Genomic DNA, 230,686 nt, shown 5'->3' with positions numbered 1-230,686 from the left:
AGTCTAGAGAGCGATTCCTGACCCTGCAAGGGCAATATCAAAAAGTTTTGATATTGCCCGGCGGATGGCGCTGGTCAGCCTTCATGAACTTGTCATGCGCACAGGTGATCCAGTCTTTACCGGCTAAATAATGTCCGTTATTCAGGAAAAAAGCCTATGGTCGTCTATCTGTGATTGCCCCCGGCCTGTCCGTGAGGGAAAATGACCCCCTTTTTTCCAGTCCTATTTCTCAATTCCCAGGAGATCAGCGATGCCAAGCCGTCGTGAGCGTGCAAATGCTATTCGTGCCTTAAGCATGGATGCCGTGCAAAAAGCCAACAGCGGCCATCCGGGTGCCCCGATGGGCATGGCGGATATCGCCGAGGTACTGTGGCGTGACTACCTGAAGCACAGCCCGAAAAACCCGTCGTTCGCCGACCGTGACCGCTTCATCATGTCCAACGGTCATGGTTCGATGCTGGTCTATTCGTTACTGCACCTGACCGGCTATGACCTGTCCATCGACGACATCAAGAACTTCCGCCAGCTGCACAGCCGCACCCCGGGCCACCCGGAATTCGGCTACACCCCGGGCGTTGAGACCACCACCGGTCCGCTGGGCCAGGGCTTCGCCAACGCAGTCGGCTTTGCTGCTGCCGAGAAAACCCTCGCTGCGCAGTTCAACCGCCCAGGTCATACCATCGTTGATCACAATACCTACGTGTTCATGGGCGATGGCTGCATGATGGAGGGTATATCGCACGAGGTCGCTTCGCTGGCCGGCACGCTGCAACTGAGCAAGCTGATCGCGTTCTACGACGACAACGGTATTTCCATCGACGGTGAAGTCGAAGGCTGGTTCACCGACGACACGCCGAAGCGCTTCGAGGCGTACGGCTGGCTGGTCATTCGCAACGTCGATGGTCATGACCCTGAAGAAATCAAGACGGCCATCGACACAGCTCGCAAGAGCGATCAACCTACCTTGATCTGCTGCAAGACCACCATCGGTTTCGGTTCGCCGAACAAGCAGGGCAAGGAAGAGTCCCACGGTGCGCCGCTGGGTGCCGACGAAATCGCCCTGACCCGTGCCGCGCTGAAATGGACCCACGGTCCTTTCGAAATCCCGGCTGATATTTACGCCGAATGGGACGCCAAGGAAAAAGGCCTGGCAGTCGAAGCCGAGTGGGACCAGCGTTTTGCTGCGTACTCCGCCGAGTTTCCAGAGCTGGCCAATGATTTTATCCGCCGCATGAGTGGCGAACTGCCTGCTGACTTCGCGGAAAAATCGGCTGCCTATGTTGCCGAAGTCAACGCCAAGGGCGAAACCATCGCCAGCCGCAAGGCCAGCCAGAACGCCCTGAGCGCTCTCGGCCCGTTGCTGCCTGAGATTCTCGGCGGTTCGGCCGACCTGGCTGGCTCCAACCTGACCATCTGGAAGGGCTGCAAGAGCATCACCGGCGAAGACCCTAACGGCAACTACTTGCATTACGGCGTTCGCGAGTTCGGCATGGCCGCGATGATGAACGGTATAGCTTTGCACGGTGGCTTCGTGCCTTACGGCGCAACCTTCCTGATCTTCATGGAATACGCTCGCAATGCCGTGCGTATGGCCTCGTTGATGAAGAAGCGTGTTATCTACGTATTTACCCACGACTCCATCGGTCTTGGTGAAGACGGTCCGACTCACCAGCCGATCGAGCAATTGACCAGCCTGCGCACCACGCCGAACCTCGACACCTGGCGCCCGGCGGATGCCGTTGAGTCGGCAGTGGCCTGGAAATATGCGCTGGAGCGTAATGACGGTCCTTCGGCACTTATCTTCTCTCGCCAGAACCTGACTCATCAGGCGCGTGACGACAAGCAGCTGGATGCCATCACCCGTGGCGGCTACGTGCTGCGCGACTGTGCTGCGGAACCTGAACTGATCCTGATCGCTACCGGTTCGGAAGTCGGTCTGGCTGTAGAGGCATACGACAAGCTGACCGCTCAGGGCCGCAACGTGCGTGTGGTCTCCATGCCGTGCACCAGCGTCTTCGAAGCTCAGGACGCAGGCTACAAGCAAGCCGTTCTGCCGCTTCAGGTCAGCGCGCGTATCGCCATCGAGGCTGCTCATGCAGATTACTGGTACAAGTACGTCGGCCTGGAAGGTCGCGTGATCGGCATGACCACCTTCGGCGAGTCGGCCCCGGCGCCGTTGCTGTTCGAAGAGTTCGGTTTCACGCTGGAAAACGTCCTGAGCATTGCTGACGAGCTGCTGGAAGACTGATCACCTGCTTGATGGTTTGTGTTTGATTTTGTGGGAGCGGACCGGGCGACGGTCCGCTCCCACATCGTTATCTTCCTCTGGCGAAAATTTCATGCCCCAGCCCCGCCCTTACAAAGTTGCTCTGAACGGTTACGGCCGTATTGGCCGTTGTGTTGTACGCGCGTTGTGCGAGCGAGGGGCCAAGGCCGGGTTTGAAGTGGTCGCCATCAACGATCTGGCCGATATGGCCAGTCTCGAATACCTCACGCGCTTTGACTCGACTCATGGCCGGTTCCCCGGCGAAGTGCGGGTCGAAGGGCAATATCTGCACATCAATGATCACCGCATCAAGGTCTCGCGCAGCCCTACGCCGGAAGGTGTCGACTGGGCCGGTCTCGAGGTCGATCTGGTGCTCGAATGTTCCGGTGTCTACAACACTCGTGAAGACGGCCAGCGTTTTCTGGACGCCGGTGCTCCGCGCGTGCTGTTTTCCCAGCCGATGGCCAGCGAGCGGGATGTCGATGCCACCGTGGTGTTCGGCATCAACCAGCACCGGCTAACCGGCCGCGAGCTGCTGGTTTCTGCGGCGTCGTGTACCACCAACTGCAGTGTGCCTCTGCTGCGTTTGCTGGATCAGGCGATTGGCCTCGAGTACATCACCATCACCACGATTCATTCGGCGATGAATGATCAGCCGGTGATCGATGCTTATCACCACGAGGATCTGCGCCGCACACGCTCGGCGTTCCAGTCGATCATTCCGGTGTCCACCGGTCTGGCGCGAGGAATCGAGCGGCTGCTTCCGGAACTTGCCGGCCGAATTCAGGCCAAAGCTGTTCGTGTGCCGACCGTCAATGTGTCGTGTCTGGACATTACGCTGCAGATGTCGCGCGACACCGATGCCGTGGAGATCAACCGCCTTCTGCGTGAGGCCGCCACTAGCGGCCCGCTCAAGGGATTGCTGGCCTACACTGAGCTGCCGCACGCCAGCTGCGATTTCAATCATGACCCGCATTCGGCCATCGTCGATGCGAGTCAGACCCGCGTTTCCGGTCCCCGGCTGGTCAATGTGCTGGCCTGGTTCGATAACGAATGGGGTTTTGCAAACCGAATGCTCGACGTCGCCGATCACTTTCTGCGCGTCGCTGACCAATAACAGTAAAAAACAGGAATGCTCATGACCGTGTTGAAGATGACCGACCTCGATCTGCAGGGTAAACGTGTACTGATCCGCGAAGACCTCAACGTCCCGGTCAAAGACGGCGTTGTCAGCAGTGACGCACGCATCCTCGCATCGCTGCCGACCATCAAGCTGGCGCTGGAGAAAGGTGCCGCGGTCATGATCTGCTCGCACCTGGGTCGTCCGACCGAGGGTGAGTTTTCTGCCGAAAACAGCCTCAAGCCGGTTGCCGATTACCTGAGCAAGGCGTTGGGTCTTGATGTTCCGCTGATCGCTGATTACCTGGACGGCGTTGACGTCAAGCCCGGCAACGTCGTGCTGTTCGAAAACGTTCGCTTCAACAAGGGCGAGAAAAAGAACGCCGATGAGCTGGCGCAGAAATACGCAGCGCTCTGCGACGTGTTCGTGATGGACGCCTTTGGCACCGCTCACCGCGCAGAGGGGTCGACCCACGGTGTGGCCAAATTTGCCAAGGTTGCAGCTGCAGGCCCGTTGCTGGCGGCAGAGCTCGAAGCGCTGGGCAAGGCGCTGGGCGCTCCGGCACAGCCAATGGCTGCCATCGTGGCTGGCTCAAAGGTTTCCACCAAGCTGGACGTGCTCAATAGCCTGAGCGCGATCTGCGATCAGCTTATTGTCGGCGGTGGCATCGCCAATACCTTTCTGGCCGCAGCCGGTCACAAGGTTGGCAAATCGCTGTACGAACCTGATCTGCTCGACACTGCTCGCGCCATCGCTGCCAAGGTCAGCGTGCCTTTGCCGACTGACGTGGTGGTTGCCAAGGAGTTCGCCGAAAGCGCGACTGCAACCGTCAAGCTGATTGCCGACGTCGCCGATGACGACATGATTCTCGACATCGGCCCACAAACTGCAGCGCACTTCGCCGAACTGTTGAAATCTTCCGGGACTATCCTGTGGAACGGCCCTGTCGGCGTGTTTGAATTCGACCAGTTTGGCGAAGGCACCAAGACGCTCGCCAAGGCCATTGCCGAAAGCAAGGCGTTCTCCATCGCAGGCGGTGGTGACACACTGGCGGCCATCGACAAGTATGGTGTGGCAGAACAGATTTCCTATATCTCGACAGGCGGCGGTGCGTTCCTCGAATTCGTGGAAGGCAAGGTTCTGCCAGCGGTCGAAATGCTCGAACAACGTGCCAAGGCCTGAATGATGCCCTTGGACAAGGAGTGGTCAATGGTCAGGGCGTTACCGTGGTTTCTTGTCGCGGGTTTGCTGGCCGGTTGTGCCGGCAAACCTGTGGCTGAGGAAGTGGAGGGTGACTCCCCGACTCAACCGCTCCAGTTGAGCTGCTATCAGGCAGGTTGGCAGGCCGAGACAGTGCCGGTGATTTACAAACGTGGCGGTCAGGAGGTCTGGGATCGGTACGAGTTCATGCCCAAGGCGACAGGCGGCATTGGTTGCCTGTAGTCCGGGCCTGAAAAACACTCGGCACCATTGAGGGGGCTCGGCGGTCTTTATTGAGTGGATGTCTTTTCCGAGGAAGGAGTTTCGCCATGAAGATCGCTGCCCTGGCTCTGATGAGTGTTGTTGCACTGGCTGGCTGTACCGGTTCTGGTTCGCATGCCAAGACGTGTCAAGTATTGAGCCCGGCCTCTGTGAATGTGCCTACGACCGAAAACGCTCAGCGGGTCGAAGCACACGTCACGGGTGAACCGGCCGACGATAGTAAACAGGAACAGAACTGCCCTTGATATTGCGGTTTGACGGGGGCAGGCAGGAGACGTGATGAAAGGCTTGTTTGCCCTCGTGGCTTTGGCAGTGCTCGGCGGTTGTTCGAGCATGGGCACTCCGCAGCAGAATGACCCGTGGAATCGCTGGGTCTGCGACAGTAACGCTGAGGTTCACTGGCGTTACATCGACTCGTCCCAGAAGGAGGTCGATGTGCGCCTGAACCAGAGCGAGCAGGTGTTCAGGCTCAAGGCCGAACCCGGTGCCGCCAGCGGCACCCTTTATAGCAACAACGTGTTGGCATTCGTCAACAAGGGTAGCGAAGGCCTGGTTTACTGGGACGCTACCAACGATCTGATCGGTCGCGGCTGCAAGGCCCGATAAGTCGGATCACGCACACACGCATGGCTTTCGTGGCCGATGCTTATAACTTGAATAGCAGCCGCCACTACGGCAGGCTTGCACGATAACGACCCTACCGGGAGAGAGACAGACAATGGCACTTATCAGCATGCGCCAGATGTTGGACCACGCAGCCGAGTTCGGCTACGGCGTTCCAGCTTTCAACGTAAACAACCTGGAACAGATGCGCGCCATTATGGAAGCGGCCGACAAGACCGACTCCCCGGTGATCGTTCAGGCCTCGGCTGGTGCCCGCAAATACGCAGGTGCGCCGTTTCTGCGTCACTTGATTCTCGCGGCAATCGAAGAGTTTCCGCACATCCCGGTGGTCATGCACCAGGATCACGGCACCAGCCCTGACATCTGCCAGCGTTCGATCCAGCTGGGCTTCAGCTCGGTGATGATGGACGGTTCGCTGCGCGAAGACGGCAAGTCCCCGGCTGACTACGACTACAACGTCGACGTCACTCGTCGCGTGGTGTCCTTTGCTCATGCCTGCGGTGTTTCCGTGGAAGGTGAGCTAGGCGTGCTGGGTTCGCTTGAAACCGGCATGGCCGGTGAAGAAGATGGCGTCGGCGCGGAAGGCGTTCTGGATCACAGCCAGATGCTGACTGACCCGGAAGAAGCGGCTGACTTCGTCAAGCGCACTCAGGTCGATGCCCTGGCCATTGCCATCGGCACCAGCCACGGCGCTTACAAGTTCACCAAGCCGCCTACCGGTGACATTCTGGCGATCGAGCGCATCAAAGAGATCCACAAGCGCATCCCGAACACTCACTTGGTCATGCACGGTTCTTCGTCGGTTCCTCAGGAATGGCTGAAGATCATCAACGAGTTCGGCGGCGACATCAAAGAAACCTACGGCGTGCCGGTCGAAGAAATCGTTGAAGGCATCAAGCACGGCGTGCGCAAGGTCAACATCGATACCGACCTGCGTCTGGCCTCTACTGGTGCCATCCGCGAATTCATGGCTAAAAACCCGAGCGAGTTCGACCCGCGCAAGTACTTGGCCAAAACCGTAGTCGCCATGCGCGACGTATGTATCGCGCGTTACGAAGCTTTCGGTACCGCTGGCAACGCCTCGAAGATCAAACCGATCTCCCTGGACGCCATGTTCGAACGCTACGCCCGTGGCGAGCTGGATGCCAAGGTCAACTAAGTTGATCAAGCATTGAAGAAACCCGCAGAAATGCGGGTTTTTTTATGTCTGGCCAAAACTGGCTGCGTCAGCGCGAATGTGACGCAGAGCGTCACGCAAGGTATTCCCACGCTGGGCGTGAGGAACGATGAGCGCCCGGAAAGCAGCTATCGTCCCCGTGGAAGACACCTATCGTGCCCATGCTCCGCGTGGGCATGCAGTTCAAGACGCTCTGCGTCCGCTCTTGATGTTGGGCTTAAACGCTTTTCATCAGTCCTGCACACGCCGTCTTGTAAGCCTCGTGCTGGTATTTGTTCAGCGTGTCGGGCAGGGCGAAGGTGTGTTTCTTGTTCTGCGCGTTGATGGTTTGCGGTGAGATCAGGGCTACGTTGCAATCGGCCATCAATTGAAAGATGGTTTCAATCTTGAACGTGGTCGGCCCGCCGGCGAATTCGCCTTTCTTGCTGCGCTTTTTGATGGCGATGTGGCTGACGCCGTTCTCGCGCACGAAGCTGGCCAGATGCGCAGCGAAAGCCTTGACGTTGGCGGGCTCCTCATCGTCCTCCAGCGCAATTTTTTTCGTGGCTAACGGCAAATGGGCGAGGCCGTTGTTCTGCCGTGTGGCAAGCGCGAAAATGGCTTCGCTGCCTTTGATTTCTACACCGCAAATAATCATGAGAAAACCTGATGAGCTCGTTCATATAAAAGACGCAGGTTATCTCATCGTAGACGTTATTCCTGAGCTATCGACTCCAGATATTCCGAGCGTTCGTCGCTCATGCGCGCGATGCAGTCGTTCTCACTAATACTGAAGGCTTTGCTGCCTGCTGCAGAAGGGAAGACTTCAACGGCACAGTCGGCGTCGCGCAGCTTCTCCCAGGCTTGCTGGGCGGTCTTGAGTTTGCTCGTAAAATCGTTGAACTGCGTCTTGTTGGCGACGAACTGCGATTGAACGCGTTTGAGCAGGTTGTCGAAGTTTTCCTTGAGCAACTGTTCGGCGGTCGTGCGGCTGTAGGCCGAACATTCCAGTGTCTGCTTGTCATCGTCGACACCGTCGCAAGGCGTGGCGTCAGGGTTCTGAGCAGCCTGTACGCCTGTCACAGCCGTTGCCATAAGGGCCAGGGTCAGCAAAAACGTTTTCATCGAGTCGCTCCGATCCATTGATACGCTGAATTCTGTCTCAAGCGCGAGACAATGAACAGGTTTGCAACACCGACAGGCGACACGCTGTCACCCTTTGTCGCATCTTGACGCTTTCGGCAAACCCCCTGTCGTTTTTGCACCCGGCTCTCAGGACCCTCCGGCATATGCTGACCCCATTAGCGCCGACAGCCGATTCGGTGCGCCGGAACCAAAAAAGGGGACAGCCTGATGAGCCCAGCCGAACTGCACGCCGACAGCATCGTCATTGACGGGCTGATCATCGCCAAGTGGAATCGCGAGCTGTTTGAAGACATGCGCAAGGGCGGCCTGACCATGGCCAATTGCACGGTGTCGGTATGGGAAGGCTTTCAGGCCACCATCAACAGTATCTGCACCAGCCAGAAGCTGATGCGCGAGAACAGCGACCTGGTGATGCCCGTGCACACCACCGCCGACATTCGCAAGGCCAAGGAACTGGGCAAGACCGGCATCCTTTTCGGTTTCCAGAACGCGCATGCCTACGAGGACCAGATCGGTTACGTCGAGATCTTCAAGCAGCTCGGCGTCGGTATCGTACAGATGTGCTACAACACGCAGAACCTGGTCGGCACCGGTTGCTACGAGCGTGACGGCGGGCTGTCGGGTTTCGGGCGTGAAATCGTCACCGAAATGAACCGCGTCGGGGTGATGTGCGACCTGTCTCACGTCGGCTCGAAAACCTCGGAAGAGGTCATTCTCGAATCCAAAAAACCGGTGTGCTACTCCCATTGCCTGCCTTCCGGCCTCAAGGAACACCCGCGCAACAAATCCGATGCCGAGCTGAAGTTCATCGCCGACCACGGCGGCTTTGTCGGCGTGACCATGTTCGCGCCGTTTCTGGCCAAGGGCATCGAGTCGACCATCGACGATTATGCCGAAGCCATCGAATACGTGATGAACATCGTGGGCGAAGACGCCATCGGTATCGGCACCGACTTCACCCAGGGGCACGGTCAGGACTTTTTTGAGTACCTGACCCACGACAAGGGCTATGCCCGCCGCCTGACCAGCTTCGGCAAGATCATCAACCCGCTGGGCATTCGTACCGTGGGCGAGTTTCCCAACCTGACCGAGACCTTGCTCAAGCGCGGCCATTCCGAGCGCGTGGTGCGCAAGATCATGGGTGAGAACTGGGTCAACGTTCTGGCCGATGTCTGGGGCGAGTAACCCGCCAGCCATACCTTATTGAATTGAACGCCCGCGGCCCTGACGGCGGTGGGTGTAACCCGAATCATCTGGAGTTTGTCCCCCATGGCTAAAATCGCCCCGCAACTGCCCATCGAAGTCGACAGCGAAACAGGCGTCTGGACCTCCGATGCGTTGCCGATGCTCTACGTGCCCCGGCACTTTTTCGTCAACAACCACATGGGGATCGAGGAAGTACTGGGCGCTGATGCCTACGCCGATATTCTCTACAAGGCCGGTTACAAATCCGCTTGGCACTGGTGTGAGAAAGAGGCTGAATGCCACGGTCTGCAAGGCGTTGCGGTGTTCGAACACTACATGAAGCGCCTGTCACAGCGTGGCTGGGGCCTGTTCAGTATTGAAGACATCGATATCGAGAAAGGCACAGCCAGCGTCAAGCTTGAGCACTCCTGCTTCGTTTACGTCTATGGCAAGGTCGGGCGCAAGGTCGATTACATGTTCACCGGCTGGTTCGCCGGTGCGATGGACCAGATTCTCGCCGCCAGTGGCAGTTCGATCCGTACCGTTGCCGAGCAGGTGTACGGCGGCTCCGAAGATGGTCACGACGACGGGCTGTTTGTCGTCAAGCCGCTGTAAATCGAGGATCGGGTTATGGCTTTCGAAGCGATGTTCCAGCCGATCCAGATCGGCAAACTGACGATCCGCAACCGTGTGCTCAGCACCGCGCACGCCGAGGTCTATGCCACTGATGGCGGGATGACCACAGACCGCTACGTGAAGTACTACGAAGAAAAGGCCAAGGGCGGCATTGGTCTGGCGATTTGCGGCGGCTCGTCCAGCGTAGCCATCGACAGCCCGCAGGGCTGGTGGAAGTCGGTCAATCTGGCGACCGACAGGATCATCCCGCACTTCCAGAACCTCGCCGACGCCATGCACAAGCACGGCGCCAAGATCATGATCCAGATTACCCACATGGGCCGACGCTCGCGCTGGGACGGTGATCACTGGCCGACCCTGCTGTCGCCCTCGGGCATCCGTGAGCCTGTACACCGGGCGACCTGCAAGACCATCGAGCCAGAAGAAATCTGGCGGGTGATCGGCAACTACGCCAGCGCTGCGGCCCGCGCCAAGGCCGGCGGGCTCGACGGTGTCGAGCTGTCAGCCGTACACCAGCACATGATCGATCAGTTCTGGAGCCCGCGCGTCAACAAGCGTACCGATGAATGGGGCGGCAGTTTCGAGAACCGCATGCGCTTCGGCCTGGAGGTCATCAAGGCAGTGCGCAAGGAAGTCGGCCCCGACTTTTGCGTCGGGCTGCGCCTCTGCGGCGACGAGTTTCACCCCGATGGCCTGAGCCATGAAGACATGAAACAGATCGCCAAATATTACGACGACACCGGCATGATCGATTTCATAGGTGTAGTGGGCTCGGGGTGCGACACCCACAACACACTGGCCAACGTCATTCCGAACATGAGTTACCCGCCTGAGCCATTCCTGCATCTGGCGGCCGGGATCAAGGAAGTGGTCAAGGCCCCTGTCCTGCACGCGCAAAACATCAAGGACCCGAATCAGGCGACGAGGATTCTGGAAGGTGGCTATGTCGACATGGTCGGCATGACCCGCGCGCACATCGCCGACCCGCACCTGATCGCCAAGATCAAGATGGGGCAGATCGACCAGATCAAACAGTGCGTGGGCGCCAACTATTGCATCGACCGCCAGTATCAGGGCCTCGATGTGCTCTGTATCCAGAACGCCGCCACGTCCCGCGAATACATGGGCGTGCCGCACATTATCGAAAAATCCACCGGGCCGAAGCGCAAGGTCGTGGTAGTCGGTGCCGGTCCGGCCGGGATGGAAGCGGCGCGGGTATCCGCCGAGCGCGGCCATGACGTGACGCTGTTCGAGAAGAAGGACTTCATCGGCGGGCAGATCACCACTGCATCCAAGGCACCGCAACGTGATCAGATCGCCGGTATCACGCGCTGGTTTCAGCTGGAGCTGGCGCGCCTGAAAGTGGACCTGCGTCTTGGTACTGCGGCCGATGCGGCAACCATCCTCGACCTGCGCCCGGACATCGTGGTGCTGGCGGTGGGCGGTCACCCTTTTGTGGAGCAGAACGAACACTGGGGCGCTGCCGAGGGCCTGATAGTCAGCAGCTGGGACGTGCTGGACGGCAAGGTCGCGCCAGGCAAGAACGTACTGGTCTACGACACCATCTGCGAGTTCACCGGCATGTCGGTGGCTGACTTCCTGGCCGACAAGGGCTGCCAGGTCGAGATCGTTACCGATGACATCAAGCCAGGTGTGGCGATCGGTGGTACGTCGTTCCCGACCTACTACCGCAGCATGTACCCCAAGGAAGTGATCATGACCGGCGACATGATGCTGGAAAAGGTCTACCGCGAGGGCGACAAGCTGGTTGCCGTGCTGGAAAACGAATACACCGGCGCCAAGGAAGAGCGAGTTGTCGATCAGGTGGTTGTGGAGAACGGCGTGCGTCCGGACGAAGCGATCTATTACGCGCTCAAGGAAGGCTCGCGCAACAAGGGCCAGATTGATATCGACGCGCTGTTCGCCATTCAGCCACAACCTTCGTTGAGCGAGCCGGGTGATGGTTACCTGCTGTTCCGTATCGGCGACTGTGTAGCGCAGCGCAACACACATGCGGCGATCTATGACGGCCTGCGGCTGTGCAAGGATTTCTGAAGCCGTCTGTCTTTGGTTCTGGCCGCAGACCTGCAAGATCGCCTGGTCCTTGGAGCTTTAGATGCTAGACATTCTTCTTCCCATCCTGCTGTTCAGCGCTCTGGCCCTCGCGGTACTGGGCGCCTTGCGCAGGGCCGGCATGTGGCGCAATGGACGATCTTCGAAAGTCGACGTGCTTGGCGGGTTACTGGCCATGCCCAAGCGCTACATGGTGGACTTGCACCACGTAGTCGCGCGCGACAAGTACATCGCCAATACCCACGTGGCCACGGCGGGCGGGGCGGTCGCATCCATTGTGCTGGCTATTTTGGTGCATGGTTTCGGCCTGCATAACCGTGTGCTCGGTTACGCGCTGTTGTTGATGACGGCGGTGATGTTTGTCGGCGCAGTGTTTGTCTATCGCCGTCGCCTCAACCCGCCTGCGCGCCTGTCGAAAGGGCCGTGGATGCGACTGCCGAAAAGCTTGATGGCGTTCTCTGCAAGCTTCTTTCTGGTCACTCTGCCAGTGGCAGGCATTCTTCCCGAGCATTTCGGCGGCTGGGTGCTGGTCGTGATTCTCGGACTGGGCGTGTTGTGGGGCGTGAGCGAACTTTTTTTCGGCATGACCTGGGGCGGGCCGATGAAGCACGCCTTCGCCGGAGCCCTGCACTTGGCCTGGCATCGCCGCCCTGAGCGTTTCGGCGGCGGACGCTCCACCGGTCTGAAACCGCTCGACCTGAACGATCGTACTGCGCCGCTGGGCGTCGAGAAGCCCGAAGACTTCACCTGGAATCAGCTGTTGGGCTTTGACGCCTGTGTGCAGTGCGGCAAATGTGAAGCAGCGTGCCCGGCGTTTGCTGCAGGCCAGCCGCTGAACCCCAAGAAACTGATTCAAGACATGGTCGTCGGCCTTGCCGGCGGCACCGACGCAAAATTCGCCGGTAGCCCGTACCCATCGCTGGATGGCCATGGCAAGCCGCTCGGTAAACATGGTGGCAACCCGCATCAGCCTATCGTCAACGGGCTGGTGGATGCCGAGACGCTGTGGTCCTGCACGACCTGCCGCGCATGTGTCGAAGAGTGCCCGATGATGATCGAGCATGTTGATGCCATCGTCGACATGCGCCGTTACCTGACCCTCGAAAAAGGCGCAACCCCGAACAAGGGCGCCGAAGTACTGGATAACCTGATCGCCACCGATAACCCCGGCGGTTTCGCACCGGGCGGGCGTATGAACTGGGCGGCGGATCTGAACCTGAACCTGCTCAGCGACAGAAAGACCGTGGACGTGTTGTTCTGGGTTGGCGATGGCGCGTTCGACATGCGCAATCAACGCACGCTGCGTGCTTTTGTCAAAGTTCTCAAAGCTGCCAAGGTGGATTTCGCCGTGCTGGGCCTTGAAGAGCGCGATAGCGGGGACGTGGCACGGCGTCTGGGCGATGAGGCGACTTTTCAGATGCTTGCCCGCCGCAACATTCAGACCCTGGCCAGCTACAGCTTCAAACGCATCGTCACCTGCGACCCGCACAGTTTTCATGTACTGAAAAACGAATACGGCGCGTTTGGCGGCGACTACCAGGTGCAGCACCACAGCACGTTCATGGCCGAACTGGTACAGAGCGGCGCACTGAATCTGAATCAGCACAAAGGCGCCAGCGTCACGTATCACGACCCGTGTTATCTGGGCCGCTATAACGGCGAATACGAGGCGCCGCGTGAAGTGCTGCGTGCGCTGGGTATCGAGGTCAGAGAGATGCAGCGTTCCGGCTTTCGTTCTCGCTGCTGCGGTGGCGGTGGCGGCGCGCCTATTACCGACATCCCAGGCAAACAGCGGATTCCCGACATGCGCATGGACGACATCCGCGAAACTGCGGCTGAAGTCGTCGCAGTAGGTTGTCCACAATGCACGGCCATGCTCGAAGGCGTTGTCGAACCTCGACCGTTGATCAAGGACATCGCCGAGCTGGTGGCTGATGCGCTGATCGAAGAAGTTATCCCCAGCCCGGCTGTTCCCGCGAAACGTGAACCTGCGGAGGTGCATTGATGAGCGACATTATCCGCCGCGATCCTCGTGCCGAATGGATCGCCCGCAACCGCCTGCACCCGCTGCATGCGGCCATGCAGCCTGCACAAAGCAGCTGGATGGGACCCAACGGTCTGATGCGCAAGAACGTGCATGGTTTGGGTTTTATCGGCCCCAATGGCATCAAGCGTATCGATCGTAGTGGCGCGCAGCAGGGCGGCACGAGCAAGCGCTCGATGGCGTCCGACGTCCAGCTGCCGCTGCATGTGGTCGCTGCGCCAGCGTTCTATATCAACGTTGTTCCTGACATGGTGGGCGGTCGCTTGAGCAGCCATGATCGAGACCTGCTAGGGCTTGCGCGTCAGCTGGCAGGTGCCGAAGGCGCGGTACTGGCGGTGGTGTTTGGTGAGCATAAAGAGACTGCGTTTCATACCGCGGGCGTGGACCGTGTCTTGATGCTTGAGGGTAATAAGTTCAGCGGTTATTCCCCTGAGCAGCGCTTGCACGGACTGCGTGCTGTGGATAACCAGTTGAGCCCCCATCATTGGTTATTCCCTGACAGCCGTACGGGTGGAGGCGAACTCGGACGGCGCTTCGCAGCCAGCCTCGGCGAGCGCCCTGCGACGCGGGTGTGGCAGGTCAAGGATGGCCAGTGCATAAGTCGCGCAGGGGCAGGGCGTGAAGATCTGGTTCGCGCTGTGCCGCGCTTGATTCTGGCCACGGCCGAATGCGCCGAGCCTGTCAGCGAAACTCGACACGAAGCATCGCCTGTCGAATTATCCACAGGTGTGGCGCGCAGTCTTTCGCGCATAGAGGACCTGGGGGCCGTTGCCGTCGATCCTGCAGTTATCCCCATGGCTGAAGCCGAATTCATTTTGTCTGGCGGCAATGGCGTCCAGGATTGGGATCTTTTCCATCGTGCCGCTGCGGCTCTGGGCGCAACTGAAGGTGCTTCACGGGTGGCGGTGGACGATGGCTTCATGGGGCGCGAGCGTCAGGTGGGTGCCAGTGGAACCTGGGTCACGGCGCGGGTTTATATGGCTGTGGGTATCTCTGGCGCAATTCAGCACCTGCAAGGTATCGGCGCCTGCGACAAGGTGATTGCGATCAACCTGGATGCGGGCTGCGACATGATCAAGCGCGCTGATCTTTCGATAATCGGTGAGAGCGCAGAGATCCTTACGGCGTTGATCGCAGCGGTCGACGCCTGGCGCAACGGGGAGAAGCGTGATGCGGCTTGATAAACAAAAAGCATCTGTGGATAAGCCTGCCCTGCACATTATCAGCCTTGTTTCCGTAGGTGCTCACCCGACCTCAGGCCGTGCACGCCGTGCCGATCAGGACGCGCGAGCAGTGGAGCTTGGTTTGCAACTGGCTGGGGATAACTTGCAGGTGTTGCATGCCGGCGATCCCCAGGAGCCTGTCTTGCGAGCCTATCTGGGGATGGGCTTGAATGAGCTGCACGTTCTGGAGCAGCCGCAAGGTGCGGATGCGATGCCAGCGTTGGCCGCTCATATTAGTGACTCTGCTGCACAGATCGTGTTGACCGGCAGTCAGGCTGAAACAGGCGAGGGTTCGGGCATGTTGCCGTTTCTGCTGGCTGAGCATCTTGGATGGCCACTGGTAACAGGGTTGGTGGACATTGAGTCGCTGCAGGGCGGCACCGCATTTGTCCTTCAGGCTTTGCCTCGCGGCCAGCGCCGTCGCCTGAAACTACGCCTGCCATTCGTCGCCACTGTGGATAACTCAGCCCCCAGCCCCCGGCAGAGCGCCTATGGGCCTGCACAACGCGGTGTGTTTGATATCGACGAAGTTGCAGCAGTCGCCGATGAGTTATTCACAGCCCAATCCTTGCAATCTGCCAAACCGCGACCCAAACGTCTGAAAGTGATCAAGGCCAAGAGCGGCGCAGAGCGCATGAAGGCTGCCACCGCCAAGGCCAGTGGCGGCGGCGGGCAAGTGTTGAAAGGCGTGACCCCTGAGGAGGGAGCCGCCGCAATCCTGAAGCTGTTGGTGGACGAGGGGGTTGTGAGATAAAACTGGCCACCTCTGGTGGTTGAGATCAGTACAGAACTTGATACGACGCAAAGTCCTGAAAGAAATTCTGGGCGGGTAGCTGTCGTCCAGATACTGGCAAAACTGCCAAGTTTGCCCTGCAGCATCCTCGTGCACGTACTTACACACAATCCCTGTGTGTGCGCCTGTGGGTAAAGTGTTTGCAGATTGCTGAAGCACTTGTAACGCGGGGCTTGCAGGTAAGTGTTTGAAAAATGATCAATTAAAGCTTTGGTTTCACTGACGCTGCCTGTGTACAACATCATGAAGCTGCTAGCCGAACCTGCCTGTTGTGCACAATCTCTGTTGGCGTCTCTGTGGATAAGTTGTTCGTGAATGTCTGCTAGCCTCTGAATTCGGGCTCTCCAGAGCTTTGTATAAAAAATAATCAATCACGCTCGGATTAATACACGAGATGTGAATGCCGTATCTGATTCAACGGTAGCGAAGTTTTCCACAAGGTCGGTGCTATTTAATCAAGGTTATGCCCAGAGTCTGTTGGCGCTTCTGTGGATAAGTTGTTGGCGCTTGGCTGCAGCCCTTCAGGTACGCGGGTATCGGTCCTCTGATCAAAAAACACACAGCGGTGTTGGGCTATTCTTGATTAGTGCAGAATTTTACAAGTTCGTTGTCGACTGAGTGTTTGTTACCTGACGACCGCGCCATCTGTGGATAAACGGCTTGCTCATTCGGGCGGGCTTTTGGTCACCGCGGAGCGGAGCCCGCTCCGCGGTGATGGCGCGTGCAGGCGCCGAGTAAGCTATCGTTCTATAGACCTGCTGGCCCCAGCAGCAGCCACAAAGATTCCGAGCCAGGAATATCGGGTGCCCACTGTGGGATTGAGGTATGGGGCTGACGGCACTTATACGTAAAACTGTGATGGTTCACTTCTTGATTCAGCGCGTAGGCGACACCTGCTTTCCAGTCTTCAATACCGTTGCCGTCCTCAGGTGTGGTACTGACGTGCAGAGGTTCGCTTTCTCTGGATAAACCGCCCTCTACATCCCGGGCTCCGATGCTGTAACTAATGGCTGTATTGGGCGTCAGTCCGGTGTCGGTATAATGGGTATCTGGCGGGTAAACCCTGAATTCCTGATTGCGATTTCGGAAAACCCGATAATAGGCGATGAGATGAGGTCCGGTAGAGGCTTTCCAGGCGAGCGTGACACTGCTTGAGGTAACTTCGACCTCTCTAAAATTGCCAGGTGTTGATGGCGGTTGTTCGTGAAACATGTATACCTTCAGCACTTGGGACAAGTCCGACGTGTTCCCTTCAATGTCAGTTGCGCTGATCCGATAGTCGTATATAGCGCCAGGCGAAACAGCTGTATCGATAAAAGGCGGCGCCGTTGTAGTACCTACAGGTCTGCCGTCCCGGAACAAATTATAGATGCGCACCGGGTGTGCACCTTCAGAGAGCCGCCATATCAGTGTTACCGAGTTCTCTGTCTGCCCCGACAATGTAAGGTCAGCAGGTATTGACGGTTTCCCTGGCACAGGCGTCTCACCACTGGTGAGATAACCATAGCGTTTCACGAACTCCCAATCGTATTCCTTGCCGTGCTTGTCCTTACCGGCATCCCAGTTGACCGACCATGTCATCAGGCCGCGAATCGGGCTGCCAGCGTCTGCCAGTTCCTGCAGTGCGCCTTTGACGTCCTGTGGGTCAACCGCATAACCAGTAGCGGCACCATCATTATTGCTGGGCAGCCCGATCACCAGCCTGTCTGCCGGAATTGATGCGTAACCTCGTGTGCCGTGGATCAGGCTATCGGTCAGGTAATAAAGAAATGCTTTCTTTTGAGTGTCGTTGTTTTGAGTAACCCATAGGTTCAACTCATCGACCCATATGCCATCGCCGCCCTGGTTGTAGTACTGAGGCGCGATAAAGTCGTACAGGTCTTCCAGGGCGTTGATGTAGGCGAGGTAGGAACCCGCTGCTCTCAGGTATGGAAACTCCGGCGCCATACTAATAATGAAGTGCTTTCCTTCTGCCTCGTAATGTTTACGCACCAGCCGCAGCGCCGCCGGTAATACGGTACGGTTATCTGCGAATGTAATGGCGGCCTGCTCAAGATCAATATCCAGCCCGTCAAAACCATAGATTTCAACCAGCCGAATGATTTCATAGACCAGCGCCTGCTCCTGGCCTGCATGCAGCTCGATATGAGCATCCGCTCCACCCAGTGAAATCAGTACCGCACGGCCTTGCGCATTCAGTGTTGCCACTTGGGCGCGAAACTCGTCATCACTGAGGTTATAAGGCTTGAAGGTAGGAATGCCGGCACCCTTCATGAAGGCCACTGCCACGACGTTATAAGCCTCGGGGATATCTGTCAGTTGCATCTCTTTGAAAAGGCCCTGCTTGTACCCCTGACCGGGTTCGGAAGGCCAGTTATGCCAGAAACCCATGAGGATATTTTTTCCTCGTATATCCGTCATGGCCGAGGCTGCGTCGGTTTTTGTATTTTTATATTGATTGACGATTTTCGGGTTGAGCATGGTCCGTGTCTCCGTCCGTTGGATTGACTTCAACTGGAGTGGACCACGAAGGGGTTTTTCACGTAACTGTCAGAAATGACGGTATCGACGCAAGGGCAGTTGTGCCGAGGATTGCCGACTTGAGAGGGGGGCCTGAGGGGTTGGCAAACCCACTTCAGGAGTGAAGTGAGTTTGCACTGGCATCGATGAATTAAAGCGCCGCGTCAGCGGGGTTAACGCCCTATTCGTGATTTACCGCCACACCTTTCAAATACGCTGCTGGCTCGGCCCCGAGGTTTTCCAGCATGCGCGAGCTGTACCAGTCTACGAAATTGACCACGCCGAACTCGTAGGTTTTCGAGTAAGGGCCTGGCTGGTAGGCGGAGGAATTGATGCCACGCTGGTTCTCTTCGGCCAGGCGACGGTCCTGATCATTGGTGGCGTCCCAGACCTGGCGCATGCGCTCCACGTCGTAATCCACACCCTCGACCGCATCCTTGTGGACAATCCACTTGGTGCTGACCATGGTTTCCTGTGCGCTGATGGGCCACACGGTGAACACGATGATGTGATCGCCCATGCAGTGATTCCAGGAGTGCGGCAGGTGCAGGATGCGCATCGAGCCCAGTTCCGGGTTCTGGATGCGGCCCATCAGTTTCTTGCAGCCGACCTTGCCGTCCAGAGTCATCGAGACAGTGCCCTTGAGCAACGGCATGCGCACTATGCGGTTGCGCAGCCCGAAGCTGGCGTGAGCGTAGGGGATCTTCTCTGCATCCCAGGCAGCGGCGGATGCGGCGACATGGTCCTTGAACGCCTGATCTGCACGCGGGTCTGTGACGTCGTCCCATTCCAGCAGGGTTTTCAGCAGCTCGGGATGAGAGCCGCTGCAGTGATAGCACTCGCGGTTGTTCTCCAGAACCAGCTTCCAGTTGGCTTTTTCCATCAAGGTGGTCTGCACCGCCACCTTGGTGTTTTCCATGTCGTAGGGTTCCATGTAGTGGCGCAGGGTCGACAGGAACTCGTCAATGGCCGGCGGATTCTCCGCCAGACTGATGAAAATGTAACCGCCTGCGGTCTTCACATGGACGGGCTTGAGGCCGAACTGCTTCATGTCGAAGTCGTCGCCCATTTCGGTGCCAGCATAAAGCAGGCGTCCGTCCAGCTCGTAGGTCCATTGATGGTAGTGGCAAACCAGCTTGGCGACCTTGCCTTTTTCGGCGGTACACAGGCGCGAGCCGCGATGGCGACACACGTTATGAAACGCGTTGACCGCGCCGTCCGGGCCGCGCACCACGAGGATCGGGTTCTTGCCGATCTGCAATGTCAGGTAGTTGCCCTTGGTCGGGATTTCGCAGGTCATCCCTGCGATCAGCCACTCTTTATGAAAGATTTCCTGCATATCGATTTCAAACAGCCTTTCATCACTGTAGAAAGGCTGCGGCAGCGAGTAAGTGCGCTCGCGATTCTGCAGCATCTCGGCAGTGGCCTTGCGTGCAGGTTCCAGCGGATCGCCCAGGCTCAAGGTTGCGGTGACGTCCATCGTTAAATCCCTCATGACCGCGTCATGGGCGGCCTGCGAATGTGGCTGATACGGTTGTGGGCGCGTTGCACGCAAGACAATAAATCAGTCGTTCATGCCGATAATCCCTGTTGGCGAGTGTGGAGCGGGGCGCTTGGCGAACCATATCCATGGGCGACATGGCCGCATCCGTTCCCGACGCGACAGCCCTTGTACACCGGGGCTGGTCGCGGTAAGTACGTGAATGTCGTTGATAGGTAAATGGTCGTCTCGCGCGTTACGCAGAATCCGCACTATGAGAGGCCGACAGTCGGCCGTGGAGATCACGTATGTCCCAAAGTTTCCTGAGCCCGGTTACCACCCAGACATGGGCCAACGGGCGCCACCTGGTACGAGTCGTCAAAGTCATCCAGGAAACCTGGGACGTTCGCACTTTCTGCTTCATGGCCGATCAGCCGATCATGTTCTTTTTCAAGCCTGGGCAATTCGTGACCCTGGAGCTGGAGATCGACGGTCTGCCGATCATGCGCTCGTACACCATCTCAAGTTCTCCCTCGGTGCCCTACAGCTTTTCGATTACCGTCAAGCGCGTGCCTGGTGGCAGGGTTTCCAATTACCTGCACGACACGTTGAGCGAAGGGCAGGAGCTGGCAGTGCATGGCCCGGTCGGGTTGTTCAATGCCATCGATTTCCCGAACCCGAAAATCCTCTACCTCAGTGGCGGTGTGGGCATTACGCCGGTCATGTCGATGGCACGCTGGTTCTATGACACCAACGCCAACGTCGACATGGTGTTCGTGCACAGCGCCCGCTCGCCCAAGGACATCATCTACCATCGCGAGCTGGAGCACATGGCGTCGCGGATCGACAACTTCAGCCTGCATCTGGTCTGCGAAAAGCACGGGCTGGGCGATCCGTGGGCGGGCTATCGCGGTTACCTGAATCAGAAAATGCTTGAACTGATGGCGCCGGACTTCATGGAGCGCGAAGTGTTCTGCTGCGGGCCGACGCCCTACATGACAGCGGTCAAGCGCCTGTTGCTGGAAAATGGCTTCAACATGGCGCAATACCATGAAGAATCCTTCGGCGCGACACCCGCCGAAGCCCGTGCCGATGCCGTCGAACAGGCAGAAATCGCCGCCGACGCGCCCGATATCGACGCGGCTGACCTGCACCAGGTCGAGTTCACCGAGACCGGTAAAAGCATCCGCGTTGGACCGGGAGAAACCGTACACGCAGCCGCAGCCAAACTCGGCCTGATGATCCCCAAGGCCTGCGGCATGGGCATCTGCGGAACGTGCAAGGTCATGAAAACAAGTGGCGAAGTGGAGATGGAACACAACGGCGGCATTACCGATGAAGATGTTGCAGAGGGCTACATCCTGTCCTGCTGCAGCGTGCCGAAGGGTGATGTGCGGATTGAGTATTGAGCACGCCTGAAACTATGTGACGCAAAGCGTCACAAGTTTTCGCCGCGACGCTAACAGGGGCAATGGCTTTTTATCTCAGCCGTTGACACGAATCATCGGTAATCAGACTGAAACGCTCGAGTGCCTTCTCAACAAGCCCCGACTCATGCTGAATCAAGATCACGATCTTATTGATCAGCTCGTAATCAACGAGCTCATGATCCACTGTGGCTCTGCTTATAAGCCGCCAGCGCAGGCAGCAACTGCTGGTCGATGGCCTGGCGGACGGCGGGGAGGAGGGTTGCGCTGCCGGTCAGGAGTTGCTCTATCAGACGTCGAAGGGCCTTCGCGCGTTCTGCGTTGAGGCCGCATACGGCGTGTGCGCAGGCTTGTTCGGCCGTGGCGCCGCTGGGCGTTTCGAATCCTAATGCTCTCAGCTGGCCGAGCAGGTCTTCCTGGTCTATCAAGTCCGCGTGCATCATGGCGTCTGTTCCTTTGATCGGGCTGTTTCCGATTCTGGTAGGACAGCTGGCTGCGAGCAACCCTTGCAGGGTGCGGATGGCAGGATTGACTACAGGTGCGTCGTTTTCAGTTCAGATTGTGGTCATTCGGTTTGCAGGTTTTCTATCGTGTTGTCGACCATGACCTTTGCCATGTCCACCAGGTGCATGATCGTGAGCGTCATGTCTCGCTGTGCGCCGCTCATGCTGTCGCTGAATTCGTAGGCGCTGGTTGCGGCGCAGCGCAGCAGGTCACTGGCATATAGAAGGGCATCTTCGTGGCTGACCTTTGGGCGGGCGCTGAAGAAGGGCGGGTCGGGGACGATTTTTAGCATGTGAGACTCCTAATCAATAATCAGTAGGTCGTCACTTCGGCTACTAATCGAAGGTGGCGGCCGCACGCAGGTAGTAGCCCGGTGATTAGGAACCGGTGCATCCGGAGACGCCCCACGCACGGCCACCATAAAGATGCAGCCCGTAAACAAGCGCCTTGCACAAGGTGGCGCATTGCGCCTAATCACACCGAGGGCTACTAATCCTCATCGCTGATATGCAGCGACGGGCGCAGAGTAGTGATCGAAATGGGCAGGCACAAGGGGCTGGGAGTTTCTCGGAAATTTCCTTCAAGTGATACAGACGAGTCCCGCAAATTCGTTACAAATTCTTGTTCGCGGCTCAGGTTTGCTAAACTGCGCGGCCTGCCAGGAGCTGCCATGAATTACCGTCACGCCTACCACGCCGGCAACCACGCCGACGTGTTCAAACACCTTACTCTGACTCGCCTGATCGCCCTCATGGCGCGCAAGGAGCAGCCGTTCGCCTATCTCGACACCCATGCCGGGCTCGGGCTGTACGACCTAAAAGGTGATCAGGCCTCTCGCACCGGCGAGTGGCTCGAAGGCATTGGTCGTCTGTGGGATACCCCGGACTTGCCAGCGCTGACGGCTGATTACCTGCAAGTGCTGCATGACATGAACCCTGATGGCGAGTTGCGATACTACCCCGGCTCGCCGGAGCTGGCCCGCCGCCTGACTCGCGAGCGCGAGCGGGTGTTGCTCAATGAAAAACACCCTGAAGACGGGCGCCTGCTCAAGGAAAACATGAAGGGCGACCGCCGCGTCGCGGTGCATCTGGGAGAGGGCTGGCACGTGCCACGCGCACTGCTGCCCGTCGCTGAAAAGCGTGCCGTGATGCTGATCGACCCGCCGTTCGAGCAACTGGATGAAATGAAACGTTGCGCAGTGGCGCTCAAGGAAACCATCGGGCGCATGCGCCAGACGGTCGCCGCCATCTGGTACCCGATCAAAGACCCGCGCCTGCTGCGACGTTTCTATCAGGACCTGGCAGAAACCGGCGCGCCCAAGTTGCTGCGCGTCGAGCTGTATGTCCATCCGCTGGACACCCCGGCGAGTCTCAACGGTTCAGGTCTGGCTATCGCCAACCCGCCGTGGGGCCTTGAAGAAGAGCTGCGCGAACTGATGCCTTACCTGGCCGACAAACTGGGCCAGACTCAGGGCGGCTGGAAGATGGACTGGTTGATCGCCGAGTAAGCGAGCGTAAGTTCGCGCAGGGTTGCGCGGTCAAGGGCGGACGCAAAGCTTCCAGGCCTGCATACCCACGCGGAGCATGGGCACGATAGAGGTCGGTTTGGAAGCTCATCGTGTAGGGATAGCCTCAGAAGTAGCCCGGGGCCTATCGTTCCTCACGCTCCAGCGCGGGGATGCCTTTCGTGACGCTTTGCGTAACAAGCCCCACTGCAGGCGTCAGGCAGGACGCAGGATGACGGAGGTTTGAGCCCCCGTCGGTCCCTCAGGCAGGCAGACAAACCCCTGTGCCGCCCAGGCCGCAATAGCCTTGCGTGTTCTTGGCCAGGTACTGCTGGTGATACGCCTCGGCGAAGTACACTGTCGGCGCTTCTTCGATTTCAGTGGTGATCCCGCCCAGACCTGCCTTGCTCAGTTCCGCCTGAAACGCTTCGGCGCTGGCTTTGGCTGCGGCGAGCTGTTCAGGCCGCGTGCAATAGATGACCGAACGGTACTGCGTGCCGATGTCATTGCCCTGACGCATGCCCTGAGTCGGGTTATGGGCTTCCCAGAACACCTTGAGCAACGATTCGTAGCTGATCTTCTCAGGCTCGTAAACGACTAGTACCACTTCGGTGTGCCCGGTCAGGCCTGAGCAGACTTCTTCGTAGGTCGGGTTAGGCGTGAACCCACCCGCGTAACCGACAACGGTGCTGACAACACCTTCCTGTTGCCACAGGCGACGTTCTGCACCCCAGAAGCAGCCCATGCCGAAAATAGCGAATTCTACGTTGCTCGAGAATGGCCCCAGCAGCGGGTTACCGTTGACGAAGTGATCTTCCGGAAGCGCCATCGGTGTTTCACGACCTGGGAGAGCTTGTTCGGCGGTAGGCAATACGTTTTTGTTCACAAGAATTTCCGAGCGCAGAGTCATGAACCATATCCTCTCGTTGTGAGACGGCAGCAGGTAACAGGACGGGTTAATACAATGACATAGGTCCCGTTACACGCAGAAACAAGGGCTGCCGTGTAATAACAGAGCAACAGTGTGCCCGAGAGAGCAGGGTGCAGGGAAGGTGCTCAGGCCGATGGGCGACGGGTGTAGCGCTTCAGCTTCTCGACCAGCTCTTCGCCGGGAATGGGCCTGTCGAACAGATAACCCTGACCGACATCACAGCGATGGCGACGCAAAAACGCCAGCTGGGCAGCGGTTTCGATGCCTTCGGCAACCACTTTGAGCTTGAGGTTGTGCGCCATGGCGATGACCGCCGAGGTGATCTCCATGTCGTCTTCATCATCCGGAATATCACGGATGAAACTGCGATCAATCTTGATCACGTCGATGGGGAATTTTTTCAGATAGCTGAAAGAGGAATAGCCTGTTCCGAAGTCATCCATCGCCAGTGACAGGCCAAGCTTCTTCAGCGAGTCGAGTTGCTGACGTGTGTCTTCTGTGGCTTCCAGCAGCAGGCCTTCGGTCAGTTCCAGTTCCAGCAACGACGGGTCAAGCTCTTCCTCTTTGAGGATCGAGGCAATCGATGACACCAGCTCGGGATCGGAAAACTGTTTCGGCGATACGTTGATCGCCACCTGAAGGTGCCCGAAACCCGCTGCGGTAAGGTCTTTGCTCATGCGGCACGACTGGCGCGCGACCCATTTGCCAATGGGGATAATCAAACCGGTCTCTTCGGCAACGCTGATGAACTGGTCCGGTCGGATCATGCCTTTTTCGGGATGGTTCCAGCGCAGCAGCGCTTCCATGCCCAGCAGGCGGCCGGTCAGGAGGCAGAGTTTGGGTTGATAGAACACTTCCAGTTCGTTCTGGGTCAACGCGCGGCGCAGGTTGTTCTCGACGAAAAGCTTGTAGCTGGCCTCGGCATTCAGCGCTTCTGTAAACACCTGAACCTGATGCTTGCCATTGGCTTTGGCCTTGTGCAGGGCCAGACCGGCATTTTTCATCAGGGTCTGCGGATCACGACCGTGAATCGGCGCGCAGGCCAGGCCTACCGAGCCGGTGACGCTGATCAACTGGTTGTCGACAAACATCGGTTTGTCCAGAGTGGCCAGGACCTGGCTGGCGATGGCCTGCCCGGCCTCTTGATCGGTGTCGTCCAGCAACACGGCAAATTCGTTGCTGGCGAAGCGTGCCAGCACATCCGAAGGGCTCAACGTGTTGCGCAGGCGGCGTGCCAGGCTGATCAGCAGTTTGTCGCCGGTCTGGTGACCCAGGCTGTCGTTGATGCGCTTGAAGTTGTCGATGTCGACCAGCAACAGGCTCATGGGCGTGTCGGTGTCGCGGGCAAAGCGCTCATCCAGATTGCGAATGAACGCCGGACGGTTGCCCAGGTTGGTCAGGTTGTCGGTGTAGGCCAGGCGCTCGATGCGCTGCTGGGCCAACTTGCTCTGGGTGATGTCCTCGTAGATACCGATGTAGTGCGTCAGCTCACGATTGTCGCCATACACCTTGGAAATCGACAACTGCCCCCAGTAGGGTTCGAGGTTCTTGCGTCGGCTTTTGAATTCGCCCTGCCAGCTATTGCTGTTGGTCAGGCTGGAGTTGGCTTCCAGCAGCAGCTGGTTGAGATTTTCCAGCGCCGGCAGTTCCGAGAGCTTGCGCCCGGAGACCTCGTCGGAACTGTACTGGGTGATCGCCGTGAAGCTCGGGTTGACGTACTCGACCACCCCATTGCAGTTGACCAGCAGAAACGCGTTGGCGCTTTGTTCGACCGCGCGCTGGAACAGGTGCAATGCAATGGTCGCGGCGCGCCGATTGTGATTGTTGATGACCTGGGCAAACTGGTCGGCCAGTTCGCCGGCGAAGGCAATCTCGTCGGACTGCCAGTCGCGCGTCGCGCCGGTCTGTTCAAGACACAGCACACCCACGACCTGCCCGTCGATACGAATACTGGCATCCAGGACCGCCCGGGTTTCACCTGGCCTGAGGCTTTCTGCCATCTCGCGGGTGCGCGGGTCTTTCTGGATGTCGCTGGCGTCGATTGCGCGGCTGGTGTTCAGCGCCTGCAAGTAAGTGGGGTAAGGGCTGATGTCGATCGGTGAGAGGGTTTGATAGTTGCCGCTTTCCCGGTGGTAGTCGGTGATCGGCTCCAGGCGCTTTTCGTTGAGGTTCCAGATACTGGCATGGTCCAGATCATAGATATCGCAGGCACTTCTGGTGATCAGCTCTGCCGCTTCCAGCATCGTGTTGGCGGTTGTGTAGCGGTGGCGCGTGAGGCGCAGGATCAGGTCCTGCTGAGCACGTACGCGTTCCAGGTGGGCAAACTGGTCACGCTGGGCACGCTGGTTGAGTTCCAGCGCAATCTGCAGCCTGAGGTTGCGGGTTTCGAGATCGGAGTCTGTGGCTTGCTCGTTGTCTACGACAAGCCCCTCGACGATCAGAAAGTAGCCCCGCAGAAGATGCCGGTTGTGCTGCCTGTAGCCTTCGCCGATTTCCAGCAGGCCAAGCGGCCCCTTAGGGCTGTGCAGGGTGTAGCGGATCAGGTAATTCGGAGAAGAGGCCAGTTGCAGCTGTATGTCATCGTGAAGTTGATAACGTGCTTCCGGCTCCATGAGACTGGCATAAGGGGATCCAATCAGAGCGCAAAGGTCAACCGCGGGCAGCCCTAACTGCTTTTCACAGTTTGGATCGAGAAACAGCAGCGCCCAATTGGCTTCATTAAGCCTCTCGAAACGCAGCATGCCCAGGCGAGAAGGCACTGGCAATTGCGTCACTACCTCGGCTGCGGATCTACCGGCAGCATCGGTTTGGCTTTTCATGAACAAACTCGCTTCCAGAATACTAGTCGCGACGGGCGTAAACCCGCTTTTCGCGTACGGCAAGGTTGCATCATGCGGCCCATGCTTACAAGAGACCACGGTGGCTTAGTGCTATAAATGTGTCGGCCGATTGTCCCGGTTCTGCAATGTATCTGGTCAGTTACTTAAAATACCCTGTTTTTTCAGGTTAAAGCCCCTGTTTTCAGCTATATGGGTCAGTTTTCTTTCACCTCATCGTTGAGCATTGTGGCCTTGCCGGAGCGTATTTCTGCGGCCTTGACGGGCAGCTGAAGGAAAATCCCGGCCGCGAACATCGCGAGCACTCCGACGCTCAGAAACGTCATTTGAAAGGCTCCCAGCATACTGCTGACTTCGCCGGTGGCTACTTCTTCACTGAAACCGCCCAGCAATGCTGCAGCGCTGGCAACTCCAAGGCTCAGCGACAGCTGCGCGACCACTGAAAGCAGGCTGTTGCCGCTCGCGGCGCTGGCGTCGTCGAGGTCGATCAGCGTCACAGTATTCATCGCCGTGAACTGCAACGAATTCACCGCGCCGAGCAGCGCCAGTTGTATCAGCAGCACCCAATAAGGGGTCTCCATGTCCACCAGCGCAAGGCTGGCCAGCAGGATCCCCAGCAGCAGCGTATTGCCGGTAAGAATGTGTCGATAACCCAGGTGTTCGATCAGCCAGCGCGCCACCGTCTTGGCGAACATGCCTGCGGCGGCCAGCGGCAGCATGCTCATGCCCGCCTGAGAAGGTGAATAGCCAAGCGCCACTTGCAGCAACAACGGCACCAGGAACGGCAGGGCGCCGCTGCCGAGGCGAGCAAACAGGTTGCCCATGATGCCTACTGCGAAGGTCCGGGTGCGGAACAACGAAGGCGCGAACAGCGGCGACTCGATATGCCCAGCGCGCAGCCAATATGCTGCCAGGCAACCCATCCCGGCAAACAGCAGCAGCACCACACGCATGTGCGGCAGGTGCAATTCGCCCAGGCCTTCCAAAGCGATGGTGATCAGCACCATCGCTGCGCCGAAGAGGATGAACCCGATGCCGTCAAAGTGCGTGCGGCCACCTCCCGCAAGGTCAGGAATGAAGTGCTTGACCGCGTAGCAACCTAAAAGCCCGACCGGAATATTGATCAGGAAGATCCAGTGCCAGCTCAGGTACTCGACCATCCAGCCGCCCAGTGTCGGGCCCAGTAATGGCCCGAGCAAGCCGGGCACGGTGATGAAGCCCATGATCCGCACCAGTTCCGAGCGGGGGTAGGCGCGCAGTACGATCAGCCGACCGATGGGCACCATCAGTGCGCCCCCCAACCCCTGAATCACGCGTGCTGCCACCAGTACGTCGAGCGACCAGGACAGCGCGCACAGCAGTGAGCCGAAGCTGAACAGCAGAATGGCGCTGAAAAAAATGCGTTTGATTCCGAACCGGTCAGCGATCCAGCCTGACGCCGGAATCAACAGCGCAATGGTCAGCATGTAGGCAATCACCACCGACTGCATGCGCAGCGGGTCTTCTGCCAACGAGCGGGCCATGGACGGCAGCGCAGTATTGAGGATCGTGCCGTCCAGGCTTTGCATGAAGAACGCGATGGCAATGACCCACGGCATCCAGCGCAGGGTCTTTTCGTCCATGATCGGCGCTGAGTTCTGCATAGGCTCCTTTTACAGCGTAAGAGTAAGTTGGCTGATCAGCGCGCCCGGCAAGTGGGTGGAACCGGTCTGGCGCTGACTGTAGGTGCTCGATTGCAGGATCAGCTCCCGCTCTCGAGTCAGGTCCTCCAGCGCACTGCCCAGCAGGCTGTAGGCGCTGTCATCGAAGCGCATGGTGCTGACCGGCGCAACGATCCTTCCGTCTTCGACCCAGAACGTTGCAAAACGTGTCATGCCAGTCAGGCGTGCCGCCGCGCGGTCCGAGAAGTTCAAGTACCACAGGTTGCTGATGTAAAGACCTGTCCCGAGCTTTTCAAGCACCTGGTCCATCTCCAGCGAACCGCCCGCCATCTCCAGCGCGCTCGGCCCTTCACCGTAATCGGCGCCATTGGCCGGCAGGTCATATTCGGCAGCGCTGCTTGAGTCCACCAATCGCTCACGGGCCTGCCCGTCGACGATCAGGGCGAGGTCCTTGCGCGGATAACCTTCTCTCGAAAAGGCTGGCGAGAATGAGCCGCTGACGTGCTCGTCGATGCTCACCAGCGGGCTGAACCGGGTATCCCCGTCATACAGACGCTGCAGCGGGCTGCGTTTACTGGCCAGCGCCTGGGCGGAAAACCCGCCCCAAGTGAGCATGCTGATCACTTCATCGACCGCCGCAGGGGCCAGATAGGCTCGGTATTGGCCAGGTGCAAGGGTGTGCAGCGGGCGCCCGAGAAACTCCAGTTGCTCACGTGCCTGCTCGAAACGCCGGGCAAAGGCCTCGCTGTTCCAGTCGTGACCGGCATAGTTTGCCTTTACCGCCTGGCCGTTCTCGTGAAACAGGCTCCAGTCGAAATTGAAGCTGTTGGCCTGATGCCAGCCCAGCGCTCCCCAGGAACTTGCAAAACCGCGGTACAGCGGCCCCGCAGCGTAGAAACCCACCAGGTCCAGACCACTCGACAACGCGCAGATCTGTGCAACGACCTGGGCGCTGTCCGGCAGCGGCGCGTCTTGTACATTACCGGTTCGCCAAGCCTCGGTATTGGGCAGCAGATACGGGTCCTCTGACAACGATGGCAGCGTTTCGCGCAGTTGCTGCAAAGCGTCGGTCAGGCGTTGGGTGTCTGTCTCGGCGTCGCCGGAAAGCGTCAGCTCCAGATTGGCGTGGCGGCCGCTGTCGATCAGTTTGAAGACGGCGACCGCCTGCTGAACCTGCCCGGCCTGACGTACCTGGCCGTGATTGAAGCGAATGAAATCCGACACCTCGGCGTCGTACGCCAGGGTGAACTGTTCGGTGGGGTTGATGGCCGATTTGAGCGCGGCGACCAGTGTTTCGAATTGCTGTTGGTGCGTCATTAGGCAGCCCCTCCAAATACATCGACATCGGCAAACACACAGGCCGGAGACGCATGGCCGACACAGATCGCCTGATTGGGTTCGCCCTTGCCGCAGTTGGGCGTGCCCAGAACCTTGAAGGTGCTGGCGTCGCCCACGGCGCTGAGGCTTTTCCAGAACTGCGCGGATATCGCCCGGTAGTTAGGGTTCTTCACCACGCCTTTCAATTCACCATTTTCAATCAACTGGCCCCATTCGCAGCCGAACTGGAATTTATTGCGTGCATCGTCGATGGACCAGGAACGGTTACTCGACATCAGGATGCCGTGTTCGATGTTGCCGATGAGGTCGTTCATGGACCGGTCGCCCGGTTCGATGTTCAGGTTGGCCATGCGATCGATCGGTGCGCGATTCCAGTTGCAGGCGCGGCTGTTGGCGACACCTTGCATGGCGCTGCGGTGTTGCGACAGCGCGCCGCCGAGCGGGCGTTGCAGCACGCCTTCGCGAATCAGAAACTGCTTGCTCGCTGGCGTGCCGTCATCATCGTGCGCGTAACTTGCCAACTGCTCGGGAATGTCCGGGTCGAACGTGACGTTCAACAGACTGGAGCCATACTGCAGCGTGCCGAAATCCGACATTTTCACGAAGCTGGTGCCTGCGTAGTTACGTTCGTCGCCGAGAATCCGGTCCAGCTCCAGCGGGTGACCGATTGCCTCGTGAATCTGCAGCACCATCTGGTCCGGCATCAACAGCAGGTCGCGCGGGCCGGATGGCGTGTTGGGCGCAAGAATCAGTTGCAAGGCCTGATCGGCGACGCTGGCAGCGGAGCCGATCAGCCCGCAACTGCTCAACACTTCAAGACCGCCCTGTTGACCAAAATTATGGCCGCCCAGCGTACGGGTCTGGCTGTCATGTCCGTTGTACGCCGTCACGCTCATGCCGGGGAAAACAAAGCGTTGCGCCTGACGAAGCTCGGCGCCCGCAGTGTTCAAATAGAACTGCTCGACAGTTTCCAGCCCCAGAATGGCCTGCCAGTTGACCAGCCGCTCGTCCTTCGGAACTGCGCTGGATTCGGCCATCAGCAGGCCGATACAGTCGCTCAGCGGCGGGAAGGCCTGATCCATGTTCGGTGACAGATAGTCAGCCCTGGCGGTTGAAACGGCCTGCTCGCTCAGGTCTAGCAGCGTATGTGGTGCCAGACGGCGCGCCAGTGCCTCGGCCTGTTGCAGGGCGGCCTGCAAACCCGCCCGTGACGTATCGTTGGTAGCAGCGTAGGCCTCGACGCCGTTCAGGCGCACGGTCAGCATGGCGCCTTCGTCGCTGGTCAGTGACGGTGGTTCGGCCACGTTTTTACGCACGCACAAATGCTGGCCTGTGCGCCTTACATAACGTAACGAAAAGAATTGCGCTTCACTCTGCAGAGCAGCGAAGTGCTGCTTGAGCCGGGCGGAGAAATCGAACATGCAGACAAGCTCCTTCTTGAGGGCGGTCGGTGAAGTCCGTACGGCGTCTTGAGCCGATTGCCTTTCAGAAGGAGATTACCCCGTAGATCGTCAAGCTGCACCTGCAAGCTTGAGATAGACGCTTCAGCCCTGCATCACCAGCCTGATATCGGCAGCCAGTTCACGCACGCGCTCTTCTTCGGTATCCCATGAACACATGAAGCGAGCGCCACCATTACCGATGAAGGTATAGAAACGCCAGCCCCTTGCTGTCAGGGCTGCAATCGCCGGCTCCGACAGTTGCAGAAACACGCCATTGGCCTGCACCGGAAACATCAGTTCCACACCCTGGATGTCCTCGACCAGTTCAGCCAGCAACTGTGCGCAACTGTTGGCGTGGCGCGCATGCTTGAGCCAAGCGTCGTTTTCCAGCAAGCCGACCCACGGCGCTGACAGGAAACGCATTTTCGACGCCAGTTGCCCGGCCTGCTTGCAGCGGTAATCAAAGTCTTCGGCCAGATCATGGTTGAAGAACAGGATGGCTTCGCCTACCGCCATGCCGTTTTTGGTGCCGCCAAAGCACAGCACATCGACGCCGGATTTCCAGGTCAGCTCGGCCGGCGATGCGTTCAGAAAGGCACAGGCATTGGAGAACCGTGCGCCGTCCATGTGCAGATGCAGGCCCAGCTCCTTGCAGGTCGCGCTGATCGCTTTGAGTTCTTCAATCTGATAGACACCACCCACTTCAGTGGCTTGGGTCAAGGTCACGACCCGTGGCTTGGGGTAATGAATGTCCTGACGTTTGAGTGCCACTTCACGAATCGATTCGGGCGTCAGCTTGCCGCCAGCGCTACGAGCCGTCAGCAGTTTCGAGCCATTGGAGAAGAACTCCGGTGCGCCGCATTCATCGGTTTCGACGTGAGCCGTTTCCGAACAGATGACACTGTGGTAACTCTGGCACAACGAGGACAGCGCCAGAGAGTTGGCGGCCGTGCCGTTGAACGCAAAGAACACTTCGCAGTCGGTTTCGAACAAACGACGGAAATCATCCGACGCGCGCGCAGTCCATTGATCGTCCCCATAGGCGCGTTGGTGCCCTTTGTTCGCCTGTTCCATTGCCGCCCAGGCTTCGGGGCAGATACCGGAATAATTGTCGCTGGCGAACTGTTGGCTTTGGTCTGTCATGGCCGATTCCTTATGGGCGATTATGGTGCGCACTGTAGCGACAATAGTGAGTGCGGTCATGTGTTGACTGCTGGACCGACTTACCCGATCTGGAGTGATATGGATCTATCCAACCCGCCTTTTCTGCCAGGACGCAACAAGGCGCTGGACCTGCTCAAGTGGCTGGCGATGTTGAGCATGGTGCTCGATCATCTGCGCTATGTGGGTTGGTCAGTCGATTTTCTTTACGTGCCGGGGCGTTTCGCCTTTCCTTGGTTCTGTCTGGCAATCGCCGTGAATCTCTCAAGACGCAGCGCAGCCATTGTGGCGCCGCGTGTGCAATGGCGCTACCTGGGTTGGTTGCTGGCATTTGCGGCGTTATCCGAGATTCCGTATCGGCTGTTCATGGAGGATGCCACTGTATTGAACGTCATGCCGACGCTGCTACTGGGCTTGCTGATTGCTCAGGGTTGGCAGCATCGCAACCCGGCAACCCGAGTGATGGCCGTTGTCGCGCTGCTGCTCACAGCGATCTTTCAGAAATACCTGATGTTTGGCTTTGCCGGAGTGTTGCTGCCGCTGGTCTTCGTACTGGTGCTGGAAAGGCGCCTTTGGTACGCAGTGTTTCCGGCTGTTTTCTGCCTGGCAGGCAACGCCTGGCCACAGATGTTCGCGGGCGCGGGTTGGGGTGATCCGATTTCCGTAGGGTCTATCGTCGCGTGCGTGTTGGCACCTGTGCTGGGCATGGCATTGCTGCGGACAAAGCCTGAGTTCGCAGTGATCCCGATGCGGCGCTGGGCCTATGCGATTTACCCGCTGCATTTCCTGGTGTTGCTGGGGTTGCGGGGGGCGTTGGAGCGGGTTTGAGAATCGCAGCTATCGTGCGACGCAAAGCTGCCCTTCAGGCATCAGATACAACTATCGTGCGGCGCTCTGCGTCGCATGCCGTTCTGGAGGCTCTGCGTCCTTGCGATGCAGAGCCTCCATTCGGGCGTTAGCTGTTCGGCAGTAGTCGGCAGGTGATGCTCTTGATGTAGCGCGTTTCGGCGATGGCGGGGTGGACCGGGTGGTCGGGGCCCTGGCCGCCGCGCTCGAGCAGCTGGATGTTGCGGTCCAGATGGCGAGCGCTGGTCAGAAGAATGTTCTGCAGGTCGTCTTCCGGCAGGTGCATCGAGCACGAGGCGCTGACCAGGATGCCGTCCTTGCTGAGCAGGCGCATGGCCTGTTCGTTCAGGCGACGGTAGGCGCCCTCGCCATTCTTCATGTCTTTCTTGCGTTTGATGAACGCAGGCGGGTCGGCAACGATGACGTCGAAACGCTCTTCACCGGCTTTCAGCTCTTTCAGAGCTTCGAACACATCGCCTTCGATGCAGGTCATTTTTTCTGCAAAACCGTTCAGGGCTGCGTTGCGCTCCACGCCGTCAAGGGCGAAGGACGATGCGTCGACACAGGTCACGTCGCTGGCGCCGAAGGCCGCGGCCTGAATACCCCAGCCGCCGATGTAGCTGTACAGGTCCAGCACACGCTTGCCTTTGACGTAAGGGGCGATGCGCGCACGGTTCATGCGATGGTCATAGAACCAGCCGGTCTTTTGCCCGGCCATGACCGGAGCTTCGAACTTCACGCCGTTCTCTTCCAGGGCAACCCATTCAGGGACCAGGCCGAACACAGTCTCGACATAGCGATTCAGGCCTTCCGCGTCGCGCGCTGCCGAATCGTTCTTGAACAGGATGCCGCTTGGTTTGATGACCTGTACCAGCGCCGCGACGATGTCTTCCTTGTGGTTTTCCATCGTTGCCGAGGCCAACTGAACCACCAGAACGTCACCGAAGCGATCAACCACCAGGCCCGGCAGCAGGTCGGAATCGCCGTAGACCAGACGATAAAAAGGCTTGTCGAACAGGCGTTCACGCAACGACAGCGCTACATTGATGCGATGCACGAGCAGCGACTTGTCGAGTGGCAGCTTGATGTCGCGCGATACCAGACGTGCGCAAATCAGGTTGTTGGGGCTCATGGCGACGATGCCCAGCGGCTTGCCGCCCGCTGCTTCGAGGATGGCCTGGTCACCGGCTGCAAAGCCATGCAGCGGCGTGACGGCTACATCGATCTCGTTGCTGTAGACCCACAGGTGACCGGCGCGCAGTCGGCGGTCGGCGTTGGCTTTGAGGCGCAAGCTAGGCAGGGACATGACGTCGCTCCTGAAAAAAGAGCGGGATTATAGCGCGTCATCCCGGTCATGCGCCGGGATGACGGCAATTAACTGACCCAGCTGGTCAGTTGATCAGCTTGAGTGATCAGGCAGACAGCGCTTCAATCAGTTTGCTGTTGAAGGCCGGGATGTCGTCTGGCTGGCGGCTGCTGATCAACGTGCCGTCGACGACCACTTCCTGATCAACCCATTTTGCACCGGCATTGACCAGGTCATCTTTCAGCGTCTCGAAGCTGGTCAGGGTTTTACCTTTGACCAGGCCTGCCGATATCAATAACCAGCCGCCGTGGCAAATGACTGCAACAGGCTTGCCTGCGGCCTCGATGCCCTTGACGATCTTCTGTGCGTCGGTGTCTATGCGGATGGTGTCGGAGTTCTGGACTCCGCCCGGTAACACAACGCCATGATAATCGCTGGCGTTGGCTGCCTTGAACGTACGGTCGATCTTGAAATCATCGGCAGGTTTGTCGTGATTCCAGCCTTTGACCTGGCCTTCTTCAGCAGAAAGGATTTCAACGGTAGCGCCTGCTTGCTCCAGCGCTTCCTTTGGACCGGTCAGTTCGACCTGCTCGAAACCGTCGGTTACAAGAATTGCGATGCGTTTGCCAGTCAGTGCTTTAGACATGGGATCCTCCAGTGTCAGGCTTTTGGAATAGCGGCTGGCGGGCCGTTTTGGGGCCGTCATGCACGCCGTCAACACAAGGTCCGAAGCCTCGCGTTCGGCAAAGTTCCAAGAATATCTTCGATCTGGACGATGGACCGTTGCCTTGCAAGGGGGCAGAATCCAGTCATTACCGTGAGTAAATTGCTATGTCCGAAGAGCTGAGCCAAGAGCAGATCCAGCAAGCGTTGCAGGGCATCAGTGTGCCTCCGCAGCCGCAGATCATGGTGGATCTGCAGATGGAACAATACATGCCCGACCCGGACCTTGGAGCCATTGCGCGACTGATTGCGCAGGACCCTGGCTTGTCGGGTGCGTTGCTGAAGATCGTCAACTCGCCGCACTATGGCCTGTCCAACAAGATTGCCTCGATTGACAAGGCTGTGGTGCTGTTGGGCAGTCGTACGGTCATCAATCTGATCAATGCACAGTCGATCAGGGGCGAGATGACCGATGAAACCATCGTTGCGCTCAACCGCTTCTGGGACACAGCACAGGATGTCGCGATGACCAGCATGACGCTGGCCAAGCGCATAGGCTCGCAAACTGTGGATGAATCCTACGCGCTGGGTCTGTTTCACGATTGCGGGATTCCATTGATGCTCAAGCGGTTCCCCAACTACATGCCCGTGCTTGAAGACGCCTATGCCAGTGCAGGACCCGATTGCCGTATCGTCGACACAGAAAACAGCGTCTTCCATACCAATCATTCGGTCGTCGGTTACTACACGGCCAAATCATGGCGTTTGCCTGCGCACGTTACAGACGCGATCGCCAATCATCACAACGCATCAGCGATTTTTCAGGACGATACCAGTCGTAATGCCACGCTCAAGAACCTTCTGGCGCCACTGAAAATGGCTGAGCATATCTGCCAGTCCTATCAGGTATTGGGCAATCAGAACGAAGACCACGAATGGGAATGCGTTGGTCCTCTGGTGCTCGATTACGTGGGTCTGTCCGGATATGACTTTGAATACCTGAGGGAAAGCATCCGCGAGCTGGGCGCGCGCTGATCCTGCGCAGCGCCAGCTTGTCCTTTCTGCACGACCGAGTTATCCATGCCTGAATTACCCGAAGTCGAAACCACCCGCCGCGGCATTGCGCCGCATCTTGAAGGGCAGCGCGTCAGCCGTGTGATCGTACGCGACAGCCGTTTGCGCTGGCCCATCCCCGAAGATCTGGACGTCCGCCTGTCCGGGCAGCGCATCGTGCAGGTGGATCGGCGCGCCAAGTACCTGCTGATCCAGGCCGAAGTGGGTACGTTGATAAGTCACCTGGGCATGTCAGGCAACCTGCGTCTGGTCGAAGCCGGCCTTCCTGCGCTCAAGCACGAGCATGTCGATATCGAGCTGGAGTCCGGGCTGGCATTGCGCTACACAGACCCGCGTCGGTTCGGCGCCATGCTCTGGAGCCTTGATCCACATAACCACGAATTGCTGATTCGCCTCGGACCGGAGCCACTGACGGATCTGTTCGACGGCGAGCGCCTTTACGAGCGCTCGCGTGGCAAGTCGATCGCGGTCAAACCGTTTGTCATGGACAACGCGGTTGTGGTTGGGGTGGGGAATATCTATGCGACCGAAGCACTGTTCGCGGCGGGCATCGATCCGCGCCGCGAAGCCGGGGGTATCTCCCGGGCGCGTTATCTGAAGCTGGCGATAGAGATCAAGCGCATTCTGGCCTACGCCATCGAGCGTGGCGGCACGACTTTGCGCGACTTCATCGGCGGCGATGGCAAGCCAGGGTATTTTCAGCAGGAACTGTTTGTCTACGGGCGTGGCGGTCTGCCGTGCAAGGTCTGCGGCACATTGTTGCGCGAGATCAAGCTGGGTCAGCGTGCCAGCGTCTACTGCCCGAAGTGTCAACGCTGAACTAACCGTTGAGTGCCTGCGTGGCGCACTTGCTTAACACCCATCCGCGTTTATAGTGATGGCATCTTAATTTGCTACGCCTGAAGGACCACGCCATGAACCCGTTTCGCATTCTCGCTGCCACGCTGGCGTTGTTCCTCGGCCTGCAGGTAACGCCTGCAATTGCTGCCGATGTCACCGAAGGCAGTGGCGATCCGGTCTACACCATTCAGAACCCGCCAGCCTTTGCGATGATCGGCGACCTGCTCATCGCACGACCGCTGCTGATCGCGGCCACTATCATCGGCGCCGGTCTTTTCGTGATTGCCTCGCCTTTCGCTGCGGCAGGCGGCAATCTCGGCGCTACCGGCAAGGCGTTAGTAGTAGACCCGGGCAAGGCTGCGTTTGTACGTTGCCTGGGTTGCACTGGCGACGGGTATGGCAAGCAGCAGTAAAGCCGGGGTCAGACTTTACTGGTGATGATCCGGTACTTGTCCATCAATTGCTCTTTGCTCTCGACATGATTTTCGTCGAGCGGGATGCAGTCTACCGGGCAGACCTGCTGGCATTGTGGCTCGTCGTAATGGCCCACGCATTCGGTACACAGGTTCGGATTGATCACGTAGATCTCTTCACCTTGTGAAATCGCCTCGTTCGGGCACTCAGGTTCGCAGACGTCGCAGTTAATGCAATCGTCAGTGATGATAAGGGACATGAATTGCTCCTGCCGCGGCCGACGCCGGGGCACATGAAAACCAATGCGGCGAATTGTGCCGCATTAGGCTCCGGGATGCACCTTCACATGCAGCGCAGTCAACGCTTGAAGCGTTCTGTCAGCGCTTCGGCGACAGCCGGGTGGACGAATTTGGTGATATCACCGCCCAACGCCGCGATTTCTCGCACTAACGTCGAGGAAATGAACGAGTAACGCTCTGAAGGCGTGAGGAACAGACTTTCGACGTCCGGCGCCAACTGGCGGTTCATGTTGGCCAGTTGAAACTCGTACTCGAAGTCCGATACGGCACGAAGGCCGCGCAGAAAGACGTTGGTGTTCTGTTCCTTGGCGAAATGCGCGAGCAGCGTGGAAAAACCGACGACCTCCACGTTGGGCAAGTGCTTGGTGACCTCTCGGGCCAGCTCGACGCGTTGCTCCAGCGGGAACAGCGGGTTTTTCTTCGGGCTGGCGGCAACCGCAATGACCACTTGGTCGAACAGGCGCGAGGCGCGCTCGACCAGATCTCCATGGCCCTTGGTAATCGGGTCGAAGGTGCCTGGGTACAACACTCGGTTCATCGCGTCGTCCTGGTCGGAGTCCGTTGTGGGACTCGGATGGTATCGCAGCCTTCCCGATGGGCCAAGCCGCTCGACAGGTCGCAAAGACTGTATTGCGCCGATTATCGGTCATCTTTTGCGCGAAATGCCCTGAATAGGGGGCTATTTTCGCCACGAGATTGATGCGGTCATCGTTCGAAAAGTTTGCCTGTCATGCGCAAAACCGTGCAGCTGACCTTACCGTTCTTCAGGCATCAACCGCGTTTCGATCGCAGGCCAGGTGTATCCCGCTGCGCAAACGCTTGCGTTAATATCGCCATTACCTCATCAGCAACCGAGAGGCCTGATCCAGCATGGCGGCCCGTACCAAAACCCGTGAGCGGATTGTGCAAACCAGCCTGGAGCTGTTCAACCAGCAAGGCGAACGCAGCGTTACCACCAACCATATCGCTGCGCACATGGGCATATCGCCCGGCAACCTCTATTACCACTTCGCCAACAAGCAGGTCATCATCGCTGAACTGTTCAGTGCTTATGAGCTGCTGATAGGCAGTTTCCTGACGCTGCCGGCCACCCGATCGCCGACGATCGAGGACAAGCGCGATTACTTCCTGGCGATCATCGACGCCATGTGGCGCTACCGTTTTCTGCACCGCGATCTAGAGCACCTGCTGACGTCGGATGCAGAACTGGCCCGACGCTATCGGCGTTTCTCTTACCGCTGCCTGATGCAGGCAATGGACATCTATCGAGGGTTCATCAAGGCTGACATTCTGAAAATGGATGAATCGCAGATCGAATTTACCAGCCTCAATACCTGGATCGTTCTGACCTCATGGGTGCGTTTTCTGTGCACAAACCGCGAGAACTCCACGCAGGTGAGCGAATCAGCCATTCGACGTGGGGTCTATCAAGTGCTTATGCTTGAGTCAGGCTTTGTCGCCCCGCAGGCCCGTGAAGCATTTGACGCGTTGTGTGGGACGTTTCATTCGTCGCTGCCCGACGTTCTGGCATGAATGCCAGGCGCGGTGAGCGGCCCGGTCATCCGGTTTTTTGCCACAGGAGAGTGTCATGTCCATCGCGCAACTGATCAGTCCCGAACAACTGGCTGCACGCCAGGAAAAACCTGGTCTGGTGATTCTCGATTGTCGTTTTTCACTGGAAGATCCTGATTATGGTCAGCGCAGTTACGCTCAGGGTCATATTGAAGGCGCGTCCTTCGCCGATCTGAAGCGTGACCTCAGCGGACCGGCGATCAAGGGCAAGACAGGGCGTCATCCGTTACCGGAGCCAGCCGCCTTGTTGCACTGCATTCAAGCCTGGGGCATCCACCCGCACAGCGAGATCGTGCTGTATGACGATGGCCCCGGCATGTATGCCGCGCGAGCGTGGTGGCTGTTGGCCTGGATGGGTAAGCGCGAGGGCGTTTATCTGCTGGATGGCGGCTTGAAAGCCTGGCATTTAGCAGGCCTGCCGCTGAGTCTGGATGAACCGAATCATGAGCCGGGCAGTTTTCAGGGCGAGCCGGACATGTCGATGCTACTGAGCGGCAGTCGATTGCAAGGCCGTCTCGGGCGTCCGGAAATGACCCTGATCGATGCTCGTGCCGAAGCCCGTTTCCGCGGTGACATAGAGCCGCTCGACCCTGTCGCCGGCCATATTCCCGGCGCGCAGTGTTTGCCTTGCAGTGTCAATCTCGGCTCCGATGGACGTTTTCTGCCGCCTGAGCAGCTCAGGCAGAGGTTTGCTGAAACGCTGCAAGGCCGCCCTCCGGAAAACCTCGTGTCGTACTGCGGTTCAGGCGTGACGGCCTGCCTCAATCTGTTCGCATTGTGCCTGGCGGGGTATCCCCTCGGCACTCTGTATGCGGGCTCCTGGAGCGAATGGATCAACGATCCGACCCGAGAAGTCGCCACCGGCGCCGTTTGATCCGCACTCATTCGCTGCTGGCGTGGTGCTCATGGCCGCCGTTGCGCTCGTGAGCGGCGCACAGCCACAGCGGAATGCGGCGCTCGAGGTAATACTCTGGGTTGCGCAGCGAGCCTTCGACAAATCCGACATGCCCGCCTTTGGCGTGCAGTTCAAATTCAGTGCATGACGACAGTTCGCCTGGCTCGGGCAGGCTGTGCGGAAAGACAAACGGGTCATCGCTGGCCTGGATAATCAGCGTCGGGGTTTGAATCCGGCCCAAGTAATAGCGGCTGGAGGCGCTGCGGTAGTAGTCCGTGGCGTCGGCATAGCCGTGCAGCGGCGCGGTTACCCGGCCATCGAAATCCCAGAATGTGCGCATGTTCTCCAGCGAGCCCAAGGCTGCCAGCTCAGCAAGCCCCTCGGTCAGCCCTTCATGCTGAAAGCGCTGCTGCTTGTCGCGCACATAGGCAAGCATCGCGCGCATGAAGTGCCGTTGATAAACCCTGGAAAACCCTTGGCCGATGCGGTCAGCGCATTCATCCAGCCGAAAGGGCACAGACACGGCAACGGCGCCCAGCAACTTGCTTTCAGTGCCGGACTCGCCCAGGTATTTGAGCAATACATTACCGCCGAGCGAATACCCTGCGGCATAGAGCGGAGCCTGTGGACGCTTCACCTTCAAGTGCGCGATGACCTCGGCCAGATCCTCGCTGGCCCCCGAGTGATAACTGCGCGACAGCAGATTCGGCTCGCCCGAACAGCCACGCCAGTTCAGTGCCACGCTGGCCCAGCCGCGTGCGGCCATTGCCTTCTGCAGCCCTGCGACGTAAGGCGAATTGGACGAGCCGGTCAGACCGTGCAGAACCAGCACCAGCGGTGCATCGACTTCGTCCGGCCCATGCCAGTCCATGTCCAGAAAATCCCCGTCCTTCAGCCACAGCCGCTCACGCGTTCGCGCCAACAGCGTCGGCTTGCGCAACAGTGGTCCCCACAACGTCTGCAGGTGCGGATTGCCCATGCCAATGGCGGGCACGAAAGGGTTTTCATGGGGCAGAAAGGTGAGGCGTGTAGGCACGGTCTTGCTCGACGATCATTTCAAGGGCTGGTGCTGTACGGTGCCACTAAGTGGGCAAGGATGTAAGTGGCCTGACAGTGATCGGGGCATAAACTTCACGACGTTCCGCGTTGCAAAGAGGACGCGGAACGTCGAGAGCTGCATGCCAACGCCGAGCGATTGGCACGATGGATGTCAGCCCTGCCCGCGCTGCCACAGCGCGTAGTAGACCTGTCCGGCCTTCTTCTCGCGATGCAAGCGCCAGCTACCGGGCAATCCGGTGGTCGACGGTGGTGTTTCGCTTTCGGTGTAGATCAACGCGGTGTCGGCCAGCCAGCCTCGGGTTTCCAGCAGGTTGCAGGCCGAGGCGAGCAGGCCCTGGTGGAAAGGCGGGTCGAGGAAGATCACGTCGAACGGCGATGCCACTGAGGTTTCCAGATGACGCAGGGCGTCAGTCTGGGAAACCTGGCCGCTGGTGCAGTTCAAGGCATTCAGGTTCTGGCGCAGGCTGGCTATGGCGGCTGCGTTGCTGTCTAGCGCCAGGCCCATGCTAGCGCCACGGGACAGGGCCTCGAAGAATAGCGCGCCACTGCCAGTGAAGACGTCCAGCACCCTGGCGCCTGCGATGTACGGCGCGAGCCAGTTGAACAGGGTTTCGCGTACGCGATCCGGTGTCGGACGCAGGCCGGGCGCGTCGGGAAAGGTCAGGCGACGGCTGCCCCATTCGCCCCCGATGATACGAAGCTGACCCAGGCCGTTATGGCCCTTCGGACGTGGATTGGCCATCAGTGTTCCGGTACCCCTACAGGTTGGCGGGCGGGTTTGTCGGTCGGTGCAGGCAACGGCTTCTGCTCTACTGTCGGGCCCACCGAGACGATGACCATCTTGTCGGCGCTCAAATGCTTGCTCATGGCAGCCTTGACCTGCTCGACCGTCACGCTCTGGGCTGCGGCCATGTAGTCTTCCAGATAGGTCAGCGGCAGATCATAGAAGCCGATGGCGCCTAATTGGCCGACGATTGCCGAATTGCTGGCGGCGGACAGCGGGAAGCTGCCGGTCAGTTCGCGCTTCACGTCGTCGAGTTCTTTCTGGGTCGGACCATTTGCAAGGAAATCACGGACGATGTCCTGGACCAGCTTGAGCGTGTTCTCGCTCATTTCTGCGCGGGTCTGCAGGCTGATCATGAACGGCCCGGCAACCTGCATGGCGGTGAAGCCGGAAGTAACACCGTAGGTGAGGCCACGTTTCTCACGCACCTCGGTCATCAGCCGGCTGCCGAAACCGCCGCCCCCGAGTACCGAATTACCGACCGTCAGAGCCGCGTAGTCCGGGTCATTACGGTCGATGCCCAGTTGCGCGAGCATCAGATGGGTCTGGTTGGAGGCAAACTCGATGTGTGTCGGGCCAGCCTTGGGCTCTACCGGGGCCGCGACTTTGGCCAGCGCCGGGCCTTTTGGCAGTGAGGCGGAAACCTGCGCAGCGATGGCTTGCGCCTCGTCCCGTGACAGGTCGCCGACCAGTGCAATTACCGCGTTGCCAGCAGCATAGCCCTTGGCATGAAAAGCCTTGAGCTGGGCCAGCGTAATGGCGTTGATGCTTTTGACATCGCCTTCGCTCGGATGAGCGTAGGGATGATCGCCGTACAGGCGCTTGAATAGTTCATTGTTGCCAAGAGCTGCCGGGCTCTGTTTCTGGCTTTCGAGGCTGTCGATCAACTGGTTCTTTATGCGCGCTAGCGAGTCGGCCGGGAAGGTCGGTTTGCCGACGACTTCACCGAACAGCTTCAAGGCCTTATCACGCTTGTCGACCGCGCTCAGGCTGCGCAGCGATGCTACGGCCATGTCGCGGTAAGAACCGTTGCCGAAATCAGCACCCAACCCTTCGAAGCCTTGGGCGATGGCGCTGACGTCCTTGCCCTTGACGCCCTCATTGAGCATGGCGTTGGTGAGCAGAGCGATACCAGGGGATTTCTGGTCCTGGCTACTGCCAGCAGCAAAGATCAGGCGCATGTCGAACATTGGCAATTCGCGGGACTCGACGAACAGCACCTTGGCGCCCTCTGCCGTGTTCCAGGTCTGGATGTTCAGCGCGCGGCGGGCGGGTGCCTTGCCGTCCAGTTCTTTCAGGGTTTGCAGATTGCTGCCCAAGGCGGGCGTGGCCTGAGTTGTCGGGTTTGACTCGGCAGCTGCGGCGTTGTCGGCCAGCGCCGGCAGGGCTGCAAAAGCACCCAGCGAAGCGGCCAGGATCAGGCCGAGCAGCGCATGACGTGGAGCATGGCGCTTGATCATTTGGCTTTCTCCTCAGGCAGAACGTGCGCAACGCTGAGGCGCTCACGGGTGAAATAGGTGTTGGCGGCTTTCTGAATGTCCTGTGGCGTTATGCTCTGCAGGGCTTCCAGCTCGTTGTCCATCAGCTTCCAGGACAGACCGACGGTTTCCAGCTCGCCGATCATGGTCGCCTGGCTGGTGATCGAGTCGCGCTCATAAACCACGCCGGCAATGACCTGAGCCCTCACGCGCTCCAGCTCTTCAGCCGACGGCGCCTTGGTTTTCAGGTCATCGAGCAAACGCCAGATACCAGCTTCTACATCGGCCAGCGTCTTCTTCTTTTGCGTGTTCGGTGTGGCACTGATCATGAACAGGCTGTCACCACGAGCAAAGGCGTCGTAACGCGAGGACGCGCCAGACACCAGTTCTTCGCCGCGCTCCAGGCGTGCCGGAATGCGGGCACTGTAGCCACCGTCCAGAAGGGCGGCGATAAGACGCAGCGCGTTGGCCGAACGTGGGTCTTCAACGGTTGCCACGCTGGGTACGTTGAAACCGTAGATCAGGCTCGGCAATTGGGTTTTGACGTAAAGGGTGATCTTGCGCTCACCGGGTTCGGCGAGTTCAAGCGGCTTTTTCGAGGGCGGAACGTCGCGGCGCGGGATCGGGCCGAAGAAACGCTCAGCCAGCGCCTTGACCTCATCTGGCTGCACGTCACCGACCACCACCAGGGTGGCATTGTTCGGTGTGTACCAGGACTCGTACCAGTGACGCAGTTCCTCGACCTTCATGCGCTCCAGGTCAGCCATCCAGCCGATGGTCGGCGTGTGGTAGCCACTGGCAGGGTAGGCCATTGCCTTGAAGCGCTCGAAGGCCTTGCCCATTGGTTTGTCATCGGTGCGCAGACGGCGCTCTTCCTTGATGACTTCGATCTCGCGGCTGAATTCGTCAGGCGGCAGCTTGAGCGTCGCCATGCGATCGGCTTCCAGCTCCAGCGCGACACTCAGGCGATCACGCGCCATCACCTGATAGTAAGCGGTGTAATCATCGCTGGTGAACGCGTTCTCTTCAGCCCCCAGATCGCGCAGGATCAGTGAGGATTCTCCCGGCCCGGTCTTGCTGCTGCCCTTGAACATCATGTGTTCCAGCGCATGGGACAGACCCGTCTGGCCCGGCGTCTCGTAGCTGGAGCCGACCTTGTACCAGATCTGGGAAACCACCACCGGGGCGCGGTGGTCTTCGCGCACAACAACTTTCAGGCCGTTGTCGAGGGTGAATTCGTGGGTCGGTTGCGGATCGGCAGCCAATGCTGTCAGAGGCAGACAAATTGTGCTGAGCAGCAGGCCTGCGGCGCGGCGGGCTAAAGCATTCATTCGTTGTTTGAACCTGTAGGACGGGCCGCGTGAACTTAGCGTCAGCGGGCACGGGGGTGTTAGGATACTGATCCGTTTGCTTCAGAGACAGCCTTCACTGGCCGATTGCGAGTGAAACCTGTTTGAAACGCAGGTAAAGGTAGCTGTTCAAGCGGGCGATGAGTGAACAAGAAGTCCTAAACGCAGTCTGTTTTGCATGTCAGAATTTTTCCGGGCCGCCCTCTGGCGTCCCGCAACCTTGAGATAGCCGTCCTCCATGTTTGGTTCCAACGACGACAAGAAGACCCCAGCTGCGGCTGGCGAGAAGAAAGGCCTGTTCGGATGGCTGCGCAAGAAGCCGCAGCAAGTCGAGCCAACGCCACCAGAATCAACCCCGACCCAACCCGATCCGATACCCGATCAGGCTGTCGTGACGCCGCCCCAGGTTCAGCCTCTTGCTGCCCCGCAAGCCGCGCCCGAAACAGCCACGCCCGAGCTTCAGCCTGAAGCCGCCGTGCCTGTGTCGCCACAAGTTCCCGTCCAGCCTGGCGCGCCGTCGCCGCAGCCCTGGCTGACGTTGCCGGTGACCGAAGAGCCGGTAGCCTTGAGCGACGAGCTTGAGCCGCACATTACGCCGCTGATTCCCGAGCATAGCCACGCGCATGCAGAACCAGAGCCTGTGGTGCCCAAGCCCTCGCTGCCTGAGCCGTCTGCAGAGCCGGTTACCGACCTTATGCCGCGCAGTGCTCCCGAGCCACTTTTTAATGCCCCCGCGCATGAGCCCGCGCCACAATCGGTGGTAGTGCTGACTCCGCCGCCTGCTCAGCCTCCTGTGTCTGTTCAGAACGCAGCGCCTGTTCCCGCACCCGCGCAAGAATCTGAAGCCGGCAAGGTCGGTTTCTTTGCTCGTCTCAAGCAAGGCCTGTCGAAAACCAGCGCCAGCATTGGCGAGGGCATGGCCAGCCTGTTCCTGGGCAAGAAGGCGATTGACGATGATCTGCTTGAAGAGATCGAGACCCGGTTGTTGACGGCCGATGTCGGTGTCGAGGCCACTTCGGTCATCATCAAGAGCCTGACCCAGAAAGTCGCTCGCAAGCAGTTGACCGACGCGCAGGCGTTGTACACCTCGTTACAGGGTGAGCTAGCTGCGATGCTCAAGCCGGTCGAGCAACCGCTGGTGATCAAGTCGGAGCACAAGCCGTTCGTGATCCTGGTTGTAGGCGTCAATGGCGCCGGCAAGACCACGACCATCGGCAAGCTGGCCAAGAAGCTGCAGCTGGAAGGCAAGAAGGTCATGCTGGCAGCGGGTGATACGTTCCGCGCCGCCGCCGTCGAGCAATTGCAGGTCTGGGGCGAGCGCAATCACATACCGGTCATTGCCCAGCACACGGGTGCAGACTCTGCCTCGGTCATCTTCGATGCCGTGCAGGCTGCCAAGGCACGCGGTATCGATGTGCTGATCGCCGATACGGCGGGCCGGCTGCATACCAAGGACAACCTGATGGAGGAGTTGAAGAAGGTGCGCCGGGTAATCGGCAAACTGGATGCCGACGCTCCGCACGAAGTCCTTCTGGTCCTCGATGCGGGTACCGGGCAGAACGCCATCAATCAGGCCAAGCAATTCAACCAGACCGTCACGCTGACCGGGCTGGCACTCACTAAACTGGATGGTACCGCCAAGGGCGGCGTCATTTTTGCGTTGGCCAAGCAGTTCGGGCTGCCTATCCGGTATATCGGCGTAGGTGAGGGCATCGATGATTTGCGTACCTTCGAAGCCGAACCCTTTGTTCAGGCTCTGTTTGCGGAGCGGGAGCGTTCATGATTCGATTCGAGCAGGTCGGTAAGCGCTACCCGAATGGACACGTCGGGTTGCATGAGCTGAGCTTTCGAGTACGTCGCGGCGAGTTTCTGTTTGTCACCGGTCATTCCGGTGCCGGCAAAAGCACGTTGCTGCGCCTGTTGCTGGCCATGGAGCGTCCTACAACCGGCAAACTGATGCTGGCTGGTCAGGACCTTGGGCAAATCAGCAACGCGCAGATTCCTTTTTTGCGTCGGCAGATCGGCGTAGTGTTTCAGAATCACCAGTTGCTGTTTGATCGCACGGTGTTCAACAACATTGCGTTGCCCCTGCAGATCCTCGGTCTTTCCAAGCCGGAGATTGCCAAGCGGGTCGATTCGGCGCTTGATCGCGTGGCGCTTTCCGACAAGGCCGAGCTGTATCCGGGGGATCTTTCCACCGGTCAGCAGCAGCGCGTCGGTATTGCCCGTGCCATCGTCCATCGTCCGGCCCTGTTGCTGGCGGATGAGCCGACCGGCAACCTCGATCCACGCCTGGCTGCGGAAATCATGGGTGTATTCGAAGATATCAACCGATTGGGGACCAGCGTGCTGATCGCCAGTCACGATCTGGCGTTGATCGCTCGCATGCGTCATCGCATGCTGACGCTGCAGCGCGGTCGTCTTATCGGTGACGGGGAGGCTGGAGTATGAGTGCCACACGTAGCCCCAAGGTCTCGGAACGCGTTGCGCCCAAAGCCGCTGATCCGTTACCGCCGAAACAAAAAAAGCAACGCCACGATCACGATGACGACGGCCCGGATTTCAGCGCATTGCTGTCTGCCTGGCTGGAAAGCCATCGGTCTAGCCTGGTCGACAGCCTGCGTCGTCTGGCCAAGCAACCGATCGGCAGCTTCTTTACCTGCCTGGTCATGGCCATTGCCCTGAGCCTGCCGATGGGCTTGTCGTTGCTGCTGAGCAATGTCGAGCGCCTGGGAGGTTCGTGGCAGCGAGCGGCGCAGATTTCCATCTACCTGAAGCTGGACGCCAGCACTGATGATGGCACGCGCATGCGCGACGAGATCAAGGCCATGCCTGGCGTGGCTGATGCCGAGTACATCAGCAGCGAGCAGGCGCTGGGCGAGTTCAAGCAACAGTCCGGTCTGGGCGAGGCGCTGAAGGAATTGCCGGATAACCCGCTGCCGGGCGTGGTGCTGGTCACTCCGGATGAAGTGGACAAGCCTGCGCTGGAAGCCTTGCGCACCCGGCTTGCCGAACTGCCGAAGGTAGAGCAGGCCCAGCTGGACCTGGTCTGGGTCGAGAGGCTGGCAGCGATCCTCAAATTGGGTGATCGGTTTGTTTTTGGCTTGACGGTTCTGCTGGTCTCGGCTTTGCTGTTGGTTATCGGCAACACAATACGTTTACACATCGAAAATCGTCGCACCGAAATCGAAGTGATCAAGCTGGTGGGCGGCACCGACAGTTATGTGCGCAGACCCTTCCTTTATATGGGCGCGCTGTACGGTTTCGGGGCGGGTATCCTGTCCTGGGGCGTTCTGGCCTACGGCTTGAACTGGCTGAACGGTGCGGTTGTAGGGCTTGCCGGGCTGTACGGAAGCGACTTTGCTTTGGCTGGCGTGCCGATGGGTGATGGTCTTTCGCTCTTGCTTGGAGCGATTCTGTTAGGGTATATCGGTGCCTGGATTGCGGTCGCTCGTCACTTGCGTGAGTTGGCGCCCCGGTAGAGGCAAATTTTCGTTCACCCGATTGGCTTCTGAAAATCAAGGAACTTGGTTAGCGGTTCCGGGTCAATCTGGCTAGTGCTTGAACTGCACATCATATGTGCGCTGGAGGTTTTTTCGTATGACCACTTCTTTGCAACCTGCTTATGCTTTAGTCCCGGGTGCGAACCTTGAGGCCTATGTGCAGACGGTCAACAGCATCCCCTTGCTGACGCCCGAGCGGGAGCGTGAACTGGCTGAGAGTCTCTACTATGAGCAGGATCTGGACGCGGCCCGACAGATGGTCCTCGCCCACCTGCGCTTTGTCGTGCACATCGCTCGCAGTTATTCGGGTTACGGTCTGGCACAAGCTGACCTGATCCAGGAAGGCAATGTCGGCCTGATGAAGGCCGTGAAGCGTTTCAACCCTGAAATGGGCGTACGTCTGGTGTCCTTTGCCGTTCACTGGATCAAGGCCGAAATTCACGAGTTCATCCTGCGCAACTGGCGCATCGTCAAGGTCGCCACGACCAAGGCGCAACGCAAGCTGTTCTTCAATCTGCGCAGCCAGAAGAAGCGTCTGGCGTGGCTGAATAACGACGAAGTGCATCGCGTCGCGGAAAGCCTGGGTGTCGAACCGCGTGAAGTTCGCGAAATGGAAAGCCGCCTGACGGGTCACGATATGGCCTTTGACCCTGCCGCCGAAGCCGACGACGACAGCGCTTTTCAGTCGCCAGCCAACTATCTGGAAGACCACCGGTATGATCCGGCGCGTCAGCTGGAAGACTCTGACTGGACCGACAATTCCACCGCTAACCTGCATCAGGCGCTGGACGTGCTCGACGAGCGCAGCCGCGACATCCTCTACCAGCGTTGGCTGGCAGAAGAAAAAGCCACGCTGCACGACCTGGCGCAGAAGTACAACGTCTCTGCCGAGCGTATTCGTCAGCTGGAAAAAAGCGCGATGAACAAGCTGAAGACGTCGATAGCTGCCTAAGGCCATCTTGCAACGAAAAACGCCCCGATCTGATCGGGGCGTTTTTGTTTTTGGGGTGTCAGCGACAACTATCGTGCTGATGCTCCAGCGTGGAGCGCGCGTTCAGCCATCACCACCGACGGCTGCTGTTCAAGCCCTGCAAGTACTCATCCCCACCCAGCTGACGCATTTGCTGACGAATCCAGCCGGCGCGGCGTGAAACGTAGCCGCTCGGGTGGCTCGCGCTCCACTGACGCGGGTTAGGCAGAACGGCGGCGAGGTAGCTGGCCTGCTGGATGGAGAGGGCGCTGGCATTGGTGTGGAAATGGTGCTGTGCGGCAGCCTGCGCGCCAAATACCCCTTCGTCCCATTCGGCACTGTTCAGGTACACCTCAAGGATGCGCTCCTTGGGCCACATCAGTTCGATCAGCATGGTGAACCAGGCTTCAAGACCTTTGCGCAGGTAACTGCGGCCAGACCACAAGAACAGATTCTTCGACACCTGCTGGCTGAGCGTACTTGCGCCCCGGATCGAGCCGCCCAGCTCGTTGTGCTGGATCGCGGCCTGAATGGCATCGACGTCAAACCCCCAGTGCTCGGCGAACTTCTGGTCTTCGCCGGCAATGACGGCGATTTTAAGGTTGTCGGAGATTTTGTCCCACGGTTCCCAGTCACGTTGCAGGTCGATGGGCTCGCCATCAAACCACGACTCGACCTTGCGCTCGACCATCAGCGCGGTGCCTGGCGGGGGTATCCAGCGCAGGACCAGAACCACAAGAAAGCTGCCCGCAGCGAAACACAGCAGGGCTTTGACGACGCGACGAAGGATAATTTGCAGCATAGAGATGGCTTGGCCGAACCCGTTGAGCGGGCCATTATACAGACCGTGCGCCTTTCGACGATTTTTCACTGGAGTTCCTGATGCTTCGTAGCTTTTTAATGTTGGCCGCATTCTTCGGTTTTACCGGCGTGGCGCTGGGCGCGTTTGCGGCTCATGGCCTGAAAGAGCGCCTGAGTGCCGAATACCTGGCGGTGTTTCACACCGGTGTGCTGTATCAACTGGTCCACGCGCTGGCCTTGCTCGGCGTAGCGGTATTGGCGACGCAGGTCCCCGGTCGCCTTGTCACCTGGGCCGGGGTTTCGTTCGCAGTGGGTATTCTGCTGTTCTCCGGCAGCTTGTATGCACTGACCCTGACCGGCATCGGCAAGCTCGGCATCATCACGCCGTTCGGCGGCCTGGCGTTTCTGTTTGGCTGGTCGATGCTCGGGCTGGCGGCCTGGCGCCTCGGGTCCCCACCATGATCGGCAGGCTGCGCTTGAGACGAATGGCGTGGCTTTGCCTTGGTCATACCGGTTGATCGGGCTAGAATGCTCGCCCCCTAAAATGATGGCTGCTGTCGCATGCACATTCAGTTGAACGGTGAACCCTTTGAATTGCCCGATGGCGAGACCGTCGCGGCGCTATTGACCCGCCTGGATCTGGCCGGACGCCGGGTTGCGGTGGAACTGAACCTCGACATCGTGCCGCGTAGCCAGCATGACGCCACGGTCTTGCGCGAAGGCGATCAGGTCGAAGTGGTTCATGCCATCGGCGGTGGCTAGTTCGCACTCGCACTGCACCGACCCCAATCTGCACTTCATAGAGGATTCCCGATGAGCAATGTTCGCAGCGACAAGCCTTTCGTCCTGGCCGGTCGGACTTTCGAGTCGCGCCTGCTGGTGGGCACCGGCAAATACATCGATATGGAGCAGACCCGGCTGGCCATCGAAGCCTCGGGTGCCGAGATCGTCACCGTTGCAGTGCGCCGCACCAACCTGGGCCAGAACCCGGGCGAGCCGAATCTGCTCGATGTTCTGCCGCCTGATCGCTATACCATTCTGCCGAACACCGCTGGCTGCTTCGATGCTGTCGAGGCCGTGCGCACCTGTCGCCTGTCTCGCGAGCTGCTCGACGGTCGTAATCTGGTCAAGCTGGAAGTGCTGGCAGACCAGAAAACCCTGTTCCCGAACGTGATCGAAACGCTCAAGGCCGCTGAAATACTGGTCAAGGACGGTTTCGACGTCATGGTTTACACCAGTGACGACCCGATCATCGCTCGCCAGCTGGCTGAAATCGGCTGTATCGCAATTATGCCGCTGGCGGGTCTGATCGGCAGTGGTCTGGGGATCTGTAACCCGTACAACCTGCAGATCATCCTTGAAGAAACCAAAGTGCCGGTGCTGGTCGATGCCGGTGTCGGAACTGCGTCCGACGCCACCATCGCGATGGAGCTGGGTTGCGAGGCGGTACTGATGAATTCGGCCATCGCCCACGCTCAGCAGCCGGTCATGATGGCCGAAGCCATGAAGCACGCTGTAATTGCCGGTCGTCTGGCCTACCTCGCCGGGCGCATGCCACGAAAACTCTATGCCAGCGCGTCTTCGCCGCTGGATGGCCTGATCAAGTAAGAGCCCGTTGATGACTGATACACACGTTCCGCACCCCGAGTCGCCTGTTACCGAAGAAGGCGAAGAGCGCCCGCACCGCCGCATCAAGAGTTTCGTGATGCGTGCCGGACGCATGACCGAAGGCCAGCAGCGCGGTCTGGATCAGGGGCGCCCGCTGTTCGGCCTGTCGTTGACTGACACGCCGGTGGATTTCGATCAGGTGTTTGGTCGTTCGGCGCCGCGCACCCTGGAAATCGGCTTCGGCATGGGGCAATCGTTGCTGGAAATGGCCGCGGCGGCGCCCGAGCAGGACTTCATCGGTGTCGAAGTGCATTCGCCGGGTGTGGGCTCGCTGCTCAATGGGGTGCTGACCCAAGGGCTGACCAATGTGCGCGTCTACGATTGCGACGCCATCGAAGTGCTGAACCGTTGCATTGCGGACAACAGCCTTGATCGCCTGATGCTGTTTTTCCCGGACCCGTGGCACAAGAGTCGCCACCACAAGCGTCGCATCGTGCAGCCCGAGTTCGCCGCACTGGTGCGCAGCAAGCTGAAAGTGGGTGGGGTCTTCCATATGGCCACTGACTGGGGGCCCTATGCGGAATACATGCTCGAAGTCATGAGCGTGGCGCCCGGCTATCGCAATCAGGCCGAAGACGACCAGTACGTGCCGCGCCCTGCCGAACGTCCAGTCACCAAGTTCGAACGCCGCGGCGAGAAACTCGGGCACGGTGTCTGGGATCTGAAGTTCGAGAAAATCGACTGAATGCGCTGACCGTGCCCGTCACCCGGGCACGATCCAGGCGCATGCAGCCTGTCCCGCCGCTTACTGAATCTCGTCCGGCTTGACGATCACCCAGTTCTTATCCGCCGTGACCGGCAGCTTTTCCTTGGCCTGAGCCTCGGCATTGTCCTTGATCATGCCGTTGAGCTGGGTCATGTACTTGTCCTTGCGGTTGATCCACAGGTGGACGCCGCCCTTGCTGACATCGACGCTGTGAAACAGCATGTAGCCGTCGCTGGTCGGAGTGTCGCCGCCGACCAGCACCGGTTTTTTCCACTGATCGATGTAGGTCAGAATCGCAGCCTGCTTGCCAGCCATCCAGGTTGCCGGGGTCCACAGGTAAGGCGTCAGCTCAAGGCCCATATTGCTTTTCGGATCGTATTTGCCAGCAGTGATCTGCTTGCGTGCGGTGGTCAGCTCGCCTGTCTTGCGGTCCTTCAGCAGCGTGCTGACGCCGATCACGTTCTGCGGTTTGACGTTGTAACCGTACTTGGGATCTGCGGCGACCATGCGCACCAGCTCTTCCGAGGCTGCGGTCATTACGTAGACCTCGATGCCGTTTTCCATCAGCTTGTTGTACAGCTCGGTCTGCCCGGTAAACACGCGTGGCGGTTCGACATCAAGCTGCTTGACTGTGTCGCCGTCGTAGTAGGTCGCAGGGATCGGCTTTTTCAGGGCCATCAACTCATCGACATAGCCTTTTAGCTCCTGAAGCGTGAAACCGGAAAACACCTGCGCGACCCACGGGTAGCAGACCATGTCGTCTATTTCGCAAAGGCGATAGTAGTAGCTGAACAAGCTTTCCTTATGGCCGGCGGTGTCTTTGAAAGGGATCAGTTTCAAGGAGGGGTCAAGCGTGTCGCGGGTGATCAGGCCCTTGTTTTCCATGTACGGCAGCAGCGCTTCTTCGAGGTCGAAGCGGTAGCTGGTGTTGTCCATGTCGAAGACCGCGTAATTACCCTTGTTGGCATTCGCGGCAATCATCGCGTCGAGCGCTTTGGCGGCAGGCTCGGGCCAATGCTTCAATTCGGTGGCTGCGATGGCCTGGCTGGCCAGCCCGAGGCAGACGGCGGCAGCCAGCAGTTTTGGCACGAGTTTCATAGGTGATTACCCCTTGTCGAAAAAGCGAAGGGGCAGACCGTAACAAAATATTATGAAAGCTAAAGTACGTCAGCGACCCGAGAAACGCTAAAAAACGCCGTTTGCCCCTTTATTTGCGACGCCGAAACTGAAAGCGACACTTTTGTTACGTTTTTTTGATCGAGCCCGAAATGAGTTCAAAAACAACGTTCAGACGCGCTCCCACACCTCAAAGCTGTAAGCAGGCTTGTCATCGGCGGCAGCGTTTTCAGTGTTGGACACCAGCGCCCATTGCGTCGTATCGAACTCCGGAAACCACGCATCGCCCTCAGGGCTTAAAGCCACGCGAGTCAGATACAGACGATCTGCCTGTGCGAGGCCTTGCGCATAAAGCTGCGCGCCGCCTATCAGCATCACCTCATCGACGCCCTGTTCCTGCGCCCATTGCTCGGCGCGCACCACTGCGGCGTCCAGCGAAGGGAAGACTTCCGCGCCTTCCAGTTGCAGGTCGGTCTGGCGGCTGACCACCAGATTGAGGCGGCCGGGGAGGGGCCGGCCCAGCGAATCCCAGGTCTTGCGACCCATGATGATCGGCTTGCCGAGGGTCGTGGCCTTGAAGTATTTGAAATCCCCCGGCAAATGCCAGGGCATGGAGTTGTCGACGCCGATCACTCGGTTTTCACCAAGGGCGGCAATCAGGCTGAGCGGGAGATGAGTTTTCATGGGCGCGAGGATATCAGAGGTCGCAGGGCGGGCGAATGAACTGATACGTGCCGTGCTCAGTCCGATGACAGCGGTTATGCTCACCGCAGAATTCAATCCCGCAGTATCCATTCAAGAGACGCCGTGTGACTGCACTCACTCCCCTCGATACCCTGTGGCTGACCGAAGCCGTGCGCCTGCGTGAGCAACAGGCTGGCGCACTGGATGATCAGGAAGCCAACCGCCTTGCCCGCGCAGCCAGCGGTGACCTGACTGCACGCATTACACACCGCGCCCTCGGGCTGGCGGAACGCGACGGCATGCTGGCGGCACTGCAGCGCTGGAAGCAGGGCGCCCGGCTGGCGCTGATGGCAATGGCGCTCCTTTGCATCATCAGTGGCGCGGGGCTGGCCTTCGCGGCGATGGGTGACGGGCAGACCCCGGTCAACGTGTTTTGGGCGCTGGGCAGTCTGCTTGGGCTGAACCTGGTGATGTTGGTCAGTTGGGCCTTGGGTTTGGCCTTCGCCGGGCGCAGCAACACCGGGCTGGGTCGTTTGTGGCTGTGGTTGAGTGAAAAGCTGGCGCGCGACGCTCAGGCTATGCAACTCGCGCCTGCGCTGGTTCTGCTGTTGCAGCGTAAACGGCTCAATCGCTGGGTGCTGGGGCTGGTGGTTCACAGCCTGTGGCTGCTGGCCTTGCTCAGCGCAATGTTCGTGCTGTTGATGCTGATGGCGACCCGACGCTACGGTTTTGTCTGGGAAACCACCATTCTGAGCAGCGACACGTTTGTCAGCCTCACCCAGTCCCTGAGCACCATTCCGGCCTGGCTGGGTTTCAGCGTGCCGGACGAAACCATGATTCGCGCCAGTGGTAACGGCGCGTCTAGCATCGAAAGTGCGCGTCAGGCCTGGGCAGCGTGGCTGGTAGGCGTTTTGCTGGTGTTCGGCATTCTGCCGCGCCTGCTGCTGGCTGCGTTCTGTCTGTGGCGCTGGAAGCGCGGGCGGGCGGCGCTGCGGCTTGATCTCGAGCTGCCTGAATACCTTGAGCTGCGCGAGCAACTGATGCCAAGCAGCGAGCGATTGGGCGTCAACGATGCCGAGCCTGCTGCGCTGCATCAGGTGCAATCCGGTCTTGGCGCCGTTAAAAGCGCAGGTGCTTTGCTGGTGGCAATCGAGCTGGATGATCAACAGCTCTGGCCGCCGGCATTGCCTGTTGGCGTGGCCGATGCGGGTATTCTTGACAGCCGCGAATCACGGCAGAAGCTGCTAGAACAACTCACTCAGTACCCGCCTGCGCGCCTGTTGGTCGCCTGCGACCCGCGCCGCTCGCCGGATCGCGGCAGTCTGGCGCTGATTGCCGAACTGTCGCGCTGTGCCGGGGCGACACGTATCTGGCTGTTGTCTGCGCCTGCCGGGCAGACGCTGGACCCCGAGCGTCTGGACGACTGGCATGTGGCGCTGGATCAACTGCAGTTGCCATACACCGACAACGCGCCGTTGAACTGGCTGGAGACAGGCCATGAGTGAAGCAGACAACCCCCGCGCCATCAGGCTCGCGGTGGTCGGCCATACCAACGTCGGCAAGACCTCGCTGCTGCGCACGCTGACCGGCGATGTAAGCTTTGGCGAAGTCTCCCATCGGCCCAGCACCACTCGCCATGTGGAGGGTGCGCGTCTTTCTGTGGACGGTCAGGCAATGGTCGAGTTGTACGACACGCCCGGCCTGGAAGACGCCATTGCGCTGCTCGATTATCTGGAGCGACTGGACCGTCCCGGTGAACGGCTGGACGGTCCGGCGCGTTTGGGGCGTTTTCTGGAAGGCAGCGAGGCGCGACAACGTTTCGAGCAGGAAGCCAAGGTCTTGCGCCAGTTGCTCGACTCGGACGCAGGGCTGTACGTGATCGATGCGCGTGAGCCGGTGCTGGCCAAGTATCGCGACGAACTGGCGGTGCTGGCCAGTTGCGGCAAGCCGTTGCTGCCGGTGCTGAACTTCGTCAATGCAGCACAGCACCGCGAGCCGGAATGGCGTGAGGCTCTTTCGCGTTTGGGCCTGCATGCGCTGGTGCGCTTTGACAGTGTGGCACCCCCGGAAGACGGTGGGCGCCGCCTGTATGAAAGTCTTGCGCTGCTGCTGGAAAGCGCCCGGCCTCGACTGGAGCGTCTGATTGATGATCAGGAAAAACAGCGCGTAGCCAGGCGCCACAGTGCCGCACGTCTGATTGCGGAAATGTTGATCGATTGTGCCGCGTGTCGGCGCAGCGTCGAGACGACCCCCGATCAGGAACAGCAAGCCGTGGAAGCATTGCGCAAGGCTGTTCGCCTGCGCGAGCAAAACTGCGTCGAAGCGCTGCTCAAACTGCACGCGTTTCGCAAGGACGACGTGTCCGCCAGTGATTTGCCGTTGATGGACGGGCGCTGGGGTGATGACCTGTTCAATCCGGAAACGCTCAAGTTGATGGGCGTACGGGTTGGCGGCGGCGTGGCAGCAGGCGCTGCAGCCGGTGCAGGAGTGGATTTGATGGTCGGCGGCGTGACCCTTGGCGCAGCGGCCCTGGTCGGTGCGATTGCGGGTGGGGCGTTATTGACAGCGCGCAGCTATGGCGGGCGGTTGTTGGGCAAGTTCAAGGGGCGCAGAGAGCTGACCGTGGACGATGCAGTGCTGCGCCTGCTGGCACTGCGACAGCGCCACTTGTTGCTGGCGCTGGGCGTGAGAGGGCATGCGGCCATGCACAGCATTGAGTTGACCACACCGCAGGACAAGACCTGGCGCAAAGGCAAAATCCCCGAACCGCTTTCCCGCGCCCGCGCCCATCCGCAGTGGTCCACGCTCAACCTGCATCCCAAACCGAATCAGGGCGAGAGGCAGGAAGCGATCGATGAACTGGCGAGTGTGGTATTGCAGGATTGAGCTGTTCCGGCGCTGAAGCCTGGACGCAGAGCGTCCAGAACTGCATGCGACGCGGAGCGTCGCACGATAGTTGAGGTCATCGTTCCTCACGCTCCAGCGTGGAAATGCCTTTCGTGACGCTCCGTTTCACAAATCTGCGCCTTGACGCATCCCCCAGCACGCCCGCATTCAGGCACTTTTAAGCTCACCGCTTGCTGCCAAAAACTCACCTCCGATTTTTTATTGATTGATCGTTCAATAAAAAATCTTTAGACTGGCCCTGTCATTTCGATACAACGATCACTGCAGACAACCGGGAGATTCGCGCCAATGCCCAAGGTCGGTATGCAACCCATACGCCGCCAACAGCTGATCCAGGCCACACTGACTGCGGTCGATCAAGTTGGTATGGGCGATGCCAGCATTGCCTTGATAGCCCGATTGGCAGGCGTTTCCAACGGCATCATCAGTCACTATTTTCAGGACAAGAACGGCCTGATCGCCGCCACGATGCGGCATCTGATGAACGCCTTGATCCATAACGTCCGCGAACGCCGACAGGCGCTGAGCGACGACAGCCCCAGAGCACACCTGCAAGTGATCATCGAGGGTAACTTCGACGCCAGTCAGGTCAACGGCCCGGCCATGAAAACCTGGCTGGCCTTCTGGGCGACCAGCATGCACCACCCGTCGCTGCACCGATTGCAGCGCATCAACGACCATCGTCTGTATTCGAACCTGTGCTGCCAGTTCCGTCGCACGTTGCCACTGGAACAGGCACGCAACGCCGCCCGCGGTCTGGCTGCCCTGATTGACGGGTTGTGGCTGCGAGGCGCGCTTTCAGGTGATGCATTCGACACCGAGCAAGCGCAACGGATTGCTTACGAGTACATGGATTTCCAATTGGCGAAATCGGCGAGCTGAGGCTTTCGAAGCCCCTCACCACACGACTGCACAGCCCTGTTGCCGAGCAAACCCGGCGCACTGAAATCAGTCATCGCCTGCCCCCACTGAATTTGCGAGGACTTTATGGCCCGTTTTGAACTGCAGAAACTCTACATTGACGGCGGTTATGTCGACGCCACCAACCCCGATACTTTCGACTCCATCAACCCGGCGAACGGCGAAGTACTGGCGCACATTCAGCGTGCCGGTAAAGACGATGTCGAGCGTGCAGTCGTAGCTGCTGAAAAAGGCCAGAAGATCTGGGCCGCCATGACCGCAGTCGAGCGTTCGCGCATCCTGCGTCGTGCCGTCGACATCCTGCGTGAGCGCAACGATGAGCTGGCGGCACTTGAAACCCTGGACACCGGCAAGGCCATTTCCGAAACCCGCTACGTGGACATCGTGACCGGTGCCGATGTACTGGAATACTACGCAGGCCTGGTGCCCGCCATCGAAGGCGAGCAGATCCCGCTGCGTGATTCGTCGTTCGTCTACACCCGCCGCGAACCGCTGGGCGTGGTCGCTGGTATCGGCGCGTGGAACTACCCGATCCAGATCGCTCTGTGGAAATCCGCCCCGGCCTTGGCTGCGGGCAACGCGATGATCTTCAAGCCAAGCGAGGTCACGTCGCTGACTACGCTGAAACTGGCAGAAATCTACACCGAAGCAGGCGTGCCGAACGGCGTGTTCAACGTGTTGACCGGCAGCGGCCGTGAAGTCGGCACCTGGATCACCGAGCATCCGCGCATCGAAAAAGTCTCGTTCACCGGTGGCACCGATACCGGCAAGAAAGTCATGGCCAGTGCTTCGAGCTCGTCGCTCAAGGAAGTGACCATGGAACTGGGCGGCAAGTCGCCACTGATCGTGTTCGACGATGCTGACCTGGATCGTGCCGCTGATATCGCGATGATGGCCAACTTCTACAGTTCCGGTCAGGTCTGCACCAACGGTACGCGTGTGTTTGTACCCAATGCGCTGAAAGCCGAATTCGAAGCAAAAATCCTCGAGCGCGTTAAGCGTATTCGTGCCGGTAACCCGGAAGACGAGAACATCAACTTCGGCCCGCTGGTCAGCTTTGAACACATGGAAAGCGTGCTGGGCTACATCGCCAAAGGCAAAGAACAGGGCGCTCGCCTGCTGTGCGGCGGCGACCGCCTGACTGGTGGCGTGTTCGACAAGGGCGCCTTCGTTGCGCCAACCGTGTTCACCGACTGCACCGACGAAATGACCATCGTGCGTGAAGAAATCTTCGGCCCGGTGATGAGCATTCTCGGTTACGACACCGAAGACGAAGTGGTCCGCCGTGCCAACGACACCGACTTCGGTCTGGCTGCCGGCATCGTGACCCGCGACCTGAACCGCGCGCACCGCGTGATTCATTTGCTGGAAGCCGGTATCTGCTGGATCAACGCCTGGGGCGAGTCGGCGGCACAGATGCCGGTCGGCGGTTACAAGCAGTCGGGCGTCGGTCGTGAAAACGGCATCAGCTCGCTGGCCCAGTACACGCGCATCAAGTCAGTCCAGATCGAACTGGGCGACTACGCCTCGGTTTTCTAAACATCGTTTCAAGTGGCACACGGCAGGCCTCAAGCAGACGCAATCAAAAGCTGCTTGCCGCACCCCATTCTCACAAGTATCGCCTCGCTGCTTCTGCTTGCAGCCGAGGCTTGAGACTTGCAGCTCTATGAGGGAGCCTCTATGACGACTCAATCCGAATACGACTACATCATTATTGGTGCTGGCTCGGCCGGTAATACCCTGGCAGCCCGTCTTACCGAAGACGCTGGCGTCACTGTTCTGCTGCTGGAAGCCGGTGGCCCTGATTACCGTCTGGACTTCCGTACCCAGATGCCTGCCGCCCTGGCGTTCCCGTTGCAGGGCCGTCGTTACAACTGGGCGTACGAGACCGAGCCAGAGCCGCACATGGACAACCGCCGTATGGAATGCGGTCGCGGCAAGGGCCTTGGCGGCTCGTCGCTGATCAACGGCATGTGCTACATCCGCGGCAACGCAATGGACTACGACGGCTGGGCCAAAGAGCCAGGCCTCGAAGACTGGAGCTACCTCGATTGCCTGCCGTACTTCCGCAAGGCCGAAACCCGTGACATCGGCCCGAACGATTACCACGGCGGCGAAGGCCCGGTCAGCGTGACCACCCCTAAAGCGGGCAATAACCCACTGTTCCATGCGATGGTCGAGGCGGGCGTGCAGGCCGGTTTCCCGCGTACTGACGACCTCAACGGTTATCAGCAGGAAGGTTTTGGTCCGATGGACCGCACCGTGACCCCTAATGGTCGTCGCGCCAGTACCGCTCGTGGTTATCTGGACGAAGCGAAAAAGCGTGACACGCTGAGCATCGTCACCCACGCGCTGACCGACCGTATCCTGTTCGAAGGCAAGCGCGCTGTGGGTGTGGCTTATCTGGTCGGCGACAGCGACACACGCATCGAAGCCCGCGCCCGCAAGGAAGTGCTGTTGTGCGGTGGCGCGATTGCTTCGCCTCAGATCCTGCAACGTTCCGGTGTCGGCCCTGCGCAACTGCTGAACTCGCTGGATATCCCGGTGGTTCACGATCTGCCGGGCGTTGGCCAGAACCTGCAGGATCACCTGGAGATGTACCTGCAATACGCCTGCACCCAACCCGTATCGCTCTACCCTTCGCTGAAGTGGTGGAACCAGCCTGCGATCGGTGCGGAATGGATGTTCCTCGGCACTGGTATCGGCGCAAGCAATCAATTCGAAGCGGGCGGTTTCATTCGCTCCAGCGAAGCGTTCGAATGGCCGAACATTCAGTATCACTTCCTGCCGGTCGCGATTAACTACAACGGCACCAAGGGCGTTCAGGAGCATGGTTTTCAAGCGCACGTCGGCTCGATGCGTTCGCCAAGCCGTGGTCGCGTACACGTCAAGTCCAAGGACCCGCGCGAGTACCCGAGCATCCTGTTCAATTACATGGCATCGGATCAGGACTGGCAGGAATTTCGTGACGGCATCCGTCTGACACGCGAAATCATGCAGCAGCCAGCGCTCGACCCGTACCGTGGTCGTGAAATCAGCCCGGGTATCGACGTGCAGTCCGATGAGGCGCTGGACCAGTTTGTGCGGGAACATGCCGAAACGGCGTATCACCCGTCCTGTTCCTGCAAGATGGGCACCGACGAGATGGCAGTGGTCGATGGTCAAGGCCGTGTGCACGGCATGCAAAGCCTGCGCGTGGTCGACGCCTCGATCATGCCGATCATCACCACTGGCAACCTGAACGCACCGACCATCATGATCGCCGAGAAAATCGCCGACAAGATTCGTGGTCGTCAGCCTCTGCCTCGCAGCACCGCCGACTACTTCGTCGCAGGCGACAAGCCTGCTCGTGGTAAGCCACTGCGCGAGATCAGCCACCAGGGTTGATCCGCAAGCCTGTCGCTCCCGACCACCGGGAGCGACAGGCGCAGGCCGCTCGCTGTTCACGCTTGTGTGTGGGGCGATAAGCCTGAAGCTGCTCCCGTTACATCGCCCCGCCCCGCCAATTGGCGCAACCCCCACGCTTCTGTCACAATCGCGAACGATTCTCTTTAGTCAGATAGTTTCTATCGCGTTCCCTCTAGTCGCCAGCTCCAGACGCTCATTACAAGAGCGTTGCTATAGCGTGCGCAAGACCTGAGTCAGGACATATTCGTACGCCAGCCAGGTCGTTTTTCGCCTGTGGATCAATCATGAAAAGTCAAACCGTGCGTCGCTGGTCGGTCGTCCATACCTGGAGCAGCCTGATCTGCACCGTGTTCCTGCTGATGCTTGCCGTCACAGGCCTGCCGCTGATCTTTCATCATGAAATCGATCACCTGCTCGGTGATGCGCCGCAGTACAGGGAAATGCCGCCCGACACGCCGCATCTGGATCTGGAGCAACTGGCACGTGCGGCCGAAGCGCATCGGCCCGGTGAGGTGATGCAGTATTTTGGCTGGGATGACGAGGACCCCAATGGCGTGATGGCAATCACCGCTGCAACGGCGGGCACCGAACCCAATTCGTCCCACACCTTTGCGCTGGATGCGCGCACGGGCGAGGCACTGGAAATGCCGTCGGCCAATGGCGGCTTCATGATGGTCATGCTGCGTCTGCATGTGGACATGTATGCCGAACTGCCGGGCAAGCTGTTGCTGGCCTTCATGGGGCTGATGTTCGTGGTGGCGATTATTTCCGGGACGGTGCTGTACTCGCCGTTCATGCGCAAACTGGAGTTCGGCCAGGTGCGTGTCAACAAGTCCACCCGTACTCGCTGGCTGGATTTGCATAACCTGATCGGTGTCGTGACCCTGACGTGGGCGCTGGTGGTGGGGGTGACGGGGGTGATCAGCGCCTGCGCCGATCTGCTGATCGCCTCATGGCGCAACGATGCGCTGGCGACGATGATTGCCCCTTACAAGAATGCGCCGCCGCTGCCCTGGCGCGGTCCAGCGACGCGGTTGCTGGAGATCGCCGAATCTGCTGCGCCCGGCATGCAGGCCGACTTCATCGCGTTCCCCGGTACGCGGTTTTCCAGTGAGCATCATTACGCCGTATTTCTCAAAGGTAACACCCAACTGACTGCGCATCTTGCCACGCCGGTCCTGATAGACGCGCAGACCTTGCAGGTCACCGCAGTGGTCGAGCGCCCTTGGTACATGGACGCGCTGGGCATGTCGCAACCCCTGCATTTTGGCGACTACGGCGGCATGCCGATGAAGATTCTCTGGGCAGCGCTGGATGTGCTGACCATCATCGTACTGGGCAGCGGGGTTTACCTGTGGTGGGTCAGACGTCGTGCAGCCCGCTCGGCGAGCGCTGCCAGTGCGCAGGTGGCGCAATGAGCGCTCGACCCTCTCGCTTCTGGAAAACGTTCGCCATGCCGAGTGTGGTCGCACTGTTGACCGCAGCAGGGCTTTTCTCCGCGCTGCTGGGCGATGGCTGGTGGGACACACTGGCCTGGCTGGGGATGGGCAGCGCTGCGGCCTTCAGTGTTCGGGGTCTGTTGAGGCGGCGAAGTTAGGCGGCATTGCATGTCGATTGCGAACCTCCTGTACGCTGGCTAGTCTGGAAGCCTGTCTCATTCGAGGAACACCTATGTCAGCCCCCACGATGACGTTGTACTTCAACGCAGCTTCGCCCTTTGCTCGTAAAGTGATGGTGATGCTCCACGAAACCGGACAACTCGACCGTGTGCAGCTGCAGCCCACTGTGCTGACGCCAGTGAGCCCGTCGGCGGAACTCAATGATGACAACCCCGCAGGCAAGCTTCCGGCCTTGCGTCTGGCCGATGGCAATGTCATTCATGACAGCCGGGTCATTCTCGATTATCTGGACCATCAGCATGTCGGCATTGCGCTTATCCCTCGCGAAGGTTCGTCACGCTGGAGGCGCCTGACCCTCGCGTCGCTGGCCGATGCGGTGCTCGATGCTGCCGTATTGATTCGCTATGAAAGGGCTTTGCGCCCACAAGAAAAGCATTGGGACCAGTGGCTGGATAATCAGCAGCAGAAGATCGAGCGCTCGCTGAATTATTTCGAAGGGGATGCAATGACCGAACTCAGCTCGTCTTTCGACGTTGCCTCGATCAGTGTGGCCGCCGCATTGGGTTATCTGGACTTTCGCCAGCCGGATTTGCTCTGGCGCAACACCTGCCCGAGGCTGGCGAGCTGGTATCTGGAGGTCAGCAAGCGTCCGTCGATGCTGGCAACCCAGCCGCCGGCGTGACTCGTACGCTGCCTTCAGAAGCGCTCGGCGTTACACGCACGGCCTGAACATCCCTCACAATGGTTCTGTGTGAGAGATCACAAGCAATGTTGTTTTTGTGGGAGCGGACTCGTCCGCGAAGGCAATCGGTCAAACGACAAATGCCCAGAGAATATACCGACCCTATCCCAGACGCGTGACAAACAAGAGGTGTTCTGGCGAACACCTCTACAGCCTGGTGCGTATCAGCAATCAGGCTCGTCGGCGGTGTAGCGGCGCGCCGGGTTGACCGCCGCATCGAACTCGCGCAACGCCTTGGCACCGATCAGTAGCGGGAAGTTGAAATGGCTGCGATCCACCAGATTGACTTCGACCGTACGTTTCTTGTTGCCCAGGCACAGCTCCATATCCACGACCGGGCGCTTGGCTGCACTTGCAACGTCGTCATCTTCGTCATCGCCTTCGGCGCGACCCTTGATCTTGCTGATCCGGGACACCTTGTGCTCATACACCTTGTCGTCGGCGCCTTTGGTCGCCAGACGGAAGCGCACCCAGTCATCGCCATCACGCTTGAACAGTTCGATGTCCTTGGCCGACAGCGAAGCGGTGAGCGCGCCGGTGTCCATCTTGGCTTTGAAGGTCTGGCCTATCTCCAGAACCTTGATGTTTTCGTAACGGCCGTACAACGTGGGTTCAGCAGCCATGACCGGCAAAGCCAGCAGGGACAACAGCGCCAGGATCGGTTTCACGTAAAAGGTTCCTCGCAATGGGCTACGCCAGAATGGCGCCCGGTTTTAGACAGCGAACAGTGGGTTGGTTCGGCAGCATAAATGTAGACCCAGCCTACAGGCCAGCACGTGAAACATTTGTAACTGCCTGCCGGATTGGCGTAAAACGCGAGGGTCTTTATTATTGCCACCCCTGAACCCTCAAGAGTCTGCTATGCGCCGTCTGCTCACCGGCTGTTTCGTTACCTTACTCCTGCTGATCAACACCCTGGTGCTGATCGGCCCGCTTCTGGTTTTTGCCCTGCTCAAACTGCTATGCAGAGGCCGGATGCGTGATCGCTGCTCGAAAGCTGTCATGTGGATCGCCGAAACGTGGGCCGAAGTCGACAAACTCATTTTCGCCGCCTTCATCCCCACACAGTGGGACATACGCGGTGACCAGGGCCTTCGCAGCGATACGTCGTATCTGGTCATCAGCAACCACCAGTCTTGGGTGGACATTCCCGCGCTGATTCAGGCGTTTAACAGGCGCACGCCGTTCTTCAAGTTCTTCCTGAAAAAAGAGCTGATCTGGATACCGCTGCTGGGCCTGGCGTGGTGGGGGCTGGATTACCCGTTCATGAAGCGCTACAGCAAGGCTTTTCTGGCAAAGCACCCGGAACTCAAAGGCAAGGACCTGGAAATCACCAAGGCCGCCTGCGAGCTGTTCAAGCGGCAACCGGTGACTATCGTCAATTACCTGGAAGGCACGCGCTTTACGCCGGCCAAGCATGCTGCGCAGGCGTCACCTTATGACTACCTGCTCAAGCCCAAGGCCGGTGGCGTCGCTTTTGTGCTGGCAGCGATGGGCGAACAGCTGGACGCCATCCTGGATGTCACCGTGGTGTACCCGGGCAAAGGCATTCCGGGTTTCTGGGACATGCTGTGCGGGCGTGTTCCCAAGGTGATCGTCGATATCAAGACCCGTGAGCTAGACCCCGCATTGTGGCAGGGAGACTATGAAAACGACCCGCTGTTTCGCGAAAAAGTGCAGGGCTGGGTCAATCAGCTCTGGGTTGAGAAAGATGCGCGTATTGCGGCGTTGCGACTGGAGTTGTCCGGGTACTGATATTTCTGACAGCTAGACGGGGCGCAGCAGGAGGATGAGAGTGGTCTTTGATTCTGTGAGAGGCCACTTTCATGTCATCGCCCGAGGTTTTACAACTTGGTTTATACCGTTACGACGCACTGGATCGGCTGGCGAGCGTTGTGCCAGCGGGTCAGGAAGTGGTCAGGCGATTCTATCTAGAAAACCGCCTGACTACAGCGATACAGGGTATTTCCCAGAATTCTATTGTTCAGGCAAAGCATCTTTTACTGGCAGTGCGCCGGGCAGAAGCAAACAAGGTTCTGTTCGATTTGCTCGCCACAGATCAAGCCAGCTCGGTGCTGCATAAGCTTGAGTCTAAACGACATCAGGCGTTTGCCTACAGTCCTTATGGCACGCGATCCTCGTCAACATCCTCAGCTGGCTTACCTGGTTTCAAGGGGAATACGATTGATCCGGTCACCGGCCATTATTTGCTGGGAAACGGAGCACGCGCATTCAGCCCCACGCTGATGCGCTTCAACAGTCCGGATACGCTGAGTCCATTTAAAGCGGGAGGGTTGAACAGCTACGCCTACTGCATTGGGGACCCTGTGAACTATAGCGATCCGACTGGGCACATCCCTGTCTCGGGGTTTTTGGTGATGGCGTTTACGCACGCCAAACGTCTTCGCGTACCTGGGGCATTGAATATCAATATAGGCGAAGTAATAGGAGCTGCTCGTCAGGCCATGACGAGGAATACAGGTTTTTCGGGGAAGATGACGGGGGGCAGGAAGTTTCTCGATGAAGGCCTTAATGGGCTTGATAAGAACCATGCCTTCGTTAATAAACTGTACTCCGTCAATAAAAACCTTGCTAGCCATGGTGATAATGGCCTTTCAATGTTGCAGGCCAGCCACTATTTGCATCTGGCACGCAGTGTAAATGCCGGAAAAATGAGCAATGCTGGAGCCCACGCAGCGGCGGCTGCGACTTGGGTACCGCAAATTCTTGATCCACGCACCCGCTCGAACGGTATCGTAGGCGCGGTTTTCAATGCTTTTGGCGCTTTTGGCGAGGGAGTGAACGATCACGGACTGTTGAAAAGAGGATTGGCATTATCCAACAGCCCGCCCCGCATGGCCCGAAATATCAGATCAGCTCCCCGCACCCCATAACCCGCTCAAGCTCTGCAACGCCGAACCGCTGGCACCTTGCTGCCCGAGGTATTGAAGAATCAGCGGGGCAAACTGGCTGACCATGCTGCTGTCCATGCCCAGTGCCTTGAAGGCAGTGTTCACGTCGCCCATGTTCTGCACATTGCCCAGCGCGCTGTTGAGCATCGAGTTGTTACCGGACTTTCCACCGAGCAGGCTGTCCAGCCCGTTTGCGCCGCTCAGACTTTCAAGCGCCGACGTTCCGGACAATTGCTCCAGTCCAGGGACCGACTTGCTCAATTGCGAGTAATCAGCGCCGGTCAGCTTGTTCTTGGCCAGCCCCAACAATGCGCCCGTCCCGCCGACAGCTTGCTCAGGTGTGACATTCAATTGGCTACCCAGCATATTGAGCAAGCCAGCCGCTTCGGGTGCCGCCGTGGCTTTCTGATTGCCATTCGTGGCATTGGCGACCGCATTCGCGGCGTCATTCAGATTGAAGGCAAACGCCGGGCTTGCCGCGATCGCCATCAACGTTACCAAAGCCATACCACGTGCAGTTTTCATCGGGTCACCCTTATCAACCTGAACCGCTCGTGAGTGAGCGGTAAAGCAGACGATTTGACTGGAGGAACCGGGGCTTGTTCCCAAGACGCCGAAGACAGCCAGTTATTTCATGCGGTCGGAACCGACTCAGGCAGGCGAGGATACGGGCCTAGCATTTCTGCCAGCTTTGCAGCTAGAGATAAGACGCCCAGAATCAGTAGTAATCATTGATCTCCGTGGGTGACTCTTATGCCTTCTGCCCGTCTTGTCGTGCTCTGCACGTACAGTTATGACGCAACTGACCGCTTGGCCAGCTGCTCGCCCGCAGTGCAGGGCGACACCCGGTTTTTCTATCAGAAGAATCGTCTGGCGGCGCAAATCCAGGGACAGATCCAGCACACGCTTCTGCGCACGGACCAGCATTTGCTGGCGCAACGGCGTACGGAAAACAACCTGAGCGATTGCGCATTGCTGGCGACTGATCAACAGCTGTCCGTGATTGCTGCTCAGGGCGTGGCGTTTGCTTACACGCCTTATGGACAACGTCACCCTTCAGCAGGGCCTATGAACCTGCCTGGCTTTACAGGCCAGCGGGTTGATCCGGTGACTGGGCACTACTTGTTGGGCAATGGCTATCGGGCGTTCAATCCGGTATTGATGAGGTTTAATAGTCCGGACAGTCTGAGCCCGTTTGGCGAGGGTGGGTTGAATGCTTATGCGTATTGTGCGGGGGATCCGGTTAACAGGGTTGATCCGAGTGGGCACTGGCCCAGGTTTTTAAGGAATATATTTAAAAAAAGACGTGGTGAGCGAAGTCCGTTACTTGCTAGATCAACTAGCCAAACGTCGTTATTTTTCTCGGGTGGTGATTCTGCCATGAGTCCCGTGCCCCTAAAAGCTACTACTTCAGGTGCCTCGGGGATGGGCATGCATGTGCCTAATTATAATACTAACTTGCCCCTTGGTGCCCCACCACCCCTTCCTCCCAAGAGAGGCCTGCCGAGCAATGTTCCACCGCCCATCCCCCCTAAAAAAAGACAACCCAGTAATGCCTCACCACCCATTCCTGCTCGAGAAAAGTACCTGAGGATAGAAGGTGAAGATGTAAATATTCACGAAGTTAATAAACGGCTTGATGAACTGTTGCTGACAAATGAATTCTATACTCGCAATGGTAATCCTGTGCCGTATGTAGTAAGTAATAATCTTGCCTATTATAGAAGGGCGGTTGAAAATCTTAGAGGTGGCAATGGCACCTTCGAGAAGCGAGTGGACGTGCCAACTTGATTTCTATGATGGCCAACTACTCAGTGGATTAAAGGGTTGCACTAAAGGAATGACACCGTGACTATTTCTGATCGATCCGTACTTTGTGCCTATCGCTACGATCCATTGGACCGCTTGGCTGCCGGCTCACGCGCAGTGCAGGGCGACACCCGGTTTTTCTATCAGAAGAATCGTCTGGCGGCGCAAATCCAGGGACAGATCCAGCACACGCTTCTGCGCACGGACGAGTATTTGCTGGCGCAGCGACGTATGGAAAACAACCTGAGCGATTGCGCATTGCTGGCGACTGATCAACAGCTGTCCGTGATTGCTGCCCAGGGCGTGGCGTTTGCTTACACGCCTTATGGACAACGTCACCCTTCAGCAGGGCCTATGAACCTGCCTGGCTTTGCAGGCCAGCGGGTTGATCCGGTGACGGGTCACTATTTGCTGGGGAATGGGTATAGGGCGTTCAATCCGGTATTGATGAGGTTTAATAGTCCGGACAGTCTGAGCCCGTTTGGCGAGGGTGGGTTGAATGCTTATGCGTATTGCGGTGGGGATCCGGTTAATCGGGTTGATTCAAGTGGGCATATGTTCAGTCGACTTAGAAGGCCTAGAAGCCAAGCATTAATTTCAGCCCCAGCCCCAGCCCCAGCCCCAGCCACTGCGCGAAGTAGGAAGGGTACTATGAAAACGAGACTTGATGAACCACCGACATATGAAGCTGCAACAACGGAAAATTGGGATGCAAATTGGCATGAATATGTAGGATTAAAGTTTGAAGTAAAGTACGTAGAGGAAAAAGTACGAACACTGAAAGCGCAGGGTATTACTCCATCTCCCGAGTACCTGCGTAGGCAAAGTCGCCTTAAGGGCCAGTTGTCTAGTGCCGAAAGCGCTTTGGAGTCGGCCGCGCCGCCTAGTTACGATTATGTTCAATCCACAGCCCCGCCCCGTGCCCGCCTCAGCCCCAGCCCCAGCCCCAGCCCTGCTTTGGTCAGAGTGAGCAAAGAAATCCGAAGACAGCGGGAACGCGGCGTGTGGGATTAATGAAGCTCAGTTATTAGTGTTAAAGGTGAGGTGTTGGACAAACCTACACCCCACCAAACAACCCATGCGGATCAATCACAAATTTCTTCGGCACGCCCGAATCGAACTCCCCATAACCACGTGGTGCGTCATCCAGGCTGATCACTTCGACACCGACGACATCGGCGATCTTGATGCGGTCCCACATGATCGCCTGCATCAATTGGCGGTTGTATTTCATGACCGGGGTCTGGCCGGTATGGAAGCTGTGGGATTTGGCCCAGCCCAGGCCTAACCGAATGCTCAGGCTGCCCATTTTTGCTGCGGCGTCCACGGCACCTGGGTCTTCGGTCACGTACAGGCCGGGAATGCCGATCTTGCCTGCGACTCTTACCACGCCCATCAACGAGTTCAGAACCGTGGCGGGTGCTTCAGCCTGTGCGCCTGCATGACCGTGACCACGCGCCTCGAAGCCTACTGCGTCGATGGCGCAATCCACTTCGGGTTCGCCCAGCAGGGCGGCGATCTGCTCGTGCAGAGGCGTGTCCTGAAACAGGTCGGCAATCTCGAAGCCCTGAGCCTTGGCGTGGATCAGACGAGTCGGGTTGACGTCGCCAACGATCACCACCGCAGCACCCAGCAGGCGCGCGGAAGCAGCAGCGGCAAGGCCGACCGGGCCAGCGCCTGCGACGTATACCGTGCTGCCAGGGCCCACACCAGCGGTCACTGCGCCATGATAGCCAGTGGGCAGGATGTCGGACAGGCAGGTCAGGTCGCGAATCTTCTCCATCGCTGCATCGCGGTCCGGGAGTTTGAGCAGGTTGAAGTCTGCATAAGGCACCAGAACGTACTCGGCCTGACCGCCGACCCAGTCGCCCATGTCGACATAACCGTAAGCGCCACCGGGGCGGGCAGGGTTGACTGTCAGGCAGACGCCGGTGTTCTGCTCCTTGCAACTGCGGCAGCGGCCGCACGCCACGTTGAACGGAACGGAAACCAGATCACCGACATTGAGGTGCTCAACGTCGCGTCCGGCTTCCAGCACTTCGCCGGTGATTTCATGGCCTAGCACCAGCCCGGTCTGCGCTGTCGTGCGACCGCGAACCATGTGCTGATCAGAGCCGCAGATATTGGTGGAGATCACACGCAGGATGACGCCGTGCTCGATGCGTTTGCCGCGTGGGTCTTCCATTTTCGGGAAGGGGATGGACTGCACCTCGACCTTGCCAGCGCCGAGATAAACTACACCGCGATTACCAGACATACATGTCGCCTCGCTTTTATTGTGGTGAAAGAGGGAAAAACAGTTGCAGCTACAAAACCACCGTCCTGTTGGCGTTGAGGAATACTCGCCGTTCGATGTGATAACCCACCGCGCGCGCCAGCGTCAGCCCTTCGATGTCTCGGCCCTTGGCGATCAGGTCTTCGGGGTAATGGCTGTGATCGACCACTTCCACCCCTTGGGCAATGATCGGGCCTTCGTCCAGATCGTTGTTGATGTAATGCGCGGTCGCACCGACCAGCTTCACGCCCTTGTTATAGGCCTGATGGTAAGGCTTGGCGCCTTTGAAACCTGGCAGCAACGAGTGATGAATATTGATCGCCTTGCCGTCCAGCTTGCGACACAGGTCAGGTGACAGCACCTGCATGTAGCGGGCGAGAATTACCAGCTCTGCGCCGGACTCCTCGATCACGCCCCAGACCTTGGCTTCCTGTGCAGGTTTGTCGTTCGGGTCCAGAGGGAAATGGTAGTACGGAATTCCGTGCCAGCCAGCCAACGGTTCAAGATCAGGGTGATTGGACACCACAGCGACCACGTCCATTGAAAGCTGATTGATACGCTGGCGGTAGAGCAGATCATTGAGACAGTGATCTGCTTTCGAGACCATGATCACCACCTTTGGCCGATAGTTGGGCGCAGTCAGCTCGAAGATCATGCCGAACGCTTCGCCCCGTTCGCTTAATCCTGCCTTGAACGCCTGTACGTCGAATGCTTCGGGCTGACGAAACTCCACGCGAATGAAGAAGCGCCCGGACAGGCGATCATCGAACGAGTGGTGCTCTGTCACGTAGCAGCCCTGCTCAAAGAGAAAGCGGGTCACCGCGTCCACCGTGCCCAGTACGCTGGGGCAATCGGCGGTCAAAATCCATGTGTCTGGGGCGCGGCTCATTCAATCAGTGCTCCTGAATATTCGTTGTCCACAAACCGACAGGCAATCGTGCAAAACCGCACGTTCAGGCCTGGACGCTTTGCGTCCCTTGATTCTCGTTCCCACGCTCCGCGTGGTAATGCATTTTGTGGCGCTGTGCGTCACGAACTGCATGCCAAGGCGGAGCATTGGCACAATAGTCATCTCAAGACTTGTGTGTAGCCATGAGCGCGAAAGCCGATGAGGTTTCAGCACGGTTTCTCGTGCTGATCATGCCTGAATGCTCAACCCATACTCGGCGCTCGCATCCTGCAGCCACAGCCACCAGTAATCCGCGAAGCTGCGGCGGATCAGCAGTTCCCAGGTTTCTTCACCGGTACGCCGGATGACCAGTTGCGATTTGGCGAACACCGTGCCGACTGCCTTGCCCACCGGGAAGTTGTCCGGGTGTACGTCGTAGCTGGTGGACTTCATCAGAACCTGTCTAACCTTCGGGCCGGTCAGTTCAAGGATCGACTGGCCACCGCTGACATTGACGATGGAAATATGCAGGCCAGCCAGCGCCTCTCGCAGCTTCTGCTCTGCTGCGAGCTCTTCGCCGCTGGGCACGATCAGCAGCCACTCGTCCGGCCCCAGCCATTGCAATGAGCTTTCACCGCTGGTTACCAGCATCAGTGCCGCTGGCAGTTCCATGCCCAGCGCCTTGTGTACGCCAGCGGCGAAGGCCGGATCATGCGCATCGCCGCGAACGGTAAGGTGGCCCAATAGCTTCTTTTCGCGCAGGAACACACCGGGGTTGGCGCGCCCTTTGCCGATCAGGCTGTCGAGGTTTGCATGAAACAGTGGCGACTCGGCCTTGACGTCGGTGGTCGGGCGCTGCTGGTAAACGTTTGCTGTGGTCATGAGTTACCTGCCTTGAATTCTGCTTGCTGCGGTTGATCGGCGCACCACGTTTCATTCGACATTCTGCTGCTCGCCCTTAGGGTCGAAGAACACCGAAGAAACGATCTCGGCTTCGATCACGCTGCCGTCTGCCAGCGGCGCGAACACTCGCTCGCCCATGCTGCTCAGGCCGCCCTTGACCACGCCCATCGCAAACGAGTAGCCCAGCGAGTTGTGCGCGTAACTGGAGGTCACGTGGCCAACCATGCTCATCGGGATTGTCTGCTTGGTGTCGAACACCAGTTGCGCGCCTTCCGGCAGCCACTTGGTCGGGTCGACGGGTTTGAGGCCAACCAGTTGCTTGCGCTGCTCACGCACGCAGTCTTCGCGATTCATGCCGCGCCAGCCGATCCAGGAAAACGGTTTGGTCCTGCCGACACACCAGCCCATGTTCAGGTCGTCCGGCGTCATCGAGCCATCGGTGTCCTGACCGACGATGATGAAACCTTTCTCGGCCCGCAATACGTGCATGGTTTCGGTGCCGTAAGGCGTCAGGTTGTACTGCTTGCCTGCTTCGGCGATCTTTTCCAGAACACCCAACGCGTAATCGGCCTGAATGTTGACTTCGTACGACAGCTCGCCTGTGAACGAGATGCGGAACACCCGCGCCGGCACACCTGCGACCAGGCCTTCCTTCCAGGTCATGAACGGGAACGCTTCACGGCCCAGATCGATATCGGTGACTTCGCTCAGCAGCTTGCGGCTATTGGGGCCGGACAGCGTCAGGGTCGCCCAGTGATCGGTCACGGAGGTGAAGTACACCTTCAGGTCCGGCCATTCGGTCTGCTGATAGATTTCCAGCCATTGCAGGACGCGCGCAGCACCGCCTGTGGTAGTGGTCATCAGGAAATGGTTGTCGGCGAGGCAGGCGGTCACGCCGTCGTCGAAGACCATGCCGTCTTCCTTGCACATCAGGCCATAACGCGCCTTGCCTACATCCAGCTTGGTCCAGGCGTTGGTGTAGATGCGGTTGAGAAACTCGCGTGCATCCGGGCCTTGAATGTCGATCTTGCCCAGGGTCGATGCGTCCAGCAGGCCGACGCTGTCACGCACAGCCTTGCATTCGCGGGCAACAGCGGCGTGCAGGTCTTCACCGTTCTTCGGGAAGTACCAAGGGCGTTTCCACTGACCCACGTCCTCGAACTCCGCACCATTTCTGACGTGCCACGCGTGCAGTGCAGTGAAACGCACCGGCTCGAAAATATGTTTGCAGTGTCGCCCCGCGATAGCGCCGAATGTTACCGGCGTGTAGTTGGGGCGAAACATGGTCGTGCCCATTTCCGGGATCGACACGCTAAGCGAGCGAGCAGCGATGGCCAGGCCGTTGACATTGCCCAGCTTGCCCTGGTCAGTGCCGAAGCCCAGCGCGGTGTAGCGTTTGACGTGCTCGACCGACTCGAAACCCTCGCGGGTTGCGAGTTCGATGGCAGCGGCGGTCACGTCGTTTTGAAAATCGACGAATTGCTTGGGTGCTCGCGCAGTGCCTTTTTCATGTGGCACCTGAAACAACGCCAGCGTCGGTTCTTCGGCACGGCTGAGGGCTTTGGGCATCACGCCCTCGACAACCTTGAAACCTGCTTCGCTGGCAGCGCGAACGCCGCCTTCAAAGCCATCTGCCAGGCTGTCAGCCAGACTGTAGACGCCATTCACTCCGCCCACGCAGATGCGTTTCTGTGGTGCTTCGCCGGGTACGAAACCGAGGATGTCCTCGCGCCAGACCGGTTTGCCACCCAAGTGCGAGGCCAGATGCACGATCGGGCTGTAGCCGCCCGAACTGGCGACCAGATCGCAATCAAGCCATTCGCCAGGGCTGGTGACGCTGTGCGCCTTGACGTCGATGGCCGCAACACGCGCAGCGGTAACATGTTTACTGCCGCGTGCTTCGATCACCGCGCTGCCGGTCAGGATGCGAACGCCTTTGGCCCGCGCTTCTTCCACCAGCGGGCCGCGGGGATTGTGCCGCGCATCGGCAATGGCGACCACCTGCAGGCTGGCGTCGAGCCAGTCCAGCGCCACGCGGTAGGCGTGATCGTTGTTGGTGGACAGCACGAGTTTTTTACCCGGCGCCACGCCGTAGCGACGAACGTATGTCGAAACCGCGCCGGCCAGCATGTTGCCCGGCACGTCGTTGTTGCCATAGACCAATGGCCGCTCATGAGTACCGGCGGCCAGTACCACGCGTTTGGCACGCACGCGGTGCATACGCTGGCGAACCATGCCGATGGGCGCGCGATCACCGAGGTGATCGGTCAGGCGCTCGTGAATGGTCAGGAAGTTGTGGTCGTGATAGCCGTTGACTGTGGCGCGGGGCAGCAGCGTCACGTTGCGCAGGCTCTTCAGCTCGGCAATCACGCCTGTCACCCATTCTGCGGCCGGTTTGCCATCCAGGCTTTCACGGCTGTCGAGCAGGCTGCCGCCAAACTCTTCCTGCTCGTCGGCAAGAATCACCCGGGCGCCGCTGCGACCTGCTGCCAGCGCAGCCGCCAGACCGGCAGGGCCTGCGCCAACGATCAGCACGTCGCAGTGCTGGTTCATCGCGTCGTAGCTGTCCGGGTCGTTCTCGGTCGGCGAGCGGCCCAGGCCTGCAGCCTTGCGGATGTACTTTTCGTACGTCATCCAGAACGACTGCGGATACATGAAGGTTTTGTAGTAGAAACCCGGCGGCATCAGCTTGCCGCCGACTTTGCCCAGAATGCCCATCAGGTCGGTGTTTACGTTCGGCCAGCCGTTGGTGCTGGTCGCTACCAGGCCGGAATAGAGCGCTTGCTGAGTGGCACGCACGTTGGGGATCTGCGTTGCTTCGGTCGCGCCGATCTGCAACACGGCGTTGGGTTCTTCCGAACCCGCCGCGAAGATCCCGCGTGGCCGGGAATACTTGAAGCTGCGACCGATGATGTCGACGCCATTGGCCAGCAGAGCAGAAGCCAGCGAGTCGCCTTCAAAGCCCTGATAGGTCTGGCCGTTGAAGGTGAAGTTGAGCACCTTACTGCGATTGATGCGACCGCCATTGGGTAAACGATGGGTCTGGCTCATGCCTTGTCTCCCTGATCCGTGAACTGCGGCTTCGTACCAATCGGATAGGTTTCGAGAATCTCGTAGGTCACCGTGTTACGCGTCATGTTGAAGTACTGGCGGCAACCGGCGGCGTGAATCCACAACTCGTGATGGAGGCCACGCGGGTTGTCGCGGAAGAACATGTAGTCGCCCCACTGCTCATCGGTGCAGGCTGCGGGGTCCAGCGGGCGCGGGATGTGCGCCTGACCGGCGGGATGGAATTCCTCTTCGGAGCGCAGTTCGCCACAGTGAGGACAGAAGATATAAAGCATGGACGGGTTCTCCTGTTAGTGGGCGACGGCTGCTGCGCCGTGCTCGTCGATGAGTGCGCCGTTGTGGAAACGGTCGATGGAGAACGGCTTGGCCAACGGGTGCATTTCGCCTTTCGCCAGGCTGGCCGCAAACACATTGCCCGAGCCGGGCGTGGCCTTGAAACCGCCGGTGCCCCAACCGCAGTTGAAGAACATGTTCGGTACGGGCGTCTTGGAAATGATCGGGCAGGCGTCTGGTGTGGTGTCGACGATGCCGCCCCATTGGCGGTTCATGCGCACGCGGGACAGGACTGGGAACATCTCGACGATCGCCTGAACCGTGTGTTCGATCACCGGGTACGAGCCGCGCTGGCCGTAACCGACCCAACTGTCGATGCCGGCGCCGATCACCAGGTCGCCCTTGTCGGACTGGCTGATGTAACCGTGTACGGCGTTGGACATGATGACGCTGTCGATAATCGGCTTGATCGGTTCGGAGACCAGTGCCTGCAACGGGTGTGATTCGATTGGCAGACGGAAGCCAGCGAGCTTTGCCATGTGCCCCGAGTTACCGGCCGTCACGACGCCGACACGTTTGGCACCAATGAAGCCCTTGTTGGTTTCGACGCCGACACACACGCCGTTTTCCTTGCGAAAGCCGATGACTTCAGTCTGCTGGATCAGGTCCACACCCAAGGCGTCGGCAGCACGCGCAAAGCCCCAAGCCACCGCGTCGTGTCGGGCCACGCCGCCACGGCGTTGAACCGTTGCGCCGATGATGGGGTAGCGGGTGTTGTTCGAGCAGTCCAGGTACGGAATTTCCTCAGCGACCTGCTTGCCGTTGAGCAACTCGCCGTCCACACCGTTGAGGCGGTTGGCGCTGACGCGGCGCTCCGAGTCGCGCATGTCCTGCAGGGTGTGACACAGGTTGTAGACACCGCGCTGAGAGAACATGACGTTGTAGTTCAGGTCTTGAGACAGTCCTTCCCACAGCTTCATTGCGTGCTCATAAAGATGAGCCGACTCGTCCCACAGGTAGTTGGAGCGCACGATGGTCGTGTTGCGAGCCGTGTTGCCGCCGCCCAGCCAGCCTTTCTCGACCACCGCTACGTTGGTGATGCCGTGCTCTTTAGCCAAGTAGTAAGCCGTCGCCAGACCATGACCGCCACCGCCGACGATGACCACGTCGTAGACCTTTTTCGGCGTCGGCGTGCGCCACATGCGCTGCCAGTTTTCGTGATGGCTGAGGGAATGCTTGAGAAGGCCGAAGCCTGAGTAATGCTGCATGTGAGGCTACTCCTGACTCAGCGATAAACCGGGAATTCGGTGCACAGGGTTGCGACCTGAATGGCGACGTTGGCCTCGACATCGGCGTCGCCGAGGTTGTCGAGGATGTCGCAGATCCAGCCTGCCAGTTCAATGCACTGGGTCACCTTGAAGCCGCGGGTGGTGACGGCCGGTGTGCCGATGCGCAGGCCCGAGGTCACGAAGGGCGACTGTGGGTCATTGGGCACCGAGTTCTTGTTGACGGTGATGTGCGCACGACCCAGCGCAGCGTCGGCGTCCTTGCCGGTCAGGCCCTGACGGATCAGGCTGACCAGAAACAGGTGGTTGTCGGTGCCACCGGAAACCACGTCGAAGCCACGTTCGATGAATACCTGTGCCATTGCTTGTGCGTTATCGATGACCTGTTGCTGATAAGCCTTGAAGCCGGGCTCCATCGCCTCCTTGAAACACACTGCCTTGGCGGCGATTACGTGCATCAGCGGGCCACCCTGACCACCGGGGAAGACGGCGGAATTGAATTTCTTCTCCAGCTCTTCGTTGGCCTTGGCCAGAATCAGGCCGCCGCGTGGGCCGCGCAGGGTCTTGTGCGTGGTGGTGGTGACCACATCGGCATAGGGCAGCGGGTTTGGATAAAGCCCTGCGGCGACCAGCCCTGCGACGTGGGCCATGTCGACGAACAGGTAAGCGCCCACCTTGTCGGCGATTGCGCGGAAACGTGGGAAATCGAGCGTTTTTGAATAGGCCGAGAAGCCGGCGATGATCATTTTCGGCTGGCTTTCGACAGCGATGCGCTCGACCTCGTCGTAATCGATCAGCCCTGTCGTGGTGTCGATGCCGTACTGCACGGCGTTATAGAGTTTGCCCGAAAAGCTGACCTTGGCGCCGTGGGTCAGGTGACCGCCGTGCGCCAGGCTCATGCCCAGTACGGTGTCGCCCGCCTGAAGCAGCGCCAGATAGACCGCAGCGTTGGCCTGGCTGCCGGAGTGCGGCTGTACGTTGGCGTAGTCGGCACCAAACAACTGCTTGGCGCGCTCGATGGCCAGTTGCTCGACCTTGTCGACATGCTCGCAACCGCCGTAGTAACGCTTGCCGGGATAACCTTCGGCGTATTTGTTGGTTAGGCCGCTGCCCTGAGCCTGCATAACGCGTTTGCTGGTGTAGTTCTCCGAGGCGATCAGCTCGATATGGTCTTCCTGACGCTGCTCTTCGGCATTCATCGCCGACAGCAGTGCATCGTCATAACCCTGAATCTGGTCTTGCTTGCTGAACATCGCGGATCTCCCAGCGGCGGCACGGCGCCTGACTTGTCGTTAGGGCCGAACAGAGCCCTCTGAGAGCGATGGTAGGGCCGGACAGATGTCGTCAAATGCCTATGGACGCCACACAAAGGTGCGTTTACGACATAGGGGAGGAGGGAGTGAAAATAGCGGGAGGGTAGGCGGGATGACGCTGTGCTGGACGAAGACAAGCCCGCTCCCGGCTGGAGTCGTTCCAGCGCAGGGGAGTGGGCCTGTCGGTTTCAGGCGTTAACCGTGGTTCTTGCCCAGCAATGCGTGATACAGCTCGGTATCACCCAGAATGCCGACCACTTTGTTGCCGTCCTGCAAGACCAGCTTATTGCCGGTCTGGTAGCGGATCTGCAAGGCTTCGCGCATGCCGATATTGGAGTGCACAAGAGTAGGGCGTCGTTCCAGGGCGCTCACGTCCTGGCCGGGCGTCCAGTTTTGCAGATCAAGCGGCGCGGCACCCTGGCGTGCGCCTTTGATCACATTGCCGTCGGCCAGGTCGAGCCATGAGTCGACGCTCGGGTCCAGGCATACCGAGCCGTTGACATGAGTGCACTCATCGACCGTGCGCATCAGGCTGCGACCGCACAGCACATTCAACGGATTGGTGTGCGCAACAAAGGTGCGCACATACTCATCGGCAGGATTGAGAACAATCTGCTCCGGCACGCTGTACTGAACGATGCGGCCGTCTTTCATGATGGCGATGCGGCTGCCGAGTTTCAGGGCCTCGTCCAGATCGTGGCTGACGAAAACGATGGTCTTGCTCAGCTTGCTTTGCAGGGTGAGCAGTTCGTCCTGCAGACCCTGACGGATCAGCGGGTCGAGTGCCGAGAACGGTTCGTCCATCAGCAGGATGTCGGCATCCATCGCCAGCGCACGCGCCAGACCGACGCGTTGCTGCATGCCACCAGAGAGTTCGTCGGGTTTTTTGTTGCGCCACTGGGTCAGGCCTACCAGCTCAAGCTTCTCGTCCACCAGCTTGCGGCGTTCCTTTTCAGGACGGCCCTGCATTTCCAGGCCGAAGCTGATGTTTTCGCGCACTGTCAGCCAAGGCATCAGGGCGAACTTCTGGAACACCATCGCAATGCGTTTGGTGCGCATCATTTTCAGTTCGGCTGCGCTGCAACTGGCGATGTTGATCTGCGAACCTTCGTGTTCAACGAACAACGAGCCACGGCTGACAGTGTTGAGGCCGTTGATGCAGCGCAACAAGCTGGATTTTCCTGAGCCGGAAAGGCCCATCAGGACACAGATTTCACCTTTTTCGATATCCAGGCTGGCGCTTTCTACGCCGACGATCTGCCCGGTTTTCTTGAGGATCTGGTCACGCGTGAGGCCTTCGTCCAGCAGCTTGAGAGCTTCACGCGGGTCCTTGGCGAAGATGACGTCTACCTTGTCGAATTTGATGGTACTCATGCGTCGGACCCTTTCTTGGCTTCGGGTTGTTTGCAGATGCGGTCGAGCATGATTGCCAGCAATACGATTGCCAGACCGGCTTCGAAACCGAGGGCGATATCGGCGGTGTTCAGTGCGTTGACCACAGGTTTGCCCAGACCGTCGGCACCGACCAGTGCGGCAATTACTACCATCGACAGTGACAGCATGATGCACTGGGTGATACCGGCGGCTATGGAAGGCATTGCGTATGGCAGCTCGATCCGGGTCAGCAACTGGCGACGCGACGAGCCGAAGGCCTTGCCGGCGTCCAGCAGTTCCTGAGGCACGTCACGGATGCCCAGGTACGTCAGGCGTATCGGCGCAGCAATCGCGAAGACCACTGTGGAGATCAGCCCGGGAACGACACCGAGGCCGAACAGCGTGAGCGTCGGGATCAGGTAAACGAAGGTGGGAACTGTCTGCATGAGGTCCAGCAGCGGCCGGATGATGGTGTAGAACAGCGGCTTGTGCGCGGCAATGATGCCCAGCGGCACACCGATGACGACACAGACCAGGGTCGCGAACAGGACCTGGGCCAGGGTTTCCATGGTTTCCTGCCAGTAGTGCAGGTTCAGGATCAACAGAAACGAAAGAATCACGAAAACCGTCAGGCCCCACTTGCGCTGGATGAAGTGCGCGAGCGCGGCGATCAGGCCGATCAATACCAGTGGGTTGAACCAGGTCAGCGCGAACGTGAACCCGTGGATCATCATTTCCAGTGTCGAGGCAATCGCGTCGAAGTAGTCGGCGCCGTTGAGCGTCAACCAGTCGACAAATGCGGCGATGTACTCGCCCAGAGGGATTTTTTGATCTATCAGCATGGTATCGGGTATCCGCTTGCGGAAGGTGAAGAGGACAGCAGGCGGGCCAGACCCGCCTGCTTTCGGCTTACTGGGTCAGCTTGGCCTTGGCTGCCTCCAGGCCAGGTTTGCCATCAACCGTGGTCACGCCGGCGAGCCAGGTATCGAGCACTTGCGGGTTTTTCTTGATCCACGCCTTGGCAGCGGCGTCAGGCTTCATCTTGTCGTCCAGAACATTGCCCATCAGGGTGCTTTCCATGTCCAGCGTGAAGGACAGGTTTTTGAGCAACTGACCTACGTTGCTGCATTCCTGACTGTAACCTTTGCGAGTGTTGGTGTAGATGGTCGCCTGGCCATAGTTGGGGCCGAAAAAGTCATCACCACCTGTAAGGTATTTCATCTTGAAGCGGGTGTTCATCGGATGTGGTTCCCAGCCCAGGAACACAACGTCGTTTTTGCGTTTAACCGCGCGGTCGACCTGCGAGAGCATTGCGGCTTCACTGGACTCGACGACCTTGAAGCCTGCGTCTTTCAGGCCGAAGGCGTTCTTGTCGATCATGCTCTGGATCAGGCGGTTACCGTCGTTGCCAGGCTCGATGCCGTAGATCTTGCCGCCCAGTTCTTTCTTGAATTTGACGATGTCGGCGAAGTCGTGCAGGCCTTTGTCGTAGAGCTCTTGCGGAACGGCCAGAGTGTATTTGGCGTTTTCGAGGTTGGCGCGTACGGTTTCGACAGTCCCGGCTTCGCGGTAAGGCTTGATGTCGTTTTCCATGGTCGGCATCCAGTTGCCGAGGAAAACGTCCATGTTCTTGCCGTCTGCCAGCGACTTGTAGGTCACGGGTACGGAAATCATGGTGGTCTTGGTCTTATAGCCCAGCGATTCGAGTACGGCGCTGGTCACCGCAGTGGTGACGGTGATGTCAGTCCAGCCTACGTCGGAGAAGTTGACCGTATGACAGGCCTCTGGCTCGGCTGCCTGAGCAAGCACCGGCATACATAGCGTTGCGGCCAAGAGCAGCGATTTGGAACCTTTCATTGGGTGGACTCCTGTGAGTTTCTTGTGGTCATCAGCAGGTGAACGCTGACGCGGCTTATGGGTCGGCAAGGCTTTTCGCGAAGCTCCATCACTGCGCCTGGCGATCGAGTCGGATCCGATCATGTAACAGGGGAAATCAAACGCCTACAGGGGGCGTCGTATCCAGTGCAGGCGGCGTCGTATCCAGTGCGCGCAAGGTCGCTTACAGATTCTTTGCATCGTACACGCGCCTGGTTGCAGTGTTGGAACTGCTGAAAAGCGGCCAGTACGTCACGCAATCGCTGCGCATATCGGCAGCGTCGGTTGGCAGGTCGGTGCCTGCGCGAACGCGGTGCTTTTGAGGGGGGTAACGCCGACAAGTTCACTATCGGGTGTACTTTTGCCTTCTGATCCAGGTGCCTGACCGACATTTTGGCGCGCTGCGCGGTTTTCGACCACGGGCCTTTTCGGCCGCCACCTTTTGGCGCGCACAGCTATCAAGTTCTCTGGTTCGTCCACATGTGCGTTGAGTAGCACTCCCTGTGTACGCGGCGCCTGGCACTTGGCTGGAGTGCTACCGAATTGCTCATCGAATGCCGCAGTCGGCGGGCTCTGGCGTCGCAAACAGACACAGGGGTCGCTGCTGATTAGACGCTTCGCGACGTCGTTTTCAAACGTTATTGAATGGCCGATCAATTTTCGGCATGGGATTTGCGATGTCCTTCTCAGGCCCTGTAATGGAAAGGGCTATAAGAAGAGCCCGTCTTGAGGCCAACCACAGCCACGTGAGAGGAGATAGTGTGATGACATCGTTCAATCCAGGGACCCAACCCCAGAACCGCGCGCCGCAATCCATCGGCTTTCTGCTGTTGGACAACTTCACTCTGATCTCTCTCGCATCGGCGGTAGAACCCCTTCGCATGGCCAATCAGTTGTCGGGTCGCGAGCTGTATCGCTGGACGACGCTGAGCCTTGACGGTGGGCAGGTCTGGGCCAGCGACGGCTTGCAGATCACCCCGGACGCCGCCATGAACAAGGCGCCAGCGCTCGATACCGTCATTGTTTGTGGTGGCGTCGGCATTCAGCGTGCCGTCACCCGCGAACACGTAAGCTGGTTGCAGAGCCAGGCGCGTCAGTCGCGTCGTCTCGGCGCTGTGTGTACGGGCAGTTGGGCGCTGGCATGCGCCGGGTTGCTGGACGGTTTTGATTGCAGCGTGCATTGGGAATGCCTGGCGGCGATGCAGGAAGCCTTTCCGCGTGTGTCCATGAGCACACGGTTGTTCACGCTCGACCGCAACCGTTTCACCAGCTCCGGTGGTACAGCGCCACTGGATATGATGCTGCACCTGATCAGTCGTGATCATGGCCGCGAATTGTCGGCCGCTATTTCCGAGATGTTCGTCTACGAACGTATCCGTAACGAACAAGACCATCAGCGCGTTCCGCTCAAGCACATGCTCGGCACCAATCAGCCCAAATTGCAGGAGATTGTGGCGCTGATGGAAGCCAACCTTGAAGAACCGATCGACCTCGACGAGCTGGCGGTGTATGTCGCCGTCTCGCGCAGGCAGCTGGAGCGACTGTTCCAGAAATACCTGCACTGCTCGCCGTCGCGTTACTACCTGAAGCTGCGCCTGATTCGCGCACGGCAACTGCTCAAGCAGACACCGATGTCGATAATCGAAGTGGCGTCTGTGTGCGGCTTCGTTTCGACACCGCACTTCTCCAAGTGCTACCGCGAATATTTCGGCATCCCGCCGCGCGACGAGCGCGTGGGCTCCAACACTGCGCAACAGGTTGCCATGATGCCAATCCCGCATGCGCTGGTACTCGCCCCCTTGTCAGGTCCGCTCTCGGCTTTGAGTCAGGCGCGCAATGAGTCGACGTTTGCGAGTGTGAGGCTGTAGTTGCGCTGATCGATGCGTGAAGCTCCGGCATGCCGACGCGGAGCATCGGCACGATCATGGCTCAACGGGCGCTCACACCTGCCGCCGGATCAAAGCGCGAAGCGCGATACCATGCTGTTGAGGTCCACGGCCAGGCGTGACAGCTCTGTGCTGGCTGCGCTGGTCTGGTTGGCGCCGGTGGTGGATTGTGCCGACAGGTCGCGGATGTTCACCAGGTTGCGGTCCACTTCGCGTGCAACCTGAGCCTGTTCTTCAGCAGCGCTGGCGATGACCATGTTGCGCTCGTTGATCTCTTCGACCGCGACATTGATGGTGTTCAGCGCCAGGCCTGCACCTTTGGCGATGCTTAATGTGGACTCAGCGCGTTCCGTACTGTTGCGCATCGAACTGACCGCCTGCTCGGTGCCGCTCTGAATACTGCCGATCATCCGTTCGATTTCGCTGGTGGATTGCTGCGTGCGGTGCGCCAGAGCACGAACTTCATCGGCCACGACTGCAAAGCCGCGGCCTGCTTCGCCCGCACGCGCTGCTTCGATAGCCGCGTTGAGGGCCAGCAGGTTGGTCTGGTCGGCCAGACTGCGAATCACGTCCAGTACTTTGCCGATATCGCGTGACTCGTTAGCCAGGTTGATGATCAGTTCGGCGGTGCCTTTGACATCGCCGCTCATGCGCTCGATGGCACTGACGGTTTCCTGCACCAAGTCACGACCATCGCCAGCCGAGGTCGCAGCATTGCGCGACGCTTGCGAAGTGCTGACGGCATTGCGGGCAACTTCTTCTACAGCGCTGGTCATTTCGTTGACTGCGGTGGCAGCCTGTTCGATTTCATTGTTCTGCTGCACCAGTCCGCGTGCGCTTTCATCGGTAACCGCATTCAGCTCTTCAGCCGCCGAAGCCAGCTGCGTGGCCGAGCCGGAGATACCCTGCAACGTGTCGCGCAACTTATCCTGCATGGTTTTCATGGCCAGCAACAAGCGACCTGCTTCGTCGGTGCCGTCGATCGCGATTGGCTGGGTCAGGTTGCCTTTGGCGATGGTTTCCGCCGCATGAAGAGCAGTGGCAATCGGCGTGGTGATGCTTTTGATCAGCATCCAGGCAAACACGATGGTCAGCAATGTGGCAGCAATCAGCAGGCCGATCACCAGTTGCAGCGCCGAATCGTACTCGCTGGAGGCATCTGTCTTGACCTTGTTCAACTGCGCGGTGTTGTTCTCTACCAGCTTGCTGAGCACTGTGTTCATCTGGTCTGAGTTGCTGACCATCTCGTTGTTGAGCAGGTTCTGCAGCTCATCGAGCCTGTTGGCGCGCGTCAGGGTCTTCAGGCGTTCTTCAAGCTGTCGATACTGTCCCAGCAGTTGCACGTACTGGCCATAGAGATCGCGCTCGCTCGGGTCGCTGATGAGCTTTTCGTAGACAGCCTGAGCGTCAGTGATCTGCTTGTTGCGCATCGCCAGCAGGTCGATGGTCTTCTGCTGGGTTTCCGGGTCGCGGTTGACCAGCAACCGGTAAGACAAAACACGCAAGCGAATGCTGACTTCAGCAAAGCGATCCAGGCTCTTGATGCTGGGCACATTGCTGTCGGCCAGCACTTCGGTAGCGCTACGGATCTTGCTCATTTGTGACAATGCAAAAACACCCAGTATCAGCATGAGTGTGCCAATGATGGCGAATCCAAGAAACGCTCGGGGCGCTATGTTCATATTTCGCAGGGACATAGAAAGTTTCCAGGGTTATGTACGCGTTCCATGCGATTCAACGGGTGCAGGGGATGAAGTGAATGGCTGCCTATCGGTCATGCGACTGAAGTCTTGAGCCCGCAGGCACTTAATGCGCGCATCCACTCAATATCCATCAGCCGGGAGTCGTCTCGACAGACGGCGCAAGCTGTTGAAAAGGCTGAGATACAGGGCTTTTCGGTGATTTCAGGCTGCCCGCAAGCTGCGCGCATTTGTCGCACCCTTATGTGGCCTGACGAACAGCGGGAACCGCAACCGGATTATGCAGTCACAAGCCCCCCATGCGTTTGCGTTATCGACGTGTCCATGCCGTGACAGGTCAGTATTCAAACCCTGAGCGCTGGCATGCGCAGTGACTTTTCTTTATCGTGTGCGCCCGTTGAAATTTGCTCGAGAAATCAAAATGTTGGAAGCCTCCCTTAGCCAATTGGAACAGCTTGTCGGTGATCTGGTGCAACAGAATCAGGCCCTTCAGGACACAAATGCACAGCTCAACGCAGAGCTGGCAAAAGCCAAGGACGAGAACGAGAACTTGCAACTGAGTCTGATGGAGCAGGAAGAAAAACAGGGCAGCACCGCGGCCCGCATCCAGGCACTGGTTGACCGCGCTACCAGCGCAAGCGCTGTCGGCGCATGAACGTCGACGGCAGCGGTGTAACCGTTCTTTCAATTCTGGGTAACGAGTATTCGGTCAAGGCTCCGGCTGGTGAAGACCTCACGCTCATGAAGGCCGCCGCGATGCTCAATGCGTCGCTGGCCGACACCAAGCGCAAGTACCCGACCCTGATCGGTGATCGCTTGCTGGTTCTGGCAGCCTTGAACCTCTGCTCGCAGCAGATCGAGCTTGAGCAACTGCACAAGGTCGAGCTGAAACGTTACCGGGAGAAGGTCGATGCGACGGTAGATGTGATCGCCAAGACCATTTCCCAGGGCTGAACTCGGGTCGCATTCAAAACGAATGCGATTGCGTGCGTCTGCGCCATTGCCCCAGTCGTTCGTCGAGCAGCAGAGGGCTGTCGATCTGCTTTCTGCGGGCATGGCTGAACAGAATCAGCGCGAGCTCCGCCGTGACCAGTGCGTCGGCGCTGGCGTGGTGTCGCTCTTCTGCTTGCAGACCAAAGAAGCGGGTCCAGTCGTCCAGCCCTGCGTGACGCAGGTTGGCTTGTTCACACAGCATCGGTGCGAGTTCAGCGATGTCGAAGAACGGATGCTGCAAGCGATAGCCAAGGCTCTCTTTCAACGCGCGCGACAACATGTGCTGATCGAACGGCGCATGGAAGCCGAGAACCGGGCTGTCGCCGATGAACGCCATCAGATCCAGTAACGCCTCGACCGGCTCGCTGCCCGCTGCAATCGCGCTGGGTGCCAACCCGTGAATCAGCACGGCGGGACTGACCTTGTGATCGACACGCAACAGCGTGCGCTCGAACTGCTGGCCCAGGTCGATGGCGCCGTCTTCAATCACCACTGCGCCGATGGACAGCACCTGATCGCGGCTCATGTTCAGGCCGCTGGTTTCAAGGTCCAGCACCACCCAGCGTTGCTGGCGCAACGGCTTGTCGCTGAGCCTGGCGCAAGCTGGCAGTTGTTTGAGCCGGTCCAGGTGGGAGGCGTCCAGATGGGTTGTCTTCGGCCGCGGTTTCAGCCATTCGAACAGGTTCATAGTTGGTAACGCAGTGTCAGGCTGGTTTGCAGTCGCTGCGCCTGACGAAACGATTCGCGCAGAATGCGTCGGTCCAGATGGTTGAGCGTGTCTGGGTCAATGCGGTTTGAATACGCCAGGTTCTGGCGACTCTGCAACTGATGCTGCTGCATGCGAGTCTGTTGAATGAAGTGATAAGCCTCCTGGTACGCGGCACCATCCAGAGGGTCGATGACTTCACGCTCCACCAGTTGCCGCAGACGCTCCTGCGTGCTGTTGACGGCAATACCGTTGGCCAGCGCCAACAGCCGGGCGCCGTCTACAAAAGGCGTCAGACCTTCGGTCTTGAGGTCCAGAGTGTCTTTTTCATTGCCCTTGCGAGCCACGACGAAATCCTTGAAGCGGCCCACCGGCGGGCGCTGGCGCAAGGCGTTATCGGCCATCATGCGCTGGAATAACTGATTATCCGCGACCTGGTCAAGAATGCCGCGCCGCAATTGCTCGCAGCCGTTTTCATCACCCCAGACCACACGCAGATCGAAGTAGATACTCGACGCCAGCAGATTATCTGGAGTGGCTTCGCGGATGAAAGCTGAAAAACGATGTGACCATTCCTGCCGTGACAGGCACAAGTCAGGGTTGCCGGCCATGATATTGCCTTTGCACAGCGCGAAGCCGCACTGCGCCAGGCTCTGATTGATGCGTTCGGCAATCGGCAGCAGCAACCTCCGGGTCTGTTCTGCCTCTGCTGCATCGCGCGCCTCGAACAAAATGCCGTTGTCCTGATCGGTATGCAGGGTCTGTTCGCGTCGGCCTTCACTGCCGAAGCACAGCCAGCTGAAGGCAACCCCGGGGTCGCCTTTCTCCGCAAGCGTCAGTTCGATCACCCGGCAGACCGTATGGTCGTTGAGCAGGGTAATGATCTGGGTAATCTGGGTCGACGAAGCGCCGTGGGCCAACATGCGGTCGACCAACTGAACGATATCGCCCCGCAACCCGGCAAGCGCTTCAATGCGCGGCGCTGTGCGAATGGTGCGCGCCAGATGCACAAGGTCTACGCGCTGCAGGGAGAAAAGATCTCGCTCCGACACAACTCCGCACAATCTTCCGTCCTTGACCAGGCACACATGCGCAATGTGGCGCTCGGTCATGGCAATGGCCGCATCGAAAGCGCTGGCGTCCGGGCTCAGGTGAAAGGGCGACGGGCTCATGCTGTGACTGACGGGAGCGCTGAAGTCCACATTCACATCGGCAACCGCCTCGCGCAGGTCGCGCAGGGTAAAGATGCCCAGCGGCGCTTGCTGTTCGTCGACGATCACGATACTGCCCACCTGCTGCTCATGCATCAGCTTCACTGCATCGCGCATCGGCGTGTCAGGGTTGCATATCACCGGATGACGCATGGCCAGGTCGCCCAGGCGGGTGTTCAGGGAATATTGTGTACCGAGTGTTTCGGCGGCGCGCTGTTGAACCTGCTGATTGACCTGATCCAACAGGCTGCTGACCCCGCGCAAGGCGAAGTCGCGAAACGTCGTGGACAGTGCAAACAGCTTGATGAACGCCTGCTTGTTCAACTGCAGGCAAAACGTATCTTCGGCGGCCAGGTGCTCGGTGCGCGTCGCGCGTTCGCCCAGCAAAGCGGCCAGCGGGAAGCATTCGCCGGTAGTGATCTCAAACGTTGTCTCTGTGCCGCCTTTTGCAGAATGCGGCCGTTCGCCGACGATTCGTCCCTGTTTGACGATGTAAAAATGCTCTACTGGCCCATCGCCAGGCTTGATGATGCTTTCGTCAGCGGCGTAGAAACGGAGCTGACACTGCTCGACAAGGTAGGCCAGATGAGCGTTTTCCATCTGGTTGAACGGCGGGAATTTTTGCAGGAACTGCATGGTGCCGTGTATGTTCTGCAGCACGGCAGTCTTGCCTGCCTGGTTGAAAGCATCTGCCTTGCTCATGGCCCGGTCCGCGTTCTTGTTATTGGTGCTCATGGTCGGCCGCTTGCCGCCAGGTGCCCATTGGACGTAAGTCTTACGCCAGAATGATTGCTCGGCCAGGGTAATTGCCGGATAACTGATAGACAAACGCAATGGATTGCGCGCTGCGCCTGGCCAGGATGCCGACGAAATACATCGCAGATTGACCTGAATCTGTTGTCGGATAAGTCCAGGGAATGATGAGACTGCAATGATTGACCACGATATTCTGAGCGACGATGAGCGCAATGCCCTCAATGAGGTCATGCTCACGCCTGAACGCGACGCCCCGCAACGGGTCCTGATCGTTGATGACGACAGTGACGCGAGAGAACTGCTGGCAGAAATTCTGAGTCTCAACGACATCAGCTGCATGACCGCGCCCGGTGGCGACATCGCGCTGCGCATGCTCGAAACCCGTCAGTCCATTGGCCTGCTGATCACTGACCTGCGAATGGCCCCATTCGACGGGCTGCAACTGATCCGCAAGATTCGCGAATCGGATCGCGCGGATTTGCCGATCATCATCGTGTCCGGGGACGCCAATGTGCGTGACGCCATTGACGCCATGCACCTCGACGTTGTGGATTTTCTGCTTAAACCGCTGAACACCAAACAGCTGGTGAAGCTCGTCAAGCGCGAGTTGGGCGTGGGTTGAGGCCTTGCCAAACCTGGCTGGCTAGCGTGCCAATGCTTGCGCTGGCACGCTGAACCCCCCTGTTCAAGGCGGTGGAAACTGCGCTGCGGTGCGCTGACCGTCGACATTGGAGAGCTTCTGCCAGCGCAGCAGGTTGCGCCAGCCGACGACGGTCGAGTCCCGCGCCCGCTCGCGGACTATCAACACCAGTGGCCGCCACGTCTCTTTGGTCAACAAAATATCGTCAATGGCCTGTCTGGCCTTTTCCGCCGCCTGCGCGTCTCCGCGCTGCAATGCCAGGGTCTGAATGCCTCGATACCCGTCTATCTCGGCCCCGGCCCGACCTTTCATCGAGTAGTTGACGTTGTATTGGCAATACTTGCTGTCCTTGCTCAGACGCTTGATCGTCGCCTCGAAAGCATCAAGATGCATGGCTGCCCGCAGACGGTTGTCCGGGGTGTTTTTATTGCCGGTCTCATCCGGCTCCAGCGTTTCGATACAGCGCAGCAACCACAGGTCGCGGTTGGCGGTGATCTCGGCCTGCATATCGCGCGGCGTGGAATAGTGTCGGTCAAGATCGGCGTCCTGTTTGTCGCCGATCAGAAAGGGCGATATTTCGTTTTTTTCCAGCGCCCAAGCCAGATCGCGTGACATTCCCAGCTGCAAACCCAGCCCCTGACCCTGAACACCATAGTCAGCGTCTTTTTTTGCTGGCGTGGCCGAGCTGGCTATCGGCGCGAAGTTCAGGTTGGCAGTGACCCCCGCACGTTGCTGGGCGGTGTCAGCCTTGGCGCCTACGACGCTGATGAATCCTCCTGTTTCGGTGCGTTGCTCTTTTATTCGATCAGCTTCGGCGTACAGCGAGGGTTCCAGCGTCAATGTCTGCGATGCACCACTGGAGCCATCCTTGAAGCGTGCAGCCGGCGCGCGTAATGCCACACGCGCTGCTACGTTGCGGGTACTGGAAGTCGCATCGATCTGGCTCACAGAGACCTCAGGGCTACGCGCCAGTATGGATTCCAGCGGCCCGGAATAACGTTGGCCCTGTGTGGGCTCGATGATGTCCCAGCGCACCATGCTGTCCAGAGCGGTAAGCATGTTGCCGCGCATTTCATCGTCTTTGTGGCGAGTGCGGAAAAAACGCATGAGGGTCGAGCTGGTCTGGGTTTGCTGGGCGCTAAAACGGCCAGTGAACGCAGCCTGTATCGCCACCCCTTCTGCAACCGCGCCGCCGACGGCCACACCGATGGTCGCCTCGGCGGCCTCGGTTCGGGCCCTGCCGAAGGACATTTCCATTCCCAGAATCGGCATGAACAACTGGGCAAACGCTTCGTCACTGCGCGACTTTTCTGCCGAGAAGATCGGCGACACTGTGGGCGATATCAAGCCATAGGGCAGAGACGGCAGGCCTAACCCAAGGGTACCGCCACCGCCCAGGCGCAGTCGGTCGCGCAGGCGGCTTTCAAGAATGAACGGTTTGAAAAACGTCACGATGTCGCTTTTCTCGCTCAGGTGCCGGGTTTTCAACAGTTTTATCGCTGCGCTCAGGTCTTGATCAAGCACCTCGTCAACAGATTGAGCGGGTTGCAGCGCTGGCGGCAAAATCTCGCGCAGGTGCTCATCGACACGATTGATTGCCTCGTAAACTGACAATTTGCTGCTCGCAAGTTCGCTGTAAAGCGGCGGAAGTTCAATGTGTTGAGCTTTTTGCAGAACGTTGGCTGCACGCTTGCCGTTCGCGTCCGGCTTATCCCAGATCTGCGACAGCCGCTGCTGGTGGACGCGAGCCTTCAGCAGGCTTTGCATCGATTTGCCATCACGCTTTTTCAGCGTCGCTTGCGACAGATGAGTGCCTTTCTTTTCCAGTGTTTTCAGGTGGTCGAGCATGGCGTGGGCTGCCGAAATCTCAAGTTGCAGTTCCGGTGCGCCGCGGCAGTTTTTCAGGGTTTCTTCCAGCTGCTTTATTCGCGCTGTAATAACCTGATCAACTTGTCTTCTGGGCGATTGCAGCCCCATGCTTTCGCCCACCGTGTAGGCGCGATCCAGCGTCGATTTGGCAAAAGGTGTCTTGTTCAGCGTTGGGGCGAGGCGGCGTGGCAACGAGCTTTTCGCTGGGGCAGTTGCCGTGGTCTGCTCTGGAGTATTGGCTGCAACGGCGCGCATGACCCATTCCATCGTGGCTTTTTTCAGGCGTTGGTCATGTTGCGCATACGGCGTGCCGGGAGCATTGCTGTAATAGCCGTTACGAACCGCATTGAAGGCGGCGTGATCGACATCGTCGAACGACTTCTCGCTGCCATCCAGCTTATGACGTGCCACCTGTTTGGCCGTTTGCAGCCATGCCTTTACCTTGCCATCGGGCTCTTTTTGCTGCGCCTCGTCGGCGTTCCAGAACACCCTCAAAGGCTTGGCCCGTTCGGCCATTATCGGTTTAGTACCTTCGCTGGAGAGCAACTGAAGCATTTCCATGCCACGCGGAACACTTGCCAGTTTTCGACAAAAGTCGAGGGTGTCCCTCTGGACACTGTTGTTGTTTGCGCTACGCGTCCTGACCGACCTGGACAACTCCTCTGCAATGCGCGGCCAATGTTCCGGGGGATGCAGGTTCAGCAGGTCGAGTACGCGGTTGGCGCGTGCAGCGTCATTGCCCGTCAGTTCTGCCAGCGCCGACGTAACGATCTCGATAACCGCAAAGGGCGGAATCGGTGTTGGCGGGGGCGTAGCTTGCAGGCGGCCGGCAATGCGTTGCAGTGACGCTTTAATCTCGTCCGCGCCTGTCGTTGCAAAAGCATGCGCTTCACTGATCTGACTGGAGAGGTACTGTTCGCGGATGTTGTTGAGGGCGGTTTTGTTGTCTCTTTCTTGCGTTTCCCCCTCTGCAGGCGCTGTTACCTGTGTTGATTCGGGCAGCTTCTGTTCAAGTGTCTTGAGTGCAGAACGTTCGTTACTGGCGACAGCCAGCCGCTGGTGAAGCTCGCCCAGTTCGGCGTTCAAACGCGCAACATCGGCATCGACGCGCACCAGTCTTTTTGCCAGTTGCTCATGCGTTTGCATGGCCTGCGAACGCGTTGTGAGCGTTTGTTCGATGACACTGTCCAGCCTTTCGGCTTCGGCTGAACCGTCTGGCGTTGCCTGTCGCTGGGTACGCAAGGCAGAGAGCTGTGCGTTGGCCTGCGCGGCCGTTTGCTCGGCGGCGGTCATGTCATGGTCGAGCGAAATCAGCTCGCGGGTTTCCGCTACCTTGAGTTTCAACTCGATTGCGATAGCGGCGTGCCGATCACCGAAACGGGCATCTACCGTCTGCATACGTGTGCGCAGTTCACTGAGCCATTTCTGAGAAAACTCGGTTTTCTGTGCAGCCTGCTCCTGCCCCTCGCTCAACGCGCCCAGTTGCAACACCTCTGTACCCTGAATCAGCTCACGAAGTTGCTGGCTGGCGAGGCGGGTGGTGGTGTCGGCTTGTTGAACACGAACCCTGGCCTGATCCAGTCGCCCGGTCGACGAGGGTAATGTGGCCTGTTCAAGTGATTCAAGATGTTCGCGTGCCGCGACCAGCGCATGGGTCGCTGTGGCGAGAACCTTACTCTGCTGATCCAGTCGAGCGCTCAGCTCTTTGACGGTCGCTGCAATGGCTGTAGCACTCTGCTGCGAGTTAGCGCCCTTGGTCCTGGCTGCGCTGTCACTGCTGACAACCTCACGCAAAGGGGCAGGTTTGAGCCACGGAATAATCCTGGTGGTGATGCGCCTGACCGTTGAAGGCGCAGGACGCTCCCAGAGAGGCGTCGGCGCTGCCTTCAGGCTGTTCAGCGCCGACTCGGTCAGGCGCTGCAGTTCATGCGCCTCTTTGAGCAACGGATCGTGATCTTCATTGCTCGACGTATGCTCACCTTCCTCTGGAATCCCGCTGCGCAGCGGCCGGTTAAGCGTGCGACCGGTGCCAGGAATACCGAGACTGAAGTTGGTCTGGCGCTCTGAAAGTTTTCCAGCCAGGCGCGTTCTCAAACCATGTGCTTGCTGAACGCCCGGCGCTGACCGTGGCGCTGCGGGGTTTGCCACGGGAGTAGGTTCATGCACGTTGACGGGGGCGGGAGGTGGTGTTGGCTGCGATGTAGATCCTGTTTCGAGAGGTACAACCGGATTGGTAGAACGAGTATCGATTCTTAAGTTCATGAGCAGCTCCATCAGCTCAGGTATCAAGTTCGACAGATCAATACAGGTGGTGGTAGTAATCGACACTGCACGTTAGGTGGTGCGTGAAAGGTGTTCGAAGGGCTATCGCCATGACGCCTGAGCGTTGCATGCGACACTTCTTCAAATTGCCAAGGCGGCACGGGGAGGCGTGTTTGCTCGAGGGTGGGGCTAAGAGCTGACTCGCGGTTTGCGTCCTTTAGTGGGTCAGCTGGGGCAGGTGCCTGAAACCGCTCCTTCCTGGGCGGGTGGTTTTCGGACCTGTCTGGATGGGTGGCCGGTATGTGGATTCGGTTCCGGGTTTTTTATTTTGATGAAAGCGGAAGGGTGATGAGCGGGGCTGAAAGTTCAAGGCATGGCCGACTGATCGCCCATACAGTCAGAGGCGTTCGGGCCGATGGGGATCATTCCTGCGTAGACGAAACCCGACTCTTCTCCCCAATCTATTCCCCATCCTGCTGTTTCAAGGTCATAAATCTTGTTTTCTGAAATCAGTTCACCGTTGCGATTGTCATACAGCCGATAGAAGCCAGGGTAGCCCCACAACGGGAACCATTTTGGCGGTACGTCTTCGTCAGGATGAGGCTTGCGATGAAACATATTCGGCAGTACCCAGAATGGTTTAAATGTTTCGAGTCTGTAGCAGCCATCAGGGCTGACGATCGGGTCACCTGACCTTTCCGCCAAGCCTTTTTCCCACCATTGCGACGCGGTCCATAGGCTGAGTGCGATGGTGATGCAGGTTGCAAGAAAGATGATGCGTGTCGATGGCGGCTTCATTCTTGAGACGCACCACGTGCGGTGGGCCGATCCCCCATACAGTCAGGGACATTCGGCCCGATGGGGATCATTCCGGCATGGACCATTCCTGACCCACCGCCCCAAGACATTGGCCCGCCTGCCGACTCCAGATCATGAATCTCGGTTTCCGAGATCAATTCGCCAGTGCGATGATCGTAGAGACGGAAAAATGCAGGGTAGCCCCACCAAGGGAGCCATTCCCGAGGTACACCTTCGTTCGGGTCGGGCATTGTGTGAAACATCATGGGCAAAACCCAAAATGGCTTGAATAGCTCTACGCGATAACAACCGCCAGGGCTGATATAGGGTTCACTCAAGCGTTCGGCCAAGCCTATTTCCCACCACTCCGACGCAGCCCACAGGCTTAGGGCGACGGCGGTGTAGGCTGTTAGAAAGGAAATGCGCCTTCGAAGGTCTTTCATTCTTCTGGTGTCAGCTGTGTGGGTAGGTCGCCGATGCAATCGGGGGCATTCGGGCCGATATAGATCATTCCTTCGTATACGCCGGGTCGCAGTCGGTCACCCCAGAAAGTACCGCCGCCGCCCGTACGTCCAAAATCATACACTTCGCTTTCCCCCAGAAAAGCGTTGGTACGGTGGTCATATAGCCGGTCAAAGCCTGGAGCTATCCATTGAACAAACCACTGAGGTTTCTCAACTTTATCGGGAGTTCCCCATGGATGTAACCATGTAGGAAGCAGCCATGCTGGCGTATAGCTTTCGATTCTGTAACATTTGTTGGGGCTAATGATGATTTGATTTTCCTTTGTGGCTAAGCCCTTTTCCCACCACTCTGAAGCGGTCCAGGCGCCTGTTGAAATTGTAATGTAGGAAAATAAAAATAATAAGCGTCGCCCCAGAATATTCATGTCCAATCGCCGAGATCAATGCATTTTTCAATTGTTTTCCATAGTACGTCTGAGTAGATAATAAAGTCGCCACCTTTATGGCGCGCAGCTCTGTAGTCGCGAAAGTTTTCGTTTGTGACCGCTGCAAAAGGACCATCTTTGAGTCTGATGATTAGATTTCCTTGCGGGGTAAGAGCGATTACTGTCTCTGTTTTTGTGAGCAGCCGATCTTCTGTCTATGTTCCAAGGTACTGAAGCCCATTGAAGTCATAATGGTCGCGGATGTAAAAACCTGCCTTATGAATGTTGAAAAAAAGCGAGGTTTCTCATCTGATCTGTTTTTTATTTCTACTGCTTCTCCAATTACGCCAACTTTCAGTGTGGCGGATCCTAGGGCGCCGTACATATCATCAGCTACGTCCCACGTACTACCGAAGTTTTTTATGTTTATTTGAGATGATTTATCTATTTGTCTTGCCCCTAGATTTTCGTGTCCCAAGCGGAATGACCCCCTTCCATCCCAGCCAGCGTGCTTTAATCTTTCTTTCAGGAGGCCTATGGCAGGGACGCTGGTTAGTCTGGACTCAGCCGAGGCGACGGCCTCTCGGCATCGCTCAAATGTCATTGCCCATTCCATCTTTACTATGTCTTCGTCGCATTGCTCTGGCATTAATGCGGCAGGCTCAGGTCTGGTTTCTTTTTTTTTCCAATCCGCCGGCATCTCCTACCCCGGGCTATCAAACCATCGTTGCATCAACGCCGCAGCGGTATCCCAGCCCATGTTGCGCATGGCGCCCGGGATGCGGGACAGGGCGAGGTTTTCGATGATGACTTGCTTGGGTGGCGTGTCCAAGGGTGCATAGGTGCGTGACACACCCTGTGGCAGGGCGAAGTAGGTATCGGGACCGACGGCATTGGTGCGCTGGAAATAATTCAGGGACATGTTCAGTTACTCCATTACAGGCCAAGGGGCGGAGGCGGCAAACTGCAGGGTCGAGGGGCTTGAACTGCCATGTTTGCGGCTGTGGCCGTGCTCATCGAGGGTGCCGCGAGCCGTGCATTGGTTATGTTCCAGCAGCACGTAATCCAGATGCCCAAGGCGATTGCGTTGGTGGGTGAGCATTTGAAAATGCTCGTCATACACGATTCGGTTTTGTTTAGACGTCGGCGCAGTGTAGGACTGAGCAAGTACGACGGGGGTATATGCCCGTTTTCTTGGTGAGGGGAGCCTGTCATGACGTGTCCTCCATGATCGGTCATATCACCTACAACAATTGCCAGTCGGTTCATGCAACTCTCCTTGAGCAGAACTGAAGTCATGGCCACTCTCAATGCTCATCAGTTTAAACGACGTTGTTTAAGATGTATGACTTTTGTTAATGCAACAGGAAGAGAGATAGCACTGTGTGTCGTGCGCGGGAATACCTTGTGGTTACGTTTTTATAATTTAAGACTCGACTTACTATATTGATCAGGCGTCTTACGCGGGGGATAACTTTTTCCCACAAACGGGATGAAGTTTGTTTTGCTTCTATGATGTGTCGAGTTGGAAAGTATCTGGGTCGTTCAAACGAAAAAACGCGATGTTTACTCATCACCTTCCCGAAGAGGCAGCAAGCCGCCTCTCCGGTCCGGTGACTGGAATCCTTACACTCCGTTCTTGGTTTTGAACTCACGACGACGACGATGCAGCACCGGCTCGGTGTATCCGTTCGGCTGTTTTGTGCCTTCGATTACCAGCTCGACGGCCGCCTGGAAGGCGATGTTGCTGTCGAAGTCTGGCGCGAGTGGGCGGTACAGTGGGTCGTTGGCGTTCTGGCGGTCCACGACGGGTGCCATGCGCTTCAAGCTTTCCAGGACCTGAGCTTCAGTGACCACGCCATGACGCAGCCAGTTGGCCATGTGCTGGCTGGAGATGCGCAGCGTGGCGCGGTCTTCCATGAGGCCGATGTCGTTGATGTCCGGCACTTTCGAGCAACCTACGCCCTGATCGATCCAGCGCACCACGTAGCCAAGAATACCCTGGGCGTTGTTGTCCAGTTCGTTCTGGATTTCTTCCGGCGTCCAGTTGGTGTTCGGTGCAAGCGGGATGGTCAGGATGTCGTCTACCGAAGCCTGTTCGCGTTGCGCCAGCTCTGCCTGACGGGCAAACACGTCAACCTTGTGATAGTGCAGGGCGTGCAGCGCAGCAGCGGTAGGTGAGGGCACCCAGGCCGTGTTCGCACCAGCCAGTGGATGAGCGATTTTCTGCTCCAGCATGGCGGCCATCAGATCGGGCATGGCCCACATACCCTTGCCGATCTGCGCACGACCTTGCAGGCCGCATTTCAGGCCGATATCGACGTTGGAGTTTTCGTAGGCCGAGATCCATTTTTCAGCTTTCATCTGAGCCTTGCGCACTACCGCGCCTGCTTCCATCGATGTATGGATTTCATCGCCGGTACGGTCCAGGAAGCCAGTGTTGATGAACACCACTCGCTCACTCGCTGCCTGAATGCAGGCCTTGAGGTTGACCGTCGTGCGGCGCTCTTCGTCCATAATCCCGACTTTCAGCGTGTTGCGCGGCAAGCCCAGTACCTGTTCGATACGTCCGAACAGTTCGTTGGTAAACGCGGCTTCTTCCGGCCCGTGCATCTTCGGTTTGACGATGTACATCGAGCCGCTGCGGCTGTTGCTGCGCGAGTTGTTGCCGTTGAGGTTATGAATTGCCGCAAGGCTGGTCAGCAGGCCGTCGAGAATACCCTCGGGCACTTCATTGCCATGCTTGTCGAGGATCGCATCGATGGTCATCAAGTGACCGACATTGCGGATGAACAGCAAAGAGCGGCCATGCAGTGTGACCTCGCCGCCTTGCGGTGTGGTGTAGACGCGGTCGGGATTCATGGTGCGGGTGAAGGTTTCACCGCCCTTGGACACCGACTCCGCCAGATCACCCTTCATCAGGCCCAGCCAGTTGCGGTAAACGACCACTTTGTCATCTGCATCTACAGCCGCGATGGAGTCTTCGCAGTCCATGATGGTGGTCAGCGCGGCTTCCATGACGATGTCTTTCACGCCTGCCGGATCGGTCTGACCGACCGGGCTGGCAGGGTCGATCTGTAATTCGAAATGCAGGCCGTTGTGTCTGAACAGCACGGCGAAAGGCGCCGAGGCATCGCCCTGCAAACCAACCAGTTGTGCGTCGTCACGCAGGCCGGTGTTGCTGCCGCCCTTGAGGCTGATGACCAGTTTGCCGTCGATCATTTTGTAAGCAGTCGAGTCAACGTGCGAGCCTGCCGCCAATGGCGCAGCCTGATCCAGAAACGCTCGGGCGAAGGCGATGACCTTGTCGCCACGCACCTTGTTGTAGCCCTTACCCTTTTCGGCTCCGCCTTCTTCACTGATCGCGTCGGTGCCGTAGAGGGCGTCATACAGCGAGCCCCAGCGTGCGTTAGACGCATTGAGGGCGAAACGCGCGTTCATCACCGGCACCACCAGTTGGGGGCCGGCCATGCTGGCTATTTCTTCATCGACGTTTTGTGTGGTGATCTGGAAGTCTGCTGCTTCTGGCAACAGATAGCCGATTTCCTGCAGGAAAGCCTTGTAGGCTGAGGCATCGTGAGACTGCCCCGCGCGGGACCGGTGCCAGGCATCGATTTGTGCCTGTAATTCATCGCGCTTGGCGAGCAGTGCCTTGTTCTTTGGCGCCAGGTCGTGGATTAGTTGATCCGCACCGGCCCAAAACGCCGCAGCATCGACGCCGGTTCCAGGGATGGCTTCGTTCTGCACGAAGTCGAACAGGACTCTGGCGACTTGCAGGCCACCGACTTGAACGTATTCAGTCATTACACTTGCCTCACTCTGCTCAGCAGGGGCGAACGCACTCGGAGAGCGCTCTGTTATTGATCTTTTGCCATGTAGTGCGTGACCGGGGATGCTACATGAGCGGCAATCGCGTGGAAACGTTGCTGAACATGTCAGTAAACGACTGAACACTCATGCCGGGTCACGCTATTTCACTGTGCGCTCGAAAGCGCTCGGGATTGTTCCACAAAGCGTGCCAGACGGTACACGATTTGCCATGCATGAGTTGCCCTTCAAGCACGCCTATACTCGTGGGAATATCGAAGTGTCCAAATCATCTGCACTGCAAGAGGAATAGACCGTGGATCATCTCGTCGTAACGCTGGTTGCTCCCGACAAACCCGGGCAGGTCGAACGCATTGCCCAGTGCATTGCTGAGCATGGCGGTAACTGGCTGGAAAGCCGCATGTCACGCATGGCCGGGCAGTTCGCCGGGATACTCAAGGTTGGTGTCGAAACAGAAAAGTACGACGACCTGATCAAGGCCCTGAACGAATTGTCGGTGCATGGCATCCGCATGCTGCTGGCCGAAAGCGTTGTCGAAACCAGTGGCACCACTCGGCCGATCAGCATGGAACTGGTCGGCAACGACCGCCCTGGCATCGTGCGCGATATCACCCGTTTGCTGGCCGGGCAGGGCGTCAATGTTGAGCACCTGATTACCGACGTCACCCCGGCTCCCATGAGCAGCGAACTGCTGTTCCATGCCAACGCAGTGCTGGGCGTGCCAGCGGGCTTGTCGCTGGATGATCTGCAGGCAGGGCTTGAGACGCTGGCTGATGATTTGATGGTGGAGTTGGTGTTGGGTGGAGAAGAGTGATTCGAGTCTTCAGGTTATCCAGTTTAACCGTGCACCTGCCTGTGGATAAGCTGGGGGAATAGCCTTGCGCGCCAAGTCCACTGTGGCCTGTAGAGAACTGATCAAAAATCCAACAGTTTCAAGGGTTTGTGCACAGATAAGGTCAGCCTGCCTGTGGATAACCCTTGGAGAACCCTCTGCAGGCCCCGTTTTGAAAGGCCTGCGTGGCGTTGTATGTTTTTTGATCAGCGACGGCCGCGGGATTTCAGCCAGATATCCACACTGTAGATCGCCAGCCCGGCCCAGATGAAGGCAAAGGTGATGAGGGTGCTGGTGGTCAGCTGTTCGCCATACAGCAATACCGCGAGCAGCAGGACCAGGGTTGGCGCGACGTATTGCAGGAAGCCCAGTGTGGTAAATGGCAAGTGGCGGGCCGCTGCGTTGAAGCACACCAAGGGGATCAGCGTGACCGGGCCAGCGGCGGCGAGCCATATGGCTTGGGTCGTCGTCCAGAACTCGGCTTGTGTGCTGACGGCCGTGGGGTTGAGGACCAGCCAGATCAACGCCAGCGGTACCAGCATCCAGGTCTCGACGACCAGACCGGGCAGGGCAGCGACCGGGGCCTTTTTGCGGATCAGGCCGTAGAAAGCGAACGTCAGTGGCAGTGCCAGTGACACCCACGGCAAGCTGCCGACATGCCAGACCTGTTGGGCGACGCCTGTCGCCGCCAAAGCGACCGCGACCCATTGCAGACGCCTTAGCCGCTCACCCAGCAGCACCATGCCGAGCAGCACATTGACCAGCGGGTTGATGTAATAGCCAAGACTGGCTTCAAGCATGCGCCCGTTGTTCACAGCCCATACGTAGACGATCCAGTTGGCGGCGATCAGGGTGCCGCTCAGCGCCAGTACGGCGAGTCGTTGCGGGTTGTTGCGCAGGTCGCTCCACCAGCCGGGATGCTTCCAGAGCATCAGCACAATCGAGCCGAAGAGCGCCGACCAGAGCGCGCGGTGGATGATGATTTCGATGGCCGGAACGGCGGCGATGGCTTTGAAATAGAGAGGGAACAGGCCCCAGATGATGTAGGCACACAGGCCCAGGATGTATCCACGACGTGGATTGGCAGCTTGCATGGAGCGTCCCTTTAATACAGAAGATTCCAGTTTTATTGTGGGGTGATGCGGATGATGGCTGTGATCGTACACACGCTGGAGCGCTTATCGTCATACACAAGCGCTCTTTATGATGTTGAAGGCTATCAATCCATCAAAACAGCTTCAGTGGCTCCTCGTTCAGCGCAGCCATCTGCTCGCGCAGTGCCAGTATGTGGTCGCCCCAGTAACGTTCGGTGCCGAACCACGGAAAGCTGTGAGGGAAAGCCGGATCGTCCCAGCGACGCGCCAGCCAGGCGCTGTAGTGCATCAAACGCAGCGCGCGCAATGGCTCGATGAGAGCCAGCTCGCGAGGATCGAAATCGTGGAATTCGTTGTAGCCGTCCATCAACTCGGATAACTGACCCAGGCGTTCCTGACGATCGCCAGCCAGCATCATCCAGATGTCCTGAACGGCCGGGCCAAGACGGCAATCATCGAGATCGACGATGTGGAACATCTCGTCGCGGCACATCATGTTGCCAGGGTGGCAGTCGCCATGCATGCGGATATTGGTGTGCGGCGTGGCGGAGTAGACGTCTTCGACACGCTTGAGCAGGTCACGGGCTACCGACTCGTAAGCCGGAAGCAGGCCACGCGGGATGCAGTCGTTTTCCAGCAGGTAATTGACTGAATCGTTGCCGAAGTTCTTTACGCCCAGTGCTTCTCGATGTGCGAACGGTTTGGTCGAGCCGACTGCATGAAGGCGCCCCAACAACTGGCCGAGACGATACAGCTGGTCAAGATTGCCCGGCTCTGGCGCGCGTCCACCGCGGCGCGGGAACAGCGTGAAGCGAAAGCCGGCGTGTTCGAACAGGGTTTCGCCGTTATGCACCATCGGCGCAACAACCGGCACTTCGACCTCGACCAGTTCTGCAGTGAAGCTGTGTTCTTCGAGGATGGCTTCGTTGGTCCAGCGCTGTGGGCGGTAGAACTTGGCGATCAGCGGCTGGCCGTCTTCGATACCGACCTGATACACGCGGTTTTCGTAACTGTTGAGCGCCAGGATGCGGGCGTCGCTGAGAAAACCGATGCTTTCGACAGCATCCAGGACCAGATCGGGAGTAAGTGTTGCAAACGGGTGAGCCATGACTACTCCTGCGCGCAGCAGGTTGCCGCGTCGGACCGGTGATGGTAACGCAGACCGGTCCCGCTTCGCCAAACCCATCGGATTAAAGTGCTCAAGGGTCGGACTGTCACTAAACGGTCATCCCTCGTTCGCCATTCAGCCATGTTGAGCGCATAGAGTCGCCGTCAATGAGATCGATCTCAAGCGAGCGACAATGACTGATCTGAAAGAGGTTGCAAGCCTGGCCGGCGTTTCCCGGGCCACCGCTGCACGTGCGTTTGCCAGCCCTGATGTGGTGCGTTCCGAAACCCGTGACCGAGTATTCGCCGCAGCCCGTACGCTGGGTTTTCGCCCTAACCGGCTGGGCAGACAGTTGCGTCTGCAAACCACCAACCTGATCGGCGTCGTGGTGCCTAACCTGCTCAATCCAGTGTTTGCCGAACAATTTCAGGCCATGGAGCGAGCGGCCCGGGCGCGCGGCTATACCTTGTTGCTGGCTACCACCGACTACAGCGCCGAGCGGGAAAGCGCCGTGGTTGAAGAGCTGCTGCGCCAGCGAGTCGACGGCCTGGTGCTGACCGTAACCGACGCCGAGCACAATCGTGTTCTGGAAAGTCTGGCCAGTGAGGACGCTCCGTTCGTGCTGGCCTATCACCAGGCCGGCAATGTGGATTACAGCGCTGTGTCTGTGGATAACCGCGCAGGCATGGCGCTGGCGACCCAATACCTGATCGACGCTGGCCATCAGCGTATCGCCATGGTTGCAGGCCCGGTCATGCAGTCCGACCGCGCCCGCCTGCGCTATGAAGGCTATCGCGATGCCATGAACGAAGGTGGCCTTGAGGCGCGCCCCGTGATTGAAATGCCGGATCACACCCGCGCCGACTTTGCAGCGCTCGAGCCCTTGTTGCGCAGTCAAGGCGCACCGAGCGCCCTGGTCTGCTCCAACGATCTGCTGGCCATCAGTCTGATTGCCGAATTGCGACGCAATGGCTGGGGCGTTCCCGAACGCCTGTCGGTCATCGGCTTCGACGGCATTGCGCTGGGCACCCAGATGCACCCGACGCTGTGCAGTGTGGTGCAGCCCATCGCCGAGCTCGCCCACCTGCTCATCGACCAACTGCTGGCCCGGATTGCCGGGTCGGCAGCGGTTTCTCATTGTCTGCCGTGCCACATCCGGCCCGGCGAAAGCACCCAGCCCTACCAGGAGATGCTTCATGCTCAGCCTCAGTAAAACCCTTGCGGCACTGCTGTTATGCGGTGCGGCCAGCCTCGCCCAGGCCGCCGAAACCGCCATCTGCTACAACTGCCCACCTGAATGGGCTGACTGGGGGACTCAGCTAAAGGCCATTGCCGACAGCACGGGTGTTCAAGTGCCGCTGGACAACAAGAACTCCGGGCAGGCGCTGGCGCAGATTGTCGCCGAGCAGGCAGCCCCGGTCGCCGACGTGGTGTATTACGGCGTGACTTTCGGCCTGCAGGCGCAAAAAGCGGGTGTGGTCGATACCTATAAACCCAAGCACTGGGACGACATTCCAGCCGGTTTGAAAGACCCGCAAGGGCACTGGTTCGCCATTCACTCAGGCACCCTCGGCATCATGGTCAACGTCGATGCACTGGGCGGTCTGCCAGTGCCGCAGAGCTGGGCTGATCTGCTGAAACCCGAATACAAGGGCATGGTCGGTTACCTTGATCCTTCCAGCGCCTTCGTCGGCTACGTTTCCGCTGTAGCGATCAATCAGGCGATGGGCGGCACCCTGGATAACTTCGGTCCGGCCATCGATTTCTTCCAGAAACTGGCGAAGAACTCGCCCATCGTGCCCAAGCAAACTGCCTATGCCCGCGTGCTGTCCGGCGAGCTGCCGATTCTGGTCGACTACGACTTCAACGCTTACCGCGCCCGCTACAAGGACAAGGCCAACGTCGCCTTCGTGATCCCCAAAGAAGGCACCATCGGTGTGCCTTACGTGATGAGCATGGTCGCCAAGGCGCCGCATCGCGCCAACGCCGAGAAGGTGCTGGATTTCGTGTTGTCCGATGAAGGGCAGGCACTGTGGGCCAAGGCCTATCTTCGCCCGGTGCGCTCGACGATGCCGGCCGACGTGGCTGCGCAGTTCCTGCCGGACAGTGATTATGCCCGCGCCGGCGTGGTGGATTACCAGCACATGGCAGCCGTGCAGGAAGCCTTCGCCGCTCGTTATCTGCGTGAGGTGAAGTAATGTCAGCCTCGTCGGGACAAGCGCCGGCTTTGCGCAAGGGCGGATTTCTCAGGCTGCGGCTACGCCCGACCGCTGCGGTGGCGCTGGCCCCGGCGATGGCGGTATTGCTGGCCTTCTGGCTGCTGCCACTGACCCACCTGATCATGCTCGGTACGCAAGATCCGGATGGCAATGGCAGCGGTTACTGGCAGGTATTGAGCAGCGCTCAGTACCTCGGCAGCCTGCTGCAAACCTGCGTGCTGGCGCTGGTGGTGACGCTGGCGGCATTGCTGGTCGGTGGCATCAGCGGAGTGTTTCTGGCCCGCAACCACTTCTTCGGACGCTCTGCACTGGTGGCGTTGCTGACCTTTCCACTGGCGTTTCCCGGCGTGGTGGTCGGCTTTCTGGTGATTCTGCTGGCCGGTCGACAAGGGATCTTCGCTGCCCTCGGTCTGGAGCTGGCCGGTGAACGATGGGTGTTTGCCTATTCCCTCACCGGGCTGTTCATCGGCTACCTTTATTTCTCTATACCGCGTGTGATCCTCACCGTCATGGCTGCCTGCGAAAGCCTGGACCGGAGTCTTGAAGAGGCTGCTCATTCGCTGGGTGCCGGTCATTGGCGTGTGGTGTGCGACGTGATCATTCCTGGGCTGACACCTGCATTGGTGTCCTGCGGTGCAATTTGCTTCGCCACCTCGATGGGCGCATTCGGCACTGCTTTCACCTTGGGCACGCGCTTGAACGTTACCCCGGTGGCGATCTACAACGTGTTCACCAATTACGCCAATTTCACCGTGGCTGCCGCGCTGTCGGTGATCCTTGGGCTGGTGACCTGGGCGGTGCTGTTGCTGGCCCGCCGCATGGTCGGCAAGTCGGGAGTCGCCCTGTGAAACGTTCGCCATTGTTTGCTGCGCAGCTGGCCTTCACGCTGTTGGTCTGCGCATTCATGCTGGTGCCGGTCGTGCTGTCGCTGCTGGCCGGCCTGACCCGCAATTATTTTCTCGGACTGTCGAGCGGCCTGACCTTCGACTGGCTGATACAGGTCTGGCAGGCCTATTCGCCGACCGTCTGGCTGTCGCTGCAACTAGCTGTGGCCTGTGCGATTTGCGTATGCGTGGTCGGTGTTCCGGCGGCGTATGCGCTGGTGCGCATGAACAATCGCTTCAGCCGTGCGTTTGAAGAGCTGATGGTCCTGCCGGTCGCCATGCCCGGTCTGGCAAGTGCTTTGGCGTTGTTGCTGACCTACGGCCAGTTCGGCAGCTTTCGCAGCAGCTGGCTGTTCATTCTGGTCGGCCATGTGCTGTTTACGTTGCCGTTTCTGGTACGACCGGTCATGGCCGTCATGCAGCGTCAACAATTGCCGGTGCTCGAGGAGGCTGCTGCCAGCCTGGGTGCCGGACCGATCAAGCGCTTCTTCAGCGTGGTGGTGCCTAACTGCAGGGCCGGGATTCTTGCCGGCGTGCTGATGGTCGTCACCCTGTCGCTGGGTGAATTCAACCTGACCTGGATGCTGCACACGCCGATGACCAAGACCCTGCCGGTCGGTCTGGCCGACAGCTACGCCTCGGCCCGGCTGGAAGTTGCCAGCGCCTACACCCTTCTTTTTCTGTTGCTGATTGTGCCGCTGCTGATTGCGTTGCAGGCCATCAGCGCGCGTCTTGCCCGTGGAGAGAGCCGATGAGCGGAACCACCATTCGCCTGAAGGGCTGCCGCAAGGCATTTGCCGATGGCACCGTTGCTGTACAGGATCTGCACCTGACCATCGAGCCCGGCGAAACGCTGGCGATTCTCGGCCCGTCCGGTTGCGGCAAAACCACCACCTTGCGGTTGATCGCCGGCCTTGAACGCCTGGATGTCGGTCAGGTGCTGTTCGATGATCAGGACGTCACCCGGCTGCCTATCGAGCGACGCGATGTCGGCATGGTGTTTCAGAATTACGCGCTGTTTCCGAACCTTGATGTGGCAGGCAACATTGTCTATGGCCTGAAGATTCGAGGGCTGTCGGCTGCCGAGCGCAATAAACGTTGTGATGAGTTGCTGGAGCTGGTCGGCCTGACCGGTCATGGCAATCGTCGCGTCAACGAGCTGTCTGGCGGCCAGCGGCAACGGGTCGCGCTGGCCCGTGCCCTCGCGCCGCGTCCTCGGGTGCTGTTGCTTGACGAACCGCTTGCCGCGCTGGACGCGCAGTTGCGTGAGCGCCTGCGTAGCGAGCTTGATCAGTTGCTGCGCGGGCTGGGTATTACGTCGGTCTTCGTCACCCACGATCAGGGCGAAGCGATGGCGTTGGGCGACCGGATTCTGGTTATGGAAAAAGGCTGTGTGTCGCAGCTGGCGACACCGAGGGAAATCTATCAACAACCCGCCAACGCATTTGTCGCCGGGTTTGTCGGCAATCTGAACGCATTCAGCGTGGTCGAGCGCACATCTGGCGGTCTCAAGGTAAGCGGCGGCGAGCTGCCGTGGCGCGGTGCCGATGTGCCGTCTACAGTCTACTGCCGTCCCGAGCACTTGCAGCCGATGTCAGGCGGCGGGCAGCTTCATGGGCGTCTGGTCGGGCAGTTTTTTCAGGGGGCGCAAAGCCGTTTGCTGGTGGATGTGGGCGCAGCTCAGCCGTTGCTGGTGGACAGCACCGACAACGTAATTTATGCCGCACATGCTGTCATCGCCCTGAGCGTCGAACCGCAAATGCTGTTCACACTGCATTCGTGAAACCGTTTTCTGTCGAGAGATTATTGTGAACCGTTCGTTTCTTATTGCTCAGATCAGCGACCTGCACCTGAAAGCCGATGGTCGTCTGACCTACGGCGTGGTCGATACGCTGGGGGCGTTACGCCGCGCCGTCGCTCATATCAACGCCAGCAAACAGCGGCCTGACATAGTCGTGATCAGCGGTGACCTTGTGGACTTCGGTCGTGAGGATGAATATGCCGTGCTGAAGCCAGAGCTTGAGCGTCTGCAAATGCCGTTCTACCTGGTGCCTGGCAATCACGACAACCGGGAGAACCTGCTGGCTGCGTTTGCCGACCAGGTGTATCTGCCCTTTTCGGCCAGCGGGCCTCTGGACTGGGTGGTGGAACAGTATCCAGTACGCCTGATCGGAATGGACACCACGATTCCCGGCGAACATGGCGGGCAACTGGATTACTGCCAACTGGACTGGCTGCATGCCCAACTGTCGCGACGCCCTTATGTGCCGACCTTGATCATTCTGCATCACCCGCCGTTTATTACCGGGATTGGCCACATGGACCGCGAACCCTTCGGCAATGCGTCGGCGCTGGAGCGTGTGATCGCGCAGCATCCGCAGGTAGAGCGCCTGTTGTGTGGCCATCTGCATCGACCGATGCAGCGCCGTTTTGGTGGCAGTTTGGCGAGTATCTGTCCCGGCACCTCGCACCAGATCGTGCTGGACCTGGATGAGGCCGCTCCTGCACATTTCAACCTTGAACCGGCAGGCTACGTACTGCACCGCTGGGTTCCCGAGCAAGGTTTGGTGAGCCACAACGCGGTGTTCGGCGACTATGAAGGACCGTATCCGTTTTACGATGTGAACGGGCTGATCGATTGACGTCCGAGTGATGATCGCTCCCACAAAGGCCCTATCTCCTGAGAGTTCGGGCCTTGCATGTAAGGCAGAGCGCTTTGCGTGCTCCTTGCTCAGCGCTCCGCCGATCAGGCGCCGATAACGCCGCCGTCTTCACGCGTGATCACCATCACCGATGAGCGTGGCTTGCCATTGGGCAGGTGTTCGGGGAAGGTGGAGCCACCGTTTTCGCCAGGGTGCTGGATGCCGATGAACATTGTCTTGTAGTCAGGCGCAAAGCTGATTCCGGTGATTTCGCAGCCGACCGGGCCGACCAGAAAACGACGAATCTCGCCGCTGGCCGGGTCTGCGCAAAGCATCTGGTTGTTGCCCATTCCTGCGAAGTCGCCCTTGTTGCTGGAGTCTCCGTCGGTCTGGATCCACAGGCGACCTGCCTGGTCGAAGCTCAAGCCATCCGGGCTGTTGAACATGTTTTGCGGGTTGATGTTGCTCGACCCGGCCTGGGGTGTTCCAGCATGCACGGCAGGGTTGCCCGCCACCACAAACAGATCCCACTCGAAGTCCATCGCCGAAGGATTGCTGTCTTCTTCGCTCCAGCGCAGGATCTGCCCGTACTGGTTTTTGGCGCGCGGGTTCGGCCCGCCGACAGGCTGCCCCTCGTCACCACGCTTGATGTTGTTGGTCAGGGTGCAATAGACCTGGCCGTCCTTGGGGCTGACCACGATCCATTCCGGGCGGTCCATGCGTGTGGCCTGGACGACGCTGGCGGCCAGACGCGCATGAATCAACACTTCTGCCTGATTATTGAAGCCGGCGGCTGCGTCCAGTCCATTTTTGCCGTGAGTCAGTTCGAGCCACTGGCCTTTACCTTTCGGATGATCCGGATTGCTATCGCCCGCGTCGAACTGCGCCACGTACAAGGTGCCGTGGTCCAGCAGATTCCGATTGGCTTTCGGGTCCTGGTGATCGATCTTGTCGCGGCTGATGAACTTGTAGATGAATTCGCCACGCTCGTCATCGCCCATGTACACCACAGCGCGCCCACCCTTGGTTTGCGTGAAGGCAGCGTTTTCGTGCTTGAAGCGTCCGAGTGCAGTGCGCTTGACCGGTGTCGATTTGGGGTCGAACGGGTCGATCTCGACCACCCAGCCGTGGCGGTTCACTTCATTGGGATTTTTCGCGATATCGAAGCGCGGATCGTGCGGGTGCCAGTTGATCTCCTTGCTGGCGGCCACGACGCCGTAGCGCTTCATGCCTGCGTCGAACTTCTGCTCGGGGTTGCTGCTGCCAAAGCAATCAGTGAAGTTCTCCTCGCACGTCAGGTAGGTGCCCCACGGCGTCTGACCGCTGGAGCAGTTCTGAAAGGTCCCCAAAGCGTGTGTGCCGGTCTTGTCGGCGTCGGTCTTGAGCCAGTCGTGACCGGCTGCGGGGCCGCTCAGGTCGATCGGGGTATTGCCATGCACGCGACGGTTGTAGTGCGAGTCCTGGACGAACTGCCATTTGCCGTCTTTCTGCCGCACCTCGATTATTGAAACGCCTTCTGCAGCGAGTGCCTTCTGCACTTCTTCAGCCGATTGCGGCTCTTTGCCGTGATCGAAGAGGTAACGGTAGTTGGTGTATTCGTTGTTGATCGCCATCAGGGCGCGATCAGTGTGCCCCGGCATAGGGAACAGGAACATACCGTCGTTGTTGTCGCCGAATTGCTCTTCCTGAGCCTTGGCAGTGCCCTTGCCGCTTGGATCGAAGGCCGGGCCGCCCACGTGCAGCGGCTGGCCCCAACTGATCAGAACGGATGACGTGTAGCCTTTTGGCAAGCTGATGCTGTCGGCGGTTGCGGCAGCGATGCTGTCAAAACCCAGCAAGGCGCCGGACGCTGCCTTGACGCTGTCTGCCAGCACGGTGCGGCTCAGCAGGTTGCCGCCCAGAAACATCGCAGCACCGCACAACGCCCCGGCGCTGATGAAACCTCGGCGGGTAAGGCCGGCCTTGGTAGTGGCGACCATGCTTTCCAGATCGGTGGTCTGATTTTCTTCTAATAGTTTCATCATCACGGCTCCCTCGAATATGGCAGCCACCTTAGTGGGCACATATGACGAAATTGTGTCGCAGTGATGACGCGCCTGGGCTTACAGCGGTATACCCAGCAGCACGAACGAAGCTGCGAATCTTGCCTGCACGCTGGCGCCGGTTTTCAACTGCTGCGCGTGCAGCTGCGAAGGTGTCGCGAGGGCGCACAGCGTCTGGCCGCTGGGCAATGCGATGCGCACTTCGCTGGGGCCGTTTTCGGCGTCGATGACGCTTTCGATATGACCGGTCAAGCAATTGTTTCCATTTGTTTCTTCGGCGCCCGGCGCGTGTAATTCCAGCCATCCCGCCTTGATCAGTGCAACAGCGTCCGTGCCGATTTCCAGGCCCAGACTCAGCGTGCTGTCGTGCGTCACCTGCGCATCGATAAACACCTCATCGGCCAATTGCAGGCGCACCTGATCGTTATGCCCTTGCTGAGTGATGCTCACGATCCGCCCCAGCAACTGGTTGCGCGCGCTGGTGCGCAGGGTCAGGCGATTGAGCAGGTCGAGGTCGCTACTGTGTTCGGCAGCCTCCAGCACCTGAGCCTGCAAGGCTTGCACCCGCTGATACAGACGCAGCACTCGCTCGCCCTCGACCGACAGTCTGGCGCCGCCACCGCCACGCCCGCCGACATTGCGCTCTACCAGTGGTTTTTGCGCCAGGTTGTTGAGTTCGTCGATGGCGTCCCAGGCGGCCTTGTAACTCAAGCCTGCGCTTTTCGCGGCACGGGTGATCGAACCCTGTTCGGCAATATGCTGCAACAGCGCAATGCGTTGCGGGCGACGGACCATGTATTGCGTGAGCAAGGGGGGCAGGGACATGGTGATCCGGGCGGGTTGGGGAAGAGAGGGCAGTATGATCGTTCTTGTGCGTGACGTCGAAAGCCGGACGCGGAGCGTCCAGAAGGGCGTTACCACGCTGGAGCGTGGGAACGATAATCGCCAGACTTACCTGAGTCACCTACTACCTGGCTTGGGTGTTCTTGCCAGGCAGTAGACGTCCACCCGTCGCGCACCGGCGTCGTTCAATAGGCGAGCAATAACCTCTGCCGTCGAGCCGGTGGTCAGGACGTCGTCGACCAATGCAAGGTGCTTGTCTCGCACCCAGTCGGCATCAATCAGGGTGAAGGCGCCGTGCAGGTTCTGCTTGCGGGTTTTGGCGTCCAGGCCTTGTTGCGCTGCGGTCTCCCGGCTGCGCAGCAGATGGTGTTCGTCGACAGGCAATTGCAGCTTTTTGCCCAGCCATCCAGCGAGCATTGCCGCCTGGTTGTAGCCGCGCTGACGCAGGCGTTTGACGGCTAAAGGCACTGGCAAGAGGTAATCCGGGCGCGGCACACCTTCATCGAAGCGGTGCTGAAGAAATTGCCCGCACAGGTCGGCCAGTAAATGCCCCATCGGCAACTTGCCGTTGTGTTTGAAGCGGGTGATCAGGCTGTCGACCGGAAAGTCATACCGCCACGGCGCGATAACCTGGCTGAAGGCCGGCGGACGCTTGCTACAAAGGCCGCAGCTCAGGCCGGCGCCGGGCAAGGGCAGTGCGCAACACTCGCATTGCGCGCCAAGCCAAGGCAACTCGGCTTCGCAGGGCACACAGATGGGGGTTGGCACCTCGCTGCGTTCATCGCACAACAGGCAGATTTGTTTGTTTTTTAACCAGATGTAAACCTGATGGTAGTGCCTGGGTTGACACTGCATGGCTCTTCCTTAAATATGCCCGACATCCGTGTTGCGTGTGTGGTCTTTTTCGCCCCTCGCGCATTGCCCAGAAATACCAAGGAGCCGCCCGATGAGCGCCAGCACCACCGCCACTTTGCGTCACGACTGGACTTTAGCCGAGGTCAGGGCGTTGTTTGTACAGCCATTCAATGACTTGCTGTTTCAGGCGCAAACGGTGCATCGCGCTCACTTCGACGCCAACCGTGTTCAAGTCTCCACCCTGTTGTCGATCAAGACCGGCGCCTGCCCTGAAGACTGCAAGTACTGCCCGCAGTCCGGTCATTACAACACCGGGCTTGAAAAGGAAAAACTGCTGGAAGTGCAGAAGGTCCTCGAAGAAGCCGCGCGTGCCAAGGCCATCGGTTCGACCCGTTTCTGCATGGGCGCAGCCTGGAAACATCCGTCTGCCAAAGACATGCCGTATGTGCTGGAAATGGTCAAAGGCGTTAAGGCAATGGGCCTGGAAACCTGCATGACCCTGGGCCGTCTCGACCAGGAGCAGACCGAGGCGTTGGCCACCGCAGGGCTGGATTACTACAACCACAACCTGGACACCTCGCCGGAATTTTACGGCAGCATCATTACCACCCGTACATATGGCGAGCGCCTGCAAACCCTTGCTTATGTTCGCGATGCGGGAGTGAAGATTTGCTCTGGCGGCATTTTGGGCATGGGCGAGTCGCTTGATGACCGCGCCGGTTTACTGATCCAGCTGGCCAATCTGCCGGAGCATCCGGAGTCTGTGCCGATCAACATGCTGGTCAAGGTCGCTGGTACGCCGCTGGAAAACGCTGAAGACGTCGACCCTTTCGACTTCATTCGCATGCTGGCCGTGGCGCGTATTCTGATGCCCAAATCCCACGTGCGCCTGTCTGCCGGCCGCGAAGCGATGAACGAACAAATGCAAGCCTTGGCGTTTTTTGCTGGCGCCAACTCGATTTTCTACGGTGACAAACTGCTGACCACCGCCAACCCGCAAGCCGACAAAGACATGCTGCTGTTCTCGCGCTTGGGCATCAAGCCTGAAGCGGGCGAGGGGCATGCCGACGAAGTGCATCAGGCTGCCATCGAGCAGGCGCTGGTCGAGCAGCAAAGCAGTTCGATGTTTTACGACGCAGCTTCTGCCTGACGCCTGAAACGGGCCGGTCTTTATCGGCCCGTTTTGAATAGCTACCTTCCGGACCGGGGCCTGCATGTCTTTCGATCTCCGCACACGCCTTGATGCCCGTCGCGCGCAGCATCTGTATCGTCAGCGCCCGCTGCTGCAAAGCCCGCAAGGCCCGCAGGTCATCGTCGATGGTCAGCCGCTGCTGGCGTTCTGCAACAACGATTACATGGGCCTCGCCAATCATCCCGACGTGATCGCCGCATGGCAGTCAGGCGCCGAGCGCTGGGGCGTGGGTGGCGGCGCGTCGCATCTGGTAATCGGCCATAGCGCACCGCATCACGAACTGGAAGAAGCCCTTGCCGACCTGACCGGACGACCGCGCGCGCTGCTGTTCTCCAACGGTTACATGGCTAACCTCGGTGCAGTGACGGCCCTGGTCGGGCAGGGTGATACCGTACTGGAAGACCGCCTCAATCACGCTTCGCTGCTGGATGCAGGTTTGCTCAGCGGCGCACGGTTTTCCCGCTATCTGCACAACGACGTCAACAGCCTGAGCTCGCGGCTGGAAAAATCCGTCGGCGATACGCTGGTGGTGACCGACGGCGTGTTCAGCATGGATGGTGACATCGCCGACCTGCCTGCGCTCGCAAAGGCTGCAAAGGCCCGCGGCGCCTGGCTGATGGTCGACGACGCGCATGGTTTCGGGTCGCTGGGCGCGAACGGGGCGGGCATTGTCGAGCATTTCGGCTTGAGTATGGATGATGTGCCGGTGCTGGTCGGCACGCTCGGCAAGTCGTTCGGCACCTCTGGCGCATTTGTGGCAGGCAGTGAAGAGCTGATCGAAACCCTGATCCAGTTTGCCCGGCCTTACATCTACACCACCAGTCAACCGCCTGCGCTGGCCTGCGCGACGCTGAAAAGCCTGCAACTGCTGCGCACCGAGCACTGGCGTCGCGAGCATCTGGCCCGTCTGATTCAGCAATTTCGGCGCGGTGCCGAGCAGCTCGGCCTGCAACTGATGGACAGCTTCACGCCGATCCAGCCGATCATGATCGGCGACGCCGGTCGCGCGCTGCGCTTGTCGCAGTTGCTGCGAGAGCGTGGCTTGCTGGTGACCGCCATACGCCCACCCACTGTGCCTGCCGGCAGTGCCCGGCTGCGCGTGACGTTATCTGCTGCCCACAGCGAGGCGGACGTGCAACTGTTATTAGAGGCGCTGGAGCAGTGCTACCCGCTGCTGGATGCACGTCAATCTACGGAGCCTGTGCATGCGTGATCGTCTGATTCTATTGCCGGGCTGGGGCCTTGGTGTGTCTCCTCTGCAACCGCTTGCCGACGCATTGTGCGGGCTGGACGAGCGTTTGCGAGTCGAGATCGAGCCACTGCCGGACATCGACAGCTGCGATCTGTCGGACTGGCTCGACGAACTGGACAGCAACCTGCCGGATGATGCCTGGCTGGGCGGATGGTCGTTGGGCGGTATGCTGGCTGCCGAGCTGGCAGCGCGGCGTGGTGAGGGTTGCTGCGGCTTGTTGACCCTGGCCAGCAATGCCTGTTTCGTTACTCGCGGCGCATGGCCGAATGCGATGCCTGCACTGGATTTCGATGTGTTTCTGGCAGGCTGTTGCGCAGACCCGGAGGCGACGCTCAAGCGCTTCAGCCTGTTGTGTACACAAGGTGCAGAAGACCCTCGCGGTCTGGCGCGCCTGCTCAAGGCCGGTGCGCCGTACACTTCGAGTACCGCGCTGGTCGATGGCCTGAAAATACTTCAACAACTGGATACCCGCAGCGCGCTGCAAACCTATCGTGGGCCGCAATTGCACTTGTTCGCCGGGCTGGATGCCTTCGTGCCAGCCGAGGCCGCAGGTGATCTGCTGGCCTTGTTGCCGGATGTAGAAGTAGGCGTCATCGAGCAAGCCAGTCACGCGTTTCTTCTGGAAAACCCTCATGGGGTGGCGGCGGCAATCCAGGCTTTTCTACATGAGTCGGGCGATGACTGATCTTTCCCATCCCAAGCCGCCCTCTGTGCTGCCCGATAAGCGCCAGGTCGCGGCGTCTTTCTCCCGGGCAGCGGGCAGCTACGACAGCGTCGCTGAATTGCAGCGTAGCGTCGGCAACCATTTGCTGACCTGTCTTCCTGCCGGATTCACGCCTGCGCGCTGGCTGGACCTTGGCTGTGGCACCGGTTATTTCAGCCGGGCGCTGGGGCAAGCGTTCAATAGCAGCGAAGGCATCGCGCTGGATATCGCCGAAGGTATGTTGCGTCACGCACAGCCGCTTGGTGGAGCAGAGCATTTTATTGCGGGGGATGCCGAGCATCTGCCGTTGCGCGATCAAAGCTGCGGGCTGATTTTCTCCAGCCTCGCCGTCCAGTGGTGTGCTGATTTCAAGGCTGTGCTGAGTGAGGCTCATCGTGTATTGCAGCCCGGCGGCGTGTTTGCCTTTGCCAGCCTGTGCGTGGGCACGCTGTATGAGCTGCGCGACAGTTGGCAAGCGGTTGACGGCCAGGTGCATGTGAATCGCTTCCGTCGCGAGGATGACTACCGCCAGCTGTGTGCCGCCAGTGGTCTGCGGGTGCGCAGCCTGGACGTTCGCCCACACGTGTTGCACTACCCGGATGTGCGCAGCCTGACCCACGAGTTGAAGGCCCTCGGAGCGCACAATCTCAATCCGGGGCGACCCAGCGGCCTGACTGGACGCGAGCGAATGCTGGGCATGGTCAAGGCCTATGAGCGCTTTCGCCTGGAGGCGGGGCTGCCTGCCACGTATCAAGTGGTGTACGCGGTGCTGGAAAAAGCTGATGGCTGAGTGTGATGAAGGAAAGGTTTCCAGGATGAGTGTTGCTTATTTTGTAACCGGAACAGACACCGATGCGGGTAAAACCACAGTGGCAGCGGGTCTGCTGTGCGCTGCCCGGCTGAGTGGCCTGAGTACGGCTGCGGGCAAGCCTGTCGCGTCCGGCTGTGTGAAGAGCGCGCAGGGGCTGCGCAATTCCGACGCGCTGGCGTTGCAGGCCGAGTGTTCGCTTGCGCTGGATTACGATGAGGTCAACCCGCTGGCGCTGGAGCCAGCGATTGCTCCACATCTGGCCGCACGCGAGGCGGGCGTTACACTGACCGTTGATTCCTTGTTAACGCCGATGCGCCACATTCTCGATAAACAGGCTGACTTCACCTTGATTGAAGGTGCAGGTGGCTGGCGTGTTCCGCTGGATGGGCAGAGCAATCTTTCCGATCTGGCCATTGCGTTGGGTTTGCCGGTAATTCTGGTGGTGGGCGTGCGTCTGGGCTGTATCAATCATGCCGTACTGACCGCCGAAGCCATTGCCCGCGACGGTCTGCATCTCGCGGGCTGGGTGGCTAATATCATCGACCCTGAGACGGCGCGGCTTGAGGAAAACCTTGTCACGCTGGTCGAGCGCTTGCCCGCTCCGTGCCTGGGGCGTGTCCCTCGTCTGGACACGGCCAGCGCCGAAAACGTGGCGCTATATCTTGATATCGGGAGGCTCTGCTGACAGCGTTGCTATGTTCCTGACAGACAAGGGTCTTTTCCGATTTCAAGGCTCAGTCTATCGTGAGGCCTAGTGCCATTAGTCTGTTTGTCGAGTATTCCTGAGCAAATGCTGGTTCAATGCAGATGTTCATTTTTTTGAACTGAGGATCGGCTTATGCAAATCACCATGAACAACACCCTCTACCCAGGCTTGAGCGCCATGCAGGTCGGGCAGGGACGTGTGGATCAGGCGGCCACCCAGATCGCCAGCATCAATGTCGAAGTGGCGGGCCGAAGCCAGTCATCGGACTTCCAGCTCGAAAACCTTCGTTCTGTTGATCGCAGCCAGCGCTCGGATCTGCCTGGCAATATTGTCGAGCTCGCAGCAGGCAAAAATCAGTTCGAGGCCGGCCTTGCAGCTCAAAGAGCAAGCAACGAAGCGCTCGGTACGCTGATCGACACTTACGCTTAATATTCCGCTCAAAGAACCCGCGTGGTACCTACACCGCGCGGCGTCATCGGCTGAATCCCCCGCTATCACCAAGCTGTATCGCCTGCGCTGTTCTCTTCGCCCCAACTAACCTCTCGTTACGCTTTTTTCTGCGCCGCATGCCTGTGCCTGCGCGGTCGGTCAATGCCTTGGACGAATGGTGCGTGGTTCGCTATTGACAAGGTTTAGGCGTAAACGTATGTTTCAAACACCTGTTTGACCGCAAGGCATGCGAGATTGTCTGGTGCTTGAGGCTCTGTTCTCGGCGACCGTCCGGTCATTCGTTCCAGGATTCATCAGCAGAGGTTTATCGCTATGCCTGACTACAAGGCCCCCTTGCGTGATATTCGTTTCGTCCGCGACGAGCTGCTCGGTTATGAAGCGCACTATCAAAGCCTGCCCGCTTGCCACGACGCCACGCCGGACATGGTCGACGCCATTCTTGAAGAGGGCGCCAAGTTCTGTGAGCAGGTGCTGGCCCCGCTGAACCGCGTGGGTGATACCGAAGGCTGCACCTGGAGCGAGTCGGGCGTGAAGACGCCGTCCGGTTTCAAGCAGGCCTACAAGCAGTTTGTCGAGGGCGGCTGGCCGAGTCTGGCACACGATCTGGCGCACGGTGGCCAGGGTCTGCCGGAGTCTCTCGGTCTTGCAGTCAGCGAGATGGTCGGCGAAGCCAACTGGTCGTGGGGAATGTACCCGGGGCTGTCTCATGGCGCGATGAACACGATCTCGGAGCACGGCACCCCCGAGCAGCAGGAGGCCTATCTGACCAAGCTGGTGTCCGGCGAATGGACCGGCACCATGTGCCTGACCGAGTCGCATTGCGGCACCGACCTGGGCATGTTGCGCACCAGGGCCGAGCCACAGGCGGACGGCACCTATAAGGTCACCGGCACCAAGATCTTCATTTCCGCCGGTGAGCACGACATGGCCGATAACATCGTCCACATCGTGCTGGCCCGTCTGCCGGATGCACCGGCTGGCACCAAAGGCATTTCGTTGTTCATCGTGCCCAAGTTCATCTCGGCTGCCGATGGCGGCATCGGCGAGCGCAACGCAGTCAATTGCGGTTCGATCGAACACAAGATGGGCATCCACGGCAACGCAACCTGCGTGATGAACTTCGACGGTGCTACCGGCTACCTGATCGGCCCGCCGAACAAGGGCCTGAACTGCATGTTCACGTTCATGAACACCGCGCGTCTGGGCACCGCCTTGCAAGGCCTGGCGCATGCCGAAGTGGCTTTTCAGGGCGGCCTGAAATACGCCCGTGACCGTCTGCAAATGCGTTCCCTGACCGGCCCGAAAGCGCCGGAAAAGTCGGCTGACCCGATCATCGTCCACCCTGACGTGCGGCGCATGCTGCTGACCATGAAAGCCTTCGCCGAGGGCACCCGCGCGATGGTGTACTTCACCGCCAAGCAGGTCGACATCGTCAAGTACAGCGAAGACCCCGAGCAGAAGAAAGCCGCCGACGCGCTGCTGGCGTTCATGACGCCGATTGCCAAGGCATTCATGACTGAAGTGGGCTTTGAAGCCGCCAACCATGGCGTGCAGATCTACGGTGGTCACGGCTTCATCGCCGAGTGGGGCATGGAACAGAACGTTCGCGACAGCCGTATTTCGATGCTGTACGAAGGCACCACGGGTATCCAGGCACTCGATTTGCTGGGCCGCAAGGTGCTGATGACCCAAGGCGAAGCACTGAAGGGTTTCACCAAAATCGTACACAAGTTCTGCCAGGGCAATGAAGGCAACGAAGCCGTTCAGGAATTCGTCACCCCGTTGGCTGCGCTGAACAAGGAGTGGGGCGACCTGACTCTGAAAGTGGGCATGGCTGCAATGAAGGACCGTGAAGAAGTGGGCGCTGCTTCGGTGGATTACATCATGTATTCCGGTTATGCCTGCCTGGCGTACTTCTGGGCCGACATGGCGCGTCTGGCCGCCGAGAAGCTCGCAGCCGGTACGTCGGACGAGGCGTTCTACCGCGCCAAGATCCAGACTGCACGCTTCTACTTCCAGCGCATCCTGCCGCGCACCCGTACCCACGTTGCCGCCATCCTGTCGGGCGCCGGTAACCTGATGGACATGAAGGAAGAAGACTTCGGTCTGGCTTACTGAGCCCTCCGTCAGTCAACCAAGCCGCCTGATCGCTGATCAGGCGGCTTTTTTTTGGGCTGCGTTTGTAGCGGCTAATGCGACTCAGCGGACTCGTTCCACGGGCTCCTTTGTGGGAACGCTCTGCGTGCGGTCTTGAGTTGTGGTGCGGCGCAGAGGTGCGGCGGTAGAGCGCCAAGAAGCGCGTTAGAGGATCACGCAATAAACATTTCCACTCTCCTGCCGTTACAGAAGTAGCTCGTTTGTTGATCCTGCTGAATGCATTGTTCGCCGGATGAAGGCACAATGACATCGATTCGTCCTTGGGCAGGAGATTGTTTTTTGTTGCGTCCATCAGCTGCACGCCTGAGTCATTTTCTGCCCTCACTGGCATTGCTGGTGGCGGGGCTTGCGGCTGCGTATGTAAAGGACCTGAACGTCTTCTTCACCTCTCTGTTCAATGTGCTGCCCACTCTGGTTCTGCTGTTGGGCGGTGCGTATTGCTGTGTCTATCGTCGGCAGCGCGAGCTGTTCCTGATGCTCACCGTCTACATCGCCTATTACCTGCTTGACACCCAGACCGACTTCTACCGCGACAACGGCAAGGTCCGTGACGATGCCGCAGTCATCTTCCATCTGGTGTGCCTGCTGTTGCCGGTGCTGTTCGGGCTTTACGCGGCGTGGGAGGAACGCACTCATCTGTTTCAGGACATGGTCGCGCGTCTCGCGGTAATGGTGGCCCTGGGCGGCGTGGCAGTGGGGCTTGAGCAAAGTTATCCGGTCGAACTGCAAGCCTGGCTGGCGGACATCCGCTGGCCTGCATTGCATGGCTCGTGGATGAGTCTGATCCAGTTGTCCTACGCGATGTTTCTAATGTCGTTCGCGGTGCTGATCTGGCAGTACCTGGAAAAACCGCGACCGCTGCACGCCGCGCAGATCGTCGGTCTGCTGGGGCTGTTCTGGGCGCTGCCCAAGACCTTCATTCTGCCGTTCACGCTGAATATTCTTTGCAGTCAGGTCATGCTGATGATTGCTGCTGCCGTCGCTCACGAGGCTTATCAGATGGCCTTCCGCGACGAACTCACGGGGCTGCCAGGCCGTCGGGCACTCAATGAGCGCATGCAGCGTCTGGGGCGCAATTATGTTCTGGCAATGAGCGACGTCGATCACTTCAAGAAATTCAACGACACACATGGTCACGATGTAGGAGATCAGGTGTTGCGGCTGGTGGCCAGCAAACTGTCGAAAATCACCAATGGCGGCGGCAAGGCCTATCGCTATGGCGGGGAAGAGTTCGCCATTGTCTTTGCGGCCAAAACCATTGAGGAGTGCCTGCCGCACCTGGAAGCCATTCGCGAAGCCATTGCCACTTACGAGATCCAGTTGCGCAACAAGGACAGCCGTCCTCAGGACGATCAGCAAGGCCGCCAGCGACGCAGCGGTGCTCAGGCAGGCAGTGTGTCGGTAACGGTCAGTATCGGTGTTGCCGAACGCCAACCCGAACATCGCACGCCCGAAGAGGTGCTCAAATGCGCTGACCAGGCGCTTTACGCGGCCAAGGGGGCGGGGCGCAACTGTGTCGTCTCCCATGAACACCTGAATCGACGCGGCGCCGTGCGTACTCCGAGTGCAACCAACTGATCAACACCTTATAAAGCCGTGACCTGTTATGACCATCGAGTCATGACACGACCCTATGTGTCTGAAATGTTGTTCGGGTAGACTCGTGAAACCCGGTAGCTGATCGTCATGTTTGCACGCATCGACCAGCCTCCCACTGTTTCTCGTTACGTGTTCACGAGGTTTGCCATGGCTGACTACAAAGCGCCACTGCGCGATATGCGCTTCGTCCTCAATGAAGTGTTCGAGGTCTCCAGACTCTGGGCACAGCTGCCCGAGCTGGCTGAAACAGTCGACGCGGAAACGGTCGACGCCATTCTCGAAGAAGCCGGCAAAGTCACCAGCAAGACCATTGCCCCGCTGAGCCGCAACGGCGACGAGGAGGGCTGTCACTGGAATGACACCGTCGTGACTACGCCGGCGGGGTATCCGCAAGCCTATCGGACCTATGCCGAAGGTGGCTGGGTCGGCGTTGGCGGAAACCCCGCGTTCGGCGGCATGGGCATGCCCAAGGTGGTCTCGGCTCAGGTCGAGGAAATGATCAACTCCGCCAGTCTTGCCTTTGGTCTGTACGCGATGTTGACCTCCGGGGCGTGCGTGTCGATCGACACCCATGCCACCGAAGCACTCAAGGCCAAATTCCTGCCCAACATGTATTCGGGCGCCTGGGCCGGCTCCATGTGCCTGACCGAGGCACATGCAGGCACAGACCTCGGCATGATCCGCACCAGAGCCGAGCCACAAGCGGACGGCACCTACACGATCACCGGCAGCAAGATTTTCATTACAGGTGGTGAACACGACCTGACCGAGAACATCATCCATCTCGTGCTGGCCAAGCTGCCTGACGCTCCGGCTGGCCCTAAAGGTATCTCGTTGTTTCTGGTGCCCAAGTTCATGGTGGGTGACGATGGCAGCGTCGGTTCGCGCAACACCGTCAGTTGTGGCTCCATCGAACACAAGATGGGTATTCAGGCGTCTGCGACCTGCGTGATGAACTTCGACGACGCCGTCGGTTACCTGATCGGTGAGCCCAACAAGGGCCTGGCGGCAATGTTCACCATGATGAATTACGAGCGTCTCGGTGTGGGCATTCAAGGCCTGGCGTCTGGCGTGCAGTCTTATCAGAACGCTGTCGAATACGCCCTTGATCGCCTGCAGAGCCGTGCGCCGACCGGCGCGCAAAACAAGGAAAAAGCTGCTGACCCGATCATCGTCCACCCGGATGTGCGACGCATGCTGCTGACGATGAAGGCGTTCAACGAAGGTGGTCGGGCGTTCTCCAGCTATGTTGCCCTGCAACTGGATATCGCCAAGTTCAGCCCGGACGAAGTTGCGCGCAAGCGTGCCGACGATCTGGTGGCGCTGCTGACTCCGGTCGCCAAAGCCTTTTTGAGCGATATCGGCTTGGAAACCACGGTCCACGGCCAGCAGGTATTCGGCGGTCACGGTTATATTCGGGAATGGGGGCAGGAGCAACTGGTGCGCGATGTGCGCATCACGCAGATCTACGAAGGCACCAACGGCATCCAGGCGCTGGACTTGGTCGGTCGCAAGATTGTCGGGTCGAACGGCGCGTTCTATCAGGTCTTCTCGGATGAAGTGCGTCAGTTCATCGATAGCTCCGAGAGCTCGCTCGGCGAGTTTGTCCGGCCTTTGACGTCTGCGCTGAACATGCTGGACGAGCTGACCGCCTGGGTGCTGGACCGCTCGCGCAGTAACCCCAATGAAATCGGCGCCGCGTCTGTCGAATACCTGCATCTGTTCGGCTACACCGCCTACGCCTACATGTGGGCAATGATGGCCAAGGCAGCCTTGGGTAAAGAACAGCAGGAAGCGTTTTACGCGAGCAAACTGGGCACCGCACGCTTCTATTTTGCGCGCCTGCTGCCGCGTATTCATTCGCTCGATGCATCGGTACGTGCAGGCAGCGACTCCCTGTTTCTGCTGGAAGCATCACAATTCTGACTGAGAAATGAGTGTAAGCATTTGCTTACACTACGTGTCGCCAATTAGCCTCTTCCCACGAAAGGGATCCAAAGTTAATCTTTGTTCATGGACGTAGCGCAGGACGCGCAACAAGACATAACAGGGACACGTAGGGAAGCCTGCCAGGACGGTGGGGTGAAAAGGAAATCAGGGAAACAGTCTGGAAAACCTCGCTTCGGCGGGGTTTTCTTTGTCTGCGTTTTATAGGCTGGCGCAGGCTTCTTTTACAGCCATTGGGTATACACAGGGCTGATCGCAGTAAAACACTCCTGAAAACAATGGCGTCTTGCCAGAGCCGGTTGAACCCTCACCGATGGCCAGGGCCGATTAGCTGTATGGCCATTTAGAGCCAATCACTCAGGAGCATTTCATGGACATCATTCGTATAATCTTCGCTATTCTGCTGCCGCCGGTCGGCGTGTTCATGCAGGTCGGCTTTGCTGGCGCTTTCTGGCTGAATATCCTGCTGACCCTGCTGGGTTACATCCCGGGCATCATCCACGCGATCTACATCATCGTCTCGCGTAAATAACACCCCCGGCGCATGGGTTGATCGTTCCTTCAGCAGGAGCGATCAATCGGCTCCATCAAGTACATCCCGGTAAAACTTCCATTCCTTCTCCAGCGCATCTGCCAGGTTAGCCGCCTTGCGGAAACCATGATGCTCGTCCGGATAAAAATGCCCCTCAGCCTTCAAGCCATTGTCCTGCAAGGCCTTGAGCATGGCTCGGGTCTGCTCCGGTACAACCACCGCATCCAGTTCGCCTTGAAAGAAAATGACGGGCACACTGATGTTGTCCGCGTGTAACAACGGTGTGCGGGCTTCATAGCGCTCGATGTCCTTTTCCGGATCGCCAATCAGCCAGTCCAGGTAATCACCCTCGAACTTATGCGTGGCCTTGGCCAGTGCCACAGGGTCGCTGACCCCGTAAAGGCTTGCCCCGGCACGAAACACATCCCGAAAGGCCAGTGCGCACAGGGTTGTGTAACCGCCCGCGCTGCCGCCGCGTATGAATGCCTTCTGCGGGTCGATCAAGCCACGTTCGGCAAGGTGTGCGACCACTGCGCAGGCATCTTCCACATCGGCCACCCCCCAGTTCAGGTGCAGGCTCTGCCGATAGTCACGGCCATAGCCACTGCTGCCGCGGTAGTTCAGGTCTGCAACGGCGAAACCGCGATGTGCCCAGTACTGAATGCGTGGGTCCAGCACCGGGTAACAGGCCGAAGTAGGGCCGCCGTGGATGAACACCACCAGCGGGGGATGTTCGACGCCGTTCATGGCCGGGTAAAAGTAACCGTAAGCTTCAGAACCGCCGCTGGGGTAGCGCAGCGCTTGCGGGTGACTGATCTGTTCGGCAGGCAAGGGAGACCCACCCCCCGCGAGAACCTGCACGCTGGCGTCGCTACGCGATATTGCCAGCACCGCCGATGTGCTGAGCGCCGAAGCGGCAATGCAATAAATGAACTCTTCGTCCACGGCCAGGCTGCGGAAGCGGCTGTAGCCGGCGCTGAAATCAGCGCATGAACCGTCAGCCTCACACAGCCCCAATACCCAAGAGCCGTCCTGCGCCCAACTGGCCAGATAACCTTCGTTGATCGGCAGCCAAGTGCAGCTGCCCAGTTGCCAAGGCGCGGAAGCATGATCGGCCGACACGGCAGGCAGCGCTGTAAATCCTGAAGGCGACTCGCTCCACGGCTGCCAGAAGCCGGCACGGTCAGTCAGGCAATGCAGGTGGCCTTGCGCATCAAAGCGTGGCTGCTGCAAGGACTCTTCAGCGCCTTCACCAGCGACACACAAGGGGCTGGCCCAGTGGCCGTCGTCCTGCTTCTCTGCGCACATCAGTCGGGTACGAGTCCACGGCTGGTGCGGGCGCTGCCATTCGACCCAGGCCAGGCGCTGGCCATCGGCGCTTATGAGCGGTGACGAGTAGAAGTCAGCGCCCTCGGCCAGCAAATGACGCTGCCCGTCAGCGAGGTCAATGGCGACCAATCGGTGGGTGTTGTGGTCTTCTTCGACGGCGAGGATCTGCCCGTTGCCGAAGAACAGGCCGCCGTAGCGCTTATCGCCCTGGGTCAGCGCCACCGGCTCGCTCGCGTCCAGCGCCTGTCGATACAGCTGCTGATCGCGTTCATTGACGAACACAACGGTGTCGTCAGCCAGACAGAACGAGCCGCCGCCATATTCGTAGACCCGGCTGCGAACGCTGAAGCCTTGTGGCGTCAGGCAGCGTTTGCTGTTCGCGTACCAGTGCCAGATGCGGCTGGCGCCGTCTTCGGGGCGATATTCGTTCCAGAACAGACCGGCCGAACTGACGTCCAGCTCGGCGAAGTCGATACCCGCTGCAACCGCTTGAGCAGCGGTCAGGGGTTCAAGAGGATTTTGCGATGAGTCGTGAGTTTCGGTCATTGCGAAAGGCCAGCTCTTCAATGGTTTGAGTAGCGGTTTCCGACTCGTCGCGAGCCTGAGTGATGATCCCGTGGTGATAGGATTTGCTGCACACCGGGTCGGCATTGGCAGCATCCCCGGTCAGCATGAAGGCTTGGCAGCGACAGCCGCCGAAGTCCTTTTCCTTCTCGTCGCACGAGCGGCATGGCTCGGGCATCCAGTCGTAGCCGCGAAAGCGGTTGAAGCCGAACGAGTCGTACCAGATGTGCTGCATGCTGTGATCGCGCACATTGGGAAACTGGATCGGCATCTGCCGCGCGCCATGACACGGCAGGGCGGTGCCATCTGGCGTCACTGTCAGGAAAATATTGCCCCAGCCGTTCATGCAGGCTTTGGGACGCTCTTCGTAATAGTCGGGGGTGACGAAGATCAGCTTGCACGGATGGTTTTGCGCAGCCAGTTGGTCACGGTATTGGTTAGTGACCGCTTCAGCGCGTACCAGTTGATCCCTGGTCGGCAGCAGGCCGACACGGTTCAAATGCGCCCAGCCGTAAAACTGACAGGTCGCCAGTTCGACGAAGTCAGCCTCCAGTGCCAGACACAGCTCGATTATTTTGTCGATCCGGTCGATGTTGTGCCGGTGGGTCACGAAGTTCAGGACCATCGGGTAGCCGTGCTTTTTCACTGCCTTGGCCATTTCCAGCTTCTGGGCGAAGGCTTTCTTCGAGCCGGCGAGCATGTTGTTCACCTGCTCGTCACTGGCCTGAAAGCTGATCTGGATATGGTCCAGGCCAGCCTCCTTGAAAGCGATGATCTTTTCTTCTGTCAGGCCGATGCCCGAGGTGATCAGATTGGTATAGAAACCAAGACGTCGGGCTTCGGCGATCAGCTCGGCAAGGTCCTGACGCACCAGCGGCTCGCCCCCGGAAAAGCCGATTTGCGCCGCGCCCATTTCTCGTGCTTCCTGCATGACCTTGAACCACTGCTCGGTGGTCAACTCCTGGCCCTGTTTTGCGAAGTCCAGCGGGTTGGAGCAATACGGGCATTGCAGCGGGCAGCGATAGGTCAGCTCGGCGAGCAGCCACAGCGGCAGGCCGACCTCGGGCGTGGGCGGTATGTAGGGGCTGTTCATCACATGCACGATGTCAGACAAGATCGATCCAGTTTTTCTTTCTGGCGCCTTCCATGAACTCGTCGACGTCCATTCCCAACTCGGGGACATTGGGGAATTGCTGATGAAGCTCATCAATGATGACGGCGGTCGTTCGCTGTCCATCGATCAGCCCGGCGATCAGCGCCGCGCTTTCATTGAGCTTGATCATGCCTTCCGGATAAAGCACCACATGCGCTTTTTGCGCTGGCTCGTACTGAAAACGATAGCCTTGGTGCCACTTCGGAGTAAGGGCTCGAAAAGCCGGATCGTGCTTCATGGCGTAATCCCCTTATGCCAGACCCTTTGGTCTGTGACGCTGTGATACGGCGGGCGATTCAATTCGTAGGCCATGGACATGGCATCGAGCATGCTCCACAGAATGTCGAGTTTGAACTGCAGGATTTCCAGCATGCGCTGCTGGCCTTCATAGGTAGTGTAGTGCTGTAACGTGATGGCGAGGCCATGTTCCACATCGCGCCGGGCCTGACCCAGGCGGGTGCGGAAATATTCATAGCCTGTCGGATCAATCCACGGGTAATGCTGCGGCCAGCTGTCCAGTCGCGACTGGTGGATCTGCGGCGCGAACAGTTCGGTCAGCGAGCTGCTGGCGGCCTCCTGCCAGTTGGTTCGGCGGGCGAAGTTCACGTAGGCATCGACGGCAAAGCGCACGCCTGGCAGCACCAGCTCTTGAGAGCGCAATTGATCCGGGTCCAGGCCGACGGCCTCACCGAGGCGCAGCCAGGCTTCGATGCCACCATCTTCACCGGGGGCGCCGTCGTGATCGAGCAGGCGCTGAATCCACTCGCGACGAATCTCGCGATCCGGGCAGTTGGCCAGAATCGCCGCGTCCTTGAGCGGGATGTTCACCTGATAGTAGAAGCGGTTGGCAACCCAGCCCTGAATCTGCTCACGGGTGGCGCGGCCTTCGTACATCGCCACATGAAACGGGTGATAAATGTGGTAATACGCGCCTTTGGCACGCAGGGCCTGTTCGAATTCAGCAGGGGACAGTGCAGTCGTCTGGCTCATGTCGGTTCCTAAAGCTCGATGCTCATGCCGTCGTAGGCGACTTCGACGTTGCGACGAACCAGTTCGGCGCGCTGCGGGGAGTCTTCGTCGAGAATCGGGTTGGTGTTGTTGATGTGGATAAGCACCTTGCGCTGCTGCGGGAAGCCTTCCAGCACTTCGAGCATGCCGCCAGGGCCGCTCTGCGCCAGATGGCCCATCTCCCGGCCTGTGCGCGTGCCGACGCCACGGCGTTGCATTTCATCGTCGTCCCACATCGTGCCGTCGACCAGCAGGCAGTCTGCGTCGCGCATTTTATCGGCCAGCGCTTCGTCGACCTTGCCTAGCCCCGGTGCGTAGAACAGCTTGCCGCCAGTGCGCGTGTCTTCGACCAGCAAGCCGATGTTATCGCCTGGATGCGGGTCGAAACGGTGCGGCGAATAGGGTGGCGCGGCGCTACGCAGCGGGAAGGGCGTGAAGTGCAGGTTCGGGCAGGCCGGGATCACGAAGCTGCCGTGCAGCTCGATGCGGTTCCAGTCCAGGCCGCCGTTCCAGTGCTTGAGCATCTCGAACAACGGGAAACCGGTGCTCAGGTCCTCGTGCACCATTTCGGTACACCACACCTGATGCGGACAGCCCTCGCGCAGGCTGAGCAGGCCAGTAGTGTGATCGATCTGGCTGTCCATCAGCACGATGGCGCTGATGCCGGTATCGCGCAGCGCTCGTCCAGGTTGCATGGGCGCAAAGCCCTGCAGTTGCGCACGAATGTCAGGGGAGGCATTGCACAGCACCCAGTTCACGCCGTCGTCGGACAGCGCAATGGACGACTGGGTCCGCGCCTGTGCCCGCAGGCTACCGTCACGGAAACCTGCGCAATTGACGCAGTTGCAGTTCCATTGAGGGAACCCGCCGCCCGCAGCGGAACCTAGAATCTGGATGTACATGTCAGCTCCCTGGTACACAAAAATAAAAAACAGCCATAACCATAAAAAAAGCCCCGGCGAACCGAGGCTTCACAGCGCGCTGAAATCAACGGCTTGCGAAGTACATGGTGACTTCGAAACCGATACGCAGATCAGTGTAAGCAGGTTTAGTCCACGACATAAAAATCTCCTCGGATAAGTGCGGCGGTGTGTGACTACATCTTAGTGCGTGGCTGACGCCATACGTTCAGATGCTTAGGGAGCTATCTTACTCATTTTCACAATTAAGCAGGGCCGGAATATTCACCAAAGACCCTTACTGTTCAGGTAAGGATCGAGCAACGACCTCGGAAACAGGGCTGTTGGCCACAATGAGCCAGCCGCCGACAGCGTGTTTCAATTGTTTTGCGGCAGCCAGCAACAAGTGTGTATCCAGATTTGACAGCGCACTTTGCAATGCGCTCAGGTGATCGCCCTCATGCCCGGCGAGGCATGCGTGCCATTGCATGTCTGCCTGCTGCTGGTCGGGCATGCTCGATGAGTCGAATTGCGCTGACAGAGCCTGGACCTGCGCAGGCAGTTCGATGCTGCGAATCAGCTCCGTCAGCCCATCGATGAAGGCTTCTATGTGCTGAACAAGCTGTTCGGCGCTGCAGGTGGGCGACTGTACACCGAACAGCAATCCAGTCCTTGCCGCGATCTGCCTGACGCTACTGAACACGGCGTAGCCCAGCTGCAATTCGACCCGCAATCGCTGATAGAACGGGGCTTGCAGCAGGTGCGCAAGCAGGCGCCATGCGGCTTCATCTTCAATGGACGCCGTTGGTGCAGGGCAGAACACCAGCACCGCGGCTTCGGGCGAAGGGCATGCCTCGGCGACCCAGCGCTTGCCGGCGGTGACGGCTGGCAACGCCACTGACCCATCTTGACGACTGCCTGGCGCGTTACTCAGCTCGACGTTCACCGGCGGCAGGCTGGACGGGCAGAACCCGCTGACGAAACTGATCCAGCGTGAGTGTGCCCAGATGGTTTTGAGGTCGTGTGCCGGCTGCGCTGTGTCGCTGTTCAGGTAATGATCGGCAAGCCGCTTGAGCAACTGGCGAACCGGAATCTGTGCGGGCTCCTCATATTGCTTTGCCGAAGCCAGCGTCTCGTCGTCTAAAGGATGCAGTCGGCGCAGGCAGTGTTCGATTACCGCCGCCATTGGTTCCCGCAACCCGTTGAGCTGGAGCTGCCAAAAGGGGCCGTAAGCGCTGAATGTCAAAAGCACACCGGCTTGTCGTGCGTCCTCGGTCAGTCGTTTTAGCCGGGCATCGAGCATTCGCCACAGCGCAGGCTGCTGGGACGGCAACGTCCAACGCAGGTAAACCGCGGCCTCGGCATTGTCGTTTGGCGTTGGCCCGAGGAATGGGTTGGGTGTCGGCAGTTGCCACCGCAGCGCTGCATCTTTCAGGATTTCCAGCACCGCCACGTTGACCTGCGCAGTGGCGCTGAGTTGGTCCAGCAATACGCTCAAGGCTGCCGCGCCTTGCTCGCTCAGCCGGCAAGGGGTTTCGCGGCAGTAATGATGCGCCAGCGCCAATGCACTGTCTGTTTGCAGACGCCGCTGCTGAACGCTTTGATATTCCTCGACCAATGCAGGCCAGTGGACGCTGAAGAATTCAAGCCAGCTGAAAAACAGCGCGTTGCGGGCAGCGGCGTCTGCCTCAGCGCCCTTGAACTCGATGTCGAGTAAGAGTTGGTCACCAAACTGATAGAGCACGGTGGCACTTAGTGAGTCAGCCAGACCTCGTTTGACCAGTTCGGCGGCAAGCCCGCCCTCTTGCGCGACGTTCAGCCAATGGCAGAGGAACGCAGCTGCCTCGTCAGCCTTGTCCGGCAGAGCCTCGCAGGCGAACAGCAGATGTTTTTCAATTTCGACCTGTCGAGGGTTCGCCGAAGGGGCGATCAACGTCGGCGGCGGCAGTCGAGGGGCCTGTTCGCCGCTCGCGAACATTGCGCCGCAGGTTCGTGCCAGCGCCTCCAGTTCATCCACAGATTGCGGCCCGCTCAGGCATAAGGTCATCTGCCCGGCCTGATAAAAGCGCTGGAAAAAATCCTTGAGGGCGCTCTGAAATGAGGGGTTGGGGACCGACAGGCTGTAGCGATTGCCGGCATGAAAGCCGCGCAAAGGATGTTGAGGGTTGAGCGTCGACAGCAGGTTTATTTGACCGCGTGCTTCGGCATCACCCACCCAGGCGATGAACTCTGCGTGCAGCACTTCGCGCTCGCGGCGCTGATCAGCCATCGCCATGCGCGGCTTGGCAAGCATGTCACACAGGCGCTCCAGGCCTTGGGCAAAGCGTGCTTGCGGCAGCTCGAAGAAAAAATCGGTAGTGCGCTCGCGGGTGCTGGCGTTGACCTGCCCGCCGTGTCGCTGCACGAACGTCATCAGGTTTTCCCCCTGCGGAAAACGCTCGGTGCCGAGAAAGAGCAGGTGTTCCAGAAAGTGCGCCAGCCCCGGCCACGCCTGTGGCACATCGTGGCTGCCGGCCGCCACACGCAACGAAGCCGCACTGCGTTTGAGCCGCGCCTCATGACACAGCACCACGTTCAGGCCGTTGGCCAGCGTTAGGCGTCTTATGTCAGCGGGGTTGGGGGCAGGCATGAGAAGGTCCGGAAAAGCGTGAAAATCTGCGCATCATGCTAGCGGATTAACGACCGGTTTCGCGAGCGTGCTGCTCAGACACGCCAAAGATCGGACGTAGAGCGTCGCAGGCTTGTGCCGCAACGCAAGCATCAGGTTCGAGTCAGTGGCGCATAGAGCTCGGGCCTTCGATCAACAAAATAGTCATTCACGGTTCTGGCCTGGCTCAGCAGTGCCCGGTCCAGCGTGCCGACCAGCAGCGCTTCGTCCTGGCCTGCCAATACCGGCCGGCTACCGTCCGGGGCGCAGAGGCTGCTGAGTCCGCAGTAACGAATCTCGCCTTCGCTGCCGCAATAGTTGGCGTACACCACGTAACAGTGATTCTCGAACGCCCGTGCCCGCACGGTCACGTCACAGACAAAGTCGTAAGGCGCCATGTTTGCTGTCGGCACCAGAATCAGTTCGGCACCCGCCAGCGCCAGACGACGGGTGTTTTCGGGAAATTCGACGTCGTAGCAAATCAGCAGGCCCAGTCGCCAGCCGTTCAGCTCAACCACCGGACAGTGATCATCGCCCGCCGAGAACATCGACCTGTCCAGCTCGCTGAACAGGTGCGTCTTGCGGTAGTTGCACAGCCTGACGCCATGGCTGTCGATCAGTTGCACAGCGTTGTAGAACTGTTCATTTGCACCGCGCTCCGGGTACCCATACAGAATCGCGATGCCGTTTGCCTGAGCGATGGCGGCAATACGCGTTGCGGCCAAACCATCAGAAGGTTGTGCCAGCTCGCCGACTGCCCGTGCGCCGATGTTATAGCCGGTCAGAAACATCTCCGGACAAATCAACACCTGCGCGCCTTGGCTGGCTGCGGCAATGGCCTGTTGTTCAAGCCTGTTAAGGTTGCCGCTGATGTCCAGCGGCAAGGGTGGGCACTGATACAGCGCAATGCGCATGACGTTTCCTTTTGTCAGTCAGCCAGCTTGATCGGGCCGATTTCGTTGAACACATCGCCCGGGCCGGGGTTGTCCTTGTGGGTCTTGCCGCCGAAGTGGTTCATAATGCCCCATACCGCGTTCAGCGAAGTCTGTACCGCGCCTTCCACCCAGGCCGGTGTCCAGGACACGTCGTCACCGGCGATGAACATCCCACGCTGTTCGCTGGGCATGTCCTGCTGCATGAAGTGCGCGTACATGCGCTGGTTATAGCGGTAATGGCCCGGCAGCGCACCTTTGAAGGCGCCCAGGAAGTGTGGGTCTGCCTCCCACGAAACGGTAATCGGGTCGCCAATGATCCGCGCGGCGATGTCCACTTTCGGGTAGATCTTCTTCAGTGCATCAAGCGCAAGCTTTACGCGCTTTTCGACAGGCTGCGGCAACATCTTCAGCGCATCGCTCATCCACGAATAAGACAGGCAGATCACACCCGGTTTGTCATCGCCGTTATCGAACAGGTACGTGCCACGGGTCAGGCGATCCGTCAGGGTCATGCTCATCAGGTCGCGCCCGGTTTCCGGGTCCTTGTCCTTCCAGAACGGGCGGTCGACCATGACGAAAGTCTTGGAGGACTGCATGTAGCGTGTGCGGTCCAGTGCCATCCACATCTTCTGCGAGAACAGCGTTTCCTCGCATTCGATCTGCGTGGTCAGCAGCCAGCTCTGGCAGGTGGTCAGCACGGCGGCGTATTGCCGGGTGTCACCCCAGTTGTCGGTAACGCTGAAGCTCCCGTCCTCGGCCCGCGCGATGCGTTTCACGCCGGGACGCGGTGCGCCGCGATGCAGCGACGACAGGCTGGTGCCTTTCGGCCAGTGAGCGCAATGCTCAGGCACATGGCTCCACAACCCGACCGGCACTTGCTGCACCCCGCCGACGATCAGGTGCTGGTGCTCGTCGCAGTTGGTCATCACCACGCGAAATATTTCCAGCATCGAATTGGGGAAATCCGAATCCCAGCCGCCTGTACCGAACCCGACCTGACCGAACACCTCACGGTGAAAGAACGACAGTTTGGCGAACGCTTTGGACGTTGCGACGAAGTCATAGAAGGTGCGGTCGTCCCAGAGAGGGACCAGCTTGTTCCACAGTTCCTTGAGACGCGGCACGTCACGGTCACGGATTGCCTGCTGGATATCGCCAAACTGCGAGCCGCTTTCCAGTGCATCGGCCCATGCATCGGCGACTTCCTGAAACAGCGCGGGCAGGTCCGAGAGCATCTGGGCGTAATACGTGGTGCCTTCCAGGTCGATGACCGTGCTGCCTGACGCGGCAGTCAGCGGGTTGGGGAAGGGCCGGGACTCAAGGCCCAACTTGTCGACGTAGTGAAAGAACGCTGTCGATGACACCGGAAAGCGCATGCCGCCCAATTCGGCAACGATGCCTTTGGCGCCTTCGAACTCCTGCGAGCGCAGGCGGCCGCCCATTTTGGAGGCCTCGTACACCACAGGCTTGAGGCCCATCTTCATCAACTCGTAAGCCGCTACCAGACCGGCGATACCCGCGCCGATAATCGCGACTTCTGCGCCGTGGTTTTCGCTGGGGATGCTGCCCAATCCTTTCGGATGCTCGATCCAGTCATCGAAGGCAAACGGAAAATCAGGGCCGAACATCGTGATCGGCTTTTTGCCGTTGGCGGGGTGACGGTTGGTTTTCATGACGGACCTTGGTGGGCAACGGCGAAAACGACAGTCTAGAGAAGGGCGCGCACGTTAATAAGACGCAAAGTGTCGTCGAAATGCTGTTTGTTTGTGCTAAACGACGAGGCTGCTGGTTATTTTGATTGGTCGAACAGGCTCAACTGATGTTCAGACCGGTTGCCCACGGTCTATCTTGCTGCTGAGAATGATCGATGTAGTGGTTTTCTCAACGCCGTCCACGCTGCCAATCAGGTCCAGCAATTGATCCAGTTGCTCCGGAGACTCGGTGCGCAACCAGGCCACGTAGTCGAACTCGCCGCTGACCGCACACAGCTGCTGAACCTGAGCCATGGCGCTCAGCCGACGCAGCACTTCCTTGCCGGAGCGCGGTTGCACAGTGATGCCGACATACGCCTGCAAGCCACCATCCACCACACGCTGACCAAGGCGCACGCCATAGCCGGTAATCACTTTGCTGCTTTCCAGTCGAGCCAGCCGCGACGTCACGGTGGTGCGGGCGATACCCAACTGGCGGGCCAGCGTGGCGACGCTTTCGCGGGCATTGATCTGCAGCGCAGCGATCAGTTTTCGATCGATCTCATCCAGTGTTGGCTGACGGCTGTCGGGCACGGGCATTTCCTTCAGAACTTCCAGCGTCTGGCGGTCTTCGCCAGGCGCGCTTGCAAGCCGTCCAGGTTCTGCGCCAGCTGTTGGGTCATCAAGTGATAGCCCATCAGCTCGGCAGGAGGTATGACGGGTTGTGCAAGGGAGGTTTCCGAGGTGCGTTCCAGGCGTTCAGTGGCGCCCGTTTGCAGCGCCCGCGCCATGCCGATCAACTGGCGGCGAATCTGGCGGTAATCGTTGTCCAGCGAGGTCTTGAAGGATTCGCCTGCGACCTGATCCAGGTTGGCCGGGCGTATGTTGGCCAGAATTTCGAGTGTGCTCAGGCACATGCGGAAATGGCCCTGAATCGCATCCAGCTCGACCATCGACATCTTCACTTCCTTGGAAACCGACGGCAGCAGCGAACGCAGTTGCAGCATCGTGCCGTTAAGCCTGGCCGTGAGCTTCAGGTGTTCGTCAGCGGCCACCGGCTGGCCTTGCACGATGCGCCCATACACCTTGGCACAATCGCGCAGGCCGCTGGCCAGGTTGTAGCGCCAGGAGAACACTGCATAAAGGGGCAGGGCGAAGGAAAACGCCAGCGCCAGCGCGATACCGATCAGGATGTCCACGGTTCGCCACAGGCCGTCGCTGATCGGGTTGTAACCATGCCCGGCCACGATAAACAGCGTGATCGCTGACAGCAGCGCGGTGTAGCCACCTTTGCCGATGGCGTGGTACGCAAAGAAACCGCACATCACCGACATCATGGCGTAGGTCAGCAGCGGCATTTCCAGATAGCCCTGCTGCACCACGACGATCAAACCCAGCCCGGCCCCGATCAGGGTCCCGTAGGCACGCTCGACCGACTTCTTGCCGATGTTGCCGTGGTGCTGCAAGCCACCGATCACGATCAGCATCGTGACCGACGCCCATTCGCCGTGCGGCAGATTGAGGCCTGTGGTCAACAGGATGGTCACCAGCAACCCCACCGCGATTCGCGCAGCGTGGATCAGTCGCGCATGCCGATAACGGCGATACGGGTCCAGCAAAGGACGCAGAACAGGGCGAAGCCAGGAGGGTATGAAAGCAGAGCGCGAGTTCGTCATGCGTAAAGAGACCGCGAGGGTAGGGAAGAAATCCCTGATTGGATGATGATGAAGTCAAGTAAGCCACATTTGACAGGAAATGGGTGGTGTTTGTTGTCGGCAAACAGGCGCAGCATTAGCCGCTTTTGGGGTGGAAGCAGCACCATGAGTATTCGAACACGTCGTTTAATGGAAATTTAAGGTATCTCAAGATGATGCTTTACTCGGTATAAAGTATCATTAAGTGCTCTCTTATTTATTCATTCATGTCCTTGTATGTGCTACTTTGTGCATCCATGATTCTCGCGCCTGCTCGCTGGTAACTGCTGATGAAGGCCTTTTTCCCTGTTCAATGCACCGACACGCTTTTGCGAATTGCCTTGCTGGTAAAGCAGGCCAGGCTGCAGCAGGACGTTCGTCAAACCGATCTTGTCGAGCGTCTGGGCATTTCCTTGCGTACGCTTCGCCGCATTGAGGCGGGCAGCGCCGACGGCGTATCGCTGCGCGACTTCATGCTGGTGGTCTGGAGCCTGGGTGTGTCAGAGCGCCTCTTTCAGGGGCTGCGTGATGACGAGTCGTTCACCGTCGAACAGCTTGAAGCTGCTGATCGCAAGCGCGTCCGCCTGCCCCGGAACAAGCCGGAGGACTTCTGATGGCTCAGGCTTACATCTATATGGAGTGCCCTGTCAGCGGACAAACACTTACGCTGGGCAAACTGACGATTCAGGCCGGGGTCGGGACTTTTCAGTATTCACCTGATGCGGTGCAGGAGAAAATCTGGGTGCCCGATGCTGTAAGGTATCCACTGTCCGCGCGTTCTTATACGGTGACGAAAAACGGCGGCGTTCCCGGCTTTATTGACGACGCAATGCCTGATGGCTGGGGGGAGCGGCTGTTGCATCGGGTCGAAAAAGGCCCACTGGACTCGATCCAGCTTCTGCTCAAGTCCCCCAATGGTGACAGAGCGGGCAACATTATGGCCGGCACGGCACGCGTGCCGCAGGACGGACTGGGCCATACGCCTTCCAAGGCTCTGCATGCCAAAGGTCTTGATCACTTCATCGACGCTTGCGAAGCGATTTACGACAGCCAGTTGGGTGCTGAACAGCTTAAGGCCCTGAAGGTCAGGGCTCAGCGATCTTCGGCAGGTGGCGCTCGTCCAAAGCGCACTTATCTGTTCGACAAGAAGCTGATCCTTGCCAAGCCGCGCGACAAATTCGATCACTATGATCTGCCGTCTGTGGAACATGCCTGCATGACGTTCGCAGGGCTCAAAGGGCTAGAAACTGCCAGAACATCGCTGTATCGCAGCGAAAGAATCAATACGCTTCTGGTCGAACGCTTTGATCGGGCATTTGATGAGCTGACGGGTCGTTTCCGGCGCCTGCCGATGCTCAGCGGGCTTACCCTGCTGGATGCAGAGTGGAAGGCACGCAGTCACCCGGACTGGCAGTATGCGGCGCTCGCCGACGAGCTTTATCGTCGAGGCGCCCCGGATCAGGACAGGCAGAGTTGTATCGGCGCATGGCCTACAACGTATTAGTCGGTAACGCCGATGACCACCCTCGCAACCATGCCGTTATCTGGATAGGCGGAGCATGGCGCCTGTCGCCCATGTACGACGTGCTGCCGATTCTGGACGGAGGCCCCGCAAAATCGCTGGCCATGTCTGTGGGTATCGAAGGGCCGCGTCTCAATCGAGGCAACCTGTTGAGCCAGCACCTCCACTTCGCGCTGACCAAGTCAGAGGCGGAAGCGGTATTGGATGAAGTGGCCGGTTGGGAAGCCGAGCTGCATGACTACTACAGTCAGTTTCTTGTTGGCGCGGAACTGGATGCTGCGGTACAGGCGACCAGTGGGACACGTCTCTTGCAACAATGACGTCGAACGGTTGTGCATGGGGACATAACGATCAGGGAGGCCCCGATGACGTTTGAACTGCGTCTGTTGCAAGACTGCGATCTGCCGGATTTGATACGTATTTCGGCGCAGGCCCGTGTTCGCTATAAAACCATTCCTTCGCTGGCGTACGTCGCCGATACGCCTGCGCTAAGCGCAGACAGATTCAAAGCCTGCCGTGTCGTGGTTGCTGTGGACCGGGAATGTCAGCAGGTTATCGGCTTTGCGGCCATGCGGCCTCTCGACGAACTTTTGTATCTGGACAATATCTCTGTTGATCCGCGTGCCTCAGGCCACGGCGTGGGCACGGCTTTGCTGGAGGCTGTCCAGGCCTGGGCGCAGGTCCTTCAGGTGCAGGCACTAAGCCTGACCACCTTCCGCGCACCTCTCTGGAATGGACCCTGGTTTCGAAAGCACGGCTTCGTCCCTATGCCTGAGGCCCAAATGGGCGCGGGGCTGAAGGCTGTTGTAGAGCGTCAGTCGCTGATGCTCGATCCGGCGACGCGTGAAACCCTCTGGCGCTGCTGTCATCACTGATCAGCCATTTGCCTTCGGTCCATTGTTCAACATTTGTACAGCCAGCCTTTGCCATATTCGTTTTGCCAGCCCGTTCTTTCGCTTCGGTGAGAGCTGCGATGCTCCAGTCAAAATGTATCCAGACAGAAATATTGTGGACGCTTTGCCACTACACACTGCATGCCACTCGCTGATGGACCGGCTCTGAACCCATAACGAAAAAATATCAGGCTTCTCCTTTCTGACGAGCGACTATTTGCTGCCATGAATAACCTGAACCTGCTCCAGCCTTACCGGAACGAACCGTCGGCGAATGTGATTTACGGTCCGATTCAACCCCAATTGTTACGTGAAGAAGTATTGGCCGACCTGCTGGAAGCCAGCGCGCAACGCGATCCTGAACACGTGGCATTGATCTTTGGCGAGCGACATGTCAGTTACAGAGAGCTTGATCGACAGGCAGATCAGGTAGCGTCCGCCCTGATTGAAGCCGGCGTGCGGCCGGGGCAGATCGTCGGTCTGTGGTTGCCGCGCGGCATCGAACTTCTGGTCATGCAGGCCGGCATTGCCAAGACCGGCGCGGCCTGGCTGCCACTGGATCAGGATACGCCGGTCGAACGTCTGCAGATTTGTCTGGAAGACGCCGATGCAGTGGGTGTGGTGTGCTGTGAAACGCTGAGACCGCTGCTGGCGCATACCGGGCTGACGGTCTGGACCGCCGAAGTGCTGTTGATGCAGAGCTATACGGCCCCTGTTCGCCGCAGCGGTGTTTCGCCGGATCATCCTGCCTACGTGATCTACACCTCGGGTTCGACCGGCAAGCCCAAGGGCATCGTGATTTCTCAGCGCAGCATCTGCCATTTTCTGCGCAGCGAAAACGCGATCCTGGGAATACGTTCCAGCGACCGGATTTATCAGGGCTTTTCGGTCGCGTTCGACATGTCCTTCGAAGAAATCTGGATCGCCTATCTGGTAGGGGCTACGCTGTGGATCGGCCCGAAGGAAACCAGTGGCGACCCCGAAACCCTGCCGCGACTGCTGAACGAGCAGCGAATCAGCGTGTTGCACGCGGTGCCCACCTTGCTGGCGCTGTTCAGTGAAGATGTGCCGAGTTTGCGCCTGATCAATCTGGGCGGCGAAATGTGCCCCGACTCGCTGGTCGAGCGCTGGGCCACGCCAGAGCGGCAGATGTTCAATACATACGGACCTACGGAAGCCACGGTGTCGGCCAGTCTGGCGCCGTTGTCGCGTGGCAGGCCGGTGACCATCGGTACGCCGCTGCCCAATTACGGGCTGCTGGTGATCGCCAATGACCCCGCTGTCGGGAGCCAGGTGGCGCCCACTCTTCTGCCGCTTGGCGAAGTGGGCGAGCTGTGCATCATTGGCCCCGGCGTGGCCGAAGGTTATCTTGGCCGACCTGACCTGACCCAAGAGAAATTTCTGCCTAACCCGTGGTCCACCGGTTATCACGACGCACGCCTGTACCGCACCGGCGACCTGGCGCGCATCGACGCCGATGGGCAGGTGCAATGCCTCGGACGCGCGGACGATCAGGTGAAGATTCGTGGCTTTCGTGTGGAGCTGGGCGAGATCGAAGCCTTGCTGGCGCAACAGCCCGGTGTCGGCACCACTGCCGTGCTGCTGCGTCACGAAAACGGCGTCGATCAACTGATTGCCTACCTGGTATGCGACAGCGAAGTTACTCCCGCTTTCACGAGCCAGCTGCGCAAGGTTTTGCAAAAGCAACTGCCGCCCTACATGGTGCCGGGGCATTTTGAAGTGCTCGACAGCATGCCGCGCCTGACCTCTGGCAAAATCGACCGCAAGGCGCTCAAGTCCCGCCCGCTTGCGCTCAGTGTCGGCAGTGCCGAATCCGATGTGCCGGAAACTGAAGGCGAAGCCGCCCTGTTCGAAGCCTTGGCGACGCTCTTTCCAGGCATGCCGATCCGCCGTGACGCCGATTTTTTTACCGATCTGGGCGGGCACTCTTTCTTCGCTGCACGTCTGGCGTCGGCCTTGCGTGCCAATCCTCGTTTCGATCAGATCACTGTGCGCGACATCTACCAGCAACGGCGTGTCGGCGCGATTGCCGAGGTGCTTGATCTGGCGCGCCAGGAAACGCCTGCTGCGGACGACTGGACACCGCCTTCAGCCTGGCGGCGCTGGCGTTGCGGCGTTGTGCAGGCGCTGGCGTTGCCGGTAATGGTCAGCCTGCGAATGACCCAGTGGCTTGCACCCTTTTTTACCTATCACTTGCTCACCGGCTCGCCCGGAGACTCCATTGCGCTGGCGACCATCGCGTCTGTTTCGGTATTCCTGTTCGCCACCGTGCTGCAATTTTTTATCGCAATTGCGGGCAAATGGCTGATTGCCGGACGTTTGAAACCCGGCGTTTATCCGTTGTGGGGCGTCACCTACTTCCGCTGGTGGGCCGCCGACCGCGTGGTCGAGTCAGCACCGGTCTATCTGCTGAGTGGTTCTTCGCTTTATCCCATGTGGCTAAGGGCCTTGGGCGCGAAGATCGGGCAGGAAGTGGTGATCGGCGGCACTACGGTCAGGGCTCCTGACCTTCTACAGATAGGCGACAACGTCAGCATCGGCAACGGTGTCAGCCTCGAGAGCGCGCGCGTCGAGCGGGGCGAGCTGCACTTGGGGAATATCGCGTTACAAGACAACGCATGCGTCGGCTCTTACGTGATCATGGAGGGCAATACCGCTGTCGCGCCGTGGGGGCATCTGGAAGCCCAGTCTGCGTTGGCGGAAGGTCGCGAAGTCCCGGCCGGCCGCATCTGGCAGGGTTCGCCTGCACGGGATGTCGGTGCCTTTGATATTCGCAGTCAGCCTGCACGCCCTGTGGTCAGCCGTGCGCGCCTGCGTACAGAAAAGCTGTTCTTCTGCCTGGGCGTTTTGTTGATCGCCACGCTGTTTTTCATTCCGGTGTTCCCGACCTTTTTCCTGATTGACTGGTTCGATGCCCAACACGTTCTGCCTGGGTTCGAGGGGAGCGGGGTGGCGGGGCAACTCGCCCGCTATTTCCTCCTCGCCTTCCCGGCCAGTGCCGTGTTGATCGTCGCTACCGTGCTGGCCTCTGCCGCCTTGCGCTGGGCTGTTTTCCCACGTCTCCTGCCTGGCCGTTACGCCGTCCACAGCAACACCTATTGCGCCAAGTGGCTGATCAGCCAGATCCAGGAGGCGAGCCTGAACGTGCTGTCCGGCATTTACGCCACGGTGTATTCGCCATTCTGGTACAGGCTGCTGGGCGCGAAAGTCGGCCGCGACGCGGAGATTTCCAGCGCTCAGGGCGTCATCCCCGACATGCTCACGCTGGGTGACGAAACCTTTATCGCTGATGCGGTGATGCTCGGTGACGAGCGTATCGATGGCGGCTGGATGACCTTGCAGCCGACGTCCATTTCCAATCGCAGCTTTGTCGGCAATGGCAGTTACATCCCGGACGGCACGGTACTGCCAGAAAACGTCCTGATCGGCGTTCACTCCTGCGCGCCGCGCAACGACGAAATTACCGACGGCGATACCTGGCTGGGCTCGCCACCGATCAATCTGCCTGCCCGGGAACAGTCAAGCGGTGCGCCAGAATCGCTGACCTTCAAACCGTCGACATTGCGCCGTCTGGCCCGAGGCCTGGTCGAAGCCGTGCGCATCGTCACCCCGCACGCAGTGGTCATCGCAGTCGGCTACACCGTCATGCTCGACCTCATGCCGCTTGCCGAAGACGACCGCTGGGGTGCCGTGCTGGGCTACCTGGCGCTGATTGGCCTGAGCTACAGCGCGGGTAACTTTCTGTTCATCGCCGCGATGAAATGGCTGGTCATCGGTCGCTACCGCAAACGCGCAGATCCGATGTGGACACCTTTTGTGTGGTTTTCAGAAGGCATCACCAGCCTCTATGAGGGCATGGCCGCGCCGAATTTCATGCGCTACCTGCGTGGCACGCCCTGGTTGCCACTGGCCTTCAACATGCTCGGCTGCAAGATTGGCCGCGGTGTGTACATGGACACCACCGACATCACCGAATTTGACTGCGTGCGCATCGGCGCGCACAGCGAACTGAACGCCGGGGCCTGCCCGCAAACCCACCTGTTCGAAGACCGAATAATGAAAATTGACCAGGTGATCATCGGCGAACGCGTCTACATGGGGCCACGCAGCTCCGTGCTCTACAGTGCCGCAGTGGGCGACGATGCGCACCTCGGCTCGCTGACCCTGGTCATGAAAGGCGAACACATCCCCGCTGCCAGCCGCTGGGCCGGATGCCCTGCTGCACCTGACAGGGCATGAGCCTCGGGGCGATCTGGGCATTCGACGAGGATGGCCGGCTCGCCATTCGCAAGCCATTCCCGCATGAGGGGATATTACTGGTCAGCTGCGCAATCAGAACGGGCACCACCAGAGCCGAGGCGCGAGATAGCATTCGCAGCTGCGTGCGTAACGCCGTAACTCACTGGCTCGGCTTGCCAGCCGAGGCAATTACGTTCATCAGCGCCCCAGGTGTCGCACCTCGATTGCTTATCGACAGGCTGTCAGAGCCTGGTTTTTCCATCAGCCATGAAGCTGGATTCTCGCTGGCTGCCGTCAATCTCCGTGGCGCAGTGGGCGTGGACGTGATGCAGGTCCAGGCTGTGCCGGACTGGCATGTTGTCGCGCAGGATTATCTGGGGGCTGATGTTGCCAGTGTGCTGTCAGGCATGCCCGAGTCGACGCGTCCGGTGGCCTTTGCCAAGGCATGGTGCAGGCGCGAAGCGTTCTTGAAGTTGCATGGATTGGCGCTTGAGGAATGGACGGCAGTGGATGGGTTGCAGGGAGTGGGGGCCGAGGTTGAGTTGGGGGACGGGTTGGTTGGCGTGGTGGCGTTGAGTCCGGTTTGATGGAATACCTGAATCAGCTGAGCGGCGCACGCCACCTTGATTGATGCCTGCTGCCAATCGAAGATGAGTACACGAATGTTCTAGACTCACCTCCTGACGTCAGCGATAACCAATCGCTTTCATCGATTCAGGTGTTTTTTGCCTTCCACACACTGGATAGACCTCGCTCGCGACCTTGATACAGGCATCGAGACCCTGCACGCGCACTTTCAAGGCCATGCTTACGATCCCCACTGGCATGACAGCTATCTGGTAGGCGTTACCCGGCAAGGTGTTCAGCAGTTCAATTGCCGCCGTCAGCGTCATGCCAGCACGCTTGGGCAGGTGTTCACACTGGAGCCGGGTGAAATCCATGATGGCAATGCTCCGTGCGCCGAAGGCTTTACCTATCAGATGCTGCCTCGATCACACCCGGCCCCACCAATATCCTGGTATTAAGCAACAGTGCCCGCTTCGGCTGGCGCGCCGTCGTACCTTTGATTCTGGGCACCTGCACCGGTGCTGCACTGTTGGTGCTGCTCGTCGGCATGGGTCTCGGCCACTCATTTGGCAGCGTGGATCGGTTTTATGGACAGTGTGTGAAAGTGGGGGGTGGGGGGGCTTGGGTAAGCGCCGGTTGGCAGTGACATACGAGGAGTCGGCTTCATTTCAAAGCCGATCGTGTCGAGCAGCCAGCAGCTCTTTGTTCTATGAGTTTTTTCGCTCTGCGATCGTCATCTCTTATCGTCGCAGAGCCTGTAGGGCGTCAGATTATTCCGGGTTTTGCGCGCCACTGGTGCTGGACAGCTCAGCAGGCCGGTTTGCCGCATTGAAAAAGGCCAAATGATAGGCCAGGCCGACGAACACCGCGCCGCCCACTGCGTTACCCAAAAATACCGGAACGAAATTGTCGCCGAACTGTGCCCAGCTAAGGGCTCCGGCAAAGATCGCCGCAGGGATGACGAACATGTTGGCGACGATGTGCTGAAAGCCGATTGCGACGAATGCCATCACCGGAAACCACATGCCGACCACTTTACCGATCACGTCCTTGCTCGCGTAGCTGAGCCACACCGCCAGGCAAACCAGCCAATTGCAGCCAACGCCGGAGATAAAAGCCTGTTCGAAACTGGCCCCGACCTTGGCATTGGCGATGGCCACGGTCTTGGCCATGAAGGCGCCTTCAGTCAGGCCCACCACATGGCCGAAACAATAGGCGACGAACAGTGCGCCAATCAGGTTGGCCAAGGTCACCAGCAGCCAGTTACGCACCAACTGACCCAGGCCGATACGCCCGGCAAACAGCGCCATTGGCAGGCTCATCATATTGCCAGTCAGCAACTCGCCGCCGGCCAGCACCACCAGAATCAGCCCGACCGGGAATACCACGGCGCCAAGCAGATTGCCCAGCGAAGCCCACTCGTGAGGGATCATGGTGCTGACATGAATATCGAGAAGAAACCCGAGGGCAATGAAAGCCCCCGCCAGAAAGCCCAGGATCATTAACGACGACAAGCTCAAGTGAGCCTTCTTGACGCCGCTTTCGACGGCAATTTCAGCGATTTGCTGCGGGGTGTTCAAAGACATGTTCGGCTCGTACGTGGTCGTGGGCTGAGCATGCGGACTAAAAGCTCAGGCGGTGCGCGCATCTGTCGCACCGGCCCATGACGTTACGGAATGTTTCGGAAAATGGCTAATCGGATGTTTTGATCGGCTGATTGAGAGGGTCAATGAGGCAGGAGGGTTCTGTTGGGCTTAGGCTCACGGTGAGGTTCGGTAGTTTCTGTCTCGAGTGCGCAATAGCCTGAGTCATTCGGAAAGCCAATTGATTTCGCTTCAGTGGCCACAGCCTGGATGAGCGGACCTGCTTGGGAGGAACCAACCCGGACCAGGTGACGACTTAGCGAACATGGTTAAAGTATTCGATTCGTTGAGGGTGAAATGAAAATCCATAACGCTGGCGTAACCGGTCCTTTGCCGAGCATCTCGAATGAAGGCGCTGGAAAGGCGGCGCAATCATCATCGACTCAACCTCAGAGCCAGCCAGAATCTCATGGTCCAACACCGGAAAGCTCTGAGGCTCACCCTGTCAGGGTGCGTACGAACTACCCTTACTCATCAGTAAAAACAAGATTGCCGCCCGTTGCTTCTGCAGGCAGAGCGCTGCCTGAAGCACTGTCTTCACTGCCCGGCTACTTACTGTTGCGAAGGCTGGACCATCGCCCTGTGGACCAAGAAGGTATTAACAGTCTGATCCCGGCAGACAAGGCTGTGACTGAAGCGCGCCGTGCATTGCCCTTTGGAAGAGGCAATATTGATGTGGATGCGCAACTTACCAATCAGGAAAGTAGAGCCCGCACAGTTGCAGCACGGCGCTTGAGAAAAGATGCTGAGGCCGCCGGTCATGAGCCTATGCCTGCGAATGCGCCAATGAACTGGCATGTTCTTGTTGCGATGTCAGGCCAGGTGTTCGGCGCGGGCAACTGTGGCGAGCATGCGCATATAGCAAGCTTCGCCTATGGAGCTTTGGCCCAGGAAAACGGACGGCCTGAAGATGAAAACATTCACTTGGCTGCATCCACTGAGGAAGATCATGTGTGGGCTGAAACCGACGAATCTCGGTCTGGCACCTCAACGATTGTCATGGACCCGTGGTCAAACGGTCCCGCCATATTTGCGGAAGACAGCAGGTTTGCGAAAAATCGAAATGCTGTAGAGCGTACAGATACGTTTAAACTTTCAACCGCCGCCGAAGCGGGCAACATTACGCGTGAAATAGCGGAGAAGGCTTTGACGCAGGCCACACCCCGTCTGCAGCAGCGTCTGGCGGATCAACAGGCGCAAGTCTTGCCCATCAGAAGTGGTCGCTATCGACAAGAACAATCGGTACTTGATGATGCGTTTGTCCGCAGAGTGAGCGGCAAGTTAACCACTCCCGATCCGCAGCGTGCGCTGCAGGTGGAAATGGAGGCGGTCGGCGTCGCAATGTCGCTCGGCGCCAAGGACGTCAAGGAAGTTACTCGAAAAGCCCGACCTCTGGTTGAGCTGGCAGAAAAAGTCGCCTCTCCCCGAGGCTTGTCGCGACGAGATGTTTGAACCCTGAATGGACCTCGCCGGTTTCTAATTGCATGCGCACCATTGCGAATGGCCCTAATGTATAGGAACTGGACGGGCTGACTTCACGCATATGACGCAGCAGGGCATTCTCAGGTGTCATGCGCTCGGAGTGGATGTACACGTCTCTGACCATTTCGTCTTCGATACGCTGTGACCAGTGCTCTGCATCACGCTCGGTGCGGAAAGTTTTCGCTACTATTGGCCAGCCGATTTTATGCCTTTGAACGATAGGACTCTATCAGCTGAGAACCACCCAGAAACGCGAAAGCCGCGCAGTGCGCGGCTTTGAGTATGGTGGGCCCACACGGACTCGAACCATTATGGGGGGAGACGAAGGGGGTTAGAAAAGAAAACCTAGCTGATACAGAGAGTTAAAGCCAGACCAAAGATGCCCATAATGGACAGATTTAAAGGACGTATTTGAAGGTAAGAAAAGTCGAAAGCAGCTTTCATCTCCGCTGTTACAGATTGGAACCTAGGTCAGGCAGATGCCAAGCCGCCCCTACCGCCTCAGAGGGGATTCATTTCAGTCCCCCTGCCTATAAACCAGTCGGCGGCAGTCGAAAGGTATCCGGCGATGGCAGCTCATTTCCAACCTTGAGATCCGAAAAGACCTGATCTGGATCTGCTTGACACCAATATCTGAACAGTAAGCGAGGCTCGATATTTTCGAAATGTCGATCCACGATGCTCTCGGGGGGCACGGTCAATTTAGGTTCTGGCCAATGCTGTGCTAAAAAAACCTAATGGTTTGCCAGACGAATAAATAACCCAAGTGGCCTTATTGACCTATTAGCGCTGATACGACTTTGACCCAGGTTGCTGATTTTGCCTGACCCATATGCGGCCTTTGAAACCCTGCGTAAAGACCTTATTCGCTGAATATTTGGCTAGGTAAATGAGTTCCGGCAGCCTGGGTCAAAATCGCATCAGCGGCAACAATTCGGGATCAAACATCAGGAAGTAGATGTGAGAATCCCGGCTTTCTACTCAGCCTGCGAATTTTCATCGGTCGTCCGATTCTGAAGGTAGATAGACACTAAATTTTGGTCTGCTACGACTCGCATTGCTTTGGAGATTGCATAAGGCCTGATGACCTGTGCTCCTTCTAGAGCCAAGATATCTTCGCTCGCAGCCAAAAGTCGGTCTATGAGCTGGCAGAGCTTCATGGTAGCTAAAGTTTCGCCAGAATCTACCGCAAGGGACTTGGGGGTTAGTTGAGGGCGCAAATTTTGAGATATAAAATTTTCAAGGACTTTTATCCGTTCTTTAAGTTGGGATATCTCCAGTTCATGTTTGACACGCTGGATGCCCTGGGAGATGGAAGAGGTCTGATCATTCTTTGAAAGAAAATCTTCCAACTGAGTGCGATAGTGAGCATTTTTTCTGAGTGTGGCAGCGGAGACGTGAGCCTGCCCCCTGTTGTTAATTATTGATGCGGCGTAATTGGATATTGAAGTGACTGAGTCGAATTTCAGCATGGATTTTTTCGCGATTATGAGTGCCGCTCCTAAACCTTCCATGATTAAAGATCTACGCTCCTCTTGAAAGGCTTCGAATCGATTGGTGCCTTTTTTTGCGCCACGAGCCATATGTGCCCCCTAATCCAGGCCAATCAAAAAATTATTTGAAGGAAAATTCGGATTGCTTAATTTTTCGCATATTTCTGTGTGGTCCATACCTGTGTTGATCGAAAGATGGCGTATGAGTCCCCGGAATTCGTCAACCGGATCAGATTCTGGAAGCATATCGAAAATTCGTTGAAAGCCACTTTCTGACTTTAGAAGGCGGGCGCGCCATTTGAGAATATCGACCTTTAGTTCTGCATTGTTTAATTCGGCATAAGATACCGCTTCGTTCGACTCGATAAGCAGTCTTAGCGCAGATGAGGAGTCACCAGCGACGCTTTTTACTTCCGCTCTAAGAACGTCCGGTTGATTGACTAATACACGGTTTTTTAGTTTTTCAAGGTTTTGGATAAGCGTGTTTGCTGTATGCATCCACGCTGCAAGTTCATCCGTTTCAGACATTAGTTTGCGTTCTATTGTCTCAAGTGTTATGTCCGATGCGTTTTTATTGGAGCTGTCAATGAGCTGCTTGTGCAGATGATCGCACTCTCTGGCTAACGACCTACATTTGGCAAGGATCCTGGGGAGGTGATCAACGGTTTTTACACTGTAAGGGCATTGTCCGCAGCGTTTAGGGCCGATTGTTGTAATTATACTTGCCGTGCACTCACCACCAATGACGCAGATGTTAGTTGGTAAGCTTACGTTGTTAGCAGAGTCTGTAGCGATGATGCTTAGACCGCTGACGGGATTATCTTTATTTGCTTGGTCTGAGCTATAAGATATGGCGCCAAAGTCTGAAATGAAGTTCTTAATAGAGCCTCCGCGCAATACGTGAGAAACTGCGGACTCCCCAGATTCAGTACAGTTGTGTAACGCATGGAAACTCAAATCATTAAAAGGTTCACCTCTCGAATTTGCTTTGCGCAGCGCTTCTCTATAACTAGGGTCCAGCACCATATAGTGTATGACAGTCTGCTCGTTGGTTTGACCGGTAACGTGTTTACCTATGAACATAGGAGGCAAGAACGGACTATATTGAGACACAACTGAAGCGCGCGTGCTATGAGGAGTATGAGCCGATTTGAAATCATCGCGATAATCATACGCCGTGAAGAAGTCTGTGATGCTTTTGAAACTTAGCCCAGCCACTTGGGCTGGCATAGCCTCCGTTACAGGCATGCCTAATGAGGTTTTTATTTGGCACATGAAGTACATTAGATGGTTGAAAAATTTGGAATACTGGTGTGCACCATAATTTTTCGGACCTTCATAAGTCATGAATATTGGGCAGATCTTTTGAAAGCGTGAATGTTCATGATCGTCGTAGTACAAAGTTTCTTCAAAGTGCTGTTCTTTGACATAATTTTGAGCGAGTACGACCTTGTTCAGCGCCTCATATACCTCTGGAGCTGAAACACGTACCCAAGGATCGGTTACCTTGTCCGTATTTACTAGTAGCTCGAAAACTCCATTCTCCGAGTCAGGGGGGGAGTAGATCCAAGAATGCTTATCTAACCAGCGAATATGTATATGTCTCAAGCCTGTCTCTAGGGCTACGATGGTTTGCGCAAGGGGATGTATGCGTGGAAAATTTTCCATTGTGCCAGTCGATTTCATTCTTGCATGCGAGACTGGTATCAAACTAATGGGGATAAACTCAAGTGGATGCTCTATGGTGCGACCATCCAGCGTAGTGTATCTGAGAACTGGAATGTACCCAAAATCGCTCGTAAGCAAAACTCCGCCAGTGTTGCGATTGTTCACTCGCCCCAGCATTCCTTCCCAGCTGCTGGGGATTTTACCTTCTCCGATTGTTTCAATTAGGTGCCATGTAAAGTCAAATATACACTTTGTTAATGTGTACAAAAGTAGAAAGTCGTTGGCGCGGAATGTGGCTTTGTTTGTTTGTGCTCTGGCTGAGGCTTGCGGTTTATCAAAAGAGAGAATCGGGTTGCTAAAACCCCGCGCGAGGGGCTCCGATTTCAGGGTAGATAACTCTTCGATGAAGTCAAAAAATGAAACTAGAGCATACCAGTGCCAGTTTTTGTCTAAGCTATCGCTTAGGCGGGGGTAATTTGGGTGATCGATGAAACGTCGATCAAATTCACAGGGCATAGGCGGTGTTATGCCCTGTGTCGGTAGCACGTCGAAAAGATACTTATTGAAAAGGCCTAGCTGTAACGCAGTTTGTCGGTGGGATTTAAGTTTTTTGACAGTCTTGCGATTTTGCAAATACCGTTGCTGAAGGGAAACCCACGCTTCTACCTGATCAGGATATGAAGTGGCTAGTGTAGTGTTAGAAAGTTCCAATGCTAAATAGCCCGCAGGCAAGCTGCGTCTGGTCCAGATATCAGCAGTCTGCGATAGGTTAAAATTGCATTCATCAGGTATTGTTTTTTTGAGCGGCGCCAGCAGCATTGCTGGACTAATCGCGTACCCCTTCGCTGTATTAGAGAACTCGGATCCTACGCCTTGCTTTCGTTGACCCTGGATTCTCTTGCGAATCTCTAGAAAAATAGCTTTGATATCTTCGTCGTTGATGTCTTGGACGCTGTACCAAGTCGACGCGAGAAATACACGCCACGAGACATTGCCAAAATGGGCCAAGGAATCTGGGTTAATGCTTTTTTTTATGTCAACGCTGGTTATTTTTTCAGAAATAAACGGCTGGCGTATGATTTTGAGTGCTTCGGGGTATAAGGAACGAAGGTAGTCACCTCTCTTTTTGCTTCTGGGAAGAGAGTAGGAAAGCGTGAGCAATGCGTTTCTTTGAGCCCAAAGGTTGAAAAAAAATATTCTAAAACCGTTGTATAAAGAGCTTGCTAGACCATAAGATATTGGGCTGGAAAAGCCTATTTGGTACTTCAGAGTGTCGATGGCTTTGGCGAAACTCTCAGCACTGTATTCGTTTATAATTTTGTAGGTGCTGGTAAGCCATTCTGAATTTTTGCTTTTGTGAATGAGGGGGAAGAATTTTAAGAAGCTTAAGTCTCTTACACTGTTGCTGGAACTGATATGTATATGAGACCCATCGGTATGTGCATCTTGAGGACGATGAGTCTTGAGAAGTATCTTGATAGTTTCTTCTGCGGCTTTATCTACAGCACTAGCGAGTTCATTGTCATTGCAAAGTAGAACTAAATCATCACCTGTATTTATCAATCTTTTATTCCTTATTTCTTTGATGAAGAGAATCGCGAATAGCGTCGTTTTCGCTTTTCTTTGAAGCTTCAATATGCAACTCACGATTGAAATCTAATTCTCTATGTATTCGCTTGCTATCTGCCTTAGCGTAAATTCGTGTGGAGTTTAGATGTGCTTGCGCGAGCATTTTGTTGACTTGTACTAAACTGAAGCCTCGACCCCCGTCGCTAATTGGATGGTCATTTAAACAGTACATTGCAAATCCATGCCTCAAAGAGTGGATCGACACATTCTTTGGTAGAGGAACTCCTGCTTTTTCAGACCTCTCCTTAAAAGCGCGGGTTCGAGAGGCGCGGTCTGATGTAAAGTATGGGCGTCCCCGATTAGGGCCACTCAAGATTTGGAAGACGAAATCATGTCCGGTGTCTGGGATGTACTCAATATCCAGATATTTTCTCAAGTTACTCCAGAAAATATCACTCCACGGATAAATCATAAAAGTTTCGTAGTGTGTGCGGCCTTTCCAGCGGAGTTGTCGGAACTCTTCATCAGTAATTCCACTGTTCAAACGACTAAATGGATCAACTAAATAAGCTTCATGTTTCGAAGGGCTTAGATCGGACCAAGTAAGCTGCATTGCTTCAAATGAGCGACAGCCTGATGATGCGAGAAAAGCGTAAAGCGCTTTATCACGATAAGACGAGCAACAATCGATAAGGCTGACGATGCTGTCGATCGGAAACGCTCGATCCCCGATGGGTTTGTGCGTACTGTTATGGGCACGTGATGATTTGGTAGATCTGAAAATGCCTTCTCCAGCAGCCCTACGCTTTTGGGGGCCGCCTCTGACGAGACCGGCCAATTTGCTGGACATCTTAAGCCGCGAAGCTTGGCCGGATGAAATCGGTTCAACAGTGTTGGGCGCATAAAAAGTGAACAGCTTCTCGTTATTTCCTTTACGCGCCTTTTGATCGCTAAAGCGCAGAAAAAGCTTGATAGCGGCTTCAATCACGGGCAGCGAACTGGGGCTCGTAGGGGCGGATTTGCCTGTCAGCCTAGCGATTTCATAAACTACTGATATTGAGCTTTGGGTGCCGAAAAGTAAGTAGTCTTCATAATGGTCAAGCAACACTTGGAGATTGTCATATGTTGGGGAAGTCCCAAGAAGCCACGCTGTATAAATATACTCGTGAAACCGAGCAATGTGGCCTAGGTAACATTCCGCTGTCCCGACTGACATGGACTTGCGACGACGCAAGCTTTCCTTCATTGCCTCATAAGATTCAAGTATCAGGCCATCTGGAGTACACAAAGTAGAAGACAAGCCGGGCCCGCCAACTAAAATTAGCTGTTTCATTGGATAGCCGAAAAAGTGGGTGTGCGTTCATCCTAACTACCTTCCTTTGTGTCGACAATCCCCTAGCTTAGTGGGTAAAAACGCACTTTTGGTAAAATGTTTATGTGATTGACAAAAACGATTCAAAACAGGCTTTTTGTAAATGTGATTGACATAAACGTGCAAGTAATTCGATTTTTGAATGTTTTAGGTACTGACCTTATCGAAAATTAAGGAGTTTTAATTTGCTCGCTTATTCTTTTTTGTTATGAGTGTGGGTGGTGTACTGTTGTTCTGCTTCTAATTAGCGCTGGCTAAGATATGCGCATAGCAGATTGATGAGCGTATAGGGGGGCTTATGCAGTGGGAAAAAATGTTTAGCATGAGTCCCGGTACTGGCGATCTTTAGTGTGCAGCTAGAAAGGGGAGCCTAGTGAGCCCACCATGGACAAGATCTGACGTCAGATCAGGGCACGTAGGTCGGTGGGATCATCCTGACAAATTATGATCGCTACGTGGTGACACGTATGCAACTAGAGAATCTGCTAGGCACTTAACGTTGACTACCTAGAGAGCGACTGGATATGTCAGGAGGGGCGTATGGCCTGGATAAGCTCCATCAGCTCGACTAGCGCCTGTTTTGCAATCACATCAGCCCCTGTTCCTTCGGACTCAGCTTCGACCAAAGCAACCAGCGATACGGCGCCTATGCCCAGGACTTTCGCCAATTCCACAATTGTTGAAAGAGATGGCGAATACTGGCCTTTTTCGAGCATGCGGATGTACCGCTCGCTAACCACAGAGGAGAAATCCTCCTGGGTCATCCCCTTCAAGTGCCGAAGGCGCTTGAAGGCGATGCCGAAAGCCAGATTGTTCTCCATTTTCGCGTGCTCAAAATAGAGCATTCAACACCTTGCGCGTCCACTGGAACAGGAAGTATGCTTCCGGTTATCGATACCGGAAGTATGCTTCCGGTTGCGCCTGGACGCTGGTAGGCCGCGTCACTGGTGCTTCGACCGATCTCTGGGGGTGTTCCAAGGCTCAGGCTGGGACGCAGTTTGATGATCCATTCGAGATGTCACCAAGGAGCAGGTTTTGGAAAAACGCTTAGAGGATGACCTGATAAATCGCTATCCGGAGCTGTTTCGGCAGAGCAAGCAAAATCCTGTAGGGGTTCCCTATTGGGGACTTCAATGTGGCGTAGGCTGGCTTCCCCTTGTCGATAAGATGTGCTCGGCGATCCAAGCCAGGATTAATAATATGCAATCCTCACAAGTGACAATCATACAAATCAAAGAGAAAGATGGAAGTCTTAGAATTAGCCATTTCGGTGGTGATGACTACACTGATGGTCTGATTGATATGACGCAGGAGTTATCAAGTTGTATTTGTGAAATATGTGGTTTGCCAGGAATCAGGAAGAAATTATTGCTTAACTGGGTCAAAACGATCTGTGAGGCCTGCGAGAAAAAATTGAATGAGGGGATATGAGATATGCTCCTAACACATCCGTCTGCGCAAAAAAAATCGCTAATGGGCGATAAAAAATTTCACGAATGGCGGTTCGTTATTTTAGGACACAACAGTCCTTGGATTCATTTGACCCAGACTATTCTGAGGCGGGGCAAACCAATAGAGAGAAAAACGCTGATAGTAAGTGAGTCCTCCGAGCTGCATAACATGCAAATGAATGATAATGCAGATGTATGCTATGAGGAGGCTTACCTTGTTACCCCTTCACATATCAATCAGTCGTGGGGGTGCAATCAGAGTCTGCTGAAGCAAATAGACAGAGTTGTCGAGCACAAAAAAGACCACATTAACATTTATCATGTCTACAGCGTAGATCATGGCAGAAAAATGCTGTCAAGCGCTCCACTCGTGGAGCCGGACAGCAGAGACATCACGACTATCTATAAAGCACCTGATGAGATCGCGCGTCGCAGCGTTCAACAAGAAATGACGTGCAAGATTCGCCGGCTAGAAATACTGCGCGCTGCGACAGTATTGCACGATGGGAATCCAGAGCTTGGGTTTTGCTGGACCTTTGAAAGTATCCAAGGCTTGGAGGGCCAACTTCCGATTGATATGACCACGGATCACCAATTCGAAAGAGTAATTAATTACTTAAACGACCTTATTATGAATAAGCAAGTGGCTCATCCATAGATCACCAAAAGGAGTAGGCATGCAAGCTCCGCAGTTAGTTCTTGCAAACCATGAACACGTCGTTCAAATAGCTAAAGAAAGACTCAGCAAGCTGTGGAAAGTGCGGGATCAGTCTCCACTATTTATGCTTCGCAGCATCATATCATCGCCTAGGCTCGCCGATGTATACGTTAGGGGCTTTGAAGTTGGTGGACTTCGAAGGGTTGCTGATAGCTACCTTAGTGATCATACTCTTCTGGGTGATCTCCATCACGCAACCATCGGGATTGAGTTGAAAAGTTGGCGGGATAAGAACTGGCCGACATTGCAAACTAAAGATATACGAAGCCACCACAGCGATATCATACGATTGCAGGTCTGGCCATTCGACCCCAACGACTTAGATGAAAATCAAATGCGCTTGGCAATCGCTGTAAGCTTCACTGATCTTGAGCTTTTTGAGGAGCCTAGGCTGTCTGGCGCGTTGGACGACCTCCTTGAGAACTTTAACATTGATAGTGAATTCAAATATAGCTCGCGCCGATAAGAGTTTCTAGAGTAATGCCGGCCACAATTTTGCTCCGAATATGTAATATTTTAATGCTTTACCATAAGTGAAAGGCTGATAGTATCTCGGGAGATACTATCAAGCCTTTTATTAGACGTTACTTTCAGAAATCTTAATAAGTAGGAAGTCTAGATCCGCAGACCCTGACCCATCCGAAAATCTTTCACACAGTTTTTTTGTATCATCCATTGTCAAACGCATAGATCCAATCCACAAAGCCATTAAGAACTCTAATGCAGCCTCGCCTTGATCGATCGCATGATGTTCTACAATAGATATTATTACGCCCAACATTTTGTGACTAAAATCATCACTAATTGAGTAATCAAGTTCGGTCGGGTTCGATGAGCGAAGTAGAGCTGCTTGAATTACTCCGTCATTATAGCGATCAAAGCATGCTGGACTGATTACAGTTGAGTGATAAAAGTTATCGAGTCCCTCTCTTCCGACTTTACATCTTAGATCATGTATCAACGCCTGAATTGTCCAATAGACATCAGCCTGAGTTGCTTGATCCGTATCCAAATCTAACTGGTGCCAAAAAGCGAATGTTGGACGTAGTTTTAATTCTCTCCCATTAGTGGCAGGAAGAAATAGGTTATCTGGATTTACACCTCGCGAGTTTAATCTAAGAGCGAGGAGATGGGGCAATGCTTCGGAACTTCCTAGTGGATCTTCACCTCCAGCTTCGAGTAGATTATCGTATTCGATGTCCCAAGATGTTTTGGTGTTTTCAGTCACGCGAGGCATAGGCACTGGTTGTAGTACCACTAATTCATGCCCGCCCTGCTCAAGATCCTTCCTAACTTGTTCGAGTGAAGCGGTGTCGGGTAGCTTTGAGAATCCTACGAAATATAAGATAGAAGCGGTGGGTTGCATATTCCTCAGCCGTCTAGACATATCCAGCAACTTTCCGCCTGACGTTATTGCACCGGCTACGACAACTACGGACCCCACATTTAACAAGGTGTTCGACCCAAGCTCTGATACTGAGCACCATGTAACATTATCGGCAGCTGCCCCGATTTGAGATCTTATAGCTTCAGAAAACTCTTTAGAGCCAGAGTCATTTAGTGATACAACAAGCTCTACATCCACCGCGAAATGCTTCCTTACTTTTCGCTTGAACGCCTCGCGGAAATCAGGAGAAGGCTCGCTCAGTACGCGCTCAATGTCTATATAATATAACTCTTTTGTTGCAGAAGACAAACTAGAGGTTCGAGACCAGCAAAGTATATTCTTTGTCGCAAATTCTTTGAAAAAATTTCCGCGAGCCTTGCTGAAATCCATCCTTTTAATCATCAATTGCTCATAAGTAGGGGTTTCCGGCAAGAACTGGTCACCCACAATTCTAATTAATCTCGAACCTCTTTTACATAGCGGGCAATTATTAGCGCGGAAGGAAGACTCGTGACCTGTTAGCGCGCCGGATATATCATAAAGTCCGACCATCTCACTTGGAAGTGCGCTGTAAAATATGTTGCTTACCAAAGCAGCGTCGAAACCGCTATTTTCAACCAGCTTTTCCGCTAGCCCCCCGCTCGTGGTCGCAGAAATAAACACAAGACTTTCAGCGTCTGCTATGAAGTCATAATCCTTGTTAAATACCGCGTAGGATTCGAAACTCTCAATCAGCGGTAACGTGGTGCCGTACTTTCCAGACATATTCAATGCCTGGCTCACCAAATAAGAGATTGACGACGTATCAACATAAATTCGCTTCAGCCCAACTGAAAATAATGGCAGAAGACCGATTGCTAAAAATGAAACTTCTACGCTTGATACTAGGAGATTTGATGCGCGTATGAATGCATTGCAATGATCTCCTGACGGCTTCAAGAAGTGGTAGTTGGACTGTGAGGCAATTACTCCGCATCGGCGCTGAAAAATGTCGATTACACCACACTGAAGTATTTCCTTCTGAAGATATGACGATACGGAACTTGAGCTGGCATGTAGCGAAATATTACCTTCGCGAGAAAAATACAAGCACTTAAGTTTCTCTTCGGCTTCGCCAACAAATGACTCGATCTCCTCCTTCAACGCAAGATCAGCTGTCAGTTCGGACAGCGATTGACGCTGGCCGTCTGAAGCTAATATATAAACATTCGCGGGAACTAAGTTTTTTTCGACATCGGCCTTAACTACCTTGGCAACAACATCACTAGAAACCTCTCCAGAGAAGAACAAGAGGAGGCTTTTTCGGATATCATTCGACTCGTTAAATCGAAAAGAAAAACATCCGTTCATTCACTCATCTCCAATGGAATTAGAAAAGTAATCGCAACTCCTGTTACAGGCGCCATTTCAGTCTTTGCGCCGCTTTTTTGTGTCTCCCAATCTAAAAACTCGCAAAGGTCTCCACTTTTAAAAGGATCGTTAACAAAATCCCGAAACAGTGACAGCCTTCCGCTGCGTACTCTCATGAAAGCTTTTAGCTTAGTAAGTCGTTCCATTACTATTGGCAATCCATGGCCCTTTGAGCTTTTTCCAGATGAGGTTTGTCGAAAAGTAAAACACTTTTTGAATATATCGTACTCTGAATCCAGGCTGGACAGGCTTGCTTCTGATTCTATGTGTGGCTGATCGGCGCGCCATCGGCCCTCATATCCAAGGCCTGAGTCAACGACGCTTATTTCAATAAACCTTCGCCTTTCTGATGGAAGCTCATCAATAGCCGAAAAATAATTAGTCATCGCCCCGCTTGCGGCTGCCCTTGCATCTACGCTAGACGCAATCAGATTAACTCCATTAGTGTAAATCACGCGCATGCCAGGTTTGAGCCATGTTTCCTTCTCGATGCCACGGCTCCCATGCTCATGTGTATTAAGAAACAGCTCGTAAAAAGCTCTACCTAAGTAATCGCTTTCCTCATCGCTAAGCGGTTGCGCTCCTCCCATCGTATTCGTCGACTTATCAACCATTGCTGATATCACAGATCTAAATTGGAGCAGTCCTCTTACTGCTGGTTTTCTGTCATGACTATGAAGATAAAAGTTGCGATCAAATCCTTTTGTACTATGATCAACTAAGGCAAACCAGCATAACCCCCCTCGTTGTTGTCCAAACTTTGTCTTCCCCTGTCGCTCAACGATATCACGTGCAGCGCTATTAACCAGCGGACGAAGGCTCTGCATATCACCGTCAACATATATGTTTCTTGCAATCATAGAGAGACAGAATTTATGAGGCTTGCTTAGAAGCTCGTCAATTCGATCTGGAACTAGTGCTCCGGTAGCTTTAATATATACATCTCTACTGCTACTGATTCGAGCCCAAGTATTAATGGCTTGGATGGCAGCTGCATAACTTCCGAAAGCAATATTTTTTGTGCCTTCAGGTATCAAAATATCATCCACAGAGTCAGCAGCTGCAAGTTGATTTAAAAAGTGCTCGCAACTTTCTATAGATAAGTTAGTAGGAAAATCCAGATTCATCTACCCCTCCCTAAGCCTAAATATCTAACAATCTAATTCCGTAATTCCCAAGTTTGGCGCTAAGCCATAACCTAGTCTCAAGCACATAGGCTATCTATGCGAAAAGGGCCCTCAATAGGTGACCATTCTCCGACCGCTGGCCAACGATAGCACTCATCAGATACTTTCCATCTGCGCTTTTTGCTTCCTGCCCCTACCGCGCAGAATCGAGATAGTCGGCGGGGTCACCCCCGCCTTCGATCCCGCCCGCGCCGGGTACGTAACAAGAAGTCATGACTCACTGGTCACCGAAGCGGAAACCAACTCCTTCAATATTTTTCAGCGAGGTGCAGAAATGTCCAAGCCACGGGTCCTGATGCAGATGTGGAAGCCATACAGGGAGTTTCTGATCCAGCAGCATCGTTTCTACGTAAATGAGGCCAGTACTCGGCTCATGAGCCAGTTCGACAACATCAATGCAGATGCGGACAAGGCAGCCGAAGCGTGGCTAGAGCGCCGAAGCGAGTTTTTTGATCCGGATCGGGATGATGAGGGCTCGATCTATGAAGAAGCCGAGAGCGTTGCCATCGAGTTCTATCGCCAGCTGGATGAAATGCGGGAGCAAACCAGGCTCAGCATCGTGTCCGGGATGTTCCATGAGTGGGAAAAGAGCCTTAAAAAGTGGATAGTGGATGAGCTACGCCGCTGGGGGCTTGGTCCCCAAACAATCAGAGTGGTGTGGTGGGCAGATTTCCCCAAGATAATCGAGCTGCTGGTCAGTCTAGGCTGGCCTGTACAGGGCCAAAGCTACTTGGCGGTCTTAAACCAATGCCGCTGCGTCGTAAACGTCTTCAAGCATGGGGATGGAAAATCGCTTGCTGAATTGAAACGTGATTTCCCGAAATATCTGATTGATCCCATCGATACAAAATTCGGCCTGCCAGCTACGGAGATCGAATGGCTGAACCACAGTCATTTGCATGTGACCGAAGCTCAGGTTCAGGAGTTTTCAAATGCCATCACGGAGTTCTGGAACGGGATTCCAGAGAACCTCTATGAAAAAGGAGGAGGCGAGCTGCCCGCGTGGTTCATGAGAGCTGTTAAACAGGATCTGAAAGCCAGTGACGGCTAAACGCCGGGGATTCCGCTCCATCCCCGGCCCGGAACCCGTTGGTGCGGGTCCAGATTAGAGCAGTTTCGCCCAAGCAGGCCAGGGGTTAAGCGTCCCCATTATTATCTTTGTCTAACGCCCTATAAACAGTTGCCCGGTGCACTCCGAACAGTTTCGAAATCTCGGCGATGGGTTTCCCTGCACTTGATAACTCCCGCGCGTGTGCTATTTGCGTCGAGGTCAGTGAAGGCTTTGGACCAAAACGTACGCCTCGGGCTTTGGCAGCCTCTCGGCCAGCAGAGGTCCTTTCGGTAATCAGGGAGCGTTCAAAGTCAGCGATTCCAGCGAACACTGTGAGAATCATTCTTCCTGCTGGTGTAGTCGTATCCGCCCATGGTTCAGCCAGCGACCTGAGTCCGGCACCTTTCACTCGCAGGAGTTCTGCTATTTGCAGGAGGTCTGTAGTAGACCGAGCAAGGCGGTCGAGCCGTGAGACAACGACCACATCTCCAGAGCGGAGGTGATCGAGCATGCGTGTAAGCTCAGGCCTATCACGCCTTGCACCACTCATCTTTTCTTCGAAGATTCGGGCGCAGTTCAGCGCGGTGAGCCGCGCACGCTGCTGTTCGAGGTTTTGGCCTTGTGTAGACACCCTTGCGTACCCAATAAGGTGAGTCATGAATAATCCGTCGCAGGTTATGTCGCAAGTGTATCACGATCTGCGACAGACTTATGCGACTGGCAGAAGGGTGATTTCCAGGAAATTTGTCCCTGTCGCATAACTTAGAAGATATGCGACGGTAGGTGTATGGCATGGGGACTGTCTGAAGGTGGTTGAAACTCATTTCATCAGTGCCCCTCTATCGATATAGCCCCTTTATCCCTGGCAAGCTAAGAAACTGAGAGGGACTGCCTTTTTTAACGTTATCTTCGGAGTTTATTCTCTGAGTGCTCGTCATCAAAACACACCACTTCTTAGCTCTAGTGATACCTACAAAGTGAAGGTTCAGGTCTTGGTCCCAGTCCGTAAAAACTTCCTCATTAAAATTTCCAGTGTACGTTCTAGTGGGGAATACCCAGTCATAGAGGTCTAGATGTATAACTAGGTCAAACTCCAGTCCTTTCGATTTGTGGAGTGTCATCACTTGAATTTCGCCTGGTTGCACCGCTTTGTAGTGTAATATGTCCTCTGAAGATGAAATGGTCTGTAGAAGTGCATCGGCCTCAGTTTTGTTGGCCGCAGAAAAATTGAACAACTTCGCAATTTTTATGAATTCATCTGGAAGCCTATTCAATTCAAAATTTCGCAGGTCATGTATCGATTTTCTAAGATCTCTGAGCCCGGCAGGCGTCCTTTTGGTTAGCAAAAAGTCATTAAGGATCTGCTGTGCCAGCTTACGCTCGTCGAAATAAAAGGTAAGCAGAACAGAGAAGAAGCGGCTCAGTGGGCTGGCGATTTTTGATAACGAATCGTCTCTATAAAATCTTGCAGGTAGAGTGAGATGTCTTTGTAGGCGATCAATTGAGCCGTTCCATCTCACTAATACGGCAACCTCACTCAGATCCTCCATTTTCAATGCGCGAACTGATTTCTCTATCCAATTATTAAGGCCGCTAGCAACCGCCTCCTGCGTCCCGTCGAAGCTACGGTGATAAACACGTATGTCATTAGCAGCAACCGGAATTAGTTGGCACTGAGAGGAGTAGATGCGTTTGGAGTAATTAATTATTGAGGGGTGACAGCGGTGATTGATGTCAATTATGTGATGTTCGAAATTGACCGCGTCAGCTACGAGTGCCAGAAGGTGGCGAGGATCACTTCCTCGGAAGGCAAATATAGATTGTTGGGTATCACCAACCGCTACAGCTTTCAGGCCCAGTGAATGTAAGGTGCAAAAAAGGGCGTGTTGAGGCTCAGATGTGTCCTGATATTCATCTATGTAAACTGAGCGATACTTGGATTTGATATAACGCCTGCAAGCTTCGGACTTTTCCAAAACCTTACAAGCAATTATTGTGACGGCCTCTAGAAGAACGAAGCCTTGCCGGTAGTGCTCCATAAATTCCGATTCGTAGAAGTCGTAGTCGTCCGTGCTTAAATTGATATCTGATTTTGAAAGGTCGGGGAGATGAGCTTTGTATTCGTCTTTTAATTGGCTGAATTGCACGCATGAGATTTCTTGTTTGCTGACTCCGTAAACCCGAGCAAGGAATGGGAATATAATCTCAGCAAGGCAAAAGTTGTCGATGGTTCCAAAGAAGCTCGCTCTGGTATTGGCTCCGTTCTTTTTGCATTTGTCACCAAGTTCTTTGCTGGATTTTATGGTGAAGGATATTCCTATGATCCCTTGGTGTGGCTTGAGATTATCAAATTCCTGGCGGATCTTCTCCACCATTACTGTTGTTTTTCCACTTCCAGGGCAGGCCGTGATAACCATGCTGCCAGCACAATCAATAGCCGTCTTCTGCGCATCGCTATAACTGAATTTAGTAGGCATACCTAGGCCTCAGCCAGAGCTTTCGCATGGAATAGAGGTTTCGCCAAAAAACCATTTTTGATTAGAGGAAGGCTAACCGAAATCTGAGCGAGCAACTCCCTCATGCGGATAGCTTTCTTACCCTGTAAATACTTGATCGCACCTGTAGCGTCTAAAGTTCGTTTCTTCAACTTTTTACACGCATAAGCAACCACTTCAGACTCCATCTCTTCCGTCAAGTCATGCTCAAGATCGACGCGAGACAGATAGGCGCCTTTTGGGTTCGTCTCGTTTGAGGTATTTTTCCAAGTGCCATCGGCCAGCAACGATTGAGTGGTCGTGCCGAGTGGAGAATGTGACATAGGACTTAAACCAATCGCTGCGCGACAGCGGTTAATCCCAGCCAAATGACGCAGCGGCACCTTTTTTACTTTTATATCCGAGACATCATTGTCTGTTCTCATTACCCATGGTATCTCCATGGCGTCTAAAATCTTTACATAAACGCTAAATTGAATTCCGTCGACAGACAAAATGGAAATATTATAGAAATCTAAGTCGATGGATAGTTGCTTTGAAAGTTCACTAAAAAATAAAATCTCTGAGGGGCCCTCTACAAGCAAAACACATTTAGCAAAAAAGGCTTCAGCGGGTAGAATGCTCATTCTATACCCTAAGTGATCCCATGCTTTGCTGATGCAGTTACTGCAACCATTGCTCGCTGCTCTGGTCTTTCCGCTGGTTACCTTGAGGTGGACTATTGAGGAGGGTATGTAGCGAGCCGTAATCTGGGGTGAGTGACTAGTAATAAGCGTTTGGCCAGGCAGGTCATTAATTAAATAATCAGCCAGTTTTCTTTGCTGATGCGGATGGAGGTGTGCTTCAGGTTCTTCAACGCAGTAAAACACTACCTCGCTATCCGGATCATGCTCGCGTTGGCTTTTAGCTTTCCACAAGGCCATAAGAATCTGGTTATTACGTCCGTCGCCGCCAAGCATTACTGATGCTCCAGATGTAGATGCGCCCAAGCGAAGGCTATCAATAAATTGCTGCACCTGAATTGCACCTGAATCGAGCTTTACTTCGTACTCACTAAAGTCGTGAGCAAGCTTTTGTAGCTCCTCATTTACAGAATCTGTCGCTCCTTTTACGTAATGCAGGTTTCGGATTTTATCGTTAATCGCTTCTAATGCTTTTCCAATTCTGGCCATCTCGCGATGATCGGACTTCGATTCGGTTACGCTACGATTCTCCAAAGATAACTTTAAAAGCTGTCTCTTTTCCGTATTAATATATTTTTCAAGATCCCTTCGGGATTTCACGTATCTCAGATTTATATGCTTTAGATAATATCTTGAGGGGATTTCTACAAGCGAAGACCTTGTGGCACCAATTTTAATATCATAGGTGAGGCTCCGCCTGTCAGCAGTATATTGAAGGGCAAAGCACGAATCATCTGTAATGTTTCCCTTCAGGCTCGCGAGCACAGCGTCTTCTGTTACCTCAGAGAAATACACCGTTATTGACAGCGTGTCCGAAATTTTTCCAGCGCCTGAGATATGGAAATCAGACTCCATGGGCTCAATCTCGGCGTCTGAAAGACTCTTGTCTAATAGCAGCCGCAAAGCATAAACCAGATTCGTTTTGCCAACATTGTTCGCACCAATAATCAGCGTGTTACGCTCAAGGTTGATTGTGGCATCCGCGAAATTTCGAAAACCTTTTAAAACCACTTTGGTGATCAGCATTTTCTTCCTTGGGTTTAGCTTTTCGTAAGATTTGGAGCTTCGGGCTGAACGGCTATGGTGTCAATAGGGCATTAGTAACGGCACAAGCTTCCGATGCTGAGCGGTAGGTGCTCGCGGCTCGGGTGCGGGCTGGATGCAGTGGGCAGCGTGCATGGCACGTTCACACGATATGGCCGATAGCGGCGACTCTACAAAGCGTCAGCGCTCTAACGGCGGCAATTGAGTCTCTTAGGATTTCCTGAAGAGCCGATGCTGGGATGGAAAACCAGTGTTTCGCATCTTCGACAGATTCATTTTCCGTAAGCTATTTCGCAGCTTGCTCTTCAGCTTCCAAATGATCGCCCACGGCAAAAAGTAGTCTCTCTCCAAATTTTAAGAGGAAGCAGCGCTCTTCAGTCGTCAGGGGTCTCATTGGTTCGATGTTGAGGCCGTTGTGGCGCCCCCCCTCAACTGCTTGATCATTGAGGATCAACCCAAATCGCTTCCATTCGTTATTGCTGAAGCCAAGTTTTTTCTGAGCACCGTCGACAGCTTTGTTTGCAGCCTCACGCAGATCGTATATGTGACTCATCGCGTGGGCATCATCGCCACGGGCCAGTCGATAGCTTTCCCAGGCCCTACGGAAAGCCGGATTGCCCAAGAGCTTTACGTATTTTACAAGGTTTTGGACTTCTATCTTGGCAGCCCCACGATCTTTCAAAGCTTGCTCTCGATCATGCGTCTCTTGAGCTATTTGAGCATCAAAAATAACATTCCCTTTCGCATCAATTGTTTGGACATTTTGGACGCCGACGCAGATTCCGATTTTGAACGGCTTGATCGAGCCAGTCCGGCCGTCGTGCACATAGTCCTCAAACCACATGGTGAAATTTAGTGTTTCTCTCATCCGAGCTTGCCTAATGGCAGCTAATACGTTCAGAGCTTGATCCAAGGCGGGTCGTTTGGCGTGAAGCGTGGCCTCCCACTCTCCAGGCTCGGACTCAGTTTCGGCGTATAGCCAGCGACTGATAACCTCAACGTCAGGGCCATCTGGGGTCGGCATAAAATCTGGGATTTGATATCGGGTGAAGCGCCAGCCGTTTAGCTCGTAACCCTCATCTGGAATGACCTCATCAAAGAAGTCGGCGGGCTTCGCGCTTGCTCGGATGCGGATGAAGCTGTTCATGGTAAGTCCAGTGGAGGAAAGCTTAACGAGCTGAGACTTTACTGGCAGTGAGGCTCAGGGCTCAAGAGGCGGCAATTAGGTTTCTCGGGATTTCTTACAGAGCCTCGTGCGGGCAGCGATAATAAAAAACCTTTCAGGATCTAGCCCGGCAGCCCCTGCCTCATCGTGCGCACAAGATTGGCCAGCCGAAGTGCAAGCGCCACATGGTTTCTAGCCGCTCCGCAAGAGACAAATACTGAATGCTCTCCTGGTGTTCAATTTCTGACCATAAGACATATGAGTAACGCCACTTGGTGAGATCGTCCAGCGACGTGTCGCAGATTGCGAGGGAACCAGTTCCATTCCCGCCTCGGAATTCCTGAAGAATTCGCTCTCTAAGCCCGCCATGCCCCTTAAGACCGATACCGCCAATGCCGTTATAGACAACCCGGAAGTCATCCACCGTCCGACCGCAGATCATCCCTAAATTCTCACGATGCGCAGCAAGAATATTGATAGCAACTGAGCCCCTTTTTTGGCTTGGAGCGGCAGAACGGATTTCGGCATCCGAGTAGCTGGTATAAAGCCAGTACAAACCATCCGATTTCGAAGGTGGCCCACTTACCAGTTGGAGTCGATTGGACGCCTTCGTGACGCAGCTGAGGCGGCGCTCTTGGATGAGGTTCAGGGCTTCTAAGGTGAGATGAAACATATCTGTATCCTACCGTCGATGTTTAAGGCCATTTTGGCCGATATCTGCCTGTCGCGAGGGCCGTAATAGACCCAGAGCAGAGGCCCATACATTCAAACCAAACGAGTAGATAATCGACTGCTATCCCAGCCATTTCCAGTGTGTATGAACAACGAATCTTCCCAACGCGAATCTACCGGCAGTACCGCATATAACTTTGCGCAGGCCCACGGTGCCCGGCCCCTGTCCGTTGATGGCTATCATCAAGCGGTAGAACTGTGCGGTCGCGTCGCCTGCGGCTGGCTGTTCCGCTACAGGATCATTTGCAGCTTGGACATCCCAGCGCATGACCAAGAGTCATTCGCTGGCGCTGTAGGTTGCTTGGTTGCTGACGACGGAGAGATACGTGATCTCTCAGGTCCGATGCTCATGGACATGCTTCACTTGCTGGCATAGCTCGCTGGACCACCATGGCAGACCTCTGCCGGTCATGATGGGCGGGAGTCGGCCAGAAGCAGTCATAGAGTGACTAGGAAATTAGGGGCTATTCATTCTGATATTTGCGATTTCCAGAGATGGCCCTATTGATCTGCCAGCTCGTGCAAACCATCCTGTCGAGGGCCCCGAGAAGGCCACTTCATAATCCCAATATGCCGAAATGAATAACGGAAATTCGACCATGAGTGAAGAGTGGATTCTCCAGACCAAGGAAACCCGCAGGGTATTTTCTAACGCGGCGTGGGTTCCTTTAAGAGCTTCAGTTGAGAGCAAGAAAGGGGATCTAAAAGAGGTAGGCCATGTCAGTGAATATTTCGGTTGTGGCTCCGTAGCATTCCCGCCAGAGCATCGCCAGCGGGTTGAGGAGCGTCTTGGATGGGGCGACATAGGCATTGGGCACACGGTGGCGCCTTATGCTTACGAAGATGGATATTATGCGTCTATTGACCAATATCAATACAACGATAAAGAGCCAATAGGTGTCAATCTAGTTTACGAACACCCGCAACCTGTTGTCGGTGGCAGAAAGTGGATACTAAGCCCTGACCTAGTAATCGCGCTGCACTTGGTTAAAGAGGGCAACAACTGGGTCAGACCTGAAGAAAATTTCGTTGTGGTAGCTCGCGAGACAGTGAGTGAAGATGGCGAGCATCGTCAGATAGAAATAAAAAGAGAATTTTTACTTGACTATCTAGCGGCCAGAAACCTGTCGCTCCGCCTTGCATACTACAGACAGAGGATCGAAAACGTCACCGTCTTCGAGGAAAGCGCATATTCAAATTTGCTGCCCCACAATGAGGAAAGAGATAACGGAAAATTCTCCCTAATCATTCGCAAGCTTGATGACGTATTCGGGGGAAGCTGGGCGATGTTTCGAGCCTGGCGAACGGATGTAGATGAGGATGAGGACGCCCCTGTGATGGGCCCTGAGAATGATTCGAACACTGACCATGAAAGTTCAAAAGGGCATCGTGGAGGCTATACAGGTGTGCGGGTAGAGGGGGAGTTTTGGCGTGAGGAATGGATAGACCACCAGTCAAAAAGCCTACGCGTTCGTGGAGATGCAGATCCGAACCTCCCGCATTTCATTGTGGAAACCGATGGAGCGCGAATGAGATCAGCAGAGCTTGATAACGAGGACATAGGCCGCTGGCTATGGTTTCGAGCCAGCGTTGTAAATGAGCTTCTGAATAGCCGGGGATTCAAGTTAGTGTGGTACACGGCTGAAACTGGAGCTATTAATTCGACGTCAGGATATAAAACTCATTTCGGGATAAACAGTTCGGACCTTATCACCGTATATGCTTATGACATCGCACGACTCGCCCCATGGGAGCAGCATGTTTGGGCGGGGCATAATATTGTTCCTGAAGGAAAGGTTTCAAGTGAACTGCTGGACGCACAGATGAGGGCGAAACCGGCATCAACATATGCAGTTGAAGAAATTTTTTTCGGAAGCATGAGGCTTTTGGCCGACGGCTTCAGGCATAAATACGGAATATCTCTTTTCACCCATGATATTGATGACGCCGAAGCGGGGCAGCAGATATCTAGGTTTGCAAGCAAAGACAGAGCGTCCCTACTCAGATTGGCCAAGGACATCATTCGCGTATTCTCGGACAGGCTCAACATAACCGAGCTACGCAAGCTTTCTGCACACCAAGAAAAAGGCAAACTCGGCTCAAACAAATTACTCCAAAGTATTTTGGCTGAGAAAATTGGAGACGACAAAGCTAGGCAAGTATTTGCTGAGATTGCCGGTGCTTATGATATGCGAGTGGGAGATGCACACCCTACTGGCTCAAAGGTTACAGACGCGATCAAGCTCGCTGGCGTCGATGAAGACGACTCGCCATTGCGGCAAGGAGAGCAACTTATCCACAACGTTGGGCGGTCGATTTGGAACACAGGGAAATTCTTGTTCGGCGAGACTGATGACTCGGACGAACAGCAATGACTGCTTCTGGCTGCTAGCCGTCCCTGGTGGATCTCCGCTTTCGGCCAAAAGCATACGCCCAAAAAAGACCTTAAGCATGCCGTACACAGGCTCAGTTATGGGAAGTGCACGTTCTCTTGACATCAACACCATTTGTCTAGCAAAACTGTTGAGTGGGCTCGTCTACGAGCTGAAAGAAGCGAAAATAATTTTTCGAGCATGCTGATATGGCTCACGTTCGTTGACAACTCTGGTTAAGAGGCGATTCCCTTGAATAAGCAAAAACAACCAAGCGAGTTCGATATTCAAGCAGCTCTCCAAGAAGTCTGTACAGCAGATGACGTAAAGAACGCATTTGATCTGTTTAAGTCGAATTTACAGCTATTAGGCGATTGGCGAATCGTTTACGCATGCCAAGACATGCGAGGAGCATTCAAAGTCCCGCGACTAGAATTTGGTAACTCAGGAGTAATCTCTTCCGCTATGGGCGGGCAATCATTAATTGTACTGGATAAAGAGTTCATAAATTCCAAAGGGCCTACTCGGTATGAAATTGGCCATGGGTTATATGCTGATTCAAACGTAGCCTCCTACTTTAGAAGGCTCTCATACAATTCCAGCTCTACAGACAATTTTGAAACGTATAAAAACAATCTCAGAAAAGCGATTGGTGTTGATGGTCTTCAAAGGCTCAACCCATTTTATTACATCTGGGAGTGCCAGAGAAACTGGAATGAAAAGACCCGCGAGGCATGTGTAGAGACTGTCGCTGCGATTTTGGCTTTTCATATGGATTCTGATCCGCTGGGCCCAGGCTGGAATGATAGATTCATGAATCTTTATCGAGAGACCTGCGAACAGCAGGCGGTGAGTATGATCGATGAGCTTCTGACCGATGCATTGAGCGAAGAAACAACCAATCGTTTGGCGCTCATTGAAGCCATGATCCTACGTACAAAACTCATCGACCTCGGATCCAAGAAATCCGCTCCGCACAAACTTGAGCAATTAATTAGATTTATGTATGAAGAACTCCAAGTTGTGATGGCAAGAGAGCTTGTGATTTGCGCTGAAATTCTTTATCGGGGAAAAACCAGTCTGACAAATAAGCTGAATTCATTCGAGAGGAGCGAAAACGCAATCGATATTGTAAGAAATGCTGCCTGGGATATTTTCATGCTCAGGATTATGGATGCAATGGTGACCCCTAAAGGTCTTCCACGCGGCGAGGTTTATTTGCCCGTTCTAATCTCCACTGACAAGGACGTACGGGATCTGATCAAGCTGACGGAATTGAAAGCCATTGCGGTCTGCCGAACCTCTGGTCGAACGTTTCCATTCATCGACCTTGATTTATTCGAGTGGCTCAATACTCGCTTGGGAGCTAAACGTGTGGAGAACTTAGCCCCTTTGTTTGGACAGGAAGGATTTGAAGCGCGTGCAAAGGGGCGCAGCTTGATTGCGGTAAAGGAGACGTTAGCTGCCGATCAGGTTCGGCTTCGAGAGTATCAAAAGTAGGCATCTTTTAGGCCACAGGATGTGTGGCTGGTCTGAGGTCACTCAATCCATGCGAGCCAGCGACGTGCGCGCTTGTTATGCTGATGAATAGCAAGATGCAAAATTTGCACATTAGACACGCCTGTCACCAGCCTAGACATGGTTATCTCAGCTATGGTGATGTCGTTGGTGATCCTAGATGGCTGCGCAGTCTGATCGCGACACAGCTGTTGATCTGTGTGCTTGTGATGGCCGGCTTCGTGCCGTCGGTGGAATCCAGAGGTGGAAGGCGGGATGCCGACACGTCGCTGAGCCCCGCTCCAGACAGCGAATAGTTATGGGAGCGTCTCTCCCAAAAAAAGACCGCAACAGAGTGCGGTCTTTTATTTGAATGGTGGGCCTCCCCGGAGTCGAACCGGGCACCAACGGATTATGCATACCACTTCAGCTTTCGCTGCCCCTTTCGGGTTCGTGGTCTGGACTGTCTCTTGCCTTTACGGCTCGCCCGTACAGTCTCTACACCTTCCTTGAGGTCTCTCAAGGCTTGGCTCGGGATTACCACGCAGACGCAGAGGCTTCCCCGAATTTGAGCGATTCTACAAAAGGGCAGAGCTAACTTACCCTAAAGCAACCCATTTGCTCATCACCATGCCCTGTGAAGGGGGTAGGCTCTGAACCGTTAAGTCCGCTGCTCTAACCAACATGAGCTAGAGGCCCAAAGTCTTTCACATCAACAGTTTACCAGACTACGCATCACGTACAAATGTGCACCTGCTGAGCACCCTACATAAGAACCGTGGACCAAAGGATTATGAGTCCTCTGCTCTAACCAACTGAGCTATGGGCCCTCAGTAGGTCGCGGATTATAACGGCGGTTTCGCGGCTGTGCTATCCGAAAAGTCCGAAACATTCATAAGAAGAAATTTCGTGCTGAATTCGTCGGGGTTGAGGGGCAGGCTGATGATGTAGCCCTGGATCTGTTCGCAGCCTTCGTCGGTGAGGAATTTCTGCTGTTCGCTGTTTTCGACGCCCTCGGCGATTACGGTCAGTTGCATGCTGCGGCCGAGTGCGATGATGGCGCGGACGATGGCGGCGTCGTGGGTGTCTTCCGGGAGGCCGCGTATGAAGGACTGGTCGATCTTGAGGATGTCTAGCGGCAGCCGCTTGAGGTAGCTCAGTGAGGAGTAGCCGGTTCCGAAGTCGTCGATGGCCAGCTGGACGCCAAGGTTTTTCAGTTTGTGCAGCACGGCCAGCGCTTCCTGGGTCTGGCTCATAATGAAGTTTTCGGTGATTTCCAGTTGCAGGCAGTTAGGAACCAAGCCGTTGTCGGCAAGCAGTTGCTCGATGCGTTCGACCAGGTTTGGCTGGCGCAGTTGGGCGCCGGCCAGATTGACCGATACCGGCCCGAACGGTTTGAAGGCCTTGCGCCATTTGCCCATTTTCAGGCACGCCTGCTCCAGCACCCAATCGCCAATCTGCAGGATCATGCCGTTTTCTTCCGCAAGCGGAATGAAATGTTCGGGCGGGACTTCGCCGAGGGTAGGGTGGCTCCAGCGGATCAGTGCCTCTGCGCCTACCAGTGTGCCGTCGAGCAGGCTGATCTTGGGCTGGAAGGCCAGGCTCAGCTGATTGCGGTCCAGTGCTCTTCTCAATTCCTGCTCGAGCGCTATGCGCTCGCTGGCCTGTTCGGTGAGGTCGCGGGTGTAGCACTCGACCCGGTTGCGGCCCTGTGCCTTGGAGCGGTACATGGCGGCGTCGGCATTTTTGACCAGGGTAGCTACATCGGTGCCATCGGTGGGGAACACGCAGCTGCCGATGCTCGAGCTGATATACAGCTCGTGCTCACCTAACTCGAACGGCGTGCTGAAACAGGCCAGCAGTTTGGTGGCGATGGCTTTGGCGTCGCTGGCGTGCAGCAGGCCAGGCAGCAGGACGATGAACTCGTCGCCGCCTAGGCGCGCCACGGTATCGATGTCGCGCAGGGTTTCCTTGAGCCGATGGGCGATGCCTTTGAGCAACAGATCGCCCACCGGGTGGCCCAGGCTGTCATTGATGTGTTTGAAGCGATCCAGGTCAAGGAACAGAACGGCGCCAAGGCTGCCGGACTCTTCGCTGTGCAGTAACGCTGACTGAAGGCGACTCTCGAACAGGGTGCGGTTGGGCAGGCCGGTGAGCGGGTCGTGGTGGGCCTGGTAGTCCAGGCGCGCCTGGGCCTGCTTGAGGCTGGAAATGTCTGCAAACACTGCGACGAAGTGAGTGAGCAGGTTTTCTTTGTTATGTACGGCGCTGATCGTCAGCCAGCTTGGGTACAGCTCGCCGTTCTTGCGCCGGTTGCTGATCTCGCCTTGCCAATGGCCTTCTGCCGTCAATTGATGCCACATGGAGGCGTAGAAGGCGCTGTCATGCTGGCCTGAAGCAAGCAAGCGAGGTGTTTGGCCGATGGCGTCGCTTTCGCTGTACCCGGTTATTTCAGTAAAGGCGCGGTTGACGGCACTGATACGCTGGAAGGTGTCGGTGATCAGTACGCCTTCGGCCGTGCTCTCGAAAACCGTTGCGGCCAGCAGCAGCTTTTCCTGCATTTGCTGACTTTGGGTAATGTCCCGCGAAATGGTCAGCAGGCACTCTTCGCCAGCAATGATCAGCGGTTGCGAGGACAGCTCGCACAGCTTGATAGCACCGCTGGCAGTGCGCAGCCGGGCGCGGAAGTCCCGGACCGAGCCATTACGTTTCATTTGTTCGATGAGTTGATAACGCTCGTTCAGATCAGCCCAGATGCCCAGATCGAACGTCGAGTGCTCAAGGCAGTAATGTTCGTCATACCCGGTGATCTGGCAGAAACCTTCATTGACCTCCAGCATCATTCCGTCCAGTTGGCGGGTGATGCCTAGCCCGTCGGGCGAAGCATGGAACGCCTTGGCGAACTTCTCTTCGGACATTTGCAATTGCTGTTGCGCCAGTTTGAGCTGGGTGATGTCTCGAACGACCACCAGCACCGCTTTCGTGGAACCCTGATCAAGCGGTTGCGCTGACATGAGCCCTGAAAAGGTTTCGCCGTTATGGCGACGGAAGGGGATCTCAAGATTGTGGATATCGCCGGTTTGCAGTTGCTGAAGAATCTTCGGCCCCATCCCGGGCACCGCCCATAGGTCCAGCTCGGTGGGGGTTTTGCCGATCACGTCATCTATGGCAAGCCCCGTCTGTTCGACGAACGCCTCGTTGGCATCCATGATGTGCCCATCAATGAGGCTGGCTATGATCATTGCGTCCGGGCATTGGGCGAAGACCGTCGCAAACCTGCCTTCTGACAGACGCAGGGCTTCCCGGTCGCTAATGTCGATCATTGGTCCACGCATAAGTGGTTCACTTCCGTGTCTGATCATTACTGAGATGTTGTGGCGCGGCCTTGGGCCAAGTGTCGAACCAGTGCCTACCCCGAAAGCGCTGTATCCGGGTAGATACATAGTTGTAGGTCAATTCGCCGAGGCCTGCAATTAGACCGATGGCTGACAGCGCGTAATGTCGACCAGGTTGCATATCGGTCAGTCTGGAGGGGATTCTGGTTCGCCAGAAACGCAAAACCCCCGACAGGCCGGGGGTTTTGGTGACGCGCTGGTGCGATTACTCGTCGAGGAACGAGCGCAGATGCTCGCTTCGGGTCGGGTGACGCAGTTTGCGCAGTGCCTTGGCTTCGATCTGACGAATCCGCTCGCGGGTCACGTCAAACTGCTTACCGACCTCCTCAAGCGTGTGGTCGGTATTCATATCGATGCCGAAACGCATGCGCAGAACCTTGGCTTCACGGGCGGTGAGGCCCGACAGCACTTCGCGTGTCGCTTCTTTCAGGCTTTCAACAGTGGCGACATCGATTGGCGACTGCATGGTCGAGTCTTCGATGAAGTCACCCAGGTGCGAATCTTCGTCGTCACCGATCGGGGTTTCCATGGAGATCGGCTCTTTGGCGATCTTCAGTACCTTGCGGATTTTGTCCTCAGGCATTTCCATGCGTTCGCCCAGCTCTTCCGGGGTCGGTTCACGACCCATTTCCTGCAGCATCTGGCGGGAAATACGGTTGAGCTTGTTGATCGTCTCGATCATGTGCACCGGAATACGAATGGTGCGTGCCTGGTCGGCAATCGAGCGAGTGATCGCCTGACGGATCCACCATGTGGCATACGTCGAGAACTTGTAACCACGACGGTATTCGAACTTGTCCACAGCCTTCATCAAGCCGATGTTGCCTTCCTGGATCAGATCGAGGAATTGCAGGCCACGGTTGGTGTACTTCTTGGCGATGGAGATCACCAGACGCAAGTTCGCTTCAACCATCTCTTTCTTCGCGCGGCGGGCCTTGGCCTCACCGATCGACATGCGACGATTGATGTCCTTGATCTCGGCGATTTTCAGGCCGGTCTCTTCTTCCAGTGCAGACAGCTTCTGCTGGCAACGCTGGATATCAGGTTGCAGACGAGCGATGGCTTCGGCGTACTTGCTCTTGCCTTTGGCCAGTGCGTCAGTCCAGCTTTCGTCAACTTCGTTGCCCGGGAACTGGCGCAGGAAGTCGGCGCGCGGCATACGTGCATCACGTACACACAGCTGCATGATGGCGCGTTCCTGGGCACGAAGGCGCTCTAGGGCGCCACGCACACGCTCTACCAAGCCTTCAAACTGTTTTGGGACCAGTTTGATCGGCATGAACAGTTCGGCAAGTGCAACCATTTCGGCAATGGCGTGCTTGTCGTCGCGGCCAAGCTTCTTCAGTGCCTTGCGGGTGATTTCCATCTGATCGGAAACCGCACCGAAGCGCTGCTGGGCGATGACCGGATCAGGGCCGCTCTCGACCTCGTCTTCTTCATCGCTGGCGTCTGCCGACTCTTCCTCTTCGTCGTCACCTTCTGCCTTGGCGGCTTTGGGGTCGACGGGCGGAGGCACTTCGGCAGGCGGCGCAATGCCGTCGTCCGGGTCGATATAACCGCTCAATACATCGGAGAGGCGACCGCCTTCGCTGGTGACACGTGTGTACTCGGAAAGAATATGGTCAACCGTGCCAGGGAAGTGCGCGATTGCGCCCATCACTTCACGAATGCCTTCTTCGATACGTTTGGCGATTTCGATTTCGCCTTCACGGGTCAGAAGCTCAACGGTGCCCATTTCACGCATGTACATACGAACGGGATCGGTGGTGCGCCCGATGTCGGTCTCGACCGCTGCCAATGCTGCGGCCGCTTCTTCAGCGGCTGCCTCATCGGTATCGGCGTCGGCCAGCATCAAGGCGTCCGCATCCGGAGCACTCTCGTGTACCGGGATCCCCATGTCGTTGATCATGCGGATGATGTCTTCCACCTGCTCGGGATCTGAAATATCCTCGGGCAAGTGGTCGTTGACCTCTGCGTAAGTCAGATACTTCTGCTCACGACCCAGGGTGATCAACTCTTTGATACGAGATTGCTGTTGCGCTTTTCCGGACATAACACCCTATCCACTGAAGGTCTTGGCGGGCAAAAAACAAGCCGAGGATTATACCCGAGCTATGACCTCACGCGCCAGTTGAGGTCGGGTTTTGTGCAGAATCATTACGACTGAGCAGCTTTACAAGCTGCGCTTTCTCTTCGGCCGTCAGGCCGGTGTCACGATCTTTTCTGATCAATTGATCAATATTTCGCGAACGTTGGTCCGCCGATAGCTTAGTTATAGTGTCGAAAAACTGTTGTTCAAGGTTATCGGCCTCAATCAGCCACTCCTTTTCGGCCAGGGCACGCAACAAGCGGCCCTGCTCGGTCCCATGCCATCGTGCTATCAACTGTAACGACCGCAGGTTGGGATTCTTTTGCCTCGCTTCGATGAGCGCGACAAGTAATTGTGCGATTGACTGGTCTTCTGCCGCGAAATGGCTGGCATTTTCGACCTTTTCGGCGAGTTCCGGGTGGTGCAGCAGTGTCCGCAAGGCGGCCTGCATCGGCGGCTCGACCGCTGTGGGGACGCGTGGCGTGCGCGGTTCGAAGTCCTGGCGCTTGCCTTTTTTGCCCCAAGGCTTGTTGTCCCATTTTTTTTGATTTGGGCTGCCGGTTTTCTTCGCCGTCCATTCCTGCGGCTGTTCGTAGCCGCCCTGTGGCTGATAGTCGGCGAAGTCAGGCATCGCATCGTAATCGACATACGGGTTGTAGCTTGGTGGCGCATCAGCGGGTGCGCTTTGCACCAGCTGGCTGACGGCCTCGCCAGTGAGCCCGGTTATTTCGGTCAGGCGCTGACGCATCAGAATACGCAGGTTGGCGCCTGGCACTTTATCGATCAATGGTGCTGCGAGCGTGGCCATGTGCGCTTTGCCCTCAAGCGAGCGCGGGTCGGATTCTTTGGTCAGTTGCTCGAAAAAATAGTCGGCCAGCGGCTGGGCATGTTGATTGATGCGCGCCTTGAACGCGTCGGTGCCTTCGGAGCGCACCAGTGTGTCTGGGTCTTCGCCTTCAGGCAGGAACAGAAAGCGCGCTCGCCGACCGTCCTGAAGGTTCGACAGGGTGGCCTCAAGCGCTCGCCATGCTGCGTTGCGCCCGGCCTGGTCGCCGTCGAAACAGAACAAGACGTTCGGCACGACCCTGAACAAGCGTTTCAGATGCTCTTCGCTGGTGGCGGTGCCCAGCGTGGCCACGGCATTGCGCAAGCCTTGCTGGGCCAGGGCGATCACGTCCATGTAGCCTTCAACGACAATGATTTCATCGAGGTTGCGATTGAATTTGCGCGCTTCGAACAGCCCGTAGAGCTCCTGGCCCTTGTGGAAAACAGGTGTTTCCGGGGAGTTCAGGTACTTGGGTTTGTCATCACCCAGCACGCGCCCGCCAAAGGCGATGACCCGGCCTCGGGAGTCGCGGATCGGAAACATGACCCGGTCGCGGAAGCGGTCATAACGTTTGCCGGTTTCGGCGTTCTCGATCAGCAGGCCTGCGTCGATCATGACCTTTTGCTGTAACGAATCGCTGCTCAGGTGCTTGTAAAGGTTGTCCCAGCCAGGCGGCGCGAAGCCCAGGCCGAAATCCCGGGCTATTTCACCGGAAAGGCCACGGCCCTTGAGGTAATCCACCGCTGCCTTGCGCGATGGATGGCTTTTCAGGGCTTGACGATAGAACTCTGCGGCAGCGGTCAGCAGCGGGTAAAGCGGAGAATCGGTCGGCTGACGGGGCTTCTGACCCTTGACGCCCTGTTCGCGGGGCACTTCCATGCCGGCGGCTTTGGCGAGGTCTTCGACAGCCTGGGGGAAATCCAGGTTGTCGTGGTCCATGATGAAGCCGAGTGCGTTGCCGCCTGCGCCGCAGCCAAAGCAGTAGTAAAACTGTTTGTCCGGACTGACGCTGAAAGAGGGTGTCTTCTCTTTGTGGAAAGGGCAGCACGCGCTGTAGTTCTTGCCGGATTTCTTGAGCTGCACGCGCGAACTGACAACATCGACAATGTCGGTGCGGTTCAGAAGGTCGTCGATAAAGCTCTGGGGGATCAGCCCGGCCATGGCGTTCTCGTCATTCAAGCGTGTTGCAGAAGTATCGGGAGACTCTACGAGCGTTCCGTCAGCCTGTCAGCCGTCTTTTTGCATTGAAAAGGCAACAAGCGGGCACGTCTTTGCATCCGAAGGTCGGTGCTGTGTTCTTGAATAAAAGGGGACAAGTGATTGTGCAGACAGGTCATCGAGCCAAAGGCTTGAATGCGCATTCCAGTTGCCTGAAACGACGCTGCCTTGGCTGAGCTTCTTGCGAAGTCATCAAGGCATACTCGTCTTGTCATTGGTCGATCTGCTGCCCGAGTGGGCGTGACCAATGCTGCCTGTGAACAGGCTGGACGTGCTTGACTGGATGTATGGGTCGCATCGGCGGCCTGGACAGTTCAATCAATCTAGCTAACGCAAAACAGCAAAGCTTTAACTGCCGACAGCCCGGCTGTGTGGCCGGGCAAGGCAGAAGCTTGCGACGAAAGTCTGTAAATTAATACAGACGAACGGCGCGGCGCTGTTCGCGCTGGACTTTCTTGGCGTGGCGTTTGACAGCAGCTGCTGCCTTGCGCTTACGCTCCGAAGTCGGCTTCTCGTAAAATTCGCGGCTACGAACTTCAGCCAGAACACCGGCTTTTTCGCAGGAGCGCTTGAAACGACGCAGAGCTACGTCGAAGGGTTCGTTCTCTTTAACTTTGACGGCTGGCATCCAGAGCTACCTTCATTCATTACCGGGGTCAACGCTTAGTGCAAACACTGCACAAAAGTACGTCGGTTTTTAAGGGTTGCGGATGTTAACCCCTCATTGAGAGGAATGCAAAGCCTCTGATCGAAAACCGCTGGTCGGCACCTCGGGTGGCGACTATTATGCGCGCCTTCAAACCTGCCCCCAACAAGGCGCAACCCATGCTAGTACTGGGATTAGAAACCTCCTGCGACGAAACCGGCGTCGCGTTATATGACAGCGAACGCGGTTTGCTGGCAGACGCATTATTCAGTCAAATCGACCTGCACCGCGCTTACGGCGGGGTAGTGCCGGAGCTTGCCTCGCGTGATCACGTCAAGCGCATGCTGCCCCTGATCCGCCAGACACTGGCCGAAGCCGACTGTGTTGCCACGGATATCGACGCTATTGCATACACCGCCGGTCCTGGCCTGGTGGGTGCGTTGCTGGTCGGTGCGTCGTGCGCTCAGGCGCTGGCATTTGCGTGGGATATTCCCGCGCTGGGTGTGCACCACATGGAGGGCCATTTGCTGGCCCCGATGCTGGAAGAGAACCCGCCGCAGTTTCCGTTCGTCGCTCTGCTGGTGTCCGGTGGTCATACCCAGCTGGTGCGTGTCGACGGCATCGGCCAGTACGAGCTGCTGGGCGAGACGCTGGATGATGCCGCAGGCGAAGCGTTCGACAAGACCGCGAAGATGATGGGCATGCAGTATCCAGGTGGCCCGGAGATCTCGAAGGCGGCCATGAAGGGTGTGCCGGGGCGTTTTGTCTTCCCCAGGCCGATGACTGATCGCCCGGGGTTGGAATTCAGCTTCAGCGGGTTGAAAACCTCTGCGCTCAATACCTGGCAGCAGCGCCAGAGTGCTGGAGACGACAGTGAGCAAACCCGCTGCGACATCGCGCTGGCCTTCCAGCAGGCGGTGGTGGAGACTTTGACCATCAAGTGCAAGCGCGCGCTTAAGCAGACCGGGCTCAAGAGTCTGGTCATCGCTGGCGGCGTCAGTGCCAACAAGGCGCTGCGGGTTTCGCTGGAGAGCATGCTTGGCGACCTGCGTGGGCATGTTTATTACGCCCGGCCGGAATTCTGCACTGACAACGGCGCGATGATCGCCTTTGCCGGCTGCCAGCGTCTGCAGGCAGGGCAGAAGGAAGATTTGAGCATCAGTGTGCAGGCGCGCTGGCCTATGGAGCAGTTGTCGGGAATCTGAACGTGCGTGAGGGTGGCGTTTTTGCACTGTCGCTCAGAAATGCCGTTCGCGCCCGGCGAGCAGGTCGCGTAGATTGCCGCGATGGCGCCAGACGATGAGCAGGGTCAGCACGCTCATTGGCAGCAAGGCGTGAGGTTCCTGCCAGGCCAGTAACGGCAGCGTCAGGGGCGTGGCGATCAGCGCCGCAAGCGAGCTGGTTCGGGTCAGGTAGAAGGTCAGCAGCCAGGCGACTATCGCCAGTGCTGCTGCAGGTGGATATAGCCCGAGCAATACGCCGGCAGCAGTTGCCACGCCTTTGCCGCCGCGAAACCTGAAGTACAGCGGGAACAGGTGGCCGAGCACGGCGCAGACGCCGAGCCAGCCTTGTTGCGATGGATCAAGGCCCCAGGCGCCGGCGAGAAGTACCGGAACCATGCCCTTGCAGAGGTCGCCGAGCAGAGTAAGGATGGCCAGTTTCTTTCCGGCCAGACGCAACATGTTGGTGGCGCCGGCATTGCCGGAACCGCTGGCGCGCGGGTCCGGGCTGCCACTGAGACGGCTGAGCAGGATGGCAAAGGACAGTGAGCCGAGCAGGTAGGCGAAAGTCGCCAGTAACCAAAACATGCTAACCATTCCGGGCGAGGATGCCCTGATTCTAACGGCGCATCGCGCCCTTGTCGTGCAGTGGAGAGTAGTGCTTGGACAGAGTTTTCATTGAGGGCCTTGAGGTCGATACCGTCATCGGCGCGTATGACTGGGAGCGCGGCATTCGTCAGTGCCTGCGTCTGGACCTCGTTTTTGCCTGGGACAATCGCCCTGCCGCTGCGGGTGACGACCTGAGCAAGGCGCTCGACTACGCCAGTGTTTCAGCACGCATTCAGGCGTTTGCCGAGCAGGCGCAGTTTCAACTGGTCGAGACCTTCGCCGAACGTCTGGCTGAAGTGCTGATGAACGAATTCAATATCCCTTGGCTGCGTCTGAAAGTGACCAAGCCGGGCGCCGTTGCTGCCGCCTCCGGCGTCGGCGTGGAGATCGAGCGCGGATGTCGCTGACCCGGATTTTCCTCGGTCTGGGGAGCAACATCGAGCGTGAGCGGCACCTGCAGGCGGGGCTTGAGGCGCTGGATGGTTTTTTGACCGACATGACTTGCTCGCCGGTGTTCGAGAGCCATGCAGTGGGCATCAAGAGCGGGCCATTCTTCAATCTGGTGGTTTCGGCGCTGACCGAGCTGCCGCTGACCGAGCTCGACCGCCGCCTGAAGTTCATCGAGGCGGACAACGGTCGATATGCGCCTGATCGTGTGGGCCTGCCGCTGGATATCGACGTGCTGCTGTACGGCGAACAGGTTGGCAATTTCGACGGGCTGATACTGCCGAGGGCTGAGATCCTCAAGAACGCCTTCGTTTTGCGCCCACTTGCATTGATTGCCCCCGGACGTGAGCATCCGGGAGTGGGTGTCTCGTTTGGCAAATTATGGGCTGATGCGCAGATAGATCAGCAGCTCTGGCCTGTTGCGTTTGAGTGGCGTGGTGTGGGGCTGACGCCTGAAGGTTTGCTGCGTAGCTGAGGTTGCTTGGGGTTCAGGGAAGACGCTTCTCGTGCGATGCAGGTAGTGAGGCTTCGTCGTCCATTAGGGGCTGAAGATCGGGCGCGGAGCGTCCAGGGCTGCGCTACCACGCTGGAGCGTGGAAGCGATAGACAGACGTTCAGCGCTGGGAGCGATAAGGTGAGCGAGTCAGTCAGGCGGCATGCTCGGCCTTGTAGATTTTCAGTGCCTTCAAGCGCTCGTTCTTCAGTGCATCACCCAGTTCCTTGCCTTTGAGGCCCTGTTCCAGCAGTGGCTGTACTGAAACCGTGCGTGCAGCCTCGGCTGCGCCGCGCAGGTAGTCGGCCTGTGGATAACTGCGTTGCTCGAAACCCTGACGGCCTCGTGCGTCCATTTCGCAGGCGGCAATGAATTCCTCGAATCGCTGCGGGCGGCGATAGACGTCGAAGCTGTGCAGCAGGTCCAGCAAGGTCGAGGGTTTCAGTTCCAGCGCGCGGTGCCCATGAGTGTGGTACTGGCCAACCAGCAGCGCCAGTTCCTGACAGTCCTTGGGTACCCGAAAACGTTCGCTGACTGCTTTTATCGGGCGTAGGCCGGTGTGCTCGTGGGCAATATGGCGGGGCCACTCGGATTCGGGCGTCAAGCCTTTGCCCAGGTCGTGCAGCAGGCAGGCCCAGCGTACGGTCAGCGGATGCTGATGACGGGCAGACTGCTCAAGCACGCTCAGTACATGCACGCCGGTGTCTATTTCCGGATGGTGCGCAGCCGGCTGCGGAACGCCGAACAGCGCTTCGACCTCCGGCATCAATTCTCCGAGCGCACCGCAGTCGTGCAGTACCTGGATGAATACCTGGGGCTGTTCTTCCATCAGCGCGCGCGAGATTTCTTTCCAGCTTCGCTCGGCGGTCAGGGCCTTGAGTTCGCCTGACTCACTAAGCTGCCGCATTAGGTCCATCGTTTCGGGGGCGATGCTGAAACCGTAGCCGGCATAACGCGCGGCGAATCGGGCAACGCGCAGAACTCTGAGCGGATCTTCGGCGAAAGCGGGCGAAACGTGACGCAAGATACGCGCTTCCAGGTCTCGCTGGCCATTGTAGGGGTCGGTCAGATTGCCGTCCTTGTCCTCGGCCATCGCATTGATGGTCAGGTCGCGACGGATCAGGTCTTGCTCAAGCGTGACCTCAGGGCTAGCGTGAAAAACAAAGCCGCCATAACCCACGCCGCTTTTGCGCTCGGTGCGCGCCAGCGCATATTCCTCGTTGGTCAGCGGGTGCAGGAACACCGGGAAGTCTGTGCCGACCGGGCGATAGCCCTTGACCAGCATTTCCTCGGTACTCGCGCCCACCACTACCCAATCGATGTCCGTGACGGGTTGCCCCAGCAGGCGGTCGCGTACTGCACCGCCAACTTTATAAATCTGCATAAAAAACCTCCGTAAGCGCGACAGGATAAACCCTGTGTCGCACTCGCGGAGGCCAAACCGATGGCATGGCGGATAATTAATCGTTACCGCTTGCCAGCCTAGAGGTGTACGACCGCCAAATCACGCCGGGGAAACTCACTGTCGGCGTTTTCGCTTCTTGGCGGTACATGGTGTGTCTTGACGACTTCGTCGTCTTGAACCGTCTCCAGATGGATGTCGAAACCCCATAACCGATGCAAGTGCTTCAGCACTTCGTCCGTCGAGTCGCCCAGCGGTTTGCGGTTGTGCTGCTGGTGGCGCAGGGTCAGCGAGCGATCGCCGCGTCGATCAATGCTGTAGATCTGTATGTTGGGCTCACGGTTGCCGAGGTTGTACTGGGCGGCGAGGATTTCGCGGATTGTCCGATAGCCGTTTTCATCGTGAATGGCAGGAACGACCAAGTCTTCTTTCTGATCGTCGTCCATGATGCTGAACAGCTTGAGGTCACGAATGACCTTCGGCGACAGGTATTGGAGGATGAAACTCTCATCCTTGAAGCTGCTCATTGCGAACTTGATCGCTGTCAGCCAGTCGGTTCCGGCGATTTCCGGAAACCACTGGCGGTCCTCATCCGTGGGGTGCTCGCACATCCGTCGGATGTCCTGATACATCGCGAAACCCAGAGTGTATGGGTTGATGCCGCTGTAGTAAGGGCTGTCGAAGCCAGGCTGGTAGATCACACTGGTGTGTGACTGCAGGAACTCCATCATGAAGCCGTCAGTGACAAGGCCTTCGTCGTACAGGTCGTTCATCAACGTGTAGTGCCAGAAGGTCGCCCAGCCTTCATTCATCACTTGGGTCTGGCGTTGCGGATAGAAGTATTGAGCAATCTTGCGCACGATCCGCACCACTTCACGCTGCCAGGGCTCCAGCAACGGCGCGTGCTTCTCGATGAAATAAAGAATGTTCTCCTGCGGTTCTGCAGGGAAGCGGGCATTGTCTTCCTTGCTGCTTTTGTCGGCGTTCTTCGGAATGGTGCGCCAAAGATCGTTGATCTGCCGTTGCAGATGTTCTTCACGATCTTTCTGTCGACGTCGCTCTTCTTCGGCAGAAATCGGGTACGGACGCTTGTAGCGGTCCACCCCGTAGTTCATCAGTGCATGGCAGGAGTCGAGCAGGTCCTCCACGGCATCGATCCCGTGGCGTTCTTCGCATTGCATGATGTACTGCTTGGCGAACACCAGATAATCAATAATCGAACTGGCGTCGGTCCAGGTACGGAACAGGTAATTGCCTTTGAAAAAGCTGTTGTGCCCATAGCAGGCGTGAGCGACGACCAGCGCCTGCATGCAGATGGTGTTCTCTTCCATCAGATAGGCGATGCAAGGGTCCGAGTTGATCACGATCTCGTAGGCCAGCCCCATTTGGCCCCGCGAGTAGGATTTTTCGGTGCTGAGGAAGTGTTTGCCGTAGGACCAGTGGTGATAGCCAAGTGGCATACCCACCGAGGCATAGGCGTCCATCATTTGCTCGGCGGTAATCACCTCGATCTGATTGGGATAGGTATCCAGGGCGTACCGCTCGGCAATTCTGCCGATTTCCCGGTCGTAGGCCCGGATCAGTTCGAACGTCCACTCTGACCCGATGGAGAGGGGTTGGCGTTTCTGCTCTCTGGCGCTCATGACACTAACCTTCGCTGGAAGAGTTCGCGGAATACCGGATAGATATCGCCGGCAGAGACCAGCTGCTGCTGGGCGAACGTATCGGCGAACTCGTCACTGATACGCTCGTATTCGTACCACAAGGCCTGATGTTCACGCGGCGTGATTTCCACGTACGTGTAGTACTGCACGAAGGGCATGATCTGCTTGGTCAGGATCTCGCGGCAGATGGGAGAGTCGTCGTTCCAGTTGTCGCCGTCCGAAGCCTGGGCTGCGTAAATGTTCCAGTCACTGGCCGGGTAGCGCGCAGCCATGATTTCCTGCATCAGTTTCAGAGCGCTTGAAACGATGGTGCCGCCTGTTTCCCGGGAGTAAAAAAACTCTTCTTCGTCCACTTCGCGGGCACTGGTGTGGTGACGAATGAACACGACGTCGATTTTGTCGTAATTACGCTTGAGGAACAGGTACAGCAGGATGAAGAACCGTTTGGCGATGTCTTTGGTAGCTTGGGTCATGGAGCCGGAAACGTCCATCAGGCAGAACATGACGGCCTTGGAACTTGGGTTGGGCTGTTTGACCAGCAGGTTGTATTTGAGGTCGAACGTGTCCAGGTAAGGCACGCGACGAATGCGCGCCTTGAGTTTCTCGATATCGGTTTCCAGCAACTGAATGTCGCCGAAATTGTCGGGCTCCTCGCGTTTCAAGCGCTCAAGTTCGCTGGTCGCTTCGCGGAGTTTTGCCCGGCTGCTGCCTGACAGTGCGATGCGTCGTGCGTGGGCCGAGCGCAGTGTGCGGATGATGTTGATGCGCGACGGATTGCCTTCGTTACTGATCCCGGCCCTTATCGTCTTGAACGTGTCTGTGCCGGTCAGGTTGCGTTTGACCAGATTGGGCAGCTCGAGGTCTTCGAACATGAACTCGAGAAACTCTTCCTGAGTGATCTGAAACGAAAACTCGTCCATGCCTTCGCCGGAATTACCTGCCTTGCCTGGCCCTTTGCCTCCGCCGCCACCTTGCGGGCGGGCGATATGTTCGCCGGTGGTGAATTCCTTGTTGCCAGGGTGAACGACCGTCTGCTTGCCGCCACGACCGTGGTGCAGAACCGGCTCGTCGATGTCGCGCCCGGGAATACTGATCTGCTCGCCGTGTTCCATGTCCGTGATGGAGCGCCGGCTGACCGCTTCCTCGACCGCCTTCTTGATATGGTCACGGTAACGACGGAGAAACCTCTGCCGGTTTACCGTGCTCTTGTTCTTGCCGTTGAGACGTCGGTCGATTACATAGCTCATATGCCCCTCCGGGGAGCTTCAAGTTTTAAGCTTCAAGCTGCAGGCGAGTGCTTTGTCAGCCTGGAGTCCGGGCCTGACTGCTGCTCGCGTGCAGCCAATAGCTTGAAGCTTGCACCTGCCTTATTGCGACTTGCGCACGCGCAGATACCATTCGGAAAGCAGGCGAACCTGTTTGTCCGTATAGCCCCTCTCGACCATTCGAGTGACGAAGTCGTTGTGCTTCTGCTGATCCTCTTTGCTGGCTTTGGCGTTGAAGCTGATGACCGGCAGGAGGTCCTCGGTGTTGGAGAACATTTTCTTCTCGATCACCACCCGCAGCTTTTCGTAGCTGAGCCAGGTCGGGTTCTTGCCGTTGTTGTTGGCACGGGCGCGCAGCACGAAATTGACGATCTCGTTACGGAAATCTTTCGGGTTGCTGATACCCGCCGGTTTTTCGATCTTTTCCAGTTCTTCGTTCAGGGCCACGCGGTTGAGAATTTCGCCGGTTTCGGGGTCACGGTATTCCTGATCCTGAATCCAGAAGTCCGCGTACAGCACATAGCGATCGAAGATGTTCTGCCCGTATTCGCTGTAGGACTCCAGGTACGCAGTCTGGATTTCCTTGCCGATGAACTCGATGTAACGCGGTGCCAGGTACTCCTTGATGAACCGCAGGTAGCGCTCGCGGGTTTCAGCGGGGAATTGTTCCTGTTCGATCTGCTGTTCCAGCACATAAAGCAGGTGAACCGGGTTAGCGGCGATTTCGTGTGGGTCGAAGTTGAAGACCTTGGACAGAATCTTGAACGCAAAGCGGGTAGACAGGCCGTTCATGCCTTCGTCGACGCCTGCGCTGTCGCGGTACTCCTGTATCGACTTGGCCTTGGGGTCGGTGTCTTTCAGGTTCTCACCGTCATACACGCGCATCTTGGAGTAGATATTGGAATTATCCGGCTCCTTGAGACGAGAGAGGGTGGTGAACTGGGCAAGCATCTTCAGGGTGTCGGGTGCGCAGTGCGCTTTGGCCAGCGAGCTGTTGAACAGCAACTTGTCGTAGATCTTGATCTCGTCGCTGACACGCAGGCAATAAGGCACCTTCACGATGTAGATACGGTCGATGAAGGCTTCATTGTTCTTGTTGTTGCGGAAGCTGTGCCATTCCGATTCGTTGGAGTGCGCCAGCAGGATACCGGTGAACGGGATCGCCCCCAGGCCTTCGGTACTGTTGTAGTTACCTTCCTGAGTCGCCGTCAGTAAAGGGTGCAGGACCTTGATGGGCGCCTTGAACATCTCGACGAATTCCATCATCCCCTGGTTGGCGCGGCACAGTGCGCCGGAGTAACTGTAAGCGTCGGCGTCGTTCTGTGGGTACTCTTCCAGTTTGCGGATATCGACCTTGCCGACCAGCGCGGAAATATCCTGGTTGTTCTCGTCGCCCGGCTCGGTTTTCGCCACAGCGATCTGATTGAGGATAGAAGGGTAGAGCTTGACCACCTTGAACTGGCTGATGTCGCCCCCGAACTCGGCCAGACGCTTGGTCGCCCACGGCGACATGATGGTGCTCAGGTAGCGACGCGGAATTCCGAAATCCTCTTCCAGAATCGCGCCGTCCTCAGTGGCGTTGAAAAGACCCAGCGGCGATTCGAAGACTGGCGAGCCTTTGATCGCATAGAACGGGACCTTCTCGATCAGTTGCTTGAGCTTTTCAGCCAGGGACGACTTGCCACCGCCCACCGGGCCGAGCAGATAGAGGATTTGTTTCTTCTCTTCCAGGCCTTGGGCGGCATGGCGGAAATACGAGACGATCTGGTCGATGCATTCTTCCATCCCGTGGAAGTCGGCGAAGGCCGGATAGCGGCGTATGACCTTGTTGGAGAATATTCGCGATAACCGGGAATTGGCGGATGTGTCCACCAGTTCGGGTTCGCCTATGGCCAGCAGCAGACGTTCTGCGGCTGAGGCGTAGGCGCTGCGATCCTGTTTGCAGAGCTCTAGATACTCCTGTAGCGAGAGCTCTTCCTGTCGTGTGCTTTCAAAGCGGTCTTTGAAGTGGCTGAATATGCTCATGACGTCACCTCGCTCGATACGTAGAGCCGGCGGCGGATCTCAGTCGATGCTGGCAGTAGCCGGTTTACCCGGTCACTGTTTACCCCCCAGAACACCTTAAAAGTAACTACCGATGACCCACGCGCCGGTGTACCGGCTCTCCCCTGAATACGGATGGCCTGGGCTAAGGATAGTTCGGATTCGGAAAGATAAAGAAGGGATGCGCGAGAAGAGGGGGTGACCGTTCGTCAGATGAAGCGCGAGCCCGCGTAGGACGCGGGATCAGCTGTCATAAAAATATTTTGTATCAGCCTTGTGCGGTTTCTGACGGATAAGTGGCGCGCCAGAGCTCGAAACCACCGTCCACGCTGTACACGTCCGAGAAACCCTGGCCCACCAGATAGGCTGCGGCGCTCTGGCTGGAATTGCCGTGATAGCAGACTACTACCAGCGGTTTGTCCAGGTCGGCCTCGCGGATGAAGTCGGCTATGGACTGGTTATCCAGATGCAGGGAATCAGGAATGTGATTGCTCTGAAAGGCCTGAGCATCACGAACATCGACCAGCACGGCGCCTTGTTCGCGCAGTGCCTGAGCCTGTTCAGGCGGGATACGTTTGAATTCGGTCATTGCTGGGGCTCCTGAGCCTGGGGTTGCTGGGTTTGCGCGGTGCCGGGCTGCGTGCGGACAATCGGTCCGGTGGCAGCGTTGCCGACAGCATCGCAATTGCACAGATGGCGTTCAAGTGTATCGACGTTGAGCAGAGTCATGGCCCCGCCCCAGACACAGCCACTGTCGAGCGCAAAGACACCGGGTTCGTCGCAATGGCCTTCCAGTGCTGCCCAGTGGCCGAAGATGATTTTCACCTCGCGAGTCTTTCGGCTCTTGTGGTCGAACCAAGGAGCGTAGCCAGGCATGGCGGTTCCGACGCCTTCCTTGCTCTTCAGGTCGAGCTTGCCATCGCTGGTGCAGAAGCGCATGCGCGTGAAGTAGTTGGTGATCACTCGCAAACGTGCCACGCCTTTCAGGCTGCTGTGCCATTTTGCCGGTTCGTTACCGTACATGCCGTCGAGGAAGACGCCACAGGACTGATCGTCTTGCAGCGTCTGCTCCACTTCGGCGGCGCACTTCAGGGCCTTATTGAGCGACCACTGCGGGGCTATGCCGGCATGCACCAGAGCAACGTTACGTTTTTCATCGTAATGCATGAGTTTCTGCCGGCGCAGCCAGCCCAGCAATTCGTCGCGATCCGGGGCTTCAAGGATCTCACGCAGCGTGTCGCCTTTTTTCAGGCGCTCAGCGTTGCGCGCAGCGGCAAGCAGGTGCAGGTCATGGTTACCCAGTACGCAGACCAGCGATTCGCGGATGCTATAGAGGTAACGCAGGGTTTCCAGCGACTGGGGACCGCGGTTGACCAGATCGCCGACCAGCCAGAGCTGATCCTGATCCGGATCGAACTGAACATGCTCCAGCAGGCATTTCAGGGGTTCGAGGCAACCTTGCAGGTCGCCTGCCGCGTAAATCGCCATCAGTGCAGCGAGCCCGGAACGGCCAGGCGGAATGGCGCGATCACCGCATCGAAGCGTTTGCCGTCTTCGGCCAGCATCTGATAAGTACCCTGCATTATACCCACCTTGGTGGTCATGACTGTGCCGCTGCTGTAGGTATGGCTTTGCCCGACCTTGATCAGCGGCTGTTGTCCCACAACACCTTCGCCACGAACTTCCTCGACATGGCCGTCACCATCAGTAATGACCCAATGGCGTGACAGCAGCTTGGCGGGCAGTTCGCCGTTGTTCTGCACCGTGATGGTGTAGGCGAAGGCGAAGCGGTTCTGCTCGGGTTGCGATTGTTCTGCGAGAAAGCGCGTGATGACGCTGACGTCGACCTGATAACGAGAATCTGACATGCAGTAGGCCTTGAAATCCATTGCGAAAAAACGCGCGTGTGCGGCAGATAGAAGAGCTTAGGACAAGTAGCCGGAAAGGGACGACGGTATAGTCGTCTACCTGTCCCGAAAGGTTACTCCGTCACAACCTTTTCACTGAGTGTGTCAGCCAGTCGAACAAACGCGGCCAGGTCCAGTTGCTCGGGACGCAGGCTGCCGTCCACCCCGGAAGCCGTGATCTCGTCGCTGCTGAGCAACAGTTTGAGCGTGTTGCGCAAGGTCTTGCGGCGCTGGTTGAACGCTTCGCGCACGACCCGCTCCAGTACGCGGTGATCCTTGGCCTGGTGTGGCAGTGTTTCATGTGGGACCAGGCGGACGATGGCCGAGTCCACTTTCGGCGGCGGATTGAAAGCCCCCGGTCCGACATTGAACAAGTGTTCGACGCGGCAATGGTACTGAACCATGATCGACAGGCGGCCCCAGTCACCACCGCCAGGCCCGGCAGCCATGCGTTCGACCACCTCTTTCTGCAACATGAAGTGCATGTCGCGAATAAGGCTGGCGTTTTGCAGCAGGTGAAAGATCAGCGGTGTAGAGATGTTGTAAGGCAGGTTGCCGACCACGCGCAAGCTGCGAGGCTCTGCACCCAGACTGTTGAAATCGAATTTCAGGGCATCGCCTTGATGCAGGCTGAAGTTCGGCTTGCCGGCGAACTGGCTGTTGAGGGTCGGGATCAGGTCCTTGTCGAGCTCGACCACGTCCAGCTGGGCACCGCTGTTGAGCAGCCCCTCGGTCAGCGCGCCCTGGCCCGGGCCGATTTCCAGCAGGCGTTCTTCGGATTTGGCGCGAATGGCACGCAGGATCTTGTCGATAACGCCTGCATCGTGCAGGAAGTTCTGTCCGAAACGCTTGCGCGCCCGGTGTTGGTATTGCTCGGTCATGAATAGGTCTCGGCCATCTGGTAGGCGGTTTGCAGCGCAACGTGCAGGCTGCCGGTGTCGATGTTCGCACTGCCGGCCAGATCCAGCGCCGTGCCGTGGTCGACAGAGGTGCGGATGATCGGCAGGCCAAGCGTCACATTGACGGCTGCGCCGAAACCTTTGTATTTCAGCACGGGCAAGCCTTGGTCGTGGTACATCGCCAGCACTGCATCGCAGTGCTCCAGATATTTTGGGGTAAACAGAGTGTCGGCAGGCAGCGGGCCGCGTAGGTCCAGCCCTTCGCTGCGCAGGCGCTCCAGAGTCGGTTCGATAATGTCGATTTCCTCACGGCCCAGATGCCCGCTTTCGCCAGCATGGGGGTTGAGGCCGCAGACCAGAATGCGCGGTTTCGCGATGCCGAACTTGTTGACCAGATCGGCGTGCAGGATGCGCGTAACGCGTTCCAGCCGGTCGGGTGTGATAGCGTCGGCCACCTCGCGCAGGGGCAGGTGAGTGGTCACCAGCGCGACACGTAGATCGCCGGTTGCCAGCATCATCACCACCTGTTCGGTGTGGGTCAGTTCGGCGAGGAATTCGGTGTGCCCGGAAAAAGCGATGCCACCGTCGTTGATGACACCCTTGTGCACGGGCGCGGTGATCATGCCACTGAAAAGCCCGTCGAGGCAGCCTTGCCCGGCACGGGTCAGGGTCTGCAGCACGAACGCGGCGTTGGCCTTGTTCAGTACGCCTGTTTGTACAGGTTCCGCCAATGGCGTGTCCCAGACATACAAGCTCCCTGCTGGAGCAGGCAGATCGGGGAGGGTGTCAGGCGTGACGTCGAGCAGACTGACCGCCACACCCAGCTGCGCGGCCCGCTCAAGAAGCAGGTCACGGCTGGTAATGGCAATCAGGGGATAGGGCTGAGGCTGAGTGGCGAGCAGCAGGCAGAGGTCAGGACCTATGCCGGCCGGCTCACCGGGTGTCAGAGCGAAACGCTTTGGTTTCACTGTTCAGCCTGAGTCGCGCCAGGGAGTTTGATCTCGACGTAGGCTTCGTCACGAATCTGACGCAGCCAGGTTTGCAGCTCTTCGTCGTACTTGCGATTGCGCAGCACGCTCAACGCTTGCTGCTCACGCGCCTGACCGGTTGCATCTGTGGCACGACGGCCAAGCACTTCCAGTACATGCCAGCCGTAAGCGGTCTTGAACGGTTTGGACAACGTGCCCTGCGGCGTGCTGTTCATGACTTCGCGGAACTCCGGAACCAGAGAGTTCGGGTCAACCCAGTTCAGATCGCCGCCGTTAAGCGCCGAGCCCGGGTCTTCCGAGAAGCTTTTGGCCAGCGCCGCGAAGTCTTCGCCATTCTCGATGCGTTCGTAGATTTTTTGTGCAAGCAGCTTGGTCGCTTCTTCGCTGCGGATTTCACTTGGCTTGATCAGGATATGACGCACATGCACTTCATCGCGCATCTGTGCCTGGCCTTGGCCGCCACGTTTTTCCAGCAGTTTGAGAATAATGAAGCCACCCGGCGTACGTGCTGGAGGCGTCACATCACCAATAGGCATCGAACTGAGCATGTCTCCGAACGGCGGCGGCAGTTGAGCGGCTTTACGCCAGCCCATGTCGCCACCTTCCAGTGCGTTTTCGCTGGAGGAAGTGGTGGCGGCGAGCTTGGCAAAGTCAGCACCTTTCTTCGCCTGATCATAGATGCTCTTTGCCTTGAGGGCTGCAGCCTGAATGACATCCGAAGATGCGCTGTCAGGCGTGGCGATCAGGATGTTGGCAAGGTGAAACTCTTCAGACAATTGAGCCTTGCCCTGGTCGGAGGCGAGGAAGTTTTTGACTTCCTGCTCGGAGACCTGAATACGCTCGGCCACCCGGCGCTGACGCACCCGGCTGATGATCATTTCCCGACGAACCTGCTCGCGAGCATCGTCGTAGGACACGCCATCATGGATCAGCGCGGCGCGGAACTGCTCCACGCTCATGTTGTTGCGCTGGGCAATGGAGGCGATTGCCTGGTTCAGTTCGTCATCGCTGACACGAATGCCGGATCGCTCGCCCATCTGCAATTGCAGGTTTTCCAGAATCAGACGATCCAGAACCTGCTTTTGCAGTGCTTCGGCCGGAGGAACGCCAGAGCCGCGCTTGGCGATGGTTTGCTGAACCTCATGAACCCGCTGGTCCACCTGGCTTTTCATGATCACGTCGTTATCGACGATGGCCGCAACACTGTCCAGGGGCTGAACCGCTGCATGCACAGCACCGCTCAGGAGTAACGCGCCCAGCATCAGCGGGCGCAGACAATCAGAAAGCTTGGTCTTCACGTTCACGATAACCTTGAATGCCTTTGTCGAGGAAGCTGTCTACTTTGGCGCCAGTTACACCGCCGAGCCCCTTCAACACGATTTGTAGGAATATGCCGCGGTCGCCTTTCTCGTTCTGAGGTGCAGCCTGGCTGAACTCGTCATAGTCGATCCAGTAGCGGTTGACCAGACGCATCTTCCAGCAGCAGTTGTCGTACTCGAACCCGCCGAATGCTTCGATGGTGCGCGCACGGTTGTAGTCATACTGCCAGCGGCTGATCACGCTCCACTGCGGCACGATAGGCCAGATGACCGAGAAATCGTGCTGTTGAATCTTGTAGTAGTCCTTCACGTAGTTCGGTGAGCCAGGCGTGCCGTAGTCGCCACCCCCTACGATCCAGCGACCAGTGCTTTCGTCGTAACGAATCTGGTCGTTGCGATAGCGATAGCCCAGGTTGACGATTTTGTTGGGTTCGGCTTCAGGCTGGTAATGGAACATCGCGCTGCCCGAACGGGTGCTCTTGCTGTCCGGATCCCAGTTGAAATCGGAGTTGAAGCGCCAGTCGCGGTTGAAGCGGTATTCGTATTCCAGAGCGTAAGGCGAAACGTTGGCACGCGCGTCATCACGATCTGCAAACTGAACGCCAGGCAGTTGCACCTTGCGGTCTTCGAAATAGACGGCCTGACCAATGCTGAAGCGTTGACGTTCGAAACCGTTGTCTTCGATCCAGCGGTTGGTGATGCCCAGCGACAGCTTGTTCTCGTCGCCGATGCGATCGGAACCGGTAAAGCGGTTATCGCGGAACAGAGATGCGTAGCTGAAGGTGCTCTCGCCTGTGTCGAATACCGGAATGTCAGTCTGGTCTTTCTCTGGAACATAGAGATAGAACAGGCGAGGTTCCAGTGTCTGGCGATAATCCTTGCCGAACCAGTTGGTATTGCGGTCGAAGTACAGGCCGCTATCGACGCTGAAGATCGGCACGCTGCGGCTTTGGCTGCTGTTGTATTGTTCATCAGCCAGCAACGAGGCTTTGCCCTGGCTGTCCAGATCCAGATCGTACTGGGTGTAGACATACTTGAGCTTCGGCGTCAGGAAACCGTAGGACCAGTTCATCGGCAGACTAACGGATGGCGCCAGGTTCAGGCGATCGCCGTTGGCGCGAGCAAGGCCCGTGATGTTGTTGTCGAGACGTGTTTCCGGGTTACCGTCTTCATCGATGAACGATCCGCTGCGCAGATCACGCTCAAAACGTACAGCCTCAGTCTGATAATCGAACTTCAGGCCGCCCGGGTTATAAGGCAACGTACCGTTCAGTGTCAGCTGTGGCAAACGGTTGTAAGGGGTAACGTTCGCAACCGTCGCCAGCTTGTAGGCCTGAGCGTTGAGCACTGCCGAGTAGCTATCGCCACGGTAGGTCAGGGAGCCTTGCTGGTTGATGTAGTCAGTGCGTTTAACGCCGATCTGATCGGTTTCCAGGTCCTGAAAGTAATACGGGTCGCTGATGTCGGTGTAATCAACCTGGGTCAGCCAGCGTGTATCAAGCCCGCCCTTGTGCTGCCAGTTGATCATCCAGCGAGTCTTGTCGTAGTCCGACTGCTGTTTGCGTTCGTCGTTTTCGTCGTTCAGGTACGCGCCGCCGAACTGGCCTTCGCTGCCTTTGGTCAGGTAGCGGAACTCGCCTTCCATCAGCAAGCCGCGGTCAGCCATGTAGCGCGGGTACAACGTCGCGTCGTAGTTCGGCGCCAGGTTGAAGTAGTAAGGCGTGACGAGCGTGAAGCCGTTGTCGCCGCCTGCCGCAATAGTCGGCGGCAGGAAGCCGGACTGGCGACGGTCGTCGATCGGGAAATAGATATAGGGCGTGTAAAGGACCGGAATGTCCTTGACCCGCAGGGTAACGTTGGTCGCCGTACCGAAGCCGGTGGCCGGGTTCAGCGTAATGTTGTTGCCCTTTAGCGTCCAGGCGTTGCTGTTCGGTTCGCACGTGGTGTACGTACCGTCCTTGAGCCGGATGATCGCGTTCTCGGCACGCTTGGCGTACAGAGCGTTACCGCGAATGTTGGACTTGTGCAGGACGTATTCGGCGTTGTCGACACGGGCTTCGCCGGTATCGAGCTGCAGCTCGGCCTTGTCGCCGACGATCAGTGCACCGTTGTCGCGCAGACGGACATCGCCGTTCAGCTCGCCACGGTTTTCTGCCTGATGCAGGGCGGCCTCCTGGGCCTGGACCTGCATGCTGCCCTGACGCATGACGACATCACCGGCGAGGGTCGCGACCTGTGCTTCCTGCTCGTAACGCGAAGCCTTGGCTCCCACGAACATCGGCGCGTCTTTCATCGGCGTCTTGTCGTCCATGCCAGGACGGATCGGCTCGACATAGGCACCCGAGCAATACGGGCCGGTCTCGGCCAGTTGCGCTGCGGTGAGCTTTTCGCGAGGAACCCAATCGAGGTGGCTGTAGTCAGCACTACGCGACTTCAGACCTTTGCCCTTGGCTTCTGTGACCAGCTGCGTACCCGCAGACTGACCGCTCGAAGAGGTACTCTCCGAGGAAACCGTGCCGTTGGAACTGACCGACGCCGTGTCATGCACGGGGCGCGGAGGCAGATCTACAGCTGCAGTGTTGGATTTCGGCGCACAGTTCCAGGCACCCGAAGCAGAGACTGAGCAGTCATACTGTTCCGCGGCGACCACGAACTGAGTGGCCAGAGGTTGCATCGCCAGCAGACTGCCGGTTACGAGCAACGGAAATTTTTTACGAAACGCGGGGGATTTCAATGCCATCTTATTAGTCCGGGCTTCCTGCGCGCCATCTGCCCGCGGGGGGGCCGCACGCCTCTCGATGGGCTGAAAAAGATTCCGGATAATAAAGCATGACCCGCTTGACGGCTAGCGCCGTCGGAGACCCTTGTAATGTCAGATCAAGATATACGCCTGCAATCCCTGAAAGTTTGGCTCGATGAGCAGTTGCCAGCGCTCTTTGCGGCGCACAATTGGGGCGCCGTTCCCCCGGCCACGTTGACTGCCGCCAGCAGTGACGCAAGTTTCCGCCGTTATTTTCGCTGGGAGGGTGCCGGTCGAACTTTTATTGTCATGGATGCGCCTCCACCCCAGGAAAACTGCAAACCGTTTGTAGAAATCGCTCATTTATTGGCCAGGTCGGGCATTAATGTTCCAAAAATATATGCCGAAGACCTGACGCAAGGCTTTTTGCTGCTCAACGATCTGGGTCGCAAGACTTATCTTGATGTGATCAATGATGCCAATGCCGATGCATTCTTCGCCAAAGCCATTGAGGCACTGTTGGCGTTCCAGCAACTGCCGATGGACACGCCGCTGCCGAGTTATGACGAAGCCTTGCTCCGACGCGAGCTGGAGCTGTTTCCGGAGTGGTACGTGAAGCGCCATCTGGGGATCGAGATGGATGAGGAGCAACAGGCTGAGTGGCAGCAGATCAGCGCGCTCCTGATCAACAGTGCGCTGGCGCAGCCCAAGGTACTGGTGCATCGTGATTACATGCCCCGCAACCTGATGGTCAGCGAACCCGGTCCCGGTGTACTGGACTTCCAGGATGCTGTGTATGGCCCGGTGACCTATGACGTGACCTGCCTGTTCAAGGATGCCTTCCTGAGCTGGCCGCAGGAACGTGTCAGCCAATGGCTGAACACGTACTGGGACAAGGCGCGTGCGCTCGGCATTCCGGTGCAGGAAGATTTTGCGTCATTCGAGCGCGCCAGTGATCTGATGGGCGTGCAGCGTCATTTGAAGGTCATCGGGATCTTCGCGCGAATCTGCCATCGCGACGGCAAGCCTCGTTATCTGGACGATGTCCCGCGCTTCTTCGCCTATATCGAAGCGGTTCTTTCGAAAAGGCCCGAACTGGCGCAATTGGGACAGTTGCTCACCAGCCTGCAACACCCTGTAACTACTTCAGTCTGATCGAACAGATGAACGCCAACTTGAAACAACAGACATTGATTGATTTGAAGAGGACTGCATGAAAGCGATGATTCTCGCTGCCGGAAAGGGCGAGCGTATGCGACCGTTGACCCTGCACACGCCTAAACCGCTGGTGCGTGCCGGGGGAGTGCCTCTGATCGAATACCATTTGAATGCCTTGCGCGAGGCAGGCTTTCACCAGTTGGTCATCAACCATGCCTGGCTGGGCCAGCAGATAGAGGATTATCTGGGGGACGGTCAGCGTTTTGACCTGAGCATCCGTTATTCCCCCGAAGGCATGCCGCTGGAAACAGGCGGGGGCATTCATCGTGCGCTGCCGTTGCTGGGCAGCGAGCCTTTTGTCGTGGTCAATGGTGATGTCTGGACCGACTACGATTTCAACGCTTTGCGCACGCCGATATCTGGCCTGGCCCATCTGGTGCTGATCGACAACCCGGCGCATCACCCGACCGGCGACTTTTCACTGGTCGACGGTCAGGTGCGTGATGACGACTCGGCCGGGCAGAGGCTGACGTATAGCGGCATCGCCATTCTGCATCCGCGTCTTTTTGCCGAGTGCGATCCCGGTGCGTTCAAGCTGGCACCGTTGCTGCGCGAAGCCATGCACCAGGGTCTGGTTACGGGTGAGCACTTCAGGGGCCGTTGGGTGGATGTCGGCACTCATGAGCGTCTGGCCGAAGTCGAGCAGTTGCTTGCGGAGACTCGCTGAATGCTCTGGCCCGGCACACTGGTCGGCGCTGGAGCCGGTTATGCAATTGCCAGCATTCCGGGCGCCATGCTCGGCGCGTTGTTGGGGCAGGCGCTGGACCGGCGACTGAAGATTCAGAGCTGGGCGCACCTGCGCGAACGTCTGGGCGGGCGTGCGGCGATACCTGGCGACGATCTGTTGTTCGTGCTGCTGGGCCGGCTGGCCAAGAGTGAAGGGCGCGTGGTGGCCAGTCACATCCATCAGGCGCGTACCGAGATGCGCCGTCTGAACCTGAACGAGGCTGAGCAATTACGCGCCATCAACGCCTTCAAGCGCGGCAGGGATGGTGCCGATGGTTTGCGCAGCTATTTGCGCGGTTTGCAGGGTCAGGCTGAGCTGACGGAGGCCTTGTTGCGTGCGTGCTGGCGTATGGCCTGGGCGGACGGCAAGGCTTCCCGGGTCGAGCGCGAACTGATCGGCATGTGGGGCATGTGGCTGGGTTGGTCGCAGCAGCAGGTCGAGTCTCTGGCTGGCGAGCATGATCCCATGCGGCGTGCGCCGATCAGTACAGGTGATGACTACAAGGGGGCGATGGCCCTGCTCGGTATAAAGCCTGACACCGACCCTTTGAGCATCAAGCGCGCTTATCGGCGCTTGCTCAGTCGGCACCACCCGGACAAGATCGCCGGCTCGGGCGCCGATGCCCAACAGGTGCGTGTGGCCACCGAGAAAACCAGCGCATTGCACAACGCCTATCGGGTCGTGAAAAACCGGCGCGGCTTCACCTGAAGCTGCGCCTGTAACGCGCTGCGTTCGTGGCGTCTACTTTTCCTCTTTGGCCTCTATCCAGCCGCGAACGCGCCTGAACAGCTGATCTTGCTCGGTGCTTTCATTGCCGATGATGTTGATCAGGGCAATTTGGGTAAACCCCGGCCCCTTAGCGCGTTTACTGGCCTGCAAGCGCGCCTTGGCGGCCAGGTCCACAGGGTTCTTGTAAACGAAGTCAGCGGTCTTGATTTTAAGCGAGGGCACCATTTCCAGTAGCGTAGGTGCGGGATTGACGGGCTCGCGAGCAGCGATCATCACCAGTTTCTGCACGACAGGCGAGGTCCGCTCATTGAGGAACCTGGCCGCCCAGTACGCCCCACTGCTATGGCCGACCAGCACTATGCTGTGTGCCTTGTTCTGCTGCGCGAAGCTGATCGCGCTTTCTATGCGGGCAAAAATACGCTCGGCCTGAGCCTTGTTGCGTTCTTCATCGGCTGCGGCCTTGGCGGTTGCAGCGGCGGCCTGAGCTTCAGCCTCAGCCGCCGGGTCTGGCGTTTTCTCCGCTGTATCCTTGGGCGTTTCCTTCGGTTTTTCGGCGTTGGCATCTGCAGCCGCGGTGTCGGGCTCACGCGCTGTCAAGGTCGTGTCCTGAGCGTCCGGCAGGGTGATGCTCAGGCTCGACCAGCCGACATCCGGGAACTTGCGTCGCAACGGCCCGACGGCGTCCGGCCAGTCGGGAGACTCGTCGTCGCCCGGGACGATGATGACGGCGCCCTGAGGTGCTTCGCTGTTTGCGGGCTTCCAGAGTGCTAGAAAGCTTTCGTCCCCGGCCTTCAGTTGCTGTTGGTCCTCGCGAGGCAACTGACGCTCCAGCGCCAGTTCGTCTTCCTGAGCGCGACTGAGCAGTGGTGCCCGCTCGACAGGTGCTTCGGCAGCGTCCTTCGCTGGCGTCGGGTCGGCCGCTGTCGCAGGCAGGGCGCAAGGAAGCATCAATGAGAGAAACACTGCGGGAAGCATTGCGCGAAAGGGGTAGGACATCGGATATTCCAAGCCGGTAACTGTCCCGGCAGCCTAATGGGTTGATCGGCTTTTGTCAGGCATGAGCCTGCGCGGCACATGACCGCCATGCGAACACACGAGAGCGACACATTGATCATTCGTCTTCTGCGCACCGGCTTTATCGGCTGCCTGGCTTTGCTCTTGATGGTTGAGATGGCGAGTACCCAGGCTGAAGAGCCTGAAACATCTGCCGCTGCTCAGTTGAGTCCTGCACAGCGTAGCTGGCTTGATCAGCATGGTCCTTTGCGGGTCGGTCTGGTGTTGCGTGCGCCCTATGCTCAGTTCGACCAGCGTTTACAGCAGTTGTCTGGTGCCAATGTCGACCTGATGAATGCACTGGCGGCCACCCTGCCGGCCGAGTTGCTGTGGCGAAACTTTGCCGATCAGGCGTCACTGGAAAAAGCCCTGAGCAATGGTGAAATCGACGTCGCCCCCGGTTTGATGCAAACCCCTGCGGGGCTGCGTCTGTGGGTGTTTTCCGATCCGTATCTGCGGGTGTCGCAGCTGTTGATCGGCGAACGTGATGGCGGTACCGCCGTGGAACTGGAAAAACTCGACAGTCTTTCCAGGGTGGCGGTGCGTATGCCGAGCGCTACTGCCGATTACCTGCGTAGCAATTTTCCGCATTTGAACCTGCAAGGCGTGCCATTGGAGCGTCAGGCGCTGCAATTGCTGCTCAGTCAGCAGGCACGTTACGCGGTGGTGGATGAGGCGCAACTGAGTCGCCTGCTGCGTGAGCCGGAGTTCGCCGGGCTGGCGGTAGTGGGAGATATCGGCCTCCCGCAACTGCTGCGTGTGGCTTCACGGCGCGACGCGCCCGAGCTGGCAGCTATCGTCAGCGAAGCCTTGCGGGCGATTCCTGCCAGGCAGCTGGAACAACTGCATGCTCGCTGGATGCCACTCACCCCGTCGCACCTCAGTGAATCGACAAAACTCTGGAAAAACCTGTGCATCCTGCTGCTGGTGATGCTGCTGGCCTGTTTTGCCATCGTGATCTGGCAACGTCGCCAGCAGCAGGCGCTGGAGCGGGAGGTGCTCGGCGGGCGTGAAGACCTTGCCCGCCACGTCGCCAGTGAAGAGGCGCTGCGTCTAGCGCAATTTTCCATTGATCAGAGCACCGTCGGTATTCTCTGGGTCAACTGGGACAGCCGCGTGCGCTATGCCAACCGGGCGGCGGAGTCCATGCTGGGCTATGCGCCGGGGCATGTGGTTGAGCGTCCGCTGATCGATTTCGATCCCGGGCTGCACATGGATCGCTGGCTTCATCTGTGGAAGAGCGCACGTTCCAGTGAGGGCAGTCCGCAGGTGTTTGAGACCCATTGCCTGCGCGCCGATGGCAGTTTTCTGCCGGTTGACGTCTCGCTGAGCTTCCTGCGTTTTTGTGAAGCCGAATACCTGGTGGTGTTCCTCAGTGATGTCAGCGAACGCCGCCGCGCCCACGATCAGCTACGCGAATTGTCCGCGCACCTGGAAAGCGTGCGCGAGGAGGAAAAAGGCCGTATTGCCAGGGAAGTTCATGACGAGTTGGGCCAGATGTTGACGGTCTTGAAGCTGGAGACGTCGATGTGCGAGCTGGCGTATGCCAGTCTCGACCCTGGCTTGAGTGAGCGGCTGGACAGCATGAAGCGCCTCATTGCCCAGTTGTTTCAGCTGGTGCGTGATGTCGCCACTGCGCTACGGCCGCCGATTCTCGACGCCGGCATTGCCTCGGCGATCGAATGGCAGGCACGCCGTTTCGAGGCGCGTACGCAGATTCCCTGTCTGGTGCAGGTGCCTGACAATCTTCCGTTGCTCAGTGATACCAAGGCTACCGGCATGTTCCGGATTCTTCAGGAGGCGTTGACCAACGTCATGCGTCATGCCGAGGCGCATACGGTGGACATCAGCCTGACGCTGCAAGACCAGATGCTATGCATGACCATCGCCGATGACGGAAAGGGCTTTGTCATCGAGTCGGGCAGGGCGGTTTCATTCGGTCTGGTCGGGATGCGCGAGCGTGTGCTGATGCTCGGCGGCAGACTGGAGCTAGACAGCGAGCCAGGAGAGGGCACAACCTTGCGCGCGTTCATCCCGCTGGACCCCACCGCTCAGGAGCGACAACCGTGATTCGTGTTTTGGTAGCTGAAGATCACACTATCGTGCGTGAAGGGATCAAGCAGCTGATTGGCCTGGCCAGGGATCTGCAAGTGGTGGGCGAGGCCAGCAATGGCGAGCAGTTGCTTGAGACCCTGCGCCATGTGGCCTGTGAAGTGGTATTGCTGGATATTTCCATGCCAGGCGTTAACGGCCTGGAGGCGATTCCGCGGATTCGTGCACTGGTCAATCCGCCAGCGATCCTGGTGTTGTCAATGCACAACGAGGCGCAAATGGCAGCGCGCGCCTTGAAAGTCGGCGCCGCAGGTTATGCAACCAAAGACAGCGACCCTGCACTGCTGCTGACGGCTATTCGCCGGGTCGCGGCAGGCGGGCGTTATATTGACCCCGATCTTGCCGATCGCATGGTCTTCGAAGTGGGCCTTACCGATAACCGGCCTTTGCATTCGCTACTGTCGGAGCGCGAGTTTTCGGTGTTCGAGCGGCTGGCTCAGGGCGCCAATGTCAACGACATCGCCCAGCAACTGGCCCTGAGCAGCAAGACCATCAGCACCCACAAGGCGCGGTTGATGCAGAAAATGAAGCTCAACTCGCTGGCCGACCTCGTCAAATACGCGATGGAGCACAAACTGCTCTGAGTCTGAAAACGACACCTCAGCAGAGTGTCGGGCCGATGCTCTGATCATCGCTATGCATGCGCCCTGAAGAGCCTGGAATCTGAGCTTCTGCCCAAAGGGCGTGGGGGCTTCAGGAGGTTACGACGGCTGCGATGGGCTGCGAAGCGGCCCCAAAACCGGCTATCGTGATTAATCTGACCTAGTGAGGTCGCCGGTCTTGCTTCCGGTCCCCGGCAGTTCGCGGACAAGTCCGCTACCACACTGCCCTCTTAGTGGATAACGATGGTCTCAACTAGCTCAATCGCGCCATCTCTGTAGGGCAATTCCTACGCCTAGCCTTCCAGCTTGCCTGGGTGATTCTCTCTCGGCCCCCGATTTGCGGGGGATGCAGGCTGCTCTAGTCTTGGGCCTACGCAGACAAAACAAAGGTGTGGGTGATGAGCGACGTCGATACAAGCGCTGGGGCAAATGATGTTCTGGTCAGCTTTCGTGGTGTGCAAAAGAGCTACGACGGCGAAGCACTGATCGTCAAAGACCTTAACCTGGATATTCGCAAAGGCGAATTCCTGACCCTGCTTGGCCCGTCCGGCTCTGGCAAGACCACCAGCCTGATGATGCTGGCCGGCTTCGAAACGCCGACGGCGGGCGAAATCCTCCTGGGTGGTCGTGCCATTAACAACGTGCCACCGCACAAGCGCGATATCGGCATGGTGTTTCAGAACTACGCCCTGTTCCCGCACATGACGGTTGCCGAGAACCTCGCGTTCCCGCTGACGGTGCGCGGCATGAGCAAAACGGATGTCGGCGAGAAGGTCAAAAAAGCATTGGGCATGGTCCAGCTGGACACGTTCGCGCATCGCTACCCTGCGCAGTTGTCCGGCGGTCAGCAGCAGCGTGTGGCTTTGGCGCGTGCGCTGGTGTTCGAACCGCAACTGGTGCTGATGGACGAACCGCTCGGCGCGCTCGACAAGCAACTGCGTGAGCACATGCAGATGGAGATCAAACACCTGCATCAGCGCCTAGGCGTGACCGTGGTCTATGTGACCCACGACCAGGGTGAAGCCCTGACCATGTCAGACCGGGTTGCGGTGTTCCATCAGGGCGAGATCCAGCAGATCGCGCCGCCGCGCAGCCTGTACGAGGAACCGAAAAATACCTTTGTGGCCAACTTCATCGGCGAGAACAACCGGCTCAACGGGCGGCTGGTCAGCCAGGACGGCGACCGCTGCGTGGTCGAGCTGGAGCGCGGTGAGAAAATACACGCGCTGGCAATCAACGTCGGCCAGCCGGGTGGCCCGGTGACGCTGTCCATCAGGCCCGAGCGCATCCATCTCAACGGCCGGAGCGAAAGCTGTGCCAACCGTTTTTCCGGTCGTGTGGCCGAGTTCATTTACCTCGGTGATCACGTTCGTGTGCGTCTGGAAGTAGCAGGCAAGACCGACTTCTTCGTTAAACAGCCTATCGCCGAACTGGACTCGACACTGAACGTTGGCGACGTGGTGCCCATCGGCTGGCAAGTCGAGCATGTGCGTGCGCTCGATCCCTTGCAGCAAGTGCATTGATCTACCGACAAAAGCAATAACAGAGGCGACCTGATCGCCCATCCCAATCGCTTACCAACACTGCTCGTGGAGAAAAGAATCTATGTTGAAGTCTTTGAAGTTCACCGCCATCACGTTGGGCATGATGTGCGCTGCGCAAGCCATGGCCGCGACCGACCTGACCGTCATTTCCTTTGGCGGCGCCAACAAGGCCGCGCAGGAAAAAGCGTTCTACGCGCCTTGGGAGAAGGTCGGTAACGGCAAGATCATCGCCGGTGAGTACAACGGCGAAATGGCCAAGGTCAAAACCATGGTCGACACCAAGAGCGTTTCCTGGGACCTGGTAGAAGTCGAATCTCCAGAACTGGCTCGCGGCTGCGACGAAGACATGTTCGAGGAACTCGACCCGAAACTGCTCGGCAATGCCGCTGATTTCGTTCCCGGCGCCATCACCACCTGTGGCGCAGGCTTCTTCGTCTGGTCCACTGTGCTGGCCTACAACGCCGACAAGGTTGCAAGTGCTCCGAGCGGCTGGGTCGATTTCTGGGACACCAAGAAATTCCCCGGCAAGCGCGGCCTGCGCAAAGGCGCCAAGTACACACTGGAATTCGCACTGATGGCTGATGGCGTTGCACCAAAGGACGTCTACAAAGTACTGGCCAGCAAAGACGGTCAGGACCGCGCGTTCAAGAAACTCGATGAACTCAAGCCGAACATCCAGTGGTGGGAAGCGGGCGCGCAGCCACCGCAGTACCTTGCTTCCGGTGACGTGGTGATGAGTTCGGCCTACAACGGCCGTATCGCTGCCGTGCAAAAAGAAAGCAACCTGAAAGTGGTCTGGACCGGTGGGGTGTATGACTTCGACGCCTGGGCGATTCCAAAGGGCTCGAAAAACGCCGATGCAGCGAAGAAGTTCATCGCCTTCATGCTGAGCCCCGAGCAACAGAAGGTCTACTCGCAGAACATCGCCTACGGCCCGGCAAACACCCAGGCGGTCAAGCTGCTGGACAAAGAGACCCTGCAAAACATGCCGACCACACCTGAGAACATCAAGGATCAGGTGCAGATGGATGTGGCGTTCTGGACCGACAACGGCGAGTCCCTTGAGCAGCGTTTCACTGCCTGGGCCGCCAAGTAACCCGGTTGTGTGAGTCAGATCCGGGCGCTCCTGTTGCTGGGGGCGCCCCCTTGTTGAAAGATTCCGGAGTTCGCTATGGCCATCGCCGTGCCCTTGACTGAAGGCGCCAGCCCCACTTTGAAGCAACGCCTCGCTCGCGCCGAGCGGGTCAACCGCTGGAAGGCTCAGGCATTGATCGCGCCGTTGGTGATTTTCCTGTTGTTGGTGTTTCTGGTGCCCATCGCCGCGCTGCTCTACAAGAGTGTCGGCAACCCTGAGGTCGTGACTGCATTGCCGACCACCGTGGTAGAAGTGCAGAAATGGGACGGTAAAGGGCTGCCGCCCGAGTCGGTCTACAAGGCGCTGAGCCTGGAGCTGGCTGAAACGCGCAAGAATTCCACGCTGGGTGACCTGTCCAAGCGTCTGAACATGGAGCTGGCCGGTTATCGCAGCCTGCTCAGCAAGACCGCCCGCGCGCTACCGTTCAAGACCGAACCGGCTTCCTATAAAGAAGCGCTGGAGGCACTGGATGAACGTTGGGGCGACCCCGCCTACTGGCAGGCGGTGCGCCGCAACACCAGCAGCGTCACGCCGTATTACCTGTTGGCGGCGTTGGACCATCGCATCGATGATCTGGGCGAAGTGGCCCCCGCGACCCCGGACCAGGCGATCTATCTGGATATATTCGCCCGCACCTTCTGGATGGGCCTGGTGATCACCGCGATCTGTCTGGTGCTGGCCTATCCGCTGGCGTACCTGCTGGCCAACCTGCCGGCACGGCAAAGCAACCTGCTGATGATCCTGGTGCTGCTGCCGTTCTGGACCTCGATTCTGGTGCGTGTGGCGGCCTGGATCGTGCTGCTGCAATCGAGCGGGCTGATCAACAGCGCGCTGCTGGCGATGGGCATTATCGACAAGCCGCTGGAACTGGTCTTCAACCGGGTCGGCGTGTACATCTCGATGGTGCACATCATGCTGCCGTTCATGATCCTGCCGATCTACAGCGTGATGAAAAACATCTCCCCGACCTACATGCGTGCTGCCATTTCGCTGGGCTGCCACCCGTTTGCCAGCTTCTGGCGCGTGTACTTCCCGCAGACCTACGCGGGGATAGGCGCCGGCTGCCTGCTGGTGTTCATTCTGTCGATCGGCTACTACATCACCCCGGCCTTGCTGGGCAGCCCGAATGACCAGATGGTCAGTTATTTCGTGGCTTTCTACACCAACACCAGCATCAATTGGGGCATGGCAACCGCGCTTGGCGGGTTGCTGTTGTTGGCAACCATCGTGCTTTACCTGATTTATAGCTGGCTGGTCGGCGCCAGCCGCCTGCGATTGAGCTGAGGAGCGCCACCATGTTGAATCCATACACATCGCCGATCGAGCGCATCTGGTATTACGCCTTGCGCATCCTCTGCGCGCTGATCCTGCTCTTTCTCGTGCTGCCGGTGCTGGTCATCGTGCCGCTGTCATTCAACTCAGGCAGCTTTCTGGTCTACCCGCTGCAAGGCTTCTCGTTGCAGTGGTATCAGGATTTCTTCCATTCTGCGGAATGGATGCGCGCCTTGAAAAACAGCATGATAGTCGCCCCGGCGGCGACATTGCTGGCGATGGGCTTCGGCACGCTGGCGGCGATTGGCCTGACACGCGGCAACTTTCCCGGCAAGGCGCTGGTCATGGCCCTGGTGATTTCGCCGATGGTGGTGCCGGTGGTGATCGTCGGTGTCGCCAGTTACCTGTTCTTCGCGCCTCTGGGCCTGGGCAACAGCTACACCTCGCTGATTCTGGTCCATGCCGTATTGGGTGTGCCGTTCGTCATCATTACCGTTTCAGCGACATTGCAGGGCTTCAATCACAACCTGGTGCGCGCCGCTGCGAGCCTTGGCGCATCGCCGCTGACAGCCTTCCGCCGCGTGACCCTGCCATTGATCGCGCCGGGTGTGATCTCCGGTGCGCTGTTTGCTTTCGCCACCTCGTTCGACGAAGTGGTCGTCACGCTGTTTCTGGCCGGGCCGGAGCAGGCAACCTTGCCCCGGCAGATGTTCAGCGGCATCCGCGAAAACCTCAGCCCGACCATCGCTGCCGCAGCGACTCTGCTGATCGGCTTTTCGGTGTTACTGCTGCTGGTGCTGGAGTGGTTGAGGGGGCGTAGCGAAAAGCTGAGAACGGCTCAGTAATCGGGAGGCCGCCAGGCGCGGCAGGTTTCGGGTTGCACGCTGAAGCAAATCCATAGGCATGCAGCTTGAGGCTTACCGCTCCAGGCCCCGGTTGGCATACAATGCGCACCACCGTGATTCTGCTCAAACAGGTGCGTCATGCAGCCCTTCGTTATTGCCCCATCGATCCTTTCCGCTGACTTCGCCCGTCTGGGTGAGGAAGTCGACAACGTGCTGTCCTGCGGCGCTGATTTCGTTCACTTCGATGTCATGGACAATCATTACGTCCCGAACCTCACTATCGGCCCGATGGTGTGCAGCGCGCTGCGCAAATATGGCGTCACTGCACCGATTGACGTGCACCTGATGGTCAGCCCGGTGGATCGCATCATCGGCGATTTCATCGAAGCCGGTGCCACCTACATCACCTTTCACCCGGAAGCGACCCAGCATATCGACCGTTCGCTGCAGTTGATCCACGAAGGCGGCTGCAAGGCCGGTCTGGTGTTTAACCCTGCAACGCCGTTGAACCTGCTGGAGTACGTGATGGACAAGGTCGACATGATCCTGCTCATGAGCGTCAACCCGGGTTTCGGCGGACAGAAGTTCATCCCCGGTACGCTCAACAAGCTGCGCGAAGCACGAGCGCTGATCGATGCGTCGGGCCGCGATATCCGTCTGGAAATCGACGGTGGCGTCAATGTCAATAACATCCGCGAAATCGCGGCGGCAGGTGCCGATACCTTCGTCGCAGGCTCGGCGATTTTCAACGCCCCTGACTATCGCGAAGTGATCGACAAGATGCGCGTAGAACTGGCGTCTGCCCGCGCATGAGCGGCTTTGAAAAGCTGTTTGCAGGCCAACTGCCCAAGCTGATCATGTTCGACCTGGACGGCACTCTGGTGGACTCGGTTCCCGACCTCGCTGTTGCAGTCGACAAAATGCTGGCTGAGCTGGGTCGGCCACCTGCAGGTCTGGAGTCGGTTCGTGGCTGGGTCGGCAACGGTGCGCCAGTGCTGGTGCGCCGTGCGCTTGCCAATAACCTCGAGCACAGCAGTGTCGACGATGCGCTGGCCGAACGGGGGCTGGATATCTTCATGCGCGCCTATGCCGAAAAGCACGAGTTCACTGTGGTGTATCCGGGCGTGCGCGAAACCTTGAAGTGGTTGCAGAAGATGGGCGTCGAGATGGCCCTGATCACCAACAAGCCGGAGCGCTTCGTTGCGCCACTGCTGGATGAAATGAAGCTAGGGCGCTTTTTTCGCTGGATCATCGGCGGCGATACCATGCCGCAGAAAAAACCCGACCCTGCCGCGTTGTTTTTCGTGATGAAGATGGCCGGTGTTCCTGCCTCGCAGTCACTGTTTGTCGGCGATTCGCGCAGTGATGTGCTGGCTGCGAAGGGTGCCGGTGTAGCCTGCGTTGCATTGAGCTATGGCTACAACCACGGCAGGCCGATTGCCGAGGAAAACCCGGCGATGGTCATTGATGATCTGCGCAGATTGATTCCCGGTTGCCTGGATCTGGACGCTGAGATACTGTTGCCCAACGTCAAACGTCCCTCCTCAAGAGAATCCATCGTGGTGGTCACTCGCAAACTCTGGATGAAAGTCATCAAGGCCCTGGCCCGCTGGCGTTGGCGCGCCTGACTTGATTCTGGCCGGCCCGCCGGCACGTTTGCCTACCTGACCGTTTTGTCCTCAAACCACGAGGTTGCTCATGAACCGTGAAGAATTCCTGCGTTTGGCTGCACAAGGCTATAACCGCATCCCGCTTGCCCGCGAAACCCTGGCTGACTTCGACACACCTTTGTCGATCTATCTGAAGCTGGCCGATCAGCCCAACTCCTACTTGCTGGAGTCGGTGCAGGGCGGCGAGAAATGGGGCCGTTATTCGATCATCGGCCTGCCATGCCGTACCGTGATGCGTGTTCATGGCCATCATGTCAGCGTGACTCAGGAAGGTGTCGAGGTCGAAAGCCTCGATGTCGAAGACCCGCTGGACTTCGTCGAGACCTTTAAAGCGCGCTACAACGTGCCCACCATTGCAGGGCTGCCGCGTTTCAATGGCGGGCTGGTCGGCTACTTTGGTTATGACTGCGTACGTTACGTCGAAAAGCGCCTGGCCAATTGTCCAAACCCGGACCCGTTAGGCGTGCCGGATATCCTGTTGATGGTGTCCGATGCTGTAGTGGTGTTCGACAACCTCGCAGGCAAGATGCACGCCATCGTGCTGGCTGATCCTGCGCACCAGGACGCTTATGCCAGTGGCGTTGCGCAGCTTGACGAGCTGATGAACAAATTGCGTCAACCGATCACGCCGCGTCGTGGTCTGGATCTCGACAGGCCGCCAGCGGCCGATCCTGTGTTCCGCTCCAGCTTTACCCAGGATAACTACGAGGCTTCGGTCGACACGATCAAGCAGTACATCCTCGCAGGCGACGTCATGCAGGTTGTGCCATCACAACGTATGTCCATCGACTTCACCGCGGCGCCTATCGATCTGTACCGGGCGCTGCGTTGCTTCAACCCGACGCCTTACATGTACTTCTTCAACTTCGGCGACTTCCATGTGGTTGGCAGTTCGCCGGAAGTGCTGGTGCGGGTCGAGGATAATCTGATCACAGTGCGTCCCATCGCCGGAACCCGCCCTCGCGGCGCGACCGAAGAGGAGGATATTGCGCTGGAAGAAGACCTGCTCTCCGACCATAAGGAAATCGCCGAGCACTTGATGCTCATCGATCTGGGGCGCAATGACGTCGGTCGGGTGTCCGAGACAGGCACGGTGAAACTGACCGAGAAGATGGTGATCGAGCGTTACTCCAACGTGATGCACATTGTGTCCAACGTCACCGGCCAGCTGAAAAGTGGACTGACGGCGATGGATGCGTTGCGGGCGATTCTGCCGGCCGGGACGTTGTCCGGCGCGCCGAAAATCCGCGCCATGGAAATCATCGACGAGCTGGAGCCGGTGAAACGTGGCGTCTACGGCGGCGCTGTAGGTTATATGGCGTGGAACGGCAACATGGACACCGCCATCGCGATCCGTACTGCAGTGATCAAGGACGGTGAACTGCATGTGCAAGCCGGGGGCGGCATCGTTGCCGACTCGGTGCCAGCATTGGAATGGGAAGAAACCCTGAACAAACGTCGCGCCATGTTCCGCGCTGTCGCCTTGGCCTCGCAGACCGCCAAGGACTGAGCCGGCTGGATGCACACGCTGGAGCATGGGCACGATAGTTCAAGGATTATCGTTCCTCACGCTCCAGCGTCTTTTTTAGAAACTCAGACTCAACGCGACATTCACCCCTTGCTGCGTCACGTCGTCGTTCTTGCGCCAGTTGTAGTTGCCGCGCAGTGTCAGGTCCTGGGTGAGTTTCTGGCTCACGCCCAGCGTCGCCCGGTTCAGGTCACGTTGCGGTGTGTAGCCCTCCAGGGTGAAGTCGACTGACTGTACGCTGTTGAGTGACATGGTCACGTTCTGCTGATCGGTCTCGAACTCCCGCTCACGCGCTACTTCTCCCCACACTTGCGTCGTCGGGGTGACCTGGAACTTGCCTTGCAGGCCCACGCCTGCGCGTTTGGATTTTCGGGTCTGATCGCTGAAGGTCAGTGCTGTAGAGCGGTCGCCTTTTTCGGAATACCCATCAACATCGATATGCGCGTAATCGGCGCTGACGAACGGCGACAGGTGCCAACGACTGGCAGCACCCGCTATGTCGAAACCGACTCGTCCGCTGACGGCCCACATTTCGCCATCGGTATCGCCTTTTTCCTGGCCTTCGCTGACGCCCAAGGCAAACTTGCGCTCGGCACTCTCGTAGTCAAGCTTGCCGCCCGAGGCTGCCAGATCGCCCCACCAGTGGTTGGCCTGATACTGCAGAAACGCAGTGGCAATGTAGCTGTTGAGCTTGTAATCGGAGTCCTTTGGACCGGCTTCCAGACTCTGTCGATACGCCCCTACAACAACCCCCGTGCGCCAGTTTTCGGCAAAACGGTAGCTGCCGCCAATGGTCAGGTTGTAGCCTCGACCGTCAGCGTCGGCCGAGCTGTCCTGTGCATCAAAGTCCATCTTCTGGCCGCCTGCCGAAAGCATGCTCTGCCACTGCCCGACACCTTGCCAGTTACCCCAGTCGCTGAGCCATTGCGCACGAATTTCGTCCTGATGCATGCGTAGCGCCCCATTGGCCATTTCCGGCAGCAAGGTGATTTCCCAAGGGGCCGAGAGCAGCGAATAGGCGTAGTCGGCCAGCAACCGCTGACCGGCTTCGGTAGGGTGGACGCGGTCATTGAAAAACACCCGGTTTGGGTTCGGCGTCGCGCTGGACCTGCCGTTGGTCGCACTTTCTCTGCAACTGTCGCCGTTGAAGCATGTGGCAATCAGATTCTCATTAGGATCGAAACCAAATCTCGACGGTTCAGCCAGCGTCTCGGAGATCAGCAGCGGCACGTTGAGCGGGATGATCTGCGCATTGATCTGTGCCAGACGGCTGACCAGTTGTTGATTGAAGGCAGCGCTGAGAGCCGACGTGGCGGACGCCAATGGCGTGCTGCTAAGGGCGGGCGTTTTGCCGATGTCCGGCAGCAACCAGACCATGATGTAGCGCGCTCCGGCTTGTTGCAGCGCTTGCGCACTGTCGGCGAGGCGGTTGGCGGCTTGCCCTGCGCTGTTGGCACTCAGCACTCGACCTTGCAGAAAATCGTTTCCGCCGCCGGTCAGGTAATACAGGGCATTGGGGTCAGCGCGAAAGTTGTTGGCCGGCAGGTAGCCAGTCCGGTTGCGTAGCAGCGTGCCAGAGTTGGGGTCGACGACCGTGGACTGCGAGTTTATCGAATCAAGGATCTGGTCCGTTCGATAGCCACCGACCGCCCAGTTATTGCCGTCCGGCTGACCCACTGCGGCATTGACCGGCGATGTCGACGCTGCCAGATCGGCCGCCGAGACGTTGAGCATTCTGCCGATCAGTGTCGATGAGTTCAGATTGAACACTTCACCGCTGCCGTCCTGATACGTCGGGCCCACGCGATTGGTAAAGCGCAGCGTGGATCCTGCCGGGCCAGCAGTGTCCGGGAATTGACCGGCGTCTGCCAGGCTGTCGCCGAAGACCACCATGGTCGAATAGGGCGCCGCAGTGGCGGCGCCACAAGCCAGCGATAACAGGCACGCCGCGAAGGGCCAGCGCCTTGACGTCTTGGTCATGAGAGGATCCCGGTTGTTGTTATTTTGTAGCGCGAACGTACCAAGATTTTTCAAGACTGCAAAGGTCGGCAAGAGCGCTTTCATCTTTTGCGGCGTTTTTTTGAATTCACGCGGCCCTGTTGGTCACGATGTCGCTCAAGTAATCAGCCAGATCGTGCAAATACACGAACGGATGGCCCTGACGCGTGCCTCCGGTGCGGCTGACTTTAAGGGCAATACGGCCTGCGTTGATCTTGCGCAGCAGATTGCGATCATTCGACAGGTGCGAAAAATAACGCTCTCTGACGGCGCTCAACGAAGGGCATGGTGTGGCGAATTCTTTGCGAAGTTGATCCAGTATCTCGTTCATTCCATGACTCCCTGTGGTTTGCATGGTTGAGTACTCCCGAAATGGGGTGCAAACAAACAATACGATATGTAGTGAAGGATGACAATACAGTTTGTATTTTAAATACGATCTGTAGCATTTTTTTACAGCGAGTCGATGTACCAGCAGACGTGTGCTGTGCCGGTATCCGGGTTGCGAGTCACGGAAACCCCTTCTGCCTCGCCGATCTGTTCCAGAATCCGTTCCCAGTGTTCATGCGCTTCCCCAGGCTCTCTGACCAGCAGCACCTGATGCTCGATCTGAGCCTTGTCGCTGGCAATAGCGTCTTGAATACGTTGCGCCAAGGCCAGGTAAGCGTCGTGTTGTGATGTGTCGAGGGTCTGTTTCAACATGCGTGAACTCCTTTTTACTGTATGTGCATACAGTAATTGAGGGGTGTTTCCCACGCAAGCTACAAATTTTTCCTACATGAGTGTCGGCCAGAACTGGAAGATCGCGCATAAAAAAGCCCCAATGATCGGGGCCTGGATGCTCGGCAAAACGTTAAAGGCGCATCGTCATTTGCCTGATAACCCCGATCAGCTTGCACTCTTCGGTCACCGGAAGGGTCGGGTAGGCGGGGTTCAGTGGTTTGAGGAAATAGCGACCGGCGTCTTCGACCAGCTTTTTGAACGTGGCTTCGTTGCTCTCCGGAAGCTTGGCGATGACCAGCTTGCCGGCAGTGGGCTCGATTCCGGTATCCACCAGAATCAGCATGCCTTCGGGAATACTCTGGCCGGCGGGAGCTGTCATCGAGTCGCCACGGACGACCAGCCAGAAGGCGCGGCCCTTGGCTTTATAGTCACTGATCTCGAAGGTGTCGGTGTATCCGGCAGGGTAAGGCTCGACCGCCTCGCTCCAGCCACCGGCCTCGACCCAGCTGATCACTGGGTATCGATAGAAACGCGAAGGCTGCACCGTTTGCGCCACGTTGTTCATGCCAGGTTCGTCGGATGGAAGGGCGGTCGCGAGGATCGGCAAGCCCAGCTCGGCCAGAAATCGATTGATGACCTCGATCTTCGGTTCGCGCTTGCCATTGAGCCAATGCCCCACGGCGCCGGGCGTTACGCCCATCCGCTCAGCCATTTCTTCCTGGCTGATGTCCTGGGTTTCCATGACGTGTCTTGCGACTTCATACCATTTTCTGTTCATGGGTCGAATCATACAGGCTGTAGGGTGATCGGCAATATACATATTGTAAATGCTGGTTGTCTCTAAAAAATACAGATTGTATTGTCTGTCGTTCAAGCTTCGTGACGGGTTCGTTCGCGAGGCAGTTCAGCAAGCTCAGACAGGAAACAGACAATGATCGAGAAAGTGGAAGCGGTGATGCAGCATTGGGGCGAGCAACGCATGCGTGTCGGACTGGGCGGCGGGCTCAGCAGCCCGATGGCCGGAATAATGGAATGGGGTGCCTATATTCCCCGCCGTACACCCGGTTCGCGTGCACTGATCGGTAACGGCAGCGGCATGGACTATATAAGCAGTGAAGTCGAGGCGGCGATTGCGCAACTGGCGCGCAGCCCTGCGAAGGGGCGCGGGCCTGAATTGGCCCAGCTCGCGACGTTGCGTTACGTTGAGGCGTTGCCGGTGCGCGAACAGATGCGCCTGGTCGGTATCAATGAAGGTGCGGACCGCACCTATCGCAACTGGATCAACAAGCTTCATCAGCAAGTGCTGGCCATTCTTGCCGAGCGCAGCGCTTCCAGAAGCAATGGGACGGCCACAAGCAAGGCAGGATAAAGGCGGATGAAAACGGTATCCGATACCGTTTATCCGGGCCGATTGCACAGCTGTGGTCGAACTCGTGTTGAACTCAGGTCAAACTCGACCAACCCCGAAATTGGCCCTTCCCAGCCTTTCCGGAGGGGGGTAAAAAGGCACCACGATATGCGATTTGCGCCTCAGGGCTGCAGCTGGAAACAGGATTTCAGACAGCGAAAACCGGTCAATCGCGACCCACCTCAGACCCCGCCCATGCGGGGTTTTTTATTCCCGGAGTACCCATGGACCCAACCGACCTAGGCCCAGGCACAGCTACCTGGCTGGGCGGCACGGGCACGATTCTGCTTGGCGGCTTTTTGTGGCTGCGCAAGTTTCTTTCAAGAGATGCAACAGACCGGGCGATGGACAACGCTGATATCGGCACGGTTCGCCGCCTCAATGAGCTGCTCGACTCTGAGCGACAGGCTCGTAAAGACGCCGAAGCGCGGGCTGATCAGTTCGCCAGGGAGCGTAACGAACTCGCGGCGGCGGTTGGCCGGATGGAGGGCAAGATCGAAGCCCTCACCAGCCACATCGTTCAGCTCACCGACAAGGTCACCACGCAGAGTGCCGAAATTGCCCGGCTGCGATCCCAGCTTGGAGGTGTCAACGATGCACAGATGTGCAATTGATTTTATCGCTCGCCACTGGTGGCGGCGGCTGGAGATCTGGTTGATCGCCGTGCTGCTGCTCGCCGGCTGCCTGATGCTTGGCTTTCAGGCCGGGCAGTGGTCGGCCAGTGCCGAGCACACCCGGCAACTGGCCGAGGTTCGGATTGCTTACGACGCAGCACTGGGCAAGCGCGATCGCCGTCTGGTCAGGCTTGCCGAAACGACGATTCAGGTGGCAGACAAGGTCGAAACCGCTGCATCTATCGCCAGCCAGGCTGCGCATGCGGCCACTCGCGCTGCGGACAAGGCGGATGAAGCGCTGGACAAGGCAAGCCAATAGGCCTTCGTCATACCTGACCAACCTTCAACACACGCGGAACCCTTATGAAAATCACCCCGATAGTTGCCCATTTGCAGGCGACCTGCCCGAGCTTTGCCGCTCGGGTCAGCGCTGGCATCGACTGGGCTGCGGTTGCTCTTGGCGACCAGCTTGCGCACCCCTCGGCTTATGTCATCGCCAGCGGCGATTCGGCCACGGCCAATGATCTGCAAAACGTCATCCGGCAGAGCATCACCGACCAGATCGACATCGTTGTGGTGCTTGAAGGCGATGACAAGCGCGGGCAGCAAGCCAACGATCATCTGCATGCAATTCGCGCCGAATTGTGGCGCTCGCTGGTGGGCTGGAACGCTGATCGCGATTACGACGCGATGCAATACACAGGCGGTGCGCTGGTGCAGATAAGCGGTGCGCGCGTGACCTATCGCTTCGGGTTTGCCGCGCAGTTTCAGCTGGGCCGCAGCGCTGCAGATCAGCCCGCCGAAACCTGGCATGAAGCCTGGCTGGACGGTTTGCCCGGTTTCACTGGCGCCACTATCGAGATGGACTGCATCGACCCTGCAGATCCGAATCTGAAATCCCCCGGCCCTGATGGCCGTATCGAAGCGAAGTTCACAGGAGAGGTAACGCCATGACTCAACGCATCACTGTAATACCGGCCGAGGGCCGCGCTGTGCCGGATCCGGAAGCGGGCGATCTGCTGCCCGTGGAAGGTCGGCAGGTCACCTTCAACGCCTGGTGGCAGCGTCGTCAGAACGACGGAGATATCACCGTTCAAACCGAGCAATCCCCCATCACTCATCAAGCCTTCACGGCCTAACCAAGAGGAAGCCAAACAATGGCTATCAGCTTTAACAACATTCCATCCGATGTCCGCGTGCCGCTGTTTTATGCGGAAATGGACAACTCTGCCGCCAACAGCGCGTCGGCCAGCATGCGCCGTCTGATTGTTGCCCAGGTCAATGACGATGTCTCCGGGCCTGAGCTCGGCTCGCTGGTGCTGGTGCCCAGCGTTGCACTGGCGAAAAACATCGGCGGTCAAGGCTCCATGCTGGCCGCCATGTACGAAACCTGGCGCAAGGCCGACCCCACCGGGGAAGTCTGGTGCCTGCCGCTGCTCAATACCGAAGGCGTCAAAGCTTCTGCAACCGTTACGCTCACGGGCGCAGCGACCGAACCTGGCCTGTTGAATCTGTATGTCGGCGGTGTGCGGGTGCAGGCGACTGTCGTCAATGGCGCTACCGCTGCGCAAGCCGCGACGGCGCTGTCGGTGAAGATCAATGCCACCCCTGACCTGCCGGTAATGGCCGCAGTCGATGCGGGTGTACTGACCCTTTCCTGCAAATGGAGCGGGGCAAGCGGCAACGACATTCATCTGGAACTCAACCGCCTGGGTAAAACCAATGGCGAAGTCATTCCAGCAGGCTTGACTGCCGCAGTGATTGCCATGACCGGTGGCGTGGGTACGCCCGATCAACTCAAGGCGCTGGCTGCGCTGGGCGACGAGCCCTTCGAGTTTTTGTGCATGCCGTGGACCGACACCAGCACGCTGGATGCCTGGAAAGCAGCAATGGACGACAGCACCGGTCGCTGGAGCTGGTCGCGTCAACTGTATGGCCATGTGTACAGCGCCAAGCGCGGTACGGTCGGCACGCTGGTGGCTGCTGGCCAACTGCGCAACGATCAGCACATCACGCTTCAGGGCGTGGAAAACGGTGTTCCACAGCCAGTCTGGCTGCAGGCCGCTGCCCTGGCTGCGCGCACCGCAGTGTTCATTTCTGCCGATGCCAGCCGTCCGACCCAGAGCGGCACCATGCCCGGCCTGGACCCGGCACCCGCCAGTCAGCGCTTCACCCTGACCGAGCGTGAATCGCTGCTGCGTTATGGCATCGCCACGGCTTACTACGAAGGTGGTTACGTACGTATTCAGCGCTCGATCACTACCTATCAGAAGAACGCTTACGGCCAGGCAGATAATTCGTACCTGGACAGCGAAACCATGCACCAGTCGGCGTTCATCATTCGTCGTCTGCAAGGCATCATCACCAGCAAGTACGGTCGCCATAAGCTGGCCAGCGATGGCACGCGCTTCGGCGCCGGTCAGCCGATCATCACGCCGAGCACCATTCGTGGCGAGTTGATTGCGCAGTACGCGCGTCTTGAAGAAGAAGGCCATGTGGAGAACGCCGAAGTGTTCGCCCAGCACCTGATCGTCGAGCGTGACGGCAATGATCCAAGCCGCGTGAACGTGATGTTCCCGCCGGATTACATCAACGGCCTGCGCGTGTTCGCGCTGCTCAACCAGTTCCGCTTGCAGTACGACGAAGCGGCATAAACCTTACCAACCCTTTTCAAGCCCGCCTCGTGCGGGTTTTTTCATTCTGGAGATAAACAACATGGGTCAGAAAGTTGCGGGTACCTGCTACATCAAAGTGGATGGCACCCAATTGACCATCATTGGCGGCGGCGAAGCCCCTCTGATGAACATCAAGCGCGAAACCGTATTGCCGGGTTACTACAAGGAAGTCGACAAGACTGCCTGGTTGAAATTTCAGGCGCTGCACACCGCAGATCTGCCGCTCAAGCTGCTTACTACCGGTGTGGACATGACCATCACCTGTGAATTCAGCAACGGCAAGACCTACGTTCTGTCCGGCGCCTACCTGGTTGAAGAACCGTCCAGCAAGGCGGATGACGGTGCCATCGATCTTAAATTCGAAGGCAGTCAGGGGAGCTGGCAATGAGTGAAGTCATCGACCTGGTCAGCCCGATCGAAGCACACGGGGAAACCCTTTCGCAGGTGACGTTCCGGCGTCCTACCGCGCAGGAAGCGCGAGCCATCAAGGCCCTGCCGTACAAGATCGACAAGAACGAAGACGTGTCGCTGGACCTGGACGTGGCGGCGAAGTACATCGCCGTCTGCGCCGGTATTCCGCCTTCGTCGGTCAATCAGATGGACCTGTGCGACATCAACACGTTGAGCTGGAAAGTCGCGAGTTTTTTCATGGCAGCGGCATCAGCGACCTCGAAAGACTGATCGCCGTCGTTTACGACCTCGCGTATTTCTGGAAGACCGATCCGGAGCTGATGATGTCCAGGGAGCTGGACGTCATCACTGAATCGATCTTGCAGGCACAGCGCATCAACCAGATCCTGCAGGGGGAGTGATGGCAGACACTATCAGAACGCTGATTACCGGCGTCGACCAGCTGTCTCCAACGCTGGCAACTATCCGCACCAACGTCAAAGGCTTCCAGGAAAGGCTCGGCAACTCGGGTCTTGGGAAAATAAACGTTGGCGAGATGATCAAGGGCAATGCTTTTACCGAGCCCTTGATTGCCGGGGTAAAGGCAGCGATCGGTTTCGAGACCAGCATGGCAGGCGTGAAACGGTCAGTCAGCTTTGATACACCGCAACAGTTTCAGCAGATGGGGTCCGACATTCTGGACCTCAGTGAACGGCTGCCGGAAAGTGCCAACGGTATCGCGGCGATTGTTGCCGCAGGTGCCAAGGCCAATGTACCGCGTCAAGAACTGACCGGGTTCGCCAGCGATGCTGTGAAAATGGGTATCGCATTCGATCAGACGGCGGCTGAATCTGGCGACATGATGGCCTCATGGCGATCTTCGTTCCAGATGACTCAACCGCAAGTCGCGGCGCTGTCCGAGAAGATCAACGTGCTCGGCGGCAACAACCTGGAAAAGAAAATCGCCACCATGGTCACCGCAATGGGCCCGCTCGGGCCCGTTGCGGGGCTTGCCTCCGGGCAACTGGCGGCGATGGGCGCCACCCTGGCCAGTGTCGATGTGCCGGCCGATGTTGCGGCCAGCGGCATGACGCGATTCATGCAGTCGTTGACCGAAGGCGGCGCGGCTAAGGCCGGCGCGTTCGAAGCGCTGCAACTCGACGTCAATCAACTGACCAAAGGCATGCAGAGTGACCCGTCCGGGACTATTGAAAAGGTCCTGACGGCGGTTTCCAGTGTTGATCCCGGCAAACAGTCGGATGTCATCACGCAGCTGTTCGGTGCGCAATCACTGGGCGCGATCACGCCGCTGCTGGCCAACCTCGACGTGCTCAGGTCCAACCTGGCCGAGGTCGGCGAGGGCGTGCAGAGCAGTGGGACCATCGAGAAGGAATTCGCCGACAACTCCCAAACCACGGCCTCGGCCATCAAAGAGATGACCAACCGTGTCGATCATCTGGGCATCAACATTGGCAGCATGTTCCTGCCTGCGATGAACGAAGCAATGGCCGTGATCGGGCCGATGATTTCTCAGGTCGCTGCACTGGCGGCCGAGCACCCTGGCGTGATCAAGGGTGTGGTGGGCGCCGCAGTTGCGTTCGGCATTCTGCAAGTCGCGGTTCTTGCTGCAACGACGGCTGCCCGGTTGCTGAACGCGGTAATGGGCATGTCACCGTTGGGCCTGATCGTACTCGGCCTTGCACTGGCGGCAGGTCTGCTGATCGCTAACTGGTCGACCGTTGCCCCTTATTTTGAAGCGGTCTGGGAAGCGATTCGCGGGCCGGCCATGGCGCTGTGGGACGTACTGAAGGCGGTATTTGCCTGGACGCCGCTCGGCATGATCGCTGACAACTGGCAGCCGTTATCCGAATTCTTTGCCGCGCTGTGGGGCGTGATCACGGCCTTGGCCACGCCGTTTTTCGACTTCCTGCAGACGCTGTTCGCCTTGTCGCCGCTGGGCATGGTCGTGACCAACTGGCAGCCACTCTCGGAGTACTTTGCCGGGTTGTGGGAAACCATCAAGTCCGTGGCGCAGCCCTTTACCGAGGTGTTGGCGACGCTGTTCAGTTTCTCGCCGCTGGGCATGGTCATCGAGAAGTGGCAGCCGATCAAAACCTGGTTTGCGGGTTTATGGGCGGACATCAAGCCCTTCATCGAACCGATCACGAGCTGGTTTGGCGGCGACGGTAATAAATCCTTACTGCAAAGGGCGACGGAAAAGGTCAATCAGTTCGCTGAAGAGCAACGGCTGAGCAACGCTGGACCGGGCGGCGGAACCGGAGCGTTTCTAGCGGCGAATGCGGTCGAGACCAGTCGCCTGAATCAGCAGCAGCTCAATCAGGCCACTGGCGTGCCGCCGACCAGTCAATTGCTCAGTGTGCCGAACGTTCCAGCCCCCGGCAGCCTGTTGCTGCAACAGGGCGCTGCGGGGAGCGGTTCGCGACTTGAAGGCGAGCTCAACATTCGTTTTGAAAACGCGCCGCCGGGCATGCGTCCTGGGCTTGTACAGACCAATCAGCCGGGTTTGACGATTTCGCCAAACGTCGGTTATCGAACCCTCGGCGCAGGAGCCGGATCATGAGTACATGGCGTGACAGCCTGCTGCCAGCGTCTTTCCGTGGCGTCGGTTTTTTCATTGAAAAAGCCGTCGTCCCGGTGGGTCGCAAGGGGCAGTTGCATGAATTTCCACAGCGCGACGAACCGTACTTCGAGTCGTTGGGCAAGCAGTCGCAGATTCACACGCTGACGGCTTTCATTGTCGGTCGCGACTGTTTCGAACAACGCGACAGATTGCTTCAGGCGCTGGAGCAGGAGGAGGCTGGCGAGCTGGTGCATCCGTGGCTGGGGCGCCTACAGGTGCAGGTCGGGGAGTGCAGCGTCACGCACAATCTGAACGAAGGCGGGCTTGTCCGCCTGGATCTGAAGTTCTATCCCGCCAACCCGCTCAAGTTTCCTGTGTCGACGCTCAACACTCGGCGCCAGTTGCTGGGCGCGTCCGAGAGCCTGCTGGACTCGGCACTCAGGCGCTACCGCATGGTGATGGCCACCGTGGATGCCGTGCGCATCAATGTTCAGGCGCTGCGCAGTGCGCTGTCTGGGGTATTCGCAACCATTCAGCGGCAGTTTGCGCCGTTCATGACGATCTATTCGGATGTTACCGCGCTGGTGCATTCACTGGTCAATGCGCCGCTGACCATCAGCACGCTTTTCTCCACGTTCTTCGCCAGTTTCGACGGCGACAGTCGTCGTTCCCGAAGGGCGAACGGCACCAGCAGTATCGGTGGCGCCAGCACCGGCACAGGTTCTGGTAGTTCAATTGGCAGCTCCGTTGGCAGTTCAGCCGGAGGTGCCTCTGGCGGTTCGGCGGGAAGCAGCTCCGGCGGCGGCTCCATGAACGGCAGCAGCGGCACGGCTATCGGTCAGACCGCCAGGTCCGCCATGAATGGCGGGGCATCCTCGGTTGAAACGGTGCAGTACCGGTCGGTGATTTCCGAGGCCACACAACAGGCGGAGGCGGTGTCCGCTATCAATCTGGTCAACCAGGGCAGCGGTCTCGACACTGGGGCGACTGCTCAAGCTACCGCCAACCTGGTTCAGGATGCGCTGTTGGTCAAGGTCGCCAGAATCGTCGCCAGCATGCCGGTTGCGACAGCGGTTGCGCCACTTACGGTGGTGCCTTCGCTGGATCAGCAGGTCACGCAACCGCTGCAACGCGTGGATGTGCCGGTTGCCGATGATGTGATCGAGCTGCGCGACACGCTCAGTTCGGCGATCTGGGACGCGTCGCTGAAGGCCGACCCCGAACATTACCTGGCACTGAACACATTACGTCAGGCACTGGTCAGGCACCTCAATGCGGTGGCGGCGTCTGGCGTGCGTCTGGTGGACATGAAGGTGTCCGAACCGCTGCCTGCGCTGGTGCTGGCCTATCGGCGATTCGGTGATGCCAGCCGGGCGCTGGAGTTAGTGCAGCGCAACCGGCTGGCCCACCCGGGTTTCGTGCCTCCCGGCACGCTGAAGATCGCTCAGGAGTAACCCATGATCGACCCTAACGTTGTCACCCTGACGGTTGACCAGCACGACTACGCCGGTTGGAAATCGGTGGAAATCTCTGCCGGGATCGAGCGTCAGGCACGCAGCTTTGACGTGAGCATTACCTGGCAGTGGCCGGGCACTGAAATATCGCATCCGATCACGCCCGGCGCAGCCTGCGAAGTGCGTATCGGCGGCGAGCTGATTCTGACCGGCTGGGTGTTTGCCGCGCCGATTACCTATGACGGCAAGCAAGTCACGCTAACGATTTCCGGACGCTCGAAAACGGCTGACCTGATTGACTGCTCTGCCATCAACAAGCCCAGCCAGTGGACGGGCGTGGGTGTGCTGACCATTGTTCAGGCGCTGGCTGCGCCTTACGAATTGAAGGTGATCAGCGAAATACCGGAAACCTCGAAGCTGGCCAAACACAACATCGAGCCGGGTGAAAGCGTGTTCAAGTCCATCGACCGGCTGTTGACCCTGTTCCGGATTTTCTCCACCGATGACGAATACGGCAATGTGGTATTGGCCAGGCCGGGGAGTCGGGGGCAGAGCGCAGACGCGCTTGAGCTCGGCAAGAATGTGCTGAGCGCGAAGATCGCGCGGGATTTTTCCGGGATTTTTTCCGAGTACCGGGTTATTGGCCAACAAACGGGTAACGACAAGACGTTCGGCAAAGAGGCTTCAGAGGTTTCGGCCGAAGTCACCGATACGCGGCATGACGATCCCGGTCGCAAAAAGCGTCTTCGCGTGTTGATCGTTCATGAGGACGCGCCGATCACCCCCACGCTCGCCCTGAGTCGCGCCAATTGGGAGCGGGGTCAACGGGCAGGCAAAGCGCTGCTCACCACCTACAAGGTCCAGGGCTGGCGACAGTCAAACGGCGCACTGTGGCGACACAACACCATGGTGCGCGTGGTGGATCCGGTTATCGGCTTTGCGGGCAGAAATATGCTGATTTCAGCCGTGACCTACTCGCTGACTGATCAAGGCACGATCACCACGCTAGTGGTCGGTCCGCCTGAAGGTTTCCAGAGCGAGCCCGGCGACCCCAACAAGCGCAGCAAGGTACAAGTCAATCAGGACGCGTACTCCTGGCTGCTGCCCATCGACGAGGAAACAACCGCATGAGCTTACTAAATCGCATGCTGGTGCGCGGCACGGTCGTGCTCGCCAGGGCCAGCAGCAAGATGCAGGCGCTGCAAATGCGCCTTACCGCCGGAGAGGTCAAGGACGACATGGAACATTTCGAACCCTACGGCTTCACCAGTCACCCGCTGGCCGGCGCTGAAGGTATCGCCGCGTTTATTGGCGGCGATCGTTCTCACGGTCTGCTGCTGGTGGTGGCCGACCGGCGCTATCGCCTCAAGGGCCTGGAGTCCGGCGAAGTGGCGATCTATACCGACGAGGGCGACAAGATCCACCTCAAGCGCGGCAAGGTCATCGACATCGAAACCGGCACCCTGAACATCAAGGCGTCAAAGGCAGTAAACGTCGACACACCGCAGATCAACCAGACCGGAAAGATCGTGTCCCAGGGCGACCAGATTGCCGGCGGCATCAGCCAGATCAGCCATCTGCATGGCAACGTGCAGGCCGGTAACGGTCAGAGCGGGCCGCCTGTTGGAGGTGCCGGATGATCATTGAAGGCTCCCTGCAGGCTTCCTTGCTGCGTTCAGTGGTGATCAGCCTGTTCACCTGGCGGCGCGCCGAAGCGGACGACCCGTATGACGATGCCGAACGCTTCGGCTGGTGGGGCGATACCTACCCGGCGCAGGCCAATGACCGTATCGGCTCCAGGCTGTGGTTGCTACGCCGGGTTCGACTTACCGCGCAGACCCGGCGTGATGCCGAGTTCTATGCGCGCGAAGCGCTTACCTGGCTGATCGACGATGGCCAGGTCAGCAACATCAACATCATTACCGAACAGGTTCAGAGCAATCGCCTGAACCTGGGCGTCGAGCTGGTCGTTTCGGACGGTCAGGTCGTGCGCTTCAACCCTTCTGAACAGTGGCAGGTGATTTATGCCGTTTGAAACGCCTACGTTACCGGCGCTGATCAACCGAACCCAGGTCGACCTCGCCGACGACGCGCTGCGTCAGTCCGATGCTCGGGTGCTGTCGCGCGCACACAGCGGTGCGGCCTATGGGCTGTATGGCTATCAGGACTGGATCGCCGACCAGATTCTGCCGGACACCGCCGATGAGGAAACACTCGAACGGCAAGCCATCCTGCGCTTGCGCCAGCCGCGCAAGGTCGCGCAGTCCGCACGCGGTTCGGTGCGCTTCACCGCGGCGGCCGGTGCGGTGCTGGATGCCGACACCGTGCTGCAATTCAGCGACGGACGCTTTTACCGGGTGACCAAAGGTGTCACCACGGTCGCGGGCAACAACACCACGACGGTCGAGGCCGTGGATGCAGGCAGTCTCGGCAACGCCGATGCCGGGATGGTGATGACCGTCGTGCAACCTGTCGAAGGGATCGACAGTACGTTTACCGTGATCGAGGACGGTCTGTCTGGCGGTATTGCTCAGGAAAGCATCGAGTCGCTGCGGGCCAGGGTCGTGCGCTCTTACCGGATCATTCCGCATGGCGGCAATCAGGATGATTATGTGACCTGGGCGCTTGAAGTGCCGGGCGTGACACGGGCCTGGTGCGTGCGTCGCTATCTGGGGCCGGGCACTGTCGCGGTGTTCTTCATGCGTGACGATGAGCTTGACCCGATTCCCGATGCCGAGCAACTGGCTGAAATGGCGGCGTACATCGAGCCGTTGCGCCCGGTCACTGCCGATGTCTATGTGCTGGCGCCGGTGCAGAAGCCGGTGGTCTACACCATCAGACTGACGCCTGACACTTCTGCGGTTCGCGCAGCAGTGGAGACGCAACTGCTGGACTTGCACAACCGCGAGGGCGGACTGGGTGAAACCCTGTTGCTGACGCACATCGCCGAAGCGATCAGCCGCGCGACCGGCGAAACCGATCATGTGCTGGTTGCGCCGGTCGCCAACGTCACGGCGGCCGCCAATCAGTTGCTGACCTTCGGAGGAATATTATGGTCGTCATAAGAACTGCCGAGCACTACGCCGAGCAACTCCAGGCACTGCTGCCACCCGGCCCTGCCTGGGATCCTGAGCGAGTGCCGGAAGTGCAGCACGTCATTACCGGGCTGTCCCGCGAATTCGCCCGTATCGATGGCCGCGCTTTCGATCTGCTCAACGAGATGGACCCGGCCAACGTCAGCGAGCTGGTGCCGGACTGGGAGCGGGTCATGAACCTGCCCGACCCGTGCCTCGGGCTCAAACCCTTTTTCGCAGACCGGCGCCTGTCAGTGCGACAGCGGCTTGTTGCGACAGGAGGGCAGAACGCAGGGTTCTACATCGACATTGCCATCAGCCAGGGCTACCCCGACGCCACCGTGACCGAACACCGAACGCCCCGTATGGGGCGTTCGCGTTTTGGTCAGGCGCACTTCGGCACCTGGAACGCGCAATTCATGTGGACCCTGAACACCGGCGGGCGCCAGCGTCTGGGGCGCCGCTTCGGGGCCAGCTATTGGGGCGAGCGGTTCGGGGTCAACCCCGGCGTCGCCATCGAGTGTCTGATCCGCCGAGCTGCACCGGCGCACAGCGTCGAATTCGTTAATTTCAACTGAGGAACACAACATGGATTATCCCAAGAGTGTGCCAAGCGTAGGCTTGGTCAGCGGCAAGTTTGTAGATGAAAACCCGGCCACCGGAACACCCGGCTCGCTGATCCCGGCGGCGTGGGGGAACTCGGTGACGCAGGAGATTTTGAATGCGATGGCTGCTGGTGGCGAGCTGCCCGACGAAACCAAAACAGATCAACTGGCAACGGCAATTACCCAGATTGGCTCGCAGGTCAGGCAGGCTTATAAAGGTGCCGGGTTTGGTTACACAGCTTCTGAAACTCTTTTATCTGGAGCAGCGGGGCATTGGCACAGAGTCAATGTCGCGGGGATCACGCTGACATTACCTCCCAAGGCGAGTGTAAGTGTGGGTAAATCCATTACCTTTCATAACGCATCGCCAGGAGCGGCAACTATCAAGGCCAACGGTGCTGAGGTTATATCGCTATACGGTGCCGGCAGTAATACGTTGAAGCTCAGTGCTGAAGAGTGGGTAGAGCTGGTTTTTAATACTGATGCGATCTACATCACCAAGCGCGGAAAAATTACCGAGGTCGTGGGGGTCGACTCGCAAAAGGTATTCTCGTTCAGCGCTGATACGGCGTTTACGAAGGACCAGATGGGGTTTCTTCTACTGGATGCCACTGGGGCCAATCGGTCGTTCTCTTTGCCATCTTCAAATGCTGCGCTTGGCGTCAGGGATGTCGTCGTTCGCCGAGTCGACAATAGTGGAAACCGACTGGTGATCAATGCCGCAGCAGGAGAGAAAATAAGGTTTCACACTCATCTAAACGCCGCTGGTTATTCCTTTCTGGTTTTGATGGGGGCCGGCGACTGGTGGCAACTACGTAGCGATGGTGCTGGAAGCTGGTGGCCGATAGGGCGATATGACAACACGCCTTTGGGGAGGCCGGTTTTCGAAACAACGACGCTGTTCAGCCCAGGCGGATATGGCGCGCTCAACGGCGCGCTGCTTAGCCGCGCCGAATGGCCTTGGCTTTGGGATCATGCGCAAAAATCCGGGATGGTCTACACGGAAGCAGCTCGTACCGGCAAGGAAGGTGGATGGACCAGTGGCGACGGTGCTCAGACCTTTCGTGGGCCTGAGGGACGAGGCGAGTTTTTGCGGGTACTGGACGAGTCCCGTGGCGTCGATACATCGCGTGTCGCTGGCTCTTGGCAGGACGGTACTTGGCTGAGGACAGTGGCTCAGGAGTGGAGCGGCTCAGACGTAGAGACTGGCAGCTATCTGCTGGGCAACGGCCATGCGCAGGCAGACGGGCGTCTGAGTTCCACAGGTCCCGGGGGGCTGTTGCCGCCAGGCGCATTAGTCCCTGCCGGCGGTTCCGCATACCTCCCAGAGACGACAGACAATGGCGTTATGGCAACTGTTATGAGAGACCAGCAACCGATGAATAACTGGATTCGTTTTCGTAGTCGCAACATGGCCTATCCGGGCCGTATCAAACTGATCTGAGGACACTATGCCTACTTACTTGATAGACGACTCTGGGGCCCTGATGGGGCCCGTTGAATTACCGGTGGTTCCTGGGCTAGGCGAGCAAACTCCCAGCAACGCTGTAAGCATCAACGAAGTACTCAACGAGCCAAATACAGGGTTTGCCTGGACGTTGGTCGATGGTGAGCTGCGGCAGGTTATAGATCTGCGCGGCTCGATGTATCGAATAACCGATGGCTCGGTAGAGGAGTGGAACGGCCTCGGTTTGCCGCCTGAACGGCTTACCGCCAAACAATGGCCTGGCAAATATTACGTTTGGCGAGAGGGTGATTGGTCTCTTGATACAGAAGCGCAGAAGATCGCATTGGCTTCGGCTGCTTTGATCCTTCGTGACCAGCGTTTACAGGAAGCTGCCACACGTATCGCTCCGTTGCAGTATGCCAAGGATCTGGGAGATGCCACCGAGGCGGAGAATGCAAGTTTGCTGGAGTGGAAACGCTATAGCGTGGAACTGAACAGGATCGAGCAACACCCGGATTACCCTTTCCAGATCAAGTGGCCTTCACCGCCTTCGGATGCAGCTCCCCTCTAAACACCACCGCGAAAGCGGTTTTTTTATGCCCGGCTTTCGAGGTCTTCACGTGCGGTTTGAGCATGTGCGAACTCCTCAAAGACCCTGCCCACGAAAGGAGGGATACCTTATGAAAGCTTGATTCATAACGCTACACAGCACCGGTCGCATTAAGGATAGCTCAGGATTTTCTGTAGAGAATCTGGGGCGCACCTAAACGGCCATCCAGTAATAACAGCACTCTCTCAATACTCAACACAAAGGAATTAACTATGAACATCGTCCCCATCACTCGTAACCCTCAATGGGCCGATCAGGCTCACACCTCCATGACGCTCTGGGTGATCGTCAGTGAACCCGGCTATATGGATCGGCAGGACGCCATATCGGTCTCTGCCAATCATCCGGATCCGCAATATGTAGCGTTTTACAACCGGGCAATCGCTGGAGAGTTTGGTGAGATTCTTGAGCCAAGCGAACAGACGATTCTTATGAACATCAATGCGCAGCGTGGCGTCTACCTGGACAACGCTACCAAGCGAATCAACGAGCTGGATTTTCAACTGACCATTGTGCAAAACGCCATTGCATCGGGTTCGGCTACCGTCGCGCAAATCGAGTCCCGGCCTGCGCTGCAAGCCGAGCTTGATGCGTATTCGCTTTACCGGGCACAGCTCTCCAATCTGAGTTCGCTGCCAGGGTTCCCCCTGTCTTTTGTCTGGCCTGTTCCACCTGCAACTCCCTTCGTTTACGTAAAGCCGTCGGATGTGCCTACGCCTTCTACAGGCGTGAGCGAAGATGAACTGCCTTGGATCATGAGCAGCATTCGTAACCCTCGCTGGGTCAATCAGGCTCATACCGCTATCGTGCTTCTGGTCGTTTTTGAGAAAACCAAATATACGAAAGGCGAGGAGGCCGTCACTGTTTCTGCCAACGCACTCAAGCCGCAAGCCAGAGAACTCTTCAATCGTGCCTTTAACGGCGAGTTTGGCGTGATTCTCGAGCCGATCACGGAAGCGGGAACGGGCGATGTCATGACTCAGCGCGACGGATACTCGGCCCTGGCCACTGCGAAAGTCGATTCGTTGATCAGCAGGTTGAGCACCGTGCAAAGTGCCATTGAAGCCCAGTTGAAAACCCTGCCTGCACTACAAGCCGAGCTCAATGCTTACTGGCTATACAGGGTGCAGCTCGCCCAACTCGATGCGCAGCCGGGCTTTCCAGGGTCGTTTGTATGGCCCGTAGCGCCCGCATCGCCATTCGTGTACGTAAAGTCGGTTGAACAGCCAGCACCTTTTATAGGCGTAAGTGCAGACGAGCTACCCAAGTAATCACGCCCCGCACTGACGGGGCGTTGTTTTATCCGCAGTGCGCGTCGTTCTGGAAAAAGTAGTACTTCATCGACGCGTGATGCCAGCAAGCTATTTAGGAGGAATCCATGCTTATCAACCAGCAACAACTACTGCAAATCCTCCCCGACGCCGGCCCTAAAGCCGGCGTTTTTGTGTCTGCTCTCAACGTCGCCATGACTCGTTACAACATCAATACCCGGCTGCGCATTGCTGGATTCATTGCCCAGATCGGGCATGAATCCGGGCAGTTTCGCTATGTGCGGGAGCTGGGCAGCGACAGCTACCTGGCGAAGTACGACACCGGGCAGTTGGCACTGCGTCTGGGCAACACGCCAGAGGCGGACGGCGATGGCCAGCTTTATCGCGGTCGGGGGCTGATTCAGGTGACAGGGCGGGCGAATTACGAAGCGTGCGGGGAAGCGCTGGGGCTGGACCTGTTGAGTCAGCCGCAGTTGCTCGAACAACCAGAGCACGCCGCGATGTCGGCGGCGTGGTTCTGGGACCGGGCAAACCTCAACGCACTGGCAGACAAGGGTGATTTTCTGATGATCACCCGCCGCATCAACGGCGGCACCAATGGCCTGGCGGATCGACAGGCGCTTTACCAGCGGGCCTTGGAGGTACTGCCGTGAAAATGCTGGATGTGCGATTCCTGATCCTCGCATTCGTGCTGGGGTCGGGGCTGGGTACATGGGTCGCCTGGAAGTGGCAGGCGGCCCGCTATGGTCTGCAACTGTCGGCGCAACAACTGGCCTGGCAGCACGAACGCGAGCAGGCGGCATCCGCTGTCATCGAGTGGCAGGCTGCCGAACAGTCACGACGGCGGGCATTGGAAGTCCGTCTGCAAAACAACGATACAAACCTTCACAAGGAGTTGAGCGATGCACAGACCTCTCAAGCTCGTTTGCGCGACCGTCTGGCCACTGCTGATCTGCGGCTGTCAGTCCTCCTCGCCAGCCCTGCCGCTGGTGACGGAATGTCAGCCACCACCGATGCCGGCAGCCTGGTTCATGGAGGCCCGCGAGGCGAACTTGACCCAGCGGCTGCTGGACGAATTGTCGCCATTACCGACGACGGCGATCAGGGATTGATCGCCTTGAAGGCCTGCCAAGCCTACGTGCGTGAGATTGCGCACTGATGTTCCTTTCGGCTCCCCACCCTCGGCCATCGTGCCCCTGCCTGAATCCCGCCTCCGTCAGGAGGCGCGGCCTTTTTTCCCTCCTTAATAGTCCGTTCAGTCTGCCTTGCCTGGTACATTCATATTGCACCGGCCCATTCGGTACGCTAATGTCCCGAAACGTACCGATGAGACCCCTTCCGTGACGACAGTCAGCAAGCTTTTGATGCGCGTAATCAAGGCTCACGCCCGTTGGCGTTGGCGCGCCTGACTATTTCCTTGCCGGCCCTGCCGGACCCGTACCTGCATGCCTTCGATTTGTAATGCTTTCTGCCCCGGTTCCCCCACGCTTTGCGGCTGAGAGGGGAGGCTTGAGCGAAGCAGAATCCGGAAGGCTCGAATCAAGTCAGTAAATCAAAAGGTTGATAGCAAAATGTTGCTGATGATCGATAACTATGATGTCAGTCCGATTACGTCTGCCGTTGTCCACTAAATCCCAATAAGGCCCTGAATTTTTTGTAATTTGTCCGCCCTTGTCCGGGCTGGAACGAAGACATCCAGAAAAAATGCGGGTATGGTTGAGGGTATAAACCATTTGGTGTCTAATTACCCTCATGCCTCTGACAGCTGTCAAAATCCGCCATGCAAAGCCAGGCCCTGCCCCGATCAAACTCACTGACAGCGGTGGCCTGTTTTTGGAGGTTACCCCCGGTGGCAACAAGCTGTGGCGCTACCGTTTCCGCTTGGCCGGAAAAGAAAACACTTACGCAATTGGCTCCTATCCAGACCTGTCGCTAAGCGATGCACGGGCGGAACGCGATGCAGCACGCGAGCTGGTTAAGTTGGGGCGCAATCCGGCACATGTTAGGCAAACAGTGAAGGCTCAACAGCTTAGCGAGAACAGCAATACGTTCAAGGTGGTCGCTGAAGAGTGGATTGAGAAACGTTTGGCAAACCGCACGCTCAAGTACCGTGATCAGATCAGGCGGGCTTTCGTGAATGATGTCTACCCCAAGATCGGCCGCTTTCCGCTACGAGAAATCACCGCAGCGCAGATTCTAGTGATCATCACTCAGATGGACAAACGCGATGCGACCACCTTGGCGCTGATGGTGCGGCAGTGGATCTCCTCGGTATTTTGCTACGGCGTTGTGACTTTGCGTGCAGACTCGGACCCGGCGGCGGCGGTTCGAGGTGCAATCTCACGCAAGGATGTTAATCACAGCCGTCCCATGAATCTCGAAGAGTTAGCTGAATACTTCTTGGCCGTAGGAAAGTATGGAGGTCATCGTGGGACTGTAATCGCGCTTTATCTGCTCCCTCTGCTATTTGTACGTACAGTTGAGTTGCGACTGGCTGAGTGGTCAGAGTTTGATCTAGACAAAGCTATTTGGATAATCCCCTCTGGCCGCATGAAGCGTAAAAGGCCTCATATGGTCCCGCTGCCAGAAAGGGCTATCGCCTTGTTGCGGGAGCTGCGTAGCCTTACTGCAGGTAACCTGCTGTTTCCTGGAATGAAACACCCCAGCCAACCGATCAGCGCGACTACGTTGAATCGCGCTCTAGAGTACATGGATCTGAGGGGCTGGCACTGTCATGACTTCCGAGCAACTGCATCGACGCACTTGTATGAGTCGCAATTGTGGAGATCTGAAGCCATAGAGATGCAGCTTTCGCACAAGGAAAGCGACAAAACTAAAGCCGCTTATAACCATGCCAAATATTGGGATGAGCGCAGTAAGATGATGGTTTGGTGGGGGCACAGGTTAGAGCCGTTAATTGCAGTTGACGAATAAGCGCTTTTTGCACCCCTATTTCTAAGGCCCATGAGAGAGACGATTAGATATCCTGTGGTTTAAAGTACAAACTAACTCCGATGTGCTTGACCCCAAATGCCAACCCCGTCCGCACAAGTTTATGCGAAGAATCGAACGCAAGGCCTGGTCTATC

203 protein-coding genes and 6 pseudogenes (1 of these 209 only partly in view) are annotated in these 230,686 nt (G+C 57.6%); 113 read left to right on the top strand and 96 right to left on the bottom strand.

Annotated features, from left to right (window positions below; genetic code table 11):
• Positions 1 to 250 precede the first annotated feature (250 nt).
• The 7 genes from tkt to fba all read left to right on the top strand — a co-directional run bounded on the left by tkt (position 251) and on the right by fba (position 6,651).
• Positions 251 to 2,248 (top strand): transketolase, encoded by a 1,998-nt coding sequence (gene tkt, locus POR16_RS23580; RefSeq protein WP_005896273.1) that lies wholly within the window; start codon positions 251 to 253, stop codon positions 2,246 to 2,248.
• A 91-nt stretch (positions 2,249 to 2,339) separates the two neighbouring features.
• Positions 2,340 to 3,383, top strand: a complete 1,044-nt coding sequence (gene epd, locus POR16_RS23575) for an erythrose-4-phosphate dehydrogenase (RefSeq protein WP_005896275.1) — start codon at positions 2,340 to 2,342, stop codon at positions 3,381 to 3,383.
• Between the two features lie 21 nt (positions 3,384 to 3,404).
• Positions 3,405 to 4,568 carry a phosphoglycerate kinase gene (locus POR16_RS23570; protein WP_005896277.1) on the top strand — a complete coding sequence of 388 codons (1,164 nt, stop codon included), beginning with the start codon at positions 3,405 to 3,407 and terminating at the stop codon, positions 4,566 to 4,568.
• A gap of 27 nt (positions 4,569 to 4,595) precedes the next feature.
• Positions 4,596 to 4,829: a putative periplasmic lipoprotein gene (locus POR16_RS23565; RefSeq protein WP_005896280.1), complete on the top strand. Its 234-nt coding sequence runs from the start codon at positions 4,596 to 4,598 to the stop codon at positions 4,827 to 4,829.
• An 86-nt stretch (positions 4,830 to 4,915) separates the two neighbouring features.
• Positions 4,916 to 5,113, top strand: coding sequence for a hypothetical protein (locus tag POR16_RS23560; protein ID WP_005896282.1), 198 nt, complete (start codon positions 4,916 to 4,918; stop codon positions 5,111 to 5,113).
• 34 nt (positions 5,114 to 5,147) lie between these two features.
• The gene (locus POR16_RS23555) at positions 5,148 to 5,474 is read left to right on the top strand and encodes an MliC family protein (protein WP_005896284.1); all 327 of its coding nucleotides are present in this window, start codon (positions 5,148 to 5,150) and stop codon (positions 5,472 to 5,474) included.
• Between the two features lie 112 nt (positions 5,475 to 5,586).
• Complete coding sequence (gene fba, locus POR16_RS23550) at positions 5,587 to 6,651, top strand: class II fructose-bisphosphate aldolase (protein ID WP_003372623.1); 1,065 nt, start codon at positions 5,587 to 5,589, stop codon at positions 6,649 to 6,651.
• Positions 6,652 to 6,886: 235 nt separating this feature from the next.
• Here fba and POR16_RS23545 read toward each other — a convergent pair whose 3' ends face one another.
• Together POR16_RS23545 and POR16_RS23540 are read right to left on the bottom strand one after the other, a co-directional pair.
• Positions 6,887 to 7,306, bottom strand: coding sequence for a DUF3010 family protein (locus POR16_RS23545; protein ID WP_005896287.1), 420 nt, complete (start codon positions 7,304 to 7,306; stop codon positions 6,887 to 6,889).
• Between the two features lie 56 nt (positions 7,307 to 7,362).
• Positions 7,363 to 7,773 carry a lysozyme inhibitor LprI family protein gene (locus tag POR16_RS23540; RefSeq protein ID WP_005896289.1) on the bottom strand — a complete coding sequence of 137 codons (411 nt, stop codon included), beginning with the start codon at positions 7,771 to 7,773 and terminating at the stop codon, positions 7,363 to 7,365.
• A 228-nt stretch (positions 7,774 to 8,001) separates the two neighbouring features.
• On the opposite strand from POR16_RS23540, the gene POR16_RS23535 reads away from it, so the two are divergent.
• The 6 genes from POR16_RS23535 to etfB all read left to right on the top strand — a co-directional run bounded on the left by POR16_RS23535 (position 8,002) and on the right by etfB (position 15,709).
• Entirely contained in the window at positions 8,002 to 8,979 is a 978-nt protein-coding gene (locus POR16_RS23535) for a dipeptidase (protein ID WP_005896291.1), read from the top strand.
• 84 nt (positions 8,980 to 9,063) lie between these two features.
• Complete coding sequence (locus tag POR16_RS23530; RefSeq protein WP_005896293.1) at positions 9,064 to 9,594, top strand: DUF5943 domain-containing protein; 531 nt, start codon at positions 9,064 to 9,066, stop codon at positions 9,592 to 9,594.
• Between the two features lie 15 nt (positions 9,595 to 9,609).
• A complete protein-coding gene (gene dgcA, locus POR16_RS23525) occupies positions 9,610 to 11,670 on the top strand; it encodes a dimethylglycine demethylation protein DgcA (protein ID WP_005896295.1) in 2,061 nt (686 codons plus the stop codon).
• A gap of 61 nt (positions 11,671 to 11,731) precedes the next feature.
• Positions 11,732 to 13,693 carry a dimethylglycine demethylation protein DgcB gene (dgcB, locus tag POR16_RS23520; RefSeq protein WP_005896297.1) on the top strand — a complete coding sequence of 654 codons (1,962 nt, stop codon included), beginning with the start codon at positions 11,732 to 11,734 and terminating at the stop codon, positions 13,691 to 13,693.
• Positions 13,693 to 14,913: an electron transfer flavoprotein subunit alpha gene (gene etfA, locus POR16_RS23515; protein ID WP_005896299.1), complete on the top strand. Its 1,221-nt coding sequence runs from the start codon at positions 13,693 to 13,695 to the stop codon at positions 14,911 to 14,913. The genes dgcB and etfA overlap by 1 nt, the downstream gene beginning before the upstream one ends.
• Positions 14,903 to 15,709 (top strand): electron transfer flavoprotein subunit beta, encoded by an 807-nt coding sequence (gene etfB / locus POR16_RS23510; RefSeq protein ID WP_005896301.1) that lies wholly within the window; start codon positions 14,903 to 14,905, stop codon positions 15,707 to 15,709. The genes etfA and etfB overlap by 11 nt, the downstream gene beginning before the upstream one ends.
• A 786-nt stretch (positions 15,710 to 16,495) precedes the next feature.
• Here the strand turns inward: etfB and POR16_RS23505 are convergent.
• Positions 16,496 to 18,229 (bottom strand): glycosyl hydrolase family 18 protein, encoded by a 1,734-nt coding sequence (locus POR16_RS23505; RefSeq protein ID WP_005896303.1) that lies wholly within the window; start codon positions 18,227 to 18,229, stop codon positions 16,496 to 16,498.
• A gap of 220 nt (positions 18,230 to 18,449) precedes the next feature.
• Positions 18,450 to 19,748, bottom strand: coding sequence for a glycine-betaine demethylase subunit GbcA (gene gbcA / locus POR16_RS23500; protein WP_005896305.1), 1,299 nt, complete (start codon positions 19,746 to 19,748; stop codon positions 18,450 to 18,452).
• 308 nt (positions 19,749 to 20,056) lie between these two features.
• On the opposite strand from gbcA, the gene gbcB reads away from it, so the two are divergent.
• Entirely contained in the window at positions 20,057 to 21,157 is a 1,101-nt protein-coding gene (gene gbcB / locus POR16_RS23495; RefSeq protein ID WP_005896307.1) for a glycine-betaine demethylase subunit GbcB, read from the top strand.
• A 194-nt stretch (positions 21,158 to 21,351) separates the two neighbouring features.
• On the opposite strand, the gene POR16_RS23490 is transcribed toward gbcB, so the two are convergent.
• Together POR16_RS23490 and POR16_RS23485 are read right to left on the bottom strand one after the other, a co-directional pair.
• Positions 21,352 to 21,618: a hypothetical protein gene (locus POR16_RS23490; protein WP_005896312.1), complete on the bottom strand. Its 267-nt coding sequence runs from the start codon at positions 21,616 to 21,618 to the stop codon at positions 21,352 to 21,354.
• Positions 21,619 to 21,740: 122 nt separating this feature from the next.
• Complete coding sequence (locus tag POR16_RS23485) at positions 21,741 to 21,971, bottom strand: DUF6124 family protein (protein WP_005896314.1); 231 nt, start codon at positions 21,969 to 21,971, stop codon at positions 21,741 to 21,743.
• Positions 21,972 to 22,349: 378 nt separating this feature from the next.
• Here POR16_RS23485 and POR16_RS23480 point away from each other — a divergent pair, with 378 nt between their 5' ends.
• Positions 22,350 to 23,186 carry a 23S rRNA (adenine(2030)-N(6))-methyltransferase RlmJ gene (locus tag POR16_RS23480; protein WP_005896317.1) on the top strand — a complete coding sequence of 279 codons (837 nt, stop codon included), beginning with the start codon at positions 22,350 to 22,352 and terminating at the stop codon, positions 23,184 to 23,186.
• A gap of 259 nt (positions 23,187 to 23,445) precedes the next feature.
• On the opposite strand, the gene msrA is transcribed toward POR16_RS23480, so the two are convergent.
• The 6 genes from msrA to POR16_RS23445 form a co-directional block, all read right to left on the bottom strand.
• Entirely contained in the window at positions 23,446 to 24,093 is a 648-nt protein-coding gene (gene msrA, locus POR16_RS23470; protein WP_024670425.1) for a peptide-methionine (S)-S-oxide reductase MsrA, read from the bottom strand.
• Positions 24,094 to 24,239: 146 nt separating this feature from the next.
• Positions 24,240 to 26,933 (bottom strand): sensor domain-containing phosphodiesterase, encoded by a 2,694-nt coding sequence (locus tag POR16_RS23465; RefSeq protein WP_005896323.1) that lies wholly within the window; start codon positions 26,931 to 26,933, stop codon positions 24,240 to 24,242.
• Positions 26,934 to 27,148: 215 nt separating this feature from the next.
• Positions 27,149 to 28,594, bottom strand: a complete 1,446-nt coding sequence (mdtD, locus tag POR16_RS23460) for a multidrug transporter subunit MdtD (protein WP_005896326.1) — start codon at positions 28,592 to 28,594, stop codon at positions 27,149 to 27,151.
• Positions 28,595 to 28,603: 9 nt separating this feature from the next.
• A complete protein-coding gene (locus tag POR16_RS23455) occupies positions 28,604 to 29,929 on the bottom strand; it encodes a TldD/PmbA family protein (RefSeq protein WP_024670422.1) in 1,326 nt (441 codons plus the stop codon).
• Positions 29,929 to 31,371 carry a TldD/PmbA family protein gene (locus POR16_RS23450; RefSeq protein WP_005896332.1) on the bottom strand — a complete coding sequence of 481 codons (1,443 nt, stop codon included), beginning with the start codon at positions 31,369 to 31,371 and terminating at the stop codon, positions 29,929 to 29,931. The genes POR16_RS23455 and POR16_RS23450 overlap by 1 nt, the downstream gene beginning before the upstream one ends.
• A 123-nt stretch (positions 31,372 to 31,494) precedes the next feature.
• A complete protein-coding gene (locus POR16_RS23445) occupies positions 31,495 to 32,535 on the bottom strand; it encodes a threonine aldolase family protein (RefSeq protein WP_005896333.1) in 1,041 nt (346 codons plus the stop codon).
• Positions 32,536 to 32,634: 99 nt separating this feature from the next.
• Here POR16_RS23445 and POR16_RS23440 point away from each other — a divergent pair, with 99 nt between their 5' ends.
• Positions 32,635 to 33,381, top strand: coding sequence for a TraX family protein (locus tag POR16_RS23440; protein ID WP_005896335.1), 747 nt, complete (start codon positions 32,635 to 32,637; stop codon positions 33,379 to 33,381).
• Positions 33,382 to 33,508: 127 nt separating this feature from the next.
• Here the strand turns inward: POR16_RS23440 and POR16_RS23435 are convergent, their stop codons facing one another.
• Together POR16_RS23435 and POR16_RS23430 are read right to left on the bottom strand one after the other, a co-directional pair.
• Entirely contained in the window at positions 33,509 to 34,705 is a 1,197-nt protein-coding gene (locus POR16_RS23435) for a class I SAM-dependent rRNA methyltransferase (protein WP_005896336.1), read from the bottom strand.
• Positions 34,706 to 34,811: 106 nt separating this feature from the next.
• On the bottom strand, positions 34,812 to 35,351 hold the full coding sequence (locus tag POR16_RS23430) for a type 1 glutamine amidotransferase domain-containing protein (protein ID WP_005896337.1): 540 nt from the start codon (positions 35,349 to 35,351) through the stop codon (positions 34,812 to 34,814).
• Positions 35,352 to 35,536: 185 nt separating this feature from the next.
• Between POR16_RS23430 and POR16_RS23425 the strand changes: the two genes are divergently transcribed.
• From POR16_RS23425 to POR16_RS23415, 3 genes are all read left to right on the top strand, one after another.
• Positions 35,537 to 36,403, top strand: coding sequence for an HDOD domain-containing protein (locus POR16_RS23425; protein ID WP_005896338.1), 867 nt, complete (start codon positions 35,537 to 35,539; stop codon positions 36,401 to 36,403).
• A 45-nt stretch (positions 36,404 to 36,448) separates the two neighbouring features.
• Positions 36,449 to 37,261, top strand: a complete 813-nt coding sequence (mutM, locus tag POR16_RS23420) for a bifunctional DNA-formamidopyrimidine glycosylase/DNA-(apurinic or apyrimidinic site) lyase (protein WP_005896340.1) — start codon at positions 36,449 to 36,451, stop codon at positions 37,259 to 37,261.
• Positions 37,262 to 37,356: 95 nt separating this feature from the next.
• The gene (locus tag POR16_RS23415; protein ID WP_005896342.1) at positions 37,357 to 37,695 is read left to right on the top strand and encodes a hypothetical protein; all 339 of its coding nucleotides are present in this window, start codon (positions 37,357 to 37,359) and stop codon (positions 37,693 to 37,695) included.
• An 8-nt stretch (positions 37,696 to 37,703) separates the two neighbouring features.
• On the opposite strand, the gene POR16_RS23410 is transcribed toward POR16_RS23415, so the two are convergent.
• Together POR16_RS23410 and coaD are read right to left on the bottom strand one after the other, a co-directional pair.
• The gene (locus POR16_RS23410) at positions 37,704 to 37,955 is read right to left on the bottom strand and encodes a YfhL family 4Fe-4S dicluster ferredoxin (RefSeq protein WP_002555640.1); all 252 of its coding nucleotides are present in this window, start codon (positions 37,953 to 37,955) and stop codon (positions 37,704 to 37,706) included.
• 98 nt (positions 37,956 to 38,053) lie between these two features.
• Complete coding sequence (gene coaD / locus POR16_RS23405) at positions 38,054 to 38,533, bottom strand: pantetheine-phosphate adenylyltransferase (RefSeq protein WP_005896345.1); 480 nt, start codon at positions 38,531 to 38,533, stop codon at positions 38,054 to 38,056.
• A gap of 332 nt (positions 38,534 to 38,865) precedes the next feature.
• Between coaD and POR16_RS23400 the strand changes: the two genes are divergently transcribed.
• The gene (locus POR16_RS23400; RefSeq protein WP_005896347.1) at positions 38,866 to 39,528 is read left to right on the top strand and encodes a TetR/AcrR family transcriptional regulator; all 663 of its coding nucleotides are present in this window, start codon (positions 38,866 to 38,868) and stop codon (positions 39,526 to 39,528) included.
• A 55-nt stretch (positions 39,529 to 39,583) separates the two neighbouring features.
• The gene (locus POR16_RS23395; protein WP_005896349.1) at positions 39,584 to 40,441 is read left to right on the top strand and encodes a sulfurtransferase; all 858 of its coding nucleotides are present in this window, start codon (positions 39,584 to 39,586) and stop codon (positions 40,439 to 40,441) included.
• A gap of 7 nt (positions 40,442 to 40,448) precedes the next feature.
• Here the strand turns inward: POR16_RS23395 and POR16_RS23390 are convergent, their stop codons facing one another.
• The 4 genes from POR16_RS23390 to POR16_RS23375 form a co-directional block, all read right to left on the bottom strand.
• The gene (locus POR16_RS23390) at positions 40,449 to 41,498 is read right to left on the bottom strand and encodes a hydrolase (RefSeq protein ID WP_042932962.1); all 1,050 of its coding nucleotides are present in this window, start codon (positions 41,496 to 41,498) and stop codon (positions 40,449 to 40,451) included.
• A gap of 174 nt (positions 41,499 to 41,672) precedes the next feature.
• Complete coding sequence (gene rsmD, locus POR16_RS23385) at positions 41,673 to 42,263, bottom strand: 16S rRNA (guanine(966)-N(2))-methyltransferase RsmD (RefSeq protein WP_005896352.1); 591 nt, start codon at positions 42,261 to 42,263, stop codon at positions 41,673 to 41,675.
• Positions 42,263 to 43,765: a M16 family metallopeptidase gene (locus tag POR16_RS23380; RefSeq protein WP_005896354.1), complete on the bottom strand. Its 1,503-nt coding sequence runs from the start codon at positions 43,763 to 43,765 to the stop codon at positions 42,263 to 42,265. The genes rsmD and POR16_RS23380 overlap by 1 nt, the downstream gene beginning before the upstream one ends.
• Positions 43,762 to 45,114: a M16 family metallopeptidase gene (locus POR16_RS23375; protein WP_005896356.1), complete on the bottom strand. Its 1,353-nt coding sequence runs from the start codon at positions 45,112 to 45,114 to the stop codon at positions 43,762 to 43,764. Before POR16_RS23375 ends, POR16_RS23380 begins: the two co-directional genes overlap by 4 nt.
• 256 nt (positions 45,115 to 45,370) lie before the next feature.
• Here POR16_RS23375 and ftsY point away from each other — a divergent pair, with 256 nt between their 5' ends.
• The 4 genes from ftsY to rpoH all read left to right on the top strand — a co-directional run bounded on the left by ftsY (position 45,371) and on the right by rpoH (position 49,587).
• Entirely contained in the window at positions 45,371 to 46,915 is a 1,545-nt protein-coding gene (gene ftsY, locus POR16_RS23370) for a signal recognition particle-docking protein FtsY (protein ID WP_005896359.1), read from the top strand.
• The gene (gene ftsE / locus POR16_RS23365) at positions 46,912 to 47,583 is read left to right on the top strand and encodes a cell division ATP-binding protein FtsE (RefSeq protein ID WP_003411930.1); all 672 of its coding nucleotides are present in this window, start codon (positions 46,912 to 46,914) and stop codon (positions 47,581 to 47,583) included. Before ftsY ends, ftsE begins: the two co-directional genes overlap by 4 nt.
• Positions 47,580 to 48,614 (top strand): permease-like cell division protein FtsX, encoded by a 1,035-nt coding sequence (gene ftsX, locus POR16_RS23360; protein ID WP_005896364.1) that lies wholly within the window; start codon positions 47,580 to 47,582, stop codon positions 48,612 to 48,614. The genes ftsE and ftsX overlap by 4 nt, the downstream gene beginning before the upstream one ends.
• Before the next feature lie 118 nt (positions 48,615 to 48,732).
• The gene (gene rpoH / locus POR16_RS23355) at positions 48,733 to 49,587 is read left to right on the top strand and encodes an RNA polymerase sigma factor RpoH (RefSeq protein WP_003402233.1); all 855 of its coding nucleotides are present in this window, start codon (positions 48,733 to 48,735) and stop codon (positions 49,585 to 49,587) included.
• Between the two features lie 109 nt (positions 49,588 to 49,696).
• Here rpoH and mtgA read toward each other — a convergent pair whose 3' ends face one another.
• Positions 49,697 to 50,407, bottom strand: coding sequence for a monofunctional biosynthetic peptidoglycan transglycosylase (mtgA, locus tag POR16_RS23350; RefSeq protein ID WP_005896367.1), 711 nt, complete (start codon positions 50,405 to 50,407; stop codon positions 49,697 to 49,699).
• An 80-nt stretch (positions 50,408 to 50,487) separates the two neighbouring features.
• Between mtgA and POR16_RS23345 the strand changes: the two genes are divergently transcribed.
• The 4 genes from POR16_RS23345 (at position 50,488) to trmB (ending at position 52,759) form a co-directional block, all read left to right on the top strand.
• Positions 50,488 to 50,868 carry a DUF423 domain-containing protein gene (locus POR16_RS23345; RefSeq protein WP_005896368.1) on the top strand — a complete coding sequence of 127 codons (381 nt, stop codon included), beginning with the start codon at positions 50,488 to 50,490 and terminating at the stop codon, positions 50,866 to 50,868.
• A gap of 99 nt (positions 50,869 to 50,967) precedes the next feature.
• Positions 50,968 to 51,168 (top strand): sulfur carrier protein ThiS, encoded by a 201-nt coding sequence (gene thiS / locus POR16_RS23340; protein ID WP_005896371.1) that lies wholly within the window; start codon positions 50,968 to 50,970, stop codon positions 51,166 to 51,168.
• A 51-nt stretch (positions 51,169 to 51,219) separates the two neighbouring features.
• Entirely contained in the window at positions 51,220 to 52,014 is a 795-nt protein-coding gene (locus POR16_RS23335) for a thiazole synthase (RefSeq protein ID WP_005896373.1), read from the top strand.
• A 97-nt stretch (positions 52,015 to 52,111) separates the two neighbouring features.
• On the top strand, positions 52,112 to 52,759 hold the full coding sequence (gene trmB / locus POR16_RS23330) for a tRNA (guanosine(46)-N7)-methyltransferase TrmB (protein ID WP_216596728.1): 648 nt from the start codon (positions 52,112 to 52,114) through the stop codon (positions 52,757 to 52,759).
• A 60-nt stretch (positions 52,760 to 52,819) separates the two neighbouring features.
• Here the strand turns inward: trmB and POR16_RS23325 are convergent, their stop codons facing one another.
• Positions 52,820 to 53,878, bottom strand: a complete 1,059-nt coding sequence (locus POR16_RS23325; RefSeq protein ID WP_005896376.1) for an HAD family hydrolase — start codon at positions 53,876 to 53,878, stop codon at positions 52,820 to 52,822.
• 189 nt (positions 53,879 to 54,067) lie between these two features.
• Positions 54,068 to 54,580 carry a dihydrofolate reductase gene (locus POR16_RS23320; RefSeq protein ID WP_005896378.1) on the bottom strand — a complete coding sequence of 171 codons (513 nt, stop codon included), beginning with the start codon at positions 54,578 to 54,580 and terminating at the stop codon, positions 54,068 to 54,070.
• A gap of 125 nt (positions 54,581 to 54,705) precedes the next feature.
• Here POR16_RS23320 and POR16_RS23315 point away from each other — a divergent pair, with 125 nt between their 5' ends.
• The 8 genes from POR16_RS23315 (at position 54,706) to POR16_RS23270 (ending at position 64,117) form a co-directional block, all read left to right on the top strand.
• Positions 54,706 to 56,085, top strand: a complete 1,380-nt coding sequence (locus tag POR16_RS23315; RefSeq protein WP_024670536.1) for a DUF2868 domain-containing protein — start codon at positions 54,706 to 54,708, stop codon at positions 56,083 to 56,085.
• Complete coding sequence (locus tag POR16_RS23310) at positions 56,078 to 57,466, top strand: GTPase/DUF3482 domain-containing protein (RefSeq protein ID WP_005896385.1); 1,389 nt, start codon at positions 56,078 to 56,080, stop codon at positions 57,464 to 57,466. The genes POR16_RS23315 and POR16_RS23310 overlap by 8 nt, the downstream gene beginning before the upstream one ends.
• Positions 57,467 to 57,775: 309 nt before the next feature.
• The gene (betI, locus tag POR16_RS23300) at positions 57,776 to 58,369 is read left to right on the top strand and encodes a transcriptional regulator BetI (RefSeq protein ID WP_005896387.1); all 594 of its coding nucleotides are present in this window, start codon (positions 57,776 to 57,778) and stop codon (positions 58,367 to 58,369) included.
• A 105-nt stretch (positions 58,370 to 58,474) separates the two neighbouring features.
• A complete protein-coding gene (betB, locus tag POR16_RS23295) occupies positions 58,475 to 59,947 on the top strand; it encodes a betaine-aldehyde dehydrogenase (protein ID WP_005896390.1) in 1,473 nt (490 codons plus the stop codon).
• 141 nt (positions 59,948 to 60,088) lie between these two features.
• Positions 60,089 to 61,795: a choline dehydrogenase gene (gene betA, locus POR16_RS23285; RefSeq protein WP_005896392.1), complete on the top strand. Its 1,707-nt coding sequence runs from the start codon at positions 60,089 to 60,091 to the stop codon at positions 61,793 to 61,795.
• A gap of 305 nt (positions 61,796 to 62,100) precedes the next feature.
• Complete coding sequence (locus POR16_RS23280) at positions 62,101 to 63,234, top strand: PepSY-associated TM helix domain-containing protein (protein WP_005896394.1); 1,134 nt, start codon at positions 62,101 to 62,103, stop codon at positions 63,232 to 63,234.
• Positions 63,231 to 63,413, top strand: coding sequence for a hypothetical protein (locus POR16_RS23275; RefSeq protein ID WP_024670531.1), 183 nt, complete (start codon positions 63,231 to 63,233; stop codon positions 63,411 to 63,413). The genes POR16_RS23280 and POR16_RS23275 overlap by 4 nt, the downstream gene beginning before the upstream one ends.
• Before the next feature lie 74 nt (positions 63,414 to 63,487).
• Entirely contained in the window at positions 63,488 to 64,117 is a 630-nt protein-coding gene (locus tag POR16_RS23270) for a glutathione S-transferase (RefSeq protein WP_042932966.1), read from the top strand.
• Positions 64,118 to 64,341: 224 nt separating this feature from the next.
• On the opposite strand, the gene rloA2 is transcribed toward POR16_RS23270, so the two are convergent.
• On the bottom strand, positions 64,342 to 64,845 hold the full coding sequence (gene rloA2, locus POR16_RS23265) for a retropepsin-like aspartic peptidase RloA2 (protein WP_005896400.1): 504 nt from the start codon (positions 64,843 to 64,845) through the stop codon (positions 64,342 to 64,344).
• A 193-nt stretch (positions 64,846 to 65,038) separates the two neighbouring features.
• Between rloA2 and POR16_RS23260 the strand changes: the two genes are divergently transcribed.
• Complete coding sequence (locus POR16_RS23260) at positions 65,039 to 65,932, top strand: acyltransferase (RefSeq protein ID WP_005896402.1); 894 nt, start codon at positions 65,039 to 65,041, stop codon at positions 65,930 to 65,932.
• A 71-nt stretch (positions 65,933 to 66,003) separates the two neighbouring features.
• A complete protein-coding gene (locus tag POR16_RS23255; protein WP_005896403.1) occupies positions 66,004 to 67,071 on the top strand; it encodes an RHS repeat-associated core domain-containing protein in 1,068 nt (355 codons plus the stop codon).
• Here the strand turns inward: POR16_RS23255 and POR16_RS23250 are convergent.
• Entirely contained in the window at positions 67,051 to 67,614 is a 564-nt protein-coding gene (locus POR16_RS23250; RefSeq protein ID WP_005896405.1) for a DUF2780 domain-containing protein, read from the bottom strand. The genes POR16_RS23255 and POR16_RS23250 overlap by 21 nt on opposite strands.
• Before the next feature lie 228 nt (positions 67,615 to 67,842).
• Here POR16_RS23250 and POR16_RS23245 point away from each other — a divergent pair, with 228 nt between their 5' ends.
• Positions 67,843 to 68,880 (top strand): RHS repeat-associated core domain-containing protein, encoded by a 1,038-nt coding sequence (locus POR16_RS23245; RefSeq protein ID WP_154897070.1) that lies wholly within the window; start codon positions 67,843 to 67,845, stop codon positions 68,878 to 68,880.
• 57 nt (positions 68,881 to 68,937) lie between these two features.
• A complete protein-coding gene (locus tag POR16_RS23240; protein WP_154897069.1) occupies positions 68,938 to 69,912 on the top strand; it encodes an RHS repeat-associated core domain-containing protein in 975 nt (324 codons plus the stop codon).
• A 43-nt stretch (positions 69,913 to 69,955) separates the two neighbouring features.
• On the opposite strand, the gene fdhA is transcribed toward POR16_RS23240, so the two are convergent.
• The 10 genes from fdhA to POR16_RS23190 all read right to left on the bottom strand — a co-directional run bounded on the left by fdhA (position 69,956) and on the right by POR16_RS23190 (position 82,137).
• Positions 69,956 to 71,155, bottom strand: coding sequence for a formaldehyde dehydrogenase, glutathione-independent (gene fdhA / locus POR16_RS23235; protein WP_005896407.1), 1,200 nt, complete (start codon positions 71,153 to 71,155; stop codon positions 69,956 to 69,958).
• Positions 71,156 to 71,204: 49 nt separating this feature from the next.
• A complete protein-coding gene (gene purU / locus POR16_RS23230) occupies positions 71,205 to 72,062 on the bottom strand; it encodes a formyltetrahydrofolate deformylase (RefSeq protein ID WP_024691243.1) in 858 nt (285 codons plus the stop codon).
• Between the two features lie 249 nt (positions 72,063 to 72,311).
• Positions 72,312 to 72,944 carry a sarcosine oxidase subunit gamma gene (locus POR16_RS23225; protein WP_005896413.1) on the bottom strand — a complete coding sequence of 211 codons (633 nt, stop codon included), beginning with the start codon at positions 72,942 to 72,944 and terminating at the stop codon, positions 72,312 to 72,314.
• A 51-nt stretch (positions 72,945 to 72,995) separates the two neighbouring features.
• A complete protein-coding gene (locus POR16_RS23220) occupies positions 72,996 to 76,016 on the bottom strand; it encodes a sarcosine oxidase subunit alpha (RefSeq protein ID WP_122381141.1) in 3,021 nt (1,006 codons plus the stop codon).
• A complete protein-coding gene (locus POR16_RS23215; RefSeq protein WP_005896420.1) occupies positions 76,013 to 76,309 on the bottom strand; it encodes a sarcosine oxidase subunit delta in 297 nt (98 codons plus the stop codon). The genes POR16_RS23220 and POR16_RS23215 overlap by 4 nt, the downstream gene beginning before the upstream one ends.
• A gap of 15 nt (positions 76,310 to 76,324) precedes the next feature.
• Positions 76,325 to 77,575: a sarcosine oxidase subunit beta family protein gene (locus tag POR16_RS23210; RefSeq protein WP_005896422.1), complete on the bottom strand. Its 1,251-nt coding sequence runs from the start codon at positions 77,573 to 77,575 to the stop codon at positions 76,325 to 76,327.
• 17 nt (positions 77,576 to 77,592) lie between these two features.
• Positions 77,593 to 78,846 (bottom strand): serine hydroxymethyltransferase, encoded by a 1,254-nt coding sequence (gene glyA / locus POR16_RS23205; RefSeq protein ID WP_005896424.1) that lies wholly within the window; start codon positions 78,844 to 78,846, stop codon positions 77,593 to 77,595.
• Positions 78,847 to 79,101: 255 nt separating this feature from the next.
• Positions 79,102 to 80,280, bottom strand: a complete 1,179-nt coding sequence (gene choV, locus POR16_RS23200; protein ID WP_005896426.1) for a choline ABC transporter ATP-binding protein — start codon at positions 80,278 to 80,280, stop codon at positions 79,102 to 79,104.
• On the bottom strand, positions 80,277 to 81,122 hold the full coding sequence (choW, locus tag POR16_RS23195; RefSeq protein WP_005896429.1) for a choline ABC transporter permease subunit: 846 nt from the start codon (positions 81,120 to 81,122) through the stop codon (positions 80,277 to 80,279). The genes choV and choW overlap by 4 nt, the downstream gene beginning before the upstream one ends.
• Positions 81,123 to 81,189: 67 nt before the next feature.
• Positions 81,190 to 82,137 carry a choline ABC transporter substrate-binding protein gene (locus tag POR16_RS23190; RefSeq protein WP_005896431.1) on the bottom strand — a complete coding sequence of 316 codons (948 nt, stop codon included), beginning with the start codon at positions 82,135 to 82,137 and terminating at the stop codon, positions 81,190 to 81,192.
• A 782-nt stretch (positions 82,138 to 82,919) separates the two neighbouring features.
• On the opposite strand from POR16_RS23190, the gene gbdR reads away from it, so the two are divergent.
• Entirely contained in the window at positions 82,920 to 84,023 is a 1,104-nt protein-coding gene (gene gbdR, locus POR16_RS23185; RefSeq protein ID WP_005896432.1) for a choline metabolism transcriptional regulator GbdR, read from the top strand.
• Between the two features lie 89 nt (positions 84,024 to 84,112).
• Here the strand turns inward: gbdR and POR16_RS23180 are convergent, their stop codons facing one another.
• A complete protein-coding gene (locus POR16_RS23180) occupies positions 84,113 to 85,243 on the bottom strand; it encodes a methyl-accepting chemotaxis protein (RefSeq protein WP_407059697.1) in 1,131 nt (376 codons plus the stop codon).
• Positions 85,244 to 85,672 (bottom strand): annotated as a pseudogene (locus POR16_RS27180) (MCP four helix bundle domain-containing protein); the annotation flags it as partial.
• A 490-nt stretch (positions 85,673 to 86,162) separates the two neighbouring features.
• Here POR16_RS27180 and POR16_RS23175 point away from each other — a divergent pair.
• Together POR16_RS23175 and POR16_RS23170 are read left to right on the top strand one after the other, a co-directional pair.
• Positions 86,163 to 86,396, top strand: a complete 234-nt coding sequence (locus POR16_RS23175) for a hypothetical protein (RefSeq protein WP_005896437.1) — start codon at positions 86,163 to 86,165, stop codon at positions 86,394 to 86,396.
• Positions 86,393 to 86,695 carry a cell division protein ZapA gene (locus POR16_RS23170; RefSeq protein WP_005896439.1) on the top strand — a complete coding sequence of 101 codons (303 nt, stop codon included), beginning with the start codon at positions 86,393 to 86,395 and terminating at the stop codon, positions 86,693 to 86,695. The genes POR16_RS23175 and POR16_RS23170 overlap by 4 nt, the downstream gene beginning before the upstream one ends.
• A gap of 13 nt (positions 86,696 to 86,708) precedes the next feature.
• On the opposite strand, the gene POR16_RS23165 is transcribed toward POR16_RS23170, so the two are convergent.
• Both POR16_RS23165 and POR16_RS23160 read right to left on the bottom strand, forming a co-directional pair.
• Positions 86,709 to 87,422 (bottom strand): 3'-5' exonuclease, encoded by a 714-nt coding sequence (locus POR16_RS23165; protein ID WP_005896441.1) that lies wholly within the window; start codon positions 87,420 to 87,422, stop codon positions 86,709 to 86,711.
• On the bottom strand, positions 87,419 to 89,353 hold the full coding sequence (locus POR16_RS23160) for a putative nucleotidyltransferase substrate binding domain-containing protein (protein WP_005896443.1): 1,935 nt from the start codon (positions 89,351 to 89,353) through the stop codon (positions 87,419 to 87,421). Before POR16_RS23160 ends, POR16_RS23165 begins: the two co-directional genes overlap by 4 nt.
• Before the next feature lie 229 nt (positions 89,354 to 89,582).
• Here POR16_RS23160 and POR16_RS23155 point away from each other — a divergent pair, with 229 nt between their 5' ends.
• Positions 89,583 to 90,029 (top strand): response regulator, encoded by a 447-nt coding sequence (locus tag POR16_RS23155; RefSeq protein WP_005896447.1) that lies wholly within the window; start codon positions 89,583 to 89,585, stop codon positions 90,027 to 90,029.
• Between the two features lie 63 nt (positions 90,030 to 90,092).
• Here the strand turns inward: POR16_RS23155 and POR16_RS23150 are convergent, their stop codons facing one another.
• The 7 genes and pseudogenes from POR16_RS23150 to POR16_RS23120 form a co-directional block, all read right to left on the bottom strand.
• Positions 90,093 to 93,860 (bottom strand): coiled-coil domain-containing protein, encoded by a 3,768-nt coding sequence (locus POR16_RS23150; protein WP_042932998.1) that lies wholly within the window; start codon positions 93,858 to 93,860, stop codon positions 90,093 to 90,095.
• 684 nt (positions 93,861 to 94,544) lie between these two features.
• On the bottom strand, positions 94,545 to 94,976 hold the full coding sequence (locus POR16_RS23145) for a hypothetical protein (protein ID WP_005896450.1): 432 nt from the start codon (positions 94,974 to 94,976) through the stop codon (positions 94,545 to 94,547).
• The gene (locus POR16_RS23140) at positions 94,973 to 95,419 is read right to left on the bottom strand and encodes a hypothetical protein (protein ID WP_005896452.1); all 447 of its coding nucleotides are present in this window, start codon (positions 95,417 to 95,419) and stop codon (positions 94,973 to 94,975) included. Before POR16_RS23140 ends, POR16_RS23145 begins: the two co-directional genes overlap by 4 nt.
• Complete coding sequence (locus tag POR16_RS23135; RefSeq protein ID WP_005896454.1) at positions 95,416 to 95,865, bottom strand: hypothetical protein; 450 nt, start codon at positions 95,863 to 95,865, stop codon at positions 95,416 to 95,418. Before POR16_RS23135 ends, POR16_RS23140 begins: the two co-directional genes overlap by 4 nt.
• Positions 95,862 to 96,787, bottom strand: a pseudogene (locus POR16_RS23130) (DUF6402 family protein). The gene POR16_RS23135 and the pseudogene POR16_RS23130 overlap by 4 nt, the downstream one beginning before the upstream one ends.
• A 6-nt stretch (positions 96,788 to 96,793) precedes the next feature.
• Positions 96,794 to 96,967, bottom strand: coding sequence for a hypothetical protein (locus POR16_RS26720; protein WP_223810622.1), 174 nt, complete (start codon positions 96,965 to 96,967; stop codon positions 96,794 to 96,796).
• 524 nt (positions 96,968 to 97,491) lie between these two features.
• On the bottom strand, positions 97,492 to 99,669 hold the full coding sequence (locus POR16_RS23120; RefSeq protein WP_005896457.1) for a malate synthase G: 2,178 nt from the start codon (positions 99,667 to 99,669) through the stop codon (positions 97,492 to 97,494).
• Between the two features lie 319 nt (positions 99,670 to 99,988).
• Between POR16_RS23120 and POR16_RS23115 the strand changes: the two genes are divergently transcribed.
• Positions 99,989 to 100,507 (top strand): glycine cleavage system transcriptional repressor, encoded by a 519-nt coding sequence (locus POR16_RS23115; protein WP_005896459.1) that lies wholly within the window; start codon positions 99,989 to 99,991, stop codon positions 100,505 to 100,507.
• 224 nt (positions 100,508 to 100,731) lie between these two features.
• Here POR16_RS23115 and rarD read toward each other — a convergent pair whose 3' ends face one another.
• Positions 100,732 to 101,619, bottom strand: coding sequence for an EamA family transporter RarD (gene rarD / locus POR16_RS23110; protein ID WP_005896461.1), 888 nt, complete (start codon positions 101,617 to 101,619; stop codon positions 100,732 to 100,734).
• 133 nt (positions 101,620 to 101,752) lie between these two features.
• Positions 101,753 to 102,727, bottom strand: a complete 975-nt coding sequence (locus POR16_RS23105) for a serine/threonine protein kinase (protein ID WP_005896463.1) — start codon at positions 102,725 to 102,727, stop codon at positions 101,753 to 101,755.
• A 193-nt stretch (positions 102,728 to 102,920) separates the two neighbouring features.
• Between POR16_RS23105 and POR16_RS23100 the strand changes: the two genes are divergently transcribed.
• Genes POR16_RS23100 through POR16_RS23075 form a run of 6 tightly spaced genes read left to right on the top strand, consistent with a single transcriptional unit; the run spans position 102,921 to position 108,472 of the window.
• A complete protein-coding gene (locus tag POR16_RS23100; protein ID WP_005896465.1) occupies positions 102,921 to 103,940 on the top strand; it encodes a LacI family DNA-binding transcriptional regulator in 1,020 nt (339 codons plus the stop codon).
• Positions 103,924 to 104,925: an ABC transporter substrate-binding protein gene (locus tag POR16_RS23095; protein ID WP_005896467.1), complete on the top strand. Its 1,002-nt coding sequence runs from the start codon at positions 103,924 to 103,926 to the stop codon at positions 104,923 to 104,925. The genes POR16_RS23100 and POR16_RS23095 overlap by 17 nt, the downstream gene beginning before the upstream one ends.
• On the top strand, positions 104,925 to 105,794 hold the full coding sequence (locus POR16_RS23090; protein ID WP_005896469.1) for an ABC transporter permease: 870 nt from the start codon (positions 104,925 to 104,927) through the stop codon (positions 105,792 to 105,794). Before POR16_RS23095 ends, POR16_RS23090 begins: the two co-directional genes overlap by 1 nt.
• Positions 105,791 to 106,585, top strand: a complete 795-nt coding sequence (locus POR16_RS23085; RefSeq protein ID WP_024689721.1) for an ABC transporter permease — start codon at positions 105,791 to 105,793, stop codon at positions 106,583 to 106,585. Before POR16_RS23090 ends, POR16_RS23085 begins: the two co-directional genes overlap by 4 nt.
• Positions 106,582 to 107,613 (top strand): ABC transporter ATP-binding protein, encoded by a 1,032-nt coding sequence (locus POR16_RS23080; protein WP_024669196.1) that lies wholly within the window; start codon positions 106,582 to 106,584, stop codon positions 107,611 to 107,613. Before POR16_RS23085 ends, POR16_RS23080 begins: the two co-directional genes overlap by 4 nt.
• A gap of 25 nt (positions 107,614 to 107,638) precedes the next feature.
• Positions 107,639 to 108,472 (top strand): phosphodiesterase, encoded by an 834-nt coding sequence (locus POR16_RS23075; protein WP_005896476.1) that lies wholly within the window; start codon positions 107,639 to 107,641, stop codon positions 108,470 to 108,472.
• Between the two features lie 104 nt (positions 108,473 to 108,576).
• Here the strand turns inward: POR16_RS23075 and POR16_RS23070 are convergent, their stop codons facing one another.
• The 3 genes from POR16_RS23070 to POR16_RS23060 form a co-directional block, all read right to left on the bottom strand.
• The gene (locus POR16_RS23070) at positions 108,577 to 110,493 is read right to left on the bottom strand and encodes a PhoX family protein (RefSeq protein WP_024669198.1); all 1,917 of its coding nucleotides are present in this window, start codon (positions 110,491 to 110,493) and stop codon (positions 108,577 to 108,579) included.
• 81 nt (positions 110,494 to 110,574) lie between these two features.
• The gene (locus POR16_RS23065) at positions 110,575 to 111,339 is read right to left on the bottom strand and encodes a TOBE domain-containing protein (protein ID WP_005896482.1); all 765 of its coding nucleotides are present in this window, start codon (positions 111,337 to 111,339) and stop codon (positions 110,575 to 110,577) included.
• 135 nt (positions 111,340 to 111,474) lie between these two features.
• Positions 111,475 to 112,212, bottom strand: coding sequence for a ComF family protein (locus POR16_RS23060; RefSeq protein WP_005896484.1), 738 nt, complete (start codon positions 112,210 to 112,212; stop codon positions 111,475 to 111,477).
• A gap of 91 nt (positions 112,213 to 112,303) precedes the next feature.
• Between POR16_RS23060 and bioB the strand changes: the two genes are divergently transcribed.
• The 10 genes from bioB (at position 112,304) to POR16_RS23010 (ending at position 123,561) form a co-directional block, all read left to right on the top strand.
• The gene (gene bioB, locus POR16_RS23055; protein WP_005896486.1) at positions 112,304 to 113,362 is read left to right on the top strand and encodes a biotin synthase BioB; all 1,059 of its coding nucleotides are present in this window, start codon (positions 112,304 to 112,306) and stop codon (positions 113,360 to 113,362) included.
• Between the two features lie 64 nt (positions 113,363 to 113,426).
• Complete coding sequence (gene bioF, locus POR16_RS23050; RefSeq protein WP_005896487.1) at positions 113,427 to 114,617, top strand: 8-amino-7-oxononanoate synthase; 1,191 nt, start codon at positions 113,427 to 113,429, stop codon at positions 114,615 to 114,617.
• Positions 114,610 to 115,341, top strand: coding sequence for an alpha/beta fold hydrolase (locus tag POR16_RS23045; protein ID WP_005896489.1), 732 nt, complete (start codon positions 114,610 to 114,612; stop codon positions 115,339 to 115,341). Before bioF ends, POR16_RS23045 begins: the two co-directional genes overlap by 8 nt.
• The gene (gene bioC / locus POR16_RS23040) at positions 115,334 to 116,149 is read left to right on the top strand and encodes a malonyl-ACP O-methyltransferase BioC (protein WP_005896490.1); all 816 of its coding nucleotides are present in this window, start codon (positions 115,334 to 115,336) and stop codon (positions 116,147 to 116,149) included. Before POR16_RS23045 ends, bioC begins: the two co-directional genes overlap by 8 nt.
• A 25-nt stretch (positions 116,150 to 116,174) precedes the next feature.
• Positions 116,175 to 116,855 (top strand): dethiobiotin synthase, encoded by a 681-nt coding sequence (bioD, locus tag POR16_RS23035; RefSeq protein ID WP_005896492.1) that lies wholly within the window; start codon positions 116,175 to 116,177, stop codon positions 116,853 to 116,855.
• Positions 116,856 to 117,008: 153 nt separating this feature from the next.
• Entirely contained in the window at positions 117,009 to 117,305 is a 297-nt protein-coding gene (locus tag POR16_RS23030; protein ID WP_005896494.1) for a hypothetical protein, read from the top strand.
• Positions 117,306 to 117,638: 333 nt separating this feature from the next.
• On the top strand, positions 117,639 to 119,444 hold the full coding sequence (locus POR16_RS23025) for a phenylacyl-CoA dehydrogenase (RefSeq protein ID WP_005896496.1): 1,806 nt from the start codon (positions 117,639 to 117,641) through the stop codon (positions 119,442 to 119,444).
• A 318-nt stretch (positions 119,445 to 119,762) separates the two neighbouring features.
• A complete protein-coding gene (locus tag POR16_RS23020; RefSeq protein ID WP_005896500.1) occupies positions 119,763 to 121,061 on the top strand; it encodes a GGDEF domain-containing protein in 1,299 nt (432 codons plus the stop codon).
• Positions 121,062 to 121,229: 168 nt separating this feature from the next.
• Positions 121,230 to 123,008 (top strand): acyl-CoA dehydrogenase C-terminal domain-containing protein, encoded by a 1,779-nt coding sequence (locus tag POR16_RS23015; protein WP_005896502.1) that lies wholly within the window; start codon positions 121,230 to 121,232, stop codon positions 123,006 to 123,008.
• 391 nt (positions 123,009 to 123,399) lie between these two features.
• Entirely contained in the window at positions 123,400 to 123,561 is a 162-nt protein-coding gene (locus POR16_RS23010; protein ID WP_002555565.1) for a YqaE/Pmp3 family membrane protein, read from the top strand.
• A gap of 42 nt (positions 123,562 to 123,603) precedes the next feature.
• On the opposite strand, the gene POR16_RS23005 is transcribed toward POR16_RS23010, so the two are convergent.
• The 11 genes from POR16_RS23005 to POR16_RS22955 form a co-directional block, all read right to left on the bottom strand.
• Positions 123,604 to 125,436: a S9 family peptidase gene (locus tag POR16_RS23005; RefSeq protein WP_005896504.1), complete on the bottom strand. Its 1,833-nt coding sequence runs from the start codon at positions 125,434 to 125,436 to the stop codon at positions 123,604 to 123,606.
• Positions 125,399 to 126,547 (bottom strand): pyrroloquinoline quinone biosynthesis protein PqqE, encoded by a 1,149-nt coding sequence (gene pqqE / locus POR16_RS23000; RefSeq protein WP_371906490.1) that lies wholly within the window; start codon positions 126,545 to 126,547, stop codon positions 125,399 to 125,401. Before pqqE ends, POR16_RS23005 begins: the two co-directional genes overlap by 38 nt.
• A 13-nt stretch (positions 126,548 to 126,560) precedes the next feature.
• Positions 126,561 to 126,845 (bottom strand): pyrroloquinoline quinone biosynthesis peptide chaperone PqqD, encoded by a 285-nt coding sequence (pqqD, locus tag POR16_RS22995; protein ID WP_005896508.1) that lies wholly within the window; start codon positions 126,843 to 126,845, stop codon positions 126,561 to 126,563.
• Positions 126,842 to 127,597 (bottom strand): pyrroloquinoline-quinone synthase PqqC, encoded by a 756-nt coding sequence (gene pqqC, locus POR16_RS22990; protein ID WP_005896510.1) that lies wholly within the window; start codon positions 127,595 to 127,597, stop codon positions 126,842 to 126,844. Before pqqC ends, pqqD begins: the two co-directional genes overlap by 4 nt.
• Positions 127,598 to 127,605: 8 nt before the next feature.
• The gene (gene pqqB, locus POR16_RS22985; protein WP_005896513.1) at positions 127,606 to 128,517 is read right to left on the bottom strand and encodes a pyrroloquinoline quinone biosynthesis protein PqqB; all 912 of its coding nucleotides are present in this window, start codon (positions 128,515 to 128,517) and stop codon (positions 127,606 to 127,608) included.
• Between the two features lie 85 nt (positions 128,518 to 128,602).
• Positions 128,603 to 128,677, bottom strand: coding sequence for a pyrroloquinoline quinone precursor peptide PqqA (gene pqqA, locus POR16_RS22980; RefSeq protein ID WP_003422658.1), 75 nt, complete (start codon positions 128,675 to 128,677; stop codon positions 128,603 to 128,605).
• A gap of 135 nt (positions 128,678 to 128,812) precedes the next feature.
• Positions 128,813 to 131,143, bottom strand: a complete 2,331-nt coding sequence (gene pqqF / locus POR16_RS22975; RefSeq protein WP_122381142.1) for a pyrroloquinoline quinone biosynthesis protein PqqF — start codon at positions 131,141 to 131,143, stop codon at positions 128,813 to 128,815.
• Positions 131,144 to 131,274: 131 nt separating this feature from the next.
• On the bottom strand, positions 131,275 to 132,075 hold the full coding sequence (locus POR16_RS22970; RefSeq protein WP_005896519.1) for a carbon-nitrogen hydrolase family protein: 801 nt from the start codon (positions 132,073 to 132,075) through the stop codon (positions 131,275 to 131,277).
• Positions 132,076 to 132,089: 14 nt separating this feature from the next.
• Positions 132,090 to 133,769 carry a flavin monoamine oxidase family protein gene (locus POR16_RS22965; RefSeq protein ID WP_005896521.1) on the bottom strand — a complete coding sequence of 560 codons (1,680 nt, stop codon included), beginning with the start codon at positions 133,767 to 133,769 and terminating at the stop codon, positions 132,090 to 132,092.
• A gap of 150 nt (positions 133,770 to 133,919) precedes the next feature.
• Positions 133,920 to 134,381: an Lrp/AsnC family transcriptional regulator gene (locus tag POR16_RS22960; protein ID WP_005896523.1), complete on the bottom strand. Its 462-nt coding sequence runs from the start codon at positions 134,379 to 134,381 to the stop codon at positions 133,920 to 133,922.
• 11 nt (positions 134,382 to 134,392) lie between these two features.
• Positions 134,393 to 135,463, bottom strand: a complete 1,071-nt coding sequence (locus POR16_RS22955) for an FUSC family protein (RefSeq protein ID WP_005896525.1) — start codon at positions 135,461 to 135,463, stop codon at positions 134,393 to 134,395.
• 308 nt (positions 135,464 to 135,771) lie between these two features.
• Between POR16_RS22955 and POR16_RS22950 the strand changes: the two genes are divergently transcribed.
• From POR16_RS22950 to POR16_RS22920, 7 genes and pseudogenes are all read left to right on the top strand, one after another.
• On the top strand, positions 135,772 to 136,095 hold the full coding sequence (locus POR16_RS22950) for a helix-turn-helix domain-containing protein (RefSeq protein ID WP_005896527.1): 324 nt from the start codon (positions 135,772 to 135,774) through the stop codon (positions 136,093 to 136,095).
• Positions 136,095 to 137,323 (top strand): annotated as a pseudogene (locus POR16_RS22945) (type II toxin-antitoxin system HipA family toxin). The gene POR16_RS22950 and the pseudogene POR16_RS22945 overlap by 1 nt, the downstream one beginning before the upstream one ends.
• Positions 137,324 to 137,368: 45 nt before the next feature.
• Positions 137,369 to 137,878, top strand: coding sequence for a GNAT family N-acetyltransferase (locus POR16_RS22940; protein ID WP_005896529.1), 510 nt, complete (start codon positions 137,369 to 137,371; stop codon positions 137,876 to 137,878).
• Positions 137,879 to 138,121: 243 nt separating this feature from the next.
• Complete coding sequence (locus tag POR16_RS22935) at positions 138,122 to 142,156, top strand: Pls/PosA family non-ribosomal peptide synthetase (RefSeq protein WP_122381143.1); 4,035 nt, start codon at positions 138,122 to 138,124, stop codon at positions 142,154 to 142,156.
• A pseudogene (locus POR16_RS22930) lies at positions 142,153 to 142,783 on the top strand (4'-phosphopantetheinyl transferase family protein). Before POR16_RS22935 ends, POR16_RS22930 begins: the two are co-directional and overlap by 4 nt.
• Before the next feature lie 98 nt (positions 142,784 to 142,881).
• Positions 142,882 to 143,142 (top strand): annotated as a pseudogene (locus tag POR16_RS22925) (AraC family ligand binding domain-containing protein); the annotation flags it as partial.
• Positions 143,112 to 143,354: pseudogene (locus tag POR16_RS22920) on the top strand (LysE family transporter); the annotation flags it as partial. The pseudogenes POR16_RS22925 and POR16_RS22920, both read left to right, overlap by 31 nt.
• A gap of 139 nt (positions 143,355 to 143,493) precedes the next feature.
• On the opposite strand, the gene POR16_RS22915 reads toward POR16_RS22920, so the two are convergent.
• Positions 143,494 to 144,309, bottom strand: a complete 816-nt coding sequence (locus POR16_RS22915) for a formate/nitrite transporter family protein (protein ID WP_005896541.1) — start codon at positions 144,307 to 144,309, stop codon at positions 143,494 to 143,496.
• A gap of 354 nt (positions 144,310 to 144,663) precedes the next feature.
• Between POR16_RS22915 and POR16_RS26710 the strand changes: the two genes are divergently transcribed.
• Positions 144,664 to 145,818, top strand: coding sequence for a type III effector (locus POR16_RS26710; protein WP_122381144.1), 1,155 nt, complete (start codon positions 144,664 to 144,666; stop codon positions 145,816 to 145,818).
• Between the two features lie 1,007 nt (positions 145,819 to 146,825).
• Here POR16_RS26710 and POR16_RS22905 read toward each other — a convergent pair.
• The 4 genes from POR16_RS22905 to POR16_RS22890 all read right to left on the bottom strand — a co-directional run bounded on the left by POR16_RS22905 (position 146,826) and on the right by POR16_RS22890 (position 152,795).
• Positions 146,826 to 147,431 carry a hypothetical protein gene (locus POR16_RS22905; RefSeq protein ID WP_042932970.1) on the bottom strand — a complete coding sequence of 202 codons (606 nt, stop codon included), beginning with the start codon at positions 147,429 to 147,431 and terminating at the stop codon, positions 146,826 to 146,828.
• 9 nt (positions 147,432 to 147,440) lie between these two features.
• Positions 147,441 to 150,644: a hypothetical protein gene (locus POR16_RS22900; protein WP_005896548.1), complete on the bottom strand. Its 3,204-nt coding sequence runs from the start codon at positions 150,642 to 150,644 to the stop codon at positions 147,441 to 147,443.
• Positions 150,577 to 151,911 (bottom strand): tyrosine-type recombinase/integrase, encoded by a 1,335-nt coding sequence (locus POR16_RS22895; protein WP_122381146.1) that lies wholly within the window; start codon positions 151,909 to 151,911, stop codon positions 150,577 to 150,579. Before POR16_RS22895 ends, POR16_RS22900 begins: the two co-directional genes overlap by 68 nt.
• A 566-nt stretch (positions 151,912 to 152,477) precedes the next feature.
• Positions 152,478 to 152,795, bottom strand: a complete 318-nt coding sequence (locus POR16_RS22890; RefSeq protein WP_005896551.1) for a helix-turn-helix domain-containing protein — start codon at positions 152,793 to 152,795, stop codon at positions 152,478 to 152,480.
• A 190-nt stretch (positions 152,796 to 152,985) separates the two neighbouring features.
• Between POR16_RS22890 and POR16_RS22885 the strand changes: the two genes are divergently transcribed.
• The 3 genes from POR16_RS22885 to POR16_RS22875 are packed head-to-tail and all read left to right on the top strand — an operon-like array spanning position 152,986 to position 154,585.
• Positions 152,986 to 153,381, top strand: a complete 396-nt coding sequence (locus POR16_RS22885; RefSeq protein WP_005896553.1) for a hypothetical protein — start codon at positions 152,986 to 152,988, stop codon at positions 153,379 to 153,381.
• Positions 153,382 to 153,423: 42 nt separating this feature from the next.
• A complete protein-coding gene (locus POR16_RS22880; RefSeq protein WP_147460276.1) occupies positions 153,424 to 154,059 on the top strand; it encodes a hypothetical protein in 636 nt (211 codons plus the stop codon).
• A gap of 19 nt (positions 154,060 to 154,078) precedes the next feature.
• A complete protein-coding gene (locus POR16_RS22875; RefSeq protein WP_005896558.1) occupies positions 154,079 to 154,585 on the top strand; it encodes a hypothetical protein in 507 nt (168 codons plus the stop codon).
• 111 nt (positions 154,586 to 154,696) lie between these two features.
• Here the strand turns inward: POR16_RS22875 and POR16_RS22870 are convergent, their stop codons facing one another.
• Together POR16_RS22870 and POR16_RS22865 are read right to left on the bottom strand one after the other, a co-directional pair.
• Positions 154,697 to 156,856: a hypothetical protein gene (locus POR16_RS22870; protein ID WP_005896560.1), complete on the bottom strand. Its 2,160-nt coding sequence runs from the start codon at positions 156,854 to 156,856 to the stop codon at positions 154,697 to 154,699.
• On the bottom strand, positions 156,853 to 158,043 hold the full coding sequence (locus POR16_RS22865; RefSeq protein ID WP_005896562.1) for a hypothetical protein: 1,191 nt from the start codon (positions 158,041 to 158,043) through the stop codon (positions 156,853 to 156,855). The genes POR16_RS22870 and POR16_RS22865 overlap by 4 nt, the downstream gene beginning before the upstream one ends.
• Before the next feature lie 118 nt (positions 158,044 to 158,161).
• Here POR16_RS22865 and POR16_RS22860 point away from each other — a divergent pair, with 118 nt between their 5' ends.
• Positions 158,162 to 159,154, top strand: coding sequence for a hypothetical protein (locus POR16_RS22860; RefSeq protein WP_005896564.1), 993 nt, complete (start codon positions 158,162 to 158,164; stop codon positions 159,152 to 159,154).
• Positions 159,155 to 159,239: 85 nt separating this feature from the next.
• Here the strand turns inward: POR16_RS22860 and POR16_RS22855 are convergent, their stop codons facing one another.
• The 5 genes from POR16_RS22855 to POR16_RS22835 form a co-directional block, all read right to left on the bottom strand.
• The gene (locus POR16_RS22855) at positions 159,240 to 159,812 is read right to left on the bottom strand and encodes a recombinase family protein (protein ID WP_005896566.1); all 573 of its coding nucleotides are present in this window, start codon (positions 159,810 to 159,812) and stop codon (positions 159,240 to 159,242) included.
• Positions 159,813 to 159,993: 181 nt separating this feature from the next.
• Positions 159,994 to 161,631: a UvrD-helicase domain-containing protein gene (locus tag POR16_RS22850; RefSeq protein WP_042932972.1), complete on the bottom strand. Its 1,638-nt coding sequence runs from the start codon at positions 161,629 to 161,631 to the stop codon at positions 159,994 to 159,996.
• A gap of 2 nt (positions 161,632 to 161,633) precedes the next feature.
• Entirely contained in the window at positions 161,634 to 163,358 is a 1,725-nt protein-coding gene (locus tag POR16_RS22845; RefSeq protein ID WP_005896570.1) for an ATP-dependent nuclease, read from the bottom strand.
• 304 nt (positions 163,359 to 163,662) lie between these two features.
• Positions 163,663 to 164,523 (bottom strand): hypothetical protein, encoded by an 861-nt coding sequence (locus POR16_RS22840; RefSeq protein WP_122381147.1) that lies wholly within the window; start codon positions 164,521 to 164,523, stop codon positions 163,663 to 163,665.
• Between the two features lie 160 nt (positions 164,524 to 164,683).
• Positions 164,684 to 165,214, bottom strand: a complete 531-nt coding sequence (locus POR16_RS22835) for a hypothetical protein (RefSeq protein ID WP_005896574.1) — start codon at positions 165,212 to 165,214, stop codon at positions 164,684 to 164,686.
• A gap of 658 nt (positions 165,215 to 165,872) precedes the next feature.
• On the opposite strand from POR16_RS22835, the gene POR16_RS22830 reads away from it, so the two are divergent.
• Both POR16_RS22830 and POR16_RS22825 read left to right on the top strand, forming a co-directional pair.
• The gene (locus POR16_RS22830; RefSeq protein ID WP_005896578.1) at positions 165,873 to 167,648 is read left to right on the top strand and encodes a hypothetical protein; all 1,776 of its coding nucleotides are present in this window, start codon (positions 165,873 to 165,875) and stop codon (positions 167,646 to 167,648) included.
• 249 nt (positions 167,649 to 167,897) lie between these two features.
• A complete protein-coding gene (locus POR16_RS22825; RefSeq protein ID WP_147460277.1) occupies positions 167,898 to 169,145 on the top strand; it encodes a hypothetical protein in 1,248 nt (415 codons plus the stop codon).
• An 842-nt stretch (positions 169,146 to 169,987) separates the two neighbouring features.
• On the opposite strand, the gene POR16_RS22820 is transcribed toward POR16_RS22825, so the two are convergent.
• The 4 genes from POR16_RS22820 to rpsU form a co-directional block, all read right to left on the bottom strand.
• On the bottom strand, positions 169,988 to 172,465 hold the full coding sequence (locus POR16_RS22820; protein ID WP_162010112.1) for a sensor domain-containing protein: 2,478 nt from the start codon (positions 172,463 to 172,465) through the stop codon (positions 169,988 to 169,990).
• A 277-nt stretch (positions 172,466 to 172,742) separates the two neighbouring features.
• Positions 172,743 to 174,590, bottom strand: coding sequence for an RNA polymerase sigma factor RpoD (gene rpoD / locus POR16_RS22815; protein ID WP_005896584.1), 1,848 nt, complete (start codon positions 174,588 to 174,590; stop codon positions 172,743 to 172,745).
• Positions 174,591 to 174,657: 67 nt separating this feature from the next.
• On the bottom strand, positions 174,658 to 176,613 hold the full coding sequence (gene dnaG / locus POR16_RS22810) for a DNA primase (RefSeq protein ID WP_053931839.1): 1,956 nt from the start codon (positions 176,611 to 176,613) through the stop codon (positions 174,658 to 174,660).
• Between the two features lie 469 nt (positions 176,614 to 177,082).
• Positions 177,083 to 177,298: a 30S ribosomal protein S21 gene (gene rpsU / locus POR16_RS22805; protein ID WP_002551877.1), complete on the bottom strand. Its 216-nt coding sequence runs from the start codon at positions 177,296 to 177,298 to the stop codon at positions 177,083 to 177,085.
• A 197-nt stretch (positions 177,299 to 177,495) separates the two neighbouring features.
• On the opposite strand from rpsU, the gene tsaD reads away from it, so the two are divergent.
• Entirely contained in the window at positions 177,496 to 178,521 is a 1,026-nt protein-coding gene (gene tsaD / locus POR16_RS22800; RefSeq protein ID WP_122350092.1) for a tRNA (adenosine(37)-N6)-threonylcarbamoyltransferase complex transferase subunit TsaD, read from the top strand.
• Between the two features lie 33 nt (positions 178,522 to 178,554).
• Here tsaD and plsY read toward each other — a convergent pair whose 3' ends face one another.
• A complete protein-coding gene (gene plsY, locus POR16_RS22795; protein WP_005896597.1) occupies positions 178,555 to 179,124 on the bottom strand; it encodes a glycerol-3-phosphate 1-O-acyltransferase PlsY in 570 nt (189 codons plus the stop codon).
• A gap of 74 nt (positions 179,125 to 179,198) precedes the next feature.
• Between plsY and folB the strand changes: the two genes are divergently transcribed.
• The gene (gene folB, locus POR16_RS22790; protein ID WP_005896599.1) at positions 179,199 to 179,552 is read left to right on the top strand and encodes a dihydroneopterin aldolase; all 354 of its coding nucleotides are present in this window, start codon (positions 179,199 to 179,201) and stop codon (positions 179,550 to 179,552) included.
• Positions 179,543 to 180,067: a 2-amino-4-hydroxy-6-hydroxymethyldihydropteridine diphosphokinase gene (gene folK, locus POR16_RS22785; protein WP_005896601.1), complete on the top strand. Its 525-nt coding sequence runs from the start codon at positions 179,543 to 179,545 to the stop codon at positions 180,065 to 180,067. Before folB ends, folK begins: the two co-directional genes overlap by 10 nt.
• Before the next feature lie 172 nt (positions 180,068 to 180,239).
• Here the strand turns inward: folK and POR16_RS22780 are convergent, their stop codons facing one another.
• The 11 genes from POR16_RS22780 to POR16_RS22730 form a co-directional block, all read right to left on the bottom strand.
• Positions 180,240 to 181,469: a multifunctional CCA addition/repair protein gene (locus POR16_RS22780; RefSeq protein ID WP_053480347.1), complete on the bottom strand. Its 1,230-nt coding sequence runs from the start codon at positions 181,467 to 181,469 to the stop codon at positions 180,240 to 180,242.
• 98 nt (positions 181,470 to 181,567) lie between these two features.
• Positions 181,568 to 183,130 carry a SpoVR family protein gene (locus POR16_RS22775; RefSeq protein WP_005896606.1) on the bottom strand — a complete coding sequence of 521 codons (1,563 nt, stop codon included), beginning with the start codon at positions 183,128 to 183,130 and terminating at the stop codon, positions 181,568 to 181,570.
• Positions 183,127 to 184,398, bottom strand: a complete 1,272-nt coding sequence (locus tag POR16_RS22770; RefSeq protein ID WP_005896609.1) for a YeaH/YhbH family protein — start codon at positions 184,396 to 184,398, stop codon at positions 183,127 to 183,129. Before POR16_RS22770 ends, POR16_RS22775 begins: the two co-directional genes overlap by 4 nt.
• Positions 184,399 to 184,518: 120 nt before the next feature.
• Positions 184,519 to 186,441 carry a PrkA family serine protein kinase gene (locus POR16_RS22765; protein ID WP_005896611.1) on the bottom strand — a complete coding sequence of 641 codons (1,923 nt, stop codon included), beginning with the start codon at positions 186,439 to 186,441 and terminating at the stop codon, positions 184,519 to 184,521.
• Between the two features lie 286 nt (positions 186,442 to 186,727).
• Positions 186,728 to 187,048, bottom strand: a complete 321-nt coding sequence (gene glpE, locus POR16_RS22760) for a thiosulfate sulfurtransferase GlpE (protein ID WP_005896614.1) — start codon at positions 187,046 to 187,048, stop codon at positions 186,728 to 186,730.
• Positions 187,045 to 187,947 (bottom strand): symmetrical bis(5'-nucleosyl)-tetraphosphatase, encoded by a 903-nt coding sequence (locus POR16_RS22755; RefSeq protein WP_005896616.1) that lies wholly within the window; start codon positions 187,945 to 187,947, stop codon positions 187,045 to 187,047. Before POR16_RS22755 ends, glpE begins: the two co-directional genes overlap by 4 nt.
• On the bottom strand, positions 187,947 to 188,327 hold the full coding sequence (gene apaG / locus POR16_RS22750) for a Co2+/Mg2+ efflux protein ApaG (RefSeq protein ID WP_005896618.1): 381 nt from the start codon (positions 188,325 to 188,327) through the stop codon (positions 187,947 to 187,949). Before apaG ends, POR16_RS22755 begins: the two co-directional genes overlap by 1 nt.
• A gap of 113 nt (positions 188,328 to 188,440) precedes the next feature.
• Complete coding sequence (gene rsmA / locus POR16_RS22745) at positions 188,441 to 189,247, bottom strand: 16S rRNA (adenine(1518)-N(6)/adenine(1519)-N(6))-dimethyltransferase RsmA (protein ID WP_005896620.1); 807 nt, start codon at positions 189,245 to 189,247, stop codon at positions 188,441 to 188,443.
• Complete coding sequence (pdxA, locus tag POR16_RS22740; RefSeq protein ID WP_005896622.1) at positions 189,244 to 190,233, bottom strand: 4-hydroxythreonine-4-phosphate dehydrogenase PdxA; 990 nt, start codon at positions 190,231 to 190,233, stop codon at positions 189,244 to 189,246. The genes rsmA and pdxA overlap by 4 nt, the downstream gene beginning before the upstream one ends.
• The gene (locus POR16_RS22735) at positions 190,230 to 191,552 is read right to left on the bottom strand and encodes a peptidylprolyl isomerase (RefSeq protein ID WP_005896624.1); all 1,323 of its coding nucleotides are present in this window, start codon (positions 191,550 to 191,552) and stop codon (positions 190,230 to 190,232) included. The genes pdxA and POR16_RS22735 overlap by 4 nt, the downstream gene beginning before the upstream one ends.
• Complete coding sequence (locus POR16_RS22730; RefSeq protein WP_005896627.1) at positions 191,533 to 194,313, bottom strand: LPS-assembly protein LptD; 2,781 nt, start codon at positions 194,311 to 194,313, stop codon at positions 191,533 to 191,535. The genes POR16_RS22735 and POR16_RS22730 overlap by 20 nt, the downstream gene beginning before the upstream one ends.
• Before the next feature lie 129 nt (positions 194,314 to 194,442).
• Between POR16_RS22730 and POR16_RS22725 the strand changes: the two genes are divergently transcribed.
• Genes POR16_RS22725 through POR16_RS22715 form a run of 3 tightly spaced genes read left to right on the top strand, consistent with a single transcriptional unit; the run spans position 194,443 to position 196,966 of the window.
• Positions 194,443 to 195,468 carry an aminoglycoside phosphotransferase family protein gene (locus tag POR16_RS22725; RefSeq protein ID WP_024689683.1) on the top strand — a complete coding sequence of 342 codons (1,026 nt, stop codon included), beginning with the start codon at positions 194,443 to 194,445 and terminating at the stop codon, positions 195,466 to 195,468.
• A gap of 58 nt (positions 195,469 to 195,526) precedes the next feature.
• Positions 195,527 to 196,198 (top strand): N-acetylmuramate alpha-1-phosphate uridylyltransferase MurU, encoded by a 672-nt coding sequence (gene murU, locus POR16_RS22720; RefSeq protein WP_005896633.1) that lies wholly within the window; start codon positions 195,527 to 195,529, stop codon positions 196,196 to 196,198.
• Positions 196,199 to 196,966 (top strand): TerB family tellurite resistance protein, encoded by a 768-nt coding sequence (locus POR16_RS22715; protein ID WP_005896636.1) that lies wholly within the window; start codon positions 196,199 to 196,201, stop codon positions 196,964 to 196,966. It begins immediately after the preceding gene.
• Positions 196,967 to 196,999: 33 nt separating this feature from the next.
• Here the strand turns inward: POR16_RS22715 and POR16_RS22710 are convergent, their stop codons facing one another.
• Positions 197,000 to 197,983, bottom strand: a complete 984-nt coding sequence (locus POR16_RS22710) for an alpha/beta hydrolase family protein (RefSeq protein WP_005896638.1) — start codon at positions 197,981 to 197,983, stop codon at positions 197,000 to 197,002.
• A gap of 78 nt (positions 197,984 to 198,061) precedes the next feature.
• Here POR16_RS22710 and POR16_RS22705 point away from each other — a divergent pair, with 78 nt between their 5' ends.
• From POR16_RS22705 to trpE, 9 genes are all read left to right on the top strand, one after another.
• The gene (locus tag POR16_RS22705) at positions 198,062 to 200,110 is read left to right on the top strand and encodes a sensor histidine kinase (protein WP_005896640.1); all 2,049 of its coding nucleotides are present in this window, start codon (positions 198,062 to 198,064) and stop codon (positions 200,108 to 200,110) included.
• On the top strand, positions 200,107 to 200,736 hold the full coding sequence (locus POR16_RS22700) for a response regulator (protein WP_024669237.1): 630 nt from the start codon (positions 200,107 to 200,109) through the stop codon (positions 200,734 to 200,736). The genes POR16_RS22705 and POR16_RS22700 overlap by 4 nt, the downstream gene beginning before the upstream one ends.
• A gap of 416 nt (positions 200,737 to 201,152) precedes the next feature.
• A complete protein-coding gene (locus POR16_RS22695) occupies positions 201,153 to 202,277 on the top strand; it encodes an ABC transporter ATP-binding protein (RefSeq protein ID WP_005896646.1) in 1,125 nt (374 codons plus the stop codon).
• Positions 202,278 to 202,359: 82 nt separating this feature from the next.
• Complete coding sequence (locus POR16_RS22690; RefSeq protein ID WP_005896648.1) at positions 202,360 to 203,394, top strand: polyamine ABC transporter substrate-binding protein; 1,035 nt, start codon at positions 202,360 to 202,362, stop codon at positions 203,392 to 203,394.
• Between the two features lie 75 nt (positions 203,395 to 203,469).
• Positions 203,470 to 204,717: an ABC transporter permease gene (locus POR16_RS22685; protein ID WP_005896650.1), complete on the top strand. Its 1,248-nt coding sequence runs from the start codon at positions 203,470 to 203,472 to the stop codon at positions 204,715 to 204,717.
• 11 nt (positions 204,718 to 204,728) lie between these two features.
• Positions 204,729 to 205,550 carry an ABC transporter permease gene (locus POR16_RS22680; RefSeq protein WP_005896652.1) on the top strand — a complete coding sequence of 274 codons (822 nt, stop codon included), beginning with the start codon at positions 204,729 to 204,731 and terminating at the stop codon, positions 205,548 to 205,550.
• Positions 205,551 to 205,688: 138 nt separating this feature from the next.
• On the top strand, positions 205,689 to 206,363 hold the full coding sequence (gene rpe / locus POR16_RS22675; RefSeq protein ID WP_005896654.1) for a ribulose-phosphate 3-epimerase: 675 nt from the start codon (positions 205,689 to 205,691) through the stop codon (positions 206,361 to 206,363).
• Positions 206,360 to 207,178, top strand: a complete 819-nt coding sequence (locus POR16_RS22670; RefSeq protein ID WP_005896656.1) for a phosphoglycolate phosphatase — start codon at positions 206,360 to 206,362, stop codon at positions 207,176 to 207,178. The genes rpe and POR16_RS22670 overlap by 4 nt, the downstream gene beginning before the upstream one ends.
• A gap of 70 nt (positions 207,179 to 207,248) precedes the next feature.
• On the top strand, positions 207,249 to 208,730 hold the full coding sequence (gene trpE / locus POR16_RS22665; RefSeq protein ID WP_005896659.1) for an anthranilate synthase component I: 1,482 nt from the start codon (positions 207,249 to 207,251) through the stop codon (positions 208,728 to 208,730).
• A gap of 75 nt (positions 208,731 to 208,805) precedes the next feature.
• Here trpE and estP read toward each other — a convergent pair whose 3' ends face one another.
• The 4 genes from estP to POR16_RS22645 form a co-directional block, all read right to left on the bottom strand.
• A complete protein-coding gene (gene estP / locus POR16_RS22660) occupies positions 208,806 to 210,728 on the bottom strand; it encodes an esterase EstP (protein WP_042932975.1) in 1,923 nt (640 codons plus the stop codon).
• A gap of 106 nt (positions 210,729 to 210,834) precedes the next feature.
• The gene (locus tag POR16_RS22655) at positions 210,835 to 211,077 is read right to left on the bottom strand and encodes a pyocin activator PrtN family protein (protein WP_005896663.1); all 243 of its coding nucleotides are present in this window, start codon (positions 211,075 to 211,077) and stop codon (positions 210,835 to 210,837) included.
• 122 nt (positions 211,078 to 211,199) lie between these two features.
• Positions 211,200 to 211,448 (bottom strand): DUF1654 domain-containing protein, encoded by a 249-nt coding sequence (locus POR16_RS22650; RefSeq protein ID WP_005896665.1) that lies wholly within the window; start codon positions 211,446 to 211,448, stop codon positions 211,200 to 211,202.
• A gap of 151 nt (positions 211,449 to 211,599) precedes the next feature.
• The gene (locus POR16_RS22645) at positions 211,600 to 212,211 is read right to left on the bottom strand and encodes a LexA family protein (RefSeq protein WP_005896667.1); all 612 of its coding nucleotides are present in this window, start codon (positions 212,209 to 212,211) and stop codon (positions 211,600 to 211,602) included.
• Positions 212,212 to 212,400: 189 nt separating this feature from the next.
• Between POR16_RS22645 and POR16_RS22640 the strand changes: the two genes are divergently transcribed.
• The 22 genes from POR16_RS22640 (at position 212,401) to POR16_RS22535 (ending at position 230,532) form a co-directional block, all read left to right on the top strand.
• Positions 212,401 to 212,838 carry a hypothetical protein gene (locus POR16_RS22640; protein WP_005896669.1) on the top strand — a complete coding sequence of 146 codons (438 nt, stop codon included), beginning with the start codon at positions 212,401 to 212,403 and terminating at the stop codon, positions 212,836 to 212,838.
• A 263-nt stretch (positions 212,839 to 213,101) separates the two neighbouring features.
• Positions 213,102 to 213,491, top strand: coding sequence for a DUF3450 domain-containing protein (locus tag POR16_RS22635; protein WP_024670564.1), 390 nt, complete (start codon positions 213,102 to 213,104; stop codon positions 213,489 to 213,491).
• A complete protein-coding gene (locus POR16_RS22630; RefSeq protein WP_024670563.1) occupies positions 213,472 to 213,810 on the top strand; it encodes a hypothetical protein in 339 nt (112 codons plus the stop codon). The genes POR16_RS22635 and POR16_RS22630 overlap by 20 nt, the downstream gene beginning before the upstream one ends.
• A 44-nt stretch (positions 213,811 to 213,854) precedes the next feature.
• Positions 213,855 to 214,445: a phage tail terminator protein gene (locus POR16_RS22625; protein WP_053480332.1), complete on the top strand. Its 591-nt coding sequence runs from the start codon at positions 213,855 to 213,857 to the stop codon at positions 214,443 to 214,445.
• Entirely contained in the window at positions 214,442 to 214,630 is a 189-nt protein-coding gene (locus POR16_RS22620) for a DUF2635 domain-containing protein (protein ID WP_005896672.1), read from the top strand. The genes POR16_RS22625 and POR16_RS22620 overlap by 4 nt, the downstream gene beginning before the upstream one ends.
• Before the next feature lie 18 nt (positions 214,631 to 214,648).
• Positions 214,649 to 216,145: a phage tail sheath subtilisin-like domain-containing protein gene (locus tag POR16_RS22615; RefSeq protein WP_005896675.1), complete on the top strand. Its 1,497-nt coding sequence runs from the start codon at positions 214,649 to 214,651 to the stop codon at positions 216,143 to 216,145.
• A 61-nt stretch (positions 216,146 to 216,206) separates the two neighbouring features.
• Positions 216,207 to 216,554: a phage tail tube protein gene (locus POR16_RS22610; RefSeq protein WP_005896677.1), complete on the top strand. Its 348-nt coding sequence runs from the start codon at positions 216,207 to 216,209 to the stop codon at positions 216,552 to 216,554.
• Positions 216,551 to 216,847 (top strand): phage tail assembly protein, encoded by a 297-nt coding sequence (locus tag POR16_RS22605; protein ID WP_005896678.1) that lies wholly within the window; start codon positions 216,551 to 216,553, stop codon positions 216,845 to 216,847. The genes POR16_RS22610 and POR16_RS22605 overlap by 4 nt, the downstream gene beginning before the upstream one ends.
• A complete protein-coding gene (locus POR16_RS26375) occupies positions 216,772 to 216,978 on the top strand; it encodes a hypothetical protein (RefSeq protein WP_117144160.1) in 207 nt (68 codons plus the stop codon). Before POR16_RS22605 ends, POR16_RS26375 begins: the two co-directional genes overlap by 76 nt.
• A complete protein-coding gene (locus POR16_RS22595) occupies positions 216,978 to 219,137 on the top strand; it encodes a phage tail tape measure protein (protein ID WP_005896682.1) in 2,160 nt (719 codons plus the stop codon). The genes POR16_RS26375 and POR16_RS22595 overlap by 1 nt, the downstream gene beginning before the upstream one ends.
• Positions 219,134 to 220,591 carry a DNA circularization protein gene (locus POR16_RS22590; RefSeq protein ID WP_005896685.1) on the top strand — a complete coding sequence of 486 codons (1,458 nt, stop codon included), beginning with the start codon at positions 219,134 to 219,136 and terminating at the stop codon, positions 220,589 to 220,591. Before POR16_RS22595 ends, POR16_RS22590 begins: the two co-directional genes overlap by 4 nt.
• Before the next feature lie 3 nt (positions 220,592 to 220,594).
• A complete protein-coding gene (locus POR16_RS22585; RefSeq protein ID WP_005896689.1) occupies positions 220,595 to 221,722 on the top strand; it encodes a phage baseplate assembly protein in 1,128 nt (375 codons plus the stop codon).
• The gene (locus POR16_RS22580) at positions 221,719 to 222,231 is read left to right on the top strand and encodes a phage baseplate assembly protein V (protein WP_005896692.1); all 513 of its coding nucleotides are present in this window, start codon (positions 221,719 to 221,721) and stop codon (positions 222,229 to 222,231) included. The genes POR16_RS22585 and POR16_RS22580 overlap by 4 nt, the downstream gene beginning before the upstream one ends.
• Positions 222,228 to 222,626: a phage GP46 family protein gene (locus POR16_RS22575; RefSeq protein WP_005896695.1), complete on the top strand. Its 399-nt coding sequence runs from the start codon at positions 222,228 to 222,230 to the stop codon at positions 222,624 to 222,626. Before POR16_RS22580 ends, POR16_RS22575 begins: the two co-directional genes overlap by 4 nt.
• A complete protein-coding gene (locus tag POR16_RS22570; RefSeq protein ID WP_005896699.1) occupies positions 222,616 to 223,656 on the top strand; it encodes a baseplate J/gp47 family protein in 1,041 nt (346 codons plus the stop codon). Before POR16_RS22575 ends, POR16_RS22570 begins: the two co-directional genes overlap by 11 nt.
• Entirely contained in the window at positions 223,644 to 224,243 is a 600-nt protein-coding gene (locus POR16_RS22565) for a YmfQ family protein (protein WP_005896702.1), read from the top strand. The genes POR16_RS22570 and POR16_RS22565 overlap by 13 nt, the downstream gene beginning before the upstream one ends.
• Before the next feature lie 10 nt (positions 224,244 to 224,253).
• Entirely contained in the window at positions 224,254 to 225,714 is a 1,461-nt protein-coding gene (locus tag POR16_RS22560; RefSeq protein ID WP_005896706.1) for a hypothetical protein, read from the top strand.
• 7 nt (positions 225,715 to 225,721) lie between these two features.
• Positions 225,722 to 226,288: a tail fiber assembly protein gene (locus POR16_RS22555; RefSeq protein ID WP_005896710.1), complete on the top strand. Its 567-nt coding sequence runs from the start codon at positions 225,722 to 225,724 to the stop codon at positions 226,286 to 226,288.
• Positions 226,289 to 226,539: 251 nt separating this feature from the next.
• Positions 226,540 to 227,598 (top strand): tail fiber assembly protein, encoded by a 1,059-nt coding sequence (locus POR16_RS22550; RefSeq protein ID WP_005896713.1) that lies wholly within the window; start codon positions 226,540 to 226,542, stop codon positions 227,596 to 227,598.
• Between the two features lie 107 nt (positions 227,599 to 227,705).
• On the top strand, positions 227,706 to 228,251 hold the full coding sequence (locus tag POR16_RS22545) for a glycoside hydrolase family 19 protein (protein ID WP_005896716.1): 546 nt from the start codon (positions 227,706 to 227,708) through the stop codon (positions 228,249 to 228,251).
• Positions 228,248 to 228,757: a lysis system spanin subunit gene (locus tag POR16_RS22540; RefSeq protein WP_005896718.1), complete on the top strand. Its 510-nt coding sequence runs from the start codon at positions 228,248 to 228,250 to the stop codon at positions 228,755 to 228,757. The genes POR16_RS22545 and POR16_RS22540 overlap by 4 nt, the downstream gene beginning before the upstream one ends.
• A gap of 593 nt (positions 228,758 to 229,350) precedes the next feature.
• A complete protein-coding gene (locus POR16_RS22535) occupies positions 229,351 to 230,532 on the top strand; it encodes a tyrosine-type recombinase/integrase (RefSeq protein ID WP_005896721.1) in 1,182 nt (393 codons plus the stop codon).
• Positions 230,533 to 230,575: 43 nt separating this feature from the next.
• Here POR16_RS22535 and POR16_RS22530 read toward each other — a convergent pair whose 3' ends face one another.
• On the bottom strand, positions 230,576 to 230,686 hold the 3' portion of the coding sequence (locus POR16_RS22530; protein WP_005896724.1) for a hypothetical protein. The gene runs 543 nt beyond the window's last position; 111 of the gene's 654 nt are visible here — the last part of the coding sequence; its start codon lies beyond the right edge, outside the window; the stop codon is at positions 230,576 to 230,578.

The sequence above is a fragment of the Pseudomonas coronafaciens pv. oryzae str. 1_6 genome, assembly GCF_000156995.2.
Taxonomy (GTDB): Bacteria; Pseudomonadota; Gammaproteobacteria; order Pseudomonadales; family Pseudomonadaceae; genus Aquipseudomonas; species Aquipseudomonas tremae.
The sequence above is the reverse complement of the archived record's forward strand: the minus strand, read 5'-3'. Positions and strand labels throughout refer to the sequence as shown.

Excerpts from the sequence above, each read along its gene's own strand:
- tkt (WP_005896273.1), top strand. The coding sequence starts at position 251 with ATGCCAAGCCGTCGTGAGCGTGCAAATGCTATTCGTGCCTTAAGCATG.
- epd (WP_005896275.1), top strand. The coding sequence starts at position 2,340 with ATGCCCCAGCCCCGCCCTTACAAAGTTGCTCTGAACGGTTACGGCCGT.
- POR16_RS23570 (WP_005896277.1), top strand. The coding sequence starts at position 3,405 with ATGACCGTGTTGAAGATGACCGACCTCGATCTGCAGGGTAAACGTGTA.
- POR16_RS23565 (WP_005896280.1), top strand. The coding sequence starts at position 4,596 with ATGGTCAGGGCGTTACCGTGGTTTCTTGTCGCGGGTTTGCTGGCCGGT.
- POR16_RS23560 (WP_005896282.1), top strand. The coding sequence starts at position 4,916 with ATGAAGATCGCTGCCCTGGCTCTGATGAGTGTTGTTGCACTGGCTGGC.
- POR16_RS23555 (WP_005896284.1), top strand. The coding sequence starts at position 5,148 with ATGAAAGGCTTGTTTGCCCTCGTGGCTTTGGCAGTGCTCGGCGGTTGT.
- fba (WP_003372623.1), top strand. The coding sequence starts at position 5,587 with ATGGCACTTATCAGCATGCGCCAGATGTTGGACCACGCAGCCGAGTTC.
- POR16_RS23545 (WP_005896287.1), bottom strand. The coding sequence starts at position 7,306 with ATGATTATTTGCGGTGTAGAAATCAAAGGCAGCGAAGCCATTTTCGCG.
- POR16_RS23540 (WP_005896289.1), bottom strand. The coding sequence starts at position 7,773 with ATGAAAACGTTTTTGCTGACCCTGGCCCTTATGGCAACGGCTGTGACA.
- POR16_RS23535 (WP_005896291.1), top strand. The coding sequence starts at position 8,002 with ATGAGCCCAGCCGAACTGCACGCCGACAGCATCGTCATTGACGGGCTG.
- POR16_RS23530 (WP_005896293.1), top strand. The coding sequence starts at position 9,064 with ATGGCTAAAATCGCCCCGCAACTGCCCATCGAAGTCGACAGCGAAACA.
- dgcA (WP_005896295.1), top strand. The coding sequence starts at position 9,610 with ATGGCTTTCGAAGCGATGTTCCAGCCGATCCAGATCGGCAAACTGACG.
- dgcB (WP_005896297.1), top strand. The coding sequence starts at position 11,732 with ATGCTAGACATTCTTCTTCCCATCCTGCTGTTCAGCGCTCTGGCCCTC.
- etfA (WP_005896299.1), top strand. The coding sequence starts at position 13,693 with ATGAGCGACATTATCCGCCGCGATCCTCGTGCCGAATGGATCGCCCGC.
- etfB (WP_005896301.1), top strand. The coding sequence starts at position 14,903 with ATGCGGCTTGATAAACAAAAAGCATCTGTGGATAAGCCTGCCCTGCAC.
- POR16_RS23505 (WP_005896303.1), bottom strand. The coding sequence starts at position 18,229 with ATGCTCAACCCGAAAATCGTCAATCAATATAAAAATACAAAAACCGAC.
- gbcA (WP_005896305.1), bottom strand. The coding sequence starts at position 19,748 with ATGGACGTCACCGCAACCTTGAGCCTGGGCGATCCGCTGGAACCTGCA.
- gbcB (WP_005896307.1), top strand. The coding sequence starts at position 20,057 with ATGTCCCAAAGTTTCCTGAGCCCGGTTACCACCCAGACATGGGCCAAC.
- POR16_RS23490 (WP_005896312.1), bottom strand. The coding sequence starts at position 21,618 with ATGATGCACGCGGACTTGATAGACCAGGAAGACCTGCTCGGCCAGCTG.
- POR16_RS23485 (WP_005896314.1), bottom strand. The coding sequence starts at position 21,971 with ATGCTAAAAATCGTCCCCGACCCGCCCTTCTTCAGCGCCCGCCCAAAG.
- POR16_RS23480 (WP_005896317.1), top strand. The coding sequence starts at position 22,350 with ATGAATTACCGTCACGCCTACCACGCCGGCAACCACGCCGACGTGTTC.
- msrA (WP_024670425.1), bottom strand. The coding sequence starts at position 24,093 with ATGACTCTGCGCTCGGAAATTCTTGTGAACAAAAACGTATTGCCTACC.
- POR16_RS23465 (WP_005896323.1), bottom strand. The coding sequence starts at position 26,933 with ATGAAAAGCCAAACCGATGCTGCCGGTAGATCCGCAGCCGAGGTAGTG.
- mdtD (WP_005896326.1), bottom strand. The coding sequence starts at position 28,594 with ATGCAGAACTCAGCGCCGATCATGGACGAAAAGACCCTGCGCTGGATG.
- POR16_RS23455 (WP_024670422.1), bottom strand. The coding sequence starts at position 29,929 with ATGACGCACCAACAGCAATTCGAAACACTGGTCGCCGCGCTCAAATCG.
- POR16_RS23450 (WP_005896332.1), bottom strand. The coding sequence starts at position 31,371 with ATGTTCGATTTCTCCGCCCGGCTCAAGCAGCACTTCGCTGCTCTGCAG.
- POR16_RS23445 (WP_005896333.1), bottom strand. The coding sequence starts at position 32,535 with ATGACAGACCAAAGCCAACAGTTCGCCAGCGACAATTATTCCGGTATC.
- POR16_RS23440 (WP_005896335.1), top strand. The coding sequence starts at position 32,635 with ATGGATCTATCCAACCCGCCTTTTCTGCCAGGACGCAACAAGGCGCTG.
- POR16_RS23435 (WP_005896336.1), bottom strand. The coding sequence starts at position 34,705 with ATGTCCCTGCCTAGCTTGCGCCTCAAAGCCAACGCCGACCGCCGACTG.
- POR16_RS23430 (WP_005896337.1), bottom strand. The coding sequence starts at position 35,351 with ATGTCTAAAGCACTGACTGGCAAACGCATCGCAATTCTTGTAACCGAC.
- POR16_RS23425 (WP_005896338.1), top strand. The coding sequence starts at position 35,537 with ATGTCCGAAGAGCTGAGCCAAGAGCAGATCCAGCAAGCGTTGCAGGGC.
- mutM (WP_005896340.1), top strand. The coding sequence starts at position 36,449 with ATGCCTGAATTACCCGAAGTCGAAACCACCCGCCGCGGCATTGCGCCG.
- POR16_RS23415 (WP_005896342.1), top strand. The coding sequence starts at position 37,357 with ATGAACCCGTTTCGCATTCTCGCTGCCACGCTGGCGTTGTTCCTCGGC.
- POR16_RS23410 (WP_002555640.1), bottom strand. The coding sequence starts at position 37,955 with ATGTCCCTTATCATCACTGACGATTGCATTAACTGCGACGTCTGCGAA.
- coaD (WP_005896345.1), bottom strand. The coding sequence starts at position 38,533 with ATGAACCGAGTGTTGTACCCAGGCACCTTCGACCCGATTACCAAGGGC.
- POR16_RS23400 (WP_005896347.1), top strand. The coding sequence starts at position 38,866 with ATGGCGGCCCGTACCAAAACCCGTGAGCGGATTGTGCAAACCAGCCTG.
- POR16_RS23395 (WP_005896349.1), top strand. The coding sequence starts at position 39,584 with ATGTCCATCGCGCAACTGATCAGTCCCGAACAACTGGCTGCACGCCAG.
- rsmD (WP_005896352.1), bottom strand. The coding sequence starts at position 42,263 with ATGGCCAATCCACGTCCGAAGGGCCATAACGGCCTGGGTCAGCTTCGT.
- POR16_RS23380 (WP_005896354.1), bottom strand. The coding sequence starts at position 43,765 with ATGATCAAGCGCCATGCTCCACGTCATGCGCTGCTCGGCCTGATCCTG.
- POR16_RS23375 (WP_005896356.1), bottom strand. The coding sequence starts at position 45,114 with ATGAATGCTTTAGCCCGCCGCGCCGCAGGCCTGCTGCTCAGCACAATT.
- ftsY (WP_005896359.1), top strand. The coding sequence starts at position 45,371 with ATGTTTGGTTCCAACGACGACAAGAAGACCCCAGCTGCGGCTGGCGAG.
- ftsE (WP_003411930.1), top strand. The coding sequence starts at position 46,912 with ATGATTCGATTCGAGCAGGTCGGTAAGCGCTACCCGAATGGACACGTC.
- ftsX (WP_005896364.1), top strand. The coding sequence starts at position 47,580 with ATGAGTGCCACACGTAGCCCCAAGGTCTCGGAACGCGTTGCGCCCAAA.
- rpoH (WP_003402233.1), top strand. The coding sequence starts at position 48,733 with ATGACCACTTCTTTGCAACCTGCTTATGCTTTAGTCCCGGGTGCGAAC.
- mtgA (WP_005896367.1), bottom strand. The coding sequence starts at position 50,407 with ATGCTGCAAATTATCCTTCGTCGCGTCGTCAAAGCCCTGCTGTGTTTC.
- POR16_RS23345 (WP_005896368.1), top strand. The coding sequence starts at position 50,488 with ATGCTTCGTAGCTTTTTAATGTTGGCCGCATTCTTCGGTTTTACCGGC.
- thiS (WP_005896371.1), top strand. The coding sequence starts at position 50,968 with ATGCACATTCAGTTGAACGGTGAACCCTTTGAATTGCCCGATGGCGAG.
- POR16_RS23335 (WP_005896373.1), top strand. The coding sequence starts at position 51,220 with ATGAGCAATGTTCGCAGCGACAAGCCTTTCGTCCTGGCCGGTCGGACT.
- trmB (WP_216596728.1), top strand. The coding sequence starts at position 52,112 with ATGCGTGCCGGACGCATGACCGAAGGCCAGCAGCGCGGTCTGGATCAG.
- POR16_RS23325 (WP_005896376.1), bottom strand. The coding sequence starts at position 53,878 with ATGAAACTCGTGCCAAAACTGCTGGCTGCCGCCGTCTGCCTCGGGCTG.
- POR16_RS23320 (WP_005896378.1), bottom strand. The coding sequence starts at position 54,580 with ATGAAAACTCATCTCCCGCTCAGCCTGATTGCCGCCCTTGGTGAAAAC.
- POR16_RS23310 (WP_005896385.1), top strand. The coding sequence starts at position 56,078 with ATGAGTGAAGCAGACAACCCCCGCGCCATCAGGCTCGCGGTGGTCGGC.
- betI (WP_005896387.1), top strand. The coding sequence starts at position 57,776 with ATGCCCAAGGTCGGTATGCAACCCATACGCCGCCAACAGCTGATCCAG.
- betB (WP_005896390.1), top strand. The coding sequence starts at position 58,475 with ATGGCCCGTTTTGAACTGCAGAAACTCTACATTGACGGCGGTTATGTC.
- betA (WP_005896392.1), top strand. The coding sequence starts at position 60,089 with ATGACGACTCAATCCGAATACGACTACATCATTATTGGTGCTGGCTCG.
- POR16_RS23280 (WP_005896394.1), top strand. The coding sequence starts at position 62,101 with ATGAAAAGTCAAACCGTGCGTCGCTGGTCGGTCGTCCATACCTGGAGC.
- POR16_RS23275 (WP_024670531.1), top strand. The coding sequence starts at position 63,231 with ATGAGCGCTCGACCCTCTCGCTTCTGGAAAACGTTCGCCATGCCGAGT.
- POR16_RS23270 (WP_042932966.1), top strand. The coding sequence starts at position 63,488 with ATGTCAGCCCCCACGATGACGTTGTACTTCAACGCAGCTTCGCCCTTT.
- POR16_RS23260 (WP_005896402.1), top strand. The coding sequence starts at position 65,039 with ATGCGCCGTCTGCTCACCGGCTGTTTCGTTACCTTACTCCTGCTGATC.
- POR16_RS23255 (WP_005896403.1), top strand. The coding sequence starts at position 66,004 with ATGTCATCGCCCGAGGTTTTACAACTTGGTTTATACCGTTACGACGCA.
- POR16_RS23250 (WP_005896405.1), bottom strand. The coding sequence starts at position 67,614 with ATGAAAACTGCACGTGGTATGGCTTTGGTAACGTTGATGGCGATCGCG.
- POR16_RS23245 (WP_154897070.1), top strand. The coding sequence starts at position 67,843 with ATGCCTTCTGCCCGTCTTGTCGTGCTCTGCACGTACAGTTATGACGCA.
- fdhA (WP_005896407.1), bottom strand. The coding sequence starts at position 71,155 with ATGTCTGGTAATCGCGGTGTAGTTTATCTCGGCGCTGGCAAGGTCGAG.
- purU (WP_024691243.1), bottom strand. The coding sequence starts at position 72,062 with ATGAGCCGCGCCCCAGACACATGGATTTTGACCGCCGATTGCCCCAGC.
- POR16_RS23225 (WP_005896413.1), bottom strand. The coding sequence starts at position 72,944 with ATGACCACAGCAAACGTTTACCAGCAGCGCCCGACCACCGACGTCAAG.
- POR16_RS23220 (WP_122381141.1), bottom strand. The coding sequence starts at position 76,016 with ATGAGCCAGACCCATCGTTTACCCAATGGCGGTCGCATCAATCGCAGT.
- POR16_RS23215 (WP_005896420.1), bottom strand. The coding sequence starts at position 76,309 with ATGCTTTATATCTTCTGTCCTCACTGTGGCGAACTGCGCTCCGAAGAG.
- POR16_RS23210 (WP_005896422.1), bottom strand. The coding sequence starts at position 77,575 with ATGCAGCATTACTCAGGCTTCGGCCTTCTCAAGCATTCCCTCAGCCAT.
- glyA (WP_005896424.1), bottom strand. The coding sequence starts at position 78,846 with ATGTTCAGCAAGCAAGACCAGATTCAGGGTTATGACGATGCACTGCTG.
- choV (WP_005896426.1), bottom strand. The coding sequence starts at position 80,280 with ATGAGTACCATCAAATTCGACAAGGTAGACGTCATCTTCGCCAAGGAC.
- choW (WP_005896429.1), bottom strand. The coding sequence starts at position 81,122 with ATGCTGATAGATCAAAAAATCCCTCTGGGCGAGTACATCGCCGCATTT.
- POR16_RS23190 (WP_005896431.1), bottom strand. The coding sequence starts at position 82,137 with ATGAAAGGTTCCAAATCGCTGCTCTTGGCCGCAACGCTATGTATGCCG.
- gbdR (WP_005896432.1), top strand. The coding sequence starts at position 82,920 with ATGACATCGTTCAATCCAGGGACCCAACCCCAGAACCGCGCGCCGCAA.
- POR16_RS23175 (WP_005896437.1), top strand. The coding sequence starts at position 86,163 with ATGTTGGAAGCCTCCCTTAGCCAATTGGAACAGCTTGTCGGTGATCTG.
- POR16_RS23170 (WP_005896439.1), top strand. The coding sequence starts at position 86,393 with ATGAACGTCGACGGCAGCGGTGTAACCGTTCTTTCAATTCTGGGTAAC.
- POR16_RS23165 (WP_005896441.1), bottom strand. The coding sequence starts at position 87,422 with ATGAACCTGTTCGAATGGCTGAAACCGCGGCCGAAGACAACCCATCTG.
- POR16_RS23160 (WP_005896443.1), bottom strand. The coding sequence starts at position 89,353 with ATGAGCAAGGCAGATGCTTTCAACCAGGCAGGCAAGACTGCCGTGCTG.
- POR16_RS23155 (WP_005896447.1), top strand. The coding sequence starts at position 89,583 with ATGATTGACCACGATATTCTGAGCGACGATGAGCGCAATGCCCTCAAT.
- POR16_RS23145 (WP_005896450.1), bottom strand. The coding sequence starts at position 94,976 with ATGAAGCCGCCATCGACACGCATCATCTTTCTTGCAACCTGCATCACC.
- POR16_RS23140 (WP_005896452.1), bottom strand. The coding sequence starts at position 95,419 with ATGAAAGACCTTCGAAGGCGCATTTCCTTTCTAACAGCCTACACCGCC.
- POR16_RS23135 (WP_005896454.1), bottom strand. The coding sequence starts at position 95,865 with ATGAATATTCTGGGGCGACGCTTATTATTTTTATTTTCCTACATTACA.
- POR16_RS26720 (WP_223810622.1), bottom strand. The coding sequence starts at position 96,967 with ATGCTCACCCACCAACGCAATCGCCTTGGGCATCTGGATTACGTGCTG.
- POR16_RS23120 (WP_005896457.1), bottom strand. The coding sequence starts at position 99,669 with ATGACTGAATACGTTCAAGTCGGTGGCCTGCAAGTCGCCAGAGTCCTG.
- rarD (WP_005896461.1), bottom strand. The coding sequence starts at position 101,619 with ATGCAAGCTGCCAATCCACGTCGTGGATACATCCTGGGCCTGTGTGCC.
- POR16_RS23105 (WP_005896463.1), bottom strand. The coding sequence starts at position 102,727 with ATGGCTCACCCGTTTGCAACACTTACTCCCGATCTGGTCCTGGATGCT.
- POR16_RS23100 (WP_005896465.1), top strand. The coding sequence starts at position 102,921 with ATGACTGATCTGAAAGAGGTTGCAAGCCTGGCCGGCGTTTCCCGGGCC.
- POR16_RS23095 (WP_005896467.1), top strand. The coding sequence starts at position 103,924 with ATGCTCAGCCTCAGTAAAACCCTTGCGGCACTGCTGTTATGCGGTGCG.
- POR16_RS23090 (WP_005896469.1), top strand. The coding sequence starts at position 104,925 with ATGTCAGCCTCGTCGGGACAAGCGCCGGCTTTGCGCAAGGGCGGATTT.
- POR16_RS23080 (WP_024669196.1), top strand. The coding sequence starts at position 106,582 with ATGAGCGGAACCACCATTCGCCTGAAGGGCTGCCGCAAGGCATTTGCC.
- POR16_RS23070 (WP_024669198.1), bottom strand. The coding sequence starts at position 110,493 with ATGAAACTATTAGAAGAAAATCAGACCACCGATCTGGAAAGCATGGTC.
- POR16_RS23065 (WP_005896482.1), bottom strand. The coding sequence starts at position 111,339 with ATGTCCCTGCCCCCCTTGCTCACGCAATACATGGTCCGTCGCCCGCAA.
- POR16_RS23060 (WP_005896484.1), bottom strand. The coding sequence starts at position 112,212 with ATGCAGTGTCAACCCAGGCACTACCATCAGGTTTACATCTGGTTAAAA.
- bioB (WP_005896486.1), top strand. The coding sequence starts at position 112,304 with ATGAGCGCCAGCACCACCGCCACTTTGCGTCACGACTGGACTTTAGCC.
- bioF (WP_005896487.1), top strand. The coding sequence starts at position 113,427 with ATGTCTTTCGATCTCCGCACACGCCTTGATGCCCGTCGCGCGCAGCAT.
- POR16_RS23045 (WP_005896489.1), top strand. The coding sequence starts at position 114,610 with ATGCGTGATCGTCTGATTCTATTGCCGGGCTGGGGCCTTGGTGTGTCT.
- bioC (WP_005896490.1), top strand. The coding sequence starts at position 115,334 with ATGACTGATCTTTCCCATCCCAAGCCGCCCTCTGTGCTGCCCGATAAG.
- bioD (WP_005896492.1), top strand. The coding sequence starts at position 116,175 with ATGAGTGTTGCTTATTTTGTAACCGGAACAGACACCGATGCGGGTAAA.
- POR16_RS23030 (WP_005896494.1), top strand. The coding sequence starts at position 117,009 with ATGCAAATCACCATGAACAACACCCTCTACCCAGGCTTGAGCGCCATG.
- POR16_RS23025 (WP_005896496.1), top strand. The coding sequence starts at position 117,639 with ATGCCTGACTACAAGGCCCCCTTGCGTGATATTCGTTTCGTCCGCGAC.
- POR16_RS23015 (WP_005896502.1), top strand. The coding sequence starts at position 121,230 with ATGGCTGACTACAAAGCGCCACTGCGCGATATGCGCTTCGTCCTCAAT.
- POR16_RS23010 (WP_002555565.1), top strand. The coding sequence starts at position 123,400 with ATGGACATCATTCGTATAATCTTCGCTATTCTGCTGCCGCCGGTCGGC.
- POR16_RS23005 (WP_005896504.1), bottom strand. The coding sequence starts at position 125,436 with ATGACCGAAACTCACGACTCATCGCAAAATCCTCTTGAACCCCTGACC.
- pqqE (WP_371906490.1), bottom strand. The coding sequence starts at position 126,547 with ATGAACAGCCCCTACATACCGCCCACGCCCGAGGTCGGCCTGCCGCTG.
- pqqD (WP_005896508.1), bottom strand. The coding sequence starts at position 126,845 with ATGAAGCACGATCCGGCTTTTCGAGCCCTTACTCCGAAGTGGCACCAA.
- pqqC (WP_005896510.1), bottom strand. The coding sequence starts at position 127,597 with ATGAGCCAGACGACTGCACTGTCCCCTGCTGAATTCGAACAGGCCCTG.
- pqqB (WP_005896513.1), bottom strand. The coding sequence starts at position 128,517 with ATGTACATCCAGATTCTAGGTTCCGCTGCGGGCGGCGGGTTCCCTCAA.
- pqqF (WP_122381142.1), bottom strand. The coding sequence starts at position 131,143 with ATGCCTGCCCCCAACCCCGCTGACATAAGACGCCTAACGCTGGCCAAC.
- POR16_RS22970 (WP_005896519.1), bottom strand. The coding sequence starts at position 132,075 with ATGCGCATTGCGCTGTATCAGTGCCCACCCTTGCCGCTGGACATCAGC.
- POR16_RS22965 (WP_005896521.1), bottom strand. The coding sequence starts at position 133,769 with ATGAAAACCAACCGTCACCCCGCCAACGGCAAAAAGCCGATCACGATG.
- POR16_RS22955 (WP_005896525.1), bottom strand. The coding sequence starts at position 135,463 with ATGACGAACTCGCGCTCTGCTTTCATACCCTCCTGGCTTCGCCCTGTT.
- POR16_RS22950 (WP_005896527.1), top strand. The coding sequence starts at position 135,772 with ATGAAGGCCTTTTTCCCTGTTCAATGCACCGACACGCTTTTGCGAATT.
- POR16_RS22940 (WP_005896529.1), top strand. The coding sequence starts at position 137,369 with ATGACGTTTGAACTGCGTCTGTTGCAAGACTGCGATCTGCCGGATTTG.
- POR16_RS22935 (WP_122381143.1), top strand. The coding sequence starts at position 138,122 with ATGAATAACCTGAACCTGCTCCAGCCTTACCGGAACGAACCGTCGGCG.
- POR16_RS22915 (WP_005896541.1), bottom strand. The coding sequence starts at position 144,309 with ATGTCTTTGAACACCCCGCAGCAAATCGCTGAAATTGCCGTCGAAAGC.
- POR16_RS26710 (WP_122381144.1), top strand. The coding sequence starts at position 144,664 with ATGAAAATCCATAACGCTGGCGTAACCGGTCCTTTGCCGAGCATCTCG.
- POR16_RS22905 (WP_042932970.1), bottom strand. The coding sequence starts at position 147,431 with ATGGCTCGTGGCGCAAAAAAAGGCACCAATCGATTCGAAGCCTTTCAA.
- POR16_RS22895 (WP_122381146.1), bottom strand. The coding sequence starts at position 151,911 with ATGAAACAGCTAATTTTAGTTGGCGGGCCCGGCTTGTCTTCTACTTTG.
- POR16_RS22890 (WP_005896551.1), bottom strand. The coding sequence starts at position 152,795 with ATGCTCTATTTTGAGCACGCGAAAATGGAGAACAATCTGGCTTTCGGC.
- POR16_RS22880 (WP_147460276.1), top strand. The coding sequence starts at position 153,424 with ATGGGCGATAAAAAATTTCACGAATGGCGGTTCGTTATTTTAGGACAC.
- POR16_RS22875 (WP_005896558.1), top strand. The coding sequence starts at position 154,079 with ATGCAAGCTCCGCAGTTAGTTCTTGCAAACCATGAACACGTCGTTCAA.
- POR16_RS22870 (WP_005896560.1), bottom strand. The coding sequence starts at position 156,856 with ATGAACGGATGTTTTTCTTTTCGATTTAACGAGTCGAATGATATCCGA.
- POR16_RS22865 (WP_005896562.1), bottom strand. The coding sequence starts at position 158,043 with ATGAATCTGGATTTTCCTACTAACTTATCTATAGAAAGTTGCGAGCAC.
- POR16_RS22855 (WP_005896566.1), bottom strand. The coding sequence starts at position 159,812 with ATGACTCACCTTATTGGGTACGCAAGGGTGTCTACACAAGGCCAAAAC.
- POR16_RS22850 (WP_042932972.1), bottom strand. The coding sequence starts at position 161,631 with ATGCCTACTAAATTCAGTTATAGCGATGCGCAGAAGACGGCTATTGAT.
- POR16_RS22845 (WP_005896570.1), bottom strand. The coding sequence starts at position 163,358 with ATGCTGATCACCAAAGTGGTTTTAAAAGGTTTTCGAAATTTCGCGGAT.
- POR16_RS22840 (WP_122381147.1), bottom strand. The coding sequence starts at position 164,523 with ATGAACAGCTTCATCCGCATCCGAGCAAGCGCGAAGCCCGCCGACTTC.
- POR16_RS22835 (WP_005896574.1), bottom strand. The coding sequence starts at position 165,214 with ATGTTTCATCTCACCTTAGAAGCCCTGAACCTCATCCAAGAGCGCCGC.
- POR16_RS22830 (WP_005896578.1), top strand. The coding sequence starts at position 165,873 with ATGAGTGAAGAGTGGATTCTCCAGACCAAGGAAACCCGCAGGGTATTT.
- POR16_RS22820 (WP_162010112.1), bottom strand. The coding sequence starts at position 172,465 with ATGATCGACATTAGCGACCGGGAAGCCCTGCGTCTGTCAGAAGGCAGG.
- rpoD (WP_005896584.1), bottom strand. The coding sequence starts at position 174,590 with ATGTCCGGAAAAGCGCAACAGCAATCTCGTATCAAAGAGTTGATCACC.
- dnaG (WP_053931839.1), bottom strand. The coding sequence starts at position 176,613 with ATGGCCGGGCTGATCCCCCAGAGCTTTATCGACGACCTTCTGAACCGC.
- rpsU (WP_002551877.1), bottom strand. The coding sequence starts at position 177,298 with ATGCCAGCCGTCAAAGTTAAAGAGAACGAACCCTTCGACGTAGCTCTG.
- tsaD (WP_122350092.1), top strand. The coding sequence starts at position 177,496 with ATGCTAGTACTGGGATTAGAAACCTCCTGCGACGAAACCGGCGTCGCG.
- plsY (WP_005896597.1), bottom strand. The coding sequence starts at position 179,124 with ATGTTTTGGTTACTGGCGACTTTCGCCTACCTGCTCGGCTCACTGTCC.
- folK (WP_005896601.1), top strand. The coding sequence starts at position 179,543 with ATGTCGCTGACCCGGATTTTCCTCGGTCTGGGGAGCAACATCGAGCGT.
- POR16_RS22780 (WP_053480347.1), bottom strand. The coding sequence starts at position 181,469 with ATGCAGATTTATAAAGTTGGCGGTGCAGTACGCGACCGCCTGCTGGGG.
- POR16_RS22775 (WP_005896606.1), bottom strand. The coding sequence starts at position 183,130 with ATGAGCGCCAGAGAGCAGAAACGCCAACCCCTCTCCATCGGGTCAGAG.
- POR16_RS22770 (WP_005896609.1), bottom strand. The coding sequence starts at position 184,398 with ATGAGCTATGTAATCGACCGACGTCTCAACGGCAAGAACAAGAGCACG.
- POR16_RS22765 (WP_005896611.1), bottom strand. The coding sequence starts at position 186,441 with ATGAGCATATTCAGCCACTTCAAAGACCGCTTTGAAAGCACACGACAG.
- glpE (WP_005896614.1), bottom strand. The coding sequence starts at position 187,048 with ATGACCGAATTCAAACGTATCCCGCCTGAACAGGCTCAGGCACTGCGC.
- POR16_RS22755 (WP_005896616.1), bottom strand. The coding sequence starts at position 187,947 with ATGGCGATTTACGCGGCAGGCGACCTGCAAGGTTGCCTCGAACCCCTG.
- apaG (WP_005896618.1), bottom strand. The coding sequence starts at position 188,327 with ATGTCAGATTCTCGTTATCAGGTCGACGTCAGCGTCATCACGCGCTTT.
- rsmA (WP_005896620.1), bottom strand. The coding sequence starts at position 189,247 with ATGACCGAGCAATACCAACACCGGGCGCGCAAGCGTTTCGGACAGAAC.
- POR16_RS22730 (WP_005896627.1), bottom strand. The coding sequence starts at position 194,313 with ATGGCATTGAAATCCCCCGCGTTTCGTAAAAAATTTCCGTTGCTCGTA.
- POR16_RS22725 (WP_024689683.1), top strand. The coding sequence starts at position 194,443 with ATGTCAGATCAAGATATACGCCTGCAATCCCTGAAAGTTTGGCTCGAT.
- murU (WP_005896633.1), top strand. The coding sequence starts at position 195,527 with ATGAAAGCGATGATTCTCGCTGCCGGAAAGGGCGAGCGTATGCGACCG.
- POR16_RS22715 (WP_005896636.1), top strand. The coding sequence starts at position 196,199 with ATGCTCTGGCCCGGCACACTGGTCGGCGCTGGAGCCGGTTATGCAATT.
- POR16_RS22710 (WP_005896638.1), bottom strand. The coding sequence starts at position 197,983 with ATGTCCTACCCCTTTCGCGCAATGCTTCCCGCAGTGTTTCTCTCATTG.
- POR16_RS22705 (WP_005896640.1), top strand. The coding sequence starts at position 198,062 with ATGACCGCCATGCGAACACACGAGAGCGACACATTGATCATTCGTCTT.
- POR16_RS22695 (WP_005896646.1), top strand. The coding sequence starts at position 201,153 with ATGAGCGACGTCGATACAAGCGCTGGGGCAAATGATGTTCTGGTCAGC.
- POR16_RS22690 (WP_005896648.1), top strand. The coding sequence starts at position 202,360 with ATGTTGAAGTCTTTGAAGTTCACCGCCATCACGTTGGGCATGATGTGC.
- POR16_RS22685 (WP_005896650.1), top strand. The coding sequence starts at position 203,470 with ATGGCCATCGCCGTGCCCTTGACTGAAGGCGCCAGCCCCACTTTGAAG.
- POR16_RS22680 (WP_005896652.1), top strand. The coding sequence starts at position 204,729 with ATGTTGAATCCATACACATCGCCGATCGAGCGCATCTGGTATTACGCC.
- rpe (WP_005896654.1), top strand. The coding sequence starts at position 205,689 with ATGCAGCCCTTCGTTATTGCCCCATCGATCCTTTCCGCTGACTTCGCC.
- POR16_RS22670 (WP_005896656.1), top strand. The coding sequence starts at position 206,360 with ATGAGCGGCTTTGAAAAGCTGTTTGCAGGCCAACTGCCCAAGCTGATC.
- trpE (WP_005896659.1), top strand. The coding sequence starts at position 207,249 with ATGAACCGTGAAGAATTCCTGCGTTTGGCTGCACAAGGCTATAACCGC.
- estP (WP_042932975.1), bottom strand. The coding sequence starts at position 210,728 with ATGACCAAGACGTCAAGGCGCTGGCCCTTCGCGGCGTGCCTGTTATCG.
- POR16_RS22655 (WP_005896663.1), bottom strand. The coding sequence starts at position 211,077 with ATGAACGAGATACTGGATCAACTTCGCAAAGAATTCGCCACACCATGC.
- POR16_RS22650 (WP_005896665.1), bottom strand. The coding sequence starts at position 211,448 with ATGTTGAAACAGACCCTCGACACATCACAACACGACGCTTACCTGGCC.
- POR16_RS22645 (WP_005896667.1), bottom strand. The coding sequence starts at position 212,211 with ATGGAAACCCAGGACATCAGCCAGGAAGAAATGGCTGAGCGGATGGGC.
- POR16_RS22640 (WP_005896669.1), top strand. The coding sequence starts at position 212,401 with ATGATCGAGAAAGTGGAAGCGGTGATGCAGCATTGGGGCGAGCAACGC.
- POR16_RS22635 (WP_024670564.1), top strand. The coding sequence starts at position 213,102 with ATGGACCCAACCGACCTAGGCCCAGGCACAGCTACCTGGCTGGGCGGC.
- POR16_RS22630 (WP_024670563.1), top strand. The coding sequence starts at position 213,472 with ATGCACAGATGTGCAATTGATTTTATCGCTCGCCACTGGTGGCGGCGG.
- POR16_RS22625 (WP_053480332.1), top strand. The coding sequence starts at position 213,855 with ATGAAAATCACCCCGATAGTTGCCCATTTGCAGGCGACCTGCCCGAGC.
- POR16_RS22620 (WP_005896672.1), top strand. The coding sequence starts at position 214,442 with ATGACTCAACGCATCACTGTAATACCGGCCGAGGGCCGCGCTGTGCCG.
- POR16_RS22615 (WP_005896675.1), top strand. The coding sequence starts at position 214,649 with ATGGCTATCAGCTTTAACAACATTCCATCCGATGTCCGCGTGCCGCTG.
- POR16_RS22610 (WP_005896677.1), top strand. The coding sequence starts at position 216,207 with ATGGGTCAGAAAGTTGCGGGTACCTGCTACATCAAAGTGGATGGCACC.
- POR16_RS22605 (WP_005896678.1), top strand. The coding sequence starts at position 216,551 with ATGAGTGAAGTCATCGACCTGGTCAGCCCGATCGAAGCACACGGGGAA.
- POR16_RS22595 (WP_005896682.1), top strand. The coding sequence starts at position 216,978 with ATGGCAGACACTATCAGAACGCTGATTACCGGCGTCGACCAGCTGTCT.
- POR16_RS22590 (WP_005896685.1), top strand. The coding sequence starts at position 219,134 with ATGAGTACATGGCGTGACAGCCTGCTGCCAGCGTCTTTCCGTGGCGTC.
- POR16_RS22585 (WP_005896689.1), top strand. The coding sequence starts at position 220,595 with ATGATCGACCCTAACGTTGTCACCCTGACGGTTGACCAGCACGACTAC.
- POR16_RS22580 (WP_005896692.1), top strand. The coding sequence starts at position 221,719 with ATGAGCTTACTAAATCGCATGCTGGTGCGCGGCACGGTCGTGCTCGCC.
- POR16_RS22575 (WP_005896695.1), top strand. The coding sequence starts at position 222,228 with ATGATCATTGAAGGCTCCCTGCAGGCTTCCTTGCTGCGTTCAGTGGTG.
- POR16_RS22570 (WP_005896699.1), top strand. The coding sequence starts at position 222,616 with ATGCCGTTTGAAACGCCTACGTTACCGGCGCTGATCAACCGAACCCAG.
- POR16_RS22565 (WP_005896702.1), top strand. The coding sequence starts at position 223,644 with ATGGTCGTCATAAGAACTGCCGAGCACTACGCCGAGCAACTCCAGGCA.
- POR16_RS22560 (WP_005896706.1), top strand. The coding sequence starts at position 224,254 with ATGGATTATCCCAAGAGTGTGCCAAGCGTAGGCTTGGTCAGCGGCAAG.
- POR16_RS22555 (WP_005896710.1), top strand. The coding sequence starts at position 225,722 with ATGCCTACTTACTTGATAGACGACTCTGGGGCCCTGATGGGGCCCGTT.
- POR16_RS22550 (WP_005896713.1), top strand. The coding sequence starts at position 226,540 with ATGAACATCGTCCCCATCACTCGTAACCCTCAATGGGCCGATCAGGCT.
- POR16_RS22545 (WP_005896716.1), top strand. The coding sequence starts at position 227,706 with ATGCTTATCAACCAGCAACAACTACTGCAAATCCTCCCCGACGCCGGC.
- POR16_RS22535 (WP_005896721.1), top strand. The coding sequence starts at position 229,351 with ATGCCTCTGACAGCTGTCAAAATCCGCCATGCAAAGCCAGGCCCTGCC.